Annotated in this window: 179 protein-coding genes, 1 tRNA gene and 5 pseudogenes; 101 read left to right on the top strand and 84 right to left on the bottom strand. The window is 57.5% G+C overall.

From position 1 onward, the window contains the following. The first annotated feature begins 964 nt into the window (after positions 1 to 964). The 13 genes from AEQ67_RS29140 to AEQ67_RS29080 all read left to right on the top strand — a co-directional run bounded on the left by AEQ67_RS29140 (position 965) and on the right by AEQ67_RS29080 (position 12,396). Entirely contained in the window at positions 965 to 1,882 is a 918-nt protein-coding gene (locus AEQ67_RS29140; RefSeq protein WP_236710419.1) for a transporter, read from the top strand. A gap of 67 nt (positions 1,883 to 1,949) precedes the next feature. Further along, the gene (locus tag AEQ67_RS29135) at positions 1,950 to 3,677 is read left to right on the top strand and encodes an FAD-dependent oxidoreductase (protein ID WP_059407217.1); all 1,728 of its coding nucleotides are present in this window, start codon (positions 1,950 to 1,952) and stop codon (positions 3,675 to 3,677) included. A 37-nt stretch (positions 3,678 to 3,714) separates the two neighbouring features. Beyond that, positions 3,715 to 4,104, top strand: coding sequence for a c-type cytochrome (locus AEQ67_RS29130; protein ID WP_082377988.1), 390 nt, complete (start codon positions 3,715 to 3,717; stop codon positions 4,102 to 4,104). Between the two features lie 142 nt (positions 4,105 to 4,246). Next, the gene (locus AEQ67_RS29125) at positions 4,247 to 4,708 is read left to right on the top strand and encodes a nuclear transport factor 2 family protein (protein ID WP_059407216.1); all 462 of its coding nucleotides are present in this window, start codon (positions 4,247 to 4,249) and stop codon (positions 4,706 to 4,708) included. A 289-nt stretch (positions 4,709 to 4,997) separates the two neighbouring features. Continuing rightward, positions 4,998 to 5,927 carry a LysR family transcriptional regulator gene (locus tag AEQ67_RS29120; RefSeq protein WP_059407215.1) on the top strand — a complete coding sequence of 310 codons (930 nt, stop codon included), beginning with the start codon at positions 4,998 to 5,000 and terminating at the stop codon, positions 5,925 to 5,927. Positions 5,928 to 6,154: 227 nt separating this feature from the next. Next, positions 6,155 to 6,649 (top strand): hypothetical protein, encoded by a 495-nt coding sequence (locus tag AEQ67_RS29115; RefSeq protein WP_059407224.1) that lies wholly within the window; start codon positions 6,155 to 6,157, stop codon positions 6,647 to 6,649. A 44-nt stretch (positions 6,650 to 6,693) separates the two neighbouring features. Continuing rightward, a complete protein-coding gene (locus AEQ67_RS29110) occupies positions 6,694 to 7,713 on the top strand; it encodes a hydroxyquinol 1,2-dioxygenase (RefSeq protein WP_059407214.1) in 1,020 nt (339 codons plus the stop codon). A gap of 92 nt (positions 7,714 to 7,805) precedes the next feature. Next, positions 7,806 to 9,269 carry an aldehyde dehydrogenase family protein gene (locus AEQ67_RS29105; RefSeq protein ID WP_059407213.1) on the top strand — a complete coding sequence of 488 codons (1,464 nt, stop codon included), beginning with the start codon at positions 7,806 to 7,808 and terminating at the stop codon, positions 9,267 to 9,269. 8 nt (positions 9,270 to 9,277) lie between these two features. Continuing rightward, complete coding sequence (locus tag AEQ67_RS29100; RefSeq protein WP_059407212.1) at positions 9,278 to 10,345, top strand: maleylacetate reductase; 1,068 nt, start codon at positions 9,278 to 9,280, stop codon at positions 10,343 to 10,345. 24 nt (positions 10,346 to 10,369) lie between these two features. Continuing rightward, positions 10,370 to 11,242 (top strand): dioxygenase family protein, encoded by an 873-nt coding sequence (locus tag AEQ67_RS29095; protein WP_059407211.1) that lies wholly within the window; start codon positions 10,370 to 10,372, stop codon positions 11,240 to 11,242. A 3-nt stretch (positions 11,243 to 11,245) separates the two neighbouring features. Beyond that, complete coding sequence (locus tag AEQ67_RS29090; protein ID WP_059407210.1) at positions 11,246 to 11,557, top strand: YciI family protein; 312 nt, start codon at positions 11,246 to 11,248, stop codon at positions 11,555 to 11,557. Between the two features lie 2 nt (positions 11,558 to 11,559). Next, the gene (locus AEQ67_RS29085; RefSeq protein WP_059407209.1) at positions 11,560 to 11,895 is read left to right on the top strand and encodes a Rieske (2Fe-2S) protein; all 336 of its coding nucleotides are present in this window, start codon (positions 11,560 to 11,562) and stop codon (positions 11,893 to 11,895) included. 45 nt (positions 11,896 to 11,940) lie between these two features. Continuing rightward, positions 11,941 to 12,396 carry a YMGG-like glycine zipper-containing protein gene (locus AEQ67_RS29080; RefSeq protein WP_059407208.1) on the top strand — a complete coding sequence of 152 codons (456 nt, stop codon included), beginning with the start codon at positions 11,941 to 11,943 and terminating at the stop codon, positions 12,394 to 12,396. A gap of 594 nt (positions 12,397 to 12,990) precedes the next feature. On the opposite strand, the gene AEQ67_RS29075 is transcribed toward AEQ67_RS29080, so the two are convergent. The 3 genes from AEQ67_RS29075 to AEQ67_RS29065 are packed head-to-tail and all read right to left on the bottom strand — an operon-like array spanning position 12,991 to position 16,676. Next, positions 12,991 to 14,013 (bottom strand): DUF2955 domain-containing protein, encoded by a 1,023-nt coding sequence (locus AEQ67_RS29075; protein ID WP_059407207.1) that lies wholly within the window; start codon positions 14,011 to 14,013, stop codon positions 12,991 to 12,993. Continuing rightward, complete coding sequence (locus tag AEQ67_RS29070; protein WP_059407206.1) at positions 14,003 to 15,142, bottom strand: HlyD family secretion protein; 1,140 nt, start codon at positions 15,140 to 15,142, stop codon at positions 14,003 to 14,005. The genes AEQ67_RS29075 and AEQ67_RS29070 overlap by 11 nt, the downstream gene beginning before the upstream one ends. Next, a complete protein-coding gene (locus AEQ67_RS29065) occupies positions 15,135 to 16,676 on the bottom strand; it encodes an efflux transporter outer membrane subunit (protein WP_059407205.1) in 1,542 nt (513 codons plus the stop codon). Before AEQ67_RS29065 ends, AEQ67_RS29070 begins: the two co-directional genes overlap by 8 nt. A gap of 205 nt (positions 16,677 to 16,881) precedes the next feature. On the opposite strand from AEQ67_RS29065, the gene AEQ67_RS29060 reads away from it, so the two are divergent. The 10 genes from AEQ67_RS29060 to AEQ67_RS29015 all read left to right on the top strand — a co-directional run bounded on the left by AEQ67_RS29060 (position 16,882) and on the right by AEQ67_RS29015 (position 26,783). Continuing rightward, entirely contained in the window at positions 16,882 to 17,544 is a 663-nt protein-coding gene (locus AEQ67_RS29060; RefSeq protein WP_059407204.1) for a hypothetical protein, read from the top strand. 61 nt (positions 17,545 to 17,605) lie between these two features. Continuing rightward, entirely contained in the window at positions 17,606 to 18,427 is an 822-nt protein-coding gene (ppk2, locus tag AEQ67_RS29055; RefSeq protein WP_059407223.1) for a polyphosphate kinase 2, read from the top strand. A 48-nt stretch (positions 18,428 to 18,475) separates the two neighbouring features. After that, on the top strand, positions 18,476 to 20,260 hold the full coding sequence (locus tag AEQ67_RS29050; protein ID WP_059407203.1) for a SulP family inorganic anion transporter: 1,785 nt from the start codon (positions 18,476 to 18,478) through the stop codon (positions 20,258 to 20,260). 139 nt (positions 20,261 to 20,399) lie between these two features. Next, the gene (locus AEQ67_RS29045) at positions 20,400 to 21,380 is read left to right on the top strand and encodes a quinone oxidoreductase family protein (RefSeq protein ID WP_059407202.1); all 981 of its coding nucleotides are present in this window, start codon (positions 20,400 to 20,402) and stop codon (positions 21,378 to 21,380) included. A 14-nt stretch (positions 21,381 to 21,394) separates the two neighbouring features. After that, entirely contained in the window at positions 21,395 to 22,243 is an 849-nt protein-coding gene (locus AEQ67_RS29040) for a TauD/TfdA dioxygenase family protein (protein ID WP_059407201.1), read from the top strand. A gap of 86 nt (positions 22,244 to 22,329) precedes the next feature. Next, positions 22,330 to 23,382, top strand: a complete 1,053-nt coding sequence (locus tag AEQ67_RS29035; protein WP_059407200.1) for a 3-keto-5-aminohexanoate cleavage protein — start codon at positions 22,330 to 22,332, stop codon at positions 23,380 to 23,382. A 92-nt stretch (positions 23,383 to 23,474) separates the two neighbouring features. Next, positions 23,475 to 24,794, top strand: a complete 1,320-nt coding sequence (locus tag AEQ67_RS29030; protein ID WP_059407199.1) for an MFS transporter — start codon at positions 23,475 to 23,477, stop codon at positions 24,792 to 24,794. Further along, positions 24,791 to 25,453, top strand: a complete 663-nt coding sequence (locus AEQ67_RS29025) for a DsbA family oxidoreductase (protein WP_059407198.1) — start codon at positions 24,791 to 24,793, stop codon at positions 25,451 to 25,453. The genes AEQ67_RS29030 and AEQ67_RS29025 overlap by 4 nt, the downstream gene beginning before the upstream one ends. After that, the gene (locus tag AEQ67_RS29020; protein ID WP_059407197.1) at positions 25,450 to 25,776 is read left to right on the top strand and encodes a Rieske (2Fe-2S) protein; all 327 of its coding nucleotides are present in this window, start codon (positions 25,450 to 25,452) and stop codon (positions 25,774 to 25,776) included. Before AEQ67_RS29025 ends, AEQ67_RS29020 begins: the two co-directional genes overlap by 4 nt. Beyond that, positions 25,773 to 26,783 (top strand): YeiH family protein, encoded by a 1,011-nt coding sequence (locus tag AEQ67_RS29015; RefSeq protein ID WP_059407196.1) that lies wholly within the window; start codon positions 25,773 to 25,775, stop codon positions 26,781 to 26,783. The genes AEQ67_RS29020 and AEQ67_RS29015 overlap by 4 nt, the downstream gene beginning before the upstream one ends. Before the next feature lie 633 nt (positions 26,784 to 27,416). Here the strand turns inward: AEQ67_RS29015 and AEQ67_RS29005 are convergent. Next, the gene (locus tag AEQ67_RS29005) at positions 27,417 to 28,442 is read right to left on the bottom strand and encodes an AraC family transcriptional regulator (RefSeq protein ID WP_059407194.1); all 1,026 of its coding nucleotides are present in this window, start codon (positions 28,440 to 28,442) and stop codon (positions 27,417 to 27,419) included. A gap of 353 nt (positions 28,443 to 28,795) precedes the next feature. Between AEQ67_RS29005 and AEQ67_RS29000 the strand changes: the two genes are divergently transcribed. The 7 genes from AEQ67_RS29000 to AEQ67_RS28970 all read left to right on the top strand — a co-directional run bounded on the left by AEQ67_RS29000 (position 28,796) and on the right by AEQ67_RS28970 (position 40,195). Then, positions 28,796 to 29,362, top strand: coding sequence for an RBBP9/YdeN family alpha/beta hydrolase (locus AEQ67_RS29000; RefSeq protein WP_059407193.1), 567 nt, complete (start codon positions 28,796 to 28,798; stop codon positions 29,360 to 29,362). Positions 29,363 to 29,489: 127 nt separating this feature from the next. Further along, entirely contained in the window at positions 29,490 to 31,502 is a 2,013-nt protein-coding gene (locus AEQ67_RS28995; RefSeq protein WP_059407192.1) for a DUF1302 domain-containing protein, read from the top strand. Between the two features lie 41 nt (positions 31,503 to 31,543). After that, positions 31,544 to 32,902 carry a DUF1329 domain-containing protein gene (locus AEQ67_RS28990; protein WP_059407191.1) on the top strand — a complete coding sequence of 453 codons (1,359 nt, stop codon included), beginning with the start codon at positions 31,544 to 31,546 and terminating at the stop codon, positions 32,900 to 32,902. 199 nt (positions 32,903 to 33,101) lie between these two features. Further along, positions 33,102 to 34,190: a WD40/YVTN/BNR-like repeat-containing protein gene (locus tag AEQ67_RS28985; RefSeq protein ID WP_059407190.1), complete on the top strand. Its 1,089-nt coding sequence runs from the start codon at positions 33,102 to 33,104 to the stop codon at positions 34,188 to 34,190. Positions 34,191 to 34,205: 15 nt separating this feature from the next. Next, on the top strand, positions 34,206 to 36,725 hold the full coding sequence (locus AEQ67_RS28980; protein WP_059407189.1) for an efflux RND transporter permease subunit: 2,520 nt from the start codon (positions 34,206 to 34,208) through the stop codon (positions 36,723 to 36,725). A gap of 7 nt (positions 36,726 to 36,732) precedes the next feature. After that, the gene (locus AEQ67_RS28975) at positions 36,733 to 38,511 is read left to right on the top strand and encodes an acyl-CoA dehydrogenase C-terminal domain-containing protein (RefSeq protein WP_059407188.1); all 1,779 of its coding nucleotides are present in this window, start codon (positions 36,733 to 36,735) and stop codon (positions 38,509 to 38,511) included. 40 nt (positions 38,512 to 38,551) lie between these two features. Beyond that, positions 38,552 to 40,195, top strand: coding sequence for a fatty acid--CoA ligase (locus AEQ67_RS28970; protein WP_059407187.1), 1,644 nt, complete (start codon positions 38,552 to 38,554; stop codon positions 40,193 to 40,195). 43 nt (positions 40,196 to 40,238) lie between these two features. Here AEQ67_RS28970 and AEQ67_RS28965 read toward each other — a convergent pair whose 3' ends face one another. The 9 genes from AEQ67_RS28965 to arcD (AEQ67_RS28925) all read right to left on the bottom strand — a co-directional run bounded on the left by AEQ67_RS28965 (position 40,239) and on the right by arcD (AEQ67_RS28925) (position 52,504). After that, entirely contained in the window at positions 40,239 to 41,669 is a 1,431-nt protein-coding gene (locus AEQ67_RS28965; RefSeq protein ID WP_059407186.1) for an efflux transporter outer membrane subunit, read from the bottom strand. Position 41,670: 1 nt separating this feature from the next. Continuing rightward, positions 41,671 to 44,880, bottom strand: a complete 3,210-nt coding sequence (locus tag AEQ67_RS28960) for an efflux RND transporter permease subunit (RefSeq protein ID WP_059407185.1) — start codon at positions 44,878 to 44,880, stop codon at positions 41,671 to 41,673. Then, positions 44,877 to 45,953: an efflux RND transporter periplasmic adaptor subunit gene (locus tag AEQ67_RS28955; RefSeq protein WP_177333690.1), complete on the bottom strand. Its 1,077-nt coding sequence runs from the start codon at positions 45,951 to 45,953 to the stop codon at positions 44,877 to 44,879. Before AEQ67_RS28955 ends, AEQ67_RS28960 begins: the two co-directional genes overlap by 4 nt. A gap of 535 nt (positions 45,954 to 46,488) precedes the next feature. After that, positions 46,489 to 47,055 (bottom strand): hypothetical protein, encoded by a 567-nt coding sequence (locus AEQ67_RS28950; RefSeq protein WP_059407183.1) that lies wholly within the window; start codon positions 47,053 to 47,055, stop codon positions 46,489 to 46,491. A 133-nt stretch (positions 47,056 to 47,188) separates the two neighbouring features. Beyond that, positions 47,189 to 47,551: a DUF5064 family protein gene (locus AEQ67_RS28945; protein ID WP_059407182.1), complete on the bottom strand. Its 363-nt coding sequence runs from the start codon at positions 47,549 to 47,551 to the stop codon at positions 47,189 to 47,191. A 68-nt stretch (positions 47,552 to 47,619) separates the two neighbouring features. Then, positions 47,620 to 48,549, bottom strand: coding sequence for a carbamate kinase (arcC, locus tag AEQ67_RS28940; RefSeq protein WP_059407181.1), 930 nt, complete (start codon positions 48,547 to 48,549; stop codon positions 47,620 to 47,622). 155 nt (positions 48,550 to 48,704) lie between these two features. After that, positions 48,705 to 49,715, bottom strand: a complete 1,011-nt coding sequence (locus AEQ67_RS28935; protein WP_059407180.1) for an ornithine carbamoyltransferase — start codon at positions 49,713 to 49,715, stop codon at positions 48,705 to 48,707. A gap of 70 nt (positions 49,716 to 49,785) precedes the next feature. Then, complete coding sequence (gene arcA / locus AEQ67_RS28930) at positions 49,786 to 51,042, bottom strand: arginine deiminase (RefSeq protein ID WP_059407179.1); 1,257 nt, start codon at positions 51,040 to 51,042, stop codon at positions 49,786 to 49,788. 34 nt (positions 51,043 to 51,076) lie between these two features. Next, a complete protein-coding gene (gene arcD / locus AEQ67_RS28925) occupies positions 51,077 to 52,504 on the bottom strand; it encodes an arginine-ornithine antiporter (protein WP_059407178.1) in 1,428 nt (475 codons plus the stop codon). Between the two features lie 382 nt (positions 52,505 to 52,886). Between arcD (AEQ67_RS28925) and arcD (AEQ67_RS28920) the strand changes: the two genes are divergently transcribed. Together arcD (AEQ67_RS28920) and AEQ67_RS28915 are read left to right on the top strand one after the other, a co-directional pair. Then, positions 52,887 to 54,314, top strand: a complete 1,428-nt coding sequence (gene arcD / locus AEQ67_RS28920; protein WP_059407177.1) for an arginine-ornithine antiporter — start codon at positions 52,887 to 52,889, stop codon at positions 54,312 to 54,314. A 272-nt stretch (positions 54,315 to 54,586) separates the two neighbouring features. Continuing rightward, positions 54,587 to 55,111: a cupin domain-containing protein gene (locus tag AEQ67_RS28915; RefSeq protein ID WP_059407176.1), complete on the top strand. Its 525-nt coding sequence runs from the start codon at positions 54,587 to 54,589 to the stop codon at positions 55,109 to 55,111. Between the two features lie 929 nt (positions 55,112 to 56,040). On the opposite strand, the gene AEQ67_RS28910 is transcribed toward AEQ67_RS28915, so the two are convergent. The 4 genes from AEQ67_RS28910 to AEQ67_RS28900 all read right to left on the bottom strand — a co-directional run bounded on the left by AEQ67_RS28910 (position 56,041) and on the right by AEQ67_RS28900 (position 58,644). Next, the gene (locus AEQ67_RS28910) at positions 56,041 to 56,616 is read right to left on the bottom strand and encodes a hypothetical protein (RefSeq protein WP_059407175.1); all 576 of its coding nucleotides are present in this window, start codon (positions 56,614 to 56,616) and stop codon (positions 56,041 to 56,043) included. Positions 56,617 to 56,754: 138 nt separating this feature from the next. Beyond that, positions 56,755 to 57,585 carry an inositol monophosphatase family protein gene (locus tag AEQ67_RS28905; RefSeq protein WP_059407174.1) on the bottom strand — a complete coding sequence of 277 codons (831 nt, stop codon included), beginning with the start codon at positions 57,583 to 57,585 and terminating at the stop codon, positions 56,755 to 56,757. 164 nt (positions 57,586 to 57,749) lie between these two features. Further along, on the bottom strand, positions 57,750 to 57,923 hold the full coding sequence (locus AEQ67_RS36045; RefSeq protein WP_177333689.1) for a hypothetical protein: 174 nt from the start codon (positions 57,921 to 57,923) through the stop codon (positions 57,750 to 57,752). 193 nt (positions 57,924 to 58,116) lie between these two features. Continuing rightward, positions 58,117 to 58,644, bottom strand: a complete 528-nt coding sequence (locus AEQ67_RS28900; protein WP_236710417.1) for a hypothetical protein — start codon at positions 58,642 to 58,644, stop codon at positions 58,117 to 58,119. A gap of 84 nt (positions 58,645 to 58,728) precedes the next feature. Here AEQ67_RS28900 and AEQ67_RS28895 point away from each other — a divergent pair, with 84 nt between their 5' ends. After that, entirely contained in the window at positions 58,729 to 59,013 is a 285-nt protein-coding gene (locus AEQ67_RS28895; protein WP_019649822.1) for a helix-turn-helix domain-containing protein, read from the top strand. Between the two features lie 128 nt (positions 59,014 to 59,141). Here the strand turns inward: AEQ67_RS28895 and AEQ67_RS28890 are convergent, their stop codons facing one another. Further along, positions 59,142 to 60,095: a methyl-accepting chemotaxis protein gene (locus tag AEQ67_RS28890; protein ID WP_059407172.1), complete on the bottom strand. Its 954-nt coding sequence runs from the start codon at positions 60,093 to 60,095 to the stop codon at positions 59,142 to 59,144. 384 nt (positions 60,096 to 60,479) lie between these two features. Further along, complete coding sequence (locus AEQ67_RS28885; protein WP_059407171.1) at positions 60,480 to 61,418, bottom strand: LysR family transcriptional regulator; 939 nt, start codon at positions 61,416 to 61,418, stop codon at positions 60,480 to 60,482. A 125-nt stretch (positions 61,419 to 61,543) separates the two neighbouring features. Between AEQ67_RS28885 and AEQ67_RS28880 the strand changes: the two genes are divergently transcribed. Further along, a complete protein-coding gene (locus AEQ67_RS28880; RefSeq protein WP_059407170.1) occupies positions 61,544 to 61,933 on the top strand; it encodes a tautomerase family protein in 390 nt (129 codons plus the stop codon). 84 nt (positions 61,934 to 62,017) lie between these two features. Here the strand turns inward: AEQ67_RS28880 and AEQ67_RS28875 are convergent, their stop codons facing one another. The 6 genes from AEQ67_RS28875 to AEQ67_RS28850 form a co-directional block, all read right to left on the bottom strand. Next, positions 62,018 to 62,887 carry an enoyl-CoA hydratase gene (locus tag AEQ67_RS28875; protein WP_082377985.1) on the bottom strand — a complete coding sequence of 290 codons (870 nt, stop codon included), beginning with the start codon at positions 62,885 to 62,887 and terminating at the stop codon, positions 62,018 to 62,020. A 49-nt stretch (positions 62,888 to 62,936) separates the two neighbouring features. Then, positions 62,937 to 64,178, bottom strand: a complete 1,242-nt coding sequence (locus tag AEQ67_RS28870) for a CaiB/BaiF CoA transferase family protein (protein ID WP_059407169.1) — start codon at positions 64,176 to 64,178, stop codon at positions 62,937 to 62,939. A 28-nt stretch (positions 64,179 to 64,206) separates the two neighbouring features. Further along, a complete protein-coding gene (locus AEQ67_RS28865) occupies positions 64,207 to 65,874 on the bottom strand; it encodes a GMC family oxidoreductase (RefSeq protein WP_059407168.1) in 1,668 nt (555 codons plus the stop codon). A gap of 82 nt (positions 65,875 to 65,956) precedes the next feature. Beyond that, positions 65,957 to 66,592, bottom strand: coding sequence for an acrylate utilization transcriptional regulator AcuR (gene acuR, locus AEQ67_RS28860; protein ID WP_059407167.1), 636 nt, complete (start codon positions 66,590 to 66,592; stop codon positions 65,957 to 65,959). Between the two features lie 78 nt (positions 66,593 to 66,670). Then, positions 66,671 to 68,194, bottom strand: a complete 1,524-nt coding sequence (locus AEQ67_RS28855) for a CoA-acylating methylmalonate-semialdehyde dehydrogenase (RefSeq protein WP_059407166.1) — start codon at positions 68,192 to 68,194, stop codon at positions 66,671 to 66,673. Positions 68,195 to 68,437: 243 nt separating this feature from the next. After that, on the bottom strand, positions 68,438 to 69,502 hold the full coding sequence (locus tag AEQ67_RS28850) for an MBL fold metallo-hydrolase (protein WP_059407165.1): 1,065 nt from the start codon (positions 69,500 to 69,502) through the stop codon (positions 68,438 to 68,440). Between the two features lie 549 nt (positions 69,503 to 70,051). On the opposite strand from AEQ67_RS28850, the gene AEQ67_RS28840 reads away from it, so the two are divergent. Together AEQ67_RS28840 and AEQ67_RS28835 are read left to right on the top strand one after the other, a co-directional pair. Next, positions 70,052 to 70,486 carry a (R)-mandelonitrile lyase gene (locus tag AEQ67_RS28840; RefSeq protein ID WP_059407163.1) on the top strand — a complete coding sequence of 145 codons (435 nt, stop codon included), beginning with the start codon at positions 70,052 to 70,054 and terminating at the stop codon, positions 70,484 to 70,486. Between the two features lie 111 nt (positions 70,487 to 70,597). Further along, on the top strand, positions 70,598 to 71,419 hold the full coding sequence (locus AEQ67_RS28835; RefSeq protein WP_059407162.1) for a DeoR/GlpR family DNA-binding transcription regulator: 822 nt from the start codon (positions 70,598 to 70,600) through the stop codon (positions 71,417 to 71,419). A 118-nt stretch (positions 71,420 to 71,537) separates the two neighbouring features. On the opposite strand, the gene otnI is transcribed toward AEQ67_RS28835, so the two are convergent. The 5 genes from otnI to ltnD all read right to left on the bottom strand — a co-directional run bounded on the left by otnI (position 71,538) and on the right by ltnD (position 76,915). Further along, entirely contained in the window at positions 71,538 to 72,320 is a 783-nt protein-coding gene (otnI, locus tag AEQ67_RS28830) for a 2-oxo-tetronate isomerase (protein WP_059407161.1), read from the bottom strand. A 101-nt stretch (positions 72,321 to 72,421) separates the two neighbouring features. Next, positions 72,422 to 73,882 carry a GntT/GntP/DsdX family permease gene (locus AEQ67_RS28825; RefSeq protein WP_059407160.1) on the bottom strand — a complete coding sequence of 487 codons (1,461 nt, stop codon included), beginning with the start codon at positions 73,880 to 73,882 and terminating at the stop codon, positions 72,422 to 72,424. A 188-nt stretch (positions 73,883 to 74,070) separates the two neighbouring features. Continuing rightward, positions 74,071 to 74,709: a 3-oxo-tetronate 4-phosphate decarboxylase gene (otnC, locus tag AEQ67_RS28820; RefSeq protein ID WP_059407159.1), complete on the bottom strand. Its 639-nt coding sequence runs from the start codon at positions 74,707 to 74,709 to the stop codon at positions 74,071 to 74,073. Beyond that, positions 74,706 to 75,998 carry a 3-oxo-tetronate kinase gene (otnK, locus tag AEQ67_RS28815; RefSeq protein WP_059407158.1) on the bottom strand — a complete coding sequence of 431 codons (1,293 nt, stop codon included), beginning with the start codon at positions 75,996 to 75,998 and terminating at the stop codon, positions 74,706 to 74,708. The genes otnC and otnK overlap by 4 nt, the downstream gene beginning before the upstream one ends. A gap of 11 nt (positions 75,999 to 76,009) precedes the next feature. Beyond that, positions 76,010 to 76,915, bottom strand: coding sequence for an L-threonate dehydrogenase (gene ltnD / locus AEQ67_RS28810; RefSeq protein ID WP_059407157.1), 906 nt, complete (start codon positions 76,913 to 76,915; stop codon positions 76,010 to 76,012). A gap of 501 nt (positions 76,916 to 77,416) precedes the next feature. Here ltnD and AEQ67_RS28805 point away from each other — a divergent pair. Further along, positions 77,417 to 78,076 (top strand): MliC family protein, encoded by a 660-nt coding sequence (locus AEQ67_RS28805; RefSeq protein WP_059407156.1) that lies wholly within the window; start codon positions 77,417 to 77,419, stop codon positions 78,074 to 78,076. A gap of 11 nt (positions 78,077 to 78,087) precedes the next feature. On the opposite strand, the gene AEQ67_RS28800 is transcribed toward AEQ67_RS28805, so the two are convergent. Further along, on the bottom strand, positions 78,088 to 79,143 hold the full coding sequence (locus AEQ67_RS28800; protein WP_059407155.1) for an alpha/beta fold hydrolase: 1,056 nt from the start codon (positions 79,141 to 79,143) through the stop codon (positions 78,088 to 78,090). A gap of 69 nt (positions 79,144 to 79,212) precedes the next feature. Then, positions 79,213 to 80,091 (bottom strand): LysR substrate-binding domain-containing protein, encoded by an 879-nt coding sequence (locus tag AEQ67_RS28795; protein ID WP_059407221.1) that lies wholly within the window; start codon positions 80,089 to 80,091, stop codon positions 79,213 to 79,215. A 97-nt stretch (positions 80,092 to 80,188) separates the two neighbouring features. Between AEQ67_RS28795 and AEQ67_RS28790 the strand changes: the two genes are divergently transcribed. Next, entirely contained in the window at positions 80,189 to 80,602 is a 414-nt protein-coding gene (locus AEQ67_RS28790) for an ester cyclase (RefSeq protein WP_059407154.1), read from the top strand. Between the two features lie 25 nt (positions 80,603 to 80,627). On the opposite strand, the gene AEQ67_RS28785 is transcribed toward AEQ67_RS28790, so the two are convergent. Next, entirely contained in the window at positions 80,628 to 81,554 is a 927-nt protein-coding gene (locus AEQ67_RS28785) for a DMT family transporter (RefSeq protein ID WP_059407153.1), read from the bottom strand. Between the two features lie 146 nt (positions 81,555 to 81,700). Between AEQ67_RS28785 and AEQ67_RS28780 the strand changes: the two genes are divergently transcribed. Beyond that, on the top strand, positions 81,701 to 82,546 hold the full coding sequence (locus AEQ67_RS28780) for a LysR family transcriptional regulator (protein ID WP_059407152.1): 846 nt from the start codon (positions 81,701 to 81,703) through the stop codon (positions 82,544 to 82,546). Positions 82,547 to 82,887: 341 nt separating this feature from the next. On the opposite strand, the gene AEQ67_RS28775 is transcribed toward AEQ67_RS28780, so the two are convergent. From AEQ67_RS28775 to AEQ67_RS28750, 6 genes are all read right to left on the bottom strand, one after another. Then, positions 82,888 to 84,072, bottom strand: coding sequence for a patatin-like phospholipase family protein (locus AEQ67_RS28775; protein WP_059407151.1), 1,185 nt, complete (start codon positions 84,070 to 84,072; stop codon positions 82,888 to 82,890). 101 nt (positions 84,073 to 84,173) lie between these two features. Further along, a complete protein-coding gene (locus tag AEQ67_RS28770) occupies positions 84,174 to 84,638 on the bottom strand; it encodes a MaoC family dehydratase (protein ID WP_059407150.1) in 465 nt (154 codons plus the stop codon). A 21-nt stretch (positions 84,639 to 84,659) separates the two neighbouring features. After that, positions 84,660 to 85,391, bottom strand: a complete 732-nt coding sequence (locus tag AEQ67_RS28765; protein WP_059407149.1) for a hypothetical protein — start codon at positions 85,389 to 85,391, stop codon at positions 84,660 to 84,662. Between the two features lie 2 nt (positions 85,392 to 85,393). Next, positions 85,394 to 86,479 (bottom strand): AI-2E family transporter, encoded by a 1,086-nt coding sequence (locus tag AEQ67_RS28760; protein WP_059407148.1) that lies wholly within the window; start codon positions 86,477 to 86,479, stop codon positions 85,394 to 85,396. A gap of 78 nt (positions 86,480 to 86,557) precedes the next feature. Then, positions 86,558 to 87,193, bottom strand: a complete 636-nt coding sequence (locus AEQ67_RS28755; RefSeq protein ID WP_059407147.1) for a response regulator transcription factor — start codon at positions 87,191 to 87,193, stop codon at positions 86,558 to 86,560. Between the two features lie 4 nt (positions 87,194 to 87,197). Next, positions 87,198 to 89,474, bottom strand: coding sequence for a PAS domain-containing sensor histidine kinase (locus AEQ67_RS28750; protein WP_059407146.1), 2,277 nt, complete (start codon positions 89,472 to 89,474; stop codon positions 87,198 to 87,200). 229 nt (positions 89,475 to 89,703) lie between these two features. Between AEQ67_RS28750 and AEQ67_RS28745 the strand changes: the two genes are divergently transcribed. The 6 genes from AEQ67_RS28745 (at position 89,704) to phaR (ending at position 97,880) form a co-directional block, all read left to right on the top strand. Beyond that, entirely contained in the window at positions 89,704 to 91,326 is a 1,623-nt protein-coding gene (locus AEQ67_RS28745; protein WP_059407145.1) for an acyl-CoA synthetase, read from the top strand. A gap of 122 nt (positions 91,327 to 91,448) precedes the next feature. Further along, the gene (locus AEQ67_RS28740) at positions 91,449 to 91,775 is read left to right on the top strand and encodes a DUF485 domain-containing protein (protein WP_059407144.1); all 327 of its coding nucleotides are present in this window, start codon (positions 91,449 to 91,451) and stop codon (positions 91,773 to 91,775) included. Next, positions 91,775 to 93,445: a cation acetate symporter gene (locus tag AEQ67_RS28735; RefSeq protein ID WP_059407143.1), complete on the top strand. Its 1,671-nt coding sequence runs from the start codon at positions 91,775 to 91,777 to the stop codon at positions 93,443 to 93,445. The genes AEQ67_RS28740 and AEQ67_RS28735 overlap by 1 nt, the downstream gene beginning before the upstream one ends. Positions 93,446 to 93,509: 64 nt before the next feature. After that, entirely contained in the window at positions 93,510 to 95,282 is a 1,773-nt protein-coding gene (locus AEQ67_RS28730; RefSeq protein WP_059407142.1) for an acyl-CoA dehydrogenase C-terminal domain-containing protein, read from the top strand. Between the two features lie 128 nt (positions 95,283 to 95,410). Continuing rightward, on the top strand, positions 95,411 to 96,679 hold the full coding sequence (locus tag AEQ67_RS28725; RefSeq protein ID WP_059407141.1) for an OprD family porin: 1,269 nt from the start codon (positions 95,411 to 95,413) through the stop codon (positions 96,677 to 96,679). Positions 96,680 to 97,367: 688 nt separating this feature from the next. Further along, positions 97,368 to 97,880: a polyhydroxyalkanoate synthesis repressor PhaR gene (gene phaR / locus AEQ67_RS28720; RefSeq protein ID WP_059407140.1), complete on the top strand. Its 513-nt coding sequence runs from the start codon at positions 97,368 to 97,370 to the stop codon at positions 97,878 to 97,880. A gap of 35 nt (positions 97,881 to 97,915) precedes the next feature. Here phaR and phaP read toward each other — a convergent pair whose 3' ends face one another. Beyond that, positions 97,916 to 98,485: a TIGR01841 family phasin gene (gene phaP / locus AEQ67_RS28715; RefSeq protein WP_059407139.1), complete on the bottom strand. Its 570-nt coding sequence runs from the start codon at positions 98,483 to 98,485 to the stop codon at positions 97,916 to 97,918. A gap of 255 nt (positions 98,486 to 98,740) precedes the next feature. Between phaP and AEQ67_RS28710 the strand changes: the two genes are divergently transcribed. Further along, a complete protein-coding gene (locus AEQ67_RS28710) occupies positions 98,741 to 101,353 on the top strand; it encodes a DUF3141 domain-containing protein (RefSeq protein WP_059407138.1) in 2,613 nt (870 codons plus the stop codon). Positions 101,354 to 101,377: 24 nt separating this feature from the next. Here the strand turns inward: AEQ67_RS28710 and AEQ67_RS28705 are convergent, their stop codons facing one another. Beyond that, positions 101,378 to 102,415: an AraC family transcriptional regulator gene (locus AEQ67_RS28705; protein ID WP_059407137.1), complete on the bottom strand. Its 1,038-nt coding sequence runs from the start codon at positions 102,413 to 102,415 to the stop codon at positions 101,378 to 101,380. A 500-nt stretch (positions 102,416 to 102,915) separates the two neighbouring features. On the opposite strand from AEQ67_RS28705, the gene phbB reads away from it, so the two are divergent. From phbB to AEQ67_RS28680, 5 genes are all read left to right on the top strand, one after another. After that, entirely contained in the window at positions 102,916 to 103,662 is a 747-nt protein-coding gene (gene phbB, locus AEQ67_RS28700; RefSeq protein ID WP_082377982.1) for an acetoacetyl-CoA reductase, read from the top strand. Positions 103,663 to 103,720: 58 nt separating this feature from the next. Further along, the gene (locus tag AEQ67_RS28695; protein ID WP_059407135.1) at positions 103,721 to 104,899 is read left to right on the top strand and encodes an acetyl-CoA C-acetyltransferase; all 1,179 of its coding nucleotides are present in this window, start codon (positions 103,721 to 103,723) and stop codon (positions 104,897 to 104,899) included. Positions 104,900 to 104,998: 99 nt separating this feature from the next. Beyond that, positions 104,999 to 106,702 carry a class I poly(R)-hydroxyalkanoic acid synthase gene (gene phaC / locus AEQ67_RS28690; protein WP_059407134.1) on the top strand — a complete coding sequence of 568 codons (1,704 nt, stop codon included), beginning with the start codon at positions 104,999 to 105,001 and terminating at the stop codon, positions 106,700 to 106,702. A gap of 400 nt (positions 106,703 to 107,102) precedes the next feature. Next, positions 107,103 to 107,756, top strand: coding sequence for a hydrolase (locus AEQ67_RS28685; RefSeq protein WP_059407133.1), 654 nt, complete (start codon positions 107,103 to 107,105; stop codon positions 107,754 to 107,756). A 64-nt stretch (positions 107,757 to 107,820) separates the two neighbouring features. Continuing rightward, positions 107,821 to 109,161 carry an OprD family porin gene (locus tag AEQ67_RS28680; protein ID WP_059407132.1) on the top strand — a complete coding sequence of 447 codons (1,341 nt, stop codon included), beginning with the start codon at positions 107,821 to 107,823 and terminating at the stop codon, positions 109,159 to 109,161. A gap of 3 nt (positions 109,162 to 109,164) precedes the next feature. Here the strand turns inward: AEQ67_RS28680 and AEQ67_RS28675 are convergent. From AEQ67_RS28675 to fdnG, 7 genes are all read right to left on the bottom strand, one after another. Beyond that, a tRNA-Sec gene (locus AEQ67_RS28675) sits at positions 109,165 to 109,260 on the bottom strand. A gap of 251 nt (positions 109,261 to 109,511) precedes the next feature. After that, positions 109,512 to 111,416, bottom strand: a complete 1,905-nt coding sequence (gene selB, locus AEQ67_RS28670) for a selenocysteine-specific translation elongation factor (protein WP_059407131.1) — start codon at positions 111,414 to 111,416, stop codon at positions 109,512 to 109,514. Beyond that, on the bottom strand, positions 111,413 to 112,843 hold the full coding sequence (gene selA, locus AEQ67_RS28665; protein ID WP_059407130.1) for an L-seryl-tRNA(Sec) selenium transferase: 1,431 nt from the start codon (positions 112,841 to 112,843) through the stop codon (positions 111,413 to 111,415). The genes selB and selA overlap by 4 nt, the downstream gene beginning before the upstream one ends. 50 nt (positions 112,844 to 112,893) lie before the next feature. Next, positions 112,894 to 113,820 (bottom strand): formate dehydrogenase accessory protein FdhE, encoded by a 927-nt coding sequence (fdhE, locus tag AEQ67_RS28660; protein ID WP_059407129.1) that lies wholly within the window; start codon positions 113,818 to 113,820, stop codon positions 112,894 to 112,896. A 4-nt stretch (positions 113,821 to 113,824) separates the two neighbouring features. Beyond that, the gene (locus AEQ67_RS28655; RefSeq protein ID WP_059407128.1) at positions 113,825 to 114,478 is read right to left on the bottom strand and encodes a formate dehydrogenase subunit gamma; all 654 of its coding nucleotides are present in this window, start codon (positions 114,476 to 114,478) and stop codon (positions 113,825 to 113,827) included. Next, complete coding sequence (gene fdxH / locus AEQ67_RS28650; RefSeq protein WP_059407127.1) at positions 114,475 to 115,410, bottom strand: formate dehydrogenase subunit beta; 936 nt, start codon at positions 115,408 to 115,410, stop codon at positions 114,475 to 114,477. The genes AEQ67_RS28655 and fdxH overlap by 4 nt, the downstream gene beginning before the upstream one ends. Further along, positions 115,411 to 118,473, bottom strand: a complete 3,063-nt coding sequence (gene fdnG / locus AEQ67_RS28645; protein ID WP_152974924.1) for a formate dehydrogenase-N subunit alpha — start codon at positions 118,471 to 118,473, stop codon at positions 115,411 to 115,413. A gap of 366 nt (positions 118,474 to 118,839) precedes the next feature. Here fdnG and AEQ67_RS28635 point away from each other — a divergent pair, with 366 nt between their 5' ends. From AEQ67_RS28635 to AEQ67_RS28615, 5 genes are all read left to right on the top strand, one after another. Further along, a complete protein-coding gene (locus tag AEQ67_RS28635; RefSeq protein WP_059407124.1) occupies positions 118,840 to 119,994 on the top strand; it encodes a MalY/PatB family protein in 1,155 nt (384 codons plus the stop codon). A gap of 221 nt (positions 119,995 to 120,215) precedes the next feature. After that, complete coding sequence (locus AEQ67_RS28630; protein ID WP_059407123.1) at positions 120,216 to 121,073, top strand: glucose 1-dehydrogenase; 858 nt, start codon at positions 120,216 to 120,218, stop codon at positions 121,071 to 121,073. A 250-nt stretch (positions 121,074 to 121,323) separates the two neighbouring features. Further along, entirely contained in the window at positions 121,324 to 121,935 is a 612-nt protein-coding gene (locus tag AEQ67_RS28625; RefSeq protein WP_059407122.1) for a Yip1 family protein, read from the top strand. Between the two features lie 47 nt (positions 121,936 to 121,982). Next, positions 121,983 to 123,326: a cation:proton antiporter gene (locus tag AEQ67_RS28620; RefSeq protein ID WP_059407121.1), complete on the top strand. Its 1,344-nt coding sequence runs from the start codon at positions 121,983 to 121,985 to the stop codon at positions 123,324 to 123,326. A 186-nt stretch (positions 123,327 to 123,512) separates the two neighbouring features. Further along, entirely contained in the window at positions 123,513 to 123,806 is a 294-nt protein-coding gene (locus AEQ67_RS28615) for a hypothetical protein (RefSeq protein WP_059407120.1), read from the top strand. 77 nt (positions 123,807 to 123,883) lie between these two features. On the opposite strand, the gene AEQ67_RS28610 is transcribed toward AEQ67_RS28615, so the two are convergent. Further along, positions 123,884 to 125,107 carry a zinc-dependent alcohol dehydrogenase gene (locus AEQ67_RS28610; RefSeq protein WP_059407119.1) on the bottom strand — a complete coding sequence of 408 codons (1,224 nt, stop codon included), beginning with the start codon at positions 125,105 to 125,107 and terminating at the stop codon, positions 123,884 to 123,886. A gap of 343 nt (positions 125,108 to 125,450) precedes the next feature. On the opposite strand from AEQ67_RS28610, the gene AEQ67_RS28605 reads away from it, so the two are divergent. Further along, complete coding sequence (locus tag AEQ67_RS28605; RefSeq protein WP_059407118.1) at positions 125,451 to 125,927, top strand: hemerythrin domain-containing protein; 477 nt, start codon at positions 125,451 to 125,453, stop codon at positions 125,925 to 125,927. 230 nt (positions 125,928 to 126,157) lie between these two features. Here AEQ67_RS28605 and AEQ67_RS28600 read toward each other — a convergent pair whose 3' ends face one another. Further along, positions 126,158 to 126,694 carry a hypothetical protein gene (locus AEQ67_RS28600; RefSeq protein WP_059407117.1) on the bottom strand — a complete coding sequence of 179 codons (537 nt, stop codon included), beginning with the start codon at positions 126,692 to 126,694 and terminating at the stop codon, positions 126,158 to 126,160. A gap of 277 nt (positions 126,695 to 126,971) precedes the next feature. Here AEQ67_RS28600 and AEQ67_RS28595 point away from each other — a divergent pair, with 277 nt between their 5' ends. Beyond that, on the top strand, positions 126,972 to 127,217 hold the full coding sequence (locus AEQ67_RS28595) for a hypothetical protein (RefSeq protein ID WP_059407116.1): 246 nt from the start codon (positions 126,972 to 126,974) through the stop codon (positions 127,215 to 127,217). A 9-nt stretch (positions 127,218 to 127,226) separates the two neighbouring features. Here AEQ67_RS28595 and AEQ67_RS28590 read toward each other — a convergent pair whose 3' ends face one another. The 4 genes from AEQ67_RS28590 to AEQ67_RS28575 all read right to left on the bottom strand — a co-directional run bounded on the left by AEQ67_RS28590 (position 127,227) and on the right by AEQ67_RS28575 (position 134,225). Next, on the bottom strand, positions 127,227 to 129,149 hold the full coding sequence (locus tag AEQ67_RS28590) for a hybrid sensor histidine kinase/response regulator (RefSeq protein ID WP_059407115.1): 1,923 nt from the start codon (positions 129,147 to 129,149) through the stop codon (positions 127,227 to 127,229). Positions 129,150 to 129,259: 110 nt separating this feature from the next. After that, the gene (locus AEQ67_RS28585) at positions 129,260 to 130,168 is read right to left on the bottom strand and encodes a zeta toxin family protein (protein ID WP_059407114.1); all 909 of its coding nucleotides are present in this window, start codon (positions 130,166 to 130,168) and stop codon (positions 129,260 to 129,262) included. 155 nt (positions 130,169 to 130,323) lie between these two features. Then, positions 130,324 to 132,576, bottom strand: a complete 2,253-nt coding sequence (locus tag AEQ67_RS28580; RefSeq protein ID WP_059407220.1) for an ATP-dependent DNA helicase — start codon at positions 132,574 to 132,576, stop codon at positions 130,324 to 130,326. Next, positions 132,573 to 134,225: a VRR-NUC domain-containing protein gene (locus AEQ67_RS28575; RefSeq protein ID WP_059407113.1), complete on the bottom strand. Its 1,653-nt coding sequence runs from the start codon at positions 134,223 to 134,225 to the stop codon at positions 132,573 to 132,575. Before AEQ67_RS28575 ends, AEQ67_RS28580 begins: the two co-directional genes overlap by 4 nt. A 352-nt stretch (positions 134,226 to 134,577) precedes the next feature. On the opposite strand from AEQ67_RS28575, the gene AEQ67_RS28570 reads away from it, so the two are divergent. Continuing rightward, positions 134,578 to 134,802 carry a YgdI/YgdR family lipoprotein gene (locus tag AEQ67_RS28570; RefSeq protein WP_059407112.1) on the top strand — a complete coding sequence of 75 codons (225 nt, stop codon included), beginning with the start codon at positions 134,578 to 134,580 and terminating at the stop codon, positions 134,800 to 134,802. 134 nt (positions 134,803 to 134,936) lie between these two features. Here AEQ67_RS28570 and AEQ67_RS28565 read toward each other — a convergent pair whose 3' ends face one another. The 11 genes from AEQ67_RS28565 to AEQ67_RS28515 form a co-directional block, all read right to left on the bottom strand. Next, positions 134,937 to 136,790 (bottom strand): polyurethane esterase, encoded by a 1,854-nt coding sequence (locus AEQ67_RS28565; RefSeq protein ID WP_059407111.1) that lies wholly within the window; start codon positions 136,788 to 136,790, stop codon positions 134,937 to 134,939. Positions 136,791 to 136,858: 68 nt separating this feature from the next. Next, positions 136,859 to 138,223: a TolC family outer membrane protein gene (locus AEQ67_RS28560; RefSeq protein WP_059407110.1), complete on the bottom strand. Its 1,365-nt coding sequence runs from the start codon at positions 138,221 to 138,223 to the stop codon at positions 136,859 to 136,861. Between the two features lie 2 nt (positions 138,224 to 138,225). Further along, complete coding sequence (locus AEQ67_RS28555; protein WP_059407109.1) at positions 138,226 to 139,575, bottom strand: HlyD family type I secretion periplasmic adaptor subunit; 1,350 nt, start codon at positions 139,573 to 139,575, stop codon at positions 138,226 to 138,228. Next, complete coding sequence (locus tag AEQ67_RS28550) at positions 139,572 to 141,326, bottom strand: type I secretion system permease/ATPase (RefSeq protein WP_059407108.1); 1,755 nt, start codon at positions 141,324 to 141,326, stop codon at positions 139,572 to 139,574. The genes AEQ67_RS28555 and AEQ67_RS28550 overlap by 4 nt, the downstream gene beginning before the upstream one ends. 165 nt (positions 141,327 to 141,491) lie before the next feature. Continuing rightward, entirely contained in the window at positions 141,492 to 141,890 is a 399-nt protein-coding gene (locus AEQ67_RS28545; protein WP_059407107.1) for an AprI/Inh family metalloprotease inhibitor, read from the bottom strand. A gap of 65 nt (positions 141,891 to 141,955) precedes the next feature. Beyond that, positions 141,956 to 143,410 (bottom strand): serralysin family metalloprotease, encoded by a 1,455-nt coding sequence (locus tag AEQ67_RS28540; protein ID WP_059407106.1) that lies wholly within the window; start codon positions 143,408 to 143,410, stop codon positions 141,956 to 141,958. 1,253 nt (positions 143,411 to 144,663) lie between these two features. Then, positions 144,664 to 145,122 (bottom strand): REP-associated tyrosine transposase, encoded by a 459-nt coding sequence (locus tag AEQ67_RS28535; protein WP_059407105.1) that lies wholly within the window; start codon positions 145,120 to 145,122, stop codon positions 144,664 to 144,666. 92 nt (positions 145,123 to 145,214) lie between these two features. Next, positions 145,215 to 146,300: a polyamine ABC transporter substrate-binding protein gene (locus tag AEQ67_RS28530; protein WP_059407104.1), complete on the bottom strand. Its 1,086-nt coding sequence runs from the start codon at positions 146,298 to 146,300 to the stop codon at positions 145,215 to 145,217. 47 nt (positions 146,301 to 146,347) lie between these two features. Continuing rightward, positions 146,348 to 146,689, bottom strand: a complete 342-nt coding sequence (locus AEQ67_RS28525; protein WP_059407103.1) for a cupin domain-containing protein — start codon at positions 146,687 to 146,689, stop codon at positions 146,348 to 146,350. A gap of 29 nt (positions 146,690 to 146,718) precedes the next feature. Beyond that, complete coding sequence (locus AEQ67_RS28520) at positions 146,719 to 148,125, bottom strand: NAD(P)/FAD-dependent oxidoreductase (protein ID WP_059407102.1); 1,407 nt, start codon at positions 148,123 to 148,125, stop codon at positions 146,719 to 146,721. A gap of 51 nt (positions 148,126 to 148,176) precedes the next feature. Further along, complete coding sequence (locus AEQ67_RS28515; protein WP_059407101.1) at positions 148,177 to 148,992, bottom strand: helix-turn-helix domain-containing protein; 816 nt, start codon at positions 148,990 to 148,992, stop codon at positions 148,177 to 148,179. Positions 148,993 to 149,256: 264 nt separating this feature from the next. Between AEQ67_RS28515 and AEQ67_RS28510 the strand changes: the two genes are divergently transcribed. Then, on the top strand, positions 149,257 to 149,529 hold the full coding sequence (locus tag AEQ67_RS28510; protein ID WP_033054957.1) for a DUF1652 domain-containing protein: 273 nt from the start codon (positions 149,257 to 149,259) through the stop codon (positions 149,527 to 149,529). A gap of 179 nt (positions 149,530 to 149,708) precedes the next feature. Here AEQ67_RS28510 and AEQ67_RS28505 read toward each other — a convergent pair whose 3' ends face one another. Further along, a complete protein-coding gene (locus tag AEQ67_RS28505; RefSeq protein WP_059407100.1) occupies positions 149,709 to 152,183 on the bottom strand; it encodes a UvrD-helicase domain-containing protein in 2,475 nt (824 codons plus the stop codon). 236 nt (positions 152,184 to 152,419) lie between these two features. On the opposite strand from AEQ67_RS28505, the gene AEQ67_RS28500 reads away from it, so the two are divergent. Beyond that, entirely contained in the window at positions 152,420 to 153,115 is a 696-nt protein-coding gene (locus tag AEQ67_RS28500; protein WP_059407099.1) for a pirin family protein, read from the top strand. A 154-nt stretch (positions 153,116 to 153,269) separates the two neighbouring features. Here the strand turns inward: AEQ67_RS28500 and pgm are convergent, their stop codons facing one another. Next, positions 153,270 to 154,916: a phosphoglucomutase (alpha-D-glucose-1,6-bisphosphate-dependent) gene (pgm, locus tag AEQ67_RS28495; RefSeq protein WP_059407098.1), complete on the bottom strand. Its 1,647-nt coding sequence runs from the start codon at positions 154,914 to 154,916 to the stop codon at positions 153,270 to 153,272. 142 nt (positions 154,917 to 155,058) lie between these two features. After that, positions 155,059 to 156,300 (bottom strand): annotated as a pseudogene (locus AEQ67_RS28490) (aminotransferase-like domain-containing protein); the annotation flags it as partial. 149 nt (positions 156,301 to 156,449) lie between these two features. Here AEQ67_RS28490 and AEQ67_RS28485 point away from each other — a divergent pair. The 8 genes from AEQ67_RS28485 to AEQ67_RS28450 all read left to right on the top strand — a co-directional run bounded on the left by AEQ67_RS28485 (position 156,450) and on the right by AEQ67_RS28450 (position 165,665). Beyond that, entirely contained in the window at positions 156,450 to 157,757 is a 1,308-nt protein-coding gene (locus AEQ67_RS28485) for a site-specific integrase (RefSeq protein ID WP_059407097.1), read from the top strand. Positions 157,758 to 157,841: 84 nt separating this feature from the next. Then, the gene (locus AEQ67_RS35630) at positions 157,842 to 159,668 is read left to right on the top strand and encodes a hypothetical protein (RefSeq protein ID WP_152974923.1); all 1,827 of its coding nucleotides are present in this window, start codon (positions 157,842 to 157,844) and stop codon (positions 159,666 to 159,668) included. A 5-nt stretch (positions 159,669 to 159,673) separates the two neighbouring features. Continuing rightward, positions 159,674 to 161,719 carry a hypothetical protein gene (locus AEQ67_RS28475; protein ID WP_152974922.1) on the top strand — a complete coding sequence of 682 codons (2,046 nt, stop codon included), beginning with the start codon at positions 159,674 to 159,676 and terminating at the stop codon, positions 161,717 to 161,719. 15 nt (positions 161,720 to 161,734) lie between these two features. Then, entirely contained in the window at positions 161,735 to 162,148 is a 414-nt protein-coding gene (locus AEQ67_RS28470; RefSeq protein WP_059407094.1) for a hypothetical protein, read from the top strand. A gap of 194 nt (positions 162,149 to 162,342) precedes the next feature. Beyond that, a complete protein-coding gene (locus AEQ67_RS28465; RefSeq protein WP_059407093.1) occupies positions 162,343 to 163,077 on the top strand; it encodes a hypothetical protein in 735 nt (244 codons plus the stop codon). Between the two features lie 31 nt (positions 163,078 to 163,108). After that, on the top strand, positions 163,109 to 163,885 hold the full coding sequence (locus AEQ67_RS28460) for a hypothetical protein (protein WP_059407092.1): 777 nt from the start codon (positions 163,109 to 163,111) through the stop codon (positions 163,883 to 163,885). 334 nt (positions 163,886 to 164,219) lie between these two features. Next, positions 164,220 to 164,654, top strand: a complete 435-nt coding sequence (locus tag AEQ67_RS28455; protein ID WP_059407091.1) for a hypothetical protein — start codon at positions 164,220 to 164,222, stop codon at positions 164,652 to 164,654. A 507-nt stretch (positions 164,655 to 165,161) separates the two neighbouring features. Further along, positions 165,162 to 165,665 (top strand): hypothetical protein, encoded by a 504-nt coding sequence (locus AEQ67_RS28450; RefSeq protein WP_059407090.1) that lies wholly within the window; start codon positions 165,162 to 165,164, stop codon positions 165,663 to 165,665. Here the strand turns inward: AEQ67_RS28450 and AEQ67_RS35920 are convergent. Beyond that, positions 165,655 to 165,912: a hypothetical protein gene (locus AEQ67_RS35920; RefSeq protein WP_161807489.1), complete on the bottom strand. Its 258-nt coding sequence runs from the start codon at positions 165,910 to 165,912 to the stop codon at positions 165,655 to 165,657. The two genes, AEQ67_RS28450 and AEQ67_RS35920, sit on opposite strands and share 11 nt — an antisense overlap. A gap of 104 nt (positions 165,913 to 166,016) precedes the next feature. After that, positions 166,017 to 168,422 carry a hypothetical protein gene (locus tag AEQ67_RS28445; protein WP_059407089.1) on the bottom strand — a complete coding sequence of 802 codons (2,406 nt, stop codon included), beginning with the start codon at positions 168,420 to 168,422 and terminating at the stop codon, positions 166,017 to 166,019. Positions 168,423 to 168,635: 213 nt separating this feature from the next. Between AEQ67_RS28445 and AEQ67_RS28440 the strand changes: the two genes are divergently transcribed. The 5 genes from AEQ67_RS28440 to AEQ67_RS28415 all read left to right on the top strand — a co-directional run bounded on the left by AEQ67_RS28440 (position 168,636) and on the right by AEQ67_RS28415 (position 175,426). Further along, positions 168,636 to 169,574, top strand: a complete 939-nt coding sequence (locus AEQ67_RS28440) for a hypothetical protein (RefSeq protein WP_059407088.1) — start codon at positions 168,636 to 168,638, stop codon at positions 169,572 to 169,574. Positions 169,575 to 170,180: 606 nt separating this feature from the next. After that, complete coding sequence (locus AEQ67_RS28435; RefSeq protein WP_161807488.1) at positions 170,181 to 172,160, top strand: patatin-like phospholipase family protein; 1,980 nt, start codon at positions 170,181 to 170,183, stop codon at positions 172,158 to 172,160. After that, positions 172,151 to 172,948 (top strand): hypothetical protein, encoded by a 798-nt coding sequence (locus AEQ67_RS28430; RefSeq protein WP_059407086.1) that lies wholly within the window; start codon positions 172,151 to 172,153, stop codon positions 172,946 to 172,948. The genes AEQ67_RS28435 and AEQ67_RS28430 overlap by 10 nt, the downstream gene beginning before the upstream one ends. 173 nt (positions 172,949 to 173,121) lie before the next feature. Next, positions 173,122 to 174,228: a DUF3800 domain-containing protein gene (locus tag AEQ67_RS28425; RefSeq protein WP_059407085.1), complete on the top strand. Its 1,107-nt coding sequence runs from the start codon at positions 173,122 to 173,124 to the stop codon at positions 174,226 to 174,228. A 913-nt stretch (positions 174,229 to 175,141) separates the two neighbouring features. Further along, positions 175,142 to 175,426 carry a hypothetical protein gene (locus AEQ67_RS28415; RefSeq protein ID WP_059407083.1) on the top strand — a complete coding sequence of 95 codons (285 nt, stop codon included), beginning with the start codon at positions 175,142 to 175,144 and terminating at the stop codon, positions 175,424 to 175,426. Between the two features lie 215 nt (positions 175,427 to 175,641). Here AEQ67_RS28415 and AEQ67_RS28410 read toward each other — a convergent pair whose 3' ends face one another. Both AEQ67_RS28410 and AEQ67_RS28405 read right to left on the bottom strand, forming a co-directional pair. Then, complete coding sequence (locus AEQ67_RS28410) at positions 175,642 to 176,163, bottom strand: hypothetical protein (RefSeq protein WP_059407082.1); 522 nt, start codon at positions 176,161 to 176,163, stop codon at positions 175,642 to 175,644. Beyond that, on the bottom strand, positions 176,156 to 176,368 hold the full coding sequence (locus AEQ67_RS28405; protein ID WP_152974920.1) for a hypothetical protein: 213 nt from the start codon (positions 176,366 to 176,368) through the stop codon (positions 176,156 to 176,158). The genes AEQ67_RS28410 and AEQ67_RS28405 overlap by 8 nt, the downstream gene beginning before the upstream one ends. Before the next feature lie 847 nt (positions 176,369 to 177,215). Here AEQ67_RS28405 and AEQ67_RS28400 point away from each other — a divergent pair. Next, positions 177,216 to 177,764, top strand: coding sequence for a hypothetical protein (locus tag AEQ67_RS28400; protein WP_059407080.1), 549 nt, complete (start codon positions 177,216 to 177,218; stop codon positions 177,762 to 177,764). Positions 177,765 to 178,454: 690 nt separating this feature from the next. Continuing rightward, positions 178,455 to 178,673 carry a hypothetical protein gene (locus AEQ67_RS28395; protein ID WP_059407079.1) on the top strand — a complete coding sequence of 73 codons (219 nt, stop codon included), beginning with the start codon at positions 178,455 to 178,457 and terminating at the stop codon, positions 178,671 to 178,673. Positions 178,674 to 178,860: 187 nt separating this feature from the next. On the opposite strand, the pseudogene AEQ67_RS36430 reads toward AEQ67_RS28395, so the two are convergent. Further along, positions 178,861 to 179,072: pseudogene (locus AEQ67_RS36430) on the bottom strand (hypothetical protein); the annotation flags it as partial. A gap of 107 nt (positions 179,073 to 179,179) precedes the next feature. Here AEQ67_RS36430 and AEQ67_RS28390 point away from each other — a divergent pair. The 5 genes from AEQ67_RS28390 (at position 179,180) to AEQ67_RS34370 (ending at position 184,864) form a co-directional block, all read left to right on the top strand. Continuing rightward, positions 179,180 to 180,100, top strand: coding sequence for a LysR family transcriptional regulator (locus AEQ67_RS28390; protein ID WP_059407078.1), 921 nt, complete (start codon positions 179,180 to 179,182; stop codon positions 180,098 to 180,100). A gap of 643 nt (positions 180,101 to 180,743) precedes the next feature. Beyond that, positions 180,744 to 181,238: a toll/interleukin-1 receptor domain-containing protein gene (locus tag AEQ67_RS28385; protein ID WP_059407077.1), complete on the top strand. Its 495-nt coding sequence runs from the start codon at positions 180,744 to 180,746 to the stop codon at positions 181,236 to 181,238. Between the two features lie 173 nt (positions 181,239 to 181,411). After that, a complete protein-coding gene (locus AEQ67_RS28380) occupies positions 181,412 to 181,855 on the top strand; it encodes a TIR domain-containing protein (RefSeq protein WP_059407076.1) in 444 nt (147 codons plus the stop codon). 349 nt (positions 181,856 to 182,204) lie between these two features. After that, positions 182,205 to 183,506: a phosphoribosyltransferase-like protein gene (locus AEQ67_RS28375; RefSeq protein ID WP_059407075.1), complete on the top strand. Its 1,302-nt coding sequence runs from the start codon at positions 182,205 to 182,207 to the stop codon at positions 183,504 to 183,506. A gap of 191 nt (positions 183,507 to 183,697) precedes the next feature. Continuing rightward, positions 183,698 to 184,864: a reverse transcriptase family protein gene (locus AEQ67_RS34370; RefSeq protein ID WP_059407074.1), complete on the top strand. Its 1,167-nt coding sequence runs from the start codon at positions 183,698 to 183,700 to the stop codon at positions 184,862 to 184,864. A 210-nt stretch (positions 184,865 to 185,074) separates the two neighbouring features. Here the strand turns inward: AEQ67_RS34370 and AEQ67_RS28365 are convergent, their stop codons facing one another. Continuing rightward, positions 185,075 to 185,863: an SDR family NAD(P)-dependent oxidoreductase gene (locus AEQ67_RS28365; RefSeq protein WP_236710413.1), complete on the bottom strand. Its 789-nt coding sequence runs from the start codon at positions 185,861 to 185,863 to the stop codon at positions 185,075 to 185,077. 338 nt (positions 185,864 to 186,201) lie between these two features. Between AEQ67_RS28365 and AEQ67_RS28360 the strand changes: the two genes are divergently transcribed. Beyond that, positions 186,202 to 186,993 carry a hypothetical protein gene (locus tag AEQ67_RS28360; protein ID WP_059407072.1) on the top strand — a complete coding sequence of 264 codons (792 nt, stop codon included), beginning with the start codon at positions 186,202 to 186,204 and terminating at the stop codon, positions 186,991 to 186,993. A gap of 68 nt (positions 186,994 to 187,061) precedes the next feature. Further along, complete coding sequence (locus tag AEQ67_RS28355) at positions 187,062 to 187,295, top strand: hypothetical protein (RefSeq protein ID WP_059407071.1); 234 nt, start codon at positions 187,062 to 187,064, stop codon at positions 187,293 to 187,295. Positions 187,296 to 187,315: 20 nt separating this feature from the next. Here the strand turns inward: AEQ67_RS28355 and AEQ67_RS28350 are convergent, their stop codons facing one another. Beyond that, the gene (locus tag AEQ67_RS28350; RefSeq protein WP_059407070.1) at positions 187,316 to 187,528 is read right to left on the bottom strand and encodes a hypothetical protein; all 213 of its coding nucleotides are present in this window, start codon (positions 187,526 to 187,528) and stop codon (positions 187,316 to 187,318) included. Positions 187,529 to 187,761: 233 nt separating this feature from the next. On the opposite strand from AEQ67_RS28350, the gene AEQ67_RS28345 reads away from it, so the two are divergent. Next, positions 187,762 to 188,571, top strand: coding sequence for a TIGR02391 family protein (locus AEQ67_RS28345; protein ID WP_059407069.1), 810 nt, complete (start codon positions 187,762 to 187,764; stop codon positions 188,569 to 188,571). A gap of 9 nt (positions 188,572 to 188,580) precedes the next feature. Continuing rightward, positions 188,581 to 190,230, top strand: a complete 1,650-nt coding sequence (locus AEQ67_RS28340; RefSeq protein WP_152974919.1) for a hypothetical protein — start codon at positions 188,581 to 188,583, stop codon at positions 190,228 to 190,230. Positions 190,231 to 190,469: 239 nt separating this feature from the next. Here the strand turns inward: AEQ67_RS28340 and AEQ67_RS36905 are convergent, their stop codons facing one another. Then, a complete protein-coding gene (locus AEQ67_RS36905; RefSeq protein WP_059407067.1) occupies positions 190,470 to 190,859 on the bottom strand; it encodes a LysR family transcriptional regulator substrate-binding protein in 390 nt (129 codons plus the stop codon). A gap of 248 nt (positions 190,860 to 191,107) precedes the next feature. Between AEQ67_RS36905 and AEQ67_RS28330 the strand changes: the two genes are divergently transcribed. From AEQ67_RS28330 to AEQ67_RS28320, 3 genes are all read left to right on the top strand, one after another. Continuing rightward, positions 191,108 to 191,656: a hypothetical protein gene (locus AEQ67_RS28330; RefSeq protein ID WP_059407066.1), complete on the top strand. Its 549-nt coding sequence runs from the start codon at positions 191,108 to 191,110 to the stop codon at positions 191,654 to 191,656. A gap of 95 nt (positions 191,657 to 191,751) precedes the next feature. Next, positions 191,752 to 193,182 (top strand): IS1182 family transposase, encoded by a 1,431-nt coding sequence (locus AEQ67_RS28325; RefSeq protein WP_059407065.1) that lies wholly within the window; start codon positions 191,752 to 191,754, stop codon positions 193,180 to 193,182. Positions 193,183 to 193,440: 258 nt separating this feature from the next. Continuing rightward, positions 193,441 to 193,824, top strand: coding sequence for a hypothetical protein (locus tag AEQ67_RS28320; protein ID WP_059407064.1), 384 nt, complete (start codon positions 193,441 to 193,443; stop codon positions 193,822 to 193,824). A gap of 146 nt (positions 193,825 to 193,970) precedes the next feature. On the opposite strand, the pseudogene AEQ67_RS36425 reads toward AEQ67_RS28320, so the two are convergent. After that, positions 193,971 to 194,410: pseudogene (locus AEQ67_RS36425) on the bottom strand (MarR family transcriptional regulator). A gap of 82 nt (positions 194,411 to 194,492) precedes the next feature. On the opposite strand from AEQ67_RS36425, the gene AEQ67_RS28310 reads away from it, so the two are divergent. From AEQ67_RS28310 to AEQ67_RS28300, 3 genes are read left to right on the top strand one after another with little or no spacing between them, the layout of a single operon-like run. Further along, entirely contained in the window at positions 194,493 to 195,659 is a 1,167-nt protein-coding gene (locus AEQ67_RS28310; RefSeq protein ID WP_059407063.1) for an aminotransferase-like domain-containing protein, read from the top strand. Positions 195,660 to 195,675: 16 nt separating this feature from the next. Further along, positions 195,676 to 195,996 (top strand): hypothetical protein, encoded by a 321-nt coding sequence (locus tag AEQ67_RS28305; protein ID WP_152974918.1) that lies wholly within the window; start codon positions 195,676 to 195,678, stop codon positions 195,994 to 195,996. 18 nt (positions 195,997 to 196,014) lie between these two features. After that, entirely contained in the window at positions 196,015 to 196,395 is a 381-nt protein-coding gene (locus tag AEQ67_RS28300; RefSeq protein WP_059407061.1) for a hypothetical protein, read from the top strand. A 162-nt stretch (positions 196,396 to 196,557) separates the two neighbouring features. Here the strand turns inward: AEQ67_RS28300 and AEQ67_RS28295 are convergent, their stop codons facing one another. Beyond that, positions 196,558 to 197,256 carry a hypothetical protein gene (locus AEQ67_RS28295; RefSeq protein ID WP_059407060.1) on the bottom strand — a complete coding sequence of 233 codons (699 nt, stop codon included), beginning with the start codon at positions 197,254 to 197,256 and terminating at the stop codon, positions 196,558 to 196,560. Between the two features lie 65 nt (positions 197,257 to 197,321). Further along, complete coding sequence (locus tag AEQ67_RS28290; RefSeq protein ID WP_059407059.1) at positions 197,322 to 199,196, bottom strand: hypothetical protein; 1,875 nt, start codon at positions 199,194 to 199,196, stop codon at positions 197,322 to 197,324. Positions 199,197 to 199,959: 763 nt separating this feature from the next. Here AEQ67_RS28290 and AEQ67_RS28285 point away from each other — a divergent pair. Genes AEQ67_RS28285 through AEQ67_RS33435 form a run of 3 tightly spaced genes read left to right on the top strand, consistent with a single transcriptional unit; the run spans position 199,960 to position 205,414 of the window. After that, a complete protein-coding gene (locus tag AEQ67_RS28285) occupies positions 199,960 to 201,057 on the top strand; it encodes a helix-turn-helix transcriptional regulator (protein WP_201782099.1) in 1,098 nt (365 codons plus the stop codon). Next, on the top strand, positions 201,054 to 202,634 hold the full coding sequence (locus AEQ67_RS28280; RefSeq protein WP_059407057.1) for a hypothetical protein: 1,581 nt from the start codon (positions 201,054 to 201,056) through the stop codon (positions 202,632 to 202,634). Before AEQ67_RS28285 ends, AEQ67_RS28280 begins: the two co-directional genes overlap by 4 nt. Then, positions 202,631 to 205,414, top strand: a complete 2,784-nt coding sequence (locus AEQ67_RS33435) for an AAA family ATPase (RefSeq protein WP_063854481.1) — start codon at positions 202,631 to 202,633, stop codon at positions 205,412 to 205,414. The genes AEQ67_RS28280 and AEQ67_RS33435 overlap by 4 nt, the downstream gene beginning before the upstream one ends. A 469-nt stretch (positions 205,415 to 205,883) precedes the next feature. On the opposite strand, the gene AEQ67_RS28270 is transcribed toward AEQ67_RS33435, so the two are convergent. Beyond that, positions 205,884 to 206,192 (bottom strand): helix-turn-helix domain-containing protein, encoded by a 309-nt coding sequence (locus AEQ67_RS28270; protein WP_059407056.1) that lies wholly within the window; start codon positions 206,190 to 206,192, stop codon positions 205,884 to 205,886. A gap of 121 nt (positions 206,193 to 206,313) precedes the next feature. Between AEQ67_RS28270 and AEQ67_RS28265 the strand changes: the two genes are divergently transcribed. The 3 genes from AEQ67_RS28265 (at position 206,314) to AEQ67_RS28260 (ending at position 207,695) form a co-directional block, all read left to right on the top strand. After that, positions 206,314 to 206,832 (top strand): hypothetical protein, encoded by a 519-nt coding sequence (locus AEQ67_RS28265; protein ID WP_059407055.1) that lies wholly within the window; start codon positions 206,314 to 206,316, stop codon positions 206,830 to 206,832. 38 nt (positions 206,833 to 206,870) lie between these two features. Further along, positions 206,871 to 207,062 (top strand): MbcA/ParS/Xre antitoxin family protein, encoded by a 192-nt coding sequence (locus AEQ67_RS34365; protein ID WP_082377976.1) that lies wholly within the window; start codon positions 206,871 to 206,873, stop codon positions 207,060 to 207,062. A 273-nt stretch (positions 207,063 to 207,335) separates the two neighbouring features. Then, a complete protein-coding gene (locus AEQ67_RS28260) occupies positions 207,336 to 207,695 on the top strand; it encodes a hypothetical protein (RefSeq protein WP_059407054.1) in 360 nt (119 codons plus the stop codon). Between the two features lie 136 nt (positions 207,696 to 207,831). Here the strand turns inward: AEQ67_RS28260 and AEQ67_RS28255 are convergent, their stop codons facing one another. Continuing rightward, the gene (locus tag AEQ67_RS28255; protein WP_201782100.1) at positions 207,832 to 208,221 is read right to left on the bottom strand and encodes an antitoxin Xre/MbcA/ParS toxin-binding domain-containing protein; all 390 of its coding nucleotides are present in this window, start codon (positions 208,219 to 208,221) and stop codon (positions 207,832 to 207,834) included. A 301-nt stretch (positions 208,222 to 208,522) separates the two neighbouring features. Here AEQ67_RS28255 and gapS4a point away from each other — a divergent pair, with 301 nt between their 5' ends. The 3 genes from gapS4a to AEQ67_RS28240 all read left to right on the top strand — a co-directional run bounded on the left by gapS4a (position 208,523) and on the right by AEQ67_RS28240 (position 211,473). Next, positions 208,523 to 209,446, top strand: a complete 924-nt coding sequence (gene gapS4a, locus AEQ67_RS28250) for a GapS4a family protein (RefSeq protein ID WP_059407052.1) — start codon at positions 208,523 to 208,525, stop codon at positions 209,444 to 209,446. A 4-nt stretch (positions 209,447 to 209,450) separates the two neighbouring features. Beyond that, positions 209,451 to 210,602 (top strand): GapS4b family protein, encoded by a 1,152-nt coding sequence (gapS4b, locus tag AEQ67_RS28245; RefSeq protein WP_236710412.1) that lies wholly within the window; start codon positions 209,451 to 209,453, stop codon positions 210,600 to 210,602. A gap of 139 nt (positions 210,603 to 210,741) precedes the next feature. Further along, positions 210,742 to 211,473, top strand: a complete 732-nt coding sequence (locus tag AEQ67_RS28240) for a hypothetical protein (protein WP_236710411.1) — start codon at positions 210,742 to 210,744, stop codon at positions 211,471 to 211,473. 325 nt (positions 211,474 to 211,798) lie between these two features. On the opposite strand, the pseudogene AEQ67_RS36420 reads toward AEQ67_RS28240, so the two are convergent. From AEQ67_RS36420 to glaH, 3 genes and pseudogenes are all read right to left on the bottom strand, one after another. Continuing rightward, positions 211,799 to 212,017: pseudogene (locus AEQ67_RS36420) on the bottom strand (MFS transporter); the annotation flags it as partial. 18 nt (positions 212,018 to 212,035) lie between these two features. After that, a complete protein-coding gene (lhgO, locus tag AEQ67_RS28235) occupies positions 212,036 to 213,223 on the bottom strand; it encodes an L-2-hydroxyglutarate oxidase (RefSeq protein WP_059407050.1) in 1,188 nt (395 codons plus the stop codon). Between the two features lie 64 nt (positions 213,224 to 213,287). After that, complete coding sequence (gene glaH, locus AEQ67_RS28230; RefSeq protein WP_059407049.1) at positions 213,288 to 214,274, bottom strand: glutarate dioxygenase GlaH; 987 nt, start codon at positions 214,272 to 214,274, stop codon at positions 213,288 to 213,290. Positions 214,275 to 214,465: 191 nt separating this feature from the next. On the opposite strand from glaH, the pseudogene AEQ67_RS34355 reads away from it, so the two are divergent. Beyond that, positions 214,466 to 214,612: pseudogene (locus AEQ67_RS34355) on the top strand (GntR family transcriptional regulator); the annotation flags it as partial. Positions 214,613 to 214,731: the final 119 nt, after the last annotated feature.

Genomic DNA, 214,731 nt, shown 5'->3' with positions numbered 1-214,731 from the left:
GTAAAGCATTACTAGCGGCCTTGAGAACGGACTGGAGCTACGAAGAACGCTTTAGGAGCAATCAGCCAGCCAAACATCGTCGGCGCTACGCGTCGACGATGTTGGAATCAGTTTTTGCACACTCTGGAGCCTGCGAGGCTGCGTTCGGCTGCGCAGCAGTCGTAAAACCATACAACGCGGTGTGTCAGACAAACCGCGTCTACCGGATTTACGAGGACTGCGTCCTCGAACGCAGGCTTCGCCAGCTGCTACAGGTCGCGCTCCGACTGTTTAATGCTGCACGCCAACGCACGCCCTGTAGCAGCTGTCGAGCCTGCGAGGCTGCGTTCGGCTGCGAAGCAGTCGTAAAACCATCCAGCGCGGTGTGTCAGACAAACCGCGTCTACCGGATTTATGAGGACTGCGTCCTCGAACGCAGGCTTCGCCAGCTGCTACAGGTCGCGCTCCGACTGTTTAACGCTGCACGCCAACGCATTCCCTGTAGCAGCTGTCGAGCCTGCGAGGCTGCGTTCGGCTGCGCAGCAGTCGTAAAACTATACAACGCGGTGTCTCAGACAAACCGCGTCTACCGGATTTACGAGGACTGCGTCCTCGAACGCAGGCTTCGCCAGCTGCTACAGGTCGCGCTCCGACTGATTAACGCTGCACGCCAACGCACTCCCTGTAGCAGCTGTCGAGCCTGCGAGGCTGCGTTCGGCTGCGCAGCAGTCGTAAAACCATAAAACGCAGTGTCTCAGACAAACCGCGTTGACAGGGTTTGCGAGGACTTCGTCCTCGAACGCAGCCTCGCAGGCTCGACAGCTGCTACGGGTAGCGGTGCGCCAAGACTGTTTGCAATTCACGAACACAGAAGTCGCTGACATTGCAATTGTTGGCCGCTACCCCTGCGCCTATCGTCGCTGCGTAATGACAACGCCAGTCATTGAACGCAGCGCACAACAATAACAATAACTGGAGAACATCGATGAGAGCTGGATTCAGCCCCGCGATCCATATGGCAGGCCTTGGGCTCTGTGTTTTAGCTGCGTCCTTGTGTCCAACCGGGCAGGCGCAGGCGTCGGGCATTCCGTTTGCCAGCAACCGGCCGCAAAGTTTCCAATTCAGTTCGGACTTCACCGAGCCCTATAACTCGGTCGGCCAGGAATTCGAATACAACAACGACCGTAAACGCTTTGACGATCACGGCAACAAGGTCGCCGGCAGCAACACCGAGACCTACGTTGGCCTGACGTCGCTGCTGCACTACTGGAAGATGGACGGGCTGCCCAATACCGGTTTCATCGCCAGCATCACCCTCCCGGAAATCGCCGTTCGCGGTAACGGCACGCGGGTCAGTGGGCTAGGCGATCCTCTGGTCGGCGGCCTGGTCTGGTACAACCCGACACCGCTGCGCACCATTGGCATGCAAGCCTACGTGCAACTGCCGACCGGTGCCGATTCGGTCAGCAGCGACACCTACGCCTTGTGGCCGTCGCTGTTCTACAACGAATGGCTGGGCAAGGTGAACATCGACCTGCTGGTCGGCGCGATCATTCGCGGCAAAGGCCCGCACGACACTGAACCCGGCGACACCGGCCACGCCAACCTGCGCCTGGGCTACAACATCGTCGATCGGCCGACGTACCAGATCACGCCCTTCGTCAGCGCCGATTACCAGAAAACCTTCAGCTCCGATGATCGCGACAACAACAGCATCGCGTTCTCTGAATCCAACGAAACCGCGCTCGGCGCCGGTGTGCTGTTTCAGCTCAAGCCCGGCGTGCAGAAAGTGTTCAACCAGAAAATGTGGGATCAAGTGTCCATCCACTATTCCAAAGGCGTGGAAGGACGCAACACCACGGTCACGGACGGCTTGTTTGTGCAGCTCTGGCATTACTGGTGAGTGATCGACGCCTGCCTGCGTCCTGTGATTTGCCTGTGTGGCCGCTACTGTTTCCGGAGAATAAAAAATGAGTGAAGAAACGCAAAAACTTGCCCTGTCACGCCGCAGTTTTATCAAGGCCGGCGCTGCCGGTACTGCGGTCGCCGCGCTGTCGGGTGTGACAGGACGGGCGATGGCCAGTGACGAACTGCCTTTCGATAGCGAGCACGACATTGTTGTGGTCGGCGGTGGAGGCAGTGGTTTGCCGACCGCATTGTTCTCGCGCTGGTTGGGCAATGACGTGGTGATCCTGGAAAAAGCCGGCAGCCCTGGCGGCACCGCGGCCAAAGCGGCGTTCTGGTACTGGGTGCCGAACAACAAGCCGATGCGCGACGCCGGCCTGGTCGATGAAAAAGCCGACTACCTGCGCTATGTCGCCCGCCTGACACGCCCGCAATCCTTCGATGCCTCGTTGCCCAAACTCGGTCTGTCGGACTGGGAATACGAAATGTGCGAAGCCATCTACGACAGCGCGTCGCCCGCCGCCGAACTGTTGGCCGAACGCGATGCGCTGCCTTATCGGCATTGCCCGGACGTGCCGGACTACTGGGCTGAACTGTCCGAAGACAAAGCCAAGAAAGGTCGGGTATTGGTGCCCAAGGACGCCCGACCGAGCATGTCGGACGGTGGTCGTGTGGCGATCCGCACGCTGACGGCAGCCGCCAAGCGTGACGGTGTGCAGATCCGCACCGGCGAGCGCGTGGTCAAAGTCATCCTCAACAGCAAGGGCGAAGCGGTCGGCGTCGAAGTCGAAACCGAAGAGGGCACGCGTCAACGGGTCAAGGCGCGCAAAGCGGTGATTTTCGCCACCGGCGGTTTTACTCACGACCCGGAACTGCGCCGCAACTTTCTTAACGCCCCGGTGTACGGCGGCTGCGCAGCCCTGACCAATGAAGGGGATTTCATCCGTATCTCCAGCGACCTGGGCGTGCAATTGCGCAACATGAACTATGCGTGGTCGTGCCCGATCCTGCTGGAAAAGGCCTTGTCCAAGGACGGTTCGATGTCCGGCATCTTCACCATGAACGGCGATTCGATGCTGATGGTGAACAAGTACGGCAAGCGCGTCGTCAACGAAAAAACCGTCTACAACGAACTGGTTCCGACCTTCTTCCAGTGGGATGGCGCGAAAGCGGAATACCCGAACCTGGTGATGTTTTCGATCTGGGACCAACGCGCCCAGGACTATTGCAGCAGCGACGAATACGGTTCGCCGATCGTGCCCAAGGGCGGCAACGACCGCCATGTGGTGCGTGGCGAAACCCTAGAAGAACTGGCCACCAACATTGCGGCCCGCCTCGATAAACATGCCGCCGACATTGGTGGGATGAAGCTCAGCGCGGATTTCAATCTCAACCTGAAGGCCACGCTCAAGCGTTTCAACGACCTGGCGAAGAAGGGCAAGGACCTCGACTTTCAGCGCGGCGAGCTGGTGATTCAGGGTGTGTTCACCGGACCGGTCAAACCCGACCGCACCGGCAACCTGACGATGTACCCGTTGGCCGCGAAAGGCCCGTACTACGCGGCGTTGATCACTGGCGGCAACCTGGACACCAAGGGCGGGCCGAAAACCAACTCGGTCGGCCAGGTGCTGAACAATGCCAACGCGCCGATCCCTGGGCTGTACGGCGTTGGCAACTGCGTGGCGTCGGCCTCCGGTCGCGCCTATTGGGCGGGCGGTTCGACGCTGGGCCCGATCATCGCCTTCGCCTATCGCGCGGCGAACCAGGCGCATACCGAACCGAGCCGAAGCTGAACCAAGCCCATCAGCGTGATTGCATGAGAACACCACTATGACGCACTTCCTCCTACGCGCCCCGGCACTGTTGATGCTGACGGCAAGCATTGGCCTGGTGGGCAGCGCTCAGGCTGACGACCTGGAAATCGCGCAGAAACTGGCGACCAACCATTGCGCGGTCTGCCACACCTTCGACAAGGGCGGACCGCCGGGGCAGGGGCCGAACCTGTTCGGGCTGATCGGGCGCAAGGCCGCCAGCGAGACGAACTTCACCTACAGCGACGGCTACAGCAAAGCCATGTCCGGCAAGGTCTGGGATGAACAAATGCTCGACGCCTGGCTGACCGATGCCCAGACCGTCGCGCCGGGCAGTGCCATGGTGTATTCCCAGGACGACCCGGCCAAACGGCAGAAAATCATCACCTACATCAAGTCGCTGCAATAAGCCCGGCGCTTGCCCTGTAGGAGCTGCCGCAGGCTGCGATCTTTTGATCTCGCGAAGATCAGGATCAAAAGATCGCAGCCTGCGGCAGCTCCTACAGGAGTTTGTACTGTGTTCCCATTCTGAAACTACTCTGGAGACCGCCATGATCAGCACCCTGACAATGACCGACGAGCAACGCAAATCCATCGCCCTGGAATACCTCAGGGCCTTCGACAACGGCGGTATCACCTCCACCGGCGGCAGCATTCTCGACCTGTTTGCCGACGACGCGCAGGTGCTGTTTCCAAAGTGGGGACTGGCCACCGGCCGCGAGCAGATCGGCCAGATGTTCGGCGACCTGGGCAGCCGCTTGAAGTCGATTACCCACGACTATGCGCACTTCAACTGGATCCTCACCGGCACCGACACGCTGGTCTGTGAAGGCACCAGTTTCGGCGAACACGTCGACGGCCACTGGCGCGCAGGCGTACCGACACCAGCCAGCGCCGGTTACTGGGCCGACGTGTTCGAAATTCGCGACTTCAAGATCCAGCGCTGCTTCATCTATCTGGACCCTGATTACGGCAACAAGGACACGGCGCGCTATCCTTGGTTGAATCGCTGATTATCAGTGGGCGGGCGCTGGAGTACGAGGTGCCGACAGGCTAACCTCGTTGTACCTATAAGAACAAAAACACCCAGAGAGCCAGCCATTCAAGCCGTCACGCAATCCATGTAGCAGCTGGCGAAGCCTGCGTTCGGCTGCGTAGCAGTCGTAAAACCTGTGCACGCGATCTAACTGATGGACCGCTGTGTCTGGATTCACGACTGCTGCGCAGCCGAACACAGGCTCGACAGCTGCTACAGAGGGAGCGTGACGACGACTGACTGGCACTCTCCAGAGAGCCGGCCCCATGGATCGTTTACTCAGTGTCGAAGCCTTCGTGCGAGTGGCCGAAACCGGCAACTTCGCCAAGGCCGCCCAGCAATTGGGCGTGACCCGCTCGGTGATCACTCACCGCATTCAACAATTGGAGCAGTTCATCAACGCGCCGCTGTTCCATCGCAGCACACGGCATGTGCGGCTCTCCGAAGTGGGGGAGACGTACTACAAGGAATGCGCAGACATGGTCGCGAGTTTCAACTCGCTGACCGAACACATGCGCGAGTTGCGCGCCAAACCCACCGGCAAACTGCGGGTGCAGATGCTGCCAGGTTTTGCCATCGGCCACTTCGGCCGGATGCTCGCTGAATTCACGCGGCTGTACCCGGACATTGAGGTCGACGTCATCGTCAATGACCGGGTGGTGGACCCGATCGAAGAGGGCTTCGATGTGGCGTTCCAGATGTTCCCGCCGATGGCCGAAACCCTGATCGAGCGCAAGCTGTTCAGCGTGCGCCGATTGTTCTGCATGTCACCCGATTACGCCGCCGAGTTCGGTGTGCCGACGCACCCGCAGGAACTGCTGCAACACAAAATTGCCCTGTACGAGGGCTATCCGTCACGCAACCGCTGGATCTTCACCGGCGCGGACGAGCAGGTGGAGCTGAGCCTCCCGGGCCAGGTGCGCTCCAACTCGGTGCATTTGTTGCGCGACTACGCCTCGACCGGGGTGTGCATTGTCTGTTTGCCGACACTGGTGGCCAGCGACGACCTGCTCGCCGGCCGGCTGATTCCGGTGTTGCCCGAGTATGCGCTGTCGTCCTTCAACTTCTCTGCGGTGTACCCCGCGACCCAGCGCCGAGCCTTGAAGGTGCGCACGCTGATCGATTTCCTGGTGGAAAACTTCGGCGACGAACCCTGCTGGGACAAACCCCTGCTGGAGCGCGGCTGGATTCGCTGACCCAACGCAGCCCCCCTGTAGGAGCGAGCTTGCTCGCGAAAAAGGTACAGACGACGCCACTCGGCGCCTGGAATACCATCGCGAGCAAGCTCGCTCCTACAAGGATTGAGGTGACCCCTGTGTTTGCGTTTCGCAAACACTGTTGTCGCCGGTCCTCTAATTGTCCCCGGAGCAGCTGCGACGTACTGTTGACTCACTGTTACTACAACAACAAAACGGTGAAAACCATGAGTAGCGCGGCAATCGAAACGGTCTTCGGCTCGCTGGACAACTACAGCAAAGGGTCGGTTGAAATCATCAGCGGCCAGGCCAGCCATTACGCCTTTTCGAATATTTTCGAAGTGGCGGACAAATCCCTTCCTTATGAAAAAGTCGTGGTCGGCCTCAACCTCGGCTACGTCATTGAAACCCTGCGCGCCGAAGGTCAATCGCCTTGGTACACCGCAGCGCACGACGAATTCGCCATCGTCATGGACGGTGAAGTGCGGGTGGATTTCCTCAAGCTCGACGCCCCATTGCAAGACGGCGAGGGCACTCGCCTGGCCGGTGAAGTGCCAGCGGGAAAACCGATGGGCTATGTGCTGCTCAAGCGCGGCCACCAATGCCTGTTGCCGGTCGGCACCGCGTATCGATTCGAGGCCAGCCGCCCGGGCGTGATCCTGCAGCAGACCATCAAAGGACCGTTGTCGGTCGAGAAGTGGGCAGACATCTGCTTCAAGTGATCTGAACCTTCCCATCCAACAAAATCAACAAAAGGAACCCCGTCATGGCCATGCTTGAAAACGCTGCCGATACCACCTCCTTTGCCGACGACGAAGTCCAGGCCAGCGCACCCCATGCCGTTACCGGCTATTGCTCTTTCAAACTCGGCGCATTCGAACTGTCGCGCGACGAGTATTTTGCCCGCATCACCTGGCCGGCCAAAGGTCAGACCCGCTCGCACTTGATTCCGGTCGACGCCTTTTTGCGCGCCATGATGCGCGACGTCGCCTGGGGCTTTTTCTACGGCTGGGTCAACTTCGACCAGGTCATCGGCACCCGCAATTACTACGGCAAAGCCGACCTGTATGCCGGCACCTTCCATGGCCCGCTCAAGGCCGCAGGCGTCAACTACACCGAGAACTTTGAGACGCCGCTGATCATGGCGACCTTCAAAGCCATCCTGCGCGACTGGACCAACGCCACGTTTGACCCGTTCGCGGCACCGGAAGAAACCGGTACGGCATTCGGTCGCAAGAACGGCTACAACATCGAAGCCATCGAGCGGTTCCGCATCGCCACCAAACGCATGCCGGGCCTGCCGGATGATTCACCACTGCGTAATGATTTGCCGGTCAATCGCCAGTTCATCGACGTTGATCAGGATGAGCCGGAAGTTCACGCCGCTGAAGGTTTCGAAGGTGAGTTGCATGCCTTCAGCCTGTTCAAGTACCTATCGCGCTCCGACGTGACCTGGAACCCGTCGGTGACCTCGGTGTGCAAGGCCAGCCTGTTCTGCCCGACCACTGAAGAATTCATCCTGCCGGTGTTCCATGGCAATGACCGGGTCGAGTGGTTCTTGCAGATGTCCGATGAAATCATCTGGGACGTCGGCGACAAGGACGACGGCAACCCGCGCGCCCGCATCACCATGCGTGCCGGCGACATCTGCGCCATGCCAGCGGACATCCGTCACCAGGGTTATTCGACCAAGCGCTCGATGCTGCTGGTGTGGGAAAACGCCACGCCAAACCTGCCGCAACGCTACGAAAGCGGCGAACTCAAGCCGTATCCGATCGAGTTCTAAGACCTTTGTCTTGCCCGGCGTCGCGCCGGGCCATGCTCGCCAGAATCAAGTCGTCAGACACTGCGCCATGGGCGCGGTGAGAGGGAAATATTATGCAAAATCAGCTCTATATCGATGGCCGGTTCGTTGACGCGGTCGCCGGCGGCACCATTGACGTCGTGTCGCCCCACGACGGTTCGTTGATCACCCGGGTCGCCGCTGCCGAAGCCGCGGACATCGAGCTTGCTGTGGCTGCTGCCAAACGTGCGTTCCCGGCCTGGTCTGCACTGGGCGCTGCCGAACGCGGACGCCTGTTGCTCAAACTGGCGGACAAGATCGAAGAGTGCGGCGAAGAGCTGGCGCAACTCGAATCCCTGAACACCGGCCACCCGATTCGCGATTCCCGTGGCCTTGACGTTCCGCGCACGGCCGCCTGTTTCCGCTATTTCGGCGGCATGGCGGACAAGATCGAAGGCTCGGTGATTCCGGTCGAAGCCGGGTTCCTCAATTACGTACAACGCAAGCCGATCGGCGTGGTCGGGCAGATCGTGCCGTGGAACTTCCCGTTGATGTTCACCAGCTGGAAAATGGGCCCGGCGCTGGCGGCGGGTAACACCATTGTGATCAAGCCGTCGGAAATCACGCCGCTGTCAACCTTGCGCATTGTCGAGCTGATGACTGAAGTCGGCTTCCCCAAAGGTGTGGTCAACGTGGTGCCGGGTTACGGCCACACCGCTGGGCAAGCGCTGGCGGAACACCTCGACGTCGGCAAGATTGCCTTCACCGGTTCGACGGCGACCGGCCGCCGGATCGTTGAAGCGTCGAAAGGCAACCTCAAGCGCATCCAGCTGGAACTGGGCGGGAAGGGCGCGAACATTGTGTTCGAAGACGCCAATCTGGAAGCGGCGGTCAACGGTTCGGCCTGGGCGATCTTCCACAACCAGGGCCAGGCCTGCATCGCCGGTTCGCGTTTGATTCTGCATAAAGACATTGCTGACCGCTTCCTCGAACGTTTCATCGCACTGGCCAAATCGATTCGCCTGGGCGATCCGCTGGACCCCGAGACCGAAATGGGCCCGCTGACCTCGGCACTGCACCGCGACCGCGTGCTGGCCTATATCGATATCGCCATCGAGCAGGGCGGCAAGATCCTCGCGGGCGGCAAAGCCCCGGATGATCTGAGATTGGCCGATGGTTTTTATGTCGAGCCGACCATTGTCGAAGCGTCGCCCGAAGACCGTGTGTGCCAGGAAGAAGTCTTCGGCCCGTTCGTCACCGTGGTGCGTTTCAGCACTGACGAAGAAGCCTTGGCCATCGCCAATAGTTCGGAATACGGACTCGGCAGCGGCCTGTGGACGCAGAACCTGGCCCGTGCGCACAAAATGGCCGACGCCATTCACGCCGGGATGTGCTGGGTCAATTGCTACAAACGCGTCAGCCCTGGCAGCCCGTTTGGTGGCGTTGGCCAGTCGGGTTATGGCCGTGAGATGGGTTTTGAAGCGATCCACGATTACACCGAAGCCCGCTCGGTGTGGGTCAACGTCGACGCGAAAATTCCGCCGCACTTCAAACGCTGAGGCCTGCCATGAATCCTTTTGTCTACCAAAGCCTGCCGACCCGTGTGGTGTTCGGCTGGGGCAAGCTCTCGGCGCTGGCTGAAGAGATCGAGCGCCTGGGCGCCAGACGCGCGCTGATTCTTACCACGCCGGAACAGCAGGGGTTGGGCGAACGGGTCGCGGCGTTGCTCGGTGAGCGTGCGGCGGGCGTCTATCCGAAAGCGGTGATGCATGTGCCGCTGGAAGTGGCGCAAGCGGCGCGCATTGAAGCGGCGCGTCTGGATGCCGATTGCTGCGTGGCGATTGGCGGTGGTTCGACCATTGGCCTGGGCAAGGCAATTGCCATGGACTCGGGGTTGCCGATCGTGGCGATTCCGACGACCTACGCGGGTTCGGAAATGACTCCGATCTACGGCCTGACCGAAAACCGCCTGAAGAAAACCGGGCGCGATCCGAAGGTTTTACCGAAGACCGTGATCTACGATCCACAATTGACCCTGACCTTGCCGGCGCAGATTTCCGCCTGCTCGGGGATGAACGCCATGGCCCATGCGGTTGAAGCGTTGTACGCCGAGGACGCCAACCCGATCATCGGTTTCATGGCCGAAGAGTCGATTCGCTCACTGGCACTGGCACTGCCGGGCGTGGTCAATGATCCCAATGACCCTGAAGCACGCAGTCAGGCCTTGTACGGCGCGTGGCTGGCGGGTATTTGCCTGGGTTCGGTCGGCATGGCGTTGCACCACAAGCTTTGCCACACCCTGGGCGGTACGTTCAATTTGCCGCACGCCCAGGCGCACGCAATCGTCCTGCCCCACGCCGCGCATTACAATCGTGAAGCGGCGGCGGGGCCACTGCAACGGGCCGCCCGCGCCTTGGGTGGTAGCGAGGCGAGCGAGGTCGGCGGCTTGTTGTACGCGCTGAACCAGAAGCTGGGTATTCCCCTGGCGCTGGCTGACATCGGCTTGCCGGAAAACGGGCCGGCCGACGCTGCGCAGATCGCCTGTGCCAGTCCTTATTACAACCCACGGCCGTTTGAACAAGGCCCGATCGAAGCGCTGTTGACCCGTGCCTTGAAAGGCCTGGCACCCGCCTGATCCATCCCCGTCGGAACAATAACAATGACCGATCAAGACAAAGCCACAGAAAAACTGATCTCCGAGAACGCGGTGAACAGTTTCAAAGACGCGCCCAACGCGCGTTACAAACAGATCATGCAAAGCCTGGTGCGTCACCTGCATGCGTTTGTCAGCGACGTCGAACTGACCGAGCAGGAGTGGTTTGAAGGCATCCGTTTTCTCACCGACACCGGCCACACGTGCGACGGTCTGGTGCGCCAGGAATTCATCCTGCTGTCGGACACCCTGGGCGTGTCGATGCTGGTCGATGCGATCAACCATCGGCACAGTGCGAACGCCACTGACACCACGGTGTTTGGGCCGTTCTACATCGAAGGCATGCCGGAGCGTGAGTTCGGCGAAAACATGGCGTTCACCGCCGGCGAGCCAGCGCTGGTGCGCGGGCGTGTGGTCGACACCCACGGCAATCCGCTGGCCGGCGCGGTGCTGGACGTCTGGCAGACCGCCGAAAACGGCATGTATTCAGGCCAGGACACTGCACAACCGTTCGGTAATCTGCGCGGTCGCTATCGCACGGATGACAATGGCTATTTTGCGATTCGCACGATTGTCCCGGTGTGCTATCCGATCCCCACCGATGGCCCGGTCGGGCGCATGCTGAATGCCGCCAACCGTCACCCGTGGCGGCCTGCACACCTACATTTCATGATCGATGTGCCGGGCTATCGCAAACTGGTCACGCACCTGTTCAATCACGATGATCCGTACCTGGAGTCCGATGCGGTGTTTGGCGTAAAACAGTCATTGCAGGTGATCTATGAAGACCGGATCACCCACGACGATTTGTCCGCCGACCTGGGTATCGACTTGCCGTTCAAGCGTGCGTGTTACGAATTCGTCATGGAAACCGAATGAATCATGGGACAGTTTTTTGCGGTATTCGCCACTGACCACCCGGACTCGCTGGCCTTGCGTCAACGTTTGCGGCCCAGTCATCAAGCCCATTTGCGCGCGAACGAGCGGCACCGGGTGATCGTCCGCCTCGGCGGCCCAACCCTCGATGATGCCGGCGCGGCGATGAATGGCACGTTGTTGGTGATCGAAGCGGGCAGCCTGCCGGAGGTGGAAGCGTTCATTCAGGACGACCCGTATGTTCAGGCCGGACTGTTTGCCAGCATCCAGATCCGCCCTTGGCACTGGAGCCTTGGCAACCCGGAATTGCGCGGCTGATCATGACCACTATCACCTTATGCCAACGGGATGACATCACCGACGGCGGCGCCCTGGGTCTGCCCGAACACCAGCAGCTGCATCCCGCCGGGCTGATTGCGGTGCGTCAAGGCGAGCAGGTCTGGGTCTACATCAACCGTTGTCCGCACTTTTCGGTGCCGCTGGACTATCGACCGCAAGAGTTCTGCACCTATCGCGGCAAGATCCTGATGTGCGCTCATCACAGCGCGATGTTCCGTTTCGAAGACGGGCACTGCATCGACGGGCCGTGCAAGGGGGCGCAACTGGAGCCGGTGCCGGTGCGTTGGGTCGAAGACCAATTAGTGATGGAGGTGTGATCTACACTCTTTGATGGTGAGAACCATGCTCATCAGGAGGTCATCATGAAAAGGTTGTCGCCCATCAGCCTGTGCGTCGCATTGTCGGTTTTCAGTGTCCAGGGGTGGGCTGAAACGGTGGTGCCGATGAAAGGGCAGAGTTCGCAACAAACCCAAACGGACATCACCGATTGCCACAACATCGCGGCCAGTCAGAGTGCTTCGGCGGCACCGCCGCCTTCCGGTGGAAGACTCAAGGGCGCCGCTGTGGGCGCTGCCGCCGGTGCGGCGGGGGCTCAGGTGCGCGGGCGTCAGCATGACGAGTTTTATGATCGCGTCGATGACGACACCAAGCAGGACTATCGCCAGAATCGCGCCAAAGAGACCGCCGCTGCGGGCGCGGTGGTGGGCGGCTCACGCCAGCGACAGGAGCGCCGTGCACAGCAGAAAACCACCGCCGCGACCACTTCAACGGCCTATACCAGTTGCCTGCAAGGGAAGGGGTATCAGGTCAACCCCTGAACTCTCCCGGACACATCTGACCTGTAGGAGCAAGGCTTGCCCGCGAAGGCGTCCACAAGATCGCCTTCGCGGGCAAGCCTCGCTCCTACGAAAAGCGGTCCGAGCAAGTGAACCATCCGAACGGCATACCGCGTGCCTCTCCCGGAAACCCCGGACCTTGTAGGAGCGAGGATTGCCCGCGAAGGCGTCCGCAAGATCGCCTTCGCGGGCAAGCCTTGCGCCTACGAAAAGCGGTCCGAGCAGGCGAACCATCCGGACGGCACACCGCGTGCCTCTCCCGGAAACCCCGGACCTTGTAGGAGCGAGGCTTGCCCGCGAAGGCGTCCGCAAGATCGCCTTCGCGGGCAAGCCTTGCTCCTACGAAAAGCGGTCCGAGCAGGCGAACCATCCGGACGGCACACCGCGTGCCTCTCCCGCGAAGGCGCCCACAAGATCGCCTTCGCGGACAAGCCTTGCTCCTACGAAAAGCGGTCCGAGCAGGCGAACCATCCGGACGGCACACCGCGTGCCTCTCCCGGAAACCCCGAACCTTGTAGGAGCGAGGCTTGCCCGCGAAGGCGCCCACAAGATCGCCTTCGCGGGCAAGCCTTGCGCCTACGAAAAGCGGTTCTGAGCCGTACGCTGATCGAGCAGGTGAACCATCAGCACGGCATACAGCGTGACGAAGATGAACAACCCCATGCGTACCGCGAAAGCGGTGTAGACGTCTTTGCCCGCTGCGCTGTCCTGAACCGACTGGCCCAGCAGGATAATCATCGTGATCAGCGTATTGAGCCAGAATCCCGGGCTTAGCCGGGTCGGGCTCAGGGCGTACAGCTTGCGCGCCAGTATCAGGCCGAACAGCAGCATCCACAGAAAGAACATCCACAGGTGCACAAACAGACTGAGCGCGCACCAGAACAGGATCGCCAACACCCCGCCGAGCAGGGTTGAGCCAACCAGCTCGCGACCGGCGTTGCGCGCGCTGGTCGTCTCGCTTTGCTGCCCGAGGCTGACCGCTTTGAGGATGATCGGTAGATAGCTGGCCGGATCGATCAGCGCCAACAGGAAGGTGGGCAACACGATCAAGGTTGCACGTAGCGCCACCCGGCCAGTGGCTTCGGCGTGCAGGGGCGGGGCGCGCGGCGGGGTTGGGGCGTTGGCCGGTTCAGGGAAAAGCCAATGACTGATGGCCATCACCGTGACGGCGAGGAGCAACCCCTTGACCAGTGCAGCAATGACCATCGCCGCCAGGTCAAATTCGGCGACACCGGCCGAGGAAATCATGGTCAGGCCAATCACCAGAAACGTCACGACCAGGTTATTGCCGCCACTCAAGCCAAAACGGAAGGCCAGGAACAGACAGACGCCGATCAACAGCACACCGCTGACGGGGTAGTAACGCAGGATCGGGATCAACAACAGGCCGACGCCAGTGGTCAGCATCGCCACCAGCGCGAGCACCAGACTGGTTTTGAACGGCAGCGCCCGATTCAGCATGGCCAGCAGCATCAGGCACAGTACCGGCCCGAGAAACGGCAGCGGCAAGCCCAGGCCGAAGCTGGCCGCGAGGCACAGTGCGGTGCCAGTGGCCAGCCGAAGCGCGCGCTGATCCCGGGCTGTGCCTTTAATAAACATACGAGAGCCAGCTCATCAGTCCGAGAAACACCCGACCCAGCAGATTCAGCGGATTGCCCTGGCTAGGAAAGGCCATGACTTCGGCCTGCCCACCGGCACGGATGGCGCCACTGTCGCGCAGCACCTTCATGGACGCCTCGGAAAACTCGATAATCACCGGAAACCGTTGGGCCGGACGCAGCCAGTCGCGGCTGTTCTGCACACTGGGCAAGGTCCCGGGCGCGGGCGGCTGACCGACGCTGACACCGTAGCCCATGCTGCGCACGCGGCCCTCGAACACCTCTCCCGGCAGTGAATCCAGGACAATCGAAACCGGTGTATCGAGCTTGACCAGACCGAGGTTGTTCTCGGTCAGGTCCGCGCTGATCCACACATCGTGGATGGCAATCAACGTCATGACCGGGCTGCCGGCAGCGGCGAACTGTCCGGCGTCGGTACGCAGATCGGTAATCAGCCCCGCCGAACGTGCACGTATCTGTGTGTTGGACAGGTCCAGTTCGGCTTTTGACAGCGCCGTGGCGGCGCTGCGCAGCAAGGCGTTGTCTTCCTCGCTGCCACCTTCTTGCTCACGCGCCCGCTGCACTTCGGCGCGGGCCTGGGCAACCTGACTGACAGCTTGTTCACGGTTGGCGCGAGACACTTCCAGCAGGCGCACGGAAATGGTGCCAGGGTCTTCACGATACAAGCCTTCCAGACGCTGATTGTCCTGCTTCGCCTTGAGTTCATTGGCCTGGGCCGCGCGTAAATTGGCTTGCGCCGACGCGATCCCGGCGGTACTGGCCCCAATCTGGCGGCGCGTCGATTCAAGGTCTGCGCGGGCACGGGCGACGGCGATCTGATACGGCTGCGGGGCCACTTCGAACAGGACATCACCGGCCTTGACGTCCTGGTTATTGCGCACGTTGACGCGCACGACGCGGCCCGCCACTTCGGAGGCTACCGGAATGACAAAAGCGCCCACCCGCGCCTGTTGCGTATACGGCGTGTAGCGGTCAGCCAACAGATACCAGGCCAGACTCAACACGATCAGCAGCAACACCCACTTGATGCCTTTTTTCGTCGGGTCGGCCGCCGGTGCCGGGGGCTTGGAGGAGGGCGCGTCGGGGGAGGGCTGCGCGGCTTCACTCATGGTTGTCTACCTTGTCTGGAAGAGGAAAGGCTGGCAGCGCAGCGTCAGGTTCATTCAGCAGATCGCCCCAGTCGGTGCGTTTTTCCATTTGCCGGCGGGTGGCTGGATCGACGCGCGGCAAGGCGCTGTACCAACCACCACCCATGGCCCTGTACAAGGCAATCACATTGCTCACCGCGTTACTGCGGGCGATCAGGTAGTTGTCCTGTTGTTCGAGCAGCGCGCGCTGTGCATCCAGCACCCGCTGAAAATCCGAATAACCTTCCCGGTACTGAGTGTTGGCCAGCACCAGCGAACGCTTGGCCGCGACTTCGGCCTCGCGCAGGATGCGTTCGCGTTCCAGCGATTTGATCAGGCCGTTCGCCGCGTCGTCCGCCTCGCGTGCGGCCTGGCGAACCTTGTCGCGGTAGGCCTCGATCAGTTGCTGCAAACGCGCATCCTGCACACGCACGTTGTTGCTGATCTGGCCATGGTCGAACACGTTCCAGCGCAAGCTGGGGCCGCCGATCAGGTCGAGCGTCCTCGATGTGCCGTTGAGCGTGTCGGCTGACCAGACGATGCTGCCGAGCAGGCTCAGCGACGGATAGAAATCGCTTTCGGCGACACCGATCAGCGCCGACTGAGCGGCGACATTCAATTCGGCGGCACGCACGTCGGGCCGGCGCAGCAGCAAGCTGGCCGGCACATCTTGCAGCACGGCGCGGTCGACCAGCGGGATCAGCCCTTCACGTTCCAGCAGTTGCGGCAGTCCGCCGGGAGGCTGGCCGATCAATACCGCCAGGGCGTTGCGCGTGCGCTGTAACTGATCTTCAAGGTTGGGGATGGTGCTCAGCGTGCCCAGGTATTGGGTCTTGGCTTGTTGCAGGTCGAGTTCAGCATCCTGGCCGCTGTTGAACAGCTTCTCGGTGATCTCGAAGTTGCGCTGTTGCTGCTTGGCGTTCTCCCGGGCGACGCGCAAACGCGCCTCGGTGGTGCGCAATGAATAATAGGTGTCGGCCACTTGCGCCCGTAGCAGCACAAGCACGTCTTCATAGTTGGCCTGGGCGGCGAAGTAGCTGGCATCGGACGACTCGATGGCGCGGCTGAAGCGTCCCCAGAAATCCAGCTCCCAACCCACGTCAAACCCCGCACTGTACTGCCAAAAATGGCTGTCCTGCGGATTGCTCCCACCGGACTGCTTGCGGTTGAAGTACAAACTGTCGGCGCTGGCTTGCTGCAGTTGCGGGTACAGCCCGCTTTGGGCAATGCCCAGTTGGGCGCGAGCTTCCATCACGCGCAAGCCGGCAATCTTCAGGCTGGAATTATGCGCATCCGACTCGGCAATCAAGCGATCGAGCACCGGATCGGCGAACACCTGCCACCACTGGCGCAGGTCCGGGTTCATACCTCGTTGGCTGGATTGCTCGAGGGCAGGGGTGTCCCAGTGTTTGACCCACGCTTCACCCGGCGGCTGGAAATCCGGACCCAGCCGAACGCAGCCACTGAGGGCAAGCGCGCCAAGCATCAGGAATCGGCCGGATGTAGATGAATGCATTACGCATTTTCCAGTGCAGGAAGATCACAGGGAGCATAGACGCCCGAATGGGCGAGTTGAGCATTTTGAATATTCGTCCATAACGGAAGTGACAAGGTTTTTTGAAACTACAATGAAGGGGTGCTGAAAAGACCGGCCCTGAAAAAACGCTGCACGGACCGATGAACCTCGCATCACGCGGGTACGTATCCGCAAGGCAGGATGCATGCAACGCACGGGAGAACAAAAGCGCGCACGGGTGCTCGACCCCGTCGATCGGGTCACGGAAGTGATCTTCGGTCTGCTCATGGCGATGACCTTCACCGGAACGATCAGCGTGGCGACCTCAGGCCAGGAGGCGGAACGCACGATGATGATCGCCGCGCTGGGCTGCAACCTGGCCTGGGGGCTTGCAGATGCGGTGATGTATTTGTTGCGAACGCTGATTGAGCGCACCCGCAAGCGCACGCTACTCGCCACGTTGCGCGGCGGGGCGGACGCGGCCACGGGGCAGGCGCTGATTGCGCAGGCCTTACCGCCGCGTCTCTCGGCGGCGGCCGGCGCGGATGAATTGGAGTCGCTGCGTCGACGCCTGGTCGAGTTTTCTTCTGCACCGGTAGAGCCGCGCCTGGGCTGGGATGATCTCAAGGGCGCACTTGGGGTTTTCCTGTTGGTCGTGGCCTCGACATTCCCGCTCGTGGTGCCCTTCCTGTTGCTTGACCAGACAGCGCTCGCTGTTCGTATCTCTAACCTTGTCGGACTCGGGGTGCTGTTCATCGCCGGCTGGATACTTGCGCGATACGCAGGTGCAAAGCCGTGGCAAGGCGCAATTGCGCTGACAGTGACCGGTGCGGCGCTGATCACCGCAATCATCGCACTCGGTGGCTGAGGAAAAAGCCCGCAGCCGAGGGTGTTTATCTATGACGACTGACATTTGCGAGGTCCTGGTCATGGCAAAGGACAATAAAAAAGCCCTGAAGAGCAAACCGGCTGAAAGCCTGAAACTGTCGAACAAAGACTATCTTGCCCAACTCAGGAAACTGCATGTCGAACTGGTCAAGTTGCAGGAGTGGGTCAAGGACAAGGGCATCAAGATCTGTATCGTCTTCGAGGGGCGTGATGGCGCCGGTAAAGGCGGGACGATCAAGGCGCTCACCGAACGGGTGAGCCCACGGGTCTTCCGGGTGGTGGCGTTGCCGGCGCCGACCGAGCGCGAGAAAAGCCAGATGTATGTGCAGCGCTACCTGCCGCATTTGCCCGCGGCCGGGGAAGTGGTGATCTTCGATCGCAGTTGGTACAACCGTGCCGGCGTCGAACGAGTGATGGGATTCTGCAGCAAAGAGCAAGTTGCCGGTTTCCTGAAAACCGTACCCAATGTCGAGCGTGCAATCGTCGATTCGGGTGTCATCCTGCTCAAGTATTGGCTGGAAGTCAGTCCCGAGGAGCAGACTCGCCGACTAGAGGCGCGGATCAAGGATGGTCGCAAAATCTGGAAACTGACCCCAATGGACCTTAAGTCATACAGCCGCTGGTATGACTATTCGCGCGCACGTGACGACATGTTCAAGGCGAGCGACACCGAGCATGGGCCGTGGCTGGTGGCTAACTCGAATGACAAGCGGCGGGCTCGTCTCAACATCATCTCTGACTTGCTTAGCCGCATTCCGTACAAGGATGTACCTCGTGAGAAGGTGATTTTGCCTAAACGGCAGAAGCCAGGCGGCTATCGTGAACCGGAATATCCACTCAGACGAATTCCCGAAAAATTCTGACGGGGCTATTCCAGCGAATCTGCGCTGCACAGCAAAGGACACCGTCCTATGAGCAATCCTGATTCTTCGACGCCCCTCCCGGAGCCGGGCCGGATTGCGCGTCGGGACACTGGCGACGATCAGCGTCGCTGGAGCCGCTGGCTGCCGGGCTTGCGCACGCTGCGTGGATACCAAGTGGCCTGGTTGCGCCACGATATCGTGGCCGGGTTGGTGCTGACCACGATGCTGGTGCCCGTCGGTATCGCGTATGCGGTGGCCTCGGGCGTACCGGGCATCTATGGTCTTTACGCGACCATCGTTCCGCTGCTCGCTTATGCGCTGTTCGGGCCCAGTCGGATTCTGGTGCTGGGGCCGGATTCCTCACTGGCTGCCGTCATTCTCGCGGTCGTCCTGCCGTTGTCGGGCGGCGATCCGCAACGCGCCATCGCTCTGGCGGCCATGATGGCGATTGTCTCGGGGGCGGTGTGTATCCTGGCCGGCATCGCGCGCCTGGGCTTCGTCACCGAGTTGCTCTCAAAACCGATCCGCTACGGCTACATGAACGGGATCGCGCTGACGGTGCTGATCAGCCAGTTGCCCAAGTTTTTTGGCTTTTCGATCGACGCCGAAGGGCCGCTGAGAAACCTGTGGGCCATCGCCACCGCCGTGCTGGAGGGCAAAACCAACTGGGCGACGTTCGCCATTGGCGCAGTCACCCTGGTGGTGATCTTGCTGCTCAAACCCTACAAACGCGTGCCGGGCATCCTGATCGCGGTAGTAGGGGCAACGGTTGCCGTGGGTGTGCTGGACCTTGCCGCGCGAGCCGGGGTGAAAGTGCTCGGCTCGCTTCCGCAAGGCCTGCCGGCGTTCGCCATCCCCTGGATCACCACTGCCGACATCGTGCCGGTGCTGATCGGCGGCTGTGCTGTCGCCATGGTTTCCTTCGCTGACACCAGTGTGCTGTCGCGTGTCTATGCGGCGCGGACCCGCACCTACGTGGACCCGAACCAGGAAATGGTCGGGCTCGGTGTCGCCAACCTGGCCGCCGGTTTTTTTCAGGGTTTCCCCATCAGCAGCAGTTCATCGCGTACACCCGTTGCCGAGGCTGCTGGCTCCAAAACCCAACTGACCGGAATCGTCGGTGCACTGGCGGTTGCCTTGCTGCTGGTGGTGGCGCCGGACTTGTTGCAGCATTTACCCAACAGCGCACTGGCCGCGGTAGTGATCGCCTCCGCCATCGGCCTGATCGAGATCTCCGACCTGCGACGGATTTATCGCATTCAGCGCTGGGAGTTCTGGCTGTCGATCGTCTGCACCGTCGGCGTGGCGGTGTTTGGCGCGATCGAGGGTATCGGCCTGGCCGTGGTGATTGCGGTCATCGAGTTCCTCTGGGATGGCTGGCGCCCGTATTCGACGGTGCTCGGGCGTGCCGATGGCGTCCAGGGCTACCATGACATCCAGCGCTATCCCGACGCGCGTCTCATACCCGGCCTGGTCCTGTTTCGGTGGGATGCACCGTTGTTTTTCGCCAACGCCGAGTTGTTCCATGACCGGGTGCTCGATGCGGTGGCTGCATCGCCAACGCCGGTGCGCTGGTTGGTGATTGCAGCGGAACCCGTCACCAGTGTCGACGTGACGTCCGCCGACATGTTGGCCGAACTGGATGAAACCTTGCGCGCGGCGGGTATCGCGTTGCGCCTGGCCGAGATGAAGGACCCGGTCAAAGACAAGCTGAAGCGCTTCGGGCTGCTCGAGCGGTTTGGCGAAACCGCGTTTTTCCCGACCCTGGGCGCTGCGGTCAATAGCTACCTGGCGACGCATCCGGTGGATTGGGTCGACTGGGAGGATAAGTAGCGGAATACGCCACGCACCTGTCATGAAATGAAAAGCCATTGTCGTCTGATGAGAAGCGGTTCACCAGGCGCCGTCCTACAGTCCAATCAGCGCATATCGACGCAATTAGCCAACAGTGCAGATTGGAGAATAAGAAAACATGGCCAAAGCCGTCCGCTTCTACGAAACCGGTGGTCCCGAAGTCCTTCGCTATGAAGAGGTCGAGGTCGGGGATCCCGGCCCGGGCCAGGTTCGTCTGCGCCACGTGGCGGTCGGCCTGAACTATGCCGACACCTACTTTCGCAATGGCACCTACCCGATCCCGATGCCGAACGGCATGGGCGTCGAAGCCTCCGGGGTGGTCCAGGCCGTGGGCGAGGGCGTCACTCATGTGGCCGTTGGCGACCGTGTGACCTACACCGGTTTTCTCAACACCCTGGGCGCCTACAGCACCGAGCGTCTGATCCCGGCCGCGCCGCTGATAAAGCTGCCGGAAACCATCAGCTTCGAGACTGCCGCAGCGATGACCATGCGCGGACTCACGTCTTCGTACCTGATGCGGCGCATTTACGACTTCAAGGCCGGCGACAGCATTCTGCTGCATGCCGCCGCCGGTGGTGTGGGCCTGATTGTTTCGCAGTGGGCCAAGCTGCTCGGCCTGACGGTGATCGGTACGGTTTCCACCGACGTCAAAGGCGAAATCGCCCGGGCTCACGGTTGTGACCATGTCATCAACTACAGCCACGAGGACGTCGCCCAACGCGTTCGCGAGATCACTGAGAATGTAGGCGTCAACGTCGTGTTCGACAGCGTTGGCAAGAACACCTTCATGGGTTCCCTGGACTCGCTCAAGCGCCGTGGCCTGATGGTCTGCGTCGGCACCGCGTCCGGCCCGATCCCGGCGTTCGACCCGGTCATGCTGGCCATGAAAGGGTCACTGTTCCTGACCCGTCCGGCCTTGGCTGACTACATCGCCGATCCGGCGGAAAAAGCCGCCCTGGCCGGCGAGCTGTTCGACCATGTCGGCAGCGGTCGAATCAAGATCGAGATCAATCAGCACTACGCCTTGCAGGAGGCGGTACAGGCCCATCGCGACCTGGAGTCACGCAAGCCCACGGGCTCGTCGATTTTCGTCATTTAAGGGAGCGTCCCGCCATGAAAGTCGAACAATTGACCGCCAACATCGGCGCGGAGCTGATGGGCGTCAACCTCGCCGATGCGGTCCAGGACGACGGTCTTTTTGCCGAAATTCGTGCCCAACTGCTCAAGCATCGGGTGGTGTTCCTGCGCGATCAGGACCTCACTCGCGCCGAGCACGTGGCCTTCGCCCGGCGTTTTGGCGAACTGGAGGATCACCCGGTGGCCGGCAGTGATCCAGACCACCCGGGCCTGGTGCGCATCTACAAAAGCCCTGACCAGCCGATGGATCGCTACGAGAACGCCTGGCACACCGATGCCACCTGGCGCGAGGCGCCGCCGATGGGTTGTGTGTTGCGCTGCGTGGAATGCCCACCGGTCGGCGGCGACACCATGTGGGCCAACATGGTCGAGGCTTACGCGCGGTTGCCGGATGACGTGAAGGTGAAAATCGCCGACCTGCGTGCCCGCCACAGCATCGAAGCGAGTTTTGGTGCGGCCATGCCGATCGAAAAACGCCTGGCACTCAAGGCGATGTACCCGGATGCCGAACACCCCGTGGTGCGCACCCACCCGGAAACCGGCGAAAAGGTCTTGTTCGTCAACGCCTTTACCACCCATATCAGTAACTACCACACCCCTGAACGGGTGCGCTTCGGCCAGGACGCCAATCCCGGCGCGGGCGAATTGCTGCGCTACCTGATCAGTCAGGCGTACATCCCCGAGTATCAGGTGCGCTGGCGCTGGAAACCCAACAGCATCGCCATCTGGGACAACCGCAGTACCCAGCACTACGCCGTCATGGACTACCCGCCGTGCCATCGCAAGATGGAACGTGCCGGCATCATCGGCGACAAGACTTACTGATCGACCCCCTCTGCATTCGCACTCGTAAACACGCCTGCCCGGCACGACTCCGGGTGGGCGGGACAATCATAAGAACGGAGTAAATCATGCAATTCTTCGACGATTCCCTGCACCCGGAAAACATGGAAAAAGTGGTGATCACCGTCGCCCCGTATGGCCCGGAGTGGATGCCGGAAGACTTCCCGGAAGACATTCCGCTGACCATGGATGAGCAAGTTCAGAAAGCGGTCGAATGCTACGAAGCCGGCGCCACGGTCCTGCACTTGCACGTGCGTGAACTGGACGGCAAGGGCTCCAAGCGCCTGTCGAAGTTCAACGAGCTGATCGCTGGTGTGCGTGAGGCCGTGCCGGACATGATCATCCAGGTCGGCGGTTCGATTTCCTTCGCCCCCGAGAGCGATGGCGAAGCCGCCAAGTGGCTGTCCGATGACACGCGCCACATGCTGGCCGAGCTGACGCCAAAACCGGATCAGGTCACGGTGGCGATCAACACCACCCAGATGAACATCATGGAACTGCTGTATCCGGAATACCTGGAAGGCACGTCCCTGGCGAACCCGCTGTTTCAGGCCGCCTACAGCGAAATGACCGTACCGGCCGGCCCGGCCTGGGTCGCCGAGCACCTCAAGCGCCTGATGGAGAACGGCATCCAGCCGCATTTCCAGCTGACCGGCATGCATGCCATGGAAACCCTCGAACGCCTGGTGCGCAAGGGCGTCTACAAGGGTCCGTTGAACCTGACCTGGATCGGCATCGGTGGCGGTTTCGATGGCCCGAACCCGTTCAACTTCTTCAACTTCATCCACCGCGCACCGGACGGCTGCACCCTGACCTCCGAGTCGCTGCTCAAGAACGTCATGCCATTCAACACCATGGCGATGGCCATGGGCATGCACCCGCGCGTGGGCAATGAAGACACTATCATTGATCACAAGGGCGATCGTTTCGGCTCGGTTGCGCAGATCAAGCAGACCGTGCGCATCGCCCATGAGCTGGGGCGCGAAATCGCCACCGGCAAAGAAGCGCGTGAGATTTACCGCATCGGCGTGCAGTACCAGAGCATCGAAGAAACCCTGTTGGCCAATGGCATGGCCCCCAACCGCAAGGTTGGCCAGAAAGGTGTGCCGCAGCGCGGCTGATCGGCAGACGAAACGGGAGGTCAATGGCCTCCCGTTCGCTGCACTGCAACCTGCTTGATAACAACAATAAAACAAAGCTTTGAGGAGGCTAAATGGCCTTTCATCCCATTGCCGCAGACGATGACGACGCCAGTGGTGTCGGTGTTGCGCGCAAGTACGCCTGGATTGTCTTTGCATTGACGTTCGGTCTGTTGATTTCCGATTACATGTCGCGCCAGGTACTGAACGCGGTGTTCCCGCTGCTCAAGGGCGAGTGGGCACTCAGCGATGGCCAGCTCGGCCTGCTCAGCGGCATTGTGGCGTTGATGGTCGGCCTGCTGACATTCCCTTTGTCGCTGATGGCGGATCGCTTCGGTCGGGTTAAAAGCCTGGCGCTGATGGCCCTGCTGTGGAGCGTGGCCACGCTGGGCTGCGCGTTGGCCCAGGACTATCAGCAGATGTTCATCGCGCGCTTCATGGTCGGTGTCGGCGAGGCGGCTTACGGCAGCGTCGGTATCGCCGTAGTGATTTCGGTGTTTCCCAAACACATGCGCGCCACCCTGGCCAGTGCCTTCATGGCGGGCGGTATGTTCGGCTCGGTATTGGGCATGGCCCTCGGTGGCGCTATCGCCGCCAAGCTGGGCTGGCGCTGGTCGTTTGCCGGCATGGCGCTGTTCGGTTTGCTGCTGGCCATGCTTTACCCGGTCATCGTCAAGGAAGCCCGTATCGCCCCGCAACGCGTGGCCAAAGCTGCGGCGGCGGTCAAGCGTCCATTGCGAACCCTCTATTCGAGTCGTTCGGTGGTCGCGACCTACATCGGCAGCGGCTTGCAACTGTTTGTCGGCGGCACCGTGATTGTGTGGATGCCCAGCTACCTCAATCGCTATTACGACATGACAACGGGCAAGGCCGGTGGCCTCGCGGCCATCATCGTGCTGTGCAGCGGCGCCGGGATGATTCTGTGCGGCATGCTCAGCGACCGGATGTGCCGCCACTCGCCAGAGCGCAAAGTCGCCCTGGCCATCGCCTATTGCCTGGGCAGTTGCCTGTTGTTGTCGGTGGCGTTCGCGCTGCCGCCGGGACCGCTGCAATTGCTGATGATCTGCCTGGGCATGCTGATTGCCGCCGGCACCACCGGTCCTGCCGGCGCGATGGTCGCCAACCTGACCCATTACTCGGTCCACGGCACGGCGTTCGCCACGCTGACCCTGGCCAACAATATGTTGGGCCTGGCGCCTGGGCCGTTCCTCACCGGCAAGGTGTCCGACCTCATCGGTCTGCAAGCCGCGTTTCAATGGGTGCCTCTGGTCAGCATCGCGGCAGCGGCAGTGTTTTTTTATGCCAAGTGTCATTACCACGCCGATATTGCTCGGCTTAAAGGGCAGAGCATCGTTGACTCGGGCAACGAAGCATTGTTAGAGGTGAAGTTGTGAGTCGTCGTTTACGTATTGATGTGTTTTTCGATTTCATCTGTCCCTGGTGCCTGATCGGCAAGCGGCAACTGGAGCATGCGCAGGTACAGTTTCGCAGTCGCTACCCGGACGTGCAGATCACCACGGTGTGGCACGGGGTGCAGTTGCTGCCACAGTTGCCGGCAGAGGGTGAGCCCTTCGCCGATTTCTACCGCAAACGCCTGGGCAATGCCGACGCTGTAGCCATGCGCCAGGGTCAGGTGCAACAGGCAGCGGCGGCAGTCGGGCTGGTCATCGATTTCAGCCGCATCGCGACGATGCCCAACACCGCCGATGCCCATCGTCTGTTCGAGCGTGTCAGCGCGCAGGGCAATGCCGTGCGGACTGACATCTTGCTCGAGCGCCTGTTCGCCGCGTATTTCCAAAAGGGTGAAGACTTGGGTTGTCGTGAGACCTTGCTGGCGATTGCCCGCTCTTGCGGCATCGATGCAGAGACGGTTGCCGACTGCCTGAAAGGTGACGGCAGCCCCTTCGAAGGCTTCCCGGGCGCGGCGGGTGGCGTGCCGAGCTTTCAATTCGACCGGCGCCTGTCGGTGGTGGGCGCGCAACCTGCCGAGGCACTGCTCGGGGCCATGCGCCAGGCACTCAAGGAAAGTGATCGCGAGCGGCAATCGGCATGACTCGGCGCATTCCCGTACCTGCCGGCAAACACCCGCAGGCCGGTAGCCGTGCGCTGTTCGAATTCGAAGACAAAAGCCTGGCGTTGTTCAACGTCGAGGGTGAGCTGTTCGCCATCGATGACAGCTGCCCGCATCAAGGTGCCTCGCTGTGTGGCGGGCGCCTAGAGGGGAAGGTGATCCAGTGCTGCGCCCATGGTCTGCGTTTCGATCTGCGCAGCGGGTTTATGCTCAATTCCACTCAGGTCAAAGTCGCCCGTTACCCGGTCGAGATTGTCGACGGTCAGGCATTCATCGTTATCGTTCCCGAGGAGTCCGCGCCATGAGCGCCATTGCGCTGAGTCAAATCCATAGCCGAACGCGCGAACTGGCGCCGGGCTTTGTCGTCAGTCTGATCGTGGCGGCGGCTGCCTCGTTTTTGTCCGAGCACTACGGCGCTCCGGTGATGCTGTTCGCCTTGCTGTTGGGCATGGCCCTGAATTTTCTCGCCGGTGACGGCGCCTGCAAGGCGGGTATCGAGTTCACCGCCCGCACCGTGCTGCGCATCGGCGTGGCGTTGCTGGGCATGCGCATCACCCTGGAGCAAATTGCCGGGCTGGGCTGGAAGCCGGTGGCGCTGGTGGTGATTCTGGTGGTGGTGACGATCAGCGTGTCGGTGATCGCGGCCAAGGCCCTGGGTTTTCAGCGCCTGTTCGGCATGCTCACCGGCGGGGCGACGGCGATCTGTGGTGCCTCGGCGGCATTGGCGCTGGCTGCGGCGTTGCCCAACCATCCACAGAAAGAGCGGGCCACGCTGTTTACCGTGATCGGAGTGTCGGCGATGTCGACCCTGGCGATGATCGTCTATCCGATGATTGCCAATTGGCTGTCGTTGTCGCCACAAGTGGCCGGGGTGTTTTTGGGCGCCACGATTCACGATGTCGCCCAGGTCGTGGGGGCGGGTTACAGCATGTCGACCGAGACCGGCGACACGGCTACCGTGGTCAAGTTGATGCGGGTTGCGATGCTGCTGCCGGTCATCGTCTGCGCCGCCATGATTACCCGGATGCAGGGCGTTGATCCGACGGGCAAGCGACCGCCGTTGTTGCCGTGGTTCGCCGTCGGTTTTCTGATTCTGGCGTGCATCAACAGCACCGGCTGGGTGGCGCCGGTGGTGCAGGGTTCAGTCAACGAATTATCGCGCTGGTGCCTGGTGGTCTCCATCAGCGCCCTGGGGATGAAGACCCAGCTCAAGGAACTGGCGGCGGTCGGTATCAAGCCGATTCTGCTGATGGTGGGGGAGACGGTGTTCCTTGTCGTGCTGGTGTTGCTGTTGTTGCGTTGGGGTTTGTAGATATCGATCCCTGTGGGAGCACGCTCCCACATCGGATGTTCAGCGAACACGGCATTTGTGCACGACAACGATCAAGTGTGGGAGCGGGCTTGCCCGCGAAGAGGCCGGCACATTAAACCTCGCTATCGCCTGACCCACCGCCATCGCTGGCAAGCCCGCTCCCACAGGGTTTTGTGTTCGCCGCATCATCCGGGTACGACACAAAACCTGTAGGAGCTGGCTTGCCAGCGAAGGGGCCGGCACATCCAACATCAATGTCGCCTGACATGCCGCCATCGCGGGCAAGCCCGCTCCCACAGGGTTTTGTGTTCGCCGCATCATCCGGGTACGACACAAAACCTGTAGGAGCTGGCTTGCCAGCGAAGGGGCCGGCACATCCAACATCAATGTCGCCTGACACGCCGCCATCGCGGGCAAGCCCGCTCCCACAGGGTTTTGTGTTCGCCGCATCATCCGGGTACGACACAAAACCTGTAGGAGCTGGCTTGCCAGCGAAGGGGCCAGAACATTCAACATCAATGTCGCCTGACCCTCCGCCATCGCGAGCAGGCTCGCTCCCACAGGGATTTCGGGGTCCACATCAATTTTTTGCGGCGACTGTACCAGCAGTCGCCGTTTTTTTTTGCTGCGTTATCAGGGCTGCTTAGGGGTTACACCGGGCTGTTTATGCGTACTGCGCCAGGCGGCCGGCGGCATGCCGAATTGGGCGATGAACCAGCGTGTGAAGGAGCTCGCCATGGAGTAGCCGAGCATGTCGGCGATCCGGCCCAGCGAGTAGCTCGGGTTCTCCAAATAGCGCAGCACCAGATCGCGGCGCACGTCGTTGATCAGGTCATTGAAGGCACAACCATCGTCCTTGAGGCGACGCTGCAGGGTGCGTACGTTCATGCCCTGGGTCTGGGCAATCTGCTCGATCGTGGCGCGGCCCATCGGCAATAGCAGGTAAATCGCTTTGCGGACCTCAAACAGAATCGACGGTCCTTCGTGACCCTGCAGCGAGTCAAGGTAGCTTTGCGCGTAGCGCGCCATGGCCGGGTCGGCATGAGGGTTGGTGATGTCGAGGCTGGCATCGGGGCAGACAATGCCGTTGAACTCGCTGCCGAACTCCAGCTTGCAGCCGAACAGGCGACGATGCAGTTGCAGGCTGTCCGGCGGTTGGTGGGTGAAATTGACGCTGTAGGGATGCCAGTGCGCACCGAGCAGGGCTGCGCAGAGGCGGAACATCACGCCGATGGCCAGTTCATTGGCCTGGCGGCAGGGCATCGGCGATTCGGTGACCACCTCTTCACGAATGATCACCATCTTGCCGGCCTCTTCGATGAAGATTGCCAGCGAGTCGTTCATCAGATGCCGGTAGTTGACCACCACCTGCAAGGCATCACGCAGCGTGCGCTGGTGCGTGAGCAGCAGACTGACCACGCCGAAGTCCGAGAGCTGGCGCGACTCGGCCATGCTCAGGCCGAAGCTCTGGCAGCCGCTGGCCGCAGCCGACTCCTCCAGCAGCCGCACGGCGGAATCGATGGGAATACGGTGCTCGGGGGCTTGCAGCTGCGCTTTGCTCAAGCCGACGGCCTCCAGCACATCGCGCGGATTGAACCCCAGGTACTGGGTGACCTCCAGGTAGTTGGTCAGGACGGCGGCGCGAACAAGCTTGGTCATGCGAGGTTCTTCCCTGGGCCGGTGGCGATGGAAACAAGCGTGGCGACTATAGCCAGCACGTCATCGATTGAATAGTTGCCAGGCGTGCGGTGACAGGCAGCCAGGTCAGCGCCTCTTGACTACTTCAGCAGCGATCAATTATCGCCCACGCATTGATTACAGTGGCCTGCAGCGCGCCCGGCGGGTTTTTCGACCAGCGGTCGCGTCCCTCCGTTACCCGTCAATCTGTCATGAAAAGAAAAGTCACTGACGTCGAATGAAAAGCGCGTCGGGTGGGGGCTCTTTAATGTCGACACTACAAGAAGAGTCTGGCCACAGAGCCAGTCGATCACCGAGAAGCCGAAGGTATTCAAGTGAACAAACTGCAAACAGCCGCAACCGTTCTGATCGTCCCGGGCCTGCGCGAGCACGTTGCCGAACATTGGCAAACGCTGCTTGAGGCTCGCTTGAGCAACGTACGTAGCGTTGCGCCACTTGAAACCGACAAGCTCGATTGCGCCGCCCGTGTCCGGGCAATCCAGCACGCGCTGGAGCAGATCGACGGCCCGGTGATTCTGGTGGCGCACAGTGCCGGTGTGTTGATGGTCGCGCACTGGGCGGCGCAACACAGTCGCCCGATCAAGGGTGCGCTGCTGGCCGCGCCGCCGGATCTTCATGCCACCTGGCCGCAAGGCTACCCATCCCCTGAAACGTTGCGCACCCACGGCTGGGATCCCCTGCCTGAAGGCCCGCTGCCGTTTCGCAGCCTGGTGGCGGCCAGCACCAACGATCACCTGGCCAGCTTGCAGGCCGTGACTCGCATGGCTGAAGGCTGGGGCAGCGAATTGCTCAACCTGGGCGATGTCGGCCATCTAAACCCGGCGGCCGGTTACGGCGCCTGGCCACAGGCCGAAGCACTTATTCAACAGCTGGATCGATAGTTCAGACGCCGGCTGGTCGCAAGCCATCCGGTCATTGCCCTCATCTCTGAAAACGTAACCCCTGGAACAAGGGCGTGCGTGAGGGCGGCTGCGCTTAAAACAAATACAAAAAGGCGGAGACAACGCAATGCACAACAATAAGAGTCATCGGTTCGTACCCTCGCGCTACACCTTGCTGGCCTCGGCGATCCTGGCCGCCAGCCTGCCGACAGCCCATGCGGTCGAACTGGATACGGGCAACCCGGACTGGACCGCCCGTTTCGATAACACCGTCAAGTACAACTACGGCGTGCGCACCGAAAGCGCCGACAAACGCATGTTGGGTACACCGAACAACAACGACGGCGACTACAACTTCCGCAAGGCCGGGACCAACATCACCAACCGTATCGATCTGTTGACCGAGATGGATGTGGTCTACAAAAACAGCATGGGCTTTCGCGTCAGCGCCGCCACCTGGTACGACAAGGCCTACGAGAACACCGGTTCCAATTCCAATCCGTTCGTCAACGGCAACGGCTCGACATCGGGCCTGGTTGCCAACGACCCGCGCCTGGCCGGGGTCACCAATGACAACGTCGGCAATGGCAGCCCGCACCTGAGCAACTACGCCCAGCGTTACTACACCGGTCCGTCCGGCGAAATCCTCGATGCGTTCGTGTTCTACAGCACCGAAGTGGGCGAGGAATCGATGCTCAGCGTCAAGGCTGGCCAGCACAACGTGTTTTGGGGCGAGACCATCCTCAACCCGGTGCACTCGATCAGCTACGGCCAGTCCGGCCTGGACCTGGCCAAACTGGCGGCATCGCCGGGGACCGAAGCCAAGGAACTGTTCGTCCCACGCAATCAGCTGTCGATGTCGTTCACCATCAACCCGGAATTGACCATCGGCGCGCAGTACTTCCTGGACTGGGACGCCGCGCGTCTGCCCGAGGCGGGAACCTACTACGGCGGCTCTGATCTGGTGGGCTTCGGTGCGCAATCGTTCCTGTTGGGCAACACCAACGCCGTGGTTCCGGGCAGCCCGCTGGGTTGTGGCCTGGCACCGTGCAACGGCTTGACCAACGTGCGTCGTGGCCACGACCTGACACCGGACAAGCGCGGCGACTGGGGCGTGATGGCCAAGTGGTCGCCGGCCTGGCTGGACGGAACCCTCGGCGTTTACTACCGCAACACCTCGGAAATCCTGCCGCAAGCCTGGTTGAACGCTACCGGCCTGACCTCGGCGAATCCGAACGGAACCCCGCCGGCAGGGCTGGTGCCTGCCGTGGTCAACACCCTCAACTCGCTGAGCAGCAGCACCTATCAATTGGCCTATGCCGACAACATTCATATCGTCGGCCTGAGCCTGTCCAAGGACGTGGGCGGGGTGAGCGTGGGCTCGGACCTGAACATCCGCCACAACATGCCGCTGGCCAGTATTCCGGCGATTGTCAGCTCCACCAGTCCACTGGGCTTGGGTGCCGGTCTGGGATTGTTGCCAGCGCGTACCGCCGCGACCGGCGTGATCTACGACACCCCGGAAAAGGGCGACAGCATGAGCGCCACCGGCGACACGCTGCACTGGACGCTCAACGGCCTGATGACCCTGTCGAAAACACCGCTTTTCGATTCGGCCAGCCTGCTTGGCGAGCTGTACTACAGCAACCTGCTCAAGCTCGATAGCAAGAACGAAGCGCTCTACAAAGGCAAGGACACCTATCGCGGTATCGACCAGCCGACCCGGGACAACTGGGGCGTCGCGGTCAACTTCACACCGACCTGGTATCAGGTGTTCCCCGGTGTCGACCTCAACGCACCGATGTCGGTCAACGTCGGCCTTGCCGGCGTGTCACCGGTGTCCGGTGGCGGTGCCAAGGACACCGGCAACTACGCCCTCGGCGTCGGTGCCGTTGTGTACAACAAATACTTTGTCGACCTGAAGTACGTGGACTCCTTCGGCAAAACCGACAAGTGCAACGTCAGCGGTTCGAGTACCGGCGCGGCGGCTGCGGGCAGCGGTGACGGCTCCACGCCGAACGCCTTCAGCGGCAACGAAAACTACGCCTGTTACGCCGGTGGCTACTCGGCCTTCTCCGGTGGTGGTGCCACGACCGAGGACCGTGGCGCTGTTTACCTGACGATGAAAACCACTTTTTGATTCATCACTGGCTTGCTCGATGCAAGCAGGAGAATAACAAGATGAAATTCGTACACACCGTGTTGGCCACCTCGCTGGCCATGGTCATCGCTGCCCAGGCGCAGGCCGCTGTCTCCACTCAGGAGGCGGCGAAACTGGGCAGCAGCCTGACGCTGGTCGGTGCTGAAAAGGCTGGCAATGCCGACGGCTCCATTCCCGCTTATGCCGGTGGCCTGATTACGCCGCCGGCCAGTTTCAAAGCCGGCGACAGCATGCGCCCGGACCCGTTCGCCGATGAAAAACCGCTGCTGGTGATCGACGGCAAGAACGTCGATCAATACAAGGGCGCCCTGACGGCGACCACCGTGGAACTGGCCAAGCGCTTCCCGAGTTTCCATGTGAATGTCTATCCTACCCACCGCACGGTGGCGCTGCCCAAGGCGGTGCTCGACAACGGCGTGAAAAACGCCACCGAGGCCAAATCCCTCGAAGGCGGGTTGGCCATCGACAACGTGCTGCCGGGCGTGCCATTCCCGATTCCGCAATCGGGCAACGAAGCGATGTGGAACTTCCTGTTGCGTTATCAGGGCGTGAACATCAACTCCAAGTACGACTCCTGGAACGTCGATTCCGCTGGCGTGCCGAGCCTGGCAACCACCGGGCAGGCGTTCATTTCCTATCCGATCTACGAGAACCTGGCACAGCCGATCAGCAGCGCCGACGTCTACTACCAGATGAAGCTGTCCTACACCGGCCCTGCGCGCCGGGCCGGTGAAGCGGTGATGCTCAAGGACGCCGCCAACCCGTTGCAGCAGCCGCGCCGCGCCTGGCAATACCTGCCGGGTCAGCGTCGAGTCAAGCTGGCACCGAACCTGGCCTACGACACGCCTAACCCCGGCACCGCTGGCGCTGGCACCTATGACGATGTGTTCGTGTTCAACGGTGCACTGGACCGCTACGACTGGAAGCTGGTGGGCAAGCAGGAAATGATCGTGCCCTACAACACCTACAAGCTGACCTACGCGCAGGATCCGAAGTCGCTGACCACGCCCAATCACTTGGCCTCGGACTTTGTGCGCTGGGAAAAACACCGCGTCTGGGTGGTGGAGGGCAACCTCAAGGCCGGTGCGCGGCACATCTATCAGAAGCGTCGCTTCTACCTCGATGAAGACAGCTGGAGCGCTGTCGCCTCCGATCAGTACGACGCTCGTGGCCAGCTCTACCGTGGTTCCTTCGCGTTCCTCAGCCAGAGCTACGACAAGCAAGTCCCGGACTCCACGCCCTTCATGATCTACGACCTGGTCGGTGGCTCCTACAACATCAACGGTGTGGTGGGCCCTTACGGCGGCATCAAGTACATCGATCCGCTCTCGAAGGCGCAGTGGTCGCCGGAGTCCCTGGCTGGTAGCGGCATTCGCTGAGCCAACCGCAAGCAAACGCTCGCACGATCCACTGTAGGAGCGAGCTTGCTCGCGATGGACCAGAGGGCGACGCGGGCATCCAGACAGCACGCGTAATCATTCACGACCATCGCGAGCAAGCTCGCTCCTACAGCGGCATGACCTGCACGTCAGGCACACGCAAGTGTGCCTCGACGCGGTTTTCCCAAGAGGACGCGGTATGTGTTCGTACAAAAAGTACCTGCAGCTGGCGCTGGGCGCCTTGATTGTCTTGGTGCAGGGCGTCTCACAGGCGTCGGGTTACATCGACGTACTGGACCTGCCCGCCAGAGCCAGTACCCTGGCCGTCAGCAGCCCGTTGTCCGGCATGGCTCGCGCCGGGGACCGACTGGTCGCCGTCGGGCAGCGTGGGCACATTCTCTATTCCGATGATGCCGGCAAACGCTGGCAACAAGCCGCTGTGCCGGTGAGCGCGGACCTCAGTGCGGTGAACTTCCCCTCTGCCCTGCAGGGCTGGGCAGTCGGCAACGACGGCGTGGTGTTGCACAGCAGCGACGCCGGGCTGACCTGGCATAAACAACTGGATGGCCGCCAGATCGGCGACTTGCTGGTCAAGCATTACTCGGCGTTGGCCGCTGCCGAACCCGGCAACGAGCAATGGCCGTTGCTGGCCGCCGAAGGTCAGCGCCTGACAGAGCAGGGCGCAGACAAACCCTTGCTTGACGTCTGGTTCGCCAACGACAAGCTCGGTTACGTGGTCGGTGTGTTCAACCTGATCCTGCGCACCGAAGACGGCGGCCAGAGCTGGACGCCTTTTCAGGACCGGACCGACAACCCGCAAGGTTTCCACCTCAACGCGATCGCCTCGACCGGCGACGGTTTGTACATCGCCGGGGAGCAGGGCCTGTTGCTCAAGTGGAATGACGTGGAGCAGCGCTTTGCCGCGGTGCCAACACCGTATCAGGGCAGTTTCTTCGGCGTCCTTGGCAAGCCAGGCGAGGTGGTCGTCTACGGGTTGCGCGGCAACGTGCTGCGCAGCACTGACAGCGGTCACAGCTGGACTCGGCTTGAAACCGGCCTGCACGTCAGCATCACCGCAGGATTTGTCGACGACAACAGTAACTACCGCTTGTTCACCCAAGGTGGGCAGATGCTGCCCAGCCAGGGCACGAGTGCGCAACTGCTTCTGATACCGCGACCCGGACCGACGCCGGTGACCGGCGCCGCCCGCGCCGCCAATGGCGCGCTGGTGGCGGTTGGCAGCCGTGGTGTGCGGACAGAGTCCGTCGACAAGACCTCGAACCCTTAGAGCGAGAACCCAGACATGGGCAATATCAAACAAGACGCCATGCCGGTGATCCGCGACCTGCGTGATTTCGACAGTCACTCCGGCAACCGGCTGGAGCGGCTGGTGTTCAACTACCGCCCACTGTTCATGCTGCTGATGGCGCTGGCCACCGTGGTATTGGGCTACATGGCGGCGACTCGCCTGGAACTGCGTCCCAGCTTCGAAAAAATGATTCCGCAGAGTCAGCCCTATATCCAGAATTTCCTGGAGAACCGCCAGTCGCTGCGCGGTCTGGGTAACTCGGTGCGGGTGGTGGTGGAAAACACCCAGGGCGACATCTTCGACCCCGGTTACCTGGACGTGCTTAAACAGGTCAACGACCAGTTGTTCCTCACTGAGGGCGTCGACCGCGCCTGGATGAAGTCATTGTGGAGCCCGGCAGTGCGCTGGACCGAGGTCACCGAGGACGGTTTCCAGGGTGGCCCGGTGATGCCCGACACCTATCAGGGCAAGCCGGAAGAAATCGAGCAGCTGCGCCAGAACATTTCCCGCGCCGGGATCGTCGGCAGCCTGGTGGCCAGCGACTACAAGTCGAGCATGCTGATCGTGCCGCTGCTGGACAAGGCCGCAGCGGGCGGTCAACGCATCAACTACCACGCGTTTTCGCAGATGCTTGAAGAACAGCTGCGCGACAAGATCGAGTTCGCCGGTAACAGCTCAGCGCGCAAGGCAGGGGAGGAGGGCAAGGGCCAGTACAAGGTCCGGGTGATTGGCTTCGCCAAGTTGATGGGCGACCTGATCGATGGCCTGATTCAGGTGATGATGTTTTTCGGCCTGGCCGTCATCACTTCGCTGGTGATTATTTATGCCTACACCCGTTGCGTGCGCAGCACCCTGTTGGTGGTCGGCTGTTCGCTGATTGCCGTGATCTGGCAACTGGGCATTGTTGCCTGGCTGGGTTATGCGATCGATCCATACTCGGTGCTGGTGCCGTTCCTGATCTTCGCCATCGGCGTGTCCCACGCGGCGCAGAAGATGAACGGCATCATGCAGGACATCGCCCGTGGCACCCACAAACTGATCGCCGCGCGCTACACCTTTCGCCGTCTGTTCATCGCCGGTGTCACTGCGCTGCTGGCCGACGCCGTGGGCTTTGCGGTGCTGATGCTGATCGATATCCCGGTGATCAAGGACCTGGCGATCACCGCCAGCATCGGTGTCGCGGTACTGATCTTTACTTCGCTGTTGTTGATGCCGGTCGCGCTGTCTTACGTCGGCGTTGGCGCCAAGGCTGCCGAACGCGCGCTGAAAATCGACACCCGTGCAGAAAAGCATAAAGGCTTCGGCAAGCTCTGGGATCTGCTCGATCGCTTCACCACCGCCAAGTGGGCCACGGGCGCTGTGCTGGTCGCGATTTTGATGGGCATCGGCGGTTTCATGGTCAGCCTGAACCTGAAGATCGGTGACCTGGAAAGCGGCGCCCCGGAATTGCGTGCCGACTCGCGCTACAACCGCGATAACGCCTACATCACCCAGCATTACGCGCTGTCCAGCGACCTGTTCGCGGTGATGATCAAGACCGCCCCGGAAGGGTGCCTGAGCTACAAGACGCTGGTCCTCGCCGACCGCCTGGCCTGGGAACTGCAGCAGAACCCGGGCGTGCAGGCGACGACGTCGCTGGTCAATGCCGTGCGCCAGATCACCGCCGGGACCTACGAAGGCAACCCCAAGCTCAACAGCATCCAGCGCAATCAGGACGTGCTGAACTACGCCGCGCAGCAAGCCTCGGTGAACTCCCCGGAGCTGTTCAATACCGATTGCTCGTTGATGCCGGTGATTGCCTTTCTCAAGGACCACAAGGCCGAGACGCTGGATGCTGTAGTCGCCATTGCCGACAAGTTCGCCCAGGAAAACAGCACGGATGATCGCCGTTTCCTGCTGGCTGCCGGCACCGCCGGTATCGAGGCGGCGACCAACATCGTGGTGCGTGAAGCCAACCGCACCATGCTGTTGTATGTGTACGCAGCGGTCACGCTGTTCTGCCTGATCACCTTCCGCAGCTGGCGCGCGACGCTGGTGGCCCTGCTGCCGCTGGTGCTGACCTCGATCCTCTGTGAAGCCTTGATGGTGGCCATGGGCATCGGCGTGAAAGTCGCGACCCTGCCGGTGATTGCCTTGGGCGTGGGGATTGGCGTGGATTACGCCTTGTACCTGCTCAGCGTGCAGCTGCATTTCCAGCGTCAGGGCTTGCCGCTGTCCCAGGCTTACCGCAACGCCGTGTCCTTCACCGGTCGGGTCGTCGGCCTGGTGGGCATCACCCTGGCGGCCGGCGTGGTGTGCTGGGTCTGGTCGCCGATCAAGTTCCAGGCCGACATGGGCATCCTGCTGACCTTCATGTTCCTGTGGAACATGCTCGGGGCGCTGATCCTGATTCCGGCCCTGTCGTACTTCCTGCTGCGCGAACGGGCGCTTGAGCCGGGCCCTGTTGCGTGCGCCGTAAACACCGAAACCACTGAACGTCCCGGCATGCCTCATGCCCTGACCACTTCCGAGTAAGCCAACAATGTCTGACTACAAAGCTCCCCTGCGCGACATGCGCTTCGTACTCAACGAGGTTTTTGAGGTCTCCCGGCGATGGGCCAAAATGCCTGGCATGGCCGAGGTGATCGATGCCGAAACCGCTGCCGCGATTCTTGAGGAGGCGGGCAAAATCAGTGCTGAAGTGATCGCGCCGCTGAACCGTGGCAGTGATGAACAGGGCTGCACCTGGAGCGACGGCTCGGTCAGCGCCCCGGAGGGTTTTGCTGCGGCGTACCAGGCGTTTGCCGACGGCGGTTGGGGCGGAGTCGGGGGCGATCCGCAGTTCGGTGCCATGGGCATGCCCAAAGTCATTTCGGCTCAGGTCGAAGAGATGGTCAACTCGGCCAGCCTCTCATTCGGCCTGTACCCGATGCTGACCGCCGGTGCGTGCCTGTCGATCAATGCCCACGCCAGCGAAGAACTCAAGCAACGCTTTCTGCCAAATATGTACGCCGGCACCTGGACCGGTTCGATGTGCCTGACCGAAGCCCATGCCGGCACCGACCTGGGCCTGATCCGCACCCGCGCCGAGCCCCAGGTCGACGGCAGCTACAGGATCAGCGGCAGCAAGATTTTCATCACCGGCGGTGAACACGACCTGACCGAGAACATCATTCACCTGGTACTGGCCAGGCTGCCGGATGCGCCAGCGGGGCCAAAAGGTATTTCGCTGTTTCTAGTGCCTAAGGTGCTGGTCAATGCCAACGGTTCCCTGGGTGAACGCAACTCGCTGTCCTGTGGCTCGATCGAGCACAAGATGGGGATCAAGGCGTCCGCCACTTGTGTGATGAACTTTGACGGCGCCACGGGCTGGATCGTCGACGCACCGAACAAAGGCCTGGCGGCGATGTTCACCATGATGAATTACGAACGCCTGGGCGTCGGCATTCAAGGCTTGGCGCTGGGTGAGCGCTCGTATCAGCACGCCATCGAGTATGCCCGCGAACGCACCCAGAGCCGTGCGCCGACCGGTCCGCAGGCCACCGACCAATCAGCCGACCCGATCATCGTCCACCCGGATGTGCGGCGCATGTTGCTGACCATGAAGGCCTTGAACGAAGGCGGGCGCGCCTTCTCGACGTACGTGGCGTTGCAACTGGACACTGCCAAGTTCAGCGACGACGCCGTCACCCGCAGCCGCGCGCAAGACCTGGTGTCGCTGCTGACCCCGGTGGCCAAGGCGTTTCTGACGGACATGGGCCTGGAAACCACCGTGCACGGCCAGCAGATCTTCGGCGGCCACGGCTACATCCGTGAGTGGGGACAGGAGCAACTGGTGCGCGATGTGCGCATTACGCAGATCTACGAAGGCACCAACGGCATTCAGTCTCTGGACCTGGCTGGGCGCAAGATTGTCGGCAGTGGCGGGGCGCTCTACCGCTTGTTCGCCGCGGAAATCCGCCACTTCAGCGCCAATGCCTGCGCTGACCTCGGCGAGTTCACCAGACCGTTGAATGCCGCCCTGGACACCCTCGACGAACTGACCGCGTGGCTGCTGGATCGCGCCCAAAACAACCCGAATGAAATCGGCGCCGCCTCGGTCGAGTACCTGCACGTCTTTGGCTACACCGCGTACGCCTACATGTGGGCGCGCATGGCCAAGGCCGCCATGAGCACGCATTCGCAAGACGATTTCTACGTCAGCAAACTGGCCACCGCGCGTTTCTACTTCGCCCGTCTGCTGCCGCGTATCCACTCGTTGAGCGCTTCGGTCAAGGCCGGTAGCGACTGCCTCTACCAACTGGATGCGGCGCAGTTCTGATCGCTGAACCAACGGATTAAAAGGACCAGGAACAACAACCATGATGGCGACAAAAATAATTCCGCCCGCCGACGGCGCCTATGCCTATCCCTTGCTGATCAAGCAGTTGCTGCTATCCGGGGTGCGCTACGAGCCGGGCCGGGAAATCGTCTATGCCGACAAACTGCGCTACAGCTACCAGACCCTCAATCAGCGGATTCGTCGGTTGGCCAACGCGTTGACGGCAGCCGGCGTCAAGGCCGGTGATACGGTGGCGCTGCTCGATTGGGACAGTCATCGCTACCTGGAATGCTTTTTTGCCGTACCGATGATCGGTGCGGTGCTGCACACCGTGAACATTCGCCTGTCGCCGGATCAGGTGCTCTACACCATGAATCACGCCGAAGACGATCTGGTGCTGGTGCACGATGATTTCCTGCCCCTGATCGAGCCGATTCAGGACCAGCTCACCACCGTCAAAGGCTACGTGCGGTTGACCGACGACACGGCAAGCGAAACGTCGTTGCCGGTGGTGGGGGAGTATGAGCAGCTGTTGTCTCAGTCCGCAGACCAGTACGAATTCCCTGACTTCGATGAAAACTCGGTAGCGACGCTGTTCTACACCACCGGGACCACCGGCAAGCCTAAAGGCGTGTATTTCACCCACCGTCAATTGGTGCTGCACACGCTGAATGCCGTGGGCACGTTGGGTGTTTATCAAGGTTTGCCACTGCTGCGTTCCGATGACGTGTACATGCCGATCACACCGATGTTTCACGTGCATGCGTGGGGCGTGCCCTACGTCGCGACCCTGATGGGACTCAAACAGGTCTACCCCGGACGCTACGAGCCCAACAGCCTGGTCAGGCTATACCGTGAAGAGCGGGTGACATTCTCCCATTGCGTGCCGACCATCCTGCAAATGATCCTCGGCTGCGAGGCGGCGGCAGACAGCCGTTTTGATGGCTGGAAAATGCTCCTGGGCGGCAGCGCACTGACCTTGGGTATCGCCAGCGAAGCGAGCGCCAAAGGCATCCAGGTGCACAGTGGTTATGGCATGTCGGAAACCTGCCCGATCCTCTGCACCACTTACCTGCGTGATGAAGACCTCGAAAAATCCCGGCAAGCCCAGTTGCCCAAGCGCATCAAGACCGGGACACCGGTGCCGATGGTCGATCTGAAAATTGTCGATGCCAACGGTAATGCCGTTGCCCATGACGGCGAGTCCCTGGGCGAAATCGTGGTCCGCGCACCGTGGCTGACTCAGGGGTATTTGAAGGAACCCGAGAAGGGCGCGGAGCTTTGGCAGGGCGGCTGGCTGCACACCGGCGACATGGCGTCTATCGATGCCATGGGCGGGGTGGAAATCAAGGACCGGATCAAGGACGTGATCAAGACGGGTGGGGAGTGGATCAGTTCCCTTGAGTTGGAAAACCTGCTCAGTCAACACCCGGCCGTGATGTCCGTCGCCGTCGTCGGCATTGTCGATGAGCAATGGGGCGAACGACCGATGGCGCTGGTGATCTGCGAACCGGGAACCTACCTCGACCGAAGGATTCTCGAGACGCACCTGCAACAGTTCGTCGAGAGTGGCCGCATCAACAAATGGGCGATCCCCAAACAGTTCAAGTTCGTCGCCGAAATTCCTAAAACCAGCGTCGGCAAGATCAACAAAAAGCTGATCAGGGAAAGCGCAGCGGGGTGAAGTACAACGGTGTTGGTGGCGCAGACCGATTCGGCACAATGCTTCAGCGCGGCGAAGCGACTGTGAACGTGTCCGCTTCGGTCACCCAACCGCCACCAGTCGCCTTGTACACATCGACCATGGCGTTCAACACCAGGCCCCGGGTCTGGGTGTAACTCAACTCGGCGTCGAACAGGCTCCGTTCGGCATCCAGCACTTCGATGTAGCTGGTGTAGCCATTGTCGTAGCGAAGGCGCGCAAACTTGGTGTAGGTACGCAGCGCTTCGACCTGATTGGCCTGGGAGGCCATCTGCTCGCGGGATTTGCTCGCGGTGACCAGCGCGTTTTCGACATCCCGGAACGCCGATTGAATCGATTGCTGGTAGCTCAACAGCGCTTGTTGTTGAAACGCCTCGGCCTGCTGAACCTGCCCGGCGATGCCGCCGGCGGTGAAGATCGGCATACTTGCCCCGACCCCATAGGACCAGGTTGCGGCCGGGCCTGTGAACAGATTGGAGAGTTGATTACTGGCCGAACCAAGCAAGCCGGTCAGGGAGATCGTCGGGAAATACAACGCCTTGGCAGCACCGATACGTGCGTTGGCGGAAATCAGGTCGAGCTCGGCCTGGCGCAGGTCGGGACGCCGCTCCAGTAAATCCGACGGCAGACCGGCAGGCACCAAGGGGAGGGTCAGTTGCTCCAGGTCACGACCGCGGATGATCGGCCCCGGATTGCGTCCGATCAGCACGGCCAGATTGTTTTCCTGTACAGCCACCTGGGATTCGAATTGCGAAACCGAGGCCTGCGTGCGTTGGAATTCGGAGAGGTTTTGCGCCAGTTCCATTTCGGAAATAGTGCCGGCGCCAAAGCGCAGTTTGAAGATTTCGTAGGAGTCGCCACGCGCCTTGGCGGTGGTGCGGGCGATTTGCAGTTCCTGGTCAAGGTCGCGCAGTGTTATGTAGCTGGAAGCCACCGATGACACCAGGCTGAGAATGACCGTACGCCGGCCTTCCTCCGAGGCCAGCAAGTCGGCACGCGCGGATTCATTCAGGCGCCGCAGGCGGCCCCACACATCCAACTCCCAACTGGCACTGAGATTGGCCTGGTAGTTGTTGAATATCGGGTCGATGCTGGAATCCAGCGGTACAGGGCCGTTGTCGCGGGCCGTCCTGTTGCGGCTGCCTTGCACGCCCAGACCTACCTGGGGAAACATTTGCGAGCGCACCACACCATAACGGCCCTGGAATTCCTCGACCCGCGCCGCAGCGATCTTGATGTCCTTGTTCTCGGCCAAGGCACTGCGAATCAGCTCATTGAGCACCGGGTCCCTGAACTGTTCCCACCACAGGGTGTTCGACAGATCGGCTGCCTCTTTGTCTGCATAGCGATAGGCGGCCGGGTCATCAGTGGCAGGACGTTGATAGTCCGGGCCGACCATGCAGCCCGCCAGGCCCAGGCACAGGCACAGCAAGAAAGGGAGATGGACTGTGCGCATCTCAATCTCCTTCGTGTCTGTGTTGGGGGACGCCGCCGGGAATTTCCCCGGAGGACATGGGCGCAGGTGGCGGGGAGGGTTGTTTGATTGAACCCTTTTTCTCCGTCAGTCGCTCGACGAGGTAGTAGAAAAGAGGGATGAAGAAGATGGCGATGACGGTGGCGGCGAGCATGCCGCCGATAACCCCCGTACCGATGGAGTGGCGGCTGTTTTCCGAGGCACCGACGGCAATCGCCAGCGGTACACAGCCGAGGATGAAAGCCAGTGACGTCATCACGATGGGCCGCAGACGCTCTCTTGCCGCGGTCATGGCGGCATCGTAGGCCGACATGCCGTTTTCGCGGTTCAGCACCGCAAACTCGAAAATCAGAATGGCGTTCTTGGCGGCCAGCGCGACCAGCATGGTCAGGCCGATCTGGAAGTAGACGTCGTTGCTCAACCCTCGAATCAACACGGCGAGCAGGGCACCGAACAAGGCAAAAGGTACTGCCAGCAATACACCCACCGGCAGTGACCATTTCTCGTATTGTGCCGCCAGGATCAGGAACACCATGATCAGGCCAAAGATGAACACCTTGGACGAAGCGCCGCCGCTTTTTTTCTCCTCGAACGCTTCGCCGCTCAGGGCCAGCGCATAGTCGTTGGTCATGATTTCGGCGCTGATTTCTTCCAGGGCCTTGAGTGCCTGGCCGGAACTGTAGCCAGGGGCCGCGTTGGCGGTGAGCTTGACGGCAGGGAAGTTGTTGAAGCGCGTCAGCAGGTCGGGCCCGGTGACGTAGCGGGTGGTCAGCAGGGCCTTGAGCGGCACCATCTCAAGGTTCTTACTGCGCACGTAGATCTGTTGCAGGTCCTCGGCCTTGAGGCGATAGATCGGCTCGGCTTGCAGAATGACCTGCCACAGGCGACTGAATTTGTTGAATTGAGACACGTAGAGCGAGCCGAACATTGTTTGCATCGTGCTATAGACGTCCTCCACCGGCACCCCCAGCGTCTCAGCCTTTTCGCGGTCGACATCCACCAGCAGTTGGCGCGAGAACACGTTGAACGTGGAGGTAATGGCGCCGAGTTCCGGTCGCTGTTTGGCCTTGGCAACCAGCGTCCCGACCATTTCAGCCAGTTGGCCGATACTGGCGTCGCCCTTGCTTTGCACCCACACCTCCATGCCCCCGGTCGTCCCCAGGCCGGGTATGGACGGCGGATTGACCGGCAGAATGATCCCACCCTGCACCGTGGAAAAAGCGTGGGCCGCTTTCTGGATGACCGCTGGAGCGCTTTGTTCCTTGATCGTTTCCGAGTCTTTGTAGCGCCCCTCGAAATCCTTGAAACCGACGAAAAAGGCCGCCGCATTGTTCTTGTTCTGGCCGTCCAGCAGGCTGTAGCCGTTAACGATGGCGACGCCTTCGACGGAGGCGTCGTTCATGAAGAAGTCACTGGCCACTTTGCCGACTTCGCCGGTGCGATCGAGGCTGGCGGCGTCAGGCATGATCACGGCCCCCAACAGATAGCCCTGGTCTTCCGGCGGCAGGAAGGCACTGGGTATGCGTTGCGCCATCAACAGGATCAATACGATCATGCCGGCAAAGAGCAGTAACGCCAGGACGAAGCGTTTGATCATGAACGCCACCGAGCGCGAATAGCTGTCGGTCATGCGTTCGAAGCTGCGTTCGAACCAACGGAAAAATGCGTTTTTATCACCGTGTTGGGGTTTGAGCAGTATCGCTGCCAGGGCCGGTGAAAGGGTCAGGGCGACCAGGCCGGAAATCACCACGGAAATGGCGATGGTGATCGCGAACTGTTTGTAGAGTTGGCCAGTGATCCCGCCCATGAACGCCACCGGGATGAACACCGCACACAACACCAGCACAATGGCCACTACCGGACCTGCCACTTCATCCATGGCGCGTTTGGCAGCATCCTTGGGCGACATCTTGTGGACTTGCATGTTGCGTTCGACGTTTTCGATCACCACGATGGCGTCGTCCACCACGATGCCGATCGCCAGCACCATGCCGAACAGCGTCAGCATGTTCACCGAAAAGCCAAGGGCCGACATGCCGATGAAGGTGCCGACAATTGAAACCGGCACCGCCAGCACCGGGATCAGCGTGGCACGCAAGCTCTGCAGGAAGATGAAGACCACCACGACCACCAGCACCAGCGCTTCGAAAAAGGTGTGAATCACCTCGGTAATCGACGCACGAGTAAACGCGGTTGTATCCATGACGATCTTGTATTCGATGCCCTCTGGAAAGGTCGACTTCATCTGCGCCAACGTTGAGGTGACGGCGGCGGAAACATCGAGGGCGTTGGCGCCGGGTTGTTGATACACGGCAATCAACGTCGCCGGCTTCCCTTGGTAAGTGCTGCGCAGCGAGTAGTCTTTTTGCCCGAGCTCGGCCCGGCCGATATCCTTGAGACGAACGATGGCGGCCCCGTCGTTGCTGGCGCGCAGAATAATGTTCTCGAATTCGGCCGGCTCGGTCAGCCGCCCTTTGGTGGTCACCGCAAAGGACTGCTCCACGGCCTGCCCCGTGGGGGACTGGCCGACCCGGCCCACCGCGAATTGCTGGTTCTGATTGGCCACGGCTTTCTGCACGTCGGCCGCAGTGATGCCCAGTTGGGCCATTCGGTCGGGCTTGAGCCAGATCCGCATCGCGTAGTCAGGTGTACCGAAAATGCTTGCCTGGTTAGCCCCCGGGATGCGCTTGATGGCGTCCAGAATGTAGAGGTTGGCGTAGTTGGCGACGTAGGTGCTGTCGTAGCGATCGCCGGCAGAGTAGACCGCCAGGACCATCATGAAGGCCGACGATTTCTTCTGCACCTGGATGCCCTGGCTCTGCACGGCAGAGGGCAGTTGCGGCAGCGCCAGGTTGACCCGGTTTTGCACGTCGACCTGGGCCAGCGAAGGGTCGGTGCCAATTTCGAAGAACACGTTGAGGGTCATATTGCCCGTCGCCGAGCTCGACGAGTTCATGTAGATCATGTTGTCGGCGCCGTTGACCTGCTGTTCGATCGGCGCCGCCACATTGTTGGCCACGACCAGCGCATCGGCCCCGGGGTAGGTCGCCGCAACCGTAATTTGCGGTGGTGTGATATCCGGGTACTGGGCGACGGGCAGTTGGACCATTGCCACCGCGCCGGCCAAGGTGATGATGATCGAGATCACCGAGGCGAAAATGGGGCGATCAATGCAATAGTGGGAAATGCTCATGGGCTGTGCCCACTGTTTTGCGCGGCCATGGCCGCTTTCGTCGCGGGCGCTACGTCCGGAGGAGGAGGGGAGATGATGTTCAGCGGTCCGCCAGGGGTTACCCGGATCGCACCGTCGACCACGATGCGCTCGCCAGCCTGCAACCCTTTGGTAATGAACCAGTCATCGCCATGCCAGTCACCCACCTCGACAACGCGTTGCTCCGGTTTGCCCTCTGCATTGAGCACCCAGACGAAATGGCTCTTGGACCCCTCCAGAACGGCCTTCTGTGGCACCAGAATGGCGTTCGGCCTGGTGGCCCCGATTGCCCGCGCCCGCACGAACTGTCCGGGGCGCAACAGGCTGGCCGGGTTGGCGATCACTGCCCGTACCAGAAAAGTTCCTGTTTCCTGGCTATAGGATGGCGCCGCAAAATTCAGGCGCCCGCGGTCGGGCACCACCGTGCCGTCGGCCAGAACCACCTCCACGACAAACTCACTGCGGGGCGGAAAGATGAGGTGTCCGGCAGCAACCTCGTCGCGGTACTTGAGCGTCTCGTTTTCCGAAAGACTGAAATTGACGTAGATCGGGTCCATCTGTGACACGGTGGTCAGCAGCCCTGATTCACCGGGTGTGACGTAACTCCCTTCCTGCTTTTTGGCAAAGCTTGAAAGGCCGGTGAGGGGAGAGCTGATCGTGGTGTAACTGAGGTTCAACTGCTCAGTGCGAACGGTGCCTTCTGCGGCCAGTACGGCGGCCCGGGTTTGACGCTCGTCACCGACGGCATTGTCCAGGTCCATCTTGCTGACTGCATTCTGTGCCGCCAACGGACGCACGCGCGCCAGAGTGGACTTGGCCACTTCCCAGCGTGCTTGTTGCTGGGCCAGTTGGCCCTGGGCTGACAGCAGCGAGGCCTCGAAGGGTTTACGGTCCATCTGAAACAGCGTTTGCCCGGCTTTCACCAGATCGCCTTCGGTGTACAGCCGTTTCTCCAGGAAACCGGCCACCCGGGCACGGATCTCGACCTCGCGGGAACTCTGGGTCTGGGCGACGAATTCGAAGGTGACTGGAGTGTTGCGTGCAGTGACGGTCATGACAGTCACATCGGGGGGCTGGCGGGCGGGAGAGGCTGGCTCTTTACCGCAGCCGGCAAGCAGGACCAGTCCCCCCGCCAGAGTGACGATCGGTAAGATGAAGAGCTGTCTGACAGCGTTCATAGTCACGCCATGCTCCATAGAGGTCACCCGATCAAAAGCGTAGTCACTATCCCTACATATCGCTAGCCAAAAACGGGGGCAGTTTTGACAGGCATCGTTCTCTGACGGCAACGTTCGAGACGGTCCGGGCGACCGTTGCAATCGCGTCGTTGCGGCGGCTGTTCTTGCGTGTGTTATCCGCCTGCAAGGTGATTACTGAGGGCAGAGCAGGTGAGCGTTACTGTCGATGATGGTCTGGACTATTTCCACCGAGCCATTAATGGCGAATTGCGCGCCCATGCAGACATGCCCAAAGGATAAGAGCGGTAAACAGGAAGATTAACGCAGGGGCTATCAACAAGACCCAGGCAGGAAATCTGTCATGTCGAACTCAAGTCCTGTTGTTCGAGGCCACGCTTGTCGGCGAGCCTCGCTAGCGTGAAGTTTTGACCTTCAGGACTTCGGTATAGATGGCGTCGACCGTCTGACCCACCTGAAGTTTTTTCATTCTTTCCTGGAGCTTCGGGTCTTCGACTTTCAAGACAGTCACTTTTCCCTCTGGCGGAAGTAAGGTCACCTCATGCTGCTTCAAGTCGATGCGAGTGATCTTGGACGTGACCTTGACCTGGCGAACCGCTTCGCCTCCGGGATTGGGGTTGTCCTTGGTGGCGCGGATGGTCATGGCTTCATTAGTGACGCCCGGTTCGCCGCCTACATCGGTATCAAGTACATAAGCGACCGAACGAACCACCTGAATATCGACCGTGTCGCCGACTTTCAAATTGTGCAGGTTTTTGGCCTGATCGGTGAGCTGGATGGGCACTGGACTCTTGTCGCGACCTTCGATGGTGACCTGATAATTCGCGGGATCAACGGCCAGTACGCGTGAAACGATATGACCTTCCATGGCCGTGCTGCCCAACGGTATATCGGCGGCTTGGACCGTCAGGCAGGCGGTTGAAAGGAGTGAAGCGAGGGCAACGGCGCGTATTGGTTTCATGGGTCTGCTTTTCCATAGAGGGTAGACAGAACGAATCCAGGCATCGAGAACGTCATGCCCGTGTAATGCGCCTGCAACCTGTACCAAGAGACAGGAAGTTGGCAGGCGGTTTTGTTTTCGCGTGAGTCTTGAGTCACTCGAAGTGCTCAGGATTGACGGGGTCTCCAGACTGCATGTTCAGTTGGACCCGCACATCTTCGAACATCTTGTCGTAGGGTTTGTGGACTGAGCCAATGCTGCTCAGCTCCTTCGGTATCCCGTACTTCTCGGCGATTTTTGTGACGTTGCTGGCAAAGTTATAGGCTTGATCCTTGGGCAGGAAAAAGGATTCCGTCATGTCCTTGCCCTGGATGCTGCCGTGCATAGTGAACTGCATCCCTTTGCCTTCTTTGGGATCCTGGGTGACTTCATAGTCTATGTGCAGGTTGTAGCTGACATCCTTCTCGTTCAGCGCGTGTCGCTCGATGTGCAGGTGACCGGGTTCGAACGTAGCCATTGTCGACTCTCCTCGAAAAAGACCTTGAATCGGGGCAGACCGTTGGCCTGCCCCCTATGTTCACGCGTTTACAAGTACGAGATACCGGGTGTCGCGGTGCTGATGCGGGTGCCGGCCTTGCCCTGGACGATCGCTTCGATATCCGAGAGAGAGCCGATCACTGCGACCTTTCCAGTATGGCGTGCGAATTCGCAGGCTGCCTGCACCTTCGGTCCCATGGAGCCCGCCGCGAAGCCGAGGGTTTCCATGTCGTCCGGGTGCGCCTGGGCGATGGCTTTCTGTGTTGGTTTACCGAAATCGATGAACGCGGCACTGACGTCGGTAGCGATCACCAGCAGATCGGCTTCAAGCTGTTCGGCCAGCAGCGCGGAGCACAGGTCTTTGTCGATGACCGCTTCGACGCCTTCCAGTTTGCCTGGCGCTGTGTACAGGGTCGGAATGCCGCCGCCACCCGCACAGATCACAATGCTGCCCTTGTCCAGCAACCACTGGATCGGGCGTATTTCGAAGATGCGTTTCGGTTTGGGGCTGGCAACCACGCGGCGATACTTGTCGCCGTCCGGGGCAATGGTCCAGCCTTTTTCGGCCGCGAGCTTTTCCGCCTCGGCTTTGGTGTACACCGGCCCGATGGGTTTGGTGGGGTTCTGGAAGGCCGGGTCGTTGGCGTCGACTTCGACCTGGGTCAGCAGGGTGGCGAAGGGGACTTCGAAGTCCAGCAGGTTACCCAGTTCCTGTTCGATGATGTAGCCGATCATGCCTTCGGTTTCGGCGCCGAGCACGTCCAGCGGATAGGGCGACACCGAGGTATAGGCCGCTGCCTGCAAGGACAGCAGCCCGACCTGCGGACCGTTGCCGTGGGCGATGACCAATTGGTTGCCGGGATGGATCTTGGCAATTTGCTCGGTGGCGATACGGATATTGGCGCGCTGGTTGTCCGAGGTCATGGGTTCCCCCCGGCGGAGCAGGGCGTTACCGCCCAGAGCGACGACGATACGCATAATGCAGTCCTTCTAAACAGAGAAGTAACGGGAGACACAGTTCCCTGTGGGAGCGTGGCTTGCCCGCGATGCAGACACCTCGGTGCATTTGGCACACCGCGTCGATCCTATCGCGGGCAAGCCACGCTCCCACACAGAGCGGACCGCATGGGTCCTTAAATATCCGCCAACGCCGACACCAGGATCGCCTTGATGGTGTGCATACGGTTTTCCGCTTGCTCGAAGGCGATGTTGGCCGGTGATTCGAAGACTTCTTCCGTCACCTCGACGCCGTTGGCCAAGTGCGGATACCGCGCGGCGATGTCCTTGCCGACCTTGGTTTCGCTGTTGTGGAAGGCCGGTAAACAGTGCATGAATTTCACCCGCGGGTTGCCTGCGGCTTTCATCATGGCGGCGTTGACCTGGTACGGCAGCAGTTGCTCAATGCGCTCGTCCCACGCTTCCACCGGCTCACCCATCGACACCCAGATATCGGTGTGGATGAAGTCCACGCCCTTGACCGCTACTTTCGGATCTTCGGTGATGGTGATGCGCGCGCCACTGTCTTCGGCGAAGGCTTTGCATTGGGCGATAAAGTCCTCCGTTGGCCACAGCGCTTTCGGTGCCGCGATGCGCACGTCCATGCCGAGCTTGGCACCGATCATCAACAGCGAGTTGCCCATGTTATAGCGGGCGTCACCGAGGTAGGCGTAGCTGATTTCATGCAGCGGTTTGTCGCTGTGTTCGCGCATGGTCAGGGTGTCGGCGATCATTTGCGTCGGGTGGAATTCGGCGGTCAGGCCGTTGAACACCGGTACGCCAGCGAACTGGGCCAGTTCTTCGACGATCTCCTGTTCGAAGCCCCGGTATTCGATGGCATCGAACATCCGCCCCAGCACGCGGGCGGTGTCTTTCATGCTTTCCTTGTGACCGATCTGCGACGACACCGGGTCGATGTAGGTGACGTGTGCGCCTTGGTCATGGGCCGCGACTTCGAAGGCGCAACGGGTGCGGGTCGAGGTTTTTTCGAAGATCAGCGCGATGTTCTTGCCTTGCAGGTGTGGACGCTCGGTGCCGGTGTACTTGGCGCGTTTGAGGTCGCGGGACAGGTCCAGCAAATAGTGCAGCTCGCGGGTGGTGTGGTGCATCAGCGAGAGAAGGCTTCGATTGCGCATATTGAAAGCCATGATTGAATCTCCTTGGATTTCGGTTTCCCCAGGGCCCGCGTTTTATCAAGCGCAGGCCCAGGCAGGCACATTAATAGTCAATCGGGTCGCGGATGATCGGGCAGGTCATGCAGTGGCCGCCGCCACGGCCGCGTCCGAGTTCGCCGGCACTGATGGTGATGACTTCGACACCGGCTTTGCGCAGCAACGTGTTGGTGTAGGTATTGCGGTCGTAGCCAATGACCACACCGGGTTCCACGGCCACCACGTTGTTGCCATCGTCCCATTGCTCGCGTTCGGCGGCGAAGCTGTTGCCGCCGGTTTCAACGACGCGCAAGGCCTTGAGATTGAGGGCCTGGGCCACGGTGTCGAGAAAGCTGGTTTCTTCACGACGGATGTCGATGCCCCCCGGTTTGCTTTCGTCGGGGCGCAGGGTGAAGGCGACGATCTGGCTCACCACTTCCGGGAAGATGGTCACCACATCGCGATCACAGAAGCTGAACACAGTGTCCAGGTGCATGGCTGCGCGGGACTTTGGCAGGCCGGCAACGATCACTTTTTCGACCGCTTTGTGCTTGAACAGGTTGACCGCCAGTTGCCCGATGGCCTGACGAGACGAACGTTCGCCCATGCCGATCAGCACCACGCCGTTGCCGATCGGCATGACGTCGCCGCCTTCAAGGGTGGAGTTGCCATGTTCCACGTCGGGGTCGCCGTACCAGACCTCGAAGTCGGCGTTGGTGAATTGCGGATGGAACTTGTAAATGGCGGTGGCCAACAGGGTTTCCTGGCGACGCGCCGGCCAGTACATAGGGTTCAGGGTCACGCCGCCGTAGATCCAACAGGTGGTGTCGCGAGTGAACTGGGTGTTAGGCAGCGGCGGCAGAATGAAGCTGGAATGACCGAGGAAATCGCGGAACATTTCGATGGTCTTGCCGCCAAAGCTGGTCGGCAGATCGTCGCCGGATACGCCGCCGATCAGGTACTCGGCGATCTTGCGCGGTTCCAGGCTGCGCAACCACGAGCTGGTTTCATCGATCAGGCCCAGGCCCACCGAATTGGCGGTGATCTTGCGCTGCAGGATCCAGTCCAGGGCGTCGGGGAGGGCGACGATGTCAGTCAGCAGGTTATGCATTTCCAGCACTTCGACGTTGCGTTCACGCATTTTGGTGACGAAATCGAAATGGTCGCGCTTGGCCTGGGCCACCCACAAGACATCATCGAACAGCAGTTCGTCACAGTTGTTGGGCGTCAGCCGCTGGTGGGCCAGACCGGGGGAGCAAACCATGACTTTGCGCAGTTTGCCGGCCTCGGAATGCACGCCGTACTTAACTTTTTCCGTGGTCATTTCAGTGATCCTCCAGAGGTTAAAAACAGGGCTGTTACAGGGTCAGGAAGCCGTCATAGAGACCGTAGGCCGCCACCAGGGCGCCCACCACCACTGCGGCGAATATCAGCTTCTCGACGTGGGTGAAAACCGGCTTGTCGATTTCAAGCTTGGCCTTGGCGAAAAGAATCGCGCCGGGGGCATAGAGCAGGGCGGACAGCAGCAGGTATTTGATGCCCCCGGCATACAGCAGCCAGATCGCATAGATCAGGGCCACGGCGCCGATGATCAGATCCTTCTGCCGTTCGCCCGGCGCGCCTTCGTAACTTTCGCCCCGCACGGCCAGCAGCAAGGCATAGGCCGCCGACCACAGGTAGGGCACCAGAATCATCGAGGTGGCGAGGTAGATCAGTGACAGGTAAGTGCTGGCAGAAAACAGGGTGATAACCAGGAACACCTGGACCATGGCATTGGTCAGCCACAGCGCGTTGACCGGTACATGGTTGGCGTTTTCCTTGCGCAGGAACGCCGGCATGGTGTGGTCCCTGGCGGCGGCGAACATGATCTCCGCACACAGCAGCACCCATGACAGTAGCGCCCCCAGCAGCGAGATGATCAGACCGACGCTGATCAACACGGCCCCCCATTCCCCGACTACGTGTTTGAGCACTGCGGCCATCGAAGGGTTCGACAGCTTTGCCAGTTCCGGTTGAGTCATGATGCCCAGCGACAACACGTTCACCAGCACCAAAAACAGCAACACGGTAACGAAACCGATCACCGTGGCTTTACCCACGTCGCTGCGTTGTTCCGCCCGGGCCGAAAAAATGCTCGCGCCCTCGATGCCGATGAACACCCAGACGGTGACCAGCATCATTTTGCGCACCTGATTCATCACACTGCCCAGATCGGGGCTTTTCAGGCCCCAGATATCGGCGGTGAAAATGTCAAGTTTGAACGCGAACACGGCAATCAACACGAACAACAACAGCGGCACGACCTTGGCTACGGTGGTGACCAGGTTAATGAACGCCGCTTCCTTGATCCCGCGCAATACCAGAAAGTGCACCGCCCAGAGCAACACCGACGCGCCAATAATCGCCGCGACTGTGTTGCCTTCACCAAAGACCGGAAAGAAATACCCGAGCGTGCTGAACAGCAACACGAAGTAACCGACGTTGCCCAGCCAGGCGCTGATCCAGTAACCCCAGGCGGACGAGAAACCCATGTAGTCGCCGAAACCGGCCTTGGCGTAGGCGTAGACCCCGCCGTCCAGATCTGGCTTGCGGTTGGCCAACGTCTGGAAGACAAACGCGAGGGTCAACATGCCGACGGCGGTGATCGCCCAGCCAATCAGAATGGCGCCGACGTCCGCACTGGCAGCCATGTTCTGTGGTAAGGAAAAAATCCCGCCTCCGATCATTGAACCCACGACTAAAGCAACCAGCGCGCCGAGTTTCAGTTTGCCCGGGGATTCAGACATTGCATCACTCCATTGCAGGGGAGGAAGGTTTCTGCTGTTAGCGTGTCTTTATATAGGAGGCAGAACTGGGGCTGGAGAGATGCAAAAATACGAGCCCCCTCTGCCGCTGGCGTTTTAGAGCCTAAGGCAAGGTCGGAATATCGCGCATTACAGTGAGTTATTAAGCTAGTTCCTTTTTACTGTTAAGCAAATTTTAAAAGGGCTATTCAAGTACGGAATTGCTGTAATAAAAGCCCTATATAAAGCTAATAAATATATGCATCACGACAGAAATATAAACTTTAAATAAGCGCAATTATTGGCGTTATTGAATAACCGTTATTACGCTCTGTTTAGTCCATGCAGGTCTACCCCCGGCATTTCGGGGAACAGGAGCCCTGAAATGTCGCAGTCGCCGCACAAGCTTCGCCTGAGCGCCCTGATCGCCCTTGTCGTGGGGTCGATGATTGGCGGCGGGATCTTCTCTTTGCCGCAGAACATGTCAGCCCATGCCGATACTGGCGCGATATTGATCGGTTGGGCGATCACCGCTGTGGGGATGCTGACCCTGGCCTTCGTGTTCCAGACTCTGGCCAATCGCAAACCCGATCTGGATTCCGGGGTCTACGCCTACGCCAGGGCCGGGTTCGGCAATTACATGGGGTTCTCGTCTGCCTGGGGGTACTGGATCAGTGCCTGGCTGGGTAACGTCGGCTACTTCGTGCTGCTGTTCAGTACCCTCGGGTACTTCTTTCCGGTGTTTGGCCATGGCAACACACCCATCGCCATCGGTTGTGCTTCGGTCCTGCTGTGGGCCGTGCATTTTCTGGTGTTGCGCGGGATCAAGGAAGCCGCGTTCATCAATCAGTTGACGACTGTGGCCAAAATCGTGCCGCTGATCATGTTCATCGTCATTGCCGCTGTCGCCTTCAAGGCAGACATTTTTACCCGTGACATCTGGGGTCGCAGCAACCCGGATTTTGGCGGCGTGATGGATCAGGTCCGGCACATGATGCTGGTGACCGTGTTTGTTTTTATCGGCATCGAAGGTGCGAGTGTCTACTCGGCCCGGGCGCAGAAACGGTCGGACGTTGGCCGGGCGACAGTCATCGGTTTTCTTGGCGTATTGGCGTTACTGGTGCTGGTGAATGTACTGTCGTTGGGGATCATGAGCCAGCCGGAACTGGCCACGCTGCAGAATCCTTCGTTGGCGGCGGTGCTGGAACATATCGTCGGCCCTTGGGGCGCATTGCTGATCAGTATCGGCCTGGCGATTTCACTTTTGGGTGCTTTGTTGTCCTGGGCTCTGTTGTGTGCCGAAATCCTCTTTGCCACGGCCAAAGACAAAACAATGCCCGCGTTCCTGACCAGGGAAAACGCCAATCATGTGCCCGTCAATGCGTTGTGGATGACCAACGTGATGATCCAGATTTTTCTGCTGATCACGCTGTTTTCCGCCGGAACGTACACCAGTCTGATCTACCTCGCGTCCTCGATGATCCTGGTGCCATACCTATGGTCGGCGGCCTATGCGGTGCTGCTGAGCGGGCGTGGTGAGACCTACGAACACGCGTCGGCAGAACGGAGCAAAGACCTGCTGATCGGTGGCATTGCCCTGAGCTATGCGCTGTGGTTGTTGTACGCCGCAGGGCTCAAATATTTGCTGCTTTCGGCATTGCTGTATGCACCGGGGGTGGTCCTGTTCGCCAAGGCCAGGCACGAACAGGGCGAACCGTTGTTCACCTCGGTCGAGAAAGGAATATTCGCCTGCGTCATCAGCGGTGCGGGGCTGGCGGCGTATGGGCTGTACAGCGGATTGTTGAGCTTGTGAGCTTGTGAGCTTGTTGCTGAAGTACCCCCAATCTATGCTTGGCGACGATGCTGGGGGAGGGGACTGCTGTCAGAGAAGCGTTTACTTAAAAGCAGCGCCTTATCGAGAAATGAAGCTAATGTATTTGAGGGCGAAATAAGAGCCTTATATATAACTAAACTAAATAGATGTTTAGTGTAGTTATATCTATTGGTTATAATTGATCTTTTAAGCAGGTAAGGGGTTGAAGCCGGATCTGGTACGACTTCTTGAACGACGGGAACCCTTTAGACATGACCGAAAACGGGCGCGATATACACCTTCAATACGCTCAAGACGTGATCGCTGCACTCAACCTGGAACCCCACGTCGAAGGTGGTTACTTTCGCAGAACCTTTCAGACCGATCTCCAGCCAATGGCCGAGACCGCCGGTGGCCAACGTTATCTGATGTCCTCCATTTATTATCTGCTGACCCGCGAGACGCCAATTGGCTACTTTCATCTGAACCGATCCGACATCCTGCATTACTACCATTTGGGCGACGCGATTCAGTACAGTCTGATTTTCCCGGACGGCACATTGAAAACTGTCGTAATGGGCAGCGACATTCGCGCCGGGCAATATTTGCAGCTGCACGTACCGGGCGGCGTCTGGAAAGCTTCGCAGCTGATGGTTGGCTCGGCGGGATTTGGATTGATCAGTGAAGCGGTTTCACCAGGGTTTGATTTTGCGGACATGGAGATGGGCAGTCAGCGCAAACTCGGCGAGCAGTTTCCTGAGCATCTGGAGCTGGTTCAGAGGCTGACCCAAGCATGAAGGGTTTAGGGGGCATGAGCTCTTCAAGATCTGCGTGCAACCGGGGTAATCTTGAAATACCTTGTTACGTGTAATGTATATTATGTTAAATCATGTATCACTCTATGGTTACACAAAGGTCCTGTCCGTTTCCCTACCGTCCGCTTTCCTCTTGGCAGACATCTCCAGCAATCGATGACTGTTCACCGAACTAAATCTTCAAATTTTTAGGCATCGCAGTCTTAAAATGGTGAACGGTTGACCAATTTAATTATTTGCTTCCGGCGCTGTCGTCGCTTGCGACTCCGTGAAGTTGAAATTTTTTGCACCTACATCGCCTTTGACCGCCGTCTTGAGTACCCGGAAGTAATTCTGAGAAATCCACGCTAGTAATTATGGAAAAACCGGGAACGCTTTCCCGGTTTTCCATAATTACTGTTCTTGAGCAGTCCTGTTTTCTGCGCCGCTGTACAGTCAGCTTCGGCATCGAGAGCAGCCAGCTACCTATTCGAGGTGCTGGATAGCGGCAGCCTGCGATTAGCTGGAACTGGGGTGTGCCTGCTCAACATCATTAGAAAATTATTAAAGGCATGAGTGATTGGGTCATTGCTGGCAAGCAGCCTCGATTCATCGCAATCAGTGGCATAGATTACGGAGATTGGCCAATCAATACTCACTTGAAGCTTTTTCAGCAAGCTCGTGCTGCAGTTCTCCGAACTAAATAACCGAAAAAATGATAACAGCACACCGAACTAATTCTCAGAATTCGGAGCATGTAAAACTCCAAACTAGTGTCGACGTTACCGCTTTGAGTTTCAGTTCCCACGTTTTCACCGTGCGATCCAGACAGCACGGCGAAGAGCTTACCGTCATAGAAATTTAGTTCTTGGACTTCCGGCGACTGGATACTGCGGGACTACGCGACTTCCTATGGCGAGGCCCTCGCGGACCTAACCATGCATGACACCGCTTGCTTCTTCGTGTGCAGCTGAAATCACGCGGCTTGGCTCGGTGGAAAGGAGGTCCTGTGGGCGCTTGCCTCCAAGCCATCCGTTGGGAGACATAAACCAGAATGAAACTCCCCAACCATCTTTCATGGGACAGAGAACAGATAATACATCTCTGATGCCGGGAATCGGGCTGGCGCCGCCATGCGATGGGAACGCGTAAATTGGAAAAGAGCTGCAGCCATCGTGATCGATCGAGAAAATTCGGTGGTCCGCTTCCCACTGCTTGAGTGCGGGACTCAGGAGCTCAACGTGAATACCCAGATGGTTAGCCAAGTCCTGAACTAACAGGAAGTCGCCGCACGTCAGAATATGAGCTCTGGCAAGGGAAACCATCTCATCTTCTCTTTCTTCGATAGTCCGACGCTTCTCATCTCTTCCTGCAGGCGCCACCCCTGGACGAGGACACACGTCTATTCCATGGTTCTTTAGTGGTTTACCCGCAGGAGCTGAACTCTCGACCCGACTGAATGCCTCGATCGCGGTAGCTTTGACATCTTTATCGGGATCAATCGTCATGGGTTTGCCTCCCAGTTACCTTCCAATTCTCCTGCTGCACGAAGCGCGCTGCTGGTGAGCAGCGGGCGAAGTGCCTGACACCTCAGGCGTCAACATCGCTAAGGCTTGATTATAAGCGCCGAAGTGAATGATTGCCGTTTAAGCTTGGTTCTCCTCCGCTGTGAAAATCCGATTCCAATCTCGAACCACCAATGTCCGACATGCGATCTCTGATCCCCCGAAGCAGCGTCTTGAGACCGTCTGCATGTTTGCTTCTGTTAAATAGTAAATTGACTCACCATTTTCATTGAGCAAAATGCCACCCGCACCTCGCAACAACGCGTGTCCTGCAACGACGTCATGTGCAGAAACCGCGTACAGAGAAACTCCGCAGACGCCATCTCCTGCGGCGACTTTTGCAAGCCTATAGGCAATTGAGGGCATCGCAACAAAACTGCTGGGGGTGCAGAGCTCCCGATTGATCTCTGGCTTGATGATCGCGGCGGCACTCACCATCACGTAGGAGCTGCTCGACAACGCCAGTCCAGTAAGCTTTCTTGCTACTGGCTGTCCATTGCGTAACAAATCGGGTAGTCCCTCAGACCAGGCGATGCAATCAGGCGAGCCCTCAACAGTGACTGGTGCGTAGACCACCCCCAATACCGGAATTTGGTTATGCAGAAGGCCGACAGAAATGGCAGACCCTTTGAGACCTTTGAGAAAATCACTCGTACCGTCGTTAGGATCGACGACCCAACACCAGGAATGTCCCGTGAGGCTATGTCCGGTTTCCTCGCCCCAGAAGTCACAAGAAAAAAGTCCTAGAAGTTGCTGGCGTAGAACGCGTTCGATTTCTATGTCTACTATGGCCTTATCACCCTTCCCTCGTGGTCCATTTACCCTCGCCCATTCTGCAATAAGTAGCTGTCCCGCTCGGATAACGACTTCGATAGTCTGAGTGAGTAGCATTGGAAGATCTGATTTGTGCATGGGGCTCTCAATATCGGAAAAAATACTGGGGCGCTTGATGAGGGTTAGGCTGTCAGCTAGGCAATTCAGATTTATCTATGCATCCAGGGGGCATTATCTGACCACATGTAATGGGTCGATAATAGGCGTGTGGAGCCGCGGTCACCTTGAGGATTAGGGTTATGCTAGCCGCCGGCAAGGCGCCCATTAGGTTCATGTTCTATTCCAAATTGCGAGGCCGCATCAAGAAATCTATGTGCTGCTTCATTAGATCTATTTGCCATCATGCGCTGAGCTTCGGCCTCAAATTGAGCCTTTAAAAACCACTTAGACGTTTTGACTTTACGTCTTCCTTTCATGGCCGCCTCTCGTGAACACTATTGGGTAAGGGGGCTTCGTCGTCGCGCTCGTCGTGGCCTACCGCCAGCAGCGATGATTAGCGTGGAGGTCGATAAGTTTGAAAGCCAGAAGTATCCGTACCCTCCTCCCCGGTTTGATCTGCAAAAAGGTCTCCTTTGGGATTGAGCTACGGTACGAATGGAGCGTCGACAACTACTCAGGGGTATCCTCCTCATCAGGTAGATTTACTGCGTTGACCATTCGAGTGATGACGATAGACAACCAAGTTTGATGGGTGACAAGCTCTGGATCAACGTCACCATCCGCATTGGACGTTTCATAAAGTGATCTCCAGCCCAGGATATCTGCGGGGTCGACCTTAACGTTGTCTCTGAATACAGCTTTTGAAGCAAGCCGGTAGGCGTATGTATCCAAGCAAGCGTCATCCGCTAACCTTAGCTCGACTCGGCCAAAATCAAACACATTCTCAGCGATCCATCGCGGGGAGCCGTTAAGTTTTGGAGGTATTGCCAGCAGGACACCAACGATGGCCTTATCTGAATCAGGCCGATCCATTTCGTTGAACAGGTCGAGCAGATGTTGGCCGGAGAAGCGTTTGACTATCTCTATGCCCTGCTCCGGCTGAGCAACGTTCGCCACCGCGACCATCAGCATGGTTGAAGGACTGTGCTCATTACTCGTCGCAGATAACTGACGGGCGCTAATCTGAAGTGCGGGCATAAATCTCTCTCAAAATGAACACTATAGATTGTAGCTCTATAGAGTTCAAAAAGGCTTCATCGTTCCTTTTGTGGATTAAGCAAAATGGAACTGAAGGAAGCGTTCGCCATTGCGTTACGTAACACACGGCTTCGCCGGGGCTTGACCCAAGAAGATTTTGGAATCGTCAGTAGCAGGACATATCTCAGTACGCTTGAGCGCGGCCTTAAGAACGTTACATTGGAAAAGGCATCGGAGCTTGCCGATAGAATGGGGGTGCACCCGCTTACCCTCCTTCTTGAGAGTTTTTTGCTCCTCGATCCGGATACAGATTTAGATTCGCTGCTTGAGCGTATTCGGCGTGAAATCAATACGGACCAAAACTCTTAGCTAGGCGATCGCTCTCGTCCACCGTCAATCGCTGGCCGCGCGCCAGCTTGGTTTTGAGAGCTTTGGGCGAAATTATCTGGTTGTGCTCTAGCGGACTCATTCTGCCAAAGTCGCAAAGGGCTTTCACATTACCAGCCGAGAAACCAGCTTCGATCAGTTCGTGGATGTCCCGATCTGAAGCGTCCGTGGGGATTTGGAGAAGTACTTCCAACCGCACCGCGACTGGCATCTTCGGTGACGGTGCTCAACTCCTCAGAGGCGGACGCCAGTTGGTTCGAAGACTCGGCAATGGCGACAAGGGTGTCTCGTAATTTGCGTTGCATGGTCCCCAGCGCCTCCATCAACTGCGCCGGTTCGTCAGTACCGACGATCTCGATGCGCGTGGTGAGATCCCCCGTGGACACGATCTTTGCCAACTCGACCGATTGCCGCAGTGGCAGAACAATGCTGCGGATCAGTCCTGCGGCCAGAACGAAAGACGCCAACGAAACAACCAATAATGCCCACATCACACCCGTGCGTGCCTTGACGAACACCTCGACGCTTGTCGATGCGGCGTCGTTCGCTCCGCGATCATTGAAGTCGATCAGCTCATTGAGGTTTTTACTCAGTGCGTCCGCGTGCTGGTTCATTTCACCATTGATAATCTCGCGTGCTTCATCCAGCTGCCCCTTACGCGACAATTCGACGACTTTTCCCTGTAGCTGCATGTACGCCGTTTCCGCTCCCTTGAATCGCTCAAAGATGGCCCGGTCCTCAGGTACACGAATGGTGTTCTCGTACGCCGATATTTCAGTGCGGGTTTCAGCCTTGAGGCTTTCAAGCTTGGCGTAGTTCTGTTCAAGCGCTTGCGGATTGCTGGTGAGCACCATGCGTAGCGTCAAGGCGCGAATACGTTGAACATTTTGCGCGGCGTGACTCAACGTCATCACGCCGGGCAACCAGTCATCACTGATCTGACGAGTGCCCTCTCGCATATCGTTCATCTCTGAAAGTGCAAACAGGCCAAGGGCTCCCGTTAACGCCACGATGATGCTAAAGCCGATTGACGCTCGCCAAGCAATACTGAGGTTCCTGAGCATGATGCTATTTCCTTTGGGTTCGAGCGCTTCGCAACTCGACGCGGCTGATCATGCCTGGAAAGTAACTCGGCACTGCGACTACGTGCCCCCTCCAAATGGGGGTGGCGGGTTAACGATGAATGCTCTTAGGTTATGCATCCATCGAGCCCGAATGCGACGGCGTGTGCTGCCCCCCTACCCGAAAAAGGTGGTTCATTGCATCGCCCTGACGACCAATAATGGGTCACAGCCGCTACGGCACATTTTTGGTAGGAGCAGGCCAACGTTTCACTCATATGGGCGGTCACCCTCGATGGTTGAAATACTGCTCCTGCTTTTTTAGTTCCCGGATACGACCCAAAGCCACCCTGTGGCTGCGCGAAATGTCCACCCGCTTTACTGCTGTCAGCTAAAACCGGCCGCGAACCGCCCTCGCAGGTAATCGACAAAAACGCTGACGGCTCTCGGCACATGTGTGGAGTAAGGGCGCACCAGATAAATATGCTCAGGGAAGGCCCCCACTGATTTCCAGGCTGGCAGCACCTGCACCAATCCTCCGTTCTTCAGCCCTGCTTGAGCACTGAAATCGGGTAAAAGCGCGATGCCTAAATCAGTCAACGCCGCGTCGCGCAAAGCTTCACTGTTGTTGGTTGCGAAGGTGCCTTTGATAGGCACAGTCAGCCGCTTCTCCGTCACTTGCGAGGACTCGGGGGCTTCGAACGCCCAGGCAGGCGTGTCATTGCCTCGCGGATAATAGAGACAGTTGTGTTCTACGAGATCCTCTGGTCGTTGAGGTTCGCCGAATTTCTCCAGGTAGCTGCGGGTCGCAACCAGCACGGAATGCGTCGCGCATAATTTCCAGGCGACATGGGTATCCGGAATCTGATTGCTGTGCCGAACAGCCAGGTCAAAACCCTCTGAAGCGATGGCGGAAATCTGGTCGGAAACGTCAAGCTGTACTCTGACTTCGGGATATTCGTTGAGGAAACCGGCCAGTACCGGAACCAGTTGCTGGCGCGCAAACGCTACCGGAGCCGTCAACCGCAGAAGGCCCCGCGCAACACCTGCAGAGTCTCGAACATCGGAAAAACTGCGGGAAATTTGCTCATACGCACTGCGCACGTCACGTACCAGAGCGTTCCCCGCATCGGTCAATCGCACACTGCGAGTCGTGCGCTGCACCAGACTGAGGCCCGTGGCCTTTTCCAGCTCGACGATTCGCTGGCTCACCGCCGACTTGCTCACCCCGAGCCTGATCGCGGCTGCGGTGTAGGTGCCCTGCTCTGCAAGGATCGCCAGCCAGTGCACATGAGTCCAGAGTCTTTCGATTTCTACTTTAGGCATGATTTGATTGTTCTTGTATGGAAACAATGAATTCGATTTTTGCACCTCGTCATGAACAAAGCAAAGGCTTAGTGTGGGCCTCAAGACCTGCGATGCAGGCAACCCTTCCACTGGAGATTACCCACATGCCTCTGATGAAATTCGATGTTGTAGAAGGTCGTGACGACGCGCAGCTCAAAGCCTTACTGGATGCCGCGCATCGTGCGATGGTCGTTGCGTTTGAAGTGCCCGAGCGTGATCGTTACCAGATCGTCAACGAACACCGCCCCAGCCGCATGATCGTCGAAGACACCGGTCTGGATATTCCACGAACCAAAGACGTGATCATTATCAGCGTCACCAGCAGACCACGCAGTGAAGCCTCGAAGATCAAATTCTACGAGCTGCTCACTCAAGAGCTGCTGGCTCACTGTGATATCCAGCCGAGCGACGTGATGGTTTCCATTGTGATCAATGACGATGCCGACTGGAGCTTCGGCAACGGACGCGCGCAGTTCCTGACGGGCGAACTCTAAGGTTCACTCGCCACGGTCTCCTCTCGGTGTAGCGGGCTTGGCAGCCCGCTCCCCGCCTCCAAAAAAGTCCTCTCTCAACCCGCTTCAACGATGCCGAAAAACCGGCGCCCGCTTGGCGAGAAACGCCTGCATGCCTTCCTTCTGCCCATCGGTTGCGAATGCCGCCTGGAACAATCTGCGCTCGTGCAGCATGCCTTCGGCCAGGCTCACTTCCTGGGCGCGGTTGACCGCTTCTTTGGCCATCCGCACGGCCGGGGCGTTGTAGCCGGCGATGGTGTGTGCGGCCTCCAGTGCGGTTTGCAGCAGATCAGCTGAAGGCACGACTCGGGAAACCAGACCGGCAGCTTTGGCTTCGCTGGCATTGATGGTGCGCCCGGTGAGGATCATGTCCATCGCCAGTGCCTTGCCAACCGATCGGGTGAGGCGTTGCGAGCCGCCGATGCCCGGCAAAATGCCCAGCTTGATTTCTGGTTGGCCGAACTGCGCGTCTTCTGAAGCGATGATGAAGTCGCACATCATCGCCAGTTCGCAACCGCCACCCAGCGCATAGCCACTGACGGCCGCAATGATCGGTTTGCTGACGGTGAGCAATTGCGACCAGGCAGCGAACACGTCGTGTTGCTGCAGATCGACGAAGGTCTTGTCCGCCATTTCTTCGATGTCTGCACCGGCGGCAAACGCTCGTGGGCTGCCGGCGATGACGATGGCGCCGATGTTGTCATCGGTATCGAAGTCGTGCAGCGCTGCGACGACTTCGCGGGACATGGCCACGCTCAGTGCATTGAGGCTCTTGGGTCTGTGCAGCGTGATCAGCCCGACGCGTTCGCGCCGTTCGACCAGGATCGATTCGTAACGCGGCGCCGCGGCGCTTCGGGTCTCTGCTTCGGTGCTGGTTTTGACGCTGGTGATGGCCGATTTCTTGTCTTGGATGGCTGGAGCGGTTGCAGCTGTCATGGAGAATTCTCCTGGGTCATTGGGCAGGATTGAAAAATCGAATGATGTTTTAGATAGCTTCTTGCAGCAGCGATTCGTCGAACGGGCCTGTGGCTGGCGCGTAGTCGCCGGTGTTCGACATCAGCTGCGAAAGGATGCGCTCACGATGTTGATCAAGACCGGGGGCGCGCACCGGCGTGGTGACATCGATGTCGGCATAGGCATTGAGCTTGATCGGGTTGCCAGCGGTACGGAAAGCACGCCCGCCCTCGCCCTGCACCTGGATGATCATGTTGCGAGCTGCCAATTGCGGATGCTCGAACAGCTTGTCGATGGTGTTGATCGGCGAGCACGGCACGCCTGCTTCGTTGAGCCGGTCAATCCAGTGTGCTGCGGGGGCGGTCAGCGTGATCGCCTGGATCGCCTCGATCAACGCCGGGCGATTACGGCAACGCTGGGCATTGCTGAGGAACTGCGGCTCCAGCGCCATTTGCGGGTTGCCCAGCGCGTCGGCCATCAGCATGAACAACTGATCGTTACCCGCGGCAATGATGAAGCGCCCGTCTTGCGCGTCATACGCTTCAAACGGCGAGAGCGAGGGATGCGCGTCGCCGGTGCGGGTGGGCACCTTGCCTTCCACGTCGTACGTCGCCAAGGCAGTTTCCATCAGTGCTGCCTGGCAATCGAGCATCGCGATATCCACGCGAGAACCCTGTGCGTCGCGGGTGCGTTTGTACAGCGACGAGACGATGCCAATCACGGCAAACAGCCCGGCGCTGAGGTCGCCAAAACTGGTGCCGACGCGGGCTGGCGGTGCATCGGGCCAGCCGGTCAGGCTCATGATGCCGCCCATGGCCTGGACCACCATGTCGTAGCCCGGCAGGTCACTCATGGGGCCGGTATGGCCGAAGCCCGAAATGGAGGCATACACCAGGTGCGGATGAGTTTGCGCAAGCCGTTCGGCGCCATAACCCAGGCGGTCCATCACACCGGGGCGGAAGTTTTCGACAAGGACGTCGGCCTCGCCGAGCATGCGCTCGACCAGCTCGCGATCACGCGGGCTTTTGAGGTCCAGCGCAATGCTTTCCTTGCCTCGGTTGAAGCAGGTGAAATACGCCGAGTCATCCTCGACAAAAGGGCCGAAGGCGCGTGTGTCGTCGCCGGTGGCGAGTCGTTCGACCTTGATCACGCGGGCACCGAGGTCGGCGAGCACCATCGTGCAATACGGGCCTGACAGCACGCGTGAGAAATCGAGGACGGTGATGCCGTCCAAAGGCCCCTTCTTGGCAGGCTGGCCTTGCGAGTTATCCATGTGATTATTTCCTCTTTAGATGGATTAGTTAGTGACCGGCGATGATCCAGCGCGCGGCTTTCTCCGCGATCATCAGCGTCGGGCTGTTGGTGTTGCCGCCCGTGATGGTCGGCATGATGCTCGCGTCGACGACCCGCAGACCCTGGATGCCGTGCACACGCAGATGGCTGTCGACGACGGCCATCGGGTCGGACGCCTTGCCCATTTTGGCCGTGCCAACCGGATGAAAAATCGTCGAGCCAATGTCGCCTGCCAGGCGCGCCAGTTGCTCGTCGGTCTGGTACTGAACGCCCGGTTTGTATTCCTCCGGGACGAAGTGCGCCATCGCTGGCTGTGACGCGATGCGACGTGTCACACGTAGCGAATCAGCCGCTACGCGACGGTCTTCATCGGTGCTCAGGTAGTCGGGGGCAATGATTGGCGCGTCGCGGAAATCGGCGCTGCGAATCGACACCGTGCCGCGACTGGTCGGGTGGATGTTGCAGACGCTGGCGGTGATGGCGGGGAATGTGTGCAGCGGTTGGCCGAACGCTTCCAGGCTCAACGGTTGTACGTGGTACTGGAGATTGGGCTGGACATAGGACTCATCGCTGCTGGTGAAAATGCCCAACTGCGAGGGCGCCATACTCATCGGGCCACTGCGTTTGAGCGCGTACTCAAGGGCGATAGCGGCCTTGCCCAGAAGCGTGGTCGCCTTGGTGTTCAGGGTCGACGCACCGTGCACCTTGTAGACCGAACGAATCTGCAAATGGTCCTGCAGGTTGGCACCTACGCCAGGCAAATGCCGCACCACCGGAATCTGGTGATCATTCAGCAAAGCGGCATCGCCAATACCTGAAAGCTGCAGCAACTGCGGGCTGCCGATGGCGCCGGCGCTGAGAATCACTTCACGGTTGGCCCGGACTTTACGGTGCCCGCCTTCGTGAATCAGTTCGACGCCGCAACACACCTGTGTCCCGTCTTCACGCTGTTCAAAGCGCAGGCGAGAGACTTGCGCGCCGGTCCAGACCGTCAGGTTCGGACGTTGCTTGAGGATCGGCCGGAGAAACGCCTTGGAGGCGTTCCAGCGCCAGCCGCTGCGCTGATTGACGTCAAAGTAACCGACACCGCGGTTGTCCCCGCCGTTGAAGTCATCGGTCGGCGCAATGCCGGCCTGCTCTGCCGCCTTGGCAAAGGCGTCGAGGATGTCCCAGCGCAGGCGTTGTTTTTCAACGCGCCACTCGCCGCCGTTGCTGTGCAAGGTTCTGAAGCGTGCGGCCTGGCTGTTTTCGCCCTCGGTTGTCGCGGCATCGAGGCGATAGTGGTCCTCGTGGGCGCGGAAGTCCTTCAGGCAGGTTTGCCAATTCCACTCCTCATCGCCGGTGACGCTTGCCCAGTGATCGTAGTCCTGAGCCTGGCCGCGCATGTAGATCATGCCGTTGATGCTCGAGCTTCCGCCCAGTGTCTTGCCGCGTGGATAGAGCAATTCGCGGCCGTTGAGTCCGGCCGATGGCGCGGTTCGGAAACGCCAGTCGGTACGCGGGTTATCGATGCAATACAGATAGCCCACGGGAATGTGAATCCACGGGTAGTTGTCCGGGCCGCCGGCCTCGAGGAGCAACACGCGGTGGTTTGGATCGGTGCTCAGCCGGTTGGCCAGCAGGCAACCAGCCGTGCCGGCACCGATGATGATGTAGTCGAAACTTGGCTCACTCATTGGGACGCCTCACTTCTTACGAACGATGCACAGGCTTCAAATTAATTAGACCGATCGTATATTAAAGGTGAAAAAAAAGAGCCTAGGACCCCAGGCTCATCAAAAACATGTCTGCAAATACCCGCAACGGCTCACCGTTACGCTCAAGCTTGGCGCGTAGAACAGCACCTTCCCAGCCAATCCAGAAAAACGCCGCCCAACGTGCACAATCCGCATTACTGGAAATTTCGCCGGCCGCTTTGGCTTCCTCCAGACAACGCTCGAACCGGGCCTGCCAATCCAGAAGTACATCGGTCAGCTGTGCCTGGAAGGATTCCGGCAGCGCGCCCATCTCCTGTCCCAAATTACCGACGAGGCACCCTCGACGGAAATCGAAGCGCTGCATGCCCCGCTCTGCTTCCTCGCAAAAGGCTTCGATGCGCTTGAGTGGGGTCAGGCTTTCATCAAGCAGAAACCGATCAAGCTTGCGCACGAAGTAACGGGCGTACAGCGTGATCAGTTCACTGCCATACGCTTCCTTGCTCGCGAAGAAATGATAGAAAGAGCCTTTGGGCACTCCGACTGACTTGAGGATTTCGTCAATGCCGGTGGCCGAAAACCCCTTCTCCGTCAAGGCGGCGACGCCCGCACGGCACAGGGTTTCACGTGTTTCTCGGTAGTCGCCGACGGCTTTCGCCGGGCGACCACGCTTGCGAGGGATAGCAGTCATGTTCGTCATGTGTCGATTAATAGACTGATCGTCTTTATAAATCAACTGATTTCTCACCGTCGCCTCCCTCTTATTGAAACAGCGGTTTTATTTCGCCGTCGGCATCGCAAACTCGGCCCCTTTGCCGATGCTTTCTGGCCAGCGTTGCATGATCGATTTTTGCTTGGTGTAGAACCGTACGCCCTCCTCTCCGTAAGCATGCATGTCACCAAACAGGCTCTTTTTCCAGCCGCCAAAGCCGTGCCAGGCCATGGGCACCGGGATCGGCACGTTGATGCCGACCATGCCGACCTGGATGCGACGGCTGAACTCGCGCGCCACGTTGCCATCGCGGGTGTAGCAAGCCACGCCGTTGCCGAATTCGTGGTCGTTGACCAATTGCACCGCGGTGGCGAAATCAGCCACGCGCATGCAGGCAAGCACCGGGCCAAAGATTTCTTCTTTATAGATGCGCATGTCCGGGGTGACGTGGTCGAACAGTGTGCCGCCCATCCAGAAGCCTTCCTCGCAACCTTCGCCAGCGTCTGCGGCATTGAAGTTACGGCCATCAACCAGCAATTGCGCGCCTTCCTTGATGCCTTGCTCGATGTAGCCCGTGATGCGGGCATGGGCAGCGGGCGTGACGATCGGGCCCATTTCAGCCGCCAGGTTGCTGCCGTTGAGCACCTTCAATGTCTTGGTGCGTTCCAGCAGTTTTGGCATGACTTTGTCAGCCACGTCGCCGACCAGCACGGCGACCGAGATCGCCATGCAGCGTTCGCCTGCCGAGCCATAGCCAGCGCCGATCAGTGCGTCGACCACCTGATCGACGTCAGCGTCGGGCATGACCACCATGTGGTTCTTCGCGCCGCCCAGGGCTTGCACACGTTTGCCGTGGCGAGCACCGGTCTCGTAGATGTAATTGGCGATTGGCGTGGAGCCGACAAAGGACACCGCTTTCACATCCGGGTGTACCAGCAGCGCATCAACGGCCTCTTTGTCGCCTTGCACCACGTTGAACACGCCGTCAGGCAGGCCGGCCTGTTTCAGCAAATCAGCCATGAACAGGCTGGCGCTAGGATCGGTCGGGCTTGGCTTGAGAATGAAGGTGTTGCCCGCCGCGATCGCCACCGGGAACATCCACATCGGGACCATCACCGGAAAGTTGAACGGCGTGATGCCGGCGACTACGCCCAAGGGTTGACGCAGTGTCCAGTTGTCCATGTTGGTGGACACCTGATCGGAGAAGTCGCCCTTGAGCAACTGTGGAATGCCACAAGAGAACTCGACGATGTCGATACCACGGGCCACTTCGCCCTGGGCATCGGTGAAGACCTTGCCATGTTCGGCAGTGATCAGGTGCGCCAGTGCGTCTTTATTCTGGTTCAGCAGTTCCAGAAATTTGAACAATACCCGGGCGCGGCGAATCGGCGGCGTGTTCGACCAGGCGGGAAAGGCCGCCTCGGCGGAGGCCACGGCGGCGTCTACGTCCTGCGCGTTGCCCAGGCGCACATGGCGACTGACGGCGCCGGTGGCCGGGTTGTAAATCGGTTGAGTGCGTTCACCGCTGCCGGCGACGTGGGCGCCGTGGATGTACTGGGCAATTTCTCGGTTGTCGCTGGCAATGGTCATGACAAGTCTCGCTGCGGTGAATGAAGGTAAATTTCACCCCCAGAGTAGGCAGCGGTTATCGCCCTGACTACGGCAAAAACCTGAATTGATTGTTCGCTGTAGCGAACAATCAATAAGGGTGCGCGCATGGATTGAACACAAACCCTGTAGGAGCAAGCTTGCTCACGAAAGCGCTGTGTCACTCAGCAAAGGGTTGACCGTCAGACCGCATTCGCGGGCAAGCCACGCTCCTACAGGTACGCGCTAAGTCATTGATGACAGCTGATACCAGGCAACACCCTCTGCATCTTCCGTCACCACGACCCTTCCCCGCTCGACCAGATAGTTCAGGTTGGCCAGAGCTTCGCCGGTGGCAAGGGACAAGACTTCGTCATCGATCTTGCGAGCAAACAGCACGGAAAACACATCGACGACTCGCTTGGGCCCTTCAGCCAGTAAAACCAGTAACCGGTCCAGAGCCCGACGGTGACTGCGGTCCAGATGGTCCAGCCGCGCATGCAAACGGTGGAATGGATCGTCGTGGGCTGGCAACACCAGAACATCATCGGGCACCTGTCGGCGGATCTTTTCCAGCGACTCCAACCAGTCATGCAGCGGGTCGGCCTGTGGCTCGATGGCCAGTACCGAAACGTTGGAGGAGATGCGCGGCAGCACCTGATCGCCGGAAATCAACAGCTTCAATTGCGGGCAGTAGAAACAGGCATGTTCCGGTGAGTGCCCGGAGCCAACGATGACCTGCCATTGATGCTCGCCAATGCGCAGGGTCTGGCCGTCGCGCAGACGGCGGAATTTTTGGGGTAGCCGATAGATCATTTTTCCGTAGCCGCCGTAGCGATTGCGATAGACCTCCAGCGCGGCAGCATCCCAACCGGCGCGCCGGTAGAAATCCACATGCTCAATGGGCGCCTCGCGCCCTTCATCGGCGACCAGCACCCGACAGGTCATGTATTCGCCGTGCGTCATCCATAATTCGCAGGCGTGTTCATTTGCCAGCCAGCCCGCCATGCCGATGTGATCGGGATGCATGTGCGTGACCAGGATCCGGCTGGGTCCCGATTCGCCCAACGGAGCATCGGTGCCAGTCAACGTGCGCCAGGCTTGCACGGTTGCCTGCGTGTGCAGGCCCGTATCAAAAATTGCCCAGCCCTGCGTATCGCGCACCGCCCACAGGTTGATGTGCGACAGAGAAAGTGGCAACGGCATGCGCAACCACAACACGCCCGGAACAATCTCCTTGGCCACGCCGGGTGCAGGAGGGTCGCCGCAGGGATAAACCAATGGAATCCGTGATGGCTTGCTCGCAACCATGGAGCTCTCCCTGGCAGAAAAACCTTGGCAGCCGCTATCAACGGGCGCACTGGCGGCTACGGGTATTACCATCGTGGACGATTGCTATATCGAAGCCGCCCAAGGGCACTCGATGGCACTCATCAACATGGCTCCTCAGTCCAACAGCGTCATGCTTGCAAATTTCCCCGCCGGCGTAGCCCCCCTTTATGGGTGGTTCGCATCACGCGATCTGTGTTTGGGTCTGTAGCCGCTGTCGAGCTTGCGAGGCTGCGTTCGGCTGCGAAGCAGTCGTGAAATCAGACGAAACGGTGTTTCAGATAAATCTCGCACCCAGGTTTTACGACTGCTGCGCAGCCGAACGCAGCCTCGCAAGCTCGACAGCGGCTACAAGCGGCAAGTATTTTGGGTGAGTTGCGCTCATAGGCAGGCAGGCGCAAATTGATGCAGCTATGCGTTAGATAGAATGAATCCATACATTGCGCAATCTTGAAAAGCCCTTTGGGTCGTCATCGAATGATCGAGCTTGGGGGCATCCCTATCCCTGTTCATTTCTCTGTAGGAGTGACCATGATGCTCAAGCGCGTAGGCTCGCAGCCATCGATAAAAGGCCCTGAAGCATTCTTCACCGGCACCGTGCGCATGGACCCGCTAAACTCGCCACCTTTACCGGCCCGGGTTTCCGTCGTCAGCGTTACTTTCGAACCCGGCGCACGTAGTGCATGGCATACCCATCCGCTCGGTCAGACGCTGATTGTCACCGCCGGCTGCGGCTGGACGCAGTGTGAGGGCGAACCGATCGTGGAGATCCGTGCCGGTGATGTCATCTGGTGCCCGCCTGACCACAAACACTGGCACGGCGCATCCGCCACAACCGCCATGACCCACATCGGGGTCCAGGAAGCGCTGGACGGGGTCAGCGTCGTCTGGCTGGAAAAGGTCACCGATGAAGAATACAACGTCGGCCCGCCCTCCCCTGAGCCGAACGCAACCAAGCCCGAGTGACGGTCTTCTGCGCCACGTCCGAGGCATCTTCGCGCTACAGATCCAGCCACGGATTCGCTACTATGTTTGACCGTTACCCTTACCGTCAGCTTTCCTTGTTTTGGAGCCCGAATGCCTAGTCCCAAGGACATCGCCGCCGACAGCGGCGCACCGATGATTCCTGAGCAGCGCCGTGAATTGATGCTGCGACAGTTGCGCAAGCATCAGGTGCTGAGCGTTCATCAGTTGATGGAAATGTTCGACTGTTCGCACATGACCATCCGCCGCGACATTGCGTTGCTGGAGCAAGAAGGTCGTGCTTATTCGGTCACGGGTGGGGTGCGAATCGCCAGCCAGCTGCACAGTGAGCCGAGCCATCAGCTCAAGGCAGTGGTCGAGTTGCCGCAGAAGCAAGCCATGGCCAGGCTCGCTGCCAAGTTACTGCATGCCGACATGACGATTTACCTGGATGCGGGAACCAGCACGCTGGAAATTGTCCCCTACATCAAGGCGCTGTCCGGCATGACCGTGGTGACGAATGACTTCGGTATTGTCCAGTCACTGATCGAAGCCGCCCATGTCACGGTGATTCATACCGGCGGGCAGCTGGATCACTCCAATCAATCGTGCGTGGGTGGCCTGGCGGTGGCCACCTTGCGTCAGGTCGTCACCGATATCGCGGTCATATCGACCAGTTCCTGGGATTTGCGTCGCGGCCTCACCACACCTTCGGCGCTGAAGGTGGAGGTCAAACAGGCCGCGATGCAATCGGCCTCGCAAGTGGTGCTGGTGGCCAGCAGTTCGAAGTACGGCACATTCAGTATGTACAGGATCGCCGGGCTCGAGCAGTTCGACATCATCCTCAGCGACGACGCGTTGGCCCCTGCCGCGGCTGATGGCATCCGCAAGCAGGGTGTCGAATTGATGCTGCCTTCTGACACCGCATCGGCCTGAAACGACGGGCTTGTAGGAGCGAGCTCGCTCGCGATGGACGTTAACGATTACGCGTGCTGCCTGGATGCACGCGCAGCCCTCAGGTTCTTCGCGAGCGAGCTCGCTCCTACAGGTTTTCTTAGCGTGCCTTCCAGTCGCGCAGCCACTGCAAGCCGGCCGAGGTATTGCCTCGCGGGCGGTATTCGCAGCCGACCCAGCCGTCATACCCCAACTGATCGATCAGCTCGAACAGATAGGGATAGTTCACTTCGCCCAGGTCCGGCTCATGCCGATCCGGCACGCCGGCGATCTGGATGTGGCCGATGCCGTCGAAGTCCCGACGCAGTTTGGTCGCCAGGTCGCCCTCGACGATTTGGCAGTGGTAGCAGTCGAACTGGACCTTCAGGTTACTGGCGCCGACTTCTTTGCAGATGGCCTGTGCCTGGTCCTGCCGGTTGAGGAAAAACCCTGGCATGTCCCGCGTATTGATCGGTTCAAGCAATACCGTGACCCCGACCTTGGCCGCCTGAGCGGTGGCGTAGGCGAGGTTTTCCAGGTAGATACCGTGATGCCGTGCCCGATCGTTTTCAGAGGGCAACAGGCCGGCCATCACATGGATGCGTGAGTTGCCCAACGCGCCGGCGTATTCCAGGGCGCGATCAAAACCACTGCGAAATTCACGCTCCCGACCCGGCAACGATACGGTGCCCCGCTCGCCCGCCGCCCAATCACCGGGCGGCGCGTTAAACAGGGCCTGCACCAGGCCGTTGTCGTTCAAGCGTTGCTTGAGTTCTTCAGCGCTGTAGTCGTAGGGAAACAGATATTCCACCGCTTCGAAACCATCGGCGGCCGCGGCGGCGAAACGATCCAGAAACTCATGTTCCGGGTAAAGCATGCTGAGGTTGGCAGCAAAACGAGGCATGGTAGCTCCTATAGATGGCTTTTTTGTTTGTAGGAGCAGAGCTTGCTCGCGAAGGCGATCTCACGTACGCCATCGCCAGCAAGCCATGCGCCTACAGTTCGTTAGACAAAGGGCCAGATCAGCAGGGTAATACAGAAACCCAACGTACCGAGCAACGTGGTCAATACCGTCCAGGTCCGCAAGCCGTCGGCCACGTTCAGCCCGGCCAGCTTAGTGAAAATCCAGTAGCCGGCATCGTTGATATGCGACATCGCCAACCCGCCACCGCCCATGGCCAGGCACAGCAGGGCCATGTGGTTCGGGGTGAGATTGAGGGTCACGATCAGCGGGCTGATGATGCCGGCGGTGGTCACCAGCGCCACCGTGGTCGAACCCTGCACCGCGCGCAACAGCATGGTCAACAGAAAGCCCAGCGCCAGCACCGGCAGACCGGTGGTGCGCAGCATATCGGAGACCACGGCGCCGATTCCGGTGTCCACCAGCACCTTGCCAAACACCCCGCCGGCACCGGCAATCAGAATCACCATGGCCACACCGGGCAAGGCTGAACCGATCACGTCGGACACCTGAGTACGGCTCCAGCCCCGACGCGAACCCAGCAACCAGGCACACAGCAACGTGTCGATCAGCAGCGCCACCAGTGGCGCGCCAAGCACGGTCATGATGCCGCGCAAGACCGATTCGGCAGGCAGCAGCGAGGTCGACAGCGTGCCCAGCAGAATCAGAATGATCGGCAGCAGGATCAGGCTGACGATCAGGCCAAAACCCGGCGCGGGGGCCGGCGGCAACTTGGAAACGATGCTGCTGGTGGATTCTTCCAGGCCCATGTGCGAGACGGCCACGGCCGCTTGCGCGGTGTTGGTGTCGTTGCCATTGGCCCAGGCGGCCAGATCTTCATTGGTGACATGCGGGCCATAGACCTCGGCACGAATATCGTCGGTCATCGGGTACACGCGACGGGTCATGCGCCCGGCCACGCGGTAGCCGACATAGCAAAGGAACGCGGTGATTGGCAGACCGAACATCAACACGCGGCCCAGGTCCGCGCCCAACTGACTGGCCGCAGCGACTGCACCGGGGTGTGGCGGCAGAAAGGCGTGAACGGTCAACAACGCCGCACACATCGGCAGGGCGAACACCAACAGCGGTTTGCGCGCACTGCGCGCGACGCTATAGGCCAACGGCATCAGGATGATCACACCGACCTCGAAAAACACCGGCACCCCGACCATGAAGCCAGCGATCGTCAACGCCAGCGGCGTACGTCGATTGCCGAAACGGGCAATCAGCGTCTTCGCCAACGCCTCGGCACCGCCGGAGAGCTCGATGATCCGCCCGATCATCGCGCCCAGGGCAATGATGATCGCGATATGGCCCAGGGTTTTGCCCATGCCGCCTTCGATGGTCGCGACCAGGTCGGCCGGTTTCACCCCAGCCACCAGCGCCACCAGAATGCTCACCAGCATCAAGGCCACAAAGGGCTGAAATTTGTACTTGAGCACCAGGAACAACAACAGCGCGATGCCCACCCCGGCGGTAATCATCAGGACTAACGGGCTCATTGCACAAACCCTCCACGCCGGGTAAACGAAACGGTTCTGTCACTGGATCTGCAAATGCCACCGTGAAGGTGTGTCATGTTTGGATTTCCTGTTGTTATTGTTTTTCAGGCAAGCCGGGACCGTCGGGAGTTGTTGCGCCTCTCCCGGGCAAAGCCTGCGTCATCGATGGGGCGTGTTACGTCTGCGCGTTACCAGTGCGCGCCGAAGGTCTCTCGCAACTCGTCCAGTGCCGCCTGATCGAGCGGCTCGGGCTTGGGGTTGCTCATCAGCCACAGTCGCGCGGTTTCTTCGAGCTCTTCCAGGGCGTAGCTGGCACGGGACACCGAACTTTCCCAGACCACCGGACCCAGCCGCTCAAGCATCACGCCGCGAACGCTGTTGGCCAGTTGGGCGACCTGCTCGGCAACTTTCGGCGAACCGGGTCGCTGATAACCAATCAACGGGATATGCCCGACCTTCATGACCTGATAAGGCGTCAGCGGCGGCAGAATATCGTGCGGCTGCCAGACACCGGCCAGCGTCAACGCCACCAGATGCGTGGAGTGGGTATGCACCACGCCGCCCACACTCGGGTTGCGGTCGTAGACCTGGCGATGCAGCGCCAGGGTCTTTGAAGGCTTGTCACCGGACACCCATTCGCCTGCCAGATTGACCTTGGCGATGGTCGCCGGATCGAGACGCCCGAGGCAGACGTCGGTTGGTGTGATCAACCAGCCGTCGTCGAGGCGCGCACTGATATTGCCGGCACTGCCGACGGTGTAACCGCGCTGGTAAAGGCTGTGGCCTGCTTCACAGATTTCTTCGCGCAAGGCGTTTTCGTTACTCACTGCACACCTCCGGCGAGTTGATTCAAAGCCTTGCTGAAGAAATCCCGGCCACCGAAATTGCCCGATTTGAGTGCCAGCGCCAAAGGTTCGTCCGTACTGCTGACAGTCGCCGGTACACCCGGATCGATCTGCGCGCCGATCTGCAGCAGTTGTACGCCGAGCGCCTTGACCACCGCGCCCGAAGTCTCTCCACCGGCGATCACGAAGCGGCGCACACCGCTCTGGCGCAAACCTTGGGCAATGTTGCCAAAGGCATTTTCCACCAGACTGCCGGCCTGCTCGACGCCCAGTTGCTGCTGCACCGACTTCACCTCATCTGGTGAACTGGTGGCGTAGATCAATACGGTTTGTTCGTTATCTCGGGCAAAGGTCAAGGCTTGCGCCACCACCGGCTCACCCGCCGCCAAGGCCAGCGGATCAATGCGCAAGGCCGGTCGACCGGCTTCAAGCCAAGCCGCCACTTGCCCATTGGTGGCGATCGAAGCACTGCCGGCCAACACCACTTCCCCGCCGAACACCGCCGGAAGTTTCGAGGCATCAAGGTCGCGCAGTTTGCCGGCGCGACGGAAATTTTCCGGCAGGCCCAACGCCAGCCCCGAACCACCGGTCAACAGCGGCAGATCGGCGCAAGCAGCGCCGAGGGTATACAGATCGCTGTCCGACAAGGCATCCGCGATGGCCATGCCGACACCTTGGGACTTCAATTCGGCAATTCGCGCACGTACCTGTTCAGTGCCGCGAGCAATCGTGTCGTAGCGCAACAGGCCGATATTCAGGCTGGTCTGCGATTGCAAGACCCGAACCAGATTGGCATCGGTCATCGGCGTCAGCGGGTGATGCTGCATGCCCGACTCGCTGAGTAACTGATCCTGTACAAACAAGTGGCCGCGAAAGATCGTCCGGCCATTCTCCGGGAACGCCGGACACGCGAGCGTGAAGTCGCTATCCAGTGCCTTCAGCAGCGCTTCACTGACCTGGCCGATATTGCCGGCCGCGGTGGAGTCGAACGTCGAGCAATATTTGAAAAAGATCTGCTCGCAGCCTTGTTCACGCAGCCAGGCCAGTGCGGCGAGGGACTCTTCGACCGCGTCGGCGACCGGCGTGGTCCGCGACTTCAGGGCAACGACAATCGCATCGGCATCAAGCCCGGCGGCCACTTCTGCACTGGGAATACCGATGCTTTGCACGGTACGCATACCGCCACGCACCAGCATGTTGGCAAGGTCCGTGGCGCCGGTGAAATCGTCGGCGATGCAGCCCAGCAGCGGGCGTGCGGTGGAGGTAGTCATGGCGGTGTTCCTTAAACGGATTCAGGCTTGGCAGTCGGCAATTCGATGCCCGGGAAAATCTTGATCACTGCCGAATCGTCCTCACGGCCGAAGCCGGCACTGGACGCCTGCATGAACATCTGGTGCGCGGTGGCCGACAGCGGCAGCGGGAATTTGCTGGCCCGTGCGGTATCCAGCACCAGGCCCAGGTCCTTGACGAAAATGTCTACAGCGGACAACGGCGTGTAGTCAGCCTTGAGAATGTGCGGCACACGGTTTTCGAACATCCAGGAATTACCGGCGCTATGGGTGATCACTTCGTACAGAGCATCGGCATCGACCCCTTCACGCAGGCCCAGCGCCATGGCTTCGGCAGACGCAGCAATATGGACCCCGGCAAGGAGCTGGTTGATGATTTTGACCTTCGAACCGAGGCCGTGGACATCGCCCAGGCGATACACCTTGCCGGCCATGCCCGCCAAAATCGACTCAGCCTTGGCGTAGGCGTCGGACGGGCCAGAGGTCATCATGGTCATCTCGCCAGCGGCAGCCTTGGCGGCCCCACCGGAAATCGGTGCATCCAGATACAGCAGGCCCAGCGCGGCCAGGCGTTGGCCCAGATCCACAGCGAACGTCGGGGCGACGGTGGCGCAACCGATGACCAGGCTGCCCGGGCGCAGTACGGCGACGGCACCGCCCTCACCAAACAACACGGTCTCGGTCTGCTCGGCATTGACCACCACGGTGATGATCACCTCACACTCAGCGGCCATGTGTGACGGCGAAGGACACGCCACGCCGCCCTCCCCGGCGAACTGTTCGGTGACGGCAGCGCGCACATCACAGGCATGCACGTTAAAACCGCTGCGCAACAACGAGCGGGCAATGCCCAGGCCCATCGCGCCCAGACCGACAACACCGACATTCTTGTTATTCATGGGGTACTCCAGAGGAAAGCAGCGACTAGACGGTGGTCGCGTTGTAAATAGAGGTGCGGTAAGCAGGATCAGCACCGAGCGGAATAATCCACGCCGGGGCGCTGTCGTTCATCGAACATCAAGGCAATCCTGTTTTCGACGTGTTTTCAGGTTGTCATACCGGCCGAAGAAGATCATCTACCAATGATCAGATTATGTGAAGTATTTTTTCGACTTAACATTTATTAACACGATCTGCGTACGCGAACTCTGTAGCAGCTGTCGAGCTTGCGAGGCTGCGTTCGGCTGCGCAGCAGTCGTGAAATCAGGCTATGCGGTGTATCAGGGAAAATCGCGCGCTCAGGGTTTGCGCCTGCTGCGCAGCCGAACGCAGCCTCGCAAGCTCGACAGCTGCTACAGAAACGGACGCCAGCCGCTACCAGGCATGGGTTTCTACGCCCGGCGGTGTGGCAAGTTTTGAGCACTGACTTACACTGCGATACACCCAATGCGGAAGCCGACATGAAAACGGTCACGGCCCTTTATGCCTGTCTGCTCGCTGCCAGCGTGTGCGCGGCGATGAGCCCGTGTGCCCATGCGGCGAAGCCTGCACCCCTCTTCAAGACCAGCTTCGACTGCGCCACCGCCAGTGCGGCCGTCGAAAAGCTGATCTGTCGCGACGCGCAACTGGCGCAGATGGACCTCGAACTGACGCGGCTTTATCGCCTGGCGCTCACGGATGAACGTTCAGTTCCCAGTCCAGACAAAGTCACGATCGACCAGCAGTTCTGGATCGCTGCCCGCAATCAATGCGCCTCCGAGCGCGAGCCCAAGGTGTGCACGATCCGCAGTTATGCCGAGCGTGCACACCAGCTGCGCCAAGGCTCGGCCATTGTGCGCACCAAGGACCCAGACCGACTCACCGAAGGCCCTTTGGCCTTTCGTTGTACCGGGTTTAACACGCCGATTGCTGCGACCTTCTTTACCACGCAGCCGGGCGTCGTGTACCTGAAATGGGCGAACACCTCGATCACCCTGATCCAGGTGCCGAGTGATATGGGAACCCGATACGCTGGCAAGGACAACCAGGGCAATTACAGCTTCTGGCAAGACGGCAACGTGGTCCTTTTTCAGAAACCAGGCTCAGGGCAAATGAGCTGTACCGCCGAGCCGGTCAGCTGATTGTTCAAATGTCACAGGTGGTCGGCATCAATCACCGCTTTGGCGAAAGCCTGAGGGTCTTCCTGCGGCAGGTTGTGGCCGATGCCACCGCTGATCAGTCGGAATTCATATTTGCCGGTGAAGCGCTTGGCATAGTCTTCGGGAGCCGGGTGCGGTGCGCCGTTGGCGTCGCCTTCAAGGGTAATGGTCGGCACGCTGATGGACGGAGCTTTGGCCAGCCGCTGCTCTAGCGCTTCGTATTGGGGTTCGCCCGGAATCAGCGCCAACCGCCAGCGGTAGTTGAAAACGGTGATGGCGACGTGGTCGGGGTTGTCCAGGGCGGCGGCACTGCGGTCGAAGGTCGCGTCGTCCAACGCCCATTTTGGGGACGCCGTTTGCCAAATCAATTTGGCGAAGTCGTGCCGGTATTTTTCGTAGCCGGTACGGCCGCGTTCGGTGGCGAAGTAGTACTGATACCACCACTGCAATTCGGCCCTGGGCGGCAATGGTTTTTTGCCCGCTTCCTGGTTGCCGATGAGGTAGCCGCTGACGGAGACCAGCGCCTTCACCCTCTCCGGCCAGAGCGCCGCGACGATGTCCGCCGAGCGCGCGCCCCAATCGTAACCGCCGAGTACCGCCTGCTTGATCTTCAGTGCGTCCATGAAGGCAATGACATCGCTGGCCAGCGCGGAGGGTTGGCCGTTGCGCAGCGTCTTGGCGGACAGGAAATGTGTGTCGCCGTAGCCCCGCGCATACGGGATGAGCACCCGATAACCCTTCGCCGCCAGCAAGGGCGCCACATCGATGTAGCTGTGAATGTCGTAGGGCCAACCGTGCAGAAGAATGACCACAGGCCCATCGGCAGGACCGACCTCGGCGTAAGCCACATTGAGCAAACCGGCGTCGACATGCTTCAGCGGGCCGAACGAGGCCTGTGTCGCCGCTGTTGGGATCGCCGCCGTGGCGTTGCCGGTTTGCGCCTCGGCAGCACCGAGGACGCCGAACGGCATCAGTGCGAGCGCGAATACGGACAAGCCGACTAAATGGCGTCGGGTAGCGGTTTTAGCGTTCAACAGCGGCATCTTCATCGTCCGTTCTCCCTCGTTGGCCTGATCAATGAGGTTAGTCGGGCATCGACGGACTGTTGGTAAAACCGTTCAAGTCAGGCTGTTACCCGACATCAAGCCCTCGGTGAGCAATGACACCAAGGGCTGGACCAGGTGCTGAGTACGGGCTTCGTCGCCAATCACGGCCACTTCGGTGGACGGTAAGGTCGGCAATTTCTCCGACGGCTCGACAATACGCATGCCTTCTTGCAGGAACGATGCGCCCAGGGCGGTAATCCCCAACCCTGCGGCGACTGCCGCCTGCACGCCCATCACGTTGCTGGCCAGGCAGGCGCACGTCCACTCGCGCCGAACCGACGCCATGGCTTCGATCATGATTGCCCGGTACGCGCAGGGGGGTCGCATCATCACCAGGCGTGCGGGCCTTGCCGTGTCGATTTCATAATCCTTCGCGGCGATCCACACCAAAGGCTCGCGCCAGATGATTCGCCCCCGCTGCGCGTTGGGACTGATTTTGCGCTTGGCAATGACCACGTCCAGTAGCCCGGCTTCGTGATCGGCCAGCAAATCGTTGCTCAAGCCGGTGGTGAGCTCCAGTTGAATGTCGGGATACAGCTCGCTAAAGCGCGACAACAATTTGGGCAACTGAGTCGGCACCAGGTTTTCAGAAACCCCCAGGCGCAGAAGACTGAGGGTGGCCGGTTGCTTGATCTCCCGGATGAAGGTGTCGAAATGCACCATCAACTGGCGTGCGCCCACCAGCAGTCGTTCGCCGTCGGGAGTCAGGTTCAACGCCCGGCTGGTGCGCTCGAAAACCCGTAAACCAAGGATGTCTTCGAGGCGGATGATTTTCTGGCTCACTGCCGATTGCGAGCGCGCAATCACCTCGGCCGCCGCGGTGAAACTGCCGGTCTCCGCGACCGCGATAAACGCCCGCAGCAGGTCGATTTCCAGGTCACTGGCTTGCATGATGAATTCGCCTTTCAACTGGATGCCATTAAATTTATGCGTTTGAGCTCTGGATCGCAAACTCTGATGATCAGGCCATCACTACGAGGATTTCCACATGACAGGCAATAAAGCGGTAGAACTAGTTGAAAGCTTTTGGCGTGAGGTTTGGCAGGCAAAAGACCCGCAAGCCGCCGCGCGCTTCGTCGCCGAAGACTTTGTTATTACCTCGGGCGGCGTTGAGATTGTCGGCCGGGAGGCCTTCATTGAATGGATTGGCGTGTTCCTGTCGAAAATCGACGACTTCGAATTCGGCAGTATCGAGACGTTCCAGAATGCCGAAGGCACTCGCGTCGCCTCGCGCTGGAAACTGGCCGGAAAAAACAACGGATTCATCGGTGGACGCTCGTGCAACAGTCCGTTTGAAATGCTCGGTACGGCGGTTTGGGAAGTTCGTCCCGATGGACTGCTGGCGCACAACTGGGTAGAGCGCAATTCCCTGGAAGTCCACCGGGACATGATCGGTCTTTGATCCTCTGATCCGCATTGATGTGACATCAGGCCGGGTCGGCTACTTCCGGGGTTCGTGCCGGGCTGAACACCAGTCCCGAAGCGAACACCACCCCAAGGATGACGCCACCGGCGCCAAGCAATTGCCAGATATTGGGCACCACGCCCAGTATCGAGGACACCAGCATGGTGAACACGGGAGCCAGGTTGAAAAAGATTGAGGTCCGCGCAGCGCCAATGGCATGGATGCCCTTGAACCACAGCAAGTACGCGATCAACGAACCAAACACTGCCAGGTAGATGACGGCGCCATGAACGGACAGTGAGGCGCTACGGATGCTGGTAATCGGGTCTTCAAAGATGAAGCCCAGCACGATCAGGCCAATCACCCCGAACATCATCGAGAAGCTGGTGGTTTCCAGCGGTGTTGAGTCTTTGACGAAGCGCCGGGTGCCGACCATGTTGGCAGCCCAAGCCATGCTGCCGGCCAGAATCATCGCGTCGCCGGTGGCCACTTTCAGCCCGAGCAACACCTGGATATCGCCACGGGTAATCACCAGGCCAACACCCAGCAAACCGAGGATCAGGCCGATGGCTCGGCCGCGATCAATCCGCTCACCTTCCAGCAGCACTGCAAAGATCATCGTCCACAGCGGCGTGGTCGCCAGGATCAACGCGCCGTTGATCGGCGTGGTGGTTTGCAGACCAAAGAAGGTCGCGAGGTTGAAGGCAGTAAAACCCAGCAGCCCCAGGCCGATAAACGCCGGCAGATTGTTCTTCAGCGTGACCAGACGCAACTTGCCGGCCAGACCGAAAATCAACAGGAGCAACAGGGTGGAGATTGAAAAGCGCTCAATGGACGCGCTGATCGGTGCCATGCTCTTGATGATGTAGGCACCGGCGTTGAAGTTGGTGCCCCAGAAAAACGTGGCACCGACAATGCCGGCATACGCGAGAGGCGTTGATTTTGACATGGCTGTTTCCTCGTCAAGTCGTGCGATGAACACTCGGCAAACCGCTGAATGCTTGAAACCTGCTTGTCAGGTTTTGCAGAATTCTTGCAGGCTTGTCGTTGGGGCAAAATTCCCCATTTATTCACCCTTCATGTGAGAAAACGCCCATGTTCGATTGGGAGGATCTGCGCTACTTCATCGTATTCGCCCACGAACAGTCGTTATCGGCGGCGGCACGCAAGCTCAAGGTCGACCATGCCACCGTGGCGCGACGCATCAGCGCTCTGGAGAGCTCGTTGAACCTCAAACTGGTGGACAGACGCCCTCGCGCTTATATGATCACCGAGGACGGAGAACGTATTGCGCAATTGGGGCGACGCATGGAAAGCGAGTCCTTCGCGGTGCAGCGCACGGCGCTGGCCGGGCAGGAAAGCTACGCCGGCGACGTCACTGTCAGTGCCCCGCCGGCGTTGGCCTGCGCATTGATCGCGCCGCGAATCAATGAGTTGCGGTCGAAGTATCCGCAGCTGTCCTTGCACCTGATCGGCAGTCTGGGCAGTGCCTCGCTGTCGCGACGGGAAGCCGATATTGCCGTGCGCCTCAGTCGCCCCAAGGAGCCGGACCTGGTCACGCGCAAGGTCGCCACCGTGCCATTCCACCTGTACGGCTCGGCGGACTATTTAGCCGACACCGCGCCGCAAGATCGGGTGTTCATCGCCTACGACGAAACCATGGAGCAATCCCCGCAACAGGCGTGGCTGAAGAAACAGGCGGGTGATCGACCGATCCTGCTGCGCAGCAATGATTTGAATATCCAGGCCACCATTGCGCAAGCAGGCGCCGGTGTCGCCGCGCTGCCCTACTTCCTTGGCGAACGCTACGGCCTGCAAGCGATGCCGTCGGTTGGCGCGGACCTGGCGCGGGACGTGTGGCTGGTGGTTCACAGCGACATCCGCCACACCCCGGCCGTGCAGGCGGTAATGAGTTTTCTTGCATCCTGCTTTGAAAAGTAAAACACCAGTGTCAACGCCTCCCGTTATGTAGCAGCTGTCGAAGCCCGCGCCCTGCTCTGTAGCAGCTGTCGAGCCTGCGAGGCTGCGTTGGACTCTGTAGCAGCTGTCGAGCTTGCGAGGCTGCGTTGGACTCTGTAGCAGCTGTCGAGCTTGCGAGGCTGCGTTCGGCTGCGAAGCAGTCGTAAAATCAGGCAACGCGGTGTATCAGGAAAACCGCGTGCTCAGGGTTTGCGACGGCTTCGCCGCCGAACGCAGCCTCGCAAGCTCGACAGCTGCTACGGGTCGAACGCCGATTTCGATAGTTGATACGGATCACGTGATGGTTTGAGGATCGGGGTGTTTCAGGAACTCGGCGATTTATGCCACGGATAGCCTTTCGCGCTGAGTTGGAAGGCGTAATCGAATAAACGCTTCATGTATTCGCCATCAAACTTCTGATTGCGCGGAAAGTGGAAATCCGAACCGATGTACGCCAGGTTGAAGTCCGCCCCGTCCTGCTGCGCAATTCGGTAAATCCGGTCCAGGTCGCTGATCCCCTGGGTCTGGATCAATGTGCTGATGGCTCGGCCGCCGATGCTCAAGGTACGGCGCTTGGTGCCGGACCACTGCGGCACCAGTTTGCCGTTGCGAATGACATAGAAATGCCGTCCCTGCCGTATGCGTGCCCCGGTCACGCTGTTCAGCGCCATCACCGTGCCGGGTGGGTAAAGGAACACCTGAGTGAGAACGCCGCCGTCCACGTGCATTTCCTGAAACTGTTTACCATCAACCTCTACATCGATCATGACGGGTGAGACGGCGCCGGGAATGCTCATCGACGCGACCATGATGTTACGAAACAGGTGGAGCGCCCCCGGTGCATCACTGGAAGCAATCGCGCCCATGTTCCAGGTGACGGGCCGCCCGGCATCCAGGTCGGTGGTGCCGATCATCAGCAGCCGTCCTTTTGCGTATTGCGCGGCGATGGCCGCCAGCACCTCGGCAGTGATGTACTTGGCAATGAGTCGCGCCAGTGGCTTGCTGTCCGCTATTCCGTCGCTGGCCAGGCGGGTTAGCACACTGCGCGAATGGAAAACGTCCTTTGGGCCGATGGCGCTGCAGATCCCCAGAATGACCGGGTCATATTCAGGCCCGAGATAAGCGAACGGCGCAACAAGGGCACCGGCGCTGATACCGGTGACGACCTTGAACGCAGGTCGAGTTCCATGCAGGGTCCATCCGGCAATGATGCCCGCTGCGAAGGTGCCGGCGTCGCCGCCCCCCGAAATGGCCAGGTAATGGCCCAATGGCAATATGTCATCCCTGATCCCTGTGCCGGTGAGCGCCGCAATCTCTCGATCGTTGGCCAGGCTCGCATCGCGGATGAACGGCGTCAGGTCCTGGTCCAGCCAGTAGCGCGCATTCGGGATGCCAGGAATGACCGCTTGTTCGGTTAACGTTTGCGGCACAGCATCACGACGTTGCAGGCACCCTTCACGCAACATGTTCATCGTTGTGGCGCTGGGCCTGGGCAGAAATGGTTTCAAAACGCCTCCTCCGGTCCCTGCAATCGACAGAGAACGCGCGCAACGGGACGGTGAAATGGCCTCACCCATCATGCACGCGCCATTCACCCATGACTACTTTCTCAGTCAGGCGGCGGTCGTCTGAATACCAGCAGTTTGCCGGTGGCGCGCTGCACCACGTTGTCGTGCTGATTGCGCGTTTCCATGAGCATGGTCACCACGCCCCGGTCAGTTTTGGTGGCCGACGGTTCGATCGCCTGCACGGTGGTTGTCAGACGTAACGTGTCATCGGGGTAGGTCGGCGTCGGCCAGCTCAATTCGATACCCAGGCCAATGATCCCGTCCGCCAGCGGCACGCTGGCCACCAGCAGTTTCATGGTCAGGGCCGCCGTGTTCCAGCCACTCGCCGCGAGGCCGCGAAACAGGCTCAGGCCGGCCGCTTGCGGGTCGAGGTGGAAGGGTTGCGGGTCGTACTCCTGAGCAAACGCCAGCATCTTCTTTCGCTCGACGTGGAGGCTGTCGCTTTCGAACACCTGGCCGAGGCTCAGGTCATCGAGGTAGAGTTTTTCCCAGGAATGCACGGTCATGATTCATTCCTCCGCTTGGCATTACGCGTAGCTGATGTCGCTGAGATCGATCGCCACCAGCAGCGCGTCCCTGTCGGCCTGGCCATCGGCCCCGCGTCGATAGGCGCGCCGCTTACCGGGCATGCGCAGCCCGTCTGCTTCTATGTAGCCATGAACATACTGGGCGGCAGGCAAGCCACCGCTCACGTCGACGTTGTAATCGTGCCGACGTAATAGAAAGTCTTCACCGAAATAGAATTCCTGGACCGCACAGTGCGTCGCGATGTTTTCGGGAAAGGTCACCTTTAATCGCCGCCAGAGCTGTGTTCCCTCTTGCCAGGGCTCAACCTCTTCGGTCGCGACACCCGGCAAGGTGAACTGGAACGGCATGGTCAGGTAAGACCACATCGCGTAACCGTTGAAGTACGCCCGATGGAGTGGATCCCAAGGGGAGTTTTCGCCGTGCTCGCGAAAGGATTCCCGTGGCGCCTGTCTCTCGGCAATCACCGTGCCGTCGGTCTTTTGAATGGCAATTCGATCCGGCGTGTAAGCGGTCAATTGATCCGGCCCGCCAAAGGGTGTTACCGAGGCGCGCTGCTCACGCAGCCAGACCGTCATCTGGCGGGGTGCGCTGTCCTGCGTCAGGCCTTTCATGGCCCAAAGCGAGCCGCCGGTCACGATGGTGGCCTGTACGGTGCTGAAATTGTTCCAGCGTTCAAGCCCACCGTGGGCTATCAACACCTTATCCAGCAGTTCATTAACGTGCGCACTCATGGTTACAGCCCTTCTTCCGGCGGCCGATCCTGCACCCACTGCCAGAATAATTGATAGCCAACCGCAAGCACCACCGGGCCGATGAACAGCCCGATGATGCCGCCGGTCACCATGCCGCCCAGGGCGCCGATCAACACTACCGGCATCGGCACATCGACCCCGCGCCCGAGCAGCAACGGCTTGAGTACGTTATCCACCAGACCGGCCACAAACACGTAGATGGCGAAGACGATGGTCGCGGTGTTGGCGCCCTCGGTGGCGAACACGTAGACGATCACGGGCAGCGTAATCACTGTCACCGGCAACTGCATGATGCCGAGCAGCAACACCGCCAAGGCAAGCAGGCCTGCACCGGGGACGCCTTTGAGGACGAAACCGAGGCCCACCAGCAGCATCTGGATAAACGCGATACCGACCACCCCCAGCGCCACCGCACGGATCGTGGCGGTGCAGAGTTCGGCGATTTTCGGCCCCTTGGCCGGACCACTGACGCGGCTCGCGATCTGTACCGCGCTGCGGCTGCCGCCTTCGCCATAGGCCATGAAAATGCCGGCGATGATCAGGGCGAAGATAAAGGTCAGGAACCCCATGCCGACGCCAGCCAGTTTGCTCAACAGGGTCAGGCTGACCCCTTTGATCTGCGGGATGTACTTCTCGGTCAACCCCGGAAGATCGGTTGACGCCTGCAGCCACGCCGCCGACAGCGGTTTACCCACCACCGGCCAACCGGCGACGGAATCCGCCGGCGGAGGAATGTGCACCCCGCCCTCCCTGACCACATTCATGGCTTTTTCGACCGAGTCGGCTATCGAGGTGCCCAACAGGTAAATCGGCACCATCAGAATGACGATGGCGATCAAGATGATCAGCGTCGCGACGTGCCCCTCTTTGAGGCCGCGCCCGGCCATCAGACGCTTTTGCAGCGGGTAAAGGGTGATCGCCAGGATCACCGACCACAGCATCAGGTCGCGGAAGGGGCTGAAAATCTGGAAGCAGAACAGCACCAGAATGATAATGAGTCCGGCGCGAATCAGTACATCAAGCAGGCTGCGACTGAACGTCTTTTCGGTGATGGGCGTGGGCACCATGACTGCCTCCTTGCAGATCGCTGCAGAGGGTTGTGATCGGTTAGCCCAGCATAGACGTTCAGCAGAAAACGTGAGGCCTCAACGCAGCTTCAACGGGTCGACCAGTTCAGCGGCGATGGCCATGCCCACCAGGTCTGGCAAGGTGTTGGCCTGCATGCGTTTCATCACCCGCGAGCGATACAGGTCGACGGTTTTGGCGCTGACCCCCAGTTGCTCGGCGATTTCACGGGTGGTGTAGCCCTGCACCAGCGGCAACAACACATCGCGTTCCCGTGGGGTCAGTGTGAGCAAACGCGCCTGCAAGGCTTCGTGGCCCTGATTGCCGGAGCGGTTGGCCGCGCAATTGCTGAGCGCCTGTTGCACGCTGTCCAGCAGCAATTGCTCGTTATAGGGCTTCTCGATGAAGTCGTGAGCGCCGGCCTTGAAGGCGCGTACCACGATCGGTACATCGGCGTGCCCACTGACGAAGATGATCGGCAGGTTCAATTCGCGGGCGCGCATTTCTTCCTGCACGTTCAACCCGCCCATGCCGGGCATGCGCACGTCCAGCAGCACGCAGGCGTCGAGCGTCGCATCGCAGGCACCGAGAAAGTCAACGCCACTGGTAAACGGCAAGGCCTTGAGGCCGACCGACTCCAGTAACCAGACCGTTGAATCGAGCATGCCTTGGTCGTCGTCGACCACATACACCACGTGCTCCGTCACACCTGACATTGCGTTATTCCTGTTGTTGTTTTGTTGGGCCGGCAAGCGGCAAGCGGCAACACATCAGCAGCCCGACAGGTTGGCGCCGGGCCTGTAATTCGCCACCGAAACCTTCGACGATGCTGCGGCTCATGGACAGCCCGAGCCCCAGGCCATCGGCCTTGCTGGTATAGAACGGGGTAAAAATCTGTTCCAGTTCGGGCTCGCTGACACCCGGCCCCTGGTCTTGCACGCTGATTTCCACGGTGGCGCCACTGCCCTGCCCCGCCGCCATCACAATCAGCGAAGGCTGGCCGGGATGTTGTTCGCGGTTGGCATCGATGGCGTTGCGTAACAGATTGAGCAGGACTTGCTCCAGCAGCACCCGATCGGCATAAACGGGCGGCAGATTATCCGGCAGTCGGTCCTCGATTGTCACTTGGCAATTGCTCGCTTCCCAGGCACACAAACGCACGGCCTCGCGGGCGACGTCGGTGAAATTGAGGGCCTGCATGCGGCGCTGACCCTTACGCAGAAACGCCCGCAGACGCCTGATCACTTCCGAAGCATGGGTGGCGTGATAGGTGATGCGCTCCAGGCCTTGCGCGACCCGTTCGGCGGCTTGGGGATTGGAGCCCAGTGTCTGTAAATAGCGTTGGCTGGCATTGGCGTAATTGACCACAGCCGCCAGTGGCTGGTTGATCTCGTGGGCAATGCCCGACGCCAGTTCACCGAGCGTCACCAGGCGCGCGGTGTGCGCCAATTCGTCCTGATGGCGGCGCTGCTGCACTTCGCGCAGTTCACGTTCGGTCATGTCCCGCGCCACCAATGAATAATAGCGCTCGTTGCCGGCAGCACGGTGCGCCAGCAGGACCAGTGACACCGGCACCGACGTGCCGCCCGCCGGGGGTTGCAAGCGCGCATCGGTGCTCCAGACCCCATCGCGTTCGGCGCTGCTCCAGCCGTCACGTTGCAAACGCGCGAGATCGGCGCTGGCGAACAACTCGCCCAGGACCGGCATCGGTTGTTGCTCGTCAATCCCGAGGATGCGTCGCGCCGCCGGGTTGAGGTACGTGACTTGCCCCTCGGGGTCGATGAACAACACTGGATCGATGTTGGCCTCGACGACCTCGGCCAGGCGCCGCTTGTTCTCTTCGGCCTGCACTCGGGCGGTGATGTCCCGGGAAACGCTGACCACCTCGACCACCGCGCCGGTGTAGGTTTCACGAATCGCCCGGCTCGCGGTTTCGAACCATAGATAGTGCCCGGCCCGGTGGCGAATCCGATAGGTCATGGTGTGATAGCCGTCCTGCTCCAGCGCATCTCGCGCACGCTGCACCAGATTGGCCAGGTCGTGGCCATGGAACAGGCCCTGGGCCAATTGCCCGCGCAACTCTTCGGGCCAGTAGCCGAGCAAGGTCCAGGACGCGGGCGATGCATCGAGAAAGCGCCCGTCCGGTGTATGACGGGAAATCAGGTCGGTGGTGTTCTCGATGATCAGCCGGTACAGCCGGCGCGCCTTGGTCGCCTCGCGCTCGGCCAGCACTTGTGCCGTAGCGTCGCGGCACCGGGCGAGCACTCGGTTGTCCTGCGGATCGGGGATAAACGTCCAGATCAGAATCTGCGCTTCGAACTGCGCCTCGACGCCTTCGATGGCACGTTGCTGGTCGAGGCAGGCGCGTACCAGCACCCGATGATTGACCGGCAAAAAGCCCAGCACATCGTTCAGCGGTTTTTCCGCGAGCAGCGCCAACAGCGCCGCATTGAATTCCACCGGTCGGCCTTGGGCGTCGAGCAACAGACTCGGTTGCGGATCGTGGCCCAACAGCGGCGAACCGCGCAGCATGCCATTGACGCTGCTGAGCAACGTGGTCAGCAAATCCTGCACCCAGCCCAGCCAGTCAAGGCTCACGCCCTCGCAGACTTCCACCAGCAGCAATCCCGCATGCCCTGGCTGCAAGGCCAGATCGAACACCTGACCATGGCTGATGGCGGCCCGGCGCAAGCGGCCGGACAACCAGCAATCGAGTTGCCGTACCTGAGCCAGGTCCAGCCGCCCGTCCTCCACCAGCCGATCGAACAGCAGCTGATCGCTGGCCAGTGCCGGGTCGCCCAGGCCCGGTGGAAAATGCAGCGCGGCGCCCTCGTGGCTGTAAATCCCGGCATGGGGTTGCCAGCTCAGATAAACCGCCCGGCGCACCTCGGGACAATCCTGCAACGCACGGCACAACGCATCGGCCCGGGCGGCCAGAGACACACCCTCGCGCTGCAGGCGCAACCAGCTGTGCAATCGAACGGGAGTCAGGCTCATCACGGGTCCACTTCGTTGGGGAAGCCAAGGATATACCGGCCTCGGAGGTATGACGGCATTCATTTGGCACCGGAAGAATCCAATATAGTATATCTACTATACTGCGTAGGTTGTACTTCCATATCCATGGCAGATTGTTATATAAAGCAAACCGGACATAAAAGATGACTTCAGCGGCTACGCTTAAAGGTCATCCATAGAGCTAACAATCAGCCACCGAGTACCCGTCATGTCGATCTACGAACAAGGGCTAGGCCCTGCGGCTGTCAACCATATTGCCTTGTCTCCGCTCAGCTTCATCGAGCGCACGGCCAGCGTTTATCCCAACTACCCCGCCGTCATCCATGGCTCGATTCGCCGCACGTGGGCGCAGACCTACACCCGTTGCCGACGCCTGGCCTCGGCGCTGGCCGGTCGCGGCATCGGCAAGAACGACACCGTGGCGGTGATGCTGCCGAACATCCCCGAGATGCTCGAAGTGCACTTCGGCATACCGATGATCGGCGCCGTGCTCAACCCGCTCAACGTGCGCCTGGATGCCGAAGCCATTGCCTTCATGCTGCAGCATGGCGAAGCCAAGGTGCTGATCACCGACCGCGAGTTTCATAGCGTGATTCACGCGGCGATCGGCATGCTCGATCACCCGCCGCTGGTGATTGACGTCAATGACCCGGAATACGGCGAAGGTGAGGCCGTCAGCGAGCTGGACTATGAAGCGTTGCTGGCCGAAGGCGACCCGGATTACGCCTGGCAATGGCCGGCGAACGAATGGCAAGCCATCTCGTTGAACTACACCTCTGGCACCACCGGCAACCCCAAAGGCGTGGTTTATCACCATCGCGGCGCGTACCTGAACTCTCTCGGCAACCAGATGACCTGGGCCATAGGCAACCATCCGGTGTACCTCTGGACGCTGCCGATGTTCCACTGCAACGGTTGGTGCTATCCGTGGATCATCACCGCGTTGGCCGGCGTGCATGTGTTCCTGCGCCGGGTCGATCCGCAGAAAATCCTTACGCTGATCCGCGAACATCAGATCACTCACCTGTGTGCGGCGCCGATTGTGCTCAACGCGCTGGTCAACATGCCGGAGTCGGCGAAAGCGGCCATCGATCACCCGGTCAACGCCATGGTCGCCGGCGCTGCGCCGCCGGCCAAAGTGATCGGTGCCGTGGAAGAAATGGGCATCAAGGTCACCCACGTCTATGGCCTGACCGAAACCTACGGCCCGGTGACCCTCTGCGCCTGGCATGCCGAATGGGATGAGTTGCCGCTGGATGAACGGGCGCAAATCAAATCCCGCCAAGGCGTGCGCTACCCGACGCTCGAAGGCGTGATGGTCGGTGACTCGAAGACCCTGGAACCGACCCCACGGGACGGTCAGACCATCGGTGAGATCTTCATGCGTGGCAACACCGTGATGAAGGGCTACCTGAAAAACCCGACCGCCACCGCCGAAGCGTTCGAAGGCGGCTGGTTCCACACCGGCGACCTGGCGGTGTGTCACCCGGACGGTTATGTCGAGATCAAGGACCGACTCAAAGACATCATCATTTCCGGCGGCGAGAACATTTCCACCATCGAACTGGAAGGTGTGCTCTACCGCCACCCCGGCGTGATGGAAGCGGCGGTCGTTGCCCGTCCCGATGAGAAATGGGGCGAAACGCCTTGCGCGTTCATCACCCTGAAGGCCGATCACCAGGACGTTCGCGAGGCCGACATCATCAGTTTCTGCCGCGAGCACCTGGCCGGTTTCAAAGTGCCACGCACCGTGATCTTCACCCTGCTGCCGAAGACGTCCACCGGCAAGATCCAGAAGTACGTCCTGCGCGACAGGGCTAAAGCGCTCTAACCGAACCAACGCTTTACCCACCAGGCGGCAGGTGCTTTTACCTGCCGCCTCGGGTTCGTGCACGCCGAATTCGGCCCAGCGACACCCCAAACACCGATAACAAAAACAATGTGGAGCCACCCATGATCGACATCCATTCAACCGATACCCAACGCTGTGAACGTATTCGGAGCAACCCGAAATTCCTTCAATTGGTCAGCAGCCGTTCGCGCCTGGCCTGGTCGTTGAGCGCCGCCGTGCTGGGCACTTATTACCTGTTCATGTTGGTGGTGGCGTTTGCCCCGCAGTGGTTGCATGCACCGCTGGGCGAACATCGGATGTTGACGCTGGGCATGCCGGTTGGCGCGGCGATCATCATTTTTTCCTGGCTGCTGACCGGTTGGTATGTCTACCGCGCCAACACCCGCTTTGATGCACTGGGCGCGGCCATTCTCGAGGAGAGCAAGTGATGAACCTGCTACGTAAACTGCTCCTCGCCGCTGCCGGGTTGTTGCCGGCCTCCGTTGTACTGGCTGCGCCCGCGTTGGGCGCCATCGAAAAACAACCGCTGAACCTGCATGCGATCGGCATGTTCTTTGTGTTCGTCCTCGGCACGCTGGCCATCACCTGGTGGGCGGCGCGGCAAACCAAATCTACGTCCGACTTTTATACCGCTGGCGGTGGCATCACCGGGTTCCAGAACGGTCTGGCGATTGCCGGTGACTACATGTCCGCCGCCACGCTTCTGGGCCTTTCCAGCCTGGTGTTCGCCAAGGGCTACGACGGCTTCATTTACACCATCGGCTTCTTTGTCGGCTGGCCGATCATCACCTTCCTGATGGCCGAGCGTCTGCGTAACTTGGGGCGCTACACCTTCGCCGATATCGTGTCCTATCGACTGGACCAGAACAAAGTGCGGATCTTCGCCGCGTTCGGTTCGCTGACGGTGGTGTGCTGCTACCTGATCGTGCAGATGGTCGGTGCAGGTCAGTTGATCAAGTTGCTGTTCGGCCTCGACTACCCGGTTGCCGTGGTGATCGTCGGCGCGCTGATGCTGGTCTACGTGATCTTCGGCGGCATGATCGCCACCACGTGGGTGCAGATCATCAAGGCTGTGTTGCTGCTGGCCGGCGGTACAACCCTGGCGGTGATGGCCATGTCGCAGTTCGGTTTCAGCTACGAAACCCTGGCCACCAAAGCCGTCGAGGCTCACGCCAGTGGCTGGAACATCATGGGGCCGGGCTCGATGCTCGCCGACCCGATCAACACCGCGTCGATGTCGCTGGGCCTGGTGTTCGGGATTGCCGGTCTGCCGCACATCCTTATGCGCTTCTTCACCGTGCCGAACGCCAAGGAAGCGCGCAAGTCGGTGTTCTACGCCACCGGGTTCATCGGTTTCTTCTTCCTGGTGGTCTGCACCCTGGGCTTTGCCGCGATGGTCATCATCGGCACCGATCCGCAGTATTACGTCAATGGTGAAGTCGGCGGTGCCTTGATCGGCGGCGGCAACATGGTTGCCATGCACCTGGCCAAGGCGGTCGGCGGCAACCTGTTCTTCGGTTTCCTCTCGGCGGTCGCGTTCGCCACCATTCTCGCGGTGGTTTCCGGGCTGGCCCTGGCCGGTGCATCGGCGATTTCCCACGACCTCTACGCCACGGTGTTCAAGAAAGGCAAAGCTACACAGAAACAGGAAATGCGCGTGACCCGCATGGCCACCGTCGCCCTTGGAATCATCGCGATTCTGCTGGGCATTCTGTTCGAGAAGATGAACGTCGCCTTCCTCGTCGGCCTGACCTTCGGCATCGCCGCGTCGACCAACTTCCCGGTGCTGATCATGGCCATGTACTGGAAAGGCCTGACCACCAAAGGCGCGATCCTCGGCGGGTTTGCCGGCCTGATCTGCGCGCTGGTGCTGGTGATTCTCTCGCCTGCGGTGTGGGTCACCGTGCTTGGTCATGCTCACGCGATCTTCCCGTACGACCACCCGGCGCTGTTCTCCATGCCGCTGGCGTTCCTGGTGATTGTGGTCGTGTCGAAACTCGACCAAAGCGTGCGCGCCGGCAAGGAGCGTGACGCTTACGCCGATCAGTTCGTTCGCGCCCAGACCGGCCTCGGTGCCGCCAGTGCTTCCAGCCATTGATTGAAAGGGCACGGCCCGCCGTTGCGGCGCCGTGCCCATCGCACAACCTTTTGAGGTTCACGTTATGCCCGAATTCAACGCCCCGCTGCGCGACATGCGCTTTGTGCTGCACGAAGTGTTCGACGCCCCGGCCCTGTGGGCGCGCCTGCCGGCCCTGGCCGACAACGTCGACGCCGCAACCGCTGACGCCATTCTTGAAGAGGCGGCCAAAGTCACCTCGCACCTGATTGCCCCGTTGAATCGCAGCGGCGACGAAGAAGGTGCGCAGTGGCTCGATGGCCAGGTCAGCACGCCGATCGGTTTCAAGCAGGCTTACGCCACCTACATCGAAGGCGGCTGGGTAGGTTTGTCCGGCAACGCCGATTTCGGCGGCATGGGCATGCCGAAGATGCTCGCCGTGCAGTTTGAAGAAATGCTCTACGGCGCCAACTCAAGCTTTGCTTTGTATTCGGCGTTGAGTTCCGGTGCCTGCCTGGCACTGGATGCCCACGCCAGCGACCCCCTGAAAAACCTGTACCTGCCGCCGATGTACGAAGGCCGTTGGGCCGGTTCCATGTGCCTGACCGAAGCCCACGCCGGCACCGACCTGGGGATCATCCGCACCCGCGCCGAACCTCAGGCTGACGGCAGCTACAGCATCACCGGCAGCAAAATCTTCATCACCGGTGGCGATCAGGACCTGACCGAAAACATCGTGCATCTGGTGCTGGCCAAACTGCCGGACGCACCAGCAGGGCCGAAAGGGATTTCGTTGTTTGTCGTTCCGAAAGTGCTGGTCAACGCCGACGGTTCCCTCGGCAATCCCAACGCGGTGAGTTGCGGTTCGATCGAGCACAAGATGGGCATCAAGGCCTCCGCCACCTGCGTGATGAACTTCGACGGCGCCAGCGGTTGGCTGGTCGGCGAAGCCAACAAAGGCCTGGCGGCGATGTTCACCATGATGAACTACGAACGCCTGTCCATTGGCATTCAAGGCATCGGTTGCGCCGAAGCGTCGTATCAGAGCGCCGTGGCTTATGCCCGTGAACGTGTGCAGAGCCGCGCACCGACTGGCGCAATGGCCCCGGACAAAGTCGCCGATCCCATCATCGTTCACCCCGACGTGCGCCGCATGCTGCTGAGCATGAAAGCCATGACCGAAGGCGGCCGCGCGTTCGCCAGTTATGTCGGGCAGCAACTCGATCTGGCGAAGTTCTCCGATGATGCGCAGGAACGGGACAGCGCGCAAAACCTGGTGGCGCTGCTCACCCCGATTGCCAAGGCGTTCTTCACCGACACGGGTTTGGAAAGCTGCATCCACGGTCAGCAAGTGTTCGGCGGCCATGGCTACATCCGCGAATGGGGCCAGGAACAATTGGTCCGCGACGTGCGTATTGCGCAGATCTACGAAGGCACCAACGGCATTCAGGCGCTGGACCTGCTGGGGCGCAAAGTGCTCGCCGACAAGGGTGTCGCGCTGCACCAGTTCACCGGCCAGATCCGCCAGTTCGCCGATCAGCCCGCCGCGCCCTACTCCGTTCAACTGCTCGATGCCGTGCAGCGTCTGGAAGACCTCAGCGACTGGCTGCAAGACCAGGCCGCGACCAACCGCAACGAAGTCGGCGCCGCCTCGGTGGAGTATTTGCACCTGTTCGGCTACGTCGCCTACGCCTGGCTTTGGGCGCGCATGGCTCAGGTCGCGAAGAAAAAACACAGCGAAGACCCCGCGTTTTATGGCGCGAAAATCGCCACCGCCGATTTCTACATCCACCGCCTGCTGCCGCGCGTCTTGAGTCTGGAGCAATCCATCCGCGCGGGCAGCGGCTCGTTGTATGGCCTGAGCGCCGAACAGTTCTAACGATTGAACCGCACGCGGTGCCTCGCTCCTCTCATTTTGGCGTTCGCGTTTTTTATTGATCAGCCCTCGCCTGTCTGGCGAGGGCCGCGGGACCTGCTTTTCCATAATAAAAACAAAGGGGCTTCACCATGGACCGTCACACCCGCAATCTCGCTACCCGACTGCTGCTGGCCGGCGGTGTCATCAGCCTCTCGGCCCCCGCCGCTGCTGACTTTATCAAGGACAGCAAGGCCAGCCTTGAGCTGCGCAACTTCTACTTCAATCGCGACTATCGCCAGACCAACGCACCTCAATCCAAACAAGAGGAATGGGCGCAGGGTTTTCTGTTGCGCTACGAATCCGGTTTCACCGAAGGCTTGGTCGGTGTCGGTTTTGATGCCATCGGCCTGCTCGGCGTGAAACTCGACTCCAGCCCCGATCGCGCCGGCTCCGGCCTGCTCAAACGCCATAGCGATACCCGCAAAGGCGCGCAGGACGAATACGGCGAACTGGGCCTGACCGCCAAACTGCGCGCCTCGAAAAGCACGCTGAAACTCGGCACCCTGCTGCCCAAGCTGCCGACGGTGCTGGCCAACGACTCACGGCTGTTGCCGCAAACCTTCAAGGGCGGTCAATTGACGGCGCTGGAAAGCGAAGGCCTGACCGCAGATGCCGGGCGGCTGACGCAGGGCAACCAGCGCGACTCCTCGGACTACGAGGACATGGGCATCACCCGCACCGGCGCCAAGGGCATCACCACGCGTCATCTGGACAGCGACAGCTTCGATTTCGCCAGCCTGAACTACAAATGGACCAGCAATCTGGCGACCGGCTACAGCTATGGTCACCTCGATAATTTCTACAGTCAGCATCTGGTGAACCTGACTTACGTGTTACCGGTGACCACGGGGCAATCGTTGAAGACGGATTTGCGCTTCGCCCGTTCCACCGACGATGGCGGCAGTAACGTCGACAACAATGCGATTGGCGCGATGTTCACCTACAGCCTCGGCGGGCATGCGTTCGGCCTGGGTTATCAGGGCATGAGTGGCGACACGGGCTATGCCTACGTCAACGGTACTGATGCGTTCCTGGTGAACTTCGTGCAGATCGGCGACTTCGCCAGCAAGGACGAAAAATCCTGGCAGGCGCGTTATGACTATAACTTTGCGGCGATGGGGGTTCCGGGTCTGACGTTTATGACTCGCTACCTCACCGGTTCCGATATTGACCTGGGCAGTAATCGTCCGGAAGGCAAGGAATGGGAGCGTGATACCGATATTGGTTATGTGGTGCAGAGTGATCCGCTGAAGAACGTCGGGGTGAAATGGCGTAATGCGACGGTTCGCTCGACCAATTTTGGCAGTGATCTGGATGAGAACCGGTTGATTGTCAGTTATACGTTGCCGATCTGGTAAATCGATCCGGTGTTTGTGAAGGGGGCTCACTTAATGCCGCAGTCACTGCTCCCACATCTCAACAACCCAATCAACTGTAGGAGCTGGCTTGCCAGCGAAGGTCTCAAATGCACCGCGTTTACCCTGTTAAAACGCGTCATCGTTGACGTCCTTCGCGAGCAAGCTCGGCTCCTACAGTTGATCGTGCTCGTATGGAAAACCCGGTCAACTGTAGGAGCTGGCTTGCCAGCGAAGGTCTCAAATGCACCGCGTTTACCCTGTTAAAACGCGTCATCGTTGACGTCCTTCGCGAGCAAGCTCGGCTCCTACAGTTGATCGTGCTCGTATGGAAAACCCGGTCAACTGTAGGAGCTGGCTTGCCAGCGAAGGTCTCAAATGCACCGCGTTTACCCTGTTAAAACGCGTCATCGTTGACGTCCTTCGCGAGCAAGCTCGCTCCTACGGCTCTTCCAAGTGACTCGCCGTAAGGGCGAAACCAATAGTGGCCGTTACCGCAGGAATGGATATGTACACCCTCAGAAACCCCACCGTCTAACACATAGCCTTCGCTGGCAAGCCAGCTCCTACAGTTTGATCGGGGTACATCTCCGTCTTCGCTGGCCAGCCACCGCCCACAGGGGATTAGAAACAGGCGGCCACCATAGTAGGTTAAGATGCCTGCAAACCAGGCCCGCCGCGAGACGCCCGCATGACTGATAACACCCCCCGCCTGATCAAGAAATACCCCAATCGCCGACTGTATGACACCCACACCAGCAGTCACCTGACACTGGCGGACATACGCCAACTGGTGGTTGATAAAGTGGCCTTCCAGGTAGTCGACGCCAAGACCGGCGAGGACCTGACGCGCAGCATCCTCCTGCAAGTCATTCTGGAAGCCGAAAGCGGCGGTGAGCCGATCTTCACCAGCGAAATGCTGATGGGGATTATCCAGTTCTACGGCCCGTATCAAGGCGTACTCGGCAGTTACCTCGACAAGAGCATACAGACCGTCATCGACATCCAGTCCCAAACCGGCGCGCAGTCGTCCGAAGCCTGGAGCACCTTCATGCACCAGCAAGCGCCGGTGATGCAGGACCTGATGCGCCAATATGTCGATCAGTCCAAGGCCCTGTATCTGAACACCCAAAACCTGTTTGGCATGTTTGGCGGCAAGCCGGATGCCGATGGCGGGACGAAAAAAAATGGCGATGGGGAGTAATCCCATCGCCATCGGTGCAACCGTACTGATTTGACTTACTTGTTACCGCTGGTGGTCTTGGCGCTGGCTTCCGGAGCAGCTTTGGCGGCTGCGGCGGTGGCTGCTTCAAAATTGCTCTGAGCGGCTTCGGAAGCCTGTTTCACAGCTTTCTGTGCACTTTCAAACGCAGTACCGGCATTCGCCAGGCCCGACTTGAACGCGGCCACAACTGGCTCGGAACCGGCCGGTGCATTCTTGCTGATCTCTTCAACGAACGCTTGCACCTGCTGGGTGCCGGCCTCGACCTGAGTCGAGGTCAGTTTGGCGATGTCCGACTGCGTGCCCACGATCAGCGCTTGAACCTGACGGTTGAACTCGGCCAGACGTTCGGTTTGCGCGCTCGGCTGGGTGAAAGACGCCTGCAGCTCAGCGAAGCCTTGTGGATCGCGAACGGCCAGCAGCTTGCGAACACCTTCGAAATGCTCTTCGGTGGAGTCACGCAGTGCCTTGAACTGCAACTGGCTCAGCTGTTCAACACTGGCGAACACCTTGCCGCTGATTTGCTGCAGCAGGTCAAGGTTGGCTTTCTGAGCGGTTTGCAGTTTTTCCGAATTGAAAAAAGACATGCTTGAATCTCCTGGTACTGGAAGGCCCTGATGGGCCCGGGGACGCGATAGCGATCCGGCCAGTCATCGCGTTAGCCTTGATATTGCAGTGCACAAAACTATTTGGCAACGCCTATTTTTGTGCAGCGCAAAATAAACTTTGCTCACTGCCCCCCTCTTAGCTATAAACTCCTGTCTATCGAACAGCCAGCCTAGCCTTGTTTAGTCAAAGGGTTTAGAGGGGCAGGTTCTCACGCATGGCGTCAGGAGTTCACGATGGGTCAGGAAGAATATATTGCATTGCAAGATGAAGGCCTTTGCGCCCCTGCTGGTTTATTCGAGCACCTCAATCATCTGCAACGCCTCAATACCCGCAACGTCCTCGACGCCGTGCAGAAGCGCCAGGCAAAAACCTTCGCGCCTTTAAGCCTGCGGCAACTCAGACAACCGACGGCGGCTGACTGGCAGGAATACTTCACTGACCTCGGCCAACGCAGCGTGCTGTTCTGGGACACCTTGCGCCAACGCGGCGACAATACGCTGGCCCACGAACGTGCCGGGTATCCGCTGCTGCTCAAGTTCAACCATGAAACGCTGGTCGATGGCGCCGAGCTGCCACGCCCGGTCAATTACTCGCTGTTGCAGATTCTCGCGGGCCCCGGCCAACGGATCGACAGCAAAAAACAACCCGTGATCATCATTGACCCACGCGGCGGCCACGGCTCGGGGATCGGCGGTTTCAAACAGGATTCGGTCATTGGTGAAAGCCTCAGGGCTGGCCATCCCACCTATTTCATCTCCTTCAGTCACTCGCCACGTCCTGGGCAAACCCTCGCAGACATCGTTGAGGCGCAGGCGCGGTTTATCGAAGTTGTCAGTGCCCGGCATCCGGACAGCACCAAGCCTGTGATCATCGGCAACTGCCAGGCGGGTTGGGCATTGATGGGCCTGGCGGCCAAACGTCCCGAGCTGCCGGGCCTGATCATCGTCAATGGTGCACCGTTGTCCTACTGGGCCGGCGTCAATGGCCGCAATCCGATGCGCTACACCGGTGGTCTGTTGGGTGGCGGCTGGATGGCGCGCCTGGGCAGCGACCTCGGTAATAGCCGCTTCGACGGGACTTGGCTGGTCAGCAATTTCGAGAGCCTCGACCCGGCCAATACCTACTGGGGCAAGTACTACCACCTGTTCAGCGAAGTCGACAGCGAAGCGGCGCGGTTTCTCGATTTCGAACGCTGGTGGGGCAGCCCGACCCTGCTCAATGGCGAAGAAATCGAGATGATTGTCGACGACCTGTTCATCGGCAATCAGCTGTCCGGCGGCCTCGGACGCAAGAGCAGCGGGCTTGATCTCAAACTGATCGAAGTGCCGGTGGTGGTGTTCTGTTCCTACGGCGACAACATCACCTCGCCGCAGCAGGCGCTGGACTGGATCACCGACGTCTATCCCAGCGATCTCGCCTTGCAAAGTGCCGGGCGCACCATCGTTTACCTTCGACACGCCAGCATCGGTCACTTGGGCATCTTCGTTTCCGGCGAAGTGGCTCGGCGTGAACACCGCGAATTGCTCGGCGCGGTCGACACGATCAATGCGTTGCCGGCCGGGCTGTATGAAATGCTCATCGATGATTTGCCGCAGAGCTCAGAGACGCCCTACACCGTGCGTTTCGAACCTCGGCGAATTGCCGATATCCATGGCGACGCCAAACCGCCCCGCGATGATGATCGCGAATTCGCCCTGGTCGAGCGCGCCTCTGTCATCAACAACGGCCTGTACGACGGCTTCGTACGTCCATGGTTGCGCCAGTTGATCAACGAACCGAGCGCCGAGTTGATGCGCAAGGCCCACCCTTTCCATCAGCAGCAAGTACTGTGGAGCAGCTTGAACCCGGCGCTGTGGTGGCTGGCCGATAGCGTCGCCCAAGTGAACAACAATCGTCATCCCGCCAGCCTGGACAACCCGTTGCTAGCTTGGCAGGAACTGTTTTCCAACCAGGTGCAGGACGCGTTGAACGGCTACCGCGATCTGCGTGATGCGGCTCAGGAAATGTGTTTCTACGGTGTATATGGCGTCCTCAATAGCCTCGCCGGCAATGCGCCGGGGCGCAATCTTCAGGCGCACGCCGAGCTGCATGACAAGGCCCTGATCGAACGTTTACAGGACGCCCTGCCCCTTGGCGGCCTGATGGAAGCCTTGATCCGTATCCTCTTTTTGCTCGGCCGCGACAGCGACGAACCCGGCAAGAACAGCGTCGAGAAACTGATCCAGCAAATGCAGGTGCTGCTGCAGGACTACAGCGCGGAGCCGCTCGATCTTCGCGAAACCGTCAGCCTGCAAAAACTGCTGGTCGCCACTTACCCGCAAGAAAGCCTGCAAAGCTTGCCGTTGATGCTTCCCGAGGCCGAAGAGCGCCAGCAGGTGCTGGCCGCCGTCGCCAATTTGCTGCCGGAACTGCTGACTGGCAACGGGGCTGAACACCCGTTCTGGTGCACCTTGCACACACTGTTCGACGTCCCATTGCCGGGCTTCAGCCTGACCCAATCGCCCGGTGAGGCTGATGTCGTCAAGCAGCAAGCCCCGGTAGTAACACCGGAGCCGGTCAAGCAAAAAGCGCCGGTGGTCGCGCCTGAGCCGATCAAGCAGAAAGCACCCGTGGTAACGCCTGAACCGATCAAACAGACAGTACCGGCCGTCGCTCCCGAACCCATCAAACAGGCAATCCCGGCCGTCGCTCCCGAACCCATCAAACAGGCAATCCCGGCCGTCACACCTAAGCCGACTGCACCAAAAATCCCGGCAGTGCCCCACAAGCCCACCGCCAAGGTGGCGACGCCACTGCACAAACCAACCAAGAACAAAAAAGGCGTGAAAAAGCCTCCCGTGCTGTAACGCTGAATCGCTGACGAGACCGCGTCAGACCGGCGCGGCCTCCTCGATTTCAAACGATTCATCGGCCCGATACTGACCGGGCGTCATGCCAAACCAGCGGCTGCACGCTTTGTTGAAGCTGCTGTGGTCATGAAAACCAAGGAGATACGCCACATGCTTCATGTTGAAGTGAGAATGGCGCAGGTAGAAATCAGCCAATTGCCGGCGCACCGCGTTCTGCACGTCCTTGAACTGCGTGCCTTCCTTTTCCAGGGCGCGCTGCAACGTTCGCTTGCTGATGTTCAACGCCGCGGCAATCGACTCCATGTCGCATTGCCCCTGGCCCTGACTCAAGCGCTCGGTGATCAGCGCGCGAATCCTGCCGACAATGCAGAATCCAAACAGCAGGTCCAATTGCGCCTCGGCAAAACTGTCATGCAGCACCGCCAACGCTTCGTTGGCCATGCTCAACGGACGCAGCAACTCCTGCTCGTCAAACACAATGCTGTCGTATGCCGCGTCGAAATGCAGCGCGCAGCCAAACAACCGCCGATGCTCGGAGGTGTCTTCCGGTTCGGGATAGGTGAAGCCGACGCTCAAGGGTTGCGGGGCGTTGCCGCCCGCCAGCTTACGGCAGAAACCCAGCAACGAAGCGAGCCCTGCATCAGTGTATTGGCGAGGTTTGACCGAACCCACTTGTTGATGGTCGAGGCCGGACAGTCGGTAGTTCTGCTGTTCCGAGGTAAAGAAAAGACTGAATCCCGTGCCAATCAACGGACTGAAACGGACCAGGCGTTCAAGGGCTTTTTTCAGATTCAGGCTGGACATCATGGTGTAGCCGACGATCTGAAAACTGCCGGGGTGAAAGCTTCCATAGGCTTTCAAGCCAATGTCCGGATCCCCCGAGGCCTGTGCGGCCAGTTCCCACAATCGATAGATCGCCCTTCGCTCGCAAAACGCTCCTGGTTTGTTCGCGAGATCAATATCCAGTCCAGCCTCCCGACACAGACTGGCAACATCCAGTCCCTGAGCCGAGAGCGTATTGACCAGCACGCTGGCATAGCCTGAACTCATTCTATACATGGCGTCCTCAATGACCTGTGGAACCGAACATCCTGTCCGGAGCCATAACTGATCTACGGTACAGCAAATAGTAACTGGCGGTTTAATTCGAAAAGTTGACCTCAGTATAGGTATTCACACGTTTTTGCCAGGCTCACGCACCGGTCGTCGCTTATTGACTCCACGTTACCTGTAGCAGCTGTCGAGCCTGCGAGGCTGCGTTCGGCGGTGAAGCCGTCGTAAAACCTGACCGCGAGGTTTTCCTGAAACACCGAGTTGCCTGATTTCACGACGGCTGCGCCGCCGAACGCAGCCTCGCAGGCTCGACAGCTGCTACATAAGCGATCTCATGCCAACACACCCACGCATGCGGGCGACGCCAAAAGTTGCTACCCGTCGATTCGACCGGGGATTGGCACCGTTGGACACCAGACAGTCACCTCTCAACACTTCCGCACACTCGGCCAATACCGAACAATCCTTGCATCTTGCAGCGCAATATAAAAAAAGGTAGTGAGTCGATGAAGTCGCTTAGTCGTATTGCGTTGGTAACGGGTGGTATGGGTGGGATTGGCACTGCGATTAGCCAACGCCTGTACAAGGAAGGATTCAAAGTCATTGTCGGTTGCAGCTCTGATTCCGCCCGCAAGAATGACTGGATTGCCGCACAACTGGCGGCGGGTTATCAGTTTGAATGTATCTACGGCGACATCACCGATTGGGAGTCGACGCGCAAGGCTTTCGAGATGGCCCGCGAACAATTCGGCCCGATCGATGTACTGGTCAACAACGCCGGTATTACGCGTGATGCGTCGTTCCGCAAACTCACCCCCGAAGACTGGAACGCCGTCATCGGCACCAACCTCAGCGGCGTGTTCAACACCACCAAACAGGTGATTGAAGGCATGTTGGCCAAGGGCTGGGGCCGGATCATCAACATTTCCTCGATCAACGGCCAGCGTGGCCAGTTCGGCCAGACCAACTACAGCGCGGCGAAGGCCGGTATTCACGGTTTCACCATGGCACTGGCCCGGGAAGTGTCGGGCAAAGGCGTGACCGTCAACACCGTCTCCCCTGGCTACATCCAGACCAGCATGACTGCGGCCATCCGCCCGGACATTCTCGACACCATGATTGCGGCCACACCGGTCGGGCGTCTTGGCCAACCCGAAGAAATCGCCTCCATCGTCGCCTGGCTGGCGTCCGATGAATCGGGCTACAGCACCGGCGCCGACTTCTCGGTCAACGGCGGCATGAACATGCAATAGGCCTGTCGGGGCATGGACGCCCCCGCTCCCGCTCGACACACATTTAATGAGGTCATGCATGAACGAAGTCGTAATCGTTGCCGCTACGCGCACCGCCATTGGCAGTTTTCAAGGTGCCTTGGCCGCCATTCCCGCCACCGAACTGGGTGCTGCGGTGATTCGCCGCCTGCTGGAACAGACCGGTATCGATGCCGCGCAGATTGATGAAGTGATCCTCGGCCAAGTGCTGACAGCCGGGTCGGGGCAAAACCCGGCACGCCAGACCGCGATCAAGGCCGGCCTGCCCTTTACCACCCCTGCCCTGACCCTGAACAAAGTCTGCGGCTCCGGCCTCAAGGCTGTGCAGCTCGCGGTCCAGGCTATTCGTTGCGGCGACGCCGAACTGGTGATTGCCGGCGGTCAGGAAAACATGAGCCTGGCCCCTTACGTTCTGCCAAAGGCGCGCACCGGCCTGCGCCTGGGTCATGCGCAACTGCAAGACAGCGTGATTCAGGATGGTTTGTGGGACGCCTTCAACGACTACCACATGGGCATTACCGCCGAGAATCTGGCGAGCAAGTACGAGATCAGTCGCGAAGATCAGGACGCCTTCGCCGCCGCTTCGCAACAGAAAGCCGCTGCGGCCATCGAAGCCGGTTACTTCAAGCGTGAAATCACCCCGATCCTGATTCCTCAGCGCAAAGGTGAGCCGCTGGTCTTCGACACCGACGAACAACCGCGCCCGGACAGCACGCTCCAGGCACTGGGTAACCTCAAACCGGCCTTCCAGAAAACCGGCAGCGTCACCGCCGGCAATTCGTCGACCCTCAACGATGGCGCCGCCGTATTGATGCTGGCCAGCGAAGCCAAGGCCCTGGCACTCGGTTTGCCGGTACTGGCGCGCATCAAGGCTTACGCCAGTGCCGGTGTAGACCCGTCGATCATGGGCATCGGCCCGGTGCCCGCTACCCGTCTGGCATTGACCAAAGCCGGCTGGAGCCTCGACGACCTCGACCTGATCGAAGCCAACGAAGCCTTCGCCGCGCAATCACTTGCGGTCGGCAAGGAGCTGGGTTGGGACACCAGTAAAGTCAACGTCAACGGCGGCGCGATTGCCCTGGGGCATCCGATCGGCGCATCGGGCGCGCGGATTCTGGTGTCGCTGTTGCATGAGCTGATTCGTCGTGATGGCAAGAAAGGCCTGGCCACGTTGTGCATCGGTGGCGGCCAGGGTGTCAGCCTGGTGATCGAACGCTAAGAAGAAACACAGGACTGCTTGCTTGACTGCCAACGCGGCGCCGAAGTCCGGCGCCGCGGTTTTTTTCTGCCCGGTTTATTGATGTGGGCAAGGAGTTCCATGGACAACAACGCGCATACTTTCAACACCTTCTGGTCAGGCCAGGTCCCGTTCATTGCCTCCTTTGCAGTGCAACAATTACGCCTCTGGGTCAGCACCAATCCGTGGTTCACGGGGCAGGAATACAGCGAGTGGTTTGACCTGCCGCGCGACACCCTGGACAGCCTGCAATCGGACTATCAGCAGCAATGGGGCGAACTCGGCCAGCGCCTGCTGACCGGTCAGCCCTTCAGCTTCGACGATCGACGTTTCGCCAGCGGTAACTGGAGCCAGCCGCTGTTCGGCTCCCTCGCGGCGTTTTACCTGCTCAATGCCGGGTTTCTCTTGAAACTGCTCGATAAACTGCCGATCAAGGACAAGAAACCACGCCTGCGCCTGCTGTATCTGGTAGAGCAAGCCATCGCCGCCGGCGCGCCGAGCAACTTCCTCGCCAGTAACCCCGATGCCCTGCAACGGGTCGTCGATACGCAAGGCAGCAGCCTGCTCACGGGCATGTTGCACCTGGCCAGCGACCTGCAGGAAGGCAAGATGCGCCAGTGCGACAGCGGCGCCTTCAAGGTCGGTGTCGATCTGGCCAATACCCCCGGTGAAGTGGTCTTCGAGAACGAACTGTTCCAGCTGATCCAGTACTACCCACAAAGCGAAACCCAGTACCAGCGCCCGGTTTTCGTCGTGCCGCCGTCGATCAACAAGTACTACATCCTCGACCTGCGCCCGGACAACTCGATGGTTCGCCACCTGTTGCAGCAAGGCCACCCGGTGTTTCTGATGTCGTGGCGCAACTTCGACCAGGCACACGCCGACACCACTTGGGATGACCTGATCGAAACCGGCATCATCAAAGGCCTGCAAGTGACCCGTGAGATCAGCGGTGAGCAACGGCCCAATTGCGTCGGTTTCTGCATTGGCGGCACCTTGTTGAGCTCGGCGCTGGCGGTATTGGCGGCGCGCGGTGACAAAGACATCGCCAGCGTCAGCCTGCTGACCACGTTCCTCGATTACCTCGACACCGGCCCCATTGACATCTTCGTCGACGAAGAACTGGTGGCCTACCGCGAGCGCACCATCGGCGGCCTGAATGGCCCGATCGGCCTGTTCAAGGGCGAAGACATGGGCAATACCTTCTCGCTACTGCGCCCCAACGATTTGTGGTGGAACTACAACGTCGACAAATACCTCAAGGGCCAGAAACCCAACGCGCTGGACCTGCTGTTCTGGAACAACGACAGCACCAACCTGCCGGGGCCGATGTACTGCTGGTATCTGCGCCACACCTATCTGCAGAACGACCTGAAATCCGGCGAGCTGGACTGCTGCGGCGTCAAGCTGGACCTGCGCGCCATCGATGCGCCAGCGTATATTCTCGCCACCCACGACGACCACATCGTGCCGTGGCGAAGCGCTTACGCCAGCACCGCGTTGCTCTCCGGAACCAAGCGCTTTGTGTTGGGCGCCTCGGGCCATATCGCCGGGGTGATCAACCCGCCCGCCAAGGAAAAACGCAACTACTGGACCAACAACCGGATCACCGAGGACCCGGAAACCTGGTTCAAAAATGCCCAGCAACACGCGGGTAGCTGGTGGAATGACTGGTTCGTCTGGCTGGCCGAACAATCCGGCGAACGCCAACCTTCGGTACTGCACACCGGAAACGCCCAATACCCGGCGATCGAGTCGGCACCGGGGCGTTACGTGATGCAATGACCGCCAGCCTCGCGCGATAACGTCATGCGAGGCTGCACCCGGCTCTGTAGCAGCTGTCGAGCTTGCGAGGCTGCGCCCGGTTCTGTAGCAGCTGTCGAGCCTGCGAGGCTGCGCCCGGCTCTGTAGCAGCTGTCGAGCTTGCGAGGCTGCGTTCGGCTGCGAAGCAGTCGTCAATCCTGTGTACGCGGTGAATCTGACACACCGCATTGTCTGACTTTACGACTGCTTCGCAGCCGAACGCAGCCTCGCAAGCTCGACAGCTGCTACAGGGTCCAATGCCCCACCGTGGGCCCCCTTGGCCCTTCTCCGCAAAAAAACCCAAACACAGCACACCGATTCAATATCCCCGCCGCGATCTACGTAACCATGACTTCCTCACTCACCCCGTAAGGACATCGTCATGGCCATCGCAAAAGCTGTTCCTGGCAAAACCCTGCTGACCCCGACCGACCACACGCTGATCATGATCGATCACCAGTCGCAAATGTCCTTTGCGACCAAGTCGATCGACGCCGTCACCCTGCGCAATAACGCCGCGCTCGTCGCCAAGGCTGCGCGTGGGTTCAAGGTCTCGACCATCCTCACCACCGTTGCCGAGAAGAGTTTTTCCGGCCCGATCTTCGATGAAATCAAATCGGTGTTCCCGGAACACAACGTCATCGACCGTACTAGCATGAACACGTGGGAAGACGAGCGCATTGCCGTCGAGGTCAACACATTCGGCAAGCAGAAAATCGTCCTGGCCGGCCTGTGGACTTCCGTATGCATCGTCGGCCCGGCGCTGTCGGCCATTGACCAGGGTTTTGAGGTGTATGTGATTGCCGATGCCTGTGGCGACGTCACCACCGAAGCCCATGAAATGGCCATGCAGCGCATGATCCAGATCGGCGCGCGGCCGATGACTTCGTTGCAATACCTGCTTGAGCTGCAGCGTGACTGGGCGCGTAGCGAGACTTACGATGAAACGGTGAAAACCTCGATTGCCAATGGCGGCGCCTACGGTCTGGGCCTGATCTACGCCAAGACCATGTTTGGTGCTTCGGAAGGCCATTAAGCGCCTGCTAAAAACAAGCGACTCCGCAGAGTTCCGGAGTCGCTGCCACCGTGGTGTTTGGTCCATGAAGTGTTCCTCGCAAGACCTGAAACCCGGGGTGCCATTTTTGTTGTTGGTGTTGGTCGCCGGCACGGCCGGGACAGCCCGGGCCAACGAACCGGCAGAAAACGCCGAGGGTTTTCTGGACGGGTCGGCGCTTTCGGTGCTCAGTCGAAACTTCTACCTCAACAGTGACTACCGGTCCCCGTCACCGGCGGACAAAAACTATAAACAGGAGTGGGCTCAAGGCTTTATCGGCACTTTCGAATCCGGTTTCACACCTGGCACGATGGGCGTTGGCCTCGATGCGCACGCGTTTTTGGGATTGAAACTGGACGGAGGCAAGGGCCATTCCGGGACGGGACTGTTGCCCGTGGACGCTGACGGCCGCAGCGAAGACAACTACTCCAGCGGTGGCGGCGCCGTGAAAGTCAGGGCTTCGCGAACCACGTTGGCCTTTGGTGAAATGCTGGTGGAAACCCCGGTGTTCGACACCGCGGACAAACGCCTGCAACCGGAGTACGCCACCGGTTTTTTGTTGAACAGCCATGAAATCGATGGCATGAACCTGGTGGCTGGCCATTTCACCGCGTTCAAGAACCAGGACAGTTCTTCGGGCAAGGACAACTTTTTTGGTTACGGCGCCAACACTGAGGCCGGCGGCATTTCGTTTCTCGGGGCCGACCTGTTTACCCAGAGCCCGGTCGGCGGTGCCCTCTACGCCTCAGAGTTGACCGACACCTGGCATCAGTACTACGCCAACCTGCACTTGAAACAGTCCAGCGTGTTCCTCGACGCCAATGTCTATCACACGCGGGACACCGGCCAAGCGCTGGCCGGCCCTATCGACAACACGGCATCGAGCCTGTCGGGCAAATACACCCTCGGTGCACATGCCTTTACCCTGGCCTGGCAAAAAATCAATGGCGACACACCGTTCGATTTCGTCGGTGGCGACTCCATCTACCTCGCCAACTCGATCAAGTACGCCGACTTCAACGGCGCCCATGAACGCTCCTGGCAAGCCCGCTACGACCTCGACCTGGCGACCTACGGGATTCCCGGGCTGAGCTTCATGACTCGCTATGTGACGGGCAGCCAGATCGACGGCACCCATGCGCCCCAGGGCGGGGCCTACAACCCGTTCGACGAGACGACCGGCGAGTTTGTGCCTCAACAAGGGGATGGCGGACGGCATTGGGAGCGGGACATCGATTTGCGTTACGTCGTGCAATCCGGCTCGGCCAAGGGCTTGTCGCTGCAACTGTCCCATGTGTCGCACCGGGCGAACACGGCTCAGGCCGGTGATGACATCGACCGGGTTTATGTGGTTATCCAGTACCCGCTGAGTTTTGGACACCTTTAAAAATGGCGGAAGGCAGCCGGAGTCGAACCTGCCCGGGAACGGATGCCGTCCCCAACCGGGTTTGAAGCCCGGCCGCGCCACCGGGCGCGATTGCCTTCCTTGAAATCAGTGTAAATCCTTGTAGGAGCTGGCTTGCCAGCGAAGGCGTCCTCAACCCAGACGAATGTATTGCCTGACAGAACGCTTTCGCTGGCAAGCCAGCTCCTACAGAGCGAAGGCGTTCGTAAGTGCCACGAATGCGTTGCCTGACAGGGCGCTTTCGCTGGCAAGCCAGCTCCTACAGAGCGAAGGCGTCCGCAGGCTCGATGAATGTATTGCCTGACAGGACGCTTTCGCTGGCAAGCCAGCTCCTACAGAGGTTGGGTTGCCAGGGCGTTGTCGAGACGGATGTGGCGTTTGTCGCCCAATCGTCGGGTCAGGCCTATCCGGTCGAAGTATTCGAGAATCTGAATGCTGCGCTTGCGACCGAGGCCCACCGCATCGCGAAAAGCCGAAACCTGAATCACCGGGTTCTCGGCCGCCAGTTGCATCAGCATAGCCGCCAATCGGCGCAACACCGCGTCGGTGTAAAACAGGTCACGGACCACTTGATGCAGCAACCCCAGCCGCGCCATTTTGCGCAGCAGCAAGCGCACCGCGGCTTCATCGTGACCCAAGTCGCGCACCCACGGTGGATCGAAACCGGCCTGCTCGAACAACGGCTGCAACTGTTGCCACAAGGCCTCATCGTCTGCACTCAAACGTACCTGATGAACCGGTAAATGCAGCCATGGCCCGCTGGCCGTTATGTCACCGCTGGCCAGCAGTTCGTCAAGCAGGCTGATGAATGTCGGGCGGTCCAGTGTGGTGCCGGTGAAGCGACGCAGGCGATCGCGGTCCGGTCCCATTTGATCCGGTTCAAGTTGATGAAAGCGTGCGAGGTGTTCCAGCAGCGGTACTTTCAAAGCGTCCCAACGGTCAGCACTGAACAACAACGGACCTTGGCGGGTGTCGATCAAACGCACGTCATCGGGCAACACCCACGTGCTGCGCGGACGGTTGAACTGACGCTCCAACTGCTGCGGGTCGAGCCCGGAGGCGCTGTTAGTCAACAGCGCAGGTAACACGGCTTCCAGACTGTCAGTTGTGGCCAGTGCCTGTAGCTGCGCCAGACGCTCGGGACTTCGGCGTTGTCGGGTCGGGGCGAAAAGGTCGAGCACCCGGCCACCGCCGAGGGTGCGTTGAGCGCTCTGGTCACGCAGGATCAACGGATCGCCCTGTACCGCATGCACCGGCGCCTTCAGCAGAATCTGCGCGAACATCCGCTCACCCGGCAACAGGCTGGAACCCTCCAGCAACGCCACCCGCCCCGTCACATCCTGAGTCCCCAGGTGCACGTGCACCGGTTGAAAGTGTTCGAAGGCGTGGGGTTCGCTGGCCAACAAGTGCATCTCGATGTCCACACGCTGGGTTGGCGCATACAACCAGTCGGCCAACAGCCAGTGACCCCGGTGAATCTGCTCCAGTGCCAAGCGCTCGGCGCTCAGGTTCAAGGCGACTCGCCGGCCGGCAAATGCGCTGTCCGCAGCCTGGTTCTGCGCATGCAGCCCGCGCACCCGCACCGGTTTGCCCTGCGGACCGAGCAACAGCGTATCGCCCACCGCAACCTGCCCGGACAGCGCCGTGCCGGTCACGACAATACCGGCACCGGCCACGCTGAAGGCACGGTCAATCGGCAAACGAAAACCACCCAGGGTACTGCGTTGGAGCACGTCATGTTGCGCGTCGAGCAAGGCTTGGCGCAGTGTATCGACACCCTCCCCGGTCACGCTGGACAACGCAATCTGCGGCGCATCGGCATAAGGACCGGGCGCCAGCAACGCTTCGATTTGTTCGCGCACGGCCTGCACTCTCGCCGTATCAACCCGATCGCACTTGGTGATCGCGATCAATGCCCGTGGGATGCCCAGCAGTTCGACGATAGCCAGGTGTTCGCGCGTCTGCGGCATGACGCCGTCGTCCGCCGCTACCACCAACAACACCAGATCAATGCCCTGAGCCCCGGCCAGCATGTTGTGGGTGAAGCGCTCATGACCGGGCACGTCGATAAAACCGGTCAGGGCCGCGCCGGGTTCGAGCGCTGCGTAGAGATAGCCGAGGTCGATGGTCATGCCGCGTTCACGTTCTTCCCGGCGACGATCACCGGCCTGGCCGGTCAAGGACTGGAGCAATAACGTCTTGCCGTGGTCGATGTGCCCTGCCGTTCCGACGATCACCCTGGCGCACCCTCCTCCTGCAATTGATCGAGTTGAGCCAGCCACGCCGGCTCGTCGTCCAGTTGCCGCAGGTCCAGCCACACGGCGTCGTCATCGATGCGCCCGAGCACCGGAATCGGCAACGCACGCAGGCCCGCTTCCAGATTGAGCAAGCAGCGCCCGCGCAGACGTTTCGACGCCTGCGGCCGCAGACACAACGCGGCACTCGGCAAGCGCGCCACGGGTTGGCTGCCGCTGCCGATCATGCCCAGCGCCGGCACCGCGCTGACGCTCCAGCCATCGCCCAGCACCTGTGCCAGCGACGGTTGCAGGCGTTCGGCTTGCGCGAGGATGTCGGCCTGAGGACGGGTCAGCAGGCGCAATGCCGGCAGGCGTTCGGCCAGGCGATCCGGATCGCGGTACAGGCTCAACACCGCTTCGAGGGCAGCCAAGGTCAGTTTGTCGACCCGCAGGGCTCGCTTGAGTGGGTTCTTCTTGATCTTCGCGATCAGTTCCTTGCGCCCGACAATCAACCCGGCTTGCGGACCGCCGAGCAATTTGTCGCCACTGAACGTGACGATGTCCGCGCCATCGATCAGCGCCTGATGCACCGTCGGTCCGGCGGGCAAGCCCCGGCCCGTCAAGTCCAACAGGCTGCCGCTGCCGAGGTCTTCCAGTAGCGGCAGCCCATGTTTGTGGGCCAACGCCGCCAGTTGCGCCGTCGGAACACTCGTGGTGAACCCCTGAATGCTGTAATTGCTCGCGTGCACACGCATGAGCAAACCGCTGCGCGGACCGATGGCGGCTTCGTAATCCCGGGCATGGGTGCGGTTGGTGGTGCCCACTTCGTGCAGCTTCACCCCGGCGCGCGCCATGATATCGGGGATGCGAAAAGCGCCGCCGATTTCAATCAGTTCGCCTCGGGAAATGATGCCTTCCTTCCTCGCGCCCAGGCTGTTGAGGGTCAGCAATACTGCAGCGGCATTGTTGTTGACCACCGTCACCGCCTCGGCGCCGGTCAACTCGCGAATCAGGCCTTCGATCAAATCATCACGGTCGCCGCGCTTGCCGCTGTGCAGGTCAAATTCGAGATTGAGCGGATAGCGTGCGGCGATCAGCACCGCATCGATAGCTTCCTCTGGCAACAGTGCGCGACCGAGGTTGGTGTGCAGGACGGTGCCGGTCAGGTTGAACACGCGGCGGATATGGCTGCGATGCGGAGTGGCCAAGCGTTCTCCCGCCCTGCCGGCCAAGACTTCAGGAGCGATTTCAATGGCGTCGATTTGCCCTGAGACAACCTGCGCACGCAAGTCTTCAAGCAATTGCCGCAGGCTGCTCAGCAGCGCGTCACGCCCGTAACGCTCGGCCAATGGCTGGCAGGCAGGATGGCGCAGCAAACTGTCGATGGAGGGCAGCCGCAGGGTTGAGCTGGCGGATCTGGAGGACATCAGGCGCTCCCGCAAACGTTGACCGTCGCGCCTGAGTGTAGCCGTTGTGCTTAATCGCCTCCGGGAGCGAGCAGAAGATTCGGTGCCGGGCGTAAATAACCTTCCTGCTCAAGGCGCATGTCCAGCATCAGGCTGGTCAGGTCCGCCGACAGCGCCTCGGCCTCGGCGTCGTTTTCCAGATAAAGCAGTTTCAGGTAGCTGCGGCAACCGGGACAGACTTCCGCGCGCAACGGTGCCTGATTGGCGGCGTGACGGTCGTCATCGAGGCGCACATATTCCAGGCCTTTGCTCTGTTCGCAATACACGCATTTGACCCGCACCACATGCCATTCGCAGGCGCACAGCGAGCACACCAGGTAACGCAAACCGTTGTATTTGCCGCGATGGCGAATCACCCCGGCCATGGCCGGCGAACCACAGGCCGGGCACTGATTGAGGCTGTCGCCGGGTTTCAGTGCAAGGTCAGGCGTGTGCAGCAGCCAGTGACTCCAGGCGGCCTGCAATGCGGCGCCGAGAAACGGCACCAACGCTGCCGGCACCAGCGCGTACTGACCACTGACCAAGGCAATCGCCCACGCCTTGCGTTGCCCGGCATCGGCCTTGCGCAAGGTCGCCACGGCGTTCTCGACCGCAGGTTGCGTGGGTGACGCGTAACGCTGCAACAAGGCGTCGAGCCACGGCAACCAACCCACCTCGCGTGCCAGGCTATCGGCGGCGAACGGTGGCAAGCCGTGTTGCTGGCACAACCGCAGGCGTTCAGGATCAGGTATGGCCGATACGGGCGGATCGTCCAGCAAACGCTGCTGCACGTGGCACAGGCCCGCCACCATTCGCAGGTAATCGGCCAGCGGATTGCCTTCGGCCAGGTGTTCCAGACGCAAGGCGCGCAGGGTGAACAGGTTGTTCGGTGGCTGATGCAGAAACGGCGGTGAACTCGCCGCCGCTTCGATCTCTCCAGGCTCAAGAATCGTCGCCAAGGGGTTATCCTTTTTTGCTGATCGGCCGGTCGGGGTTCTCGTCGCGGGTCACTTCCCGATACCAGAGTTCATGGTGCTTCTTCGCCCAGGCGCGGCTGACCCAGCCATGCAGCATGGCGTTGACCGAACCCTTGATCCAGATGCCGGCATAGATGTGCACGATGATGCTCAGTATCAGTACAAACCCGGCCAGCGCATGCAGCAGCATCGCCCAGCGAATCGACGTAATGCCGAAGTAATCGCTGAAGTACACCCGCCAGATCACCAGGCCGCTGAACAGCAACACCAGCATGCACAGCAGCAATGTCCAGAACAGCAGCTTCTGCCCGGGGTTGTACTTGCCAATGGGCGGCACACCCTCTTCTTCGTTGCGGATCACCCGCCCGACACGCCGCAGCCACAAGCGGTCATTGCTGATAAAGAAATTCGCCCGGAAGAATTGAATCACCAATCCCAGAAACAGCATGAACATCACCACGCCCATGAACGGATGCAGGATGCGCGTCCACGGCCCGCCGCCAAACAGGTTGGTCAGCCAGAACAGTGCCGGATGAAACAACGCCAGCCCCGACAGCGCCGCCATGAAGAAGAAAATCGCCACCAGCCAGTGGTTGGTGCGCTGGTTCGAGGTGTAGCGCAGGATCTGTCTGCGGATCATGGTCTGTTCTCCCCGCGCGGATCAAAGGTGTGTACCGACGGATCGACCTCATGCACCGCAGGATCGACCGTGGGCGGCAGTTCATCCTCCTCAACCAGCTGTGGTCCGACGCGCACGTAGTGGAAGAAACCGGCCAGCACCGCCAGCCCCATGGCCAGCAACCCCAAGGGTTTGCTCACGCCCTTCCACAAGTCCACCAACGGACTGATGGTCGGCGCGCTCGGTAGGCCGGCATACAACTTCGGCGTGTCGGCGTGGTGCAGCACGTACATGACGTGGGTGCCGCCGACCCCTTCGGGGTCGTACAGGCCCGCGTTGTCGAAGCCCCGACTCTTGAGGTCGACGATGCGCTCCGCCGCATGTTCCTTCATGTCTTCCTTGGTGCCGAAGACGATGGCGCCGGTCGGGCAGGTTTTCACGCAGGCCGGCTCCAGGCCCACGGCGACCCGGTCCGAACACAGCGTGCATTTGTAGGCCTTGTGATCCTTTTGCGAGATGCGCGGAATGTTGAACGGGCAACCGGTGATGCAATAACCGCAGCCGATGCAATGGTCCTGGTCGAAATCGACGATGCCGTTGGCGTGCTTGATGATCGCACCAGGGCTGGGGCACGCCGCCAGGCAGCCGGGCTCGGCACAGTGCATGCAGCCGTCCTTGCGGATCAACCACTCAAGGTTGCCGGCGTCGGTTTCATGCTCGGTGAAGCGCATCAGCGTCCAGGTTTCTGCGGTGAGGTCCTGAGGATTGTCGTAGGTGCCGTGGTTGTGACCGACGTCGTCGCGCAGCTCGTTCCATTCCGAGCAGGCGACCTGGCACGCCTTGCAGCCAATGCACTTGGTGGTGTCGATCAGCTTGGCCACTTCTTCCTGATTGCGCACTGACGACGGCAACGTGGTAGTGGCCGAACGGGCGATGATGTCTTGGCTGGCCATTTAGACTTTCTCCACGTTGACCAGGAATGACTTGGATTCCGGGGTCTGAGTGTTGCCATCGCCGAGGAACGGCACCAGGGTGTTGGTCAGGTAACCGTGACGCGTGAGCCCGGTGAACCCCCAGTGCAACGGGATACCGATCTGGTGTACCACTTGATTGTTGACCTGCAACGGCCGGATGCGCTTGGTCACAACCGCCACCGCTTCGATGAAGCCGCGCTTGGAACTGACCCGCACTTTGTCGCCGGCAACGATGCCTTTTTCTTTCGCCAGCACTTCACCGATCTCGACGAACTGCTCCGGTTGGGCAATCGCGTTGAGCTTGCAATGCTTGCTCCAGAAGTGGAAATGCTCGGTCAGCCGGTAGCTGGTCGCGGCGTACGGATAATCCTTGGCCACGCCGAGGCTATCCCAGACCGAATCGAAGATCCGCGCCGCCGGGTTACTGGTGGCTTTCTTGTTGTCCGGGTGCAGCGGGTTGATCCCGATGGGGGTTTCGAACGGCTCGTAATGCTCAGGGAATGGCCCTTCATTCATCTTGTCCACGGCAAAGAACCGCGCCACGCCTTCCGGGTTCATGATGAACGGATTCATCCCGGCTTCCGGTGCCGAGTCAGCCTTGAAGTCCGGCACATCGGTGCCGCCCCAGACTTTGCCGTTCCACCACACCAGGCGTTTTTTCTCGTCCCATGGCTTGCCTTGCGGGTCACACGAGGCGCGGTTGTACAGAATCCGTCGGTTCGCCGGCCAGGCCCACGCCCAGCCCTGATGCTGTTTCATGCCGTACGGATCGCTGTTGTCGCGCCGGGCCATCTGGTTGCCCGCCTCGGTCCAGCTGCCGCAGAAAATCCAGCAGCCTGATGCGGTGCTGCCGTCATCCTTGAGCTGAGCGAAACCGGCGAGTTGCGCGTTGCCCTTGATCGCCGCGCCCGTGGCGTCGGTGAAATCGGTGGTGGCGGAGCCGTTGATTTCCTTGGCCAGTTCTTCCGGTGAAGGCTCGTCGGGGACTTTGTACGGCCAGGACAGCTTGAGGATAGGCTCGGCATACGCGCCGCCGTTGGCCTGGTAACGCTGACGCAGACGGATGAACAACTCGCTCATGATCCGCACGTCGGTGCGCGCTTCACCCGGCCCGTCCGCGCCTTTCCAGTGCCATTGCAGCCAGCGGCTGCTGTTGACCAGCGAGCCGTCTTCTTCGGCGAAACAGGTGGTGGGCAGGCGAATCACTTCGGTCTGGATGTCGGCACTTTTCACGTCGTTGTACGGCCCGACATTGCGCCAGAATTCCGAGGTTTCGGTGGACAGCGGGTCCATCACTACCAGCCATTTCAACTTGGCCAGTGCCGCCGTCACCCGGTTCTTGTCAGGCAACGCGGCGATCGGGTTGAAGCCCTGGCACATGTAGCCGTTGACCTTACCCTGGCCCATCAGGTCGAAGACCTTGAGGATGTCGTAGTTGGGGATATCCAGCTTCGGCAAGTAGTCGTAAGCCCAATTGTTCTCGACGGTGGCATTGGCGCCGTACCAGGATTTCATCAGGCTGACGTGGAACTTGCTGTAGTTCTGCCAGTAGGACAATTGCCCCGGACGCAGCGGTTTTTGCGTGCGCTTGGTGATGTAGGCGGCGTAATCCTGCTCGGCGTCGCCCGGCAGGGTCAGGTAACCCGGCAGCGAGTTGGACAGCAAGCCCAAGTCGGTCAGGCCCTGGATATTGGAGTGCCCGCGCAAGGCATTGACGCCGCCGCCTGGCATGCCGACGTTGCCCAGCAGCAGTTGCACCATCGCCGCGCTGCGGATGATCTGCGAGCCGATCGAGTGTTGCGTCCAGCCCAGGGCATAGAGAATCGTCATGGTCTTGCCCGGTTGCGAGCAGGTGGCGATTTCTTCCCAGATTTTCTGCATGGCATCGACCGGCATCCCGCAAATCTGGCTCGCCAGCTGGATGTTGTAGCGGCTGTAATGCTGCTTCATAAGTTGATAGACGCAGTGCGGGTCTTGCAGGGACGGATCGACCTTGACGAAGCCGTCCTCACCGAGCTCATAGCCCCAGCCGGATTTGTCGGTGTAGGCGCGCTTGGCCACGTCGTAACCGCTGAAGATCCCGTCCTCGAAGCCATACCCGGCTTTGACGATGAACGACACGTCGGTGTAGTTGCGCACGTACTCGTGCTGGATCTTGTTTTCGGTCAACAGGTAGTTGATCAGCCCGCCCATGAAAGCAATGTCGGTGCCGGTGCGAATCGGCGCGTAATAGTCGGCCACCGAGGCGGTCCGGGTAAAACGCGGATCGACCACAATCAAGCGCGCCTTGTTGTGCGCCTTGGCTTCGGTCACCCATTTGAAGCCGCACGGGTGCGCTTCTGCTGCGTTGCCGCCCATCACCAGGATCAGGTTCGCGTTACCGATATCGGTCCAGGTATTGGTCATGGCACCACGGCCGTACGTCGGGGCAAGACTTGCCACCGTCGGGCCGTGTCAGACACGCGCCTGGTTATCGAACCCCAGCATGCCGAGGTTGCGAACCACTTTATGGGTGATGTAACCCGCTTCGTTCGACGCCGCCGAGGCCGCAAGGAAACCGGTGGTGAGCCAACGGTTCACCGTTTGGCCTTGCGTGTTCTTCTCGATGAAATTGGCGTCGCGGTCGGCCTTCATCAGGTCGGCCACGCGATCCAGTGCTTCATCCCAGGAGATGCGCGTCCATTCAGTGCTACCAGGCTTGCGCACCTGCGGGTATTGCAGGCGGCCGGGGCTGTGAATGAAGTCGAGCAGGCCCGCGCCTTTGGGGCACAGGGTGCCGCGGTTGACCGGGTGGTCGGCGTCGCCTTCGATGTGGATGATGCTCTGCGCGACATTCTTGGCGGTGTCGCCCTGGCTGTACATGATCACGCCACAGCCGACCGAGCAGTACGGGCAGGTGTTGCGGGTTTCATGGGTGTGGGCGAGTTTGAAATGGCGTACCTGCTCGGCGAAGGCTGGCGGGGCCATGCCCAGCGCGCCCAGGCTCGAGCCCGCAAGGCCGATACCAGCGACCTTGAAGAACTGACGACGGCTGAGGTCCATCGTGCACTCCTGATCAGGTGATGACCCGGTACGTGTGCCGGGTTTTTCTGGACAATCACGGTGGCGGCAGCGTGGCTACCGACATTTGAATTTTAGACAGGGCTGTCGAATTCGCCATGAGAGCCGACCGTCGGGCATCTATCGACCTCTGTATTAATTGGCACAAAACCTGTGGGAGCGGGCTTGCCCGCGATTGCGGTGGCTCAGCCAATATTAATGTGGACTGTGCTGACGTCATCGCGGGCAAGCCCGCTCCCACAGGGATGGTGGTATTCGCGCCTCTCGCGTTATCGAGCAGGCTCGCTCCCGCAGGGCTTGGCGATTATCATGGCCGCCATAACCAACCCTGCTGTTACGAGACTGCGCATGACTTTCGATTTTGATCAGGTGTTCGATCGCCACCACACCGGCAGCACCAAATGGAGCCGTTACCCGGCCGACGTGTTGCCGATGTGGGTGGCCGACATGGACTTCGCCGCGCCGCCGGTGATTATCCAGGCCCTGCAAAAACGCCTTGAACACCCGATGATCGGCTACAGCGTGGCTCAGGATGACTTGCGCGAGGCCATCGTTGCCGACCTCTGGAATAAATACGCCTGGCGCGTAGAACCGCAGGAGCTGATCTTCCTGCCGGGCGTTGAGTCGGGTTTCAACATGGCGCTGAAGGCGCTGGTCCAGCCGCAACAAAACGTGGTGGTGCAGGTTCCCAACTATCCGCCGCTGCGTCATGCACCGGGCCATTGGGGGTTGAACAAGGTTGAGCTGGATTTCGCAGAACTGGCTGACGGCACCTATGCCACGCGGCTCGACATCTTGCGCCAGTCCCTGACGGGCGGCGGTGCCCTGCTGTTGAGCAACCCGCACAACCCGCTGGGCAAGGTGTTCCCTCGGGAAGAACTGCAAGCGGTGGCCGACATCTGCCTGGCGCAGGACGCCTGGATCATCTCCGATGAAATCCACGCCGAACTGTGCTTTGACGCACGCAAACACGTGCCCGTGGCAACGCTGAGCCCGGAAATTGCCCAACGCACTATCACGCTGATGTCGGCGAGCAAGGCCTACAACATCGCCGGGTTGAAAACCTCGTTTATGATCATTCAGGACCGGGCCGTGCGCGAACGGGTCAACCACGCCCGTTGCGGCATGGTCGACAGCGTCAACCCGCTGGGCCTGGAAGCCACCCGCGTCGCCTACAGCGAAGCCGGACCTTGGCTGAGCGAACTGATGACCTACCTGCAAGGCAACCGCGATTACCTGGTCGACGCGGTTCGTCGCCGGTTACCGGGCATCACCATGAACGTGCCCCAGAGCACCTACCTGGCGTGGCTCGATTGCTCGGCGCTGGGATTGGAAAACCCGCAGCAGTTCTTCCTCGAACAGGCAAAAGTCGGCCTCAGCCCCGGCCTGGATTTCGGCGACGACAGTAAACAGTTCGTGCGCGTGAATTTCGGCTGCCCACGGGCATTGCTTGAGGAAGGTATCGCCCGCATGGAGCGCAGCCTGCTCAACCTCAAGGCCTGACCTCATCCCAACAACACCAAAAAACCTGTGGGAGCGGGCTTGCCCGCGATGACGTCAGCACAGTCAATATTAATATTGGCTGGCCCACAGCAATCGCGGGCAAGCCCGCTCCCACAGGGTCATCTTTTTGGTTTGAGACAGCCTGCGAAATCCAACCGAACTCAAGGCAAAACACCAGGGTCAACCCTTTGACTCTTCTGCCTTGAAACCGGAGATTTCCCATGAACGACTACCCAAAACCGCCCTTCCCGAAACAGCACCAGCCGGTCCCCGGCTCCCAGCAGAAAATGGACCCGTACCCGGACTGTGGCGAGCAGAGCTACACAGGTTCCGGCCGCCTGGAAGGCAAGATCGCCCTGATCACCGGCGGCGACAGCGGCATCGGTCGCGCGGTGGCCATTGCCTTCGCCCGTGAGGGCGCGGACGTGGTGGTGGCCTACCTCAACGAGCATGAAGACGCCCGGGAAACCGCGCGTTGGGTCGAGCAGGCGGGTCGTCAATGCCTGCTGTTGCCGGGCGACATTGCACAGAAAGCGCAGTGCCAGGCCTTGGTCGACAAGACCGTCGAGCGCTTCGGCCGAATCGACATCCTGGTCAACAACGCCGCGTTCCAGATGACCCATGAACACTTCGAAGACATCCCGGACGAAGAATGGGTGATGACCTTCGATGTCAACATCACGGCCATCTTCAGGATCTGTCAGGCAGCGCTCAAGCACATGCAGGCCGGGGGTTCGATCATCAACACCAGCTCGGTCAATTCGGACATGCCCAAACCCACCCTCCTCGCTTACGCCACCACCAAGGGGGCGATTGCCAACTTCACCGCTGGCCTGGCGCAGATGCTCGGGCCGCAGAACATTCGGGTGAACTGCGTGGCGCCGGGGCCGATCTGGACGCCGCTGATTGTTTCGACCATGCCGGACGAGGAAGTGCAGAACTTTGGTGGCCAGACCCCGCTGGGGCGGCCAGGCCAACCGGTAGAAGTGGCGCCGATCTACGTGCTGCTGGCCTCGGACGAAGCCAGCTACATCACCGGCCAGCGTTACGGAATCACCGGCGGCAAACCCATGTTGTGAACCCGACCTGTAGCAGCTGGTGCAGCCTGCGTTCGGCTGCGCAGCAGTCGTAAAAGCCTGCTAACGCGGTGTTTCAGGAAAACTGTGCATACCGGGTTTACGACTGCTGCGCAGCCGGACGCAGGCTGCGCCAGCTGCTACAGGTTTGTGTCGGCGGTGTCGGGGGCACAAAAAATGAACCCATGACGATTGGCCCCCCTCAATACCTTTAGGGCCCCTGCAACGGGCTCCTCGATATATGGAGGTCGTCATGTCCGCACCTATCGTCAAGCTATTTACCCAACCGAACTTCGCGTGGACGGATATCCGCAAGGAAGAGGAAGCTCATCCACGTCATTACCTCGCTCATTTGCTGTTGCTCGCCATGATCCCGGCTGTGTGCCTGTTTATCGGGACTACTTATGTCGGCTGGAGCCTGGCCGAGAACGAAACCGTCAAGCTCAGCACCGCCAGCGCGCTGCAACTCTGCGTATTGCTGTACGTGAGCATCCTCGCCGGCGTGGTGGTGATGGGGTTGTTCATCCGCTGGATGTCGCGCACCTTCGACGCTCGGCCAACCGTCAATCAGTGCATCGGTTTTGCCGCCTATACGGCCACGCCGTTTTTCCTCGCAGGTATCGCCGGCCTGTACCCGAGCCGCTGGCTGGCGATTGTGGTGCTGGGTGCAGCGTCGATCTATTCGACGTTTCTGCTGTTTATCGGTTTGCCAACGTTTATGCATGAACGCAAGGAACAAGGGCTGTTGAACGCCACGTGCGTCTGGGGCGTTGGACTGCTGGTATTGGTCACCATCCTGGTATCAATGATCCTGCTATGGTTCAACGTGCTGACGCCTGAATACCTGCGCGCAACCGTTGGTTGAAATACCCCAGGCCCTACATCGCGGCACGCACCCGGTGAGTACAACGCATGAGCTTCATTTTATGGGTGGCGGTGCTGGGTGCCGTGCTGCTGACGCTGGCGCTGACATCCTCGTACCTGCGCTGGATGCCAGTGACCACATCAGCGGTTTGCCTGGTGCTGGGCGTCACCATCGGGCCTGCGGGGCTCGGGTTATTGAAGCTGGACACCGACGACGCCTCGACCTGGATGGAGCACCTGACGGAAGTCGCGGTGCTCTTTTCGTTGTTCGTCTGCGGTTTGAAACTGCGCTTGCCGCTCAAGGATAAAACCTGGCGGGTTGCATTCGGCCTGGCCGGTCCGGTGATGGTGTTGACCATTGCCGGCGTCTGCCTGCTGTTGCACTACGTCTTCGAGTTTTCCTGGGGCCTCTCGGTGCTGGTCGGGTCGATTCTGGCGCCCACCGACCCGGTCCTCGCGGCCCTTGTACAAGTCAACGACGCCCGGGATGACGACAGCGTGCGCTTCGGATTGTCCGGTGAGGCCGGGCTCAATGACGGAATCGCCTTTCCGTTCGTGATCCTTGGACTGCTCCTGCTGCAGCACGACGGCAATCCCGGCTGGGTCAGTGACTGGGTGTTGCGCAGCTTGCTGTGGGCGGTCCCGGCCGGTTTGCTGATGGGCTACTGGATGGGACGCGGCATTGGCCGTTTGACGTTGTCACTGCGGATCAAGAATGACGACAGCACCGTGTCTCCCAACGATTACCTCGCGCTGGCGCTGATCGCACTGGCCTATGTCGGCGCAGAATCGATTCACGCCTACGGCTTTCTCTCGGTATTCGCCGCCGGCCTCGGTTTGCGTCAGGTAGAGGCCAAATCCAGTGGCCACACGCAGCCGCCCGCCGAACACCTGGTGCAGCCGGTGGTCGGTCATCAGAACGTCGAACCGCAGCACGCCGTGCATGGCGATACCGAACACCTGGAAGACACCCAGGTCGCGGCGGGCATCATGATGGGCGACATGCTCGCCTTCGGCGGTTTGGTGGAACGGGCCATGGAAGTGTTTCTGGTGACGCTGCTCGGCGTGGTGCTGATGGCGCACTGGGACTGGCGAGCGCTGGTGATTGCGGGGGTGTTGTTTTTCCTGATACGGCCGCTGTGCGTGATCGCCATGCCGTGGGGGCGTTTGCTCGACGGTCGGCAGCGTGTGTTGATTGGCTGGTTCGGCATACGCGGGATCGGCAGCCTGTTCTATCTGTTTTACGCGTTGAATCACGGGCTGGTGCAGTCGGTGGCAACCCTGTGCACTGACCTGACACTGTCGGTGGTCGCCTTGAGCATCCTGCTCCACGGCATCAGCACTCAACCTGTGCTTGCCCGGTATGAGGCGCGGAAGAAACCAAATAGTTGATTTTACGCCTGCGCTTTTACAGGCGATTTATCGATTTTTTGCCCTCATAAATTTGAAATTCTTTTGTAATCCGGCCGGTCACACGCTTAATCCCGCCTCCTATTTGCACGGCGGGACTCGGCGGCTTCGGCACCTCTGTGGCGTCGAAGCCAGTTAAACGGGACCTCGAACACTAAGGTGCTGGTCATGATTCAGTATTCAACCTGCGAACAAATCAAAGCCTGCCGGGCATTCGCGCTGGAACGTAATCGTCAGATGTTCGAAGAAGCCCAGGCGCTCAGCCGCAGCGCTTTTGAACTTCTGGAGAGCGGCGAGATGGACGGGGAATTGTTTGATAACTATCAGGCGATGCGCAGGAAGGCTGACTTGAAGTTCGGGGAAGCGATTGAGCATTTGCGGGTGCTCAACGAAGATTTTCCACCTATTCCGATGTCCACCCAGCGCTCGGACGAAGTGCGTCCGCACGAAGCCAGAGTTTAGATCGCTTTTCGTAGGAGCCAGGCTTGCCGGCGAAGGCGCTCTTGATGACGCCTCCGCCGGCAAGCCTGGCTGGGTATTTACAACGCCGGTATCGGGGTGACTTCGAGGTTCTCGGTCAGGGGAACATCGCTGGAACCGGGCGTGAGGATGACTTTGCGGCACTGCTCCTCTTTCTTGTCGAAAATCCTGTAGCCCTCCGCCACCTGCTCCAGAGACATTCGGTGAGTGATGATCGCCTCCGGTTGCAGACGCCCGGTTTCAATATGCCCGAGCAGTTCCGGCAGATAGCGCTGCACATGGGTCTGGCCCATTTTGAAGGTCAGGCCCTTGTCGAACGCATCACCGAACAGGAAGCCGTGAATAAACCCGGAATAAACCCCCGGCACACTCACCACGCCGCCACGGCGCACCGCAGCAATACACTGGCGTAACGCTTTGCCACTGCTGCCTTCGAGTTTCAGGGTGGCGAGCAGCGTTTCCGTGGTGCTGCCCTTGGCCTCGAATCCCACGGCATCGATCACTGCGTCCACGCCGCGACTGCCGGCGGTCTGGCGAATGATGGTGTCGGCCGGGTCATCATCGTCATCAAAATTGATCGGGATCACGCCATAGGTGCGTTGGGCATACGCCAGCCGATAGTCGTGATGGTCAACCATGAAGATTTGCTCGGCGCCCTGCATCTTTGCGCAGGCCGCACTCAACAATCCCACTGGCCCGGCACCGTAGATCGCAATGCTCGAGCCCGGCCCGATCCCGGTGTTCAGTACGGCCTGCCACGCCGTCGGCAGGATGTCCGACAGGAACAGCACCTTCTCGTCCGCCAGCAGCCCTGGAACCTTGAATGGCCCGGTGTTGGCCTTGGGCACCCTGACGAGCTCTGCCTGCCCGCCCGGAATGCCGCCATACAAACGGCTGAAACCGAACAATGCAGCGGGCGGTGGAATGGCCTTTTTATTGACGATCGCGCCACGACCGGTGTTGGTGGTTTCACAGCTGGCATACAGCTCATTCTGGCAAAAGAAGCAGTCGCCACAGGCAATCACGAACGGGATGACGACCCGATCACCGCGTTGTACGGCGGTGACGGCCGAGCCGGTCTCTTCGACGATGCCCATGAACTCATGGCCAAAGATGTCGCCGTGCTCCACGGTCGGAATCTTGCCTCGGTACAGGTGCAAATCCGATCCGCAGATGGCGGTGGCCGTCACGCGCAAAATGATGTCGTCAGGCGCTTCGATAGTGGGATCGGGTACGGTTTCGATTTTTACGTCATGGGCTCCGTGGTAGGTCATCGCGCGCATGGCTGCATCCTCGAGGGTCAATAAAGACAGCGGTTGTCTGTATTAAGGGAGCGAGGCATAACCGCGAGTTCAGTTGCATGAGTGGCGAATCTGATCAGTGGTCGAGCTTGCCCCTCAGCACTGCCGAAGGGGTAAAACGCGATGCCGCGAACTGCATGAGTCAAATTCCAGACTCATGCACCCTGCACGACCGCAGTTCGCCATCAGCGAATTTAACGTATTGATATTTAATGGTTTTATCGGACGAATAAACTCGGCACGACAAATGCTCGAGGACTATGAGCGACCTGCGGCCTTGAGACCGTTCGCGCTCAACCCCCGTGACTATTTGAGAGATCCGACCATGAACGCCATAGACCTGTTGAAAGCCGATCATGAACGCGTAAAAGGCATCCTGGCTCAGTTGAGTGAAACCACCGAGCGTGGTGTGAAGAAACGCACCGAGCTGCTGGCCAAGCTGGAAATGGAGATTGCGATCCATACCCGTCTTGAAGAAGAAGTGCTGTATCCGGCGTATAAAAAGGCGGGCGGCAAGGAGCAGGACGTCATGTATTACGAGGCCAAGGAAGAGCACCGCACGGTTGATTCGCTGGTATTGCCGGATCTGAAGGTGACTGATCCGTCCACGCCGGAGTTTGCAGGTCGGGTGAAAGTGGTCAAGGAGTTGCTGGAACACCACATTGAAGAGGAGGAGACGGAGATGTTTCCTCAGGCTAAAAAGCTGCTGGGCAAAGCGACGCTGGAAGAGTTGGGCGCGCAGATGGAGAGTTTGAAAGTGCAGTACAAAAAAGAAATGAGTACGCCTAATTTGGCGGCTTGATGCTTTTGGGCCTGGATCGGATTGGGTGTATATCCGTTTCTTCGGTGACGTCCTGCTCCGTGGCCCCCCGCCCCCGGCCATCCATGGCCGGAGGCGGTGCATCAACACCTGTAGGAGCTGGCTTGCCAGCGAAGGTCGTTAACGATGACGCGTTTTTAACAGGATAAACGTGGTGCATTGGAGGCCTTCGCTGGCAAGCCAGCTCCTACAAGGCGTGGTGGTGAACCCTTTCACCCACCAGGATTCGTCACCTGGATAAAAATCGCATACCCCCCCAGCAACACCCAAAACGTCGCAAAAATCCACGGCGTACGCACCGAAAACAACAGCGATTTTCGATACCCCTTGTGTGAAGACTCCATCTCGCTGAAAAGCGGTGACTCATCATAGGCAAGCCCCATCAGCGGCTCGCTACGCAACAACTCACTCTGCTTGAAATGCCAATGATCAATGATGTCATACGCCGCACGAATCCCCGGCCAGGCATTCAGCGAACTGAGCAGACCCAACAGCGCCAGGAATGGCGGCACGACCAGCGTGAAAAGTTTCCCCCACTCAGGATTGAGGTTCGCCATGCAGGACGCGAAAGCAATCACCAGAAACGATTGCGCCGCCAGATAGGCGTCAGTGCGATTGGCCAGGATACTGGTTTCGTACTGGATTTCCCGGCGGTAGAAGTCCAGGCGTTCCTTGGGCGATCCGAACATCTTGGCGTTGTGTTCGGTCAGGGCTTCTTCCGCCGGGGTTTCGGTGAGTATTCTTGGCACAGGCGTCACACACAGGATGGAAAGCGTTTAGAAGAAGCGGCCACCGACAAGTTCAGCTGAATTTCAACGCGCCCATGCCATCCCTGTAGGAGCGAGCTTGCTCGCGAAGGACGTCAACGATGACGCGTTTAAACAGGGTAAACGCGGTGCCTGTGGGTTCATCGCGACCAAGCTCGCTCCTACAGGGTGCGGTTGTTTGAATCAGGGATTGCCGAAGGCGAACAGACCCGCGCCACCGTGGTCCCTCAGATAACAGCCTGATGTTAAAGGAACGTCGATGGACTATCTCGATTGGGTGCAATGGCCAGCGATGCTGGTCACGGTGATGGCGGCGTGGTTGATCGGTTCGCAACAACCTTCACGCCGGGTGGCGGGTTTCATCGGCTTTATTGTCAGCAATATCTTGTGGGTGATCTGGGGTTACCACACCCATGCCTACGCCCTGATCGTGTTGCAGTTTTGCCTGTGTGCCATGAATTTGCGCGGCTTCAAGAAGAACGCAGGAGCCGCCACTGAACAATGAACACGTCAGTCATTTCATGGCAGAGGCGATAATCTCCACCAGGTGGAGTTGGTTATAGGGCTTGGACAAGCGCGGAAGCCTGGTCGCGAAGCCTTCCAGCCGCTCGGCGTAACCGGTGGCGAGAATGATCGGCAGGTCCGGCTTTATGATCCGGATGGCCTGTGCCAATTGCGCACCACTCATCTGCGGCATGGCCATGTCCGTAATAACCAGGTCAATGTCGTGCTCGTTCTTGAACAGTTCCAGCGCCTGTGCACCAGATGCCGCACTGATCACCCGATGCCCCAGGTCTTCAAGCAACAGGCTGGTACTGGTCAACACCAGACTGTCGTCGTCCACCACCAACACGCACAGGCGAGGCACCGTCACGGCGGGGTTCTCTGGTTTCACCATTTTGGTGCGCGGGCCGATAGTCGCGGCAGGCAACCAAAGCTCGGCGGTAGTACCTTTGTCCTTCTGGCTCTTGAGAATGAATCGCCCACCCAGCTGTTCGACAAAACCGTGAACCATCGACAGCCCCAGGCCCGTACCTTTGCCAACCCCTTTGGTGGTGAAGAACGGGTCCATCGCCGAAGCCAGCGTGGTGGCATCCATGCCCTCCCCTGTATCGGTAACACTCAGGCAGACATAACGACCGGCAACCAGGGACCACCGGGTCGGGTCGTCGACCTCCTCAGTCTTGGTACTGATGACGATTTCCCCGCCGTGGGGCATGGCGTCACGGGCGTTGGTGGCCAGATTCAGTACCGCCAGTTCGAGCTGATTGAGGTCGGCCAGGACGGGTTCGAGCTCAGGCGAAAAATCAGTCTCGAGTGTCACTGAAGGCCCAAGGGAGCTGCGCAACAGTCCGCTGATCCCTTGCACAAGTTCTGGTATATCGACCGATTCGGCCTTGAGCTCCTGCCGCCGGGCAAAAGCCAACATACGTTGGGTCAGGGATACACCACGCAAGGCACCCTGAGTCGCGTTGTCGAGCAGTCGGGTGATTTTTGGATCTTCGCCCACGCGTTTGCGGACGATTTCCAGATTACCCAAAATGACCGTCAGCAAATTATTGAAGTCGTGGGCAATCCCGCCGCTGAGTTGACCGATGGCCTGCATCTTCTGCGCCTGGAACAGCGCTTCACGGGTTTGCTCAAGTGTCTGCTGTGCCAATGTCGCTTTGGTGATATCACGGGTGATCTTGGCGAAACCGAGCAGCGTGCCGGTATCGCCCCAGATCGGGTCGACCACGACATGCGCCATGAATCGTGTGCCGTCCTTGCGCACCCGCCAGCCTTTGTTTTCGAAGCGCCCTTCACGCACCGCAATGTCCAACGTCCGATTTGGCTCGCCAGCCTCGCGGTCTTCCGGCGTATAGAACATCGAAAAGTGCTTACCGATGACCTCTTCGGGCAGGTAGCCCTTGATGCGTTGCGCTCCCGGGTTCCAGTTAGTCAGGCGTCCATCCGGGGCAAGCATGTAGATGGCGTAGTCAGTGACGCTCTGCACCAGCAGGCGAAACTGCTGTTCGCTTTGCTTGAGGATTTCTTCGGCCATTTTGCGGTCGGTCAAGTCACGGGTGATCTTGGCAAACCCCAGCAACTTGCCCGACGGGTCGATAATCGGATCGATCACCACGTGGGACCAGAAATGCGTGCCGTCCTTGCGAACGCGCCAGCCTTCGCCTTCGAAACGCCCCTCCCGAATGGCCGTATCCAGCGCACGCTGGGGCAAACCGGCCAAGCGATCCTCTTTGGTATAGAACTGCGAGAAGTGCTGGCCGAGAATTTCCGCCTCCTCATACCCCTTGAAACGCCGCGCACCCGCGTTCCAGCTGGTAATGATGCCATCGGGATCAATCATGTAGATCGCGTAGTCAATCACAGCATCGATCAACAGGCGAAACCGACTGTCATCGATGGCTGTGGTTTTGGTCCGATCTTCGATCATTGATTTCTCACGTCAGCATTGTTTTTCTGGAGTATGCGACAAACCGCCAATTTGAAAAGCCGAATCATCAGCGGTTTGTCTTACGGAATATCTAATCTTGACGCTGGGCGTTAGCGGTACACGTATTTAACGATATAGGCGTACAGGTCGTTGTAGACAAAGTCAGGCACCTGGTTGACAAATGTCCCGGTTTTAAGCAACGCCAGGTGGCAGTCTTTGACCATCTCGTCACGCGCCTGCATGGAGTAGACGTGATTATTGATGATGGTGTTATAGGCACTGTAATTATAGGGCGCGGTGGTAGAGCTGATGGTCAACTCCCCGTCAACGTCTTTGGAGTATGAGCTATGTGCTCGCAATACCCGTTCGTTCAATGCGCCCAAACCGCGTTCGTACAAAAAGATCTGTGAGCCGCTCACCGCTTTTGCGACGGTCTCGAACGCCAGGAGGATCGCCTGCGCGTTGCTCATGCTCGATTCCAGCGCCGAATAACTGACGAATCGCTCCAGCTCCTGTTTTTCCAGACTCCTCAGGGCCCTCTTGATGCTCGACAGGTGCGCAAACGCCTGGTTACAACCGACGATGTGAGCTTCGAGCTGGTAGCCGGCAGGTATTGCGTACGACGCAAGCCCGGCAAAGTCGATGCTGTCGAACGCGCACTCCATGATGATGTTGTATTTGCGCGTGAACGCCGCCTCAAACACCTTTGCGCCGATCTCACGGACAAACGCTTCCGTATGCTCATAGGCGTGCAGAACACCGTGTTTGATCATCTCGACGTACTGAGGGTGTTTTTCCCGATACTCGGGCAGGTACAGACGCACATAATTGTTGTAGTAACCGGACGGCAACAGGCTCTTTTCCAGCAGATAGGTTTTACCTGAGCCCTGCAGCCCGGCAGGGACCAGCAGCTTTGGCGGGGTCTCGGCTGTTTTGCCGCTGAACAGCGTGGCGCTGATTTCATTGAATGCCTTGGTGACGTCTTCCGGGGTGTAAGCGTAAAGCGGTGCTGGTGACATACCTTGATTTCCTTATCAAAGACGCGGGTGAAAGTGATGCCCCGCCCTTTGAATAAAGCCCGCTCATGCGGTTTATTCAAATGAGTGTGTCTTTCAAGATATGTCGCTGTTTTTTAAGTAAAAGATCCTACTCGATAGTAGGAAAAAAGCCACCGTTAAACCGCCCACCAAGCCGGCAGCAACTGCTTGACCTTGCTCTCGCCAAACCGGTCATCGATCAGCATCACCACCCCTTGATCCTGCTGGGTGCGGATCACTCGTCCGGCGGCCTGCACCACTTTTTGCACCCCGGGAAACAGGTAGGTGTAGTCGTAGCCAGCGCCGAAAATCGCCGCCATGCGATGTTTCAGCTGTTCATTGACCGGGTTGAGTTGCGCCAGCCCCAGGGTGGCGATGAATGCTCCGATCAGCCGAGCACCGGGCAAGTCGATGCCTTCGCCAAAAGCCCCGCCCAGCACCGCAAACCCGACACCCTGACTGTCGGCGGTGAATTGATCGAGAAACTCCTGGCGCTGCCCCTCCGCCATGCCTCTGGACTGTGCCCACAGATTGATGTGCGGATATTTCTCGGCCAGCAACTGCGCCACTGGCTGCAAGTAATCGAAGCTGCTGAAAAACGCCAGGTAGTTGCCGGGGCGTTGGCTGAATTGTCGGGCAATCAGTTCGACAATCGGCGCCAGGGACGACTGGCGATGGACGAACCGCGTGGAGATCTGGCTGACGATATGCACTTGCAGCTGATCGGCATGAAACGGTGATTCCACGTCAATCCACACCGTGTTCGCCGGTGTCCCCAGCAGATCGGCATAGTAGTGGCGAGGGCTCAGGGTGGCGGAAAACAGCACGGTGCTGCGCGCAGCCGTCAGCCGCGGGCGGATGAAACCGGCAGGCACCACGTTGCGCAGGCACAGTTGCGACAGATTGCGCTTGCGGTCGAGGTCGCGCTTGCTGATGTCGAACAGGAACTGCTCATCGAAGAGTTCAGCCACCCGGCAGAATTGCAGCATGTCGAAGTAGAAGGTCTGCAAGGCGCTGTCCAGGCCCTGCGGGTGATCATTCAGATAATCGCCGATGCTCGCGCTGCACGAAGACAGCGCCTGAAGCAGTTTCTCCGGGGCCTTGTCGTACGCCTGATAGGCGCCGAGCTGCAGGTTATGCAGGGCGTTCCACTCACGGTTGACCCGTTGCAGGGATTTTTTCAATGGCTCGGGCGCTGTTTTACGCACCGCGTTGAGCGTCGACTGGTCGAGGCTGGCGCTGTACATCTGCCGGCCGCGTTCCACCAGATTGTGCGCCTCGTCCACCAGCACCGCGACTGTCCAGTTGTTGGCCTGGGCCAGCCCGAACAACAGGGCACTGAAGTCGAAGTAGTAGTTGTAATCAGCGACCACCACGTCCGCCCAACGGGCCATTTCCTGGCTCAGGTAATAGGGGCAGACGTCGTGTTTCAGGGCAACCTCGCGCAACGCGCTCTGGTTCAACAGGCTCAGTTCGCTGGCCGCCTGGCGAGCGGCCGGCAAGCGATCGTAAAAGCCTTGAGCCAACGGGCAGGATTCGCCGTGGCAGGCCTTGTCCGGATGTTCGCAGGCCTTGTCCCGGGCAATCATTTCCAGAACGCGCAATGGCGGCGCCCCGGCGCTGTCGAGGATCACTTGTGCGGCGTCCAGCGCCAATTTGCGCCCCGGGGTTTTCGCCGTGAGGAAGAACACCTTGTCCAGCCGCTGCGGCGCCAGGGCCTTGAGCATCGGAAACAGCGTCCCCACGGTTTTACCGATCCCCGTGGGCGCCTGAGCCATCAGGCAACGACCGGTGCTGACCGCCTTGAACACCGACTCCGCCAGATGACGCTGCCCCGGCCGAAAATCGGCATGGGGAAACGCCAACTGTTGGGCCGCATTGTTGCGTGCATCGCGATGGGCCATTTCCTGCTCGGCCCAGTGCAGGAACAGCGCGCAATGGTGCTCGAAGAACTGCCCCAGTTCCTTGGCGCTGAAGGCCTCGACCAGGCAGGTTTCCTTTTCGCTGACGATGTCGAAGTACACCAGGGCCAGATTGATCTGCGCCAGATCGAGTTTCTGACACATCAACCAACCGTAGATCTTCGCCTGAGCCCAGTGCAATTGGCGGTGATTGGCCGGTTGCTTGCTCAAGTCGCCGCGGTAGGTTTTGACTTCTTCCAGGCAGTTTTGTGCGGGATCGTAGCCGTCCGCCCTGCCCTTGACCTGCAACGACTGATACCGCCCCTCAAGCGCGACTTCACTCTGATAGCCGTCACTGCGTCGGGACGCCACTGTACGGTGCCCGACGATGCCTTCCAGCGCGGTCGGTGACGGGGTAAAACGCAGGTCGAGATCGCCGACCTTGGCCGTGAACTCACACAGCGCACGCACCGCGATGCTGTAGCTCAAGCGCTCTGCTCCGCCCATTGCACGTAGCAAACGGCAATCGGCATGTGGTGTTCATGGCAGAACTCCAGCCAGCGCAACTGGTTGTCCTGCAAGCGATCACCGGGGCCTTTGACTTCGATCATGCGGTAGGTCTTTTGCTGCGGCCAGAACTGGATCAAGTCCGGCATGCCGGCCCGATTGGCCTTTATGTCCAGCAGCAGACGATTGAACCAGTGCCTGAGGTGTTCGGCCGGCAGGCAGTCGAGCGCCTGATCCAGCAATTCTTCGCTCAGCGCCCCCCAGAACACAAACGGCGACTGCACGCCCCACTTGTTCGTATAACGTTCACGGATCGTCTGGAGGTAACGCCCGTCATTGAGCTCATCCAGGCAACGCTCGAACAACTCCGAACGGCGAGCATGAAAGTCTTCGTTGAGCAGGTCCACCGGCCCGCGCTGGAACGGGTGAAAAAACGCGCCCGGCAGCGGCGCGAAGATTGCCGGCCAGCACAGCAGTCCGAACAACGAGTTGACGAGGCTGTTTTCGACGTAATGCACCGGCGCTGAATCTTCCGCCAGGTGCGCCTGAACGTAAGACTCCACCGACAGCGCCGGGTCGTTCCGCGGCAGTTGCAGGTCCAGGCGCAGCATTTCCCGTGGCGACGCGCGTTTCATCGCCGGACCGCCAAGCTTGCGCCGCAACCTGGGCAGCACGCGCAGCAATTGCTGCTGTTCAGCGGCGCTTTCCGGCGTTTGCTCGGCATGTGTGGCCAGGTCCATGGCCAGTGAATACTCACCGCAACGCTCCAGCACGCGAATCAGCCGCAAGCGCGCGCCGGGATAGGCGCACTCACGGTAGATGGTCAGGGCATTAGCGAAATCCGCCATGCGCTCGCAATATTGCCCGATCTGGAACAGCAACTTGCCGCGACGCCTTTGCAGCCAGGGATTACTCAGCGCCAGCCCGTTGATCTGCTCGACAATACCGGCCACTGCTTCGCCGCCTTCGAAACGCTGCTGGCATTCATGAAGAAAGACGCAGGCATCGACATCGTCGCGACTGCGCAAACCCCGGGATTCAGCGCAGAACTCGACTTTTTCGTAGGTGAAGATGCCTAGGTCGGCCAGCACAAACTCCGACCAGTCCTGGTAAAGGTTGCCGAAAAACATCAAGCGCAGCCGGTCACACAGGCCCATGATGGTCAGGCTGAACAATCGGTCATCCAGTATCGGGCACCAGAGGGTGAAGCCCTGAGCCTCGGGAAACCGTTCGCTCAGTGCCGGCAGCCAATCGGCCTTTTTACCTTTGGGCTGATCGATGGCGGCACCGAAGCACTGGAGAATTTCTGCCTTGAGCAGCACTTCGAACAGCGTCTCGATCGGCAACGGTGACTGCTCGTCAATCCACCCCAGCGCCAGCAATGGACCGGCGGCCATGGCGATGTTGCCAATCTCGGTGTAATGCAGTTTGCCCGCCCTGAAGTGAATGCCCTTGCGCATCACCATTCTGACCAGCAGTGCTCGGGACTCGCGAGGCAACTGATTGAAGTCACCGATGAAGCGTTGCTCTTCTATACTCAATACATCGGCGTAGCGATGCTCAAGCCAATCAAGCACTTGCATGAAGTTGTTCAAGTAATAGAACGGATCGTCGAGAGGATTTGCAGTCACAGGGAAGATGGGCCATGGCGAGCGAATACTGGTTATGCGTACAGATACCAGCTAGACCCCACCCGGTGCAAATGGAAAAGGATAAGCGGCGGCGCAATCAGGTAATGCCATAACGCAACCTGTAGGAGCTGGCTTGCCAGCGAAAGCGGCCTCAAGCCTCACACTGCACATGACAACGCCTTCGCCAGCAAGCCGGCTCCTACGCAGTTGTATTCGGTTTCGCCAGCGGCTACAAAAGTGTGTGTCGGGTTATTTTTCCGCTGCCTGTCGAACTTTCTGGTGTTCCATGGCACCAACCGCCTTAGAGATACGGTAATCGCGCTGTTTTTTATTTGAAGTTTAAGAGGTGAGTATGAATATCAAGACTCTGGGCTTGCCCCTGGCGGTAGCAGCCTTTCTGGCCCTGGCCGGTTGCTCGACGCCAACGGTTGTGACACTGCAGAACGGCACCCAGTATTTGACCAAGGACATGCCGAAGACCAAAACCAAGGATGGCTTCTTTGAGTTTGAAGATATTTCCGGGGCGAAAGTGAAGGTCAAGGCTGATGAGGTGAGTACGATTCGTCAGGAAGACTAAGACCGCGTTATCGTTCTTCGCGGGCAAGCCCGCTCCCACATTTGATCTCCAGTGGACACAAGATGTGTGTACACCCAATCCAATGTGGGAGCGGGCTTGCCCGCGAAGAGGCCATCAAAGACAGCCCATCACCCTCAGGCCATAACAATCCCCGCACCCGACAAACTGTCCAGCCCAACCCCGACCAGCGTCACCGAATCCCCACCAAACGTCAGCACCGTATCCTGCCCCACCGCCGTGGCATGCGCCCGATAATCATCGCTCGGCGCCACACCCTGCACCCCGAGAAACACCAGCTTATCGTTCGCCTGATAGCCGATCACCCGGTCCTGGCCAAAGGCGCCGCTGAACAGGAACGTATCGATCCCGCCCCCCGACTCCATCAGGTCATTACCCGCGCCGCCGACCAACACGTCGTTGCCCTTGCCGCCGATCAAGTGATCGTTGCCGTCCAGGCCAAACAGCCAGTCGCCCCCCGCGTGAGCCTTGAGCGTATCGGCAGCCGCGCCGCCCTTCACCGTTGACGCGTACTGGGTCAAATTGTTGCCGACCGCCAGTCCATTGGCAGTGACGCTATGGGTCACGTCATCCTTGAACAGCCCCCATAAAAACCCCGGCTCCTTGCTGACGATGCTGCCGATGTCACGGGTGATGCTGATGCCGCCGCTGGCGTCGCGAATGTACAGGTTGCCAGCGCCGTCATTGGCGAAGTCAAAGCTCTTCACCGACTGCTGCACATCGAGCACGTTGCTGCCCTTGCCGCCCAACAGGATGTTGTAGCCGCCACCGTCGCGAAAGGTGTCGTTGCCATCGCGGCCTTCCAGGTAGTCGTTGCCCTTGCCACCCTGGATCAGGTCATTGCCGTCGCTGCCGATGATGAAGGTACTGCCCTTGTGGGGGTCGGCGTTGCGATTGAGGTCCTGGACCCAGGTGTTGCTGCGTGCCGGGTCCGACAGGTTGGCAACGATAATCGTCGAGTCTTTGCTGGTGAGGTCGTAGAACTTCGATTCCAGCACTCGCGTCATGCCGTCGCCGTACCCGGTGGGCATGTGCGAGATCCAGGTCGGGATGTTGAGGATGGAGAACGGCAGCAGGTTCCAGGCCGTCGACGCATAGTGGTCGTTGAAGCTGACGATGTTGTTGGTCGCCGAATCCTGATGGGCATCGTGCACGCCTACCGACGACAGATTGAACGAGGAACCGTCGAGCGCTCGGAACACCGGATCGTTTTCGTAACCGACGTTCAGCACTTTGTCGGTGCTGCTTTGGGTCGGTGACGCGTAGGCAATGTAGTTGGAATCCTGATAGAAACCGGCCCACTTGTCGGTGCTCAAATCCGCCAGGCTGTTGACCGCCAAACCGCCGAGGCTGTGGCCGCTGACCAGCACATCCTTGCCCGACAGGCCATTGGCCTGGGCAAACGCGGCGACGTCGCCAAGCAAGTTGCCGAACGCTTCACCGACGTAGTTCTTCGCATAATCCTTGGGGCCCAGCGCCGCCAGCAGATCGTTGATCACGTCGGCGATTGAATCGCTGACCAGGGTTTCCCGTGGGCCGCTGGTGCCGCGAAAGGCGATGCCGATTTCAGTGAGATGGCCTTGAGCGTCGTACTTGCCGAGGATTTCCACCTGAGCGCTGGTGTAACCGTCCTTCTCGCCGAAGAACGTCCCGCGCCCGTCGACCTTGCCGTCGTAGCCCAATTGCGAGGCGGTGATCGGTGTCCAGCCAGCTTTGTGCACCGCATCCAGCGCGGCTTTTTCTGAATCCGGATTCCACGGAATACCGGGGATGACGCCCTGGGAGTCAGCGCCACCGATCAGCGCCGTCACCAGCGTCGCCGGCAAGCCCAGGCCGAAACCGTTGTGCTGGTAACCGGTGGCGAAACCGTTGTCGAGGTTGTGATAGGAATACAGCGTGATCGCCATCGCATCGGTAAACAACGCTTTGGAGTCTGCTGTGCCGAGGTTTTTGTAGTCGTACACACCCATGGGTATTGCCTCTCTCTTTGTTGGAATTGTCAGAGATATCCGCGCTACAGGGCTGCAATGTCCGGGCGTTACCGAGTCCTCGGTCCTTGTCCGAACGCCTCGTCAACCTTGGCCAGGTCCTGCTCGCTCAACGTCCCGGCGTAGTAATGCAACTTGGTCCACGCCATCAAATAGTCGTACCGGCTCTGGGCCAGATCCCGACGTGTCGTAAAGAGTTGTTGTTCGGCATTCAGCGCATCGAGGTTGACCCGTTCGCCACCCAGGATGCTTTGCCGGGTCGACACCACCAGGGCTTCGGCCGAGCTCAGGGCTTTCTGATAGGCGCGCAGTTTGCTCACGCCCGACAGGCAGGCGCTGAACTGCCGACGCAGTTCGATCAGGGTTTCCCGAGTCTTGCCGTCCAGTTCGTACTCGGCCTGTTCCATGGCGCGGCTGGCCTGACGAGTCGAGGCCGAGACTCCGCCGCCGGCATACAGCGGCACGTTGATTTCGATGCCGATGGTGTTGGTGTCGTAGCGCTGGTTATAGGTGTTGCCACTCTCCGACTCGTTCTGGCGCACCGAGGCGTAGGCGCTGACTTTGGGCAGGTGCCCGGCACGGTTGCGTTCAACCTCGTAGCGCGCCACTTCCAGGGCCTGGCGCTGGGAAGCCAGGTTCGGGTTGTTGGCCACCGCGATCTCATGCCAGGTGTCGTAACTGGCCGGTTGCAAGGTGAAGGTCTGGAAGTTCTGGTCCAGTGGCGCCAGGTCGACGATGTCGATGGCCGGCACACCGATCAGAGCCCCCAGTTCGCGCAGGGAGGCATCTTGTTCGTTGCGCGCCTCGATTTCTTCGGCGGTCGCCAGTTCGTAGCGCGACTCGGCTTCAAGAATATCGGTGCGCGTGCCCTCGCCCTGGCGGAACATCTGTTCGTTCTGCTGGAACTGTTGCTCGTAGGCTTTTTTCTTGGCGAGGGCAATGTCGATCTGGTCCTGGGCGAACAACGCCTTGGTGTAGTTCTCCAGCACCCGCACCAGCAATTCCTGACTCTTGCCGCGAAAGTTTTCATCGGCAAACAGCGCCTGCGCCACGCCTTTACGCCAGGCCGCATACGCCTCGTAGTCGAGCAACGGCTGTTGCAGGGTCAGCGTCGAGCCATAACTGCTGTAGTTACGGTCATCCGACTGGTTTTGCCCGCGCTCGTTGAGGTAGGTGACCTTGGAGGTGTTGCGGCCCTTGTTGTAGTTGTAACCCAGTTTCGGCAACAGCCCGGCGCGGCCAATGGCACGGTTCTCAAGGCCGGCGTCGCGCTCCTTGATCGCGCCGAGGAACACAGGATCATTGCGCAACGCTTGTTCGTAGACCTCGAACGGCCCCATCCCCAGCGCACTGTTGCAGGTCAGCAACGCCAGGGTCGCTGCGAGCATGGAAAGCTTATTCATACAACGGAACATCCTTATTCCTCAGTCAACGCGGAGCCTGCCCGGTCGAGCAGCGGTTTGAACAGGTAGTTGAGGAGTGAACGTTCACCGGTGCGCACGAACATTTCCGCCGGCATGCCGGGCTTGATCACCAGGCCGTTGAGTTTTTCCATGGCCTGCTCGCTGACGCTGCTGCGCAGCACGTAATACGGCGCCCCGGTTTTTTCGTCGACCATCTGGTCGGCGGAGATCAGGCTGACTTCGCCCGGCACTCGCGGGGTGCGGCTCTGGTTGAATGCGGTAAACAGAATGTCCACCGGCAAGTGCGTGCCGACCTTGTCGACCAGGTTGATCGGCAGGTGCCCTTCCACTTCCAGGCGTGTGCCCTGGGGCACGATCTCCAACAGCGTTTCGCCCTGACGCACCACCGCGCCTTCGGTGTGAACCCCGAGGTTGACCGCGATGCCGTCGGCCGTGGCGATGATCTCGCTGTGTTGCAGGTCGAACCCGGCGGAGGTCAGTTGCTCTTCCAGGGTCACGCTTTTGAGCTGCGCATCGGCCAGTTGCGTGCGGACTTCTTTCTGGTATTCCTCGATGTGTTGTTGCAGCTTGAGATGCGATTCGAGGATGCCCTGCTCCACCCGCCCACTTTCGCCAGTGTTTTCTGCCAATTGTTGCTGCACTTGCGACAGCTGACGCTGGTACTCCATCAGCCGGTTGCGCGGGATGTAGCCGTTGTCCGCCAAGGGTTGCAAATTGCTCAATTGCTGTTGCAGCGAGCTGGCCTGGGCGGTCAAGTCGGTACGGGCGCGGCGCATGCCGGCCAGTTGCGCACCGGCACCTTCAATGCTGGCGCGCAATGCGCCCTGCTCGCGAGAAAAGGCTTCGCGACGGCTGCTGAACAACTGTCGCTGGCCTTCCAGCACCAATTTCAAGCGCGGGTCGGGATCGTTGCTCAATTCGGCGGGGAAACTGACCTGCTTGAGATTGTCACGCTCGCTCTGCCACCGCGCCAGGCTGGCCCAGGCCATGCGGTATTGCGCTTGCAGGGATTGCACATCGGCGGCGACCTGGGTCTGGTCGAGCTGAAACAGTGGCTGACCCTGCTTCACCACCTGACCTTCGCGCACCAGAATCCGGCTGACCACGCCGCTGCTCATCGACTGCACGGCTTTGCGCTTGCCCGACACCACCACGGTGCCTTGCACCGGAATGCCCTGATCGAGCGGCGCCAGACTGGCCCAGGTGAAGAAACTGCCAGCGCCGACGATCGCCAGAATCCAGCCCAGGCGGGCGAAATAACGCGCGTCGCGCTCAGGGCGCTCGGCGATGTAATCGTGTTCCATCGCGGCTTCATTTTGACTGTTGATCTGTGCACTAGTCATACACCCGAACTCCTTGTCGACGGCTGAGACTGCCGGCTCATGCTGAGGCCAGTCGGTGCTTGCGCCGCAGCACCGGACAGCGCCTTGAGCACCTCCTGACTTGGACCGAAGGCCTGCAAACGTCCCTCATTGAGCACCAGCAATTTGTCAGCCTGAGCCAGCGCTGAAGAACGATGCGTGACCAAAATCACACTGGTGCCCAGGGCCTTCATGTGCGCAATAGCGCTGGCCAGCGCCGCTTCGCCCACGGTGTCGAGGTTAGAGTTCGGTTCATCCAGCACCACCAGGCTCGGCTTGCCATACAGGGCACGGGCCAGGGCCACACGCTGTTTTTGCCCGCCGGACAAACCGCTGCCGTCTTCACCGAGCACGGTGTCGTAGCCCTGAGGCATGCGCAGGATCAATTCATGCACGCCAGCCTGTTGCGCGGCCATCACCACGTGTTGCGGATCGGCCTCACGGAATCGGGCGATGTTTTGCGCGATGCTGCCGCTGAACAATTCGATGTCCTGAGGCAGATAACCGATGTAGGGGCCGAGGTCATCGCGATTCCAGCGATGGATGTCCGCGCCGTCGAGCCGCACGGTGCCACCGAGGGTCGGCCAGACGCCGACCAGCACGCGGGCCAGTGTCGACTTGCCGGAGCCCGACGCACCGAGCACCCCCAACACCTCCCCCGCACCAAGGTTGAAGTTGACCATGTGCAGGGTCGCGGTACGTTGCCCCGGAGGACCGGCGCTGACCTGTTCGAAGGTGATCTGCCCCTTCGGCGCCGGCAATGCCATGGCCTCGTCGCTCGGTGGATAGGCTTGCAGCAACGCATCGAGACGCCGGTAGGCGAGTTTGGCGCCGCTCCATTGTTTCCACACGGCAATCAGCTGATCGATGGGGCTCAGGACGCGGCCCATCAGGATCGAACCGGCGATCATCATCCCGGCGGTCATGTCGCCCTTGATTACCAGCAGAGCGCCCAGGCCCAACACCAGGGATTGCAGGCACAGCCGCAGGGTTTTGCTCAGGGAACTGATGACGGCGCCGGTGTCGCTGGCCTGGTTCTGCAAGCCGAGAAAACGCGAATGAACCTGAAACCAGCGATTGCGCAAGGCTCCGAGCATGCCCATGGCCTGGATGGTTTCGGCGTTATGCAGGTGACTGGTGGCGAGCTGGCTGGACTTCTGGGAAAACGCGGCAGCTTCGCCCAGAGGCTTTTTGGTCATCGCCTCATTAAGGCAGGCCAGCGCGATCAGTAGCACCGCGCCTGCCGTGGCAAACACTCCGAGCCAGACGTTGAACAGATAAATCACCAACAGATAGACCGGAAACCACGGCGCATCGAAGAAGGCGAACAACGCAGGGCCGGTGACGAATTGGCGAATATGGGTCAGGTCGCCGAGGGACTGGCCGGCATTGCCCTCACCCTTGAACAGGTTGCGTTCGAACGCCGCTTGGTAGACCCGCAGGTTGAAGCGTCGCTCCAGTTGGCTGCCGACGCGGATGACGATAAAGCTGCGAACAATCTCCAGCACACCGATAAAGACAAAGAACCCGACCACCATCAACGACAACATGGCCAACGTGGTTTCGTTTTGCGAGGACAATACCCGGTCATAGACCTGGAGCATATAAATTGACGGGACCAGCATCAGTACATTAATCAGTGCGGTAAAACACCCGACACTTATCAGGATGCTCTTATAGTCGCCCAGCGCCTTAATTAACGGTGCGGTGGCCGGGCTCTTTGCCATCTTCATGGGTTCTTCCTGAACGGTTATCCCTTGCCATACCTGGCCAGGGTTATCGAATCACTTTTGCGGTTTGCGCTTACACATCAATAACAAATCGTCGTTATCGCCAACGTGCTTCGATTATTGATCTGCGCCTTACAACGCTATTAACGCGCGCTGGACTTAATGCACTTATCGCTGAAGTGTAATGATCAGCCCGGATTTCAACGTGCTTTGATAAAACCCATCACGATGCTGACTGAAAAACAAAACTTTTGAGCCTTCAGGTCCGGTGATTGCGAGGCCATCAGGCTCGGTAAACCATCCGGTCGTTTGCTCGCCCAGCCAGGCGCTCAAGCACTCGGCGCCCTCACCCAGGGTTTGATTCGCGTGTAATACGAGGGTGCATACCGTTGACGCTTGCGACTCTGGCGAGCCGCCGTTTGCGATCAGGGTCGCCTGCCATTTTCCGGCCAGCTGCGAGGGGTCTGCCAGTTTCAGGCTGCTTGCCATGGCTAAATCTCCAAAAAACATCATGAACGTGACCAATAGCCACGCGATTGTTCTGTAGGTGCAGCCGTTATGAATCATAAGGCGCTTCACTCATATCAAGAGCAGAGAGCAGCGCATCTGCGCCGCCCTCCTTTTCACTCACATCACGCAGCGATATCGGAGTAAGCCGCCTGGCCTACGGTGCTGACCAGGAAATCAGCCACGCCGTGCCCGGAGAAGTCCACCGACAACAGGCTGCCGCCGCTGGCGGTGCTCAACACCGCGTCGCCCGCTGCACCGGTGAACGCACTGACAAAATGCAGGCCCGCGCCGTTGGTGATACCGGTCAGGTCGATCTTGTCGAGCCCGCTGACAAAATCGAGGATCTGGTCGATAGCACCCGGCTTGGAGTCGCTGCTGGCGGCGAACACGAACGTGTCCGAACCTGCACCACCCCACAACTTGTCTGCCCCGCCCGCGCCGTAAAGGATGTCGTTGCCGGCACCACCCTTCAGCTCGTTGGACACGTTGTTGCCGATCAGCAGATCATTGCCTGAACCGCCAATGGCATTCTCGACGATGACCCCCTTGGCGATGGAGACGTTGCCCACCAGGCCGCCAACGTCGGAGAACGAGGCGTCATTGAGGTTGATCTTCTGGTTCTGGGTAAAACCCGAGAAGTCCAGAGTGTCCTTGCCGCCCGCATCCCAGACTGAGAACACCACTTTGTCCGACGACGAAGAAGCGCTGAGGAAGTCGCGACCGGCGTTGGAGTTGAAGCCGTAAGTGGTGTCACCGGTACGGGTGGTGGTGTTGGCGCCGTAGAGCTGCTGGATGGCCGCAATGTCGTCCATCAGCGGCCCGGACGCATACGCTTCGACGCCCCCCTTGCTGAAGTTCTGGCTGGTATTGCTTTCACTCCAGTAGCTCATGACGCTGTAGCCGCGAGTGTCTTGGCCGTAGGTCGCGTCGTTGTAGGTTGGCGCACCTTCACCAGCGTTGTAGTCGCCAGGGTGAGCCAGGCCCAGGGTGTGGCCGATTTCGTGGGTCAGGGTCTGACGGCCGTAGTTGTTCAGGTCCGGCGTCTTGTTAGGCGTGTAGCTGCTGTTGGTCAAATACCAGGAAGTCCCGTCGTAACCCGCGCCCGTACCCGGCAGATAGGCGAACGCTGCCGCGCCGTCCTGGCCGCCGCTGTAATTGCCGAAGGTCATGTGACCGTCGCCGCCAGTGGTCTTATCGGTGAAGGTGACGTTGGCCACGTCGGCCCAGGATTGCATGGCGAGTACGGCCTGGGTTTTCTGTTGCGCGCTGAACTGGCTGAACCCGCTGATCCCGTGCTTGTTCAGGGTGCTCGACGACGCCGAGGTGAGGAACGTATAGGTGAGCTCGATTTTGCCGCTGCCGTCCTTGTCCTGGTAGGCCGCACCGTCACGCAGCAATTGGTTAGCTGCCTGGTCGACGGAAAAGGAGGGTTTGCCATTGACCGTGAGGTTACCGCCCCGATCATATTGATGGCTGAAGCTATTGATCTGGTTGAACGCGGAACTGGATGCAGCCAATGATTGCGGCTGGAATGCCTGTTCGGCGGTATCAATAACGTGGTCTTTTACTTTCGACATAAACACACTTCCTTGTTTAGCTATGGAACAGTTTTTTGTCAGACAGCGACAATCTCTGGCGAGATCGTCCTATCACTCGCCCAATGAAGGCGAAAGAAAACTGACACAATTTGAAATCAAACGTCTACTACTTTTTTGACGTCAAATTGAAGTTGTTCCTGCAAGTACCCGGAAACAATGCGTGTGCTGCCGAAATATTATTTGTAGTTCAGAGGGGTTCGCTTAATTGTCCGACAATTGGCAATTTAAATATTAAATAAGAGTAAGTTGTTTTTTGTTGAGCTTATTCATAACAGTGCCAGTGAATTGATATCAGCGTTAAATCCATCAGATACCGAGTTGTATGGTTTCACGATCGCTACGCGACCGAACGCAGGCTGCGCCAGCTGCTACAAAACCCCCGGTGTACGCATAACCTGTAGCAGCTGCCGAAGGCTGCGTTCGGCTGCGCAGCAGTCGTAAACCCGGCTGACGCGGAACCCAACCTGAAACCCGGTTGAATGGTTTCACGATCGCTACGCGACCGAACGCAGGCCGCGCCAGCTGCTACAAAACCCCCGGTGTACGCATAACCTGTAGCAGCTGCCGAAGGCTGCGTTCGGCTGCGCAGCAGTCGCAAACCCAGCTGACGCGGAACCTAGCCTGAAACCCGGTTTAATGGTTTCACGATCGCTGCGCGGCCAAACGCAGGCCGCGCCAGCGGCTACAAAAACCCCGGTGTACGCATAACCTGTAGCAGCTGCCGAAGGCTGCGTTCGGCTGCGCAGCAGTCGCAAACCCAGCTGACGCGGAACCCAGCCTGAAACCCGGTTTAATGGTTTCACGATCGCTACGCGACCGAACGCAGGCCGCGCCAGCTGCTACAAAAACCCCCGGTGTACGCATAACCTGTAGCAGCTGCCGAAGGCTGCGTTCGGCTGCGCAGCAGTCGTAAACCCGGCTGACGCGAAACCCAGCCTGAAACCCGGTTGAATGGTTTCACGATCGCTACGCGACCGAACGCAGGCTTCGCCAGCTGCTACAAAAACCCCGGTGCACGCGACCCCTGTAGCAGCTGCCGAAGGCTGCGTTCGGCTGCGCAGCAGTCGTAAACCCGGCTGACGCGGAACCCAGCCTGAAACCCGGTTGAATGGTTTCACGATCGCCACGCGACCGAACGCAGGCTGCGCCAGCTGCTACAAAAACCCCCGGTGTACACATAACCTGTAGCAGCTGCCGAAGGCTGCGTTCGGCTGCGCAGCAGTCGTCAATCATCACAGCCAACACGCATCCCAAAGTGGATAGTCATGAACCCGCGTCACCAGTCCCGCTCGAATCGGATTGGCTACCACATACCGAGCAAGCGCTTTCACGTCTTCTTCCCGCCGAACTGCGCGATCGTGGTAGCCCTTCTGCCACAAGCGCCCTTGCCGTCCAAGCGCCTGGTTAACGGCAACGCTGCTGCGAGATTTGATTCGGCACATTAGCTCAGCCAACGTTTTGTCCCGCAGCTGCACCAGGCAGTGCATATGATCTGGCATCACGACCCAGGTCAAAAAATCGGCCCAACCCTCTTCCTGAGCCTGACGCAATTGCTGAATGACCAACCTCCCCAGGCGCCAATCAGCAAAAAACGGCTGTCGTTGGTGAACGACTGCCGTCAACAAGTAAACACGTCCAGACTCCGACAAGCGACCAATACGCAGCCGCCCGGCATTCATACAAACAGGCATTCCATTGCCTCCTTATCCGCTGAAAGGAGGCCAGGAATCTACAGGGTTACCTCAGCGCGAAAGAGGCCCCAACAGCTACAAAAGATGACCGATCAACTCCCCGTCCGAATCTTGTTCCAGACTCGCGTACGAACCCGGTCAATGTTCAACGGCATGGCCTCCAATGCGAACAATTTGCCCATCATTTCCGGGCTCGGGTAGACCTTGGTGTCGTTCTTGATGGCCGGGTCGATCAGGCTGTCGGCCTGTTCGTTGCCGTTGGCGTAGCGCACGTAGTTGCTGATGCCGGCCATGACGTCCGGACGCAGCAGGTAGTTCATGAAGGCGTAGCCGGCCTTTTCGTCCGGGGCGTCGGCGGGCATTGAGACCATATCGAACCAGATCGCCGCGCCTTCCTTGGGAATCGCATAACCGATTTCAATACCGTTGTTCGCTTCTCTGGCGCGGCTTTCCGCTTGCAGGACGTCACCGGAAAAGCCTACTGCCACGCAGATATCGCCGTTGGCCAGATCACCGGTGTATTTGGACGAGTGGAAATAGCTGACGTAAGGACGGACTTTCAACAGCAGCGCTTCGGCCTTCTTGTAGTCATCAGGATTTTTACTGTGATGCGGCAGGCCCAGGTAGTTCAGCGCCGCCGGCAGTAGTTCCGGTCCGTTATCGAGGATCGCTACGCCGCATTTTTGCAGCTTTTCCATGTACTCGGGCTTGAAGATCAGATCCCAGGAGTCCACAGGCGCGTTGTCGCCCAGAACCGCTTTGACCTTGGCAATGTTGTAGCCGATGCCGGTACTGCCCCACAGGTATGGAAAACCGTGTTCGTTGCCAGGGTCGTTGGTTTGCAGGGCCTTGAGCAACACCGGATTGAGATTCTTCCAGTTCGGCAGCTGCTCCTTGTCCAGTTTCTTTAACGCCCCGCCTTGAATCTGCCGTGCCATGAAGTGGTTCGACGGAAACACTACGTCATACCCGGAGTTACCGGTCATCAACTTGCCATCGAGGGTTTCGTTGCTGTCGTACACGTCATAACTGAAACCGATGCCGGTTTCCTTCTGGAAGTTTTTCGTGGTGTCTGGAGCGATGTAGCTCGACCAGTTATAGATCTTGACGGTCTCGGCCGCCTGACTGAGGGTCGCAACCAGCGCAAGTGGAGCCAGGGTCAATGTCTTTCGGATCATGAGTCGATTCCTGTTTGGGTTGTTTTTGTTGGCAGGCAATCAGAGGATCAAAAAATCAAAACGTAGGTCTTGCGCACGGTTTCCTGGATATCCCAGATGCCGAGGCTGTTGGCTGGCAACATCAGTGCGTCGCCGGCTTCTATGTGCAGGGTTTCACCGTCGTCCGGGGTGAAGGTGCAGCGCCCCTGGATGAAGTGACAAAATTCCTGGGCAACGATCTGCCGCCGCCAGCGGCCGGGCGTGCATTCCCAGACGCCGGTTTCGACGCCGTCGTCGCGTTCGACGCTGGTGGTCGAAGCCACGGCCACGGGCGTGCCCAAGGGCACGGCGACCGGGTTCGATTCGTCCAGCTTCAGGGTGGCGGTGTGCTTGAATTGCGTGATGCTCATGGGAGTACCTGTTGATTTAGAAGACGCCGTTACTGCATGAACCCTTCCATGAACCCCGCCACGCCGCAGGCCAGTTTGCGACGCCACGGCGCGGAAGTCGGGTTGGCCAGGGTCTGGTCTTCGTGGACGAAGCTGCGAATGATCGCGTTGTAGCCGAGCCAGCGGCAGGGCTCCGGCTCCCAGGCCTTGAGTGCATCGAGACCGCCCTGGGGGATCACCCACGGCTGCCGCACCCGCTCGCTGTCGCGCTGCAAAATCAAATCGGCCAGGGTCCGGCCGCCCAAATTGCTGGCACCGACGCCCTCCCCGCCATAACCGCCGGACAAGGCAATGCCGCTGGCATGATCGCAAAGCATGTGAGGCCTGAAGCGCCGGGACATGCCCAGATTGCCGCCCCAGGAATGAGTGATCCGCACGTTCTTCAGTTGCGGGAAGAGCTCGCCGAACAGGTAACGGCGCAACTCCACTTCGCTGGTGGTCAGGTCGAAGTCATGGCGTAACTTGCCGGCAAACTGATAACCACCGCGCGCGCCGAACACCAGGCGGTTGTCAGCCGTGCGCTGGCCATAGGTGACCTGACGGCTGCTTTCGCTGAAGGCCTGACCGCGACTCAGACCGATCTCGTCCCAGGTCGCGGCGGACAGCGGTTCGGTGGCCACGATCAAGCTTTGCACCGGCAACTGATAACGCCCCAACGGCGGCAAGGTGACCGCGTAACCTTCCACCGCCGGCACGATCCAGCGGCTGCGGACCACGGCTTTGGCAGTACGCAGGCTACCCGAGTGCCAATGGGTGACCGGGCTGTTCTCGTAGATCCGCACGCCCATGCGTTCCACCGTCCGGGCCAGGCCTCTCACTAACTTGGCCGGGTGAATAGTCGCAACGTGCGGTGCATAGATACCGCCATAAGGCTTGGCGACTCTGATCTGTTGCGCCAACTGCTCGGGGCTGAGCCAGCGATAATCGCTGTCGGTCAAACCCTGGCTATGGAGCTTGTCCAGATACTGCCGCAGGCTCGCTTCCTGTTCCGGGTAACGTGCGGCACAGTACAGCACCCCGCCTTTGCGGTAATCGCAGTCAATACCTTCACGTTCAAGGACAATCTCGACTTCATCAGGAATACCGTGCAACAGATCGAAAGAAGCCCGGCGCTGCTCCGGCGACAGGTCGGCGAGCAAGCGGTCTTCGCCCAGCAGGTTGCCCATCAGCCAGCCGCCATTGCGCCCCGATGCGCCAAAACCGGCGGTTTGTGCTTCGACGATGGCAATGTTCAGGTCCGGCGCCAGGCGCTTCAGGTAATACGCGGTCCAGAGCCCGGTGTACCCGGCGCCAATGATGGCAACGTCGACGTCCAGATCCTGTTCCAGCGCCGGACGCGCCAGCAACGGCTCGTCGAGTTGATCCATCCACACACTGATATTGCGCCACGCCGGCATACACGACTCCGCCACTCAACACTTCGATGGCGTCGATCCTACTGCGTGGGCTCAGAGACTGTCTTGCGCGCGTGCACGCAAAGAAATTTGTTTTGCGTAGGCCTTCGGCGACAGGCCCGTGTGCTGGCGGAAACAGCTGTAGAACGCCGACAGCGAATTGAAGCCGGCGGCAAAGGCCAGTTCATCAATGCGCCAGGGCGGTGAGGCGGCATCCAGTGCCGCGAGCAAATGCTGCAAGCGCGCCTGATTGACGTAGCGGTAGAAGCTTTGGCCAAGCACTTGATTGAGCAAATAGGAAATCTGATTGCGGCTGTACCCGCACTCCTTCGCCACCCGTTGCAGGTCGAGCTCAGGGTCGAGATAAGGTTGCTGGCGCTGGAAATACTGTTGCAGGTCGTCCGCCATGAAACTCAATTGGCGCGGCGACAAACCGAGCCGACTGACGGCCGGGCGCTGGTTGTTGGCGGCTTTGTTGGCGGGCTGCTCATGCACCAGCGACGCGTATTCGTTGACCCGCCAAATCAACCCGTCACGCACGGTAATCGCCTCGCTAGCCCGGAACGACACCAGCCCTGCACCGCCGCGAAGGGTGATGCGGTACTGAATGAACGCGGTGTTGCCGTCCAGTCGAATACGGTCCGAATGCTCCAGGGCCTCATCGGGATCACGCGGCATGCTGCTGCGCACGTACTCGCGCAGTTCGTCCAGCCCCATCACGCGGTTTTGGAAAAAGTCGTTGTACTGGACATCCGGGTGATACAGCGCCATGACGCCGTCCAGGTCCCGGTGTTTCCAGCGCAAGTGGTAACGCATGACCGTCTCGCCCGTGGCCTGGGTTTGCTGCGGACCATCGTCATCGGCGTGCATAAAGGACTCGGCGAGAAAACGCCGAGCTGGCCGAAGTTCCGGCCCGGCGTCAATGGGCAATCAGTGCTGGCCGCTTGCCGTAAAAGCCGCGCCACCGTGACTTGCATCAAAAAAAACTGAACCAATCGCCAAACGGCCTGAAAAAAAAACAAGATTTTCACATCTTGCTGCTACTTTTAAAGACAGTCACCGGTTGAGCCAATGAAGGCTCTTCCCTCCTAACATGAGCTAACGGAAGCGCTCGATGAAGAAGGCGGGCTACATATGAATAAAGGGTTTAGCAAAGTCACCTTTCCAAACGCCTGCCAGCTGATGCGCTGGCATTTTCATCCCATGGGTTTTGAGGCGAGCATGGACGCGCCGGGCAGCATGATTGCCCGTTTGTTTGACCGAGCCAGTGGCGAGACCATGATCGCCATTGCCGGCATTCCCTGCGCAACGGTCATGAATGCCGCGGATGTAGAACGAATAATCGAAGCGGTGGAGGATGAGCTTGAAGCATTCATTCCGCCAGTTGCCCTCAGAAGTTACGCCTGAAGGCCGAACGCCCATTAAAAAGCCCACATTATGTGGGCTTTTTAATGGGAAATTTTTCCTCCAACCCCTGTAGGAGCTGTCGAGTGCAACGAGGCTGCGATCTTTTGACCTTGCTTTAAAAAAAGAATCAAAAGATCGCAGCCTCGTTGCACTCGACAGCTCCTACAAGGGAGTTGCGGTTACGCTACTGTTTTGCCCTGTCGGTGATCGGCAAAGAACGCCTTGCCCTTGCCGACCCGATCGGACGCTTTAGGCATATTAGCCGCCTGAGTATCTTGGCCGTCGACATACCAGTAGCAATGGCTCACCGCCCGCGTGATGCCGACATAAGCCAGTCGCAGGATCTCGTCCTTCTGCGCATTGTCGTACGCCTCGCTGTCGCCAGCCTTGCCCAGTCCCGCCATGCGGTAGACCTGGTTTTTGTAAGGCGAACTAGTCAGGTGCTGACAATCCCCCAGCAGGAAAACCGCATCGGCCTGAAGGCCCTTGGCACTGTGATACGTCAGTTGTTTTAGCCGTCGCGACTCATACGGCAAGCTAGAATCAACATTAACTACAGTCTGAATATGTTGTTCTATCAATAACTTATCGCTACTTTTTCGATACAACATCAAGATCGAATCACCTTTCCTGTAGTGTTCCATCAAGCGCTGTGCCATGCCCTGATCGTCTCGATCGAGCACATTGACCGGCAGCAATGCCTTCGGCTCACCGCTGGCCTTGGCCTTTTTGCCGGCAATCGCTGGCGCCGCGCGAACGATGTGTTCGGCGGCATCAATGATGTGCTGATGGCTGCGGTAGTTGTCGCTGAGCATGACCTTTGTGGTGCTCGGCGACGGGAATTCCTTGTTGAACTCCATGAAATACGTCGGCGAACTGCCCCGCCAGCCATAAATCGATTGCCAGTCATCGCCCACACAAAGCAATGACGACCGTTGCGCGCCCCGCCCGACGTGCATGGCCGGACCGCGACTGCGGATCTCCGCCAGGCTTGCGCGGATCCAGGAAACGATTTGCGGCGATACGTCCTGAAATTCGTCGATCATCAGGTGCGACAAAGGCCTGAGTAGCTCATCACTCAGCAGCTTGAGGTTTTCCGGGGAATGCTCGCTGAACAAGGCGAACATCCGGTTGTACGTCATCACTGGAGGTTTCTGATCGAGCAGATGATCTTCCAGTGCGCGCCAGAACAGGCTCAAGGCTTCAAAGAAGAACCGGTCCGGGTCGTCCTTGGCAAAACTCATCTGGCCCACGGCAGTCGGTACATCCAGGCCGAGGTTCTCGATGAACCCGGCCGCAGCGACAAAACAGTCCAGCAATGGTGCAGAAGTGAGTTCGCCCTTGACCTTGTAATCGAAGCCCGGTCCGGCACTGGCATCACCGGCAAGCGAGGCCAGCACACGCTTTGAAGACTCATAACTATCAAGCCATATCAAAGGCTTACGACAGAAAGCTTGAAACAGGGTGCGCTTTACCGCCCACTCTGCGCGCACCGTCAACTTGGCGTTCGGACGGCTGACCTGCGGGTTTTCGCGGGGATCGAAACCCAGCACCACCCACGCGTCGAGGGTCGGAATATAGCCGTGGCAATGAAACGTCGAGCCGTTGATATCGAAGGTCTGACGCTTCGGCTCTATGCCTTTGATCGGCCAGGCGCCCGCGCGAAACCACAAATCTTCTATGGCATCGCAAAGTTCTTCATCACGCTTGGCGGCCAGTTCGGTCACGGCCATGCGTTTCTGCACGTCCGGGTGATCGCGTTCCAGCTCCTTGAGCTGCAAGGCGTGGCGCGACAACGGCTTGATCAACTCGCGAAAGCGCTCATCGCGAGTGTGCAGGCTGTGATAGCAGGCGTTGAGTTGCTGACGCTGGGCGTCGTTGATGCGCAGATCGAAAGGGTTGCTGTCGACCTCCTCATCGCCGTTTTGCGCCCGATGACTGAGGTTTTCGAAAGCTTGCAACCGCTCGAAGCCCGGCAGGCTGCGCACCATCGGCAGAATGCGCGAGTGGAAGGTGCGCACCAGATCACGCGCTTCCTTGAAACTCAGCGCTCGCCCCCAGAGGGCAAACAACTCGATCAGCTTATTGATGAAGTCTTTGCGCGACTCGCGGGTGAAGGTCACCACGGTCATCGAGCTCAACTCGAACCCCAGATAGTGCGTCAGCAGTAAAATACGCAGCACCAGCGTGGTCGATTTGCCCGCACCCGCACCGGCAATCACCGAGGTCGAGGGCGTATCGCTGAAGATCATCTTCCACTGCGCGGTGCTCGGCTGGGCATGCGCCGGCAGCAACCGCGCGACATCGGCCTTTATGCGTTTCTTCAGTTCAGCACTCAATGGCAGGCGCCAATCATCGAACAAGTAGTCATCGACATTGGGCGGTCGGTGTTCGGTTGAGCGCGAGTCGCGGATCAACAGCACCTGCCGGCCTTCTTCCAGCCCGTCGAGCTTGCCTTCCTTATAGCCGTAATCCACTCCGGCGCTGTGACCACTGCGAAAGCCGTCGGCCTGGCCGTGTAGCCAGGACGCGCGGTGTTGCGCACGCAGGCGTGTCAGGCCGTGGCCAAAGAACCGGGCGGCCAGGCGCTTGAGCAATGGCATCTCGGCCAGGGGACGAAGTTCAGGAGGAAGATCGGGGGTGTGTTGCGGCACGCGGACGGACTCCAGGGTGTGAGGCTGTTGAAGGCTATGGTGTCTGCATTTGCCGTTCAGTTCTAGTGAAATGCTTACAGGTCATTGGCTTATGCGATGAAGTGAAGGCTGTATGAGAGCGTTTCGAGGTCACAAAGCATCAGGTTATTCGATTGTAATGCGGCATTTTTTACGCTTTTTATCGATCAGTGCCTGATAGATGATGCTCGCCATCAACCCCTATTCAGGAGACGATCATGCTCGAACTCAGACCTTTCAACTCCCTGGGCGGCGCCAACCACGGCTGGTTGGATGCTCATCACCACTTTTCGTTCGCCGAGTACCATGACCCAAAACGCATGAACTGGGGCAACCTGCGCGTATGGAACGACGACGTGATCGCCTCTGGCACAGGTTTCCCGAAACACCCGCACCGGGACATGGAAATCATCACCTATGTTCGTGAAGGCGCGATTACCCACGAAGACAACCTTGGCAACAAGGGTCGTACCGAAGCGGGCGACGTTCAGGTCATGAGCGCCGGCACCGGCATCGCCCACAGCGAATACAACCTGGAAGCGACCGAGACCAGGATCTTCCAGATCTGGATCATTCCGAACGAATCCGGGCTGGCACCGTCCTGGGGCGCCAAGCCTTTCCCGAAAGGCCAGCGTGAAGGTTTCGTGACCCTGGCCAGCGGCAAGGCCGGCGACGATCAAAGCCTGCGGATTCGTGCCGATGCGCGGCTGGTGGCAGCCAATCTCAAGGCCGGCGAATCCGCCGAGTATCGCCTGGATAACGGCCGTCGTGCCTATCTGGTGCCGGCCACTGGCGTCATTGAAGTCAATGGCTTGCGTGCACAAGCTCGAGACGGTGTTGCGGTTGTCGATGAGCCGGTGTTGCGTGTGACGGCCATTGAGGACAGTGAAATCGTGTTGGTGGATTTGGCTTGATTGGGTAAATGCGCGGGCAAAAAAAGGGGCGACCGTTGTGGTCGCCCTTTTTTTATGTGCTGATGCCGCAGACGCCTTCGCGGGCAAGCCTCGCTCCTACAGGGTTTTGCGTAATCCTTGTAGGAGCGAGGCTTGCCCGCGAAGGGGCCCTCAATCACTTCGCAGAAATAGCGCCATCCACGAGGGTTTGGGCTTCCGCGACCAATTGCTTGAGATGGTCATCGCTGATGAAGCTTTCTGCGTAAATCTTGTAGATGTCTTCAGTGCCCGACGGACGCGCCGCGAACCAGCCGTTTTCGGTCATGACTTTCAGGCCACCAATGGCCTGGTCGTTGCCCGGTGCGTGACTGAGGATGCTCTGGATCGTCTCGCCAGCCAGCTGGGTCGAGGTCACCTGCTCCGGAGACAATTTGCTCAGCAGTGCTTTCTGCTTAGGGTTGGCCTTGGCATCGACCCGGACCGAGAACGGCTCGCCGAGCTCGTCGGTCAAGGCGCGATAAGCCTGGCTTGGGTCGCGACCGGTGCGGGCAGTCATTTCTGCCGCCAGCAATGCCGGAATCAAGCCATCCTTGTCGGTGCACCAGACGCCACCATCCTTGCGCAGGAAGGACGCGCCGGCGCTTTCTTCGCCGCCGAAGCCCAGGGAGCCATCGAACAAACCGTCGGCAAACCACTTGAAGCCTACCGGCACTTCATACAGGCGACGCCCCAAACGCTTGGCGACGCGATCGATCAAGCCGCTGCTGACCACGGTTTTGCCCACGGCCGCATCGGCGCGCCATTGCGGACGGTTCTGGAACAGATAGTCGATCGACACCGCGAGGTAGTTGTTCGGCGCCAGCAAACCACCGGACGGGGTCACGATGCCATGGCGGACGTGAGCCGGGTCGCAGCCGAATGCCACGTCAAAACGATCCTTCAGACCAATCAAGCCTTGCATGGCGTGCGTGGACGACGGGTCCATGCGGATCTGCCCGTCCCAGTCGACGGTCATGAAGCGGAAAGTCGGGTCGACCTGCTTGTTGACCACTTCCAGATCCAGGCGGTAATGCTCGGCAATCGCCGACCAGTAGCGCACCCCTGCTCCGCCCAGCGGATCGACGCCCAGACGCAGCTTGGCATCGCGGATAGCGTCGAAGTCGATCACGTTGATCAGGTCGGCGACATAGGTGTTGAGGTAATCGTGGCGATGAGTCGTGCTGGCCTTCAAGGCCTGCTCGTAGCTGATGCGCTTGACGCCGGCGAGCTTGTTGCTCAGCAGCTCGTTGGCCTTGGCTTCGATCCACTTGGTAATGTGGGTGTCGGCCGGGCCGCCGTTGGTTGGGTTGTATTTGTAGCCACCGCTTTGCGGCGGGTTGTGCGACGGCGTGATGACGACGCCGTCCGCCAGGCCCGACGTGCGCCCACGGTTGTAGCAGAGAATGGCGTGGGAAATGGCCGGTGTCGGGGTGTATTCGTCGCCTTCGGCGATCATCACTGTCACGCCATTGGCGGCCAGCACTTCCAGGGCGCTCGCGCCGGCCGGAGTGGACAGCGCGTGAGTGTCGATGCCGACAAACAGCGGGCCGTCGATGCCCTGCGCTTCGCGGTACAGGCAGATTGCCTGACTGATCGCCAGGACATGCCATTCGTTGAAACTCAGGTCGAACGAGCTGCCTCGGTGCCCGGACGTGCCGAAGGCGACGCGCTGGGTGGAGACGGCGGCATCGGGCTGGCCGGTGTAATAGGCCGTTACCAGTCGCGGGATGTCGACCAACAGTTCTGCCGGTGCCGGTTTGCCCGCAAAAGCACTGAGTGTCATGCAAAACCTCTGAAATAGAATGGTTCAGGAATGGGGAAGCAGTTTACTGGCAGTTTGACCGCAGCGCGACGTTATCGATCCCGGCTGGTCAACGGGCAATGTTATAAATCCCGAGCCGCCCACGAATGTCGTGCGTCCAGGCTCAGTCGATCGATTCCAGGCGCAAGGCATCCCCCAGCAAACCCAAGGCGGCGGCAAGGTCGTGGTCGCCAACGAAAGTATGACTCAGACGCAAGTGCTGCGTGTGCAGGCCCTGGAGGCTGAACAGTTCGCCCGGCGCAATCACCACCTGGTGCTTGAGCAGGCGCTGGAAAACCCCGCGCACATCCACCTGGCGCAGAGAGCGCAACCAGATCGTCGCACCACCCTGAGGCTCGACGAAGTGCAACGCATCACCCAGACGCTCCTGCAGCAACTGGGTCATCTGCACCTTGCGGTCCTTGAGCAACCGTCGCAACACCTGAAGATGCTGATCAATCCGGCCGTTGCTGTACAAGCGAGCGATGGCTTTCTGGCGAATCGGTGACAAACGGAACGAGCGCAGCAAAAACTGCCGTTGCAGTTCGCCGCGCAGAGGCCGCGAAAGCAGATAGCCGTAAGGCGCCTCCGGCCCGATGATTTTCTCGAAACCGGAAAACACGATGAGCCGGTCAGGGTCCAGCAGATCGCGAAATCGCAGGCCGTCCGGTTCGAACCCAAGCTCGCCATAACAGTCGTTTTCCAACACCCAACTGCCATGCCGCTCCAGCAACTGCGCGATGGCTCGCCGGTTGTCGTCAGGCGCGAGGCTCCCTCGGGGCATGTTCAGCCCGGATGAAACCATCACCAGTCGCACCGGTTCAGTGCCCAGCAGTTCCTTGAGTCGTTCGAGGTCCAGACCACCGTTGGCTTGCACTGCCAGTTCGATGACCTGCACGTCCGCCTGTTGAAGCAGACGCAAAATCGTCCAGTCGCACGGAGACTCGACCAGCACCGTGGCACCTTTGAGACACAACACGGCGATCAATATTTCCAGCACGCCACGCAGGTCTGCGCCGATGTACACGTCATCCGCATGCCAGCAGCGCACCGGCGAGGTGGTATAGCGTGCCGCCAGGGCAGTTCGCAATTCCAGCTCGCCACACGGTTGCGAAGACGAATGCGGCTGCCGTGGGTACTGGCGCAACAACTCCCTTTCCAGCAGTAGCAAAGGACTGTCGAGCGACTGCAACAACGCCGGTTCGTCGCTGCTCATGACCAGCATTCCCGGGCGCCTGGCATTGGCATACACGGTTTCGAGCAGGTCATTGCCACCGCCGGGCGTATTGATGGAGGACACCGGAAACGCGTAATAACCGGACTTGGCGACCGAATAGACGCGCCCTTCCTTCTCCAGCAACGAATATTCCATACTGCATACGTCAGAAGGTAATCATGAAGTCAGCAAAACTCAATCACATCAAGGTATAGGGGGTGAAACATGCACCCAGTTGATACGATTTTGTGTAAGCAGCGAAAACACCTCTTACAAACTCCGACTGGAAGTGTAAAAACATGGCATTGAGGATCAAGGACTACAAAGCAATGGGCGGTGTCCGATTCTCATTGCTCATAGACACCGAAGGGGACGGCTTTCCGCTGTACTACCCGACTGCGTACATCAGCATGCGCGTGGCCAGCCTCACAGCCGGCACGCAACGAGTGAACCTGTCCTGCCTAAAGAAGCTGTACGACTGGGCGAATGAAAAGAAGATCAACCTGGATCACAGGTTCTCCACGAAGAAGCTGCTCACGGTGCCTGAGGTGGAATCGCTTGTGCAGGCGATATCGAGCAACACAAAAGAGAGGGATGGCACCAGAATCAAGGGCATGCGTGTCAGATATTTCCTGGACATCGTGATCGACTACTTTGGGTGGCTATTCGAGCACTGGATTACGGACTCGAACACAGAAGCCAACAGTCAACTTATCAAACGCCTACAGGCTAGCTTGGCTGAGCGTAAGCCTAATAAAGGCTCGGAAGCACGGGCTAAAAGACGACGCATCGCCAAGAAACTGACTGACGCGGCGGATACTGCGTTGATGGAGATGTTCAGATCATTCGATGAGGTGAAGGCCGAGAACCAAGAAAACCAAAAAGTCGTCACTTCAGGAAATAAGCCGTTATCGAATTTCAAGCTTGGGCTCGCATTTCGAAACGTATTGGCCCTGCGCATCCTCTACGACATTGGCATCCGACTGGGTGAGTTACTGAGCTTAAAGTATTCGGACTTCATTCCTGCGTCGGGTGGTGAACACGCTTACATCAGGATCGAGCGCAATCACGACGACGAATTTGATCGTCGGATGAATCAACCAGTCGCCAAAACGCTCGGCCGCACTCTTCCGATCTCAGAACAACTTGAGCAGATGATGTTTACCTATTTGGGGAGGTATCGTGCCGAGATACCAAACGTTGGCTTTGAGGACGGTTCATTCATCTTTGTTAATCACAAGGGCGGAGAAAATCAGGGCCGTGAAATTGAGATTGCAACGTTTCGATCTGCGCTGGCGGTAATCATTAACCGCGATAAGAGACTCAAAGGCTTACACCCTCACCTTCTGCGCCACCATTGGAACTACCGCTTCTCCCAGGATGGCATCGACAAAGGCTTAACTGACCAGCAAATCAGGGAGAAGCGAGAACATTGGATGGGATGGGTCGCTGGCTCACAGTCTGCTCACGACTATGACTTACGTAACATTCAGGAATCCGCCAACGAGTACGGACTTGCGATTGCGTCGGACACTGCAAGGAAGAAATCCGATCGTAAGCGATCTGGCAGCAGCCGATATGGTCGAGCAGAGCCAGCGGATATCTGATTGGATAGATGGCGAGCAACTTGCCATCAAAAAATAAACAAAAAATAAAATTAAATAAAATAAACACAACCGGAACTTTAAATAATGAGCGCAACGACAGATGCCGCCGACGATTTCGTATCGCCCGTAGATCGTGAAAACCTATCGTCAGAAGATCTCGAATTATTAGACGACTTTGACCGCAACACAACACAGCCCACAGGGGCGTATATAGTTGAGTTCACTGGCACAAGGTTATTAATTGCTGACAGCATTTACTCAGATATATCTTGTATTTTGAACATGGATAAAAAAACCGTTGCTGGTTTCAAATCCACAATGAGAGCTATAGCTCAAAGTGGGTCGCGCTCACCGCGTTCGTTACAAAGCAATATTAGCGCCCTCGAGAAAGCTATTCGAGATGTTCCAATTGCAAACTTCACACCGGAGAGCTATCAACAACTGATCAAAAACACTAGCAATCCTGTCGCCAATGTAATTCGCAGCTTGTTAAATATATGGTATCGACTAGGTTATCCGGGTGTGAGCACAGAAACAATTGAACAAGTAAACTTTTTGAAACGTCCTGGCAGGCCGTCTCGCATGAGGGTAACTTCTGATGATCCCACCGAAGGTTGGTATACGACACAAGAATATGACGATCTCGTCAGCACTTACTGGACGGATTACGAGAATGGAAGGATTGTATTGCGCAATACCGCAGCATTGTTGCTAGTGGCTCAATATGGCAGACGCGGAGTTCAACTAGCAGACCTTAAGGTTTGTGACTTTCAATGTGAGGGCGAAACTGACGGTATCTCAGGTAAGCGAGTGAGTTTTCCTGGGGCTAAAGATCGAGGCGCTGAAGAGTGGTTTAGAGGAACAAAATCCGAAATACACCCGATGGGCGATGATCTTTGGGATTTGTGCCAATTGCAAATTGATAACACCGTGCTTGCTCATGAAAAGTTATTTGATCGTGAGCTTACAGTTGCCGAGCGTGAACAGTTGCCATTCATCCAACAAGATCCTAGAAAATTGATCTTGATCGACAAAGCCAGAATACAGTCATATTCAGCAAGGGACTTTTCCTCCCCTTTCTTACATCTCAGAGGCAGCGGTATTGCAGGTATTCTCGTCAATGTAAGAGGTACACCTGTAATTTCCGAACGTACCGGGCAGCCAGTGCGCCAATTTGCTTACCGGATGCGGTACACGCGAGCTAGGCAACTCGCGCGTTTGGGCGTGCCCCGAGTGACATTAGGGTATTGGCTGGGGCACGAAAAAGAGAATTCGCTTGAACACTATTACAACGATCCAGCTGAAGAGGCCCGGTTGTTGAATGACGAAATACGATTAATTTTGGGGCCACTTGCGCAGGCATTCTTCGGCTCGATCCGGGATAAAGAAGCAGATGCCACGCGGGGTAATGACCCATCAAGCAGAATCGAGCTGGATGGGCGACACAATGTAGGTAGCTGTGGCGAGCACGGATTTTGTTCGGCATCAGTGCCTATTCCCTGCTATCGCTGCTCCAAATTTGAGCCTTGGGTGGACGCTCCGCACGATGAAGTTCTCATCAGGTTGATCGAGCGCCAGGAGGAGGAAAACAACATCCATTTGCCGAGCAAGGCGAGACGAATGCTCGTGCCCTTACAGCTCGATAAGGACATCGCAGCGGTGAAGCTCGTGATAAAGCTGTGTGATGCCCGAAAACAAGAGCTCAAAAAACAAGAGCCCAACAAACAAGGGCCCAACGAACAAGGACACAACACACAAGGACACAACATGCAGGAGTCCGCTCAAACAGAATCAGCCAATCAACCTGGAGAGGGACTAAAGCCAGAATCAAAGCCTGTGCGGGCGAACAAGCCTCCAGAAAACCCCGGGCATGGGTCACGCAAGAAATCCACTAAAGCTGAGGGCGAGTGATCAACATGACTAATACCGTTCAGTTTCAGTCGAAAGCCCACCTGACCAACCAGCAAAATTTGGCTAACTACATCCACCAGGCTCAACATGTGAGCCCAGTCTGGAAAAATGTGCCCGGCTTTTCGTGGAGTGCCAATGTCTGGAAAACCCCGCGCGGCTCACTGCGCTTCATGAAATATGGCATTAATTTGCACGTGCGAGGCACTCCCACACCCGAACAGCAGTTCGATCCAGACTACATGGAGTTTGCCAAAGCCTATCTGCTCAATAGTCGACGCGGCGATCCCTCAAAGGTATTTCGCGCAGATTACCTAGCCGTACAGATTGTGGGTGAAGCGCTAATGGCGGTCGATGGCGATGCAGATATCACTCGCCTATCGCCTCTTCATCTGAAGAAAGCGGTTGAGATCATCAAGCAGAGAAAGAAAAACCATATAAACGTAGCGACAGCCGTAAGAGCCCTTGTGCGCGCAGTGGCGCAGCAGAACATTACTTCCCACGGCCTCAAATATTGGGATCATCCGTTTACTGTGAAGGGGCTGGAGAAAAGCGAACAACCCGCTAAATCCGCCCTCCCCGATGACGACGCACTGCTGGCGCTTGCAGAAGTCTTCTCTCGCGGCTACCACGGCGAATTGGATGATGAAGCTGTGTATGTTTCAAGCATTACGGCGATTCTGCTATCCGTGCCGATGCGTATCGCCGAGAAAATGCGGTTGCGACTGGACTCATTGAAATCCGAAGCAGACAAGCACGGTGTTACCCAGTGGTATCTGAACTACTACTCTACCAAGAACAAGAAGATGGTCACCAAGGGTATCCCAGCGGTGATGGCAGATCATTGCCGGGAAGCGTTCCGGCGTCTTGAAAGCATTACGCAGGAAGGTCGTAAATTAGCGCTTTACCTCGAGAGTGGAGCAACCTCGTTTTATCCTCATGCTGGGGTACCTGATGTTCCTGCAGATCAGATCCTGACGACGCAGCAAGTACTGGAGGCGATGGGTCGACCAACAGTTGCATCTGCAGAAACCGCGATGAAACACATCACAGGCAGCTACGTGCTTGGCGAATGGACGCTTGATACGCTCTGGGACTTAATTCGCATCTATAACATGCGGATCAATCCGTTCTTCCCTTATCAGGTCGATCCGGATCTTTACGCGGTAAAACCGCCGAAAATGTCGGAGTCACTGCTCTGCTTCCAGAGGTATCAGCTGGCGGAAAGGAAAGCCACCAGTCCGGTGATTATTGCCCCAACCAATCAGCATTTTTATTCGACGCGCGTCTCGCCAAGCAAAGCTAGCTCGGTAAACGGCAAGGTCTATGAGTCCTTCTTTAGTCGGCACGGATACCCTGACTCGTCGCTTAGGTCGCACCAGCTGCGCCACTTTCTGAACACAGCAGCCAAGGAAGCGGGCCAAAGCATGGAGATTATTACGCATTGGAGTGGTCGAGCGTCGGTGAAACAGACTCGTGACTATATCCACCAAGATCCTGCCAGGGAGGCCCGCAAGTTGAGCGAGCACCTCATCCCTATCGCAGACGTGACACCGGAGCCGATCACCGCCGCTGAATACGACGTTCGCAAAAAAGGCGCCATCATCACCACGCGTTACGGCATTTGCATGCACCCCTGGACGACGAGCGCCTGCCAGAAGTCAGGTGATTGCCTTAACTGCTCTGAACTTTTGCACTGCAAAGGGCACAAGAATTCGCTTCAAGCTGTGAAGGTTGAACGGGATCATGTGGCGGAGAATCTTGAAGCGACACTGCAAGAGATCGAAGCGGGCAATCGGCCGGCCACACGCTGGGTGGATACTCATACTCGCTACTTGGAAAGGCTCAACCAAATTGTGGCCATGCACGAAAATCCGGATATCCCAGACGGCAGTCCCGTGCTGATGAAGGGTAAAGACTTCACGCATGCGAAAAGAATCTTGGCTAAGAAGCATCCGCAGCTCGATAAGGACAGCGTAGTTACTGACATTCTGGACGACATCTATGACGATGATCTGCGCCTCTGCCTTGACGAAATGATGGGAAAGAAATGATGGGAACCAACTGACATGCCTCGCGCGTTTACCCCCAAAGAACTGAAAGCAATCACAAATCTTGTTAGAGACTGGCCGGCTGATAAAAAGCTGACCTGGGATGCCATTTGCCAGGCTTCAGAATCGGTGCTGGATTTCGTTCCCACACGCCAGGCGTTCGTGGACAAGCCGGCGGTGATCAATGCCTACAAAGTCCGAAAAGCCGCCATCACGTCTCAACGAGACAGGCTTGCGAGCGTTCCGAAACCGAAGAGCCTGACCGCAGCGGCAGCGACGATTGCGCGGCAGCAACTGCAAATCTCTCAGCTAAAGGATGAGCTGCAGCGGATGGCGGATATGGCGCGACGCTTCATTCACAATGCGGTGCTGCACGGCCTGAAACGTGAGGATCTGAATGTGCCTTTGCCCAAGCATGATCGCAAGGAGTGACGGCATGTCCAGTCGCCTTACGACGTTGGTCTTGAGTGCCAAGTGCTCGCCAGCGGTTCAAGGATGCTCACGCCCTTCCCAACCCCATCCGGGCAGATGTTAGGGCGTTATAAAATTTGCCCGCCCACAACCACAACCACAACCACAACCACAACCACAACCACAATCAGCTATAGAGCCAGGGAAGACCAAGAATGGACAGTTCAGACCTCACCAGCCCAATTACGTACGACGAAAGACTCGTTGTTTTCTTTGACGTCATGGGCTGGAAATCGCACGTCTCAGATGCAGGCAACGACCCCGTGAAGATCGGACTGCTTTCGCTCATACCTAGATTGCTGAAGAGCTCGACCATCTTGCAGGCAGCGGGATCAGGGGATGCACAGATCACCTCTTTCTCCGACTGCTGCGTAATCAGTCTTCCCTATAAGCAGGAGACGCTTTCGCAAGTCATATATGGGCTCTCCAACGTGTTTGTAGGCGCCGCCGTAGGGGGATTTCTGCTTCGAGCCGGCATCACCGTAGGAAATATTCACCACGAAAACGATATTGTATTTGGCCCAGCCCTTAACGTCGCTCACGGCCTGGAGTCCGACGGGTTTTACCCTCGGATTATCTTGGACAAAAGCATCCCGGCGCTAAACGGCATCGAGCTTGTAGAAGGCATGCTGGGTGAGGATCCTCTCGGGGCTTTCGTCGATCCGTACGCACTGCAATTCATCAAATCAGAGTACCTGAGGAAAGAATCATTTCCGGATGGAAAGTTTATGGGCATACCAGGGAACAAGGCGGTTGAAATTTACACCGTGCTGCTTTTGCGTCTCGAAGCAATGTTGAGCAAGGCGGAAGGTGATAAACCGAAGAAACAGGTGAACTGGCTGTACGCTCGGGTGAGGCAGCAGCACAAAGACATACTCAATCGCAGGTAACTACCCCGCTAACGATCAACGGCTAGACCTAATGAAAAAAGATCACACCTCTATCGAAGGATGCGTAGCGCAGTATTTGATCGACAAGAAAGATTGTCTGCCTTCGCTCTACACATGGAAATTCACTACCAGCATAGCGACCGAACGGTTCGGAATTTCGTTTTCGGGGCAAACGCCATTCGAGAAAGTAATGGAGTTAAAAAATTCCCTGCGGAAACAGGTCGCATCGAGCACCTGTACTATCCAGCAGGGTGAAATCGCGAAGTACTTTATTAAGGAATGGGGTGGGATACGGCGGTTTACTAAGGTCGAGGAAACGCTCCGACACTTCAGCGGACTCAAGGGGTCGTCGATTGCGCCGCAGCGGTTGAAGATCCCTTTCCAAGGCATAAGCAGCTGGTCGAAGTGGGCTTCAATCGTGTGCCCCGACTGGGCCTGCATCTATGATGCTCGTGTCGCATACGCCCTCAATGCCATCAATTATCTGGCCGGTGCCAACCAACTGATTTTTCAGGTGCCGCCCGGTCAAAATTCGCGCCTCAGAATGCTGGATATCAACACCCTACTTTTGAGCCAGCGGCTTCAAAACGGGGAAAGTAGTGATCCAGCTAAAATGAGAATTAACCATTTTATCCCAAAACCCGATACCTACCTGAGATACCTAGCGTTACTGCGTGGGGTCAGCAATGCCGTATGGAACGATACGAGTCATATTCATGAGGTGGAGATGCTGTTGTTCGCGCTGGCGGATGGTGAAATCTACAGCGACGTATTCGAACGACTTTCAGCAAATTCACCCAATGCCTAAGTTCGTCGTATGCCGAGCTTGCAATGATTGCTTTTCGCCTAGCGCCAATCTTTCTGAGTCGCTGCTGGGTACGATTGGACAGCGGCTTGGAAAACGTATGGGTGGCCCTAAAGCCAGATAGCGTTTGGCGGGAGAACTGGACGGGCTAGCGGTACTGTTCACGGGCAGCGCTCCATGCCCACCTGCCTTTTGTCGACAGCTAAGGTAACTCAAGCCCCATAGAACATCACACCGGTAGCACGGACAGAGTCAGTCGCTTTTTGCACAGGACTTCGGATGATCGCGTACATGACTTGTGAGAGGATCTGAGGTATCACATCACCGAGGAAACACCATGATTGCTGCGCTCAACAGTACCCTGTCACTTCACGGGATAGATCCCCCCAAACGTTCAGTTTACCTATCGCTTGTCGCCGCATCTCCTTGTATGGCGCTTGCCGCCTTATGGAATCAGGGAGATCTGACGGTAGTAAGTGCATCAATCACGCTGTCGATGGCTGCCTACCTTTATTTGCGCCTGGAGACGATACAGAATCGTTTCCGACCAGCGTGGGCAGAGGAGTATGAAAGGAAGCTCGCGAAACTCGTGGCGCAGCTTTCTTGTGAAGGGCTTTGTGCAGTAGAGCGTCAGAATCTGCTGAGTCGAATAGACGATCTCAAAGACCGCTATCATCTGGTGATTTCGCCCCAACTGACCTACCGCTGGGTCACATTCCAGGCTCGTGCAATGCTGTTGATCGCCAGAATTCTGCGTCTCAACATTCGCTAACGATCCAGAGCTTCACGATGAGCAATCGTGAAGCTCTAAAAATCAGAGCAGCATCAAGCCTGAAACACTGGCTTTCTCAACGTTCACTGAACGTATCCTTTTAGTGCGTCGACGCCGTGCAACAACTCATCAGAGTGAGCGAGCCGTTGAGAGGTTGGCACAAAGCAGCGCCCGATCCTCCAAGTTGGTCTTACCCGTGTGATTTTAATGGGACAGTGGAATCTGAGATGACACTTGATGAGCCGCAAACCTGCCTCGTCATACAGTTATTAGGTCTTTGCATCGTTACATGAACGATTTGTAATTTCCTGCCAAAACTGCAAGAACATACACCCCAAAGCCGCCCTCACTGTTTTAAACATCGAAGGTTGCCGAAGGATCACAGGCACTTCTTCCTCGCACAACTCAACCTCCAACGATACAAAGCAATACTGTGGCATGGAAAAGTTGCGCGAACCGTTGCTCCACAGCAACACTGTATAAAACAAAAATAAAAGGCTAATAAAAATGTCCGACCCAGTCAGTATCTCCTGCATTGAACGTTCAAAAAAAGGATCTTCGAAAAACTGTGCTTACAGTGCCAAAGAGCTAAAAAGCCAAGAGCTAAGTAAATTTCAGTCTCTGGGTGCACTTTTTCACACCGCCGACTCGATGGCTGAGGGAGACTTTATTGAATCGATTCAGGCTCCGTGGTTTTTTGGTGTTGGCGTGGATAAATTGGGTTTCGATTACTACGCCCCTGTGCATTTGCTGTCGTCTCCAAATTGGAAAATTCGGATGTGCACAGCTTGGTGCCTGATCGGTGATGCGCAGAGAAAAATTGCGCGCCAGTTGGATTACAACGAGGTGCACAATTTTTGGCCAGACTTTGCATTTCTCGACCTATGCTGGGACAACGAGGTGATGGGCTGGGCCGCCTTCCTCCCCTGGTCTCTTAACGTTCCGGTTGAACTCAAGATAGCGAGATCCGTGGGGCAACCCCTCCGGGACACACTCACGTTCACGGCATAAGTAAGCTAACGGGCGGCTGATGGCGGTTTCGCTTTGTGTGCATACGTAAGCCATGGATCTGAGCAAGCTCGGTATCACGCGTCTTGAACGCCGCAATTAGGTCAGTTGGGCTGCCAGGCCTTGGCATGTACTGATCTTCAGGAAAATGACTTCTCAGGCATCTGGCCACCACGCAGAGAACGCGCTCAACAACAACAACAACAACAACAACAACAACAACAACAACAACAACAACAGCTTCAACCAATACAAACTCCTTCTTGGAATTGATGACCAGAACCCCAGCAGGGTGAGAGTCTGGGCTGACGAAGGAAGGAGCCGGCCCATCTGGGACGGCTCTGGCGTCATGCGTTACTTGCTCTTACGAGGGAACCGAGAGAAGACTTGTGCCATTTGAACCAAGGATTTAACCAACGATTCCAGCATCAAACGGCCCTGCACCACCTCTGGGTCGGAATGTTGAACGATACCAACCAGACCATAAGTTTTACCTAACGCAGACGAAGGTAGATGAGCGTCTGCCTGTCGGAGCTCGTTGATACCTACCAGCACCGTCGTCAAGGCCCTCGCCTCATCCTGGCTCACCTCCTTTTGCAACGCCGCTTCCAAGTGCTTGACCGAGCCGGCCTTCATCTTGGCAGGCGGAACGGTAAGTACTGAAAGGCCGCCTCCGTCCAACGACTCAACAGTGACCCTGGCCAAGTCCTTAGCCAGTTCGAGCACTCCCGTTTTTTCCAGTGCCCGGAACCGATGAATTCGGCCAAAGATGTCATTAATGGCATGGTGCGCCGCGAATAGGGGTTTCCCCGTGAGCTTCTCAAATTCCGCGTTGAGTGAGTCGTAAGCCGGTCGCAATTGCGCCTCAGGGGCTTGGGTATCGGCAGGGGCAGCTTTAGCTTGCGATGCCAGCAGCTCTTCAGAAACGCCCCCGTCAGGTGTCACGTTTGCCCCAGCCCAGACCCGTTGCTGCCAAAGCGGAAGTTGGCCTATGTCCTTGGCGAATACGTTGATAAGACCGAGGTCATTCAGACCGAAATGCACGCTATTTCCACGTGAGATGCCGATTTGACCGGTGTCACGGGTATACCAGCTCAATGAGGAGCCTCGGTAACTGCTGAGCAGAGTCGAGACGGTCGGGCGAAACCATAGCCAGCAGCCACGGGTAATCAGCTCATCACCATTGACGCGATCCCCGGAGCCATCAACCGCAAAATCCACCTTTGTGAGTGCCGGCTCACCCATTACCCGTTCGCTGACCTGGCCTGGCTCGACCACTTCGGTTTTCCATAGCGAACCTCTCAAGCTGTACAGCTTCCTCCCCTGATGCTTAACCGACCACGATTTAGAAACAACGGAGTCATCGTTTGGAAATCCGGCAACAGGCACTTCATCATCAGCATCGATGTCCGTGCGAGATGCATGGAAAACACCGGTTGAGGAACCATACGGCATTCCGCCTTCGTGGATTGCCTGGTTGAGACCCTCCCACTTGTCCCCGTCCGTCACCTCCTCCAAAAGCTCGGAAGCCCAGTTGATATGGGAGGTATCCGACACGATCTGCTGGCGGCTTCGATAGCTAGAAATCAGCAGGTACATTTCCCGCGCTTTCAAATAGTCGCGCAGGTGCTCAGTACGCACCTCCAAAAGAACGGGCTTACCGGCCTCATCGCGCGACAGCCTCGCGACCTCCTCAAAGCCCTCCGCTGGTCGCAGCCAGCTGTCACCTTGGCGCTGCAACCCCAGGGAGATCACAAAATCCTGATGCAGATGCCATTCAATGGGCGCTTCGCCATCAAATGACTGGTCGATCACGAGCCCGGTGCCGACAGCATCAGCGTGGTGACTACCCCAATCACCCGCCCAATAGTAGGTCGTGATTCGTTCCGGCTGTGCTGGTTTGACAGCTTCAGGTGCGTTCTCTGGAGGCACTGGCGTAGCGGGATCCGTCTTGGACGGCAGGACACTTAGGGCCAGGTTCAGATTAGTAAAAGGCACACGGAAAGACGCCAGCAGTTTCCCCGGCTCGGGCTCGGACTGCTGATACTCTTTCTGAAGCTCGGCGCTATTTTCCACATCCGCCGAGCGATGGCTATCTGGCCAGACATACTTGGTTTCGAAGCCACCCACAAAGGCGTTCCCACCGATGTCGCTCCAGCCCAGCTTGTGTATTTGGTCACGATGAACCAGTTCAAACATCACCGAGCCAATCCCGAAATACTCTTCAAGGTAGCCCTCGTAGCCATACTCCCCGTCCCTGCGAAGCACTGACTCGGCGCGAAGCGGTACCCAGACTTTCTGGGCAACGGACGTCTTTCGAAGCTTGGCCATTTCAAACCAGGCCTGCGGCTTACACACTGCTGTCTTGGGTATTACTCCTACTGCTGCTTGTGCTCCTGCTTCATCTTTAAGCACCAGCACAACGACCATCTTGCGTGCATGGTCGATCACATCCAGCTGCTTACGCACCATTTCGCGTACTTCTTCAGGTGGAATCAGTTGATCAATCGCATCGCCAGAGAAAAAGGCGCCTGGATTCTCAAAGCCGTTCAAGTCGGAATACCAAAGGGCGAAGCTCGGGCCTTGAGCAATCACCGCCTCAGTACGACTGAGGTCACTCCAGGCGCGGCGCCAGTGCTTCAGAATTGCCGTGACCTGGTCATCCCGGGACGAATGTGGGCCATCGACCTGATGCCAATCATCAGGGTCGTCCGCCACCATTTCCATTTCATGATCCTTATCCATCAGCCCCTCGCGCATGCACTGCCTATCACCTGGATGTGGATTAAACCACGAGGCTCGAGCGATCTGCAGAGCGCTTCTGAATTCGGACACCCTTCCAGTTGCAACAGCGCTTTCGACCAGTAGACTGCTCGCCTCGACCATTTTTGACCTTGAGCATCAACTCACCACTGCAACCGTCTTGCTGGGCAACGCCGAAGCCAGACCAGTAGCAAGCGCATAAGGATTTGTATGGCCGGTATCAAAATGCCCCACGCCATTGATCGCAATGGCATCAAATGGGCGGCGGATGACTATGCCAAGGGCATGGGTGCAGAACCACTTCACTGTGAGCGCTGCGACTCCACGGTGAGCCACGTTGCCTCCTTCACGCGGGACTATTACGATCTGCCCTCGCGTGTTCGTGCCTTTTTCCGTTTGCAGGCCGGTGGAGAGCATGGCCCCAGCTGTCGCTTCGGCGTCGACAGACAAATTGTTGAGCTAGCCAGTACATCTGAAGGACTGATTGAGAGTGTGCAGAAAAATCGCTATCGGATGCGTCTGGTCGCAGTGAAGGACGCGCTGCAAAAAAGCGCAACGCGTTCCAAGGATGATGGCGTCGAGGAAAGAACTCCCAGCGCTTCCAAGCACTACACACCGAATTCTGGTCGGCTTACCGCTTACATCAACACTGCACAGCGCGTCCTCAAATTGCGCGCACTGTGCGATGAAGATCACGACATCGAGCAACACCTTGAACTGGTGTTCGAAAGAAACACCACGGTGGCCTGGAATCAGTTTTACTTCGATCACGCTCGGCAAATGGCGGCTCATTACACCGTCTCACACTGCACAAACCAGTACCCTATAGCCATCCAAGGTCGTGTCGGCAAGATCACCCGTGCCATCAAGGACGATCCCACACGGAACGTCCTGAACCTCCAAAAACTCAAGGCCTCTGCGAATCCCAACGAAGCAACCGACGGCATCAGCCTGGAAGTGAGCGTCTGGGCGGCTAAGGCAAATTGGTTTGACGGGGTAAATGAAGGCGACGAGGTCGTCGTATTCGGCTTATGGAAAGCCCCAGCCCCCACCCAGACTAAGTCCACCAAGGAGGGGTACTTCAAGACATACACCAATCGGCGCCTAAACCTGACGCTGGCCGTGAAATCTCAAATCACAAAAGTGTGATCATGATGGTGTTCCTGCACTAAAAATAGGACTGCGCCAGCGCTAAACCCTGTGGCACTAAGGCAGCCACCCAGCCGATCCAAGTGCCGCTCGAATCGCGCTGGGCTTGCCATATGCAACGGTACGCTTGTCTTCAAACTTCTTCGAGCTAACAAAGCGACGTGCCTACAAAGCCTCAACCAAGCGTCGGTCATCACTCGCTGATGGAAGCGTTACTTTTCCAGACTTCGCCAGTTGCAAGTACGCACGATCAAGGAGATCTAGAGCCGTTACTGTTTCCTACCGTGCATAGGCTTGCTTGTGGTGCTGTTCAAGGCCATTCAAGCGCGCAGCTTCAGATCGGTTCACTTGGCGATTTTGTTGCTGGCGACCTTGTCACTGCGACCACTGTGGGTCTGTGTCACCTTCATAATCCAGGCATTACCTTTTTTGCAGTGACCGGTGCCGTCGCTATCAGAACAAATGCCCTGCAGAGGTGCTTCCACCCTTACGCTGCACCAGCACGGGTACTGTCGCCCCAAAAACCTACAAATAATGCCATTGAGCCATTATTCATCGGGTAAGATCGCGGCCATTGGCAATTCATACAGAATGACGAAGGACGACATGACGGAATCGGCGCATCCGAAGTCTGCAGGTGGTAAAGATTTGGTAGTGAAACGCAAGTTCACGATTACCGAACTGCCTACTGAATCAGATCCCAAAAATACAGGAGTACCGGGGTTAGCTTTGCGAGCTGGGTCGACGCATAGGTCGAACGAGCACCACCGATCCAACAAGGGCGGCAAAGCGAAGCAACTGGATAAGCGACCAGTTTTTCTGGCAATGCAGGGTGGCGGCGCCAAGGGCATCGTGCATGTGGGTGGCCTGACGGCGCTCGATGACATGAACCTTGATATCAAAGGAGTGGCGGGTACTTCAGCGGGTTCCATCGTCGCGGCGCTCGTTGCTGTTGGTTACAAAGGCAAAGACCTGCTCAATCTAGACGGCGATGGAAATCTATTTGAGACGTTGCCCTCAAAATTAAAGGTAAAAAAACCTACCGACCTTTTTCCGTTTTGGGGCTGGCAAGCTCTAAGATTTTCCAGGTTGGTCATTACTGCAGGGGGCCGATTGCTCTCGTTGGAAAGCAAACTTCTGACCTGGCTGTTTCCAAGCAAAAAGCCCAGCGCTGTCGAGCGTGCTCTTCGTCGACTTTTCAGATTGTCAAGCGTAACTGCCAAATTGGTATTTTGTGGATACCTCATCTATGAAGGGGTGGAATGGGTCGCGGTTCAAGATCAGGAAACGTTGAAAACCACCATGTGGATTGCAGTTGGAGTGATCATTACTCTCGGGTTGGTCGTGTGGAAGGCACTCAAAGGAATCACAACTGTAAACAAAGTCCGTGATTTCATTGATAACGCATTACGAAACAAGATCACCCTAATGAAGGACACAGATAAAGGCGTGACGTTTGCTGACCTTCAAAGGGCAAAAAAACCGCCGCTCAAAATCGTGGCTACCAACGTCTATGGTGAAACCTTAGAGTTATTTTGCGTGGAGCGTACGCCGGACGTTGCCATTGCCGATGCGGTCGCCGCTTCAATCTGCCTGCCTGTCATCTTCAAACCTTGGCGACTGGTGTTCGAGCGTCACAACACCCATCCACCGACTCCTGTTGAGACGACATTTCTAGACGGCGGATTGGTTTCAAATCTTCCTGCTTGGCCATTCGATCAGGAGCGCAAGGACAATCCGGATATCCCGACGATTGCGCTGAGTATCGGAGAGCCCCCTGTTCCAACGCATAAGCATTGGTTGTTCTCGTTGGTCGGCAGCGTTGTGAACGGCTCGCAAGAGGTTCATACCCGCGCGGCAGGACAAATGTCTCAAGTCGCCCTAAGCACTAAATTAGGGATGCTCGACTTCGACAAGCCGGTTCTTGTCTTAAGAAATGAGGCTAAGAATGCCAGGCTGACGACCCAAAGCAAGGTCACGTTTGACTTGGCCCTATCGCCTAGAGTCCTGCGAGCCTTTGTAGCGTCGGTTCAAAGAGAGATCGAGATGCTCACTGCTGCACCCCTGGCTTGGGCCAACCCAATCCCTGCGCATGCGCGCATCAGAGTTAGTCTCGCGGTGGAGCAGTCAGGCTCGTTTGCCACGTCCTATACAGCTGGACACCAGCGCGGGGACAAAGACGCCGCGAACCTCGGCGTCAAGGTGACCTCTCACATCGCGCATTACTGCTGGAATAAACAAGCGTTGTATTCGAGAGTCTTCCTTCCAACGATCCTTGCAAACAAGCTGGCGGAGCGAGGGGTTTGGGGCGACGCTTGCTTCATTATCTGTATCCCTTTGTTTTCAAAAGTCCCCTTGCACACCGAGTCCCAGCCAACAACGGTGACACAGCAGCCAAAGGGGTGTGTGGTCGTGATTGAGTCGAACATCCCCGTGACTGCGACGACCGAAGCGCAAAAAATTGCCTTCAGTAAGTTCGTGGAAACCGTGCGGACGCGCGTGCTATATTTAGATCAAGAAGTCGATAAAAATAATAATAAGCGAGCGACTGCTGATTTCGCACAGGAGACAAACAAATGGCGTTGATGATAATTGATTTCGGTGACGGTGATATTTCTGAGATAGAGGTTCCAGAAGTAAACGCTGATGACATTGTTCCGAATGAACTCCGCCAAATGGGTGACTGGCTAGGCGAGGTTGCGCAAGATGCAGCGGAGTATCTTTCTGTTGCAGAGCAACTTCAGAAATCTGACTGGGTCGAAAATGATCAGACTCGACCATTGTTCAAAAAATTACATGACAAATCACTTGGTTTTCGGGCCATTCCGTTTGATGGCCACATTAAAGAATTTTACACCTGGGTGGAACAACCAGGGGTCATGGCGCGCCTTCCAAAGGGAACTAAGACCCTTTTTGACTCCAGTAAAGACCCAGAAATCACGCACAAGGCTGGAATGACCAGTGAAAAAGCGAAAGAGTTTTTCGTAAACCTGACGCAGGAAATTATCTGTGAGCGAGATGCTTTACCTCAAGAAAATAAGTTGCAGCAACTCCTCGCGTTCAAACAAGCAATTGGGGCATTACGCGCCGAGACCAACGATCGTACCGCTGAGTTAATTACTCACGGCCGCGCCATCACAGAAGTCTATCGCAGCGCTAGCACACATCGCTCCCTACAATCAGGTTTGGGAACTCTCCTCGCTCCTAGCCTGCAACCCCTGTATCTCGAGGGCGATGTCTTAGAATCAAACAGTGTAGAAGTTAATTACGCGGTCACACTGTATCCTGAGCATTCGTTGCAACGAAAGATAACAGGACGTGCGACATCCAAGCAGGGTGAGCGCCGCACTTTTGAAGTGGGTATGACACGTTGATAGACAGGCAATTCACCAGATACGTGATCAATCAAACAGCCTTCGTAGACTCAACGATCAGCATCTCGCGCCGACTCATGAGTTCGAGTAACGGCGCCAGACCCGTATTGCAATCGAGTTGTTTAGGGTTACCTGAACGCAGTTGAGCGCCACTTCACCGATAAGGACGATCCATGGACGATAGCAAGAAGCCCTCCCCCTCTATTACCTACTTCATCGATGAATCCGGAAATACCGGCGACCTGATTAAGGCGGGCGATAAACTTGAATTTGGAAATCAGCCCTATTTTGGACTTGGTTGCATAGGCGTGACCGACGTGGCTGGGTTTGAGGCAAAGGTTGTTAACCTTAAAAGCAAGCACAACATTAAATCAAACGATCTTAAATCCACAAAAATTTATAAAAACAAGCCAAAATTCATCCTCGATCTTATAAAGTTAATCGCTGATGATGAAATCCCGTTCTTTGTGGAGCTCGTCGAAAAGAAATTTTTTATTGCTACAAACATCAGTTTTTATTTGGTGTGGCCGCCTTACTTCAACATTGACGACCATCAAGCATCAAACAAAATGAGGAATATTTTTGCTCAACTGATTACAAAAAATGCTCCAGTCGAAGTGTTTAACACGTACTTCAAGGCTTGTTTAGAGCCAACAAAAGAAAGTTTGATGTCCGCGTTCCAAGCGCTTCTCGATTTTGGGCAGTCGCAACCAGCAGATCCTATTTACCAGGGTCTCGTTAAGTGTGTAAATGAGTCGATAGACGATTTCGAGCTCATGATTGAGGAAGAAAAGAGCGTTGAGGATGCGGTGAAGCGATTTTTGCCTTTGCCCGACACGGGAAAAAAAGGGAAGGAATACTGGATCCTCCCCAACTATTCTTCCCTCACAAACCTCTACGCCCGTATCAATCATGCTCACGAAGGAAAGATTGCAGATATTCATCTGGTACATGATGAGCAAGCACAGTATGACGAGATATTAGACCTCGCCAAGAAAGCGGCTGAAATGTTACGCAATGCTCGCGAAGTCTCGCCCATTGCAAACTATAATTTTTTTGAACAAGCATCACTGACTTTTGCCAAATCGGAAGATAATATCGGTATCCAGGCTGCTGATGTGCTTATTGGCTTCCTCGTCAGGTACGCGCAAGAGATCCTGTGCGCTAAAACCGAACCTGCCGAGGAGCTAAAAGAAACCTTTAGAATAATGGCGGAAGCGGAAGATTTTGAAAAAGGCTACGGTGTCAATTACGTTTGGTCTCATAACGAGATCGTTTAACCTGACCAAGACAGTCCGCGCATGTACTGGCTGGAGCACTGGCATCGGCAATGGAGTCAACATACTCCGAGCCGTGTGTTCCGGCCCGCTGGCTTCAGGTGCTCACGGCAACGTTTACCGGCTCAATTAGCTGAAGTAACTGATGACAGGGTAAGCCACTCGCCAAACCAGAACCCCCGCCGCCCCCTCTCCCCAGAACCCCGCGAAAATCACAACCCTAGATCGTTTTGCAAACAAAGCTCCGCCAAGTGCTGAGGCACATCGTCATTTTGAGCCCATAAGGCTAGGGCTTCATACGTCAGGGCGTACCAAAGCACGCGCGGGATAATGATATTTTTTCTAAGTGTTCTATCACCATCGATCTGAATAGGCCATCCAAGCGTGTAGCGAAGAGCGTTCAAGGCTTTTCTAGGCAATCGTGTTCTGCCTTTATAATCTGTTATTTGGGAGGCTGGAAAACGAAACCTACCGTAATATTTACATTTTTTCATGCCGGCTCTAATAAGGCCCATGAGCTCCTTTTGCGACCTTTCATGAGAGACAGCCGTCCAAATTTTAAGGATGTCCTCATCGAGAAACTCCTCCCGCACTCCAAGATCAGGAAAGTAACGACGCCTGTGTTTATCCCAGGAGGGGCGATTTCGGATGCCAGCAGTCGTTCAACAAATCCCAACAGGACTGGTGATTGCTTGGATGAGCTGGTGATTGCACTTCGGCTAGATATGAAATTGGGGTGAGTACAGCTTTCATGAGAACTCCCGTTTTTATTTCAGCATAGGGAGTGCGAACTACTAGAGTCAACGACGCTTCTTTTAAGATGTTGCTCACTCCAGCGTTGCTGGAATCGTTGGACTCCTCATACGCCATCACCTAACCTCGGATGCGCCATTCTCAGCTAAACAAGGTGTAATCGATGTCTGTCTATATGGTTACGTGGAATCTGAACAAGGAACGAGGCAATTACGACCAAGCTCGTCGAGCATTCATCGCGCATTTGGAACGCTATCCAAATGTCAAAGACTCGGGGCTGGAGACGGTGCGGTGGGTTGAGAGTAGCGCCACTCCAACCCAGGTCAATGACGATCTTAAGCTTAAACTCGACAACAACGATCGCATCTTCGTCACCAAAGTGAACAAGGGAGAACGCGGAGGTTGGCTTGAAAAGAACGTCTGGGATTGGATCAATGCACGAGTTTAAGGGTGACGCGCACAGGTATAGTCTTGGCAATCGCTAACGTGCCCCCCCTCGCACAAAGGCAGGTGCATGCTTGCTCCTGCCGTTTAGCTTAATATCGTATGGGAACCCTTAGAAGAGGCGCCCGCTTAGCGAGCATCACGTGCAGACCTCCTTGGCCCAGAGTGAGTAGAAACGCTTTTTCAAAAAAGGTTTCTATCAATTGTGAGGGTAGCTACTTAATGGCCAACTGGCAGCGCAGGCGTGCTTGCAGTTGAGGGAGTTTGAATTTTACTGAGTGCTGAAGATGCCGCATCGACAGCATTAGATTTAGCTTTATCCCAAGACGCTTGGTCGGCAAACATCCAGACGAAAATCGCCACGAGCACGGCAGTCCAAAAATTGCCTACGACCCCCGCAACACCGGATGTGTGCCATCGCAAGAAGCCCTTATACGCGGGCTCTTTCGGTAGGGAATCCACGGTCAGCTTATTGATCTGCTCTGCAAGCTGCGACTGGACGGCTTTCAGTTTGACGTCTGCAGCAGCCTGTAGAAATATATTGGCGAGGCTTTCGGCTTCCACCTTATATTTCTTGATTTCGTTAGGCTGGCTTTTTAGCTTGGTGAACTCGGCAATATCAACGCCATTTCTAATGGCTTCGCGCTTTTCGGATTTATAAATTGAGTAGGCAATCATTCCAACGAAATCTTTGCCATTTTTAACCAGTTTCTCGTGCATCTGGTTGTACTGACTACTCATCCTTGAAAATCCTGACGTTATTCTCGAGATTATATTTCTCGCTGGCCTGGTTCATCATTTCATTGATTTTTCTTGACGATACCTTGCCAACAATAGTCCTAGCCATATCGCTTGGGACATATCCCGAAATCACGCGGTCGTTGACCTTTTCGGCCAGAGATTTGCTTCGAATTCCTAAGGTCTTGAGAACGGAGTCAAAAGTCATATGAATGTACCTCCACTCGTTTGTTCTACCTATCATAGCTGCTGCGTTTCCATCCTAAGCTGAACCCTACGCCAAGTCAGCGGAGACTGCTGAACCTTCTGCTGTGACCCACGGCAGGCTTCACGTGCGGTCGGTGCGTATTTGTATGTTTACCAGCATACGATGGGTTATGGCTTTTTGCCAGATACCTGCAAGACGATTGCCCTTTGGCGTTGTCTTCATCCATGAGCCTTAACGATATTGACAGTTTTTGACCGGTATCGTTCGTCGGACATACCGGGACGATGGGTAATGAGCGGGCGCTCATCTCCCTCAAAGCTAGCACCTTTAAACGTTGGCACCTTCACACGTGCAGCGGCTCTGAGCACCCATAAGCCTTAGCTGCAATTGCCCAGGTTGCAGGTTGCAGGTTGCAGGTTCAGTTGATTGGCGCACACCCTTCATCACTGGCAACCGCCCGCCTCAATCATCCCGCCTTCCACCCCCCCTCTAAAACGTGTGAAAACATCACTGCTACGCGATTTACCGTCATGTCGGGGCGCGATGGGGATCTGCGTTAGGTCGAAAGATCGAAAGGTGATCCAGGATGGTAGTGGATTTTTGATTGGAACGTCCCTCAGGGACTGCGTGCAATCGATGCAATCGATCCACCGCTATAGCGAGAGCCTTTAAACGTACCCCACAGCCCTCCTCCTGGCTAACCTCGCTACTGCGCCCCGCCCCTTGATGTGTTCGCCTAGTTTCGACCAGTCAACCTCTGATTATGAATCGTTACCCGCTTCCAGCATTGGCTCAACGCGGCGTATCGTATCCCCCACATTTTAAACAATGGATTGGAGCTGGCTGAATGGAATTTTCCCAAGAAGCAATGTACTCGTTGTTCCAAGGCGCTCTTCGCCCCTTCTTGGACAATGAAGCGTCGAGCATCAGGAGCAACACGTCGGAAAGACATCTCTGCAGTCGTCTGGCGATACAGTTCGAAAAATTGCTTCCTTCCTACAACCTTGGAGCGTACTACGCAGATACTGAGTACAACCGAAAACAGGAGGGGAAGATCAAGACCGTCGTCTTGGGCGACATGCAAGTGATCAAAGTGACCTGTGATCTGATCGTTCATAGTCGTGGTGAGCAGGGACGAGATAATCTGATTGCCATAGAAATGGCCAAGCCAGACAAAACTGCTGAACAGATACACTCGGACAGGCTTCGGCTTATGGCACTCACCAAGAGGAGCTTTGACGACGTCTGGTCATATGACGGCGTCGTTCCCCCCGAGCATGTGTGTGGATACTTGTTGGGGGCGTTCATTATGGTCGACCGAACCAATGCGGTTGTATCGGTTGAGTTCTTCGAAGACGGTGCGTCGACGGTTAATAAGCGAAATTTTGCTTTTTGAATCTGGATTGACCCTATCAACTCGTTCTAGCTCAATCGAGCAGCTGATGTCGGGAGCAATTGAAATGCATGGCCTATGTCGCTGAGGCCGTTATTGGAAGCCTGCCCACAAGGCCGCCATTTAGCCTGTCTCAAGGAAAAATGCGGACTCCTAGCTGGCTCTGCTTTTACAACTGCCATGCTTAAAAGTATTGCAACTGGTGCTGGCTACATCATGGCAAGTCTAGTATCCATGGTTCGGCAAAATCGGCATCTGACATCAGCTGCTGACTGCCCCCACCGAAATCGACAATTTGGATATCGAGACAAACATGTCAACTCACATCAAGCCGGGCCCTAAACCAAAGCGTGACGATGGAAACGAAGACAGAAGACGCCATGTGAACCCTGAAAACAAGCCAAAGCATCCATCGCTACCGATCCATAAACCTGAGAAGTAGCAGGTGTGTTAGATGGGCGGTCAGGGATCAGCGGCTAGGAGTTCTGACCGAACTTGGTGGCAAAAAATAAGGCAGAGGGCACCCGATTCCAAGCTTCGATCAAATCCGCCACTCAAACACATCCGATGCTGTGCCCCTGCAATATGTGGAGCGCGTGTAGAGCGATCCCATGAGGCCGAAGGAATTAGCAGCCCCCTTCTCACTCAGGGTCGGTTGTCGCAGTTCATCGGGTCTTCAAATGGAGAAAATGCATGATTGTAAGCACAGGTCAGCTGAGCGGTGAGTTTCAAGGTTTCAATGACCAAGACACCATTTTCGAATTTACGGGTGGCCGGAAATGGCGTCAGGCGACGTACAAGTATTGCTACTACTACGCGTACATGCCCCATGCCAAGGTTGTCCAGGAGGGCGGACGTTATACGCTTTATGTCACCGGGCTGAATAACAGCGTAGAAGTGCATCCGGCCTGAGGATTCAGATGACCGTTCTTAGGCGTGTCCTCTCCCTCGCTCTGGGTGTATACCGCGCTTCGCTTGAGAGCCCTGCTGGGTTGGAGAACGCCACCTGTGTCTGAATGACTATTAAGCGTACGTTTCATACATAAACCTTTGACCTCCCTTCTCAGCATGAATTGTCCAATCTCGGCACCAATGACTACGTGAAAATCTGGCTGTACCAAGCGAAATCGCCGACCGGGAGACGCTCAATCTCAGCTTGTTTCTGCAAGTCCCTAATGGCTCTTACGCGGATCACGACCGGCTGCACACAACCTCTTTTCGTTCAGGCCACCCTTTCAGAAGGCCTTGTGCTTTCTTTAATTGGCGGTCGCTCCCCATGTTTTGGAATCCAAGGGAATGGGCCAATGCCATGACGATAATTCCCGATGTTTTGTTGATCGACGCCAATGTCGACATCTGCACGTGAATGAGACAAACTCATTTTAATTCCATTAATCACAAGTAGCCCTCATAATCCAATGATCGAAATTCGTCACCTCAAAACCTTTCAAGCCATGCGAGATACCAACAGCCAGGTCGCAACCGCCGCGCGTGTGCACCTGACTCAATCCGCCATCTCTTACCAACTCAAAGAATTGGAGGAGCGGATAGGTCTGACGTTATTCATGCGTAAAACAAACCCCACACGGTTTACGAGCGCTGGCCTGCGCATGCTGAGATTGGCAGACGCCGTATTACCGCTCCTTAAGGAAGCCGAACGTGACTTCGGACGCTTGACCCAAGGAAGCGCTGGCAGATTGCACATGGCCATCGAATGCCACAGCTGTTTTCAATGGCTGATGCCCACCATTGACGAATTTCGTACCTCATGGCCTGAAGTCGAACTGGATCTGGCGTCAGGCTTTTCATTCGATCCTTTCCCAGCCCTGGTAAGAGGTGATTTGGATCTAGTGGTGACCTCTGACCCGCTCGAAATTGCGGGAATCACCTACGTGCCATTGTTCAAGTACGAAACCTTACTCGCCGTAGACAATCATCACGCCCTCGCCACAAAGGCGGTTATAGGCGCCAAGGATCTAGAGTCGCTCACCTTGATCACCTACCCGATCGCAAGAGATCGGCAAGATATCTTTACCCGCTTTCTCGACCCAGCCGACATTGAGCCTGCGCAGATTCGAACGTCTGAATTGACGGTCATGATGATGCAGCTGGTGGCGTCTGGCAGAGGGGTCTGCTGCCTACCGAACTGGGCGATTCATGAATACAGCGCACGCAACTATGTCACCGCGAGACGGCTCGGTGAAAAGGGTCTGTTTGCCACGCTCTACGCCGCTGTGCGTTCGGACATGCTGGAAACGCGCTACATGAGCGATTTTTTGCTCACCGCCAAAGACACCTCTTTTACAACGCTGGAAGGCGTCAGCTCTGTAAGAGGGTGAATATTCTCGATTGAATCGCCAAAAAATAGTCCAACGCAAACTCGCTTCCTGTCGTCGTACAGCCCTTATGGATCATGCTTGAGAAAACCCTAGCTTCCAGCTACGGCTCAACGAACGCGTATTGAAATTCTACCGTCACCTCAGACCCTATAGTTCGACCCACAAGCAGAACAAAACCGAAAGCAGAATACGTTCCGATAACTAATTTTGTATGAATGACGCAAAGATATGGATGAGGTTTATCAAACGAAACTTAATGCCTCTCAGTCTATCGCCACATTGCTTACATCGATCTGTACTGTTTTTGGCAACAAAATAACCATATCAGATTCCTGCTTTGCCTTTTATATCGAAACTATCGGTCGTTATCTGACAATAGTCATTTTTTTGAATGTATGTCATGCACTACCGTTACGCGCAAACATATTCTCAGCTCAGTACGCCATACAATTTGCTTGCGCACCTACAATTATTGGAATGATGTACCCCAGCTCCCTGCCCCACCGACCGGCGGGACATTGTTCGATAAAACTCAAAGTGGATGATACACAGGGACAAGGCCCACGCTTTTGCCAAAGTAATGGCTTGTTTTAATTATTGAATCACAGCATTTTTTCCCGCACTTGAAAGGAAACATTATTTGATGCCGATTAGTCAGTCCGCCCTTTTCAGCGCTGCTGCGAGCCGAACCTCCAAAGCTCATTCTCGCAAGCGTGCTGGTCAGCCCGGTGCCTTTTTGTGTCACAGCAACAAAGACTCGAAACTTGCGTTTGGACTTCAAGAAATGCTCAAGCGCGAAGGTTGGGACATCTACGTTGATTGGCGGGATCCGACAATGCCTGAGACGCCCGATGCTTTAACGACTTCCCGAATTCAAAACGCGATCATTCGGGCGGATTGGTTTCTATTTCTGGCGACTGAGAACTCGATTTTATCTCGTTGGTGCCAATGGGAGATTGGTTACGCTGAAGGGAGAAAGCAGCTCGAAAGAATCGCCATTGTTCCCACGACAGACGAACTCGGTCATTACCATGGCAACGAATATTTGAAGCTGTACAACACGATTGGAAATAAGCCGTCAGGTGGTCTGGCCTTGTATAACATGCTGGGCAAGGGCAATCGGGTAAGTAATCTTTAACGCTGCATCGACGGTGAGAACCCATTTCACCGGATCCAGATTGACAGTGTTCTGGTTCAACGTGATCAACGCGCGTGACGAGCCATAGGACGAGCATAGAAAGAGGATGACCCCGTTAGCTCGCACCCACGAGGCCATCCTCACCCGTCTGACTCTTATCTAAGGACGAACCTATGGCGAGAAAGGTTTTCTTCAGCTTCAAGTACGACGATGTTGAACGTGCCAAGCGCGTAAGAAACAGTAATGCCATCTCGGCCGACACCGCATATGGCTTCATCGAGGCCGCTGACTTTGAAGCATTTGAACGCCAAGGCGATGCGGCAATCGAGGGATGGATCGGTGCTCAGCCCGCGGGCACGACCGTGACTGTCGTACTCATAGGAGCTAATGCTGACCAAAGTAGGTGGGTCAAATATGAGATTGACCAGAGTATTGCTCGCGGCAATGGAATCCTGACCATCGACATCAGCAAGATTGCCACTCTCAATGGCGAGATGACCGACTGCTGCAACGTACGGGTCAGAGGGTACAACCACTATTTGTGGAACATCAACTACGGACACGCCAATCTACGGACGTGGATTGAAAACGCTGCTAAAGCCGCAAACAAAGCCTGAAGAGTTCACCCAATTAAAAGACGCTGATCTGGCGTCTTTCTCCCTCGCATGACTAGGGCGTGTCGGATCTTAGGTTCATGTTGACCATCCTCTGTCTGATATCTACACGGGCTATCACCTCGTTCTTCCATTCACTTCGCCTGCTGCCAGGTCACCTACAACGGGCCTCGCGGCTCACTCCATCCTGCGCGCATGAGCCGCTGAGCTTTGCTACTTGGCAAACGTAGAAGGCTGTCATGGTAACCTCGAACTGCTGCCTGGCCTGCGGTTGATGCTCAGACATCACTGAGGCTCAGCCCTTATAGACATACCCCCAGGAATGAACGTGCCTCTCGAATCAGGATGAGCCATGGATGAGTTGACAGCTGTCGGCAGTAACACCCAAACCCAAACGTGGTTGGGGCAGTTTAATCTGGGAGACCGTGCGCTCGCCAAGAAGCTGCTAGATGCCTTTTACCTGGTCTCACGGGACGACTTTATAGATCACATGCGCACGATGCTCATCAAGGAAGCCCAGAGCATTGATGGCCCTGTCGCGCTGTATGCCGAACGTGAACTCGGACACCGCTACGGGAAACCTCATCGCTTGTTCAAGGAGGTCAAAAGAACTCCTAGACGAGCCTGCGGATCGGCTGGGCCAGCAGCGGTTAAACCGACCAAGTCCTATGACCCCTCCGTCGGAAGTGAAGGAATTGTCGGGCAGATGATTTCAGAGCTTTGCCGTGAGCTCCCCAAAAAATTTCTCAACCATCCGGGGCCTGATCAAATCCGACGCAAAAAAGCGCGAGGTTTCTGGGTCGTGACGGATCTGATCGGCAGTGGGGATCGAGCGCGGCGTTACCTCGAAGCCGCTTGGCTGGTGCGATCCGTGCGCAGCTGGTGGTCAGGCCGTCTGATGAAATTTTCGGTCATGGCCTATTCGGCCACCGAACTCGGCGAGAAATTTGTGTCACGCCATCCCTGCCGCCCGAGGGTTCATTTCGTTCTGCCCTGCCCGACCATCGACACAGCGTTTTCAAAGCCGGTGGCAGAGCAAATGAAAAGACTCTGTACGGCCTATAACCCAACTGAGGAAGAGCCTGGTCGCGTGCCATGGGGATGGAGTGGGCCGAGCTTGGGTTATGGGAGTGCCGGCGCGCTGCTCGTCTTCGCCCATGGTGCGCCGAACAATGTCCCGTTGATGTTCCACAAGGCGTCCAAAAACAAAAGGAATCCTTGGATACCGCTGTTCCCGGCCAGGGTTTCTGCCGGCATTAGCAAAGACGAATTCGGGGTTGGTCTGACTACGGAAAAAATCAACGCACGCCTGAATAAAATCGGTCAGCACACTCTCGCCAAATCGAATGCGGTCATGAAATCAGATATACCGACCGGGCAGATATTTCTTCTTCTGGGTGCCCTATCACGTCCGCCACGCCTCAATGACAGGGCGCTCTCAGGGAGAACGGGTCTGCCAACGCACGAGCTGGCGGAACTACTGCGGATGATGACATCACATGGGTGGATAGACTCGCAACGACGGGTGACTGATCAGGGCGCCGGCCAACTTGCACATGCAAAAAAACAGCTTCAGCTCGCTTCAAATGCAATGACTGTTGGCAATCATGAGCAGCAACCGTACTATCCCACCTCGTTGAGGCGACCAATCTAGATTCTAGCGTCGGCGTGCATTCCTGGAATGTTGCCGCCAAGATGAGTCAGGCTTTACGACTCATCTACCGGGCGCAGATTACTGCAGCTCCATGTCCTATCCCCTGCTTACGGCTAAGCGCTCTCGCCACAGTCACGTGGCGTAGCCTTCGGCCTGCGGCGGGAGCACTCACCCTGCGGGTGTCAAAGTAGATGAAGGATTGGAAGCCTCAACACTATCGTCGTTCCCCGGGAGCCAGTGCCGTACCGGCACCCGTGATTGCAGCGGCAATCGCAACGGGCGAAAAAACCGTCGCAGTACACCCCTCCCTTCCTCCGATATTGACCTTAAAGCACCTGGCTTATCTGACTCAAGTGCCCTACCCGCACCTGCGTGATTACGTCACGCGAGAGGTAGACGCCTACAAGATTTTCCGTGTTCGCAAGCGGGCGCGGCGCGGTCAGCCCACCTCATTTCGAGTGATCTGTGTGCCACCGAAAAGCCTTGCCGTAGCTCAGCAATGGATTGCCAAGTACGTCTTAGCGAGAGGGGTGACCCATAATGCGAGCACGGCATTTGCACCAGACTGCCGCCTTGTCGTTGCTGCTGCACCCCATTGCGCCAGTCGCTGGCTTATCAAGGTTGACGTGCAGCGCTTCTTCGAATCGATATCAGAAGTCGATTGCTACCGAGTATTTCGCAGCCTTGGCTACCAACCCTTGGTGTCATTGGAGCTGGCCCGAATCTGTACTCGTATCGGGCCATTTAATGGCTTGCGCCGTAATAAGCGATGGTTCCGCAAGGCGCCCCTTGAGACGTCGAAAATCAAGTCCTATGCCATACGAAGGCTTGGACACCTCCCTCAAGGGGCTGCGACAAGCCCTATGCTGGCAAACCTCGCCATGAGAGAAGCGGACGTTTTATTAACTGCGCTGGCTGAGCGCTACGGCCTGACTTACACGCGGTATGCTGACGACCTGACGTTCTCCACTGCGGCGCGCGAGTTTCAACGAGCGGATGCCCGTAAAGCCATCTACGAAATCTATGGCGTATTGAGGCAATTCGGCCTCGCTCCCAACCTGACCAAAACCGCGATAGTCTCACCCAGAAGCAGAAAGATCGTTCTAGGTCTTCAGGTTGATCAGGATGAGCCGAAGCTTACCCGCGCTTTCAAAATGAAAATGCGCATGCATCTGCATTATCTAGAGCACGAAGATGTCGGCCCTTTGAAGCACGCTGAGCGTCGAGGTTTTTCAGCGGTTGCGGGTATGCGCAATCATCTGATGGGACTCGCTGCTTACGCCATTCAGATCGAGCCTGCCTACGGTAAAGACATCAAGGCGAGATTTGAGCGCATAGCATGGCCAGTGCTGTACTGAGTTGATCTTGGCCTCAAGTGCGAAGGCTCAACACTTTTTGACTTCGTTTACACTTCGAACCTAATCGCAACCCCTACCTTCAGTGCTGAGCTGCCCGTCCGAAAATCTACAGAGGTGCCATAGATCGCCATGGAAGCTCTGGCAATCTTTAAGTCTTCAAGTAAGGACAGACGCATCAGAGATGAGCGCGGTGACGATATCTTTCCGCTTCTAAAATGTCTCAACTGAAGGTCGTAGATCCAGCTCATGCGTCCAGGCACTCGGGTGTTGCGTATGCAAATGCCAGATTGTTTCGGCAACCGCATCGACTTGGAGAATTGATGCCGGGCCGGCGTTAGCGAAGTGCTCGCGTTCGGCTTCTGATAGTCGCTGACCTTCAATGGCGCCGTCTAAAATGACATTCGATACATGGATTCCGAGCGGCCCGAATTCGCGAGCCATGCTTTGTACGACCATCCGAAGGCCACCCTTAGCGGCCGCATAGTGTGCATAGCCGTCTTTGCCACGAAGGCTTCCTGTGGCGCCAGTGAAAATCACTGTGCCTCGTCCTAACGTCACCATATGCTGCATGGCTTCGCGGCCGATAAGGAATCCTGCATAGCAAACGGATTTCCACATACGCTCGAACCGCGCTGCAGTCAGTTCGAGAAAAGGAATGCGGGCGCTGTTCCCTGCGTGAAACACGACAGCGGAGACTGGCGCGCGTCCATTCCCATGAGTCATCGCGTAAGTAAATAAAGACGCAACTGCCTTTTCGTCGCAGCTATCGAGACAGACCGCCTCCGCGCTGCCTCCATCTTTGTGAATGGCATCGGCTGCATTTTGAGCGTTGTCGATAAGACGAGCGGCGGCGATCACATGAAAGCCTTGCGCAGCGAAACGACGACAGCACGCCGCGCCCAAGGTGTGGTAGGCGCCTACGCCGATAACCAAGGCGCTCGGTTTTTCTTCAGTGACTTCAGGGTTCATATCGACTTCCCAGCAAACACGGTTGAACATGATTGATCTTAGGTCAAGCGAATGCTGCATAAGTGCAATGGCCACGCTCAGCCCATCGCGGGTTTAATCTCGAGACCGCAAGGCCTCAGCTTACACCGCTGATGTGGGATAGGTATCCTCGGGGATCACCTCTCCCGGGTGTGGACTTTACATACAGGTGTAATCTCTGCGGGCTTGAGCCAATGCTTTTATGTGATTGATCAGGAGCAGATCACACAGCCCTCATTCTGCGCCAATCGACACACTGCGAATCTGCTTACACGAGCCTCTAAACAGCCGCTGCCCATCCGTGCTGCGTTGCCCGTCGACGGCCTCCCCAGATATCAAGGAGACGAACCATGGAAACCCAAGGCCCTCACGAAGAAGAGAGTAAAGAGAGAACCATCCTTTTTCAGATGCCGGAGTCATTTCGTCAGTCCTTGATTGAAGAAAACCGTTTCTACCTTGAACAAGCAAAAAAGAAGCTCCTTTCACAGTTCGACAATATGGAGCAGGAGGCGGATCAAGCGGGTGAACGCTGGCTAGAAAGCCGCTCGGCTTATTTCGATCATGACCGCCATGATCCAAACGATTTTCTTGAAAAAGCGTACGACGAAAGCATTGAATATTATCGACTGCTGAGTGAGGTGAGGGATCAGACACGCCTGAGCCTCCTCGCTGGGATGTTCCACGAATGGGATAAAAAACTGCGTGGCTGGTTGGTAAAAGAGATCGGATACTGGCACCCGGGAGAACACATCACACAGAAGGTTTGGTCAGTTAGCTTTGACGATATAGGAGCCTTCCTGGACTGCATGAGCCTGGCCAGCCAAAGCTCAAGCTATCTGAAAAGACTGAGCGCGTTTCGATACGTGATCAACGTTTACAAGCACGGCGATGGTCTGTCTTTTGCTGCCCTGAAAGCAAACCATCAGGAGTTCCTGCGAAACGCTCTTTCAGAGTACATTCCTATGAACATCGATTGGTTAGATCACACCGATCTCGTGGTGTCCGACGAGCATTTAGATGAGCTTTCGCTGGCCATCACCGTTTTCTGGGAATCCATACCGAAGGATGTCTATGATGACTCGATTACCACGATCCCCCCGTGGTTTGCGAAAGCACAGGCCAAGGACAACAAGGACGCTTAGTGTGAATTTTCCTCTTTGGCTCACACTGCGATAAAAACAATACTGAGCATTTCTGAGAGGATTCATTTTTGAATTTGCGTGAGCGTGTCGCCCTGCTGCTGTTCCATCAATCGCTGCCTGCCACAACGGTAGAAGACGTCGTTCATCTGCAGCGCACTAACAGCGTAGTACCGGCTGAAATTTTGGCTGCTGCTGGCGACCTACTCGTGCAGCATGGATTGATTACGGATCGTTTTGGTGATGGCGGGTTGGTTCTACGAGCACGTGCGCTCGATGAGCTGCTCCAAGCATTGCTGGAGTAAAACATTGAACCCAGGGATGATTACCGCTGGGCACGTTTGAACGCGACCAGCGCCTCAAGTGCGCTTGTAAGACTCATGCCCTCGCGCTCTCTCTGGACGATAAAATCCGCATCAAAGGTTGCTGGGTCATCAGCAGCAAAATCCGGATAACCCGCCTCTGCAGATCGGCGTGCGTTATCAATCACTGATTGCAGTGCCGACTGCTCCACCAGAGATCGCCCTGACTTTTTCATTCACTAGACTCCATCAAAATAAACGTCTACCACTGCCATCATTACCAGGGTGTCCGCATCAGATTTGCAAGGTGCTTTGATCTCCGTTTTTTCCTATGATGCGGGCTAAGAAAAGTATCGCTCTGTTTGCACTGCCTAGGGAACCGGAGATCGCTCCCTATTCTTGCAAGAGTCTGATGCTCCGAGCCCCCTGAGGAACTACCAGCGCTCGCTTTCCATGACGGAGATTGGTTTTGGGTAATCGAATCGCACCATTCAACTCACAAGACCTTGAAGCGGCATGTCACGTCCTGGCGGATACGGAACGAGGCTTGAGCGGCACGCAGATCGGGAGTCTTTTGCAAATCATACGGGTTCCTGACATAGACCCTACGAACACCAAGTGGAAACGTCTTTTCAATGCATTAGCGTCCATGCAGAACCAGCACGGGGCTGGCAACCATCTTATCCTGTTCATCAACAGCGCGATGAATCCAGTCAGTTATGCCCGAGACCGAGCGGCATTCATCTGGCGTCGGGACGAGCTCAATGTTGTTCTGGCGTTCGCTGGTTTTTACGTACGCGAAGATGGGAAAGTTGGCCACGCAGACAAAGCAACCACTCTGGACGTCGCTCGCGCACGAGTAGGACGATTAAGGGCTGCGCTGGAAGCCCGCGCTGTGCATGAGGAGGTTCTGAACTACTGTCGCGCCGAGCTCCTAAGCGATAACTACTTCCACGCCGTTTTTGAGGCCACTAAGGGTATTGCTGAAAGGATCCGGAGCTTGTCAGGCTTGAACGGAGACGGTGCCGATTTGGTGACGAAGGCATTCCTTGGTCAAAGCCCGGTACTTGCGTTGGGGCCGCTGACTTCTGAATCTGAGAAGAGCGAACAGAAGGGATTTGCCAACTTGCTGATCGGTCTATTCGGAGCTGTACGTAATCCACTTGCTCACGCTCCGAAGGTAAACTGGTCAATGTCCAAACAGGACGCTTTAGATATTCTTACGATGGTGTCACTGCTGCATCGCAAGCTCAATCGCGTTCAAAAAATGCCCTTGTGAGTGTCAGGGTTGTTGGTGCATACCGAGTCAAGCGCCGCCGCAGTGGACGGTGAGCAGCCGCCAGTTCGGGAGCAAAGTAAAAAGGAAAATCAGAGGGGATTTATGGGTGACATAGGAGCAGGTGGTGAGCATTTTTTTATGGGTTTCTGTTCCGTCGATGGCGTGACGGCAAACAAAAGCAATGCTGACAAACATGGATGGGACGTCTTCATCGAGGTCGAACAGCAAACGAGTGAACTGACACAACTGACGCTCCATGAGCCCATCATCGCAGGAAAAGTCCAGGTAAAGTCCACCCGTACCACGTCATTAAAAGTAGATGTCACCCTGTCCAACCTGCGGAAAATGGCCACCAGCCCGCTTCCCTCGTTCTATGTCCTGATGGACTTTTCACAAGGTTTTTACTCCCCAAGGGCATTCATACGTCACGTGGATGAAGCCCTGATCCGAGAAATTCTGGAAAGGGTGAATGCTCACATCATTGCTGGTAAAGCAGAAAGGCTGCACAAGCTCACACTGCGCATCGACTTCGGGCTAGGCCGCGAAATGAAGCTCAGCGAACCCAGCACCTTCAAGACAGCAGTCCTTCGAGCCGTCGGACGCTCACCGGCTGAATACACCGATAAGAAACTGATGTTTCTAAAAACTGTTGGCTTTGAGGATGGCGGCCACACCTTGCATTTCCAACTTGAAGGCATGGAAAACCTAACCGCCATGGTGAACGCCACCCTAGGTATGGGCGGATCTGTTGCTTTGCAGAATATGCAATTTTCCACCAGGCGATTTGGGCATGAAGACCCGAGTAGCCGCCGAGAATCATCGACTGGCTCAATGGAGATAATGCCGGTCACGCCCGCTGCAAAGGGCACCCTGACCTTCCGAGAATTGTCGACTGGCGCGAGCGCGCAGGTGGATGCTTGCGCCTATTTCAGCCCAATGCATGAATGCCTCCCCCAGCATCTCAAAAAAATCCGCTTCGATTGCGGCACCTTTGACTGGGTCATGAATGACGATGGTACGAGCGCCCAATTCACAGCGACGCTTGATCCGGACTTACCGGTGAATATCGAGGAGCTCGCCCATTTCTTTCAAGTCGTTTGCTTGATGCATGCTCCGAAAAATCTTTCGATAGACATGGACTTCCAAGGCCAACAGAGCACAGTAGTCGTCAAAAACGGCATCGGCCTTCCAGACTACTCACAGGCACTCGAAACCGCTGACATGTTGCTCAAGATGAAAAGCTTTTTCGCGGATCGAGGGAACCTGGTTATCTCTGCGACAGAACTCATGCGCAATGATCGAAATATCAGAGGCCTCTCTGCTCTTTTGAACCGCGAGGCTGGCGCAAATATCACTTTCAGGCACGAGGCAGACGAGCCATTCGAAGCAGCGTGCTTGACGCCGCTTACCCTACTGATCGCCGGGAAATGTTACCTGGTAGTCCTTGCCATGTTCGGGGATATGAGCCGGATAGAACGCGGGCGATACAGCGTTGCTACAACCGGTTTCGATGTCCTCTACAAAACTGTGTTCCGCGAGGAAGATCTAACTGGGGAGAAGGTTTTTCGTCAACTTGAGCCGCTCATTACCGGCTACAAGCATGCCCTACCCATCGTGAATTTAGTCCCGGCGATGCTAAATCGCAGTCTGGATCGTTGAGCGTGATTGGTGCATGATCACTGACAGCAGCGAGATAACAAGGGTTACCTCCATCAGAGAAACGGTTACATCGTATGAAAAGTCCTGGAGCACGAGGCCTCAGGGCTGGCGATCCACCGCGACCGATGTTAGCCAGTAACTGAGGTATGGGGCGGCTCGCCAGGGCACGTGAACTCAGATGCCTGCTGACGATTTTGATTTTTTCTATTCCCCCTTTGAGTTAAGTAGCGATTCGCGCTTTATACGTAATCTGCCCTGCTTATTTTGGAGGCGCCGAGTGGATTCATCTGCGCCGATTCAAAGGCCGCGTCGAATCTACGCTCTATATCGACCTTTTCGACACAATCCAGTAGCGCCATGGCCATCGGTGACTGCGGTGACCTGTCTGCCAGGACGAGCCCGATCGTTTGGCGATGCACGGGGTCAATCATATCCAAAAAAACAAGGTTGGTTGATTCACCAAAAAAAAATCTGAAACTATGCGGGACGATTGCGCACCAATGCCCGAGCCGCAAATGCGATGCCACTCCCAGGAACGAATTACTCGACACTTTAGGCTTAAGACTCACTCCTGCGGTGTCAGCGATTGCATCGAGGATACGTCGGTTTTTCATGTCTTCGTTTAGCATGCAAAGCGTTGTTTGAAGAATTTAAAGAGATCGATGTGGGTGAAATGATCAACCACCTTGACGAATGATCGCAAAAGCGTGGTCGCGCAATGCCGATATCGAGTAACTACCTCTGAGCAGTCAGATGCCTGGCATCTTCAACCTCCCCTCCAAAAGCTCAACTTGCCTTTGTAGGGGCCGAGGCGCAATGAAGGGTCGGTTACAATCAGATGTTGCCTCAGCCACTCAAACGAAAGGAAGTAATTACCATGGTGTGTACGGATGTAGCTTCTGCCATTACCAAAGCCCGGCCAGGCATCCAGAAGTATCTGGCCCTGATGGATCAAGTGGACAAGGTGAATGTCTCGACTGATGCAGTATTCCAACGGGCTTACAACGGGTTCTACCGAGTCCAACGGCGCCAGCCATCTTGGTATTATGCCTATTACGAACTGATGGAGGAGTTGAAAGGTTCGAATCCCACTTTCGGTGATGCTCTCGACCGATTCTACGAAGCTACGCAGCGCTACGAACCGTCTTTTTCCAGCAAGCTGGTCGCGACATTAAGTCCTGACAGGCCCGTATGGGACAGCCATGTCCTTCGCAACATCAAGCAGAAGCCTCCAGCCTACTCCTCCCGAACGAAGATTAATGACGCCAAGCAATGCTATACGCGTATGGAAAATTGGTACCAGACCTTTCTGACATCCACTGAGGGAGTCAATTGGATAAAGCAATTCAACGATCAGGTGCCAGAGCACGACAAGCTAACTGATGTTAAGAAAGTAGATTTCATCCTCTGGCAGATGCGCGGCTAACGATTCGACGGTTCACGATATGAGACCAGAGTGTGTAAAAACGCTTTCGCGAACCCTTGCTATGATTTCTGAGGATTTCATCGCAGGGATTGCCCATGAAGCGCTTCATCCAAGGTGAGCATCGAGGCCAAGGCACCTTATTTCCCGAGAGCCTCGACGACTACGTCAGCGATACCAATCCGGTGCGTGTAGTCGACGTCTTCGTCGACGAACTGGACTTAGTCAATCTGGGTTTTGAAGGTGCCATTCCAGCCGATACTGGCCGGCCTGCTTACCACCCCGCGATCTTGTTGAAGATCTACATCTACGGCTATCTCAACCGCATCCAGTCGAGCCGACGTTTGGAGCGAGAAGCTCAACGCAATGTCGAGCTAATGTGGCTGACCGGGCGTTTGATGCCAGATTTCAAAACCATCGCCAACTTCCGAAAAGACAACAGCAAGGCCATTCGAGGCGTCTGTCGCCAGTTCGTTGTGCTCTGTCAGCAGTTGGGACTTTTCGGAGCAAATTTGGTCGCCATCGATGGCAGTAAATTCAAAGCAGTCAACAACCGCGACCGCAATTTCATCAGCGCCAAACTGAAACGGAGAATGGAAGAAATTGAATCGAGCATCAACCGTTATCTGACGGCACTAGATGCTGCTGATCGGCAAGAACCCACAGCCTCCGAGCCCAGCGCCGTGCGGCTGGAAGAGAAAATCGCCAAGCTCAAAACTCAAATGAAAGAGCTTCAAGCGATCGAAATCCAGCTCAACGAATCGCCGGATAAACAGGTCTCACTGACCGATCCGGACGCCCGCTCCATGATGACGCGCGGCACGGGAATCGTCGGCTACAACGTGCAAACAGCGGTCGATACCCAGAACCATTTGATCGTTGCTCATGAGGTCACCAACTTCGGTTCCGACCGCGATCAACTTAGCTCGATGGCGAAGCAGGCTCGCGATGCCATGGCGTCAGAAACGCTGGCGGTGGTAGCTGATCGAGGTTACTTCAAGAGTGAAGAAATCCTTGCCTGTCACGACGCGGACATCACTGCCTACGTGCCAAAGCCGATGACTTCAAGCGCCAAGGCGGATGGTCGATTCAACAAAGATGCTTTCGTTTATGACGCGACGAAAAACGAATACATCTGTCCGGCTGGAGAGGCGCTGCCCTGGCGCTTCTCCAGTATTGAGAAAGGCATGAATATGCACTGTTATTGGAGTTCGAAATGCCAGGGCTGCGGGCTGAAAACGCAGTGCACGCCGAGCAAAAATCGTCGAGTAAGGCGCTGGGAAAATGAAGCGGTGCTGGAGGAAATGCAGCGTCGGTTGAACGATGCACCGGACATGATGCGAATCCGAAAAAGGACAGTTGAGCATCCCTTCGGGACGCTCAAACAATGGATGGGCTCAACGCATTTCCTGACGCGCAAACTGGTCGGGGTAAGCGCGGAGATGAGTCTGAATGTACTCGCCTACAACATGAAGCGGGTTATGAACATCATCGGTACAGCAAGCTTGCTGAAGGCGATGGCGGCGTAAAGTCTCGGTTTTCTCTGCCCCAGAAGGCGCTAAACCGCCACATAACCGCTTTGGAACGTCAGTGCCCATCACGGAAAACGCTTGGGCAATCGCATCGCCCAGGAACGCCTGGTTTACGCACTCAAGATACGAAAGCGTTTTTACACACTCTGGAGACGTAACGCGGTGCAGAGAAATGCCAGAATGATTGCATTTTGGCAAGCATGCCGCTGCACCGCCTGAGACTGGCCGGAATTTCTGCCCTGGATCGCATGCAATATGATCATCAATCCAAAGCCCCCTCTACTCGCTCCACAACCTAGGCGCACCGAGAACAAAGCAGTAGTAGCCGACAACGTATCGAAAGCTGAGTCAAAAGCTTCTGAAATGGTGATAGAAACAGTAAAAATTTCTGATCGGACGTTGGCGGTGTTAGCCGAACAGATAAAAAATCTCAGTGGAGCCAACAAAACCGCCGACAGCGTTGATGAAGCATTCGCGAAAACCCGCGTTATGCTGCAAGCAGCAGCCTCCTCAACGGACGTCTCCAGTGATAGCAGTGCCGTGTCAGACCTCAAGGAATACATAAGCAACGGATCAGAGCAACGGTCGCAGGCCAACCTGAAAGAGCTTGCTATAGATAACCTATATGCCTCAGTTTAGCGTCGCTGCCATTTCAGGCCTGTGTTGATGAGTGAGCCAGTTTAACTATATGTCGGGTTGAACTGGCTTTTCGAAGGCATTGCTCCAATGAGCAGATTTGCACACAAACTCGAAACCACTACGATCACATTACATAGGCAGGAGAGTTAGTCCGCTGGTGATTGGTTTTTCCCCAACGTCAGATTCACCGCCAACCCACTATTCACAGCCGTCTCCCCGGTTTCGGCAAGCATGCGTTCCAGCCATTTCACCTGGTCGCGCCGTAACGATCCCTCGGAACACGTCCCATCACCTGTCCGTTCCAATAGCCGTTTACGCTTGTCGGTCTGCGACACGGTGCTGTTCAACAGATGCATTTCCACCAACTGACGCAGCGGCCTATCAGCCCCAGCTAGTCATGTTGAGCAACGCCAGCAACTCTTTGACGCTCAGATGAGGGTCACGAGCGATAAAAAAAAATGCGTTGCTGTACTCGGCTAAACCCGCGACGCTCGAGCTTTTCGTCAGCCCTCGCGGTGAAAGTCTGATAATCAAAAAAAGCTTCAATGGCCTGTTGCTGAGTACTGTGATCTTTAAGGTCAAGCATATTGGCGTATCCGCTCAGGCCATCGCAATTTGAGTCAATTAGCTTGACTCATCTCACTTTAACTTCGCTATAGGTGACCACCATGGCTTTTTCCGAACGTGTCTCGCGCCTTAAAGGCTCTTTGATCCGTGAAATCTTTGCCGCTGCTCAGCGGCCGGAAGTAATGTCGTTCGCTGGCGGCCTGCCGGCCGCAGCCATGCTTCCGGAAGTTGAGTGGGCGGGTATGCCAGTTTCCATGGGTCAGTACGGCATGAGCGAAGGCGAGCCACTGCTGCGCGAAGTCTTGGCTGCCGAGGCGCGCGCGCTGGGTGTGCCCTGTGAGGCAAGACAGGTATTGGTAGTCAGTGGCTCCCAGCAAACGCTCGACCTGACGGCCAAGCTCTACATCGACAAAGGCACCGAGATCCTGCTCGAAGCACCGACTTATTTGGCGGCCTTGCAGATCTTCCAGCTATTCGGCGCCGACTGTCTGACTGTCCCACTGGACGCGGATGGCCCTAACCTCGCCCAATTGCGCGCGCGGCTGGAAAAGCATAATCCGGCGTTCATTTACCTGATTCCAACCTTCCAGAATCCGTCCGCCGTTCGCTATAGCGAAGCCAAGCGCGATGCCGTGGCCGCCTTGCTCGATGAATTTGGCGTGACCCTGATTGAAGACGAGCCTTACCGCGAACTGACGTTCGACGGCGGCAGTGCGACGCCGATCGTCAGACGATTGAGAAAGGCCAGTTGGATCTACACCGGCACTGTGTCGAAAACCCTGCTGCCGGGGCTGCGAGTTGGCTATCTGATTGCCAGTCCAGATCTATTTCCGCACTTGCTGAAACTTAAACAGTCGGCCGACCTGCACACCAGTCGGGTCGGACAGTGGCAGGCGTTGCAATGGCTGGGCACCGAGAAGTTCCAGCATCACTTAAACGAGTTGCGCGACTTCTACCGGGTCCGTCGGGACGCGTTCCAGTCTGCGTTGGATACGCATTTTTCAGATCTGGCGGATTGGAACCTACCGCAGGGTGGGCTATTTTTTTGGCTGACGCTCAAGCAGCCGCTGGATACCCGAATTTTGCTCAAGGCGGCGCTGGCGGTGGATGTGGCTTTCATGCCAGGTGAGCCGTTTTTCCCCGACCCTGACAACAATCTGGGTCATCTACGCCTGAACTTCAGCCACATTGACCCTGCAAGACTGGGCGAGGGGCTGGAACGGCTGGCGGTGGTAGTGCGTCAGGCCCAGTTAACGCAAGCCGCCTAGAGATGCTGGTGAGCGATTGCCTAATGTGCGCATCAGTTTTGTACTGTCGGCCTTGTTCTTCATGCCGGTCTTTCAAGGCATCGCCCAGTACGGCAATCCAGCGTTGGAAACTTTTCGTGCGAGCATCAGTGTCATCATCGAAGGTGGTGATTGCCGCGAAAATCAGCCGTTCGTTGGTCAGTTGTTCCAGCCAAAAGCGACGAAGCTGTGCACACGCGCCCGTTCCTACCTGTCGTCCAACAGCGTGCGCTACAGTCTTCACCCGGCGGCGGGCGATCTGCGGCTGATCATTGGCAGCACTACCCTCAACGGGTTTGATGAAGCTGCCACTCAGTAGCTTCAGCTAAAGCGTGGAATGCCATTGCAAGCCGATCCGACGCAGATCAACGCACCGATGGAGGTGCTGCTGCTCTTTTGCCTGATCTTTCTGGCAACCATGGTCTATGGCCCACTCGGGGCGTTCCTGGTTGAGCAGTTTTCGGCGAAAGTACGCTACAGCGGAGTGTCGGTTAGTCTCCAATTCGGAAATGGATGGATCGGTGGGTTCGCGCCTTTTATAGCTACTGCACTGGCAGTGAGTTCGGGAGATATTTTTCATGGTTTGCTATACACCATCGGTGTTGCACTGCTGTCGACGGCCGTAGCTGTGATAGTTATCCGCGATAAACATCACGTTGAGATGGGCACCAAGGACGCGGCCAGCGTGACTTTAGATATGCAGGCATTACCTCGATAACCATGCTGAAAAAAAAGCACCCCAAAAGGGGTGCTTTTTTAATTTAATCATCGTGAACCAAGCCTTGTCTTCCCAGCTTTCAGCAGCTTCGGTCATAGAAAAGAGTGCGCTCAACCACCTTGCTCACCAGAATTGGCACTCTTGCCTCAACCCGGACAACCCTCAGTACCAAGGATTCATAGGTCTATCGATCGACAAGCCCTTTACTTTAGCCGTCGGAGAACTGCTATCCCATTCGATGGCAGAATACTCATATGCAAACACTGTCCCATCACTAAAACTGGCTTTTATCTCAGAGCTATAGTCACCCCCCAGCGTAAATTGAGGTGAAGCGGCCCCTGAACTGATTGATGCATTGGCCTTAACCCCGGAGTCGACCTTTTTATACAGCTCATTTTCAAACGAGACAGCTGTTCCAGTAACTATAACCGGGTTTTTCTGCCCTTTGAGCAAGGTTAACGCCGTTAAATTTTCCGGTGCATTCATCTTGTCTACCAATTTAAATGGGTCTAGCGTTCTGAATATTACATATCGAGATTTCTGACGCCTCTGAATCTCTGACTCAATGGCCGCGTCCACATCAACAACGCCAGGCTTGAACTTTCCCTCTGCCTGGATTGCAGCTCTTGCAGTTTCATCGGAGTAATACGTTGTTTGCGCTACCACCGGAAAATCTACAACCTTGATCGTTCCTTTAGGATCAAATCGATTGCGTCCAGACGTCTCAATAACCCCTATTGCAAACTGGGTGGCAGAGAACGCTTCAGTTTTACGCCACGCCGCGCCTTGAATGTCAAGATATGCGTTTGATGTGGCACAACCAGACGCTAAAAGAGCAGCACAGATCACTAGTGTTTTCATATTGTCTCCGAGTTGTAATTGAAACAGCGAAAAATTAGCGACCACTACAAAAAACTCAGTAATACTCAAAGCCCTGCTGATGGTTGCTTTAAGTTAACACCCTCTCTTCCCTCCTTCACACGCCACGCCATACTCACCGACTCATATATATAATCAGCAATCGCAGCGTGAACTCTGAAGTCAGGATGAAAAGCACCATTCATTATCGAAGGCGTATCATCATTCTGGTACAGTACTGAATCGTTTGTATTTCTAAACCAACGAACCTTAGAGCTGTCATAAGCCCAATCATCCCACGGAGCAATGGGGTACCATTTACCGCCGACAATATGTGGATACAATGGGATGAGTTTTGATTCTACATTGCCTTCTTGAGAGTCTTTACGCTCAAATCCCGCGCAAATTCCGTGCATCTTAACTGTATCAAGGTACCCATCAACCAACGTCCATCCATATTTGTGCGCGCTATCCTTCATTTGCTGGTACAGAGGTTTTATCAATCCGTCATTCATAACTTTCATTTCATCTTTGGTAAACCGCAGCTGCCATACAGAAGGCCTAAAAAATACAGGGATACTGTATCGAGCCTGTTCAACCACATCGGCACTCCTGTCTACTCCGCAAAGCGTTTTACCGTCCTCGAGGTAACTCGGATTTGGATAGGCGGTAAGATAAACAGTGCCCTTCCCTTCTTCCGCCAACCCTGTCGAGATAAGCTGCTGCTGCATATAACTATAATAGGTTGGCAGCCAATATTTAATTCTATCCCTGCCCACAGGCTTATTTTTTTCGCAAATACGTTGATCGGTTTCTTTTGGACATACAGGTTCTATTTGATTGTTTGTAATATTAACTGCTCGTGCACCGGCAAAATTTCTGCTATCCGCAGGAATTGTTGCCCATGCTATCGAGGGGGCGAAAGCCACGTCATTACCTCCGATGCTCAGCAGTATTGCATCTGGCACTCGAATTTCGCCCACGCATTTTTTTATAGGTGTAACAGTTTTAACCATATCCTTCGAACCGGTATGCCCTCGATAAATTGTTATATCACTTTCCTTCAACCTACCGTCCTTACAAAGACCGGTGACTGCCATATTGATTTGGGAGTCGATAACCGTCTTTCCACCTCCAGGGGGATTTTGTTGGGGGGTAAGCACGCCATCAAGCACTTCTGCCCCAGAGCACGCCAACGGCATCAACGTTATGCTTGAATGTTTGTCATCTCCTGCAAGTCGGAGCGCGGCGAGAACTTGCTGACTTAACATTGACCTGTGGCACTGCCCGTTGAACCATTCTGCTTTTTTAGCCACCCAGTGGTGGGTGAATAACATCCAGCGGCCATTTTTGAACGCATCATTATTGCTCTGATAAAACGACTCTAGGCCATTGCGATCAACAACAGTAGGAATGTCTGGGTTTCCTTCTCCTGACGCAAACGAATCTCCCATTCCGAGTATGAGACGATCACGAATAACGACTGATGTCTTATCCTCAAACCCAGAAGAGGGCGAACTCACATACAGTATCGCGTTTCCAGTGCCAAATTGTGTTATCGCAGCAAATTTGAAGTCGCTCCTACAAGGCTTTACGGCACTTACGTCCTGATAAACCCACTTACAGTCACCTATAGGTGGATTTGATAATCGTGCAACTACCTTTTCCACCTTAGGAAAAACGTACTCATTAGAGAAATTGAAGCTGGCGTCTGAATTTTTTTTAATTCTCAGATTATAAATTGGTGGGGGTATTGCGCGGCTGCCTTGTCCAAAGCGCTCGACTACGAAGTCAAGCGCCGTTTGACCTTTTTTAATATTGAATCCAGCCCCTTCGCCCCCATAATCAACTAATCGAAACGGACTTTCAACCTCCCATTCTATCGAAGCACTTACATCACCTATAGCGAACAAGCATGTAGCTGACAAAATCAATTCTCTCATATCCACTCCAGCCAAATTACTGGAATTAAAATTATATGAGTATCGAATACATCAGGCGTCAAACACTCCTGAACTGACATCCATCGCCGCTAAAACCAAATTGCACGTTTCTCAAACCTTAAGGGACAGCTGCTCACTGGTAGCATAGCGGCGAAATAAGCATGATCAAGCCGACGCCGTCAATTTTTCATGACATCCTACTTTCCTTTAAATGGCATGTAGGCCGCTCGCATTCGATATATAAAAAATTGTTTGCTAGCACTAATTGCTATTAGGCTTTGAAATCCTGACGAGCAACCCGAAAAATGATGGCTCATACAAGTCCCAGTGAAGCCCCTTGAGGGTAGTCTGATGACCGTAGGGTTAATTTATGCCGCTGATGACGGCGCGACGCGTCTAGCCTGTCCACAATAAGGTCACGAAAATAAAGGTACCACCCTCATGCTGTAGATAATTTGTACGCTTAAAAATCAATGAAAATATGACTTCACGCATGTGTTTTTGAGTGAGCCAGTTCAAGTACTTGTAGGGTTGAACTAGTTTTTCGACTATTCCGAGGCGCTGGTCGCATTAATTGCGACGTGTTCATCTGGCTCCTTTGATGTCGCGCAATCCAGATTCCCAGCCAGACAGTACCGCCCGGTGGGAAAACACCTCACAGTACCAGGGCTGGTACCTCCAGCGCGGCCTTCGATTGGCTCGTCCAATCGAATAGCACCAACAGTTGCCGCAACCATAACCATGGGAGACGCGTCGACCTTGTGTGTCGTCATCAGCTTTTCGCTCGCCCGCCATGGGATTTTCGAAACTTCATTTAGTTAACACACTGAAAAAAAGGCTTGATTCGACCCCAATTAATAGCAAATTGACACCCCTGATCGATCACTGGCATCACCTGTCAGTATCGGACGTTATGGTCGGTGCATCTTCCAACGGATTTGGGCAGTCAATCATGACCTCACCTCTACACGACACCCTGGCTATTCGGCTGGCGGGCATCCTTTTGCAGCTCAATCAAGGCGAGTCAGTTTGCCGTTACGATTTAGCTGAGCAGTTTGGGGTCAGTGAACGAACCATCTACCGCGACCTGAGCAGACTCGCCGATGTTGTCGTTCGCTTGCCAGATGGGCGTTACCAGCTGGCCCCGGAGCACCAAGGCAAACTGCAGGCCCAAGATCTTGAAGTGTTCGCGAAACTTACTGGCGTCAATCAGCTGTTTCCAAACAGTGGGCATCGATTTTTTCGTTCGCTGCTAAACCCTGATGAGCATCGCAATTTTCTCGTCAAAGCCCATCATCACGAAAATGGACAACCCAAAGATCTGCAGTTCCAGCAGTTGAACAAGGCCATTCGCCAACACCGGCAATGCCGGTTGGTTTATGCAGAAAAGCCGCGCACGCTGTTTCCATACCGTTTGGTAAACAGCAAAGGCATCTGGTACCTCGCTGCCACCGAAAATGGCCAGTTGAAAGCCTTTACGCTGAGTCGCATCAGCCTGTTGCACATCACCGATCAGACTTTCGTCCCTCAACCACAAGTACATCGTCAAATCGAAGATGACGACGACATTTGGTTCAGCAAAACGAAGACCCCAGTGCGGCTATCCGTTGCGCCGGCGATTGCTTACTACTTCCTGCGCCGCCCGGTGGTGCCTGGACAACAGATTGTTCAGACCTTGGAAAGTGGCGAGTTAATTGTCAGCAGCTTGATCAGCCACGCTAACCAGATCCTCTCCATCATCCGTTTCTGGATTCCTCACGTGCGAATTCTAGTACCCGCATGGCTTGAGGCGCAGCTGAACAACGAACTCAAACACTACCTGCACTCCCCTACTCAAACCATGACAGGAACCGAGCAATGAACCCATCGGTAAACGCAAGTGAGTCCAACGATCAGTCCCCGCTGGACGGCGTAGTACTTGGAAGCGATGCCTACCAGGAGCAACAGGCAAAGGCCATCGAAACCCAGGTATTCGGTGGCGAGGATAACGCCGAGGCGACGGCTCAGCTGCTATCGGAATTTGTGTATTCCAGCGAACAGCATGCGGACATGCCCGTTGAAGAATGGCTAGGCGAAGAGTTTCACAAACACCCTGCCCTATGGCAAAGCGACGACGAACGCCTGACAGCCGCCAAAGATGTGGTCGCGTCGGTTGTTCGCTTCAATGGCTCTGCCAAGTCGTTGCAGGCTCACCTACTGCGCGGTCAGAGTGAGGCTAGCTGGATCGCTCGCGAAATGGAGAAAGGCGCTGCGGTTAGCGGCTCGTTGGGGGTTGGGCATTACGCCGCCAGTATCGATGTGGCTCTTGCTGAAGCAACTGCTGGCGCCCGGGTGATGATCACCAACAACAATGGGGACATCAGCTTCTCACCAAACCTTGATGGATTCATTGCCGAGCAGCATCACGTCGACACCTTCAACATCGACGCGGTAACCAAGGGCAGCGAGTATCGGGCTAAAGTCGTCAACTCCAACGGCCTCAATTCAGTTGACATCGTGATCGTCGACGGCCAAGGCAACGTGGTATATGAATACCAGTCCAAATACGGCAGCGACGCCACAGCCACCGAGCAGCTTTTCAAGCGTGGCGAATACGGAGAGCAGAAACGGCTGGTTCCTGAGGGGCAAGGCAAAGACATCGTCAACAGCACCGAAGTTGTTGAAATCGACGGTGTGCGTTCCGAGCCTCTGAGCAAAGAACAGGCTTTGAAATGGCAGCGTAAGGCTCGCGAAGAAGCTGAGGCACGCCAATATGAATGGAGTGACACCAACCGAATCAACGTAGCGAAACAGATCGGCAAACAAGCGTTGATTGGCGCAAGCATCGCTGCGGGATTGCAGGGTGTACGCATTCTGGCGCGACGAACCTGGAATAGATTCCAAGGGCGGAAAAACCCACCTGCCAGCGTTGATCTCAAAAAGTTCCTCAACAGCTCGCTGAGCAGCACGACTCAGGTGTTCACTCAAGTCGCTGTCAGTGGTGCGCTGGTAGTCGCGGCAAAGAACGGTCTACTCGGCAAGGTATTGAAAAGAACCCCTGCGGGTCAGATCGCCAACATTGCTTGTATCGCACTCTCCAACACAAAAATCCTCTACCAACTCGCTACAGGCCAGTTATCCAAAGAGGAAGCACTCAACCGCATGGGGCAAACCACCACCTCGGCCGTTTGCGCCATCGCGGCAGGCTCTCACGGTAGTGCGATTGGTATGGCGATAGGCACCGTATTCGGGCCACCAGGCATCGCCGCTGGCGGCTTTATTGGCGGCATGATTGGAGGTATGGCCGGCGGTATAGTCGGCGATCAATTGTTCGAGGCAGGAAAGAGTCTGGTCAAAACCTCGGTCGCCGTGGTTAATCGCGTGACTTCAAGTGTTGTAGAAGGCGCAAAAAATCTTGCCCGCAGCCTAGGTAATTTCGCAAAAGGCTTGTTCGCATGAGTGCCCTTAACAATGCATCGTCTCTGAACGACAAGCTCCATGCACATCTCAGCGCCGGTTACCCCGGTTTTTTCATTCAGTCCAGCGAAGAAGCCCGAGTTGATCGAATTCTTACGCTGGCCGGGGTCAATCTGCAGTTACATCTTATGGAATGGAACCTGGCCTACGGTTGGGTCGACTTTCACACCAAGCAACCGCGTACCGAAGCCACGCAAACCGAACTGGCCTACTGCCTGCCGGCGCTGGCGGATGATGATCTTAGCCGCAAGCTGATCGTGATCAAGGATGCCAAGGCTGCACTGGAAAACCAACCGTTGGCGATCGCTCGTCTCAAGCAATTGCTCAACCGGATCCAGCGCCATCATCGCGGCGAATGCGCTGTCGTACTGGTGGCAGAAAGTCTGTTCATTGCGCCGCAGATTGAATCTCAAATCACTCTACTGCCGCTGCCATTGCCTGGCCGCGAGGAAATCATCGATCAAATCGAATCCTTTTCCGATGAGCAGAACCTGATCATCCCACAAGCATTGTTGCCACGCTTGGCCGCCACCTGCAGCGGGTTGAGCGAAGAAGAGATTCGCCAGGTGCTGGCCATGGTGCAACAGCCGCACCCGGAGTTGAACGATGCCGCACTCGGACTGATTCATTACGAAAAAGAGCAAATCATCGCCAAGAGTGGCGTACTGGAAATGGTCAAGGTCGGAGAGACGGCCAGTGACATCGGTGGCTTGGAAAACCTCAAACTGTGGCTCAAACGCCGCGCTGAAATCTTCCGTCGACTGGACGAGGCCGAACGCGCTGGGGTGACCGCACCGAAGGGAGTATTGATTGCGGGGATGCCCGGTTGCGGTAAATCCTTGACCGCCAAAGCCGCCGCCCACCTCTTCCAATTGCCGCTGCTGCGTCTGGATATTGGTTCGCTGTTAGGCAAGTACATCGGTGAAAGCGAGCACAACATGCGCCGCGCCCTGACCATGGCCGAAAGCGTCAGCCCGTGCATTTTGTGGATCGATGAACTGGAAAAGGCCTTTGTGGGCATGGGCAGTGGTGAAGGTTCCGAAGTTTCATCCCGGCTGTTCGGTTACTTCCTAACCTGGATGCAGGAGAAAACCGGCGCGGTGTTCGTTATTGCTACCGCCAACAACATCAGCGCCTTGCCGGCGGAGTTACTGCGCAAAGGGCGTTTCGATGAAGTGTTTTATGTGGGGTTCCCCAACGCCAAAGAACGCACGGCCATTCTAGGCATTCACCTTAAGGAAGACTGGCAACACCTCACTGAGCAGCAGCAACAGACACTCGCAGCCCTCTGTCGCGATTATTCCGGCGCCGATATCCAAAACGCTGTCGGTGAGGCTCGTGAAAGTGCATTTCTCGACGGACAAACCCTGACCCACGAAGACATCGAACGCGCCATCCGCGCTACAGTTCCTCTGCGCGAGACGCTGAGGGAGCAGGTCGGCAAATATGAGGTGTTGTTTGAAAAGCTAAAGCTCAAACCAGCCTCCAGAATCGACGGGCTCAGTATCGCGCAGATGATTCAACACGCCGACAGTCCCAATCCGGTGCGTCGAAAGGAGGTGGCCTGTCACCTGGAATGCCCTGATGATCTACTGGAAAAACTCAGTGCAGATAAAGACGTGGAAGTGCGCCTGAGCGTTTACCGCAATCCCAATTGCACCGAGCGGTTGCTGGCGAGCTACTTGAGTAAAGACAAAAAAGCACCGGACTTCGACATGTCGATTTATCGCCTCAGTTGTCTTCACCCGAGAGCACCAATGGATCTACTGGCCAGTGAACTGGGTAAATGGGATGGCAGCGACTATATCCAGGAGGACGCATTGCTAGCGTGTTCGCACCTCACCGATGAGGTCAAACTGGCGCTGTTCTGCAACACAAAAAACCATCAGACCCGTATAGGAATCTGCCAGCAGGCGACACTGTCGGTCGAGTTGCAAGGGCAGCTCATCGAGGCCCTATGGGACACAAGACTCTCTCAAACTTGCGTGCAATTTATCCTGCTCATCACCAACCCGGCGCTTGACCCTGGGTACCACAAAAAAATCGCCAATCACAAGACAGACCAGATCATCGACGCTCTGATTGGTTTGGAGAACCTATCAAATGAGGCGCAAATGGTGATACTTGCCGACAGCGATCACTTCCTCAAGCTTGCAAAAAATCCAAACATCAGTCGACACGTCCAACTTTCGCTTCTGTTACAGGCGCTTCCTGATTCGGATGCGGAAGCCGTTCTGGACGCGCTTAAACCCGGATCGAGCTCGGTTTTTTTCTACAACACCCTTTCCTGCCATCCATTTCAGGAAAGCCATTTTGAAGAGGCTTATCTCGAGCTTTCGAAAAATCCAAGCCTCGACCCGGACGTCGTAAGAGTCTTGGTAGCCTATGAGCAGAGCGACGAAAACTCGCCAATAATGCTGAACCTTGCCGGTAACCCTGTCCTGCCCAAGCAGTGGCAACTTGAATTCGCCAACAGCGACAATCATTGGCTCAAAACCAGTTTGGCGGCCAACCCCAACCTCAGCGACGTGGCAAATGCCCGTTTGAGCGAACAAGGCATCCAATCATTTGTCCGCGAAGACTATGCCAGCAAAGCCTCCCCTGTGGCGTCGCACAAAAATCAAGGCGCTACCAAACCTTCAGCAACAAAACAAACTACCAGCGGCGTAGTAGCTACATCCTTTTCTGGGAGTATTTTCAACCCGGGCACAAACCCTATAAACGGTTTTATCCCATCGTGGTTCAAAACGTATAAGCCCTGATGATGCACATGTATTTGGCTCATTGCCTGTTTCGGTATGGATTTTAACCATCTCGGAACGGACTGTTCGGGTTTTGCAGACTGAAGGGCTAATACAAGGGTAAACGCATGTTTATACGCTCGACGGGATGGAAAAATCCTTCCCCCTCGCTCAGTGCTTCACGCTAGTACTCGAAAAGGTAATAAATAGGGCAAGCGGTGCCTGGCGTAGTCTGTCGACCTCCTCGGTAGGCTACGTCAGTTTAAGCTTCGCAGCGGCAGGCTTGCGCTTCCACCTAGATTGCTAATAACTCTTACCCACAGTAGCGGCATTCATCTGACTCGTTGCCAGCGAAAAATTGCTGAGATACAGATCGGTTGCGTATTCAAGCTCAAGGAGCTTCGTCGACCTGCGTCCTAGTAAGCTTGTAAACAAGACCTTGAGCACTTGGTCCACTGTACGTCCCGTCCTTGAAAAGCACCCACTCGTATCAACCACCGAGCGCCAGCCGCTCAACCATCTCGATCGCCTTTTTCCGTTCCTTCCCTTTCAACGAATGGAAGCATTGCAGCAAATACGCAGTCTCCTCGTCTTCACAGTAAAACCAGGCAAGTGGCAAACCCAATGTGTCCGCGATTTGCTTCGCCGTACTCTCACCTGGCGAATGCACCCCTTTCTCATATTGATTCATACGGGCCGAGGCCGAAGCCGGCTCGAGCCCGGCGTCTATACCCAGGCGCTCTTGGGAAATCCCTGCGGCCGTACGGGCTTGTTTTAAACGCTTGCTGAAGGTGGTCATTCTCTACGCCCAAAGGCTAAGAGAATCTTAGATTCTAATTGACCACTTACTAAGACTTACTTAGGATTCAGCAGGAAAGACCTTTTTGATATCGACTTGCCATACAAGGATCAGATTCAGCATGAAGGAAATGAAAATAGTTGATGGCCGGCTCGACGAAAAATCGCGAGGGTTCGGTGGGGATATGGTCAGCTATCACTTTTGGAAAATTGATGGCAAGAAACTTGAGACGCTCGAGATCCCCGATGGTCTGGACGCCCACGTTAAAGCGGGTAACCACGTTCGAGCGACCTATCAGCAGGGCAAAGATAAAGTCAATCGGATCTGGGCCATCCAGGTCGACAATGAGCCCGTCCGATCAGTTGTGAACACGTCCTTCATCATTGTGTCTCTGGGGCGGCTCGTAATCCTGCCCTTGGCAGTCGCAATATTTACTATTTTCGTTGCATATGGTTTCTGGGAAAACAGCTCCAACCATAGAGGCTTCAACGGATCGATGTATCAAATGACTTGGCTGGTACTTAATTTATTGGTCTGCTATCGCTACATGATTAAACCTATTTTGAGCACGACGCGTGGCGTAAAGGCGTTTCGTGAATTTTGTGCCAACCGCCCATCCTCCACTACGGCAGCCGGGTAAAACCGAACGCACACAGGCAAATCTCAAGAGAGCCAAAAATGAATAATGTTGAGTTGATTCAACATCAAGCCGAATGTGTTTTTGGCAACAAAGCGAAAGCAGATCATTGGTTGAATCTTCCGAAATCTGCCTATAGCGGTATCTCACCATTGCAAGCCGCTTACAACGAAGCGGGATACGAAATCGTAAAGGCTGAACTTGAGAGAATCCGCCACGGGTTTTCCTGCTAACCCTTGTGAATCCTTAACCAGACCCGGGCTCAACATGATTGTTTTTGATCTGAACACAAATGACAGCGAAGCACTCCTGTGGCACGTTGAGACGTTCAGCCCGAAGTCAGGCGATGCGCGCGAGGATGCTCGATTGCGAGAGGCGCTGACTGAATTGCGCACGGCCCTGCTATCGCATCTAGAAACACCCACATCTACACTTGCCCCTGAACAGGATTGGCGGATCCAGGGTCGGGACATAAGCCAGCGGCACACCGGCATTTCTGACGTTAGATGAAGATCACGCCCCCTCTCGAAGGTCAGCTGTGGAGGCTTGCAGTGGTCACGCTCGGAGCGCAAGGGTTGGAGCAACTGGTAGCTGAGCGCCTGGCGCATTTTGTGATGACTCGAAAGGTCAACATGTATGGTTTTCTACGACTTGAATGGCTTGGCCAAGAAGCGTTTGATGCCCTCCGTAATGGCCTGCGTCTGGCGGGAGCCGATCTTACGTTTATTTGCGATGACCCAATGAAGGTCGCGATACTACATTGTCATTCCAGTCATCTACTCAAAAGCATCGTCCAGGGGCTTCCTGTGCAAGTGCTGCCTGAAGACCTGATTGAGTGGCGATTGCAACTCGATTTGGGTGTCTGACTTCATCCTTTAAAGCGAGCCTGACCATCTTTGAGTAATGAGAGGAAGGTACGACGTCCTGCAGACACCTGAAGCGCCTAACTACGGGGCGTATTGCTGAGCAGGCGAAGGTGTCCGGGTTCGCAGAGCGCGCCCTTCAGACACACACTCCAGACTCCAGGCGGCCTATGAGGTCAATCACAGCCTTGGCCTCCACACGAGACCTCATCATGTCCAGCGGCAATCTTGAAGCCAGCCCCATCGCGGGTGACCTCATCCATTCTCTCGCTATTTCAAGATCATTTACGTATAGCGAATAGGCTGCATCCAAGGCGCCGACAAGACTGCACAAACGATCACTTTCGACTGTGTTCAATCTCCCCGTGGCTACCCTTCTAGAAAACGCTGAAGGCGTGATACCCAAGTACTCGCGCAGCCGTCCCTCGAGTACGTTCAAGACGGTCGCCACTCGCTTGTAAAACAAAAGAGGCAAACCCTGATGAATCCATTTATGTAGCTGCGCGCCGCGTGAAGGTAAACCTATCATCGCCCATACATTGACTGGAACAGACCCGACGGGGACGTACTCTTTTACGGATAAGTCCATGAGCAGAATGTACCTCTGGAACGTCGGGCTGAATGTCATCCAATGTTACTTGCGACTCCTCCTGCCTTGCCTCTTTGAATCTCATAACCCTTCCTATCTATCAATTGAAAACTCAGCAATCCAGAGCACGCAAGACTGCGCTGTAGATTTGTGGACAAAGTGCCACTAGACATCACCATTCAGACTCCGTAGCGTTCGGCTGACATAGGACTGGTACGTCTCAAATTATAAAGGACTTGTCATGGGTGAATGGTCAAAGAAATTGGGTGAACGTGGGGAGCATGTTGTTGAGACTCTGCTCAACCTCATCGGGTGGAAAGCAGCGCTCAAAGGAACAAGCATCGACTGCGTCAAACCAAAGCCACACAGCACGTCCGAGAACCCGAGGCAGACGCACGGGGCAGACTTTATCTTCAGTTGCCTGTCCCCCCTTGAGGATGGTGTGCTCAAGCACATGGTCATTTCGTCCAAGTTTTCGAGTGTGCTCTACCCCACTTCACCCGGAACCAAGTTCAAAGAACACTTTGTCGATCTCGCGACAACGGTTGAATGCTTCAATCGCTCGACCGTGAAGAAGTCCATCAATTTGGGCTACACCGATGCGAGCTCCCAAGCGATCGCAGGCGTCCTGTTCTGGCTCAGTGCGAAATCAGACGCCGAGGCCGATGTGGTCACTCAGGTCGCCGGTTCACGCAAGCTTGATGACTCCAATTATGGAACCATCTACGTGGTTGACAACTACCGCGCGAGCTTCCTGTTCGACACGATCACTTACGTCAGAAACACGTTCGAAGCTGAGAACGTGAGCTTCCTCTATCCCTCTACAGGGAAAAACGTCAGCCCCATCCAAAGACTGACTAACGGCCCGATTTTACCTCCCGAGTACCTCAACAGCGGCCTTATCCCTTTCTTCGTTCAGGAGTATGAAAAGAAGCATTTGGTGATCTGCTGCCAGGATAGTTTCAGCGAGGAAGCGGTGAAACGCATGATTGGATTTTCGATGGCGATCGCCTTGGAGTTCCCGCATAAGGTCACGCTTGCCTTCCCTGACTTCAACTACGTTGAACACGAGGAAATCGCGAACATTGCCAAGTTGGCAATCGCGAACAAAGAATTCGCCTCCATAGTAGATGTGGAGTCTTACCAGGCAGATTTCAGAGGTTGATACCGTGAGTAATCAGAATATTGACTCGATCCTGCCGCAAGGTGAAGCTCTGCGCACATACCTCGCCCAACCCTACATCGGCGCCGCTGATATCAAGACAGTGCTGAAAAGTCGGGGCGTCTTCATCAATAGTCAGGAAAAGGAACAATCCATTCCTGCTCTGACGTTGTCCCTGATCAGGCCCAGCGAGTTCTCGCAGCTCCAGCTTGCTTATACGACGAAGGAAGACAATCCGAAAATCACCACCCAAACCATCAAGTGGCAAGGGAAAAACACGCTGCTCGATTCAGTTCCCGACTCAATCGACGTGAACAAACTCCTCGATCTCGACTTCGTGAATTTCAAGGTACTGGGCACGCCTGGTTTCTATCCCGTCAACAAAGACCTCGACACTATCAGGATGGACTACCTTCTTGAGCGTATTGATCGATCCAAAAGCTGGGCGGATTCGCACAAGACCTTCAAAGGGTCAATCGAGATCAAGAAAAACAAGGCCCAGGACGAACTGATACTGATCAGCACGCATACGGCGCCGGAGACAAGAACCACGAACAAAGCGATGTCCAAGCACTTGGTCTCGCACTTCAAATCAGTCAAGCAAATCGACGAGAACGAGACCGTCACGGCCATCCGGTTCTGCGATTTTACCAATGAGAACAGATTCAAATATCTGTTGGGCCTGACTCAGCACAGCACGTTGGTGGCCATCTCGTTTATCGAGGTCGTGGACATGGGAATAGCGCCGGATCCCGACATCCTGCTTCCAATCGAATTGGAGTGGATGAAAGAGAAAATACGCAACCTGGATCTGAAGGGATTCAGCTTGGAGCATTCGGACTTTCTCTCCAATGTGTCCTATCGGCCGAGCTTGTTCTTGCATCGCTTGGATGCAAAATTTCGCTTCAGCACGTCGGGCCTCGATGGTAATTGCGTTATTTCCCTTGGCTTTCCAGAATTCTCTGCCGGACAGAATAAGGACAGCGAAATCGAGTTACGGATCAAGCAGATCACCTTCGACAATACCGGTAAGTCGATTGACAAGAACGATGCGAAAGAAACGATCCTGAAGGAGCTGGAGTCTGAGAAAATCGAGACATTCAAGACGCTCTCAATCCCTGGAAAACCTGTATCGCCCCAGGCGCTGTCACCTACTTAATAGATGAACGACCCAGCGCCATTTCGAACTCGGAGTGGCGCTACAGGTTTCGTGTAAAGCGAACCTCAAGGGGACGTGAGAGTCATACCCAGTTTTTTTCAAGCGCTTATCTCCGCCGCTTCGGCGACTGATTTATCTCATGACCCATGTTAACGAAGGCACAGATCACACGATGTTTGACCGCCTACGCCGCAAGAAAAATGTGAACACTCTCAGTGGAATAAATTACAAGGAACTACCGGGTTACGGAGTGGCGTCCGTTGATGACTTGCGCTTTGAAGCTATCGAATTCGAAAAATCCATCGCTCGATATATCCACCGAAAATCGGGTGTTGTCCCTCGAGAATCACTGGGGCACATCATCCAGAAAATACTGCCTAACTACCCCATGTTTCCTGAAATGCCGGAGCACTGGCCCAATTTTTTAGACGAAGCCAAGAAACTCAAAATGCTGAGGAACAACGTCATCCACTCCGATTTCGTTGATATTCCACCGCTTGCGGAGGTTTACAAACGATTCAAGAAAGCGAACGAAACGTTGAGACCGTTCAGAGTCTGTAGCGCAGGCCTGAGCAGGTTCACCTACATCCAGTGGCGTGATGACACCCTGCTATTGAAAATCGACGAGAGTCGATATGAACTGAAAGTGGATGACATCAAAAACCTGATGATGGAGCTTCATCCCGCAAGCAGAGGTGACGTGTATTTTCTCAGGGGCAAGCTCATCGTCAGTAAGGTGCTCGATTACCACTACGAAAAGATCACCTATTTCATCGAAAACCATGACCCTTTTGAACTGGATATTGAAGAGTCGATGGCGTTAGAAGGTATGCTGGGAAGCCTCCTGGGGCGGCATTTTTACAGCCAGTAAGTAGCTCAAATGCTGAAGGGATGGGAAACACGGAAAAGGTTACACAGGGTGCGAGCGTTCATTGCGCTTATTATCCAGGTTGGCCGAAGACCTCCTTACTGACCTGTCACGAAACTCGCCAAGACTGATCCTCGCTGTCACAGCACACTCCTTTGCCCTCTTGGACATGCTAACTCTTCGAAAGCAGGCCGCATTGGGTGGCACCTGAGCAGCAAGGGCGACGAGTTAACTCTGCTGAGCTGCTCTCTGGGCCCTGCCAGTCATACGCCTGCATTGCACAGGCGCTCAACACTTTCGCTAGTGACGACTTGGCTACACGGCGTATCTAAGATTGCTGACGCGCCGTCATGCAGGCTGTCAGTGACTTCGCATCTTTTGGCTCATGTCCTTGCCGCAAACGCAGCGCTGGTATCGCCGCGACCACCAGGACAACTGCGATGACTTTCATTCCGTTCATGGCATTGCCTGTACTTTGCTCAATCACGCCCATCACCGAGGGGCCGACAAATCCACCCAGCAATCCACATGAGTTGACGAACCCTAAGGCGACTTAACCGGACGCTTACTGTTCTCTGACCTTGCTGACGATGTAGGCACCGATCGGAATGGCCGAAGTTGCAGCCGGCGAAGGCGCATTACACACGTTCACGCTCCTTTTCGTATTTACGAATAAGAAGTCATCAATAAGCTTACCGTTGTTAGAAACAGCTTGAGCACGAACGCCCGCAGGGTAAGGTGTCAGATCCTCTTTTTTGATCGATGGGCAATATTTTTGTACTTGCTTGAGATAGCCTCCCTTGAAAAGAGAATTTTTCATTTCGATAAGACCAGGTTTGAAATTTGCCTTAAGCACCTTCAAAACCCCTAGCGAGGTGAAGATCTCAAACATATCGACCAAGGAAAAATCAGTTTTGTTGTAGCCCTCACGCTTGAGTGCCAATACGGCATTCGGCCCAACGGTTACCGTGCCATCAATCATCCGCGTGAGGTGCACACCCAAAAATGGCATAGATGGATCGGGTATGGGGTAAATCAAATGATTCACAATTTGGTTGTGCTGTTTGGGCAACAAGTAGTATTCGCCCCTGAAGGGGCAGATCTGAAATTCAGGTTCAAGCCCGAGCATTCTGACCACCCGATCAGCCATCAGACCTGAACATGAAATCAGGAAGCGAGCCTGGTAATCCCCAGTCGATGTCGTGACTACGACTTCTTCCGCACGCTCATCGAGTGCAGTGACCTCAGAGTTGTAGCGAATTACACCTCCCGCCTTGGTAAATTCTGTCGCCATCTGCTTGGTGACTTCGGCGTAGTTCACTATGCCGCTTGAGGGAACAAATATTCCCCCTAGCCCGACAATATTCGGCTCTCTCTCACGAAGCTCAGCAGCCGAAAGCCATTCACGCTCAAGGCCATTCGCTTCAGTACGCTCCCAAAGGGCTTTCATTCGCTCCATCTCAACTTCGTTCGTCGCCACAAGCATTTTGCCGCAGGCGTCATATCGAATTCCGTGTTGATCACAGAAATCTTTGGTTGCTCGGTTTCCCTCCAAGCAGAACTTAGCCTTCAGACTGCCAGGGGTGTAATAGACGCCCGCATGGATTACTCCACTGTTATGACCAGTCTGATGTTGGGCGGGGCTCGATTCTTTTTCTAACAAAAGAATTTTTGCATCCGGGTATTCAGACGCCATTTGCATGGCTGTAGACATCCCCACAATGCCGCCACCAATGATTACAAAATCGTACACAGCTATCACCTCACAAGGATGGCGGGCAATCAGCGGGCCACAGCAACTGCAGCCCACCGTTTGATTAGTTAGATGTCTGGCCGTGGTGATGGCCAACCTTCGGATAGCTGAAATAGCCACGTTGACGCATGAGCTCCCGACGGAGCCCCGGATGCGCGGTGAAGCGGTCACGACCATGCAGCCAAAACAGGTTGTTGATCAACACAAACGAGCCAACTGGGACGGGAATAGAGAGCTTCGCATCACTGGTTTCCAACGACTCTCCGAGCTCGTACAGCCAAGTACCCTCTTCAAAGTTTTCCGGCTGAACAAATTGGTCGATGTAGCGCATGGTTGGACGCCCCTCACCATCAGTGTCAAAGATAGAATGGAAGACATCCTCTTTCACATTCTTGCTCGGAGGAGCTGTCCAACGCAGTGAGCGGCGGGCCAGCGGATGTTTATAGAACTTATCCAAATCAGCCCAATCGTCCAGATGCAAAATGAGAGAATTGCCACCCTCCATATTTTGCTCGTCGATCTTCATCATCAACACGTAGTCAGTGATCTGATTCACGAATGTTCCATCGTTGTGCAGTTCCATCACTCGATGCGGTGCACGCAGATAGCTGTCCGACTTGTCCACGTTCTCTACAACAAACCGTGCATAAAACTGCCCGCTCATTGCATCGAAATTTGAACGCCCAAGCAAATGCGCCACGGCGGTTGAAAACTTGACCATGTCTTCCGCCTGGGAGACATCGTTCAAGCCTTCAGGCCTGACCAGCAGCCCCCCCGTTTCACGATCCATTAGCGTATTCACCAAGAAGGGGCGCAGCGTTTCGCCACAAATGCCGTCCAGAATTTTGCCAATCTGAAACCGCAGAAACGACTTGTATTCAAGTGCCTGAACTGGCCATTCGGATACGGCACTGAGAAACGCGTCGACGGTCGCCTTAGGGAAGGTGAGTTCCAGGAAACGTTTGGACTGAGCAGAGGGCTTTAAAGAGAAGCCCACGTGCTCAGCGGGCTGTTGCATTACCGGAGTGTTGATCTGAGAGAAGGCGTTCATTGGCTATGTCCTGGCGTAGTGAGTGTGGGCGCTTTCCAGGGCGTCTGGTGAAGCGACGACTAACAAATATCGCCATTTCGTTAAAATGTCTACGTTTTTGATATACGCCTACAAGAAATGATTTAATCGCCATTAATTTGACCTCATGAAATATGGGCATCATTAGGAAAATTTGACGATGAGTGGTCGCAATGGAAGAGCTTGAGCCGGAGCTGAAATCTGCATTCGATGGTTACGCAAGGCTCAAGAAGGACATCATCCGTGGCGTGTTTCCGGCTGGTCAAAAACTATTGATGAGTGCCCTGAAGGATCGATATGCCCTGGGAGTCGGCCCCCTCACGCCCTGAGCCTGTCCGTCAACCTGTGACCACCTCCATCGGCGCCACTACCAGCGTTGATCCACGCCGCGTTAATGCCTGCAAGTAAGCCTTTTCGTCATAGACGGTGCTGGTTTTCC

Source organism: Pseudomonas sp. RIT-PI-q, assembly GCF_001297125.1.
Classification (GTDB): domain Bacteria; phylum Pseudomonadota; class Gammaproteobacteria; order Pseudomonadales; family Pseudomonadaceae; genus Aquipseudomonas.
Note: the sequence above shows the minus strand (reverse complement) of the source record. Positions and strands in the feature narration are given on the sequence as shown.

Bases quoted from the DNA above. Each gene is read 5' to 3' on its own strand.
- AEQ67_RS29140 (WP_236710419.1), top strand. From the start codon at position 965: ATGAGAGCTGGATTCAGCCCCGCGATCCATATGGCAGGCCTTGGGCTC.
- AEQ67_RS29135 (WP_059407217.1), top strand. From the start codon at position 1,950: ATGAGTGAAGAAACGCAAAAACTTGCCCTGTCACGCCGCAGTTTTATC.
- AEQ67_RS29130 (WP_082377988.1), top strand. From the start codon at position 3,715: ATGACGCACTTCCTCCTACGCGCCCCGGCACTGTTGATGCTGACGGCA.
- AEQ67_RS29125 (WP_059407216.1), top strand. From the start codon at position 4,247: ATGATCAGCACCCTGACAATGACCGACGAGCAACGCAAATCCATCGCC.
- AEQ67_RS29120 (WP_059407215.1), top strand. From the start codon at position 4,998: ATGGATCGTTTACTCAGTGTCGAAGCCTTCGTGCGAGTGGCCGAAACC.
- AEQ67_RS29115 (WP_059407224.1), top strand. From the start codon at position 6,155: ATGAGTAGCGCGGCAATCGAAACGGTCTTCGGCTCGCTGGACAACTAC.
- AEQ67_RS29110 (WP_059407214.1), top strand. From the start codon at position 6,694: ATGGCCATGCTTGAAAACGCTGCCGATACCACCTCCTTTGCCGACGAC.
- AEQ67_RS29105 (WP_059407213.1), top strand. From the start codon at position 7,806: ATGCAAAATCAGCTCTATATCGATGGCCGGTTCGTTGACGCGGTCGCC.
- AEQ67_RS29100 (WP_059407212.1), top strand. From the start codon at position 9,278: ATGAATCCTTTTGTCTACCAAAGCCTGCCGACCCGTGTGGTGTTCGGC.
- AEQ67_RS29095 (WP_059407211.1), top strand. From the start codon at position 10,370: ATGACCGATCAAGACAAAGCCACAGAAAAACTGATCTCCGAGAACGCG.
- AEQ67_RS29090 (WP_059407210.1), top strand. From the start codon at position 11,246: ATGGGACAGTTTTTTGCGGTATTCGCCACTGACCACCCGGACTCGCTG.
- AEQ67_RS29085 (WP_059407209.1), top strand. From the start codon at position 11,560: ATGACCACTATCACCTTATGCCAACGGGATGACATCACCGACGGCGGC.
- AEQ67_RS29080 (WP_059407208.1), top strand. From the start codon at position 11,941: ATGAAAAGGTTGTCGCCCATCAGCCTGTGCGTCGCATTGTCGGTTTTC.
- AEQ67_RS29075 (WP_059407207.1), bottom strand. From the start codon at position 14,013: ATGTTTATTAAAGGCACAGCCCGGGATCAGCGCGCGCTTCGGCTGGCC.
- AEQ67_RS29070 (WP_059407206.1), bottom strand. From the start codon at position 15,142: ATGAGTGAAGCCGCGCAGCCCTCCCCCGACGCGCCCTCCTCCAAGCCC.
- AEQ67_RS29065 (WP_059407205.1), bottom strand. From the start codon at position 16,676: ATGCATTCATCTACATCCGGCCGATTCCTGATGCTTGGCGCGCTTGCC.
- AEQ67_RS29060 (WP_059407204.1), top strand. From the start codon at position 16,882: ATGCAACGCACGGGAGAACAAAAGCGCGCACGGGTGCTCGACCCCGTC.
- ppk2 (WP_059407223.1), top strand. From the start codon at position 17,606: ATGGCAAAGGACAATAAAAAAGCCCTGAAGAGCAAACCGGCTGAAAGC.
- AEQ67_RS29050 (WP_059407203.1), top strand. From the start codon at position 18,476: ATGAGCAATCCTGATTCTTCGACGCCCCTCCCGGAGCCGGGCCGGATT.
- AEQ67_RS29045 (WP_059407202.1), top strand. From the start codon at position 20,400: ATGGCCAAAGCCGTCCGCTTCTACGAAACCGGTGGTCCCGAAGTCCTT.
- AEQ67_RS29040 (WP_059407201.1), top strand. From the start codon at position 21,395: ATGAAAGTCGAACAATTGACCGCCAACATCGGCGCGGAGCTGATGGGC.
- AEQ67_RS29035 (WP_059407200.1), top strand. From the start codon at position 22,330: ATGCAATTCTTCGACGATTCCCTGCACCCGGAAAACATGGAAAAAGTG.
- AEQ67_RS29030 (WP_059407199.1), top strand. From the start codon at position 23,475: ATGGCCTTTCATCCCATTGCCGCAGACGATGACGACGCCAGTGGTGTC.
- AEQ67_RS29020 (WP_059407197.1), top strand. From the start codon at position 25,450: ATGACTCGGCGCATTCCCGTACCTGCCGGCAAACACCCGCAGGCCGGT.
- AEQ67_RS29015 (WP_059407196.1), top strand. From the start codon at position 25,773: ATGAGCGCCATTGCGCTGAGTCAAATCCATAGCCGAACGCGCGAACTG.
- AEQ67_RS29005 (WP_059407194.1), bottom strand. From the start codon at position 28,442: ATGACCAAGCTTGTTCGCGCCGCCGTCCTGACCAACTACCTGGAGGTC.
- AEQ67_RS28995 (WP_059407192.1), top strand. From the start codon at position 29,490: ATGCACAACAATAAGAGTCATCGGTTCGTACCCTCGCGCTACACCTTG.
- AEQ67_RS28990 (WP_059407191.1), top strand. From the start codon at position 31,544: ATGAAATTCGTACACACCGTGTTGGCCACCTCGCTGGCCATGGTCATC.
- AEQ67_RS28985 (WP_059407190.1), top strand. From the start codon at position 33,102: ATGTGTTCGTACAAAAAGTACCTGCAGCTGGCGCTGGGCGCCTTGATT.
- AEQ67_RS28980 (WP_059407189.1), top strand. From the start codon at position 34,206: ATGGGCAATATCAAACAAGACGCCATGCCGGTGATCCGCGACCTGCGT.
- AEQ67_RS28975 (WP_059407188.1), top strand. From the start codon at position 36,733: ATGTCTGACTACAAAGCTCCCCTGCGCGACATGCGCTTCGTACTCAAC.
- AEQ67_RS28970 (WP_059407187.1), top strand. From the start codon at position 38,552: ATGATGGCGACAAAAATAATTCCGCCCGCCGACGGCGCCTATGCCTAT.
- AEQ67_RS28965 (WP_059407186.1), bottom strand. From the start codon at position 41,669: ATGCGCACAGTCCATCTCCCTTTCTTGCTGTGCCTGTGCCTGGGCCTG.
- AEQ67_RS28960 (WP_059407185.1), bottom strand. From the start codon at position 44,880: ATGAGCATTTCCCACTATTGCATTGATCGCCCCATTTTCGCCTCGGTG.
- AEQ67_RS28955 (WP_177333690.1), bottom strand. From the start codon at position 45,953: ATGACCGTCACTGCACGCAACACTCCAGTCACCTTCGAATTCGTCGCC.
- AEQ67_RS28950 (WP_059407183.1), bottom strand. From the start codon at position 47,055: ATGAAACCAATACGCGCCGTTGCCCTCGCTTCACTCCTTTCAACCGCC.
- AEQ67_RS28945 (WP_059407182.1), bottom strand. From the start codon at position 47,551: ATGGCTACGTTCGAACCCGGTCACCTGCACATCGAGCGACACGCGCTG.
- arcC (WP_059407181.1), bottom strand. From the start codon at position 48,549: ATGCGTATCGTCGTCGCTCTGGGCGGTAACGCCCTGCTCCGCCGGGGG.
- AEQ67_RS28935 (WP_059407180.1), bottom strand. From the start codon at position 49,715: ATGGCTTTCAATATGCGCAATCGAAGCCTTCTCTCGCTGATGCACCAC.
- arcA (WP_059407179.1), bottom strand. From the start codon at position 51,042: ATGACCACGGAAAAAGTTAAGTACGGCGTGCATTCCGAGGCCGGCAAA.
- arcD (WP_059407178.1), bottom strand. From the start codon at position 52,504: ATGTCTGAATCCCCGGGCAAACTGAAACTCGGCGCGCTGGTTGCTTTA.
- arcD (WP_059407177.1), top strand. From the start codon at position 52,887: ATGTCGCAGTCGCCGCACAAGCTTCGCCTGAGCGCCCTGATCGCCCTT.
- AEQ67_RS28915 (WP_059407176.1), top strand. From the start codon at position 54,587: ATGACCGAAAACGGGCGCGATATACACCTTCAATACGCTCAAGACGTG.
- AEQ67_RS28910 (WP_059407175.1), bottom strand. From the start codon at position 56,616: ATGACGATTGATCCCGATAAAGATGTCAAAGCTACCGCGATCGAGGCA.
- AEQ67_RS28905 (WP_059407174.1), bottom strand. From the start codon at position 57,585: ATGCACAAATCAGATCTTCCAATGCTACTCACTCAGACTATCGAAGTC.
- AEQ67_RS36045 (WP_177333689.1), bottom strand. From the start codon at position 57,923: ATGAAAGGAAGACGTAAAGTCAAAACGTCTAAGTGGTTTTTAAAGGCT.
- AEQ67_RS28900 (WP_236710417.1), bottom strand. From the start codon at position 58,644: ATGCCCGCACTTCAGATTAGCGCCCGTCAGTTATCTGCGACGAGTAAT.
- AEQ67_RS28895 (WP_019649822.1), top strand. From the start codon at position 58,729: ATGGAACTGAAGGAAGCGTTCGCCATTGCGTTACGTAACACACGGCTT.
- AEQ67_RS28890 (WP_059407172.1), bottom strand. From the start codon at position 60,095: ATGCTCAGGAACCTCAGTATTGCTTGGCGAGCGTCAATCGGCTTTAGC.
- AEQ67_RS28885 (WP_059407171.1), bottom strand. From the start codon at position 61,418: ATGCCTAAAGTAGAAATCGAAAGACTCTGGACTCATGTGCACTGGCTG.
- AEQ67_RS28880 (WP_059407170.1), top strand. From the start codon at position 61,544: ATGCCTCTGATGAAATTCGATGTTGTAGAAGGTCGTGACGACGCGCAG.
- AEQ67_RS28875 (WP_082377985.1), bottom strand. From the start codon at position 62,887: ATGACAGCTGCAACCGCTCCAGCCATCCAAGACAAGAAATCGGCCATC.
- AEQ67_RS28870 (WP_059407169.1), bottom strand. From the start codon at position 64,178: ATGGATAACTCGCAAGGCCAGCCTGCCAAGAAGGGGCCTTTGGACGGC.
- AEQ67_RS28865 (WP_059407168.1), bottom strand. From the start codon at position 65,874: ATGAGTGAGCCAAGTTTCGACTACATCATCATCGGTGCCGGCACGGCT.
- acuR (WP_059407167.1), bottom strand. From the start codon at position 66,592: ATGACGAACATGACTGCTATCCCTCGCAAGCGTGGTCGCCCGGCGAAA.
- AEQ67_RS28855 (WP_059407166.1), bottom strand. From the start codon at position 68,194: ATGACCATTGCCAGCGACAACCGAGAAATTGCCCAGTACATCCACGGC.
- AEQ67_RS28850 (WP_059407165.1), bottom strand. From the start codon at position 69,502: ATGGTTGCGAGCAAGCCATCACGGATTCCATTGGTTTATCCCTGCGGC.
- AEQ67_RS28840 (WP_059407163.1), top strand. From the start codon at position 70,052: ATGATGCTCAAGCGCGTAGGCTCGCAGCCATCGATAAAAGGCCCTGAA.
- AEQ67_RS28835 (WP_059407162.1), top strand. From the start codon at position 70,598: ATGCCTAGTCCCAAGGACATCGCCGCCGACAGCGGCGCACCGATGATT.
- otnI (WP_059407161.1), bottom strand. From the start codon at position 72,320: ATGCCTCGTTTTGCTGCCAACCTCAGCATGCTTTACCCGGAACATGAG.
- AEQ67_RS28825 (WP_059407160.1), bottom strand. From the start codon at position 73,882: ATGAGCCCGTTAGTCCTGATGATTACCGCCGGGGTGGGCATCGCGCTG.
- otnK (WP_059407158.1), bottom strand. From the start codon at position 75,998: ATGACTACCTCCACCGCACGCCCGCTGCTGGGCTGCATCGCCGACGAT.
- ltnD (WP_059407157.1), bottom strand. From the start codon at position 76,915: ATGAATAACAAGAATGTCGGTGTTGTCGGTCTGGGCGCGATGGGCCTG.
- AEQ67_RS28805 (WP_059407156.1), top strand. From the start codon at position 77,417: ATGAAAACGGTCACGGCCCTTTATGCCTGTCTGCTCGCTGCCAGCGTG.
- AEQ67_RS28800 (WP_059407155.1), bottom strand. From the start codon at position 79,143: ATGAAGATGCCGCTGTTGAACGCTAAAACCGCTACCCGACGCCATTTA.
- AEQ67_RS28795 (WP_059407221.1), bottom strand. From the start codon at position 80,091: ATGCAAGCCAGTGACCTGGAAATCGACCTGCTGCGGGCGTTTATCGCG.
- AEQ67_RS28790 (WP_059407154.1), top strand. From the start codon at position 80,189: ATGACAGGCAATAAAGCGGTAGAACTAGTTGAAAGCTTTTGGCGTGAG.
- AEQ67_RS28785 (WP_059407153.1), bottom strand. From the start codon at position 81,554: ATGTCAAAATCAACGCCTCTCGCGTATGCCGGCATTGTCGGTGCCACG.
- AEQ67_RS28780 (WP_059407152.1), top strand. From the start codon at position 81,701: ATGTTCGATTGGGAGGATCTGCGCTACTTCATCGTATTCGCCCACGAA.
- AEQ67_RS28770 (WP_059407150.1), bottom strand. From the start codon at position 84,638: ATGACCGTGCATTCCTGGGAAAAACTCTACCTCGATGACCTGAGCCTC.
- AEQ67_RS28765 (WP_059407149.1), bottom strand. From the start codon at position 85,391: ATGAGTGCGCACGTTAATGAACTGCTGGATAAGGTGTTGATAGCCCAC.
- AEQ67_RS28760 (WP_059407148.1), bottom strand. From the start codon at position 86,479: ATGGTGCCCACGCCCATCACCGAAAAGACGTTCAGTCGCAGCCTGCTT.
- AEQ67_RS28755 (WP_059407147.1), bottom strand. From the start codon at position 87,193: ATGTCAGGTGTGACGGAGCACGTGGTGTATGTGGTCGACGACGACCAA.
- AEQ67_RS28750 (WP_059407146.1), bottom strand. From the start codon at position 89,474: ATGAGCCTGACTCCCGTTCGATTGCACAGCTGGTTGCGCCTGCAGCGC.
- AEQ67_RS28745 (WP_059407145.1), top strand. From the start codon at position 89,704: ATGTCGATCTACGAACAAGGGCTAGGCCCTGCGGCTGTCAACCATATT.
- AEQ67_RS28740 (WP_059407144.1), top strand. From the start codon at position 91,449: ATGATCGACATCCATTCAACCGATACCCAACGCTGTGAACGTATTCGG.
- AEQ67_RS28735 (WP_059407143.1), top strand. From the start codon at position 91,775: ATGAACCTGCTACGTAAACTGCTCCTCGCCGCTGCCGGGTTGTTGCCG.
- AEQ67_RS28730 (WP_059407142.1), top strand. From the start codon at position 93,510: ATGCCCGAATTCAACGCCCCGCTGCGCGACATGCGCTTTGTGCTGCAC.
- AEQ67_RS28725 (WP_059407141.1), top strand. From the start codon at position 95,411: ATGGACCGTCACACCCGCAATCTCGCTACCCGACTGCTGCTGGCCGGC.
- phaR (WP_059407140.1), top strand. From the start codon at position 97,368: ATGACTGATAACACCCCCCGCCTGATCAAGAAATACCCCAATCGCCGA.
- phaP (WP_059407139.1), bottom strand. From the start codon at position 98,485: ATGTCTTTTTTCAATTCGGAAAAACTGCAAACCGCTCAGAAAGCCAAC.
- AEQ67_RS28710 (WP_059407138.1), top strand. From the start codon at position 98,741: ATGGGTCAGGAAGAATATATTGCATTGCAAGATGAAGGCCTTTGCGCC.
- AEQ67_RS28705 (WP_059407137.1), bottom strand. From the start codon at position 102,415: ATGTATAGAATGAGTTCAGGCTATGCCAGCGTGCTGGTCAATACGCTC.
- phbB (WP_082377982.1), top strand. From the start codon at position 102,916: ATGAAGTCGCTTAGTCGTATTGCGTTGGTAACGGGTGGTATGGGTGGG.
- AEQ67_RS28695 (WP_059407135.1), top strand. From the start codon at position 103,721: ATGAACGAAGTCGTAATCGTTGCCGCTACGCGCACCGCCATTGGCAGT.
- phaC (WP_059407134.1), top strand. From the start codon at position 104,999: ATGGACAACAACGCGCATACTTTCAACACCTTCTGGTCAGGCCAGGTC.
- AEQ67_RS28685 (WP_059407133.1), top strand. From the start codon at position 107,103: ATGGCCATCGCAAAAGCTGTTCCTGGCAAAACCCTGCTGACCCCGACC.
- AEQ67_RS28680 (WP_059407132.1), top strand. From the start codon at position 107,821: ATGAAGTGTTCCTCGCAAGACCTGAAACCCGGGGTGCCATTTTTGTTG.
- selA (WP_059407130.1), bottom strand. From the start codon at position 112,843: ATGTCCTCCAGATCCGCCAGCTCAACCCTGCGGCTGCCCTCCATCGAC.
- AEQ67_RS28655 (WP_059407128.1), bottom strand. From the start codon at position 114,478: ATGATCCGCAGACAGATCCTGCGCTACACCTCGAACCAGCGCACCAAC.
- fdxH (WP_059407127.1), bottom strand. From the start codon at position 115,410: ATGGCCAGCCAAGACATCATCGCCCGTTCGGCCACTACCACGTTGCCG.
- AEQ67_RS28635 (WP_059407124.1), top strand. From the start codon at position 118,840: ATGACTTTCGATTTTGATCAGGTGTTCGATCGCCACCACACCGGCAGC.
- AEQ67_RS28630 (WP_059407123.1), top strand. From the start codon at position 120,216: ATGAACGACTACCCAAAACCGCCCTTCCCGAAACAGCACCAGCCGGTC.
- AEQ67_RS28625 (WP_059407122.1), top strand. From the start codon at position 121,324: ATGTCCGCACCTATCGTCAAGCTATTTACCCAACCGAACTTCGCGTGG.
- AEQ67_RS28620 (WP_059407121.1), top strand. From the start codon at position 121,983: ATGAGCTTCATTTTATGGGTGGCGGTGCTGGGTGCCGTGCTGCTGACG.
- AEQ67_RS28615 (WP_059407120.1), top strand. From the start codon at position 123,513: ATGATTCAGTATTCAACCTGCGAACAAATCAAAGCCTGCCGGGCATTC.
- AEQ67_RS28610 (WP_059407119.1), bottom strand. From the start codon at position 125,107: ATGCGCGCGATGACCTACCACGGAGCCCATGACGTAAAAATCGAAACC.
- AEQ67_RS28605 (WP_059407118.1), top strand. From the start codon at position 125,451: ATGAACGCCATAGACCTGTTGAAAGCCGATCATGAACGCGTAAAAGGC.
- AEQ67_RS28595 (WP_059407116.1), top strand. From the start codon at position 126,972: ATGGACTATCTCGATTGGGTGCAATGGCCAGCGATGCTGGTCACGGTG.
- AEQ67_RS28590 (WP_059407115.1), bottom strand. From the start codon at position 129,149: ATGATCGAAGATCGGACCAAAACCACAGCCATCGATGACAGTCGGTTT.
- AEQ67_RS28585 (WP_059407114.1), bottom strand. From the start codon at position 130,168: ATGTCACCAGCACCGCTTTACGCTTACACCCCGGAAGACGTCACCAAG.
- AEQ67_RS28570 (WP_059407112.1), top strand. From the start codon at position 134,578: ATGAATATCAAGACTCTGGGCTTGCCCCTGGCGGTAGCAGCCTTTCTG.
- AEQ67_RS28565 (WP_059407111.1), bottom strand. From the start codon at position 136,790: ATGGGTGTGTACGACTACAAAAACCTCGGCACAGCAGACTCCAAAGCG.
- AEQ67_RS28560 (WP_059407110.1), bottom strand. From the start codon at position 138,223: ATGTTCCGTTGTATGAATAAGCTTTCCATGCTCGCAGCGACCCTGGCG.
- AEQ67_RS28555 (WP_059407109.1), bottom strand. From the start codon at position 139,575: ATGACTAGTGCACAGATCAACAGTCAAAATGAAGCCGCGATGGAACAC.
- AEQ67_RS28550 (WP_059407108.1), bottom strand. From the start codon at position 141,326: ATGAAGATGGCAAAGAGCCCGGCCACCGCACCGTTAATTAAGGCGCTG.
- AEQ67_RS28545 (WP_059407107.1), bottom strand. From the start codon at position 141,890: ATGATTCATAACGGCTGCACCTACAGAACAATCGCGTGGCTATTGGTC.
- AEQ67_RS28540 (WP_059407106.1), bottom strand. From the start codon at position 143,410: ATGTCGAAAGTAAAAGACCACGTTATTGATACCGCCGAACAGGCATTC.
- AEQ67_RS28535 (WP_059407105.1), bottom strand. From the start codon at position 145,122: ATGCCTGTTTGTATGAATGCCGGGCGGCTGCGTATTGGTCGCTTGTCG.
- AEQ67_RS28530 (WP_059407104.1), bottom strand. From the start codon at position 146,300: ATGATCCGAAAGACATTGACCCTGGCTCCACTTGCGCTGGTTGCGACC.
- AEQ67_RS28525 (WP_059407103.1), bottom strand. From the start codon at position 146,689: ATGAGCATCACGCAATTCAAGCACACCGCCACCCTGAAGCTGGACGAA.
- AEQ67_RS28520 (WP_059407102.1), bottom strand. From the start codon at position 148,125: ATGCCGGCGTGGCGCAATATCAGTGTGTGGATGGATCAACTCGACGAG.
- AEQ67_RS28515 (WP_059407101.1), bottom strand. From the start codon at position 148,992: ATGCACGCCGATGACGATGGTCCGCAGCAAACCCAGGCCACGGGCGAG.
- AEQ67_RS28510 (WP_033054957.1), top strand. From the start codon at position 149,257: ATGAATAAAGGGTTTAGCAAAGTCACCTTTCCAAACGCCTGCCAGCTG.
- AEQ67_RS28500 (WP_059407099.1), top strand. From the start codon at position 152,420: ATGCTCGAACTCAGACCTTTCAACTCCCTGGGCGGCGCCAACCACGGC.
- pgm (WP_059407098.1), bottom strand. From the start codon at position 154,916: ATGACACTCAGTGCTTTTGCGGGCAAACCGGCACCGGCAGAACTGTTG.
- AEQ67_RS28485 (WP_059407097.1), top strand. From the start codon at position 156,450: ATGGCATTGAGGATCAAGGACTACAAAGCAATGGGCGGTGTCCGATTC.
- AEQ67_RS35630 (WP_152974923.1), top strand. From the start codon at position 157,842: ATGAGCGCAACGACAGATGCCGCCGACGATTTCGTATCGCCCGTAGAT.
- AEQ67_RS28475 (WP_152974922.1), top strand. From the start codon at position 159,674: ATGACTAATACCGTTCAGTTTCAGTCGAAAGCCCACCTGACCAACCAG.
- AEQ67_RS28470 (WP_059407094.1), top strand. From the start codon at position 161,735: ATGCCTCGCGCGTTTACCCCCAAAGAACTGAAAGCAATCACAAATCTT.
- AEQ67_RS28465 (WP_059407093.1), top strand. From the start codon at position 162,343: ATGGACAGTTCAGACCTCACCAGCCCAATTACGTACGACGAAAGACTC.
- AEQ67_RS28460 (WP_059407092.1), top strand. From the start codon at position 163,109: ATGAAAAAAGATCACACCTCTATCGAAGGATGCGTAGCGCAGTATTTG.
- AEQ67_RS28455 (WP_059407091.1), top strand. From the start codon at position 164,220: ATGATTGCTGCGCTCAACAGTACCCTGTCACTTCACGGGATAGATCCC.
- AEQ67_RS28450 (WP_059407090.1), top strand. From the start codon at position 165,162: ATGTCCGACCCAGTCAGTATCTCCTGCATTGAACGTTCAAAAAAAGGA.
- AEQ67_RS28445 (WP_059407089.1), bottom strand. From the start codon at position 168,422: ATGCGCGAGGGGCTGATGGATAAGGATCATGAAATGGAAATGGTGGCG.
- AEQ67_RS28440 (WP_059407088.1), top strand. From the start codon at position 168,636: ATGGCCGGTATCAAAATGCCCCACGCCATTGATCGCAATGGCATCAAA.
- AEQ67_RS28435 (WP_161807488.1), top strand. From the start codon at position 170,181: ATGACGGAATCGGCGCATCCGAAGTCTGCAGGTGGTAAAGATTTGGTA.
- AEQ67_RS28430 (WP_059407086.1), top strand. From the start codon at position 172,151: ATGGCGTTGATGATAATTGATTTCGGTGACGGTGATATTTCTGAGATA.
- AEQ67_RS28425 (WP_059407085.1), top strand. From the start codon at position 173,122: ATGGACGATAGCAAGAAGCCCTCCCCCTCTATTACCTACTTCATCGAT.
- AEQ67_RS28415 (WP_059407083.1), top strand. From the start codon at position 175,142: ATGTCTGTCTATATGGTTACGTGGAATCTGAACAAGGAACGAGGCAAT.
- AEQ67_RS28410 (WP_059407082.1), bottom strand. From the start codon at position 176,163: ATGAGTAGTCAGTACAACCAGATGCACGAGAAACTGGTTAAAAATGGC.
- AEQ67_RS28405 (WP_152974920.1), bottom strand. From the start codon at position 176,368: ATGACTTTTGACTCCGTTCTCAAGACCTTAGGAATTCGAAGCAAATCT.
- AEQ67_RS28400 (WP_059407080.1), top strand. From the start codon at position 177,216: ATGGAATTTTCCCAAGAAGCAATGTACTCGTTGTTCCAAGGCGCTCTT.
- AEQ67_RS28395 (WP_059407079.1), top strand. From the start codon at position 178,455: ATGATTGTAAGCACAGGTCAGCTGAGCGGTGAGTTTCAAGGTTTCAAT.
- AEQ67_RS28390 (WP_059407078.1), top strand. From the start codon at position 179,180: ATGATCGAAATTCGTCACCTCAAAACCTTTCAAGCCATGCGAGATACC.
- AEQ67_RS28385 (WP_059407077.1), top strand. From the start codon at position 180,744: ATGCCGATTAGTCAGTCCGCCCTTTTCAGCGCTGCTGCGAGCCGAACC.
- AEQ67_RS28380 (WP_059407076.1), top strand. From the start codon at position 181,412: ATGGCGAGAAAGGTTTTCTTCAGCTTCAAGTACGACGATGTTGAACGT.
- AEQ67_RS28375 (WP_059407075.1), top strand. From the start codon at position 182,205: ATGGATGAGTTGACAGCTGTCGGCAGTAACACCCAAACCCAAACGTGG.
- AEQ67_RS34370 (WP_059407074.1), top strand. From the start codon at position 183,698: ATGAAGGATTGGAAGCCTCAACACTATCGTCGTTCCCCGGGAGCCAGT.
- AEQ67_RS28365 (WP_236710413.1), bottom strand. From the start codon at position 185,863: ATGTTCAACCGTGTTTGCTGGGAAGTCGATATGAACCCTGAAGTCACT.
- AEQ67_RS28360 (WP_059407072.1), top strand. From the start codon at position 186,202: ATGGAAACCCAAGGCCCTCACGAAGAAGAGAGTAAAGAGAGAACCATC.
- AEQ67_RS28350 (WP_059407070.1), bottom strand. From the start codon at position 187,528: ATGAAAAAGTCAGGGCGATCTCTGGTGGAGCAGTCGGCACTGCAATCA.
- AEQ67_RS36905 (WP_059407067.1), bottom strand. From the start codon at position 190,859: ATGCTAAACGAAGACATGAAAAACCGACGTATCCTCGATGCAATCGCT.
- AEQ67_RS28330 (WP_059407066.1), top strand. From the start codon at position 191,108: ATGGTGTGTACGGATGTAGCTTCTGCCATTACCAAAGCCCGGCCAGGC.
- AEQ67_RS28325 (WP_059407065.1), top strand. From the start codon at position 191,752: ATGAAGCGCTTCATCCAAGGTGAGCATCGAGGCCAAGGCACCTTATTT.
- AEQ67_RS28320 (WP_059407064.1), top strand. From the start codon at position 193,441: ATGATCATCAATCCAAAGCCCCCTCTACTCGCTCCACAACCTAGGCGC.
- AEQ67_RS28310 (WP_059407063.1), top strand. From the start codon at position 194,493: ATGGCTTTTTCCGAACGTGTCTCGCGCCTTAAAGGCTCTTTGATCCGT.
- AEQ67_RS28300 (WP_059407061.1), top strand. From the start codon at position 196,015: ATGCCATTGCAAGCCGATCCGACGCAGATCAACGCACCGATGGAGGTG.
- AEQ67_RS28295 (WP_059407060.1), bottom strand. From the start codon at position 197,256: ATGAAAACACTAGTGATCTGTGCTGCTCTTTTAGCGTCTGGTTGTGCC.
- AEQ67_RS28290 (WP_059407059.1), bottom strand. From the start codon at position 199,196: ATGAGAGAATTGATTTTGTCAGCTACATGCTTGTTCGCTATAGGTGAT.
- AEQ67_RS28280 (WP_059407057.1), top strand. From the start codon at position 201,054: ATGAACCCATCGGTAAACGCAAGTGAGTCCAACGATCAGTCCCCGCTG.
- AEQ67_RS33435 (WP_063854481.1), top strand. From the start codon at position 202,631: ATGAGTGCCCTTAACAATGCATCGTCTCTGAACGACAAGCTCCATGCA.
- AEQ67_RS28270 (WP_059407056.1), bottom strand. From the start codon at position 206,192: ATGACCACCTTCAGCAAGCGTTTAAAACAAGCCCGTACGGCCGCAGGG.
- AEQ67_RS28265 (WP_059407055.1), top strand. From the start codon at position 206,314: ATGAAGGAAATGAAAATAGTTGATGGCCGGCTCGACGAAAAATCGCGA.
- AEQ67_RS34365 (WP_082377976.1), top strand. From the start codon at position 206,871: ATGAATAATGTTGAGTTGATTCAACATCAAGCCGAATGTGTTTTTGGC.
- AEQ67_RS28260 (WP_059407054.1), top strand. From the start codon at position 207,336: ATGAAGATCACGCCCCCTCTCGAAGGTCAGCTGTGGAGGCTTGCAGTG.
- AEQ67_RS28255 (WP_201782100.1), bottom strand. From the start codon at position 208,221: ATGATAGGTTTACCTTCACGCGGCGCGCAGCTACATAAATGGATTCAT.
- gapS4a (WP_059407052.1), top strand. From the start codon at position 208,523: ATGGGTGAATGGTCAAAGAAATTGGGTGAACGTGGGGAGCATGTTGTT.
- AEQ67_RS28240 (WP_236710411.1), top strand. From the start codon at position 210,742: ATGACCCATGTTAACGAAGGCACAGATCACACGATGTTTGACCGCCTA.
- glaH (WP_059407049.1), bottom strand. From the start codon at position 214,274: ATGAACGCCTTCTCTCAGATCAACACTCCGGTAATGCAACAGCCCGCT.